This is a genomic window from Paraburkholderia sp. A1BS-2L (genome assembly GCF_051125205.1).
In the GTDB taxonomy this organism is placed as follows: Bacteria; Pseudomonadota; Gammaproteobacteria; order Burkholderiales; family Burkholderiaceae; genus Paraburkholderia.
On the sequence record NZ_CP120428.1, the window covers coordinates 1,772,519 to 1,997,927 of the forward strand.

Annotated in this window: 206 protein-coding genes, 4 tRNA genes, 1 other RNA gene and 6 pseudogenes (2 of these 217 cut by a window edge); 85 read left to right on the top strand and 132 right to left on the bottom strand. The window is 65.1% G+C overall.

Translation table 11 applies throughout. The features are described from left to right. Together P5W98_RS07925 and surE are read right to left on the bottom strand one after the other, a co-directional pair. Nucleotides 1-1,052 carry the 5' portion of a protein-L-isoaspartate(D-aspartate) O-methyltransferase gene (locus P5W98_RS07925; protein WP_434718047.1) on the bottom strand. The gene continues 67 nt to the left of window position 1, outside the view, so 1,052 of the gene's 1,119 nt are visible here — the first part of the coding sequence; it begins with the start codon at nucleotides 1,050-1,052; its stop codon lies beyond the left edge, outside the window. Then, nucleotides 1,049-1,810, bottom strand: coding sequence for a 5'/3'-nucleotidase SurE (gene surE, locus P5W98_RS07930; protein ID WP_421024062.1), 762 nt, complete (start codon nucleotides 1,808-1,810; stop codon nucleotides 1,049-1,051). Before surE ends, P5W98_RS07925 begins: the two co-directional genes overlap by 4 nt. Before the next feature lie 298 nt (nucleotides 1,811-2,108). On the opposite strand from surE, the gene P5W98_RS07935 reads away from it, so the two are divergent. Beyond that, entirely contained in the window at nucleotides 2,109-3,080 is a 972-nt protein-coding gene (locus tag P5W98_RS07935; RefSeq protein ID WP_421024063.1) for an NADPH:quinone oxidoreductase family protein, read from the top strand. Between the two features lie 87 nt (nucleotides 3,081-3,167). On the opposite strand, the gene P5W98_RS07940 is transcribed toward P5W98_RS07935, so the two are convergent. The 5 genes from P5W98_RS07940 to ffs all read right to left on the bottom strand — a co-directional run bounded on the left by P5W98_RS07940 (nucleotide 3,168) and on the right by ffs (nucleotide 8,399). Next, nucleotides 3,168-4,421 (bottom strand): CaiB/BaiF CoA transferase family protein, encoded by a 1,254-nt coding sequence (locus P5W98_RS07940; RefSeq protein WP_421079535.1) that lies wholly within the window; start codon nucleotides 4,419-4,421, stop codon nucleotides 3,168-3,170. A gap of 32 nt (nucleotides 4,422-4,453) precedes the next feature. Beyond that, on the bottom strand, nucleotides 4,454-5,050 hold the full coding sequence (gene recR / locus P5W98_RS07945; protein WP_421079536.1) for a recombination mediator RecR: 597 nt from the start codon (nucleotides 5,048-5,050) through the stop codon (nucleotides 4,454-4,456). Nucleotides 5,051-5,148: 98 nt separating this feature from the next. Continuing rightward, nucleotides 5,149-5,475 carry a YbaB/EbfC family nucleoid-associated protein gene (locus tag P5W98_RS07950; protein WP_028204938.1) on the bottom strand — a complete coding sequence of 109 codons (327 nt, stop codon included), beginning with the start codon at nucleotides 5,473-5,475 and terminating at the stop codon, nucleotides 5,149-5,151. 84 nt (nucleotides 5,476-5,559) lie between these two features. Further along, nucleotides 5,560-8,034, bottom strand: coding sequence for a DNA polymerase III subunit gamma/tau (locus tag P5W98_RS07955; protein ID WP_434718048.1), 2,475 nt, complete (start codon nucleotides 8,032-8,034; stop codon nucleotides 5,560-5,562). A gap of 266 nt (nucleotides 8,035-8,300) precedes the next feature. Continuing rightward, an RNA gene (ffs, locus tag P5W98_RS07960) (signal recognition particle sRNA small type) lies at nucleotides 8,301-8,399 on the bottom strand. A 423-nt stretch (nucleotides 8,400-8,822) separates the two neighbouring features. On the opposite strand from ffs, the gene trxA reads away from it, so the two are divergent. The 8 genes and pseudogenes from trxA (at nucleotide 8,823) to P5W98_RS08000 (ending at nucleotide 17,772) form a co-directional block, all read left to right on the top strand. Beyond that, nucleotides 8,823-9,149: a thioredoxin TrxA gene (gene trxA, locus P5W98_RS07965; protein WP_027797264.1), complete on the top strand. Its 327-nt coding sequence runs from the start codon at nucleotides 8,823-8,825 to the stop codon at nucleotides 9,147-9,149. A gap of 269 nt (nucleotides 9,150-9,418) precedes the next feature. Next, entirely contained in the window at nucleotides 9,419-10,681 is a 1,263-nt protein-coding gene (gene rho / locus P5W98_RS07970; RefSeq protein ID WP_027797263.1) for a transcription termination factor Rho, read from the top strand. 161 nt (nucleotides 10,682-10,842) lie between these two features. Further along, nucleotides 10,843-11,322 (top strand): annotated as a pseudogene (locus P5W98_RS07975) (MerR family transcriptional regulator); the annotation flags it as partial. Nucleotides 11,323-11,477: 155 nt separating this feature from the next. Then, nucleotides 11,478-13,034, top strand: coding sequence for an MFS transporter (locus P5W98_RS07980; protein WP_434718049.1), 1,557 nt, complete (start codon nucleotides 11,478-11,480; stop codon nucleotides 13,032-13,034). A gap of 51 nt (nucleotides 13,035-13,085) precedes the next feature. After that, nucleotides 13,086-13,931 (top strand): M90 family metallopeptidase, encoded by an 846-nt coding sequence (locus tag P5W98_RS07985; RefSeq protein ID WP_421024068.1) that lies wholly within the window; start codon nucleotides 13,086-13,088, stop codon nucleotides 13,929-13,931. Between the two features lie 169 nt (nucleotides 13,932-14,100). Continuing rightward, entirely contained in the window at nucleotides 14,101-14,364 is a 264-nt protein-coding gene (locus P5W98_RS07990; protein ID WP_035526223.1) for a type B 50S ribosomal protein L31, read from the top strand. 278 nt (nucleotides 14,365-14,642) lie between these two features. Beyond that, nucleotides 14,643-16,397 carry an ArnT family glycosyltransferase gene (locus P5W98_RS07995; RefSeq protein WP_421024069.1) on the top strand — a complete coding sequence of 585 codons (1,755 nt, stop codon included), beginning with the start codon at nucleotides 14,643-14,645 and terminating at the stop codon, nucleotides 16,395-16,397. Nucleotides 16,398-16,404: 7 nt separating this feature from the next. Continuing rightward, nucleotides 16,405-17,772: an MATE family efflux transporter gene (locus tag P5W98_RS08000; protein ID WP_421079539.1), complete on the top strand. Its 1,368-nt coding sequence runs from the start codon at nucleotides 16,405-16,407 to the stop codon at nucleotides 17,770-17,772. A 57-nt stretch (nucleotides 17,773-17,829) separates the two neighbouring features. On the opposite strand, the gene lipA is transcribed toward P5W98_RS08000, so the two are convergent. From lipA to P5W98_RS08025, 5 genes are all read right to left on the bottom strand, one after another. Continuing rightward, nucleotides 17,830-18,864: a lipoyl synthase gene (lipA, locus tag P5W98_RS08005; RefSeq protein WP_421079540.1), complete on the bottom strand. Its 1,035-nt coding sequence runs from the start codon at nucleotides 18,862-18,864 to the stop codon at nucleotides 17,830-17,832. A 2-nt stretch (nucleotides 18,865-18,866) separates the two neighbouring features. Then, nucleotides 18,867-19,988, bottom strand: coding sequence for an acetoin dehydrogenase dihydrolipoyllysine-residue acetyltransferase subunit (locus P5W98_RS08010; protein WP_434718050.1), 1,122 nt, complete (start codon nucleotides 19,986-19,988; stop codon nucleotides 18,867-18,869). A 4-nt stretch (nucleotides 19,989-19,992) separates the two neighbouring features. After that, entirely contained in the window at nucleotides 19,993-20,997 is a 1,005-nt protein-coding gene (locus P5W98_RS08015) for an alpha-ketoacid dehydrogenase subunit beta (RefSeq protein WP_421024073.1), read from the bottom strand. Nucleotides 20,998-21,043: 46 nt separating this feature from the next. After that, nucleotides 21,044-22,021 (bottom strand): thiamine pyrophosphate-dependent dehydrogenase E1 component subunit alpha, encoded by a 978-nt coding sequence (locus tag P5W98_RS08020; RefSeq protein WP_421024074.1) that lies wholly within the window; start codon nucleotides 22,019-22,021, stop codon nucleotides 21,044-21,046. A gap of 120 nt (nucleotides 22,022-22,141) precedes the next feature. Continuing rightward, the gene (locus tag P5W98_RS08025) at nucleotides 22,142-23,203 is read right to left on the bottom strand and encodes an ATP-NAD kinase family protein (protein WP_421024075.1); all 1,062 of its coding nucleotides are present in this window, start codon (nucleotides 23,201-23,203) and stop codon (nucleotides 22,142-22,144) included. Between the two features lie 431 nt (nucleotides 23,204-23,634). Between P5W98_RS08025 and P5W98_RS08030 the strand changes: the two genes are divergently transcribed. From P5W98_RS08030 to P5W98_RS08040, 3 genes are all read left to right on the top strand, one after another. Further along, a complete protein-coding gene (locus P5W98_RS08030) occupies nucleotides 23,635-25,638 on the top strand; it encodes a sigma-54-dependent Fis family transcriptional regulator (RefSeq protein ID WP_421024076.1) in 2,004 nt (667 codons plus the stop codon). Nucleotides 25,639-25,851: 213 nt separating this feature from the next. Continuing rightward, nucleotides 25,852-26,448, top strand: coding sequence for a ComEA family DNA-binding protein (locus tag P5W98_RS08035; protein ID WP_421024077.1), 597 nt, complete (start codon nucleotides 25,852-25,854; stop codon nucleotides 26,446-26,448). 80 nt (nucleotides 26,449-26,528) lie between these two features. After that, nucleotides 26,529-26,972, top strand: coding sequence for a YidB family protein (locus P5W98_RS08040; protein ID WP_421024078.1), 444 nt, complete (start codon nucleotides 26,529-26,531; stop codon nucleotides 26,970-26,972). Nucleotides 26,973-27,082: 110 nt separating this feature from the next. On the opposite strand, the gene clpB is transcribed toward P5W98_RS08040, so the two are convergent. Further along, nucleotides 27,083-29,680, bottom strand: a complete 2,598-nt coding sequence (clpB, locus tag P5W98_RS08045; protein ID WP_434718051.1) for an ATP-dependent chaperone ClpB — start codon at nucleotides 29,678-29,680, stop codon at nucleotides 27,083-27,085. Between the two features lie 285 nt (nucleotides 29,681-29,965). Further along, nucleotides 29,966-30,466, bottom strand: a complete 501-nt coding sequence (locus P5W98_RS08050; protein ID WP_434718052.1) for an Rrf2 family transcriptional regulator — start codon at nucleotides 30,464-30,466, stop codon at nucleotides 29,966-29,968. Nucleotides 30,467-30,627: 161 nt separating this feature from the next. On the opposite strand from P5W98_RS08050, the gene P5W98_RS08055 reads away from it, so the two are divergent. Further along, a complete protein-coding gene (locus P5W98_RS08055; protein ID WP_434718053.1) occupies nucleotides 30,628-31,188 on the top strand; it encodes a group III truncated hemoglobin in 561 nt (186 codons plus the stop codon). A gap of 51 nt (nucleotides 31,189-31,239) precedes the next feature. Here the strand turns inward: P5W98_RS08055 and P5W98_RS08060 are convergent, their stop codons facing one another. The 6 genes from P5W98_RS08060 to P5W98_RS08085 form a co-directional block, all read right to left on the bottom strand. After that, the gene (locus P5W98_RS08060; RefSeq protein WP_421043700.1) at nucleotides 31,240-31,719 is read right to left on the bottom strand and encodes a molybdenum cofactor biosynthesis protein MoaE; all 480 of its coding nucleotides are present in this window, start codon (nucleotides 31,717-31,719) and stop codon (nucleotides 31,240-31,242) included. Nucleotides 31,720-31,755: 36 nt separating this feature from the next. Further along, a complete protein-coding gene (gene moaD / locus P5W98_RS08065; protein WP_421024083.1) occupies nucleotides 31,756-32,013 on the bottom strand; it encodes a molybdopterin converting factor subunit 1 in 258 nt (85 codons plus the stop codon). A 15-nt stretch (nucleotides 32,014-32,028) separates the two neighbouring features. Then, on the bottom strand, nucleotides 32,029-33,273 hold the full coding sequence (locus P5W98_RS08070; protein ID WP_421024084.1) for a molybdopterin molybdotransferase MoeA: 1,245 nt from the start codon (nucleotides 33,271-33,273) through the stop codon (nucleotides 32,029-32,031). A gap of 228 nt (nucleotides 33,274-33,501) precedes the next feature. After that, nucleotides 33,502-34,953: a threonine synthase gene (gene thrC, locus P5W98_RS08075; RefSeq protein WP_421024085.1), complete on the bottom strand. Its 1,452-nt coding sequence runs from the start codon at nucleotides 34,951-34,953 to the stop codon at nucleotides 33,502-33,504. A 22-nt stretch (nucleotides 34,954-34,975) separates the two neighbouring features. Further along, the gene (locus P5W98_RS08080) at nucleotides 34,976-36,307 is read right to left on the bottom strand and encodes a homoserine dehydrogenase (RefSeq protein ID WP_421024086.1); all 1,332 of its coding nucleotides are present in this window, start codon (nucleotides 36,305-36,307) and stop codon (nucleotides 34,976-34,978) included. Between the two features lie 97 nt (nucleotides 36,308-36,404). Beyond that, the gene (locus P5W98_RS08085) at nucleotides 36,405-37,643 is read right to left on the bottom strand and encodes a pyridoxal phosphate-dependent aminotransferase (protein WP_421024087.1); all 1,239 of its coding nucleotides are present in this window, start codon (nucleotides 37,641-37,643) and stop codon (nucleotides 36,405-36,407) included. 462 nt (nucleotides 37,644-38,105) lie between these two features. Between P5W98_RS08085 and P5W98_RS08090 the strand changes: the two genes are divergently transcribed. From P5W98_RS08090 to P5W98_RS08150, 13 genes are all read left to right on the top strand, one after another. After that, complete coding sequence (locus tag P5W98_RS08090; protein WP_421024088.1) at nucleotides 38,106-38,480, top strand: Mth938-like domain-containing protein; 375 nt, start codon at nucleotides 38,106-38,108, stop codon at nucleotides 38,478-38,480. A 183-nt stretch (nucleotides 38,481-38,663) separates the two neighbouring features. After that, a complete protein-coding gene (locus P5W98_RS08095) occupies nucleotides 38,664-40,355 on the top strand; it encodes a glycosyltransferase family 39 protein (protein WP_434660227.1) in 1,692 nt (563 codons plus the stop codon). A gap of 230 nt (nucleotides 40,356-40,585) precedes the next feature. After that, nucleotides 40,586-40,957, top strand: a complete 372-nt coding sequence (locus P5W98_RS08100; protein WP_421024090.1) for an SMR family transporter — start codon at nucleotides 40,586-40,588, stop codon at nucleotides 40,955-40,957. Nucleotides 40,958-41,069: 112 nt separating this feature from the next. Continuing rightward, a complete protein-coding gene (locus P5W98_RS08105; protein ID WP_434660229.1) occupies nucleotides 41,070-42,245 on the top strand; it encodes a DegT/DnrJ/EryC1/StrS family aminotransferase in 1,176 nt (391 codons plus the stop codon). A 141-nt stretch (nucleotides 42,246-42,386) separates the two neighbouring features. Further along, entirely contained in the window at nucleotides 42,387-43,472 is a 1,086-nt protein-coding gene (locus P5W98_RS08110) for a glycosyltransferase (RefSeq protein WP_421024092.1), read from the top strand. Then, nucleotides 43,469-44,416 carry a formyltransferase gene (locus tag P5W98_RS08115; RefSeq protein WP_421024093.1) on the top strand — a complete coding sequence of 316 codons (948 nt, stop codon included), beginning with the start codon at nucleotides 43,469-43,471 and terminating at the stop codon, nucleotides 44,414-44,416. Before P5W98_RS08110 ends, P5W98_RS08115 begins: the two co-directional genes overlap by 4 nt. Then, nucleotides 44,413-45,459: a bifunctional UDP-4-keto-pentose/UDP-xylose synthase gene (locus tag P5W98_RS08120; RefSeq protein WP_213295231.1), complete on the top strand. Its 1,047-nt coding sequence runs from the start codon at nucleotides 44,413-44,415 to the stop codon at nucleotides 45,457-45,459. The genes P5W98_RS08115 and P5W98_RS08120 overlap by 4 nt, the downstream gene beginning before the upstream one ends. Nucleotides 45,460-45,475: 16 nt before the next feature. Further along, nucleotides 45,476-46,372 carry a polysaccharide deacetylase family protein gene (locus tag P5W98_RS08125; protein ID WP_421024094.1) on the top strand — a complete coding sequence of 299 codons (897 nt, stop codon included), beginning with the start codon at nucleotides 45,476-45,478 and terminating at the stop codon, nucleotides 46,370-46,372. Nucleotides 46,373-46,490: 118 nt separating this feature from the next. Beyond that, on the top strand, nucleotides 46,491-46,952 hold the full coding sequence (locus tag P5W98_RS08130; protein ID WP_421025218.1) for a peroxiredoxin: 462 nt from the start codon (nucleotides 46,491-46,493) through the stop codon (nucleotides 46,950-46,952). 84 nt (nucleotides 46,953-47,036) lie between these two features. Further along, a complete protein-coding gene (locus tag P5W98_RS08135; RefSeq protein ID WP_421024095.1) occupies nucleotides 47,037-47,234 on the top strand; it encodes a hypothetical protein in 198 nt (65 codons plus the stop codon). 127 nt (nucleotides 47,235-47,361) lie between these two features. After that, nucleotides 47,362-49,203 carry a PhoH family protein gene (locus tag P5W98_RS08140; protein WP_421024096.1) on the top strand — a complete coding sequence of 614 codons (1,842 nt, stop codon included), beginning with the start codon at nucleotides 47,362-47,364 and terminating at the stop codon, nucleotides 49,201-49,203. A gap of 255 nt (nucleotides 49,204-49,458) precedes the next feature. Continuing rightward, nucleotides 49,459-50,619 carry a C40 family peptidase gene (locus P5W98_RS08145; RefSeq protein WP_434660233.1) on the top strand — a complete coding sequence of 387 codons (1,161 nt, stop codon included), beginning with the start codon at nucleotides 49,459-49,461 and terminating at the stop codon, nucleotides 50,617-50,619. 169 nt (nucleotides 50,620-50,788) lie between these two features. Then, a complete protein-coding gene (locus P5W98_RS08150; RefSeq protein ID WP_421024098.1) occupies nucleotides 50,789-51,595 on the top strand; it encodes an SDR family NAD(P)-dependent oxidoreductase in 807 nt (268 codons plus the stop codon). Between the two features lie 90 nt (nucleotides 51,596-51,685). Here P5W98_RS08150 and P5W98_RS08155 read toward each other — a convergent pair whose 3' ends face one another. The 10 genes from P5W98_RS08155 to P5W98_RS08200 form a co-directional block, all read right to left on the bottom strand. After that, nucleotides 51,686-52,696 carry an inorganic phosphate transporter gene (locus tag P5W98_RS08155; protein WP_213295212.1) on the bottom strand — a complete coding sequence of 337 codons (1,011 nt, stop codon included), beginning with the start codon at nucleotides 52,694-52,696 and terminating at the stop codon, nucleotides 51,686-51,688. 10 nt (nucleotides 52,697-52,706) lie between these two features. Beyond that, the gene (locus tag P5W98_RS08160; RefSeq protein ID WP_035526166.1) at nucleotides 52,707-53,333 is read right to left on the bottom strand and encodes a DUF47 domain-containing protein; all 627 of its coding nucleotides are present in this window, start codon (nucleotides 53,331-53,333) and stop codon (nucleotides 52,707-52,709) included. A gap of 182 nt (nucleotides 53,334-53,515) precedes the next feature. Continuing rightward, entirely contained in the window at nucleotides 53,516-54,898 is a 1,383-nt protein-coding gene (locus tag P5W98_RS08165; RefSeq protein WP_421024099.1) for a replicative DNA helicase, read from the bottom strand. Between the two features lie 203 nt (nucleotides 54,899-55,101). Then, complete coding sequence (gene rplI, locus P5W98_RS08170) at nucleotides 55,102-55,554, bottom strand: 50S ribosomal protein L9 (RefSeq protein WP_421024100.1); 453 nt, start codon at nucleotides 55,552-55,554, stop codon at nucleotides 55,102-55,104. 27 nt (nucleotides 55,555-55,581) lie between these two features. After that, nucleotides 55,582-55,857, bottom strand: coding sequence for a 30S ribosomal protein S18 (gene rpsR / locus P5W98_RS08175; protein WP_035526157.1), 276 nt, complete (start codon nucleotides 55,855-55,857; stop codon nucleotides 55,582-55,584). 2 nt (nucleotides 55,858-55,859) lie between these two features. Continuing rightward, complete coding sequence (priB, locus tag P5W98_RS08180) at nucleotides 55,860-56,159, bottom strand: primosomal replication protein N (protein ID WP_028216786.1); 300 nt, start codon at nucleotides 56,157-56,159, stop codon at nucleotides 55,860-55,862. 59 nt (nucleotides 56,160-56,218) lie between these two features. Continuing rightward, a complete protein-coding gene (gene rpsF, locus P5W98_RS08185) occupies nucleotides 56,219-56,590 on the bottom strand; it encodes a 30S ribosomal protein S6 (RefSeq protein WP_027818337.1) in 372 nt (123 codons plus the stop codon). Between the two features lie 171 nt (nucleotides 56,591-56,761). Continuing rightward, nucleotides 56,762-57,679 carry an anti-sigma factor family protein gene (locus P5W98_RS08190; protein ID WP_421079545.1) on the bottom strand — a complete coding sequence of 306 codons (918 nt, stop codon included), beginning with the start codon at nucleotides 57,677-57,679 and terminating at the stop codon, nucleotides 56,762-56,764. Next, nucleotides 57,669-58,457 (bottom strand): RNA polymerase sigma factor, encoded by a 789-nt coding sequence (locus tag P5W98_RS08195; RefSeq protein ID WP_421025219.1) that lies wholly within the window; start codon nucleotides 58,455-58,457, stop codon nucleotides 57,669-57,671. Before P5W98_RS08195 ends, P5W98_RS08190 begins: the two co-directional genes overlap by 11 nt. 213 nt (nucleotides 58,458-58,670) lie before the next feature. Beyond that, complete coding sequence (locus P5W98_RS08200) at nucleotides 58,671-59,582, bottom strand: LysR family transcriptional regulator (RefSeq protein WP_421024102.1); 912 nt, start codon at nucleotides 59,580-59,582, stop codon at nucleotides 58,671-58,673. A 200-nt stretch (nucleotides 59,583-59,782) separates the two neighbouring features. On the opposite strand from P5W98_RS08200, the gene gcl reads away from it, so the two are divergent. The 4 genes from gcl (at nucleotide 59,783) to lysM (ending at nucleotide 64,551) form a co-directional block, all read left to right on the top strand. Continuing rightward, nucleotides 59,783-61,567: a glyoxylate carboligase gene (gene gcl, locus P5W98_RS08205; RefSeq protein WP_421024103.1), complete on the top strand. Its 1,785-nt coding sequence runs from the start codon at nucleotides 59,783-59,785 to the stop codon at nucleotides 61,565-61,567. A gap of 106 nt (nucleotides 61,568-61,673) precedes the next feature. Continuing rightward, nucleotides 61,674-62,471 carry a hydroxypyruvate isomerase gene (gene hyi, locus P5W98_RS08210; RefSeq protein WP_421079546.1) on the top strand — a complete coding sequence of 266 codons (798 nt, stop codon included), beginning with the start codon at nucleotides 61,674-61,676 and terminating at the stop codon, nucleotides 62,469-62,471. 54 nt (nucleotides 62,472-62,525) lie between these two features. After that, on the top strand, nucleotides 62,526-63,419 hold the full coding sequence (locus tag P5W98_RS08215) for a 2-hydroxy-3-oxopropionate reductase (RefSeq protein WP_421024105.1): 894 nt from the start codon (nucleotides 62,526-62,528) through the stop codon (nucleotides 63,417-63,419). 631 nt (nucleotides 63,420-64,050) lie between these two features. Continuing rightward, complete coding sequence (gene lysM, locus P5W98_RS08220; protein ID WP_035526137.1) at nucleotides 64,051-64,551, top strand: peptidoglycan-binding protein LysM; 501 nt, start codon at nucleotides 64,051-64,053, stop codon at nucleotides 64,549-64,551. A gap of 83 nt (nucleotides 64,552-64,634) precedes the next feature. Here lysM and P5W98_RS08225 read toward each other — a convergent pair whose 3' ends face one another. The 6 genes from P5W98_RS08225 to P5W98_RS08250 all read right to left on the bottom strand — a co-directional run bounded on the left by P5W98_RS08225 (nucleotide 64,635) and on the right by P5W98_RS08250 (nucleotide 70,955). Then, nucleotides 64,635-65,666 (bottom strand): asparaginase, encoded by a 1,032-nt coding sequence (locus P5W98_RS08225; protein WP_421024106.1) that lies wholly within the window; start codon nucleotides 65,664-65,666, stop codon nucleotides 64,635-64,637. 91 nt (nucleotides 65,667-65,757) lie between these two features. Continuing rightward, nucleotides 65,758-66,684, bottom strand: a complete 927-nt coding sequence (locus P5W98_RS08230; RefSeq protein ID WP_421024107.1) for a CysB family HTH-type transcriptional regulator — start codon at nucleotides 66,682-66,684, stop codon at nucleotides 65,758-65,760. A 95-nt stretch (nucleotides 66,685-66,779) separates the two neighbouring features. After that, nucleotides 66,780-67,835: a sulfate/molybdate ABC transporter ATP-binding protein gene (locus P5W98_RS08235; RefSeq protein ID WP_421024108.1), complete on the bottom strand. Its 1,056-nt coding sequence runs from the start codon at nucleotides 67,833-67,835 to the stop codon at nucleotides 66,780-66,782. Nucleotides 67,836-67,837: 2 nt separating this feature from the next. Beyond that, nucleotides 67,838-68,848: a sulfate ABC transporter permease subunit CysW gene (gene cysW, locus P5W98_RS08240; RefSeq protein WP_421024109.1), complete on the bottom strand. Its 1,011-nt coding sequence runs from the start codon at nucleotides 68,846-68,848 to the stop codon at nucleotides 67,838-67,840. Then, complete coding sequence (gene cysT / locus P5W98_RS08245; RefSeq protein WP_421024110.1) at nucleotides 68,845-69,753, bottom strand: sulfate ABC transporter permease subunit CysT; 909 nt, start codon at nucleotides 69,751-69,753, stop codon at nucleotides 68,845-68,847. Before cysT ends, cysW begins: the two co-directional genes overlap by 4 nt. Before the next feature lie 158 nt (nucleotides 69,754-69,911). Then, complete coding sequence (locus P5W98_RS08250; RefSeq protein WP_421024111.1) at nucleotides 69,912-70,955, bottom strand: sulfate ABC transporter substrate-binding protein; 1,044 nt, start codon at nucleotides 70,953-70,955, stop codon at nucleotides 69,912-69,914. Between the two features lie 312 nt (nucleotides 70,956-71,267). Here P5W98_RS08250 and lexA point away from each other — a divergent pair, with 312 nt between their 5' ends. From lexA to P5W98_RS08265, 3 genes are all read left to right on the top strand, one after another. Continuing rightward, nucleotides 71,268-71,918, top strand: a complete 651-nt coding sequence (gene lexA / locus P5W98_RS08255; RefSeq protein WP_035526115.1) for a transcriptional repressor LexA — start codon at nucleotides 71,268-71,270, stop codon at nucleotides 71,916-71,918. 54 nt (nucleotides 71,919-71,972) lie between these two features. Beyond that, on the top strand, nucleotides 71,973-72,359 hold the full coding sequence (locus P5W98_RS08260) for a hypothetical protein (protein ID WP_421024112.1): 387 nt from the start codon (nucleotides 71,973-71,975) through the stop codon (nucleotides 72,357-72,359). A gap of 74 nt (nucleotides 72,360-72,433) precedes the next feature. Continuing rightward, entirely contained in the window at nucleotides 72,434-73,150 is a 717-nt protein-coding gene (locus P5W98_RS08265) for a DUF2939 domain-containing protein (RefSeq protein WP_421024113.1), read from the top strand. 115 nt (nucleotides 73,151-73,265) lie between these two features. Here P5W98_RS08265 and P5W98_RS08270 read toward each other — a convergent pair whose 3' ends face one another. Next, complete coding sequence (locus tag P5W98_RS08270) at nucleotides 73,266-73,739, bottom strand: universal stress protein (protein WP_035526110.1); 474 nt, start codon at nucleotides 73,737-73,739, stop codon at nucleotides 73,266-73,268. 176 nt (nucleotides 73,740-73,915) lie between these two features. Here P5W98_RS08270 and nodI point away from each other — a divergent pair, with 176 nt between their 5' ends. Further along, nucleotides 73,916-74,824 (top strand): nodulation factor ABC transporter ATP-binding protein NodI, encoded by a 909-nt coding sequence (gene nodI / locus P5W98_RS08275; RefSeq protein ID WP_421024114.1) that lies wholly within the window; start codon nucleotides 73,916-73,918, stop codon nucleotides 74,822-74,824. Between the two features lie 10 nt (nucleotides 74,825-74,834). Next, nucleotides 74,835-75,671 carry an ABC transporter permease gene (locus P5W98_RS08280; protein WP_421024115.1) on the top strand — a complete coding sequence of 279 codons (837 nt, stop codon included), beginning with the start codon at nucleotides 74,835-74,837 and terminating at the stop codon, nucleotides 75,669-75,671. Between the two features lie 21 nt (nucleotides 75,672-75,692). Here the strand turns inward: P5W98_RS08280 and P5W98_RS08285 are convergent, their stop codons facing one another. The 4 genes from P5W98_RS08285 to P5W98_RS08300 all read right to left on the bottom strand — a co-directional run bounded on the left by P5W98_RS08285 (nucleotide 75,693) and on the right by P5W98_RS08300 (nucleotide 78,972). Further along, the gene (locus P5W98_RS08285) at nucleotides 75,693-76,115 is read right to left on the bottom strand and encodes a hypothetical protein (protein WP_035526100.1); all 423 of its coding nucleotides are present in this window, start codon (nucleotides 76,113-76,115) and stop codon (nucleotides 75,693-75,695) included. Nucleotides 76,116-76,271: 156 nt separating this feature from the next. Beyond that, nucleotides 76,272-77,342 carry a permease gene (locus P5W98_RS08290; RefSeq protein WP_421024116.1) on the bottom strand — a complete coding sequence of 357 codons (1,071 nt, stop codon included), beginning with the start codon at nucleotides 77,340-77,342 and terminating at the stop codon, nucleotides 76,272-76,274. A gap of 133 nt (nucleotides 77,343-77,475) precedes the next feature. Next, entirely contained in the window at nucleotides 77,476-78,528 is a 1,053-nt protein-coding gene (locus P5W98_RS08295) for an NADP(H)-dependent aldo-keto reductase (RefSeq protein ID WP_421024117.1), read from the bottom strand. Between the two features lie 168 nt (nucleotides 78,529-78,696). Then, a complete protein-coding gene (locus P5W98_RS08300; protein WP_421024118.1) occupies nucleotides 78,697-78,972 on the bottom strand; it encodes a hypothetical protein in 276 nt (91 codons plus the stop codon). Between the two features lie 450 nt (nucleotides 78,973-79,422). Between P5W98_RS08300 and dusA the strand changes: the two genes are divergently transcribed. The 3 genes from dusA to P5W98_RS08315 all read left to right on the top strand — a co-directional run bounded on the left by dusA (nucleotide 79,423) and on the right by P5W98_RS08315 (nucleotide 81,349). Further along, the gene (dusA, locus tag P5W98_RS08305) at nucleotides 79,423-80,448 is read left to right on the top strand and encodes a tRNA dihydrouridine(20/20a) synthase DusA (RefSeq protein ID WP_421024119.1); all 1,026 of its coding nucleotides are present in this window, start codon (nucleotides 79,423-79,425) and stop codon (nucleotides 80,446-80,448) included. A 94-nt stretch (nucleotides 80,449-80,542) separates the two neighbouring features. Then, nucleotides 80,543-80,618, top strand: a tRNA-His gene (locus tag P5W98_RS08310). A gap of 359 nt (nucleotides 80,619-80,977) precedes the next feature. Further along, entirely contained in the window at nucleotides 80,978-81,349 is a 372-nt protein-coding gene (locus tag P5W98_RS08315; RefSeq protein WP_421024120.1) for a DUF805 domain-containing protein, read from the top strand. A gap of 45 nt (nucleotides 81,350-81,394) precedes the next feature. Here P5W98_RS08315 and P5W98_RS08320 read toward each other — a convergent pair whose 3' ends face one another. From P5W98_RS08320 to ssuD, 5 genes and pseudogenes are all read right to left on the bottom strand, one after another. Continuing rightward, entirely contained in the window at nucleotides 81,395-81,637 is a 243-nt protein-coding gene (locus tag P5W98_RS08320; protein WP_421024121.1) for a DUF6566 family protein, read from the bottom strand. A gap of 98 nt (nucleotides 81,638-81,735) precedes the next feature. After that, a pseudogene (locus tag P5W98_RS08325) lies at nucleotides 81,736-81,837 on the bottom strand (TOBE domain-containing protein); the annotation flags it as partial. Further along, on the bottom strand, nucleotides 81,795-82,754 hold the full coding sequence (locus tag P5W98_RS08330) for an ATP-binding cassette domain-containing protein (protein WP_421024122.1): 960 nt from the start codon (nucleotides 82,752-82,754) through the stop codon (nucleotides 81,795-81,797). The pseudogene P5W98_RS08325 and the gene P5W98_RS08330, both read right to left, overlap by 43 nt. Continuing rightward, on the bottom strand, nucleotides 82,751-83,599 hold the full coding sequence (gene ssuC, locus P5W98_RS08335; protein ID WP_421024123.1) for an aliphatic sulfonate ABC transporter permease SsuC: 849 nt from the start codon (nucleotides 83,597-83,599) through the stop codon (nucleotides 82,751-82,753). The genes P5W98_RS08330 and ssuC overlap by 4 nt, the downstream gene beginning before the upstream one ends. A 92-nt stretch (nucleotides 83,600-83,691) precedes the next feature. Next, a complete protein-coding gene (ssuD, locus tag P5W98_RS08340; protein ID WP_421024124.1) occupies nucleotides 83,692-84,849 on the bottom strand; it encodes an FMNH2-dependent alkanesulfonate monooxygenase in 1,158 nt (385 codons plus the stop codon). Nucleotides 84,850-85,213: 364 nt separating this feature from the next. On the opposite strand from ssuD, the gene P5W98_RS08345 reads away from it, so the two are divergent. Further along, on the top strand, nucleotides 85,214-85,639 hold the full coding sequence (locus tag P5W98_RS08345) for a hypothetical protein (protein ID WP_413185749.1): 426 nt from the start codon (nucleotides 85,214-85,216) through the stop codon (nucleotides 85,637-85,639). 60 nt (nucleotides 85,640-85,699) lie between these two features. Here P5W98_RS08345 and P5W98_RS08350 read toward each other — a convergent pair whose 3' ends face one another. The 3 genes from P5W98_RS08350 to P5W98_RS08360 all read right to left on the bottom strand — a co-directional run bounded on the left by P5W98_RS08350 (nucleotide 85,700) and on the right by P5W98_RS08360 (nucleotide 88,041). Next, entirely contained in the window at nucleotides 85,700-86,857 is a 1,158-nt protein-coding gene (locus tag P5W98_RS08350; protein WP_421024125.1) for an enoyl-CoA hydratase/isomerase family protein, read from the bottom strand. 99 nt (nucleotides 86,858-86,956) lie between these two features. Further along, on the bottom strand, nucleotides 86,957-87,688 hold the full coding sequence (locus P5W98_RS08355; RefSeq protein WP_421024126.1) for a TetR/AcrR family transcriptional regulator: 732 nt from the start codon (nucleotides 87,686-87,688) through the stop codon (nucleotides 86,957-86,959). 68 nt (nucleotides 87,689-87,756) lie between these two features. Continuing rightward, a complete protein-coding gene (locus P5W98_RS08360) occupies nucleotides 87,757-88,041 on the bottom strand; it encodes a DUF1488 domain-containing protein (RefSeq protein WP_421025220.1) in 285 nt (94 codons plus the stop codon). 307 nt (nucleotides 88,042-88,348) lie between these two features. On the opposite strand from P5W98_RS08360, the gene P5W98_RS08365 reads away from it, so the two are divergent. Beyond that, complete coding sequence (locus P5W98_RS08365; RefSeq protein WP_421024127.1) at nucleotides 88,349-88,561, top strand: hypothetical protein; 213 nt, start codon at nucleotides 88,349-88,351, stop codon at nucleotides 88,559-88,561. A 28-nt stretch (nucleotides 88,562-88,589) separates the two neighbouring features. Here P5W98_RS08365 and P5W98_RS08370 read toward each other — a convergent pair whose 3' ends face one another. Together P5W98_RS08370 and P5W98_RS08375 are read right to left on the bottom strand one after the other, a co-directional pair. Beyond that, entirely contained in the window at nucleotides 88,590-88,922 is a 333-nt protein-coding gene (locus P5W98_RS08370) for a DMT family transporter (RefSeq protein ID WP_421024128.1), read from the bottom strand. Between the two features lie 10 nt (nucleotides 88,923-88,932). Beyond that, nucleotides 88,933-89,430 (bottom strand): heme-degrading domain-containing protein, encoded by a 498-nt coding sequence (locus P5W98_RS08375; RefSeq protein ID WP_421024129.1) that lies wholly within the window; start codon nucleotides 89,428-89,430, stop codon nucleotides 88,933-88,935. A 219-nt stretch (nucleotides 89,431-89,649) separates the two neighbouring features. Here P5W98_RS08375 and P5W98_RS08380 point away from each other — a divergent pair. Continuing rightward, nucleotides 89,650-89,726, top strand: a tRNA-Met gene (locus P5W98_RS08380). A 113-nt stretch (nucleotides 89,727-89,839) separates the two neighbouring features. After that, complete coding sequence (locus P5W98_RS08385) at nucleotides 89,840-90,121, top strand: hypothetical protein (RefSeq protein WP_421024130.1); 282 nt, start codon at nucleotides 89,840-89,842, stop codon at nucleotides 90,119-90,121. Nucleotides 90,122-90,425: 304 nt separating this feature from the next. On the opposite strand, the gene tnpA is transcribed toward P5W98_RS08385, so the two are convergent. Next, nucleotides 90,426-90,887 (bottom strand): IS200/IS605 family transposase, encoded by a 462-nt coding sequence (tnpA, locus tag P5W98_RS08390; RefSeq protein WP_421023352.1) that lies wholly within the window; start codon nucleotides 90,885-90,887, stop codon nucleotides 90,426-90,428. A 133-nt stretch (nucleotides 90,888-91,020) separates the two neighbouring features. Between tnpA and P5W98_RS08395 the strand changes: the two genes are divergently transcribed. The 7 genes from P5W98_RS08395 (at nucleotide 91,021) to P5W98_RS08425 (ending at nucleotide 97,558) form a co-directional block, all read left to right on the top strand. After that, nucleotides 91,021-92,208 carry a tetratricopeptide repeat protein gene (locus P5W98_RS08395; protein ID WP_421024131.1) on the top strand — a complete coding sequence of 396 codons (1,188 nt, stop codon included), beginning with the start codon at nucleotides 91,021-91,023 and terminating at the stop codon, nucleotides 92,206-92,208. Nucleotides 92,209-92,446: 238 nt separating this feature from the next. Further along, the gene (locus tag P5W98_RS08400) at nucleotides 92,447-92,992 is read left to right on the top strand and encodes an NUDIX hydrolase (protein WP_421024132.1); all 546 of its coding nucleotides are present in this window, start codon (nucleotides 92,447-92,449) and stop codon (nucleotides 92,990-92,992) included. Nucleotides 92,993-93,006: 14 nt separating this feature from the next. Beyond that, nucleotides 93,007-93,771 (top strand): leucyl/phenylalanyl-tRNA--protein transferase, encoded by a 765-nt coding sequence (gene aat, locus P5W98_RS08405; RefSeq protein ID WP_421024133.1) that lies wholly within the window; start codon nucleotides 93,007-93,009, stop codon nucleotides 93,769-93,771. A gap of 159 nt (nucleotides 93,772-93,930) precedes the next feature. After that, nucleotides 93,931-94,710, top strand: a complete 780-nt coding sequence (locus tag P5W98_RS08410) for an arginyltransferase (RefSeq protein WP_421024134.1) — start codon at nucleotides 93,931-93,933, stop codon at nucleotides 94,708-94,710. Between the two features lie 142 nt (nucleotides 94,711-94,852). After that, a complete protein-coding gene (locus P5W98_RS08415) occupies nucleotides 94,853-95,887 on the top strand; it encodes a quinone-dependent dihydroorotate dehydrogenase (RefSeq protein ID WP_421024135.1) in 1,035 nt (344 codons plus the stop codon). 125 nt (nucleotides 95,888-96,012) lie between these two features. Continuing rightward, nucleotides 96,013-96,810, top strand: a complete 798-nt coding sequence (locus P5W98_RS08420) for a cystine ABC transporter substrate-binding protein (protein WP_421024136.1) — start codon at nucleotides 96,013-96,015, stop codon at nucleotides 96,808-96,810. Nucleotides 96,811-96,898: 88 nt separating this feature from the next. Then, nucleotides 96,899-97,558 carry an amino acid ABC transporter permease gene (locus P5W98_RS08425; RefSeq protein WP_421024137.1) on the top strand — a complete coding sequence of 220 codons (660 nt, stop codon included), beginning with the start codon at nucleotides 96,899-96,901 and terminating at the stop codon, nucleotides 97,556-97,558. A 22-nt stretch (nucleotides 97,559-97,580) separates the two neighbouring features. Here P5W98_RS08425 and P5W98_RS08430 read toward each other — a convergent pair whose 3' ends face one another. The 3 genes from P5W98_RS08430 to P5W98_RS08440 form a co-directional block, all read right to left on the bottom strand. Continuing rightward, complete coding sequence (locus tag P5W98_RS08430; protein ID WP_421024138.1) at nucleotides 97,581-98,594, bottom strand: Gfo/Idh/MocA family protein; 1,014 nt, start codon at nucleotides 98,592-98,594, stop codon at nucleotides 97,581-97,583. A 210-nt stretch (nucleotides 98,595-98,804) separates the two neighbouring features. Continuing rightward, nucleotides 98,805-99,524: a FadR/GntR family transcriptional regulator gene (locus P5W98_RS08435; RefSeq protein ID WP_421024139.1), complete on the bottom strand. Its 720-nt coding sequence runs from the start codon at nucleotides 99,522-99,524 to the stop codon at nucleotides 98,805-98,807. 285 nt (nucleotides 99,525-99,809) lie between these two features. Next, a complete protein-coding gene (locus tag P5W98_RS08440) occupies nucleotides 99,810-101,423 on the bottom strand; it encodes a mannose-1-phosphate guanylyltransferase/mannose-6-phosphate isomerase (protein WP_421024140.1) in 1,614 nt (537 codons plus the stop codon). 734 nt (nucleotides 101,424-102,157) lie between these two features. Here P5W98_RS08440 and P5W98_RS08445 point away from each other — a divergent pair. Then, entirely contained in the window at nucleotides 102,158-102,892 is a 735-nt protein-coding gene (locus P5W98_RS08445) for a Crp/Fnr family transcriptional regulator (RefSeq protein ID WP_421024141.1), read from the top strand. A 180-nt stretch (nucleotides 102,893-103,072) separates the two neighbouring features. On the opposite strand, the gene rpiA is transcribed toward P5W98_RS08445, so the two are convergent. The 4 genes from rpiA to rnr form a co-directional block, all read right to left on the bottom strand. Next, nucleotides 103,073-103,768 (bottom strand): ribose-5-phosphate isomerase RpiA, encoded by a 696-nt coding sequence (rpiA, locus tag P5W98_RS08450; protein WP_421024142.1) that lies wholly within the window; start codon nucleotides 103,766-103,768, stop codon nucleotides 103,073-103,075. A gap of 137 nt (nucleotides 103,769-103,905) precedes the next feature. Then, complete coding sequence (locus P5W98_RS08455) at nucleotides 103,906-104,811, bottom strand: N-acetylmuramoyl-L-alanine amidase (RefSeq protein ID WP_421024143.1); 906 nt, start codon at nucleotides 104,809-104,811, stop codon at nucleotides 103,906-103,908. 12 nt (nucleotides 104,812-104,823) lie between these two features. Beyond that, complete coding sequence (gene rlmB / locus P5W98_RS08460) at nucleotides 104,824-105,567, bottom strand: 23S rRNA (guanosine(2251)-2'-O)-methyltransferase RlmB (protein ID WP_421024144.1); 744 nt, start codon at nucleotides 105,565-105,567, stop codon at nucleotides 104,824-104,826. Nucleotides 105,568-105,837: 270 nt separating this feature from the next. Next, nucleotides 105,838-108,423: a ribonuclease R gene (rnr, locus tag P5W98_RS08465; RefSeq protein WP_421024145.1), complete on the bottom strand. Its 2,586-nt coding sequence runs from the start codon at nucleotides 108,421-108,423 to the stop codon at nucleotides 105,838-105,840. A gap of 235 nt (nucleotides 108,424-108,658) precedes the next feature. On the opposite strand from rnr, the gene P5W98_RS08470 reads away from it, so the two are divergent. The 3 genes from P5W98_RS08470 to P5W98_RS08480 all read left to right on the top strand — a co-directional run bounded on the left by P5W98_RS08470 (nucleotide 108,659) and on the right by P5W98_RS08480 (nucleotide 109,033). Continuing rightward, nucleotides 108,659-108,745, top strand: a tRNA-Leu gene (locus P5W98_RS08470). After that, a complete protein-coding gene (locus P5W98_RS08475) occupies nucleotides 108,736-108,888 on the top strand; it encodes a hypothetical protein (RefSeq protein WP_421024146.1) in 153 nt (50 codons plus the stop codon). The genes P5W98_RS08470 and P5W98_RS08475 overlap by 10 nt, the downstream gene beginning before the upstream one ends. A 58-nt stretch (nucleotides 108,889-108,946) precedes the next feature. Continuing rightward, nucleotides 108,947-109,033: transfer RNA gene (locus P5W98_RS08480), tRNA-Leu, on the top strand. A gap of 113 nt (nucleotides 109,034-109,146) precedes the next feature. Here the strand turns inward: P5W98_RS08480 and P5W98_RS08485 are convergent. Both P5W98_RS08485 and P5W98_RS08490 read right to left on the bottom strand, forming a co-directional pair. Continuing rightward, on the bottom strand, nucleotides 109,147-110,010 hold the full coding sequence (locus tag P5W98_RS08485) for a nucleotidyl transferase AbiEii/AbiGii toxin family protein (protein WP_421024147.1): 864 nt from the start codon (nucleotides 110,008-110,010) through the stop codon (nucleotides 109,147-109,149). Continuing rightward, entirely contained in the window at nucleotides 109,991-111,088 is a 1,098-nt protein-coding gene (locus P5W98_RS08490) for a type IV toxin-antitoxin system AbiEi family antitoxin (protein WP_421024148.1), read from the bottom strand. The genes P5W98_RS08485 and P5W98_RS08490 overlap by 20 nt, the downstream gene beginning before the upstream one ends. A 227-nt stretch (nucleotides 111,089-111,315) precedes the next feature. On the opposite strand from P5W98_RS08490, the gene P5W98_RS08495 reads away from it, so the two are divergent. Continuing rightward, nucleotides 111,316-111,642, top strand: coding sequence for a hypothetical protein (locus tag P5W98_RS08495; RefSeq protein WP_421024149.1), 327 nt, complete (start codon nucleotides 111,316-111,318; stop codon nucleotides 111,640-111,642). An 8-nt stretch (nucleotides 111,643-111,650) separates the two neighbouring features. Here P5W98_RS08495 and oxlT read toward each other — a convergent pair whose 3' ends face one another. The 8 genes from oxlT to P5W98_RS08535 all read right to left on the bottom strand — a co-directional run bounded on the left by oxlT (nucleotide 111,651) and on the right by P5W98_RS08535 (nucleotide 121,140). Beyond that, nucleotides 111,651-112,976 (bottom strand): oxalate/formate MFS antiporter, encoded by a 1,326-nt coding sequence (oxlT, locus tag P5W98_RS08500; protein WP_421024150.1) that lies wholly within the window; start codon nucleotides 112,974-112,976, stop codon nucleotides 111,651-111,653. A 114-nt stretch (nucleotides 112,977-113,090) separates the two neighbouring features. Continuing rightward, entirely contained in the window at nucleotides 113,091-114,485 is a 1,395-nt protein-coding gene (locus tag P5W98_RS08505) for an NAD(P)(+) transhydrogenase (Re/Si-specific) subunit beta (RefSeq protein WP_421024151.1), read from the bottom strand. A gap of 12 nt (nucleotides 114,486-114,497) precedes the next feature. Next, nucleotides 114,498-116,087, bottom strand: coding sequence for a Re/Si-specific NAD(P)(+) transhydrogenase subunit alpha (locus P5W98_RS08510; RefSeq protein ID WP_421024152.1), 1,590 nt, complete (start codon nucleotides 116,085-116,087; stop codon nucleotides 114,498-114,500). Between the two features lie 213 nt (nucleotides 116,088-116,300). After that, nucleotides 116,301-116,561 (bottom strand): hypothetical protein, encoded by a 261-nt coding sequence (locus P5W98_RS08515; RefSeq protein WP_421024153.1) that lies wholly within the window; start codon nucleotides 116,559-116,561, stop codon nucleotides 116,301-116,303. 72 nt (nucleotides 116,562-116,633) lie between these two features. Beyond that, nucleotides 116,634-117,074: a PAS domain-containing protein gene (locus P5W98_RS08520; protein WP_421024154.1), complete on the bottom strand. Its 441-nt coding sequence runs from the start codon at nucleotides 117,072-117,074 to the stop codon at nucleotides 116,634-116,636. 111 nt (nucleotides 117,075-117,185) lie between these two features. Continuing rightward, the gene (gene frc, locus P5W98_RS08525; RefSeq protein ID WP_421024155.1) at nucleotides 117,186-118,436 is read right to left on the bottom strand and encodes a formyl-CoA transferase; all 1,251 of its coding nucleotides are present in this window, start codon (nucleotides 118,434-118,436) and stop codon (nucleotides 117,186-117,188) included. Between the two features lie 38 nt (nucleotides 118,437-118,474). After that, nucleotides 118,475-120,220, bottom strand: coding sequence for an oxalyl-CoA decarboxylase (oxc, locus tag P5W98_RS08530; protein ID WP_421024156.1), 1,746 nt, complete (start codon nucleotides 120,218-120,220; stop codon nucleotides 118,475-118,477). Nucleotides 120,221-120,420: 200 nt separating this feature from the next. Further along, nucleotides 120,421-121,140 (bottom strand): GntR family transcriptional regulator, encoded by a 720-nt coding sequence (locus P5W98_RS08535; protein ID WP_421024157.1) that lies wholly within the window; start codon nucleotides 121,138-121,140, stop codon nucleotides 120,421-120,423. A gap of 241 nt (nucleotides 121,141-121,381) precedes the next feature. Here P5W98_RS08535 and P5W98_RS08540 point away from each other — a divergent pair, with 241 nt between their 5' ends. Next, nucleotides 121,382-121,765: a hypothetical protein gene (locus tag P5W98_RS08540; protein WP_421024158.1), complete on the top strand. Its 384-nt coding sequence runs from the start codon at nucleotides 121,382-121,384 to the stop codon at nucleotides 121,763-121,765. A 46-nt stretch (nucleotides 121,766-121,811) separates the two neighbouring features. Here the strand turns inward: P5W98_RS08540 and P5W98_RS08545 are convergent, their stop codons facing one another. Together P5W98_RS08545 and P5W98_RS08550 are read right to left on the bottom strand one after the other, a co-directional pair. Then, nucleotides 121,812-123,434 (bottom strand): long-chain fatty acid--CoA ligase, encoded by a 1,623-nt coding sequence (locus tag P5W98_RS08545; RefSeq protein WP_434660266.1) that lies wholly within the window; start codon nucleotides 123,432-123,434, stop codon nucleotides 121,812-121,814. Between the two features lie 129 nt (nucleotides 123,435-123,563). Next, nucleotides 123,564-124,336: pseudogene (locus P5W98_RS08550) on the bottom strand (SDR family oxidoreductase). 139 nt (nucleotides 124,337-124,475) lie between these two features. On the opposite strand from P5W98_RS08550, the gene P5W98_RS08555 reads away from it, so the two are divergent. The 3 genes from P5W98_RS08555 to P5W98_RS08565 all read left to right on the top strand — a co-directional run bounded on the left by P5W98_RS08555 (nucleotide 124,476) and on the right by P5W98_RS08565 (nucleotide 129,375). Beyond that, nucleotides 124,476-126,005 (top strand): hypothetical protein, encoded by a 1,530-nt coding sequence (locus tag P5W98_RS08555; RefSeq protein WP_421042310.1) that lies wholly within the window; start codon nucleotides 124,476-124,478, stop codon nucleotides 126,003-126,005. 308 nt (nucleotides 126,006-126,313) lie between these two features. Next, nucleotides 126,314-127,528: an MFS transporter gene (locus P5W98_RS08560; protein ID WP_421024161.1), complete on the top strand. Its 1,215-nt coding sequence runs from the start codon at nucleotides 126,314-126,316 to the stop codon at nucleotides 127,526-127,528. Between the two features lie 68 nt (nucleotides 127,529-127,596). Next, nucleotides 127,597-129,375, top strand: coding sequence for an AMP-binding protein (locus tag P5W98_RS08565; RefSeq protein WP_421024162.1), 1,779 nt, complete (start codon nucleotides 127,597-127,599; stop codon nucleotides 129,373-129,375). On the opposite strand, the gene P5W98_RS08570 is transcribed toward P5W98_RS08565, so the two are convergent. The 5 genes from P5W98_RS08570 to P5W98_RS08590 form a co-directional block, all read right to left on the bottom strand. Further along, a complete protein-coding gene (locus tag P5W98_RS08570; protein WP_421024163.1) occupies nucleotides 129,372-129,731 on the bottom strand; it encodes a hypothetical protein in 360 nt (119 codons plus the stop codon). The genes P5W98_RS08565 and P5W98_RS08570 overlap by 4 nt on opposite strands. A 46-nt stretch (nucleotides 129,732-129,777) precedes the next feature. Further along, nucleotides 129,778-131,391: an FAD-binding oxidoreductase gene (locus P5W98_RS08575; RefSeq protein ID WP_421024164.1), complete on the bottom strand. Its 1,614-nt coding sequence runs from the start codon at nucleotides 131,389-131,391 to the stop codon at nucleotides 129,778-129,780. Between the two features lie 10 nt (nucleotides 131,392-131,401). Continuing rightward, a complete protein-coding gene (locus P5W98_RS08580; RefSeq protein ID WP_421025221.1) occupies nucleotides 131,402-132,217 on the bottom strand; it encodes an anti-sigma factor family protein in 816 nt (271 codons plus the stop codon). Between the two features lie 116 nt (nucleotides 132,218-132,333). Then, a complete protein-coding gene (locus tag P5W98_RS08585) occupies nucleotides 132,334-132,885 on the bottom strand; it encodes a sigma-70 family RNA polymerase sigma factor (protein ID WP_421024165.1) in 552 nt (183 codons plus the stop codon). A gap of 35 nt (nucleotides 132,886-132,920) precedes the next feature. Continuing rightward, complete coding sequence (locus P5W98_RS08590) at nucleotides 132,921-133,070, bottom strand: hypothetical protein (RefSeq protein ID WP_421024166.1); 150 nt, start codon at nucleotides 133,068-133,070, stop codon at nucleotides 132,921-132,923. Nucleotides 133,071-133,547: 477 nt separating this feature from the next. On the opposite strand from P5W98_RS08590, the gene hfq reads away from it, so the two are divergent. Both hfq and P5W98_RS08600 read left to right on the top strand, forming a co-directional pair. Next, on the top strand, nucleotides 133,548-134,045 hold the full coding sequence (gene hfq / locus P5W98_RS08595) for an RNA chaperone Hfq (protein ID WP_421024167.1): 498 nt from the start codon (nucleotides 133,548-133,550) through the stop codon (nucleotides 134,043-134,045). Nucleotides 134,046-134,184: 139 nt separating this feature from the next. Beyond that, nucleotides 134,185-134,364 (top strand): hypothetical protein, encoded by a 180-nt coding sequence (locus P5W98_RS08600; protein ID WP_421024168.1) that lies wholly within the window; start codon nucleotides 134,185-134,187, stop codon nucleotides 134,362-134,364. 197 nt (nucleotides 134,365-134,561) lie between these two features. On the opposite strand, the gene P5W98_RS08605 is transcribed toward P5W98_RS08600, so the two are convergent. From P5W98_RS08605 to P5W98_RS08670, 14 genes are all read right to left on the bottom strand, one after another. After that, nucleotides 134,562-135,347 carry a DUF2968 domain-containing protein gene (locus P5W98_RS08605; RefSeq protein WP_421024169.1) on the bottom strand — a complete coding sequence of 262 codons (786 nt, stop codon included), beginning with the start codon at nucleotides 135,345-135,347 and terminating at the stop codon, nucleotides 134,562-134,564. Nucleotides 135,348-135,401: 54 nt separating this feature from the next. Beyond that, complete coding sequence (locus P5W98_RS08610; protein ID WP_421024170.1) at nucleotides 135,402-136,793, bottom strand: sigma 54-interacting transcriptional regulator; 1,392 nt, start codon at nucleotides 136,791-136,793, stop codon at nucleotides 135,402-135,404. Between the two features lie 12 nt (nucleotides 136,794-136,805). Beyond that, complete coding sequence (locus P5W98_RS08615) at nucleotides 136,806-138,680, bottom strand: TadG family pilus assembly protein (RefSeq protein WP_421024171.1); 1,875 nt, start codon at nucleotides 138,678-138,680, stop codon at nucleotides 136,806-136,808. Nucleotide 138,681: 1 nt separating this feature from the next. Next, complete coding sequence (locus tag P5W98_RS08620; RefSeq protein WP_421024172.1) at nucleotides 138,682-139,113, bottom strand: DUF3613 domain-containing protein; 432 nt, start codon at nucleotides 139,111-139,113, stop codon at nucleotides 138,682-138,684. A 34-nt stretch (nucleotides 139,114-139,147) separates the two neighbouring features. Next, on the bottom strand, nucleotides 139,148-140,080 hold the full coding sequence (locus P5W98_RS08625; protein ID WP_421024173.1) for a tetratricopeptide repeat protein: 933 nt from the start codon (nucleotides 140,078-140,080) through the stop codon (nucleotides 139,148-139,150). 19 nt (nucleotides 140,081-140,099) lie between these two features. Further along, a complete protein-coding gene (locus tag P5W98_RS08630) occupies nucleotides 140,100-141,125 on the bottom strand; it encodes a type II secretion system F family protein (protein WP_421024174.1) in 1,026 nt (341 codons plus the stop codon). Beyond that, on the bottom strand, nucleotides 141,122-142,168 hold the full coding sequence (locus P5W98_RS08635; RefSeq protein WP_421024175.1) for a type II secretion system F family protein: 1,047 nt from the start codon (nucleotides 142,166-142,168) through the stop codon (nucleotides 141,122-141,124). The genes P5W98_RS08630 and P5W98_RS08635 overlap by 4 nt, the downstream gene beginning before the upstream one ends. Further along, the gene (locus P5W98_RS08640) at nucleotides 142,161-143,501 is read right to left on the bottom strand and encodes a CpaF family protein (RefSeq protein ID WP_421024176.1); all 1,341 of its coding nucleotides are present in this window, start codon (nucleotides 143,499-143,501) and stop codon (nucleotides 142,161-142,163) included. The genes P5W98_RS08635 and P5W98_RS08640 overlap by 8 nt, the downstream gene beginning before the upstream one ends. A 3-nt stretch (nucleotides 143,502-143,504) precedes the next feature. Then, on the bottom strand, nucleotides 143,505-144,764 hold the full coding sequence (locus P5W98_RS08645; RefSeq protein WP_421024177.1) for a fimbrial protein: 1,260 nt from the start codon (nucleotides 144,762-144,764) through the stop codon (nucleotides 143,505-143,507). A 91-nt stretch (nucleotides 144,765-144,855) separates the two neighbouring features. Further along, entirely contained in the window at nucleotides 144,856-146,349 is a 1,494-nt protein-coding gene (locus tag P5W98_RS08650; protein WP_421024178.1) for a type II and III secretion system protein family protein, read from the bottom strand. Between the two features lie 96 nt (nucleotides 146,350-146,445). After that, nucleotides 146,446-147,387 (bottom strand): Flp pilus assembly protein CpaB, encoded by a 942-nt coding sequence (cpaB, locus tag P5W98_RS08655; RefSeq protein WP_421024179.1) that lies wholly within the window; start codon nucleotides 147,385-147,387, stop codon nucleotides 146,446-146,448. 89 nt (nucleotides 147,388-147,476) lie between these two features. Continuing rightward, entirely contained in the window at nucleotides 147,477-147,980 is a 504-nt protein-coding gene (locus P5W98_RS08660) for a TadE/TadG family type IV pilus assembly protein (RefSeq protein WP_421024180.1), read from the bottom strand. Then, complete coding sequence (locus P5W98_RS08665) at nucleotides 147,977-148,480, bottom strand: A24 family peptidase (protein ID WP_421024181.1); 504 nt, start codon at nucleotides 148,478-148,480, stop codon at nucleotides 147,977-147,979. Before P5W98_RS08665 ends, P5W98_RS08660 begins: the two co-directional genes overlap by 4 nt. Before the next feature lie 106 nt (nucleotides 148,481-148,586). Continuing rightward, nucleotides 148,587-148,769 (bottom strand): Flp family type IVb pilin, encoded by a 183-nt coding sequence (locus P5W98_RS08670; protein ID WP_421024182.1) that lies wholly within the window; start codon nucleotides 148,767-148,769, stop codon nucleotides 148,587-148,589. 676 nt (nucleotides 148,770-149,445) lie between these two features. Here P5W98_RS08670 and P5W98_RS08675 point away from each other — a divergent pair. The 4 genes from P5W98_RS08675 (at nucleotide 149,446) to P5W98_RS08690 (ending at nucleotide 155,302) form a co-directional block, all read left to right on the top strand. Beyond that, entirely contained in the window at nucleotides 149,446-151,062 is a 1,617-nt protein-coding gene (locus P5W98_RS08675; protein WP_421025222.1) for a collagen-like triple helix repeat-containing protein, read from the top strand. A 66-nt stretch (nucleotides 151,063-151,128) separates the two neighbouring features. Next, entirely contained in the window at nucleotides 151,129-152,643 is a 1,515-nt protein-coding gene (locus P5W98_RS08680) for a collagen-like triple helix repeat-containing protein (RefSeq protein ID WP_421024183.1), read from the top strand. A 234-nt stretch (nucleotides 152,644-152,877) separates the two neighbouring features. After that, nucleotides 152,878-154,593 carry a ShlB/FhaC/HecB family hemolysin secretion/activation protein gene (locus P5W98_RS08685; protein ID WP_421024184.1) on the top strand — a complete coding sequence of 572 codons (1,716 nt, stop codon included), beginning with the start codon at nucleotides 152,878-152,880 and terminating at the stop codon, nucleotides 154,591-154,593. Nucleotides 154,594-154,816: 223 nt separating this feature from the next. Then, complete coding sequence (locus P5W98_RS08690) at nucleotides 154,817-155,302, top strand: DUF2147 domain-containing protein (protein WP_421024185.1); 486 nt, start codon at nucleotides 154,817-154,819, stop codon at nucleotides 155,300-155,302. A gap of 139 nt (nucleotides 155,303-155,441) precedes the next feature. On the opposite strand, the gene P5W98_RS08695 is transcribed toward P5W98_RS08690, so the two are convergent. The 7 genes from P5W98_RS08695 to typA all read right to left on the bottom strand — a co-directional run bounded on the left by P5W98_RS08695 (nucleotide 155,442) and on the right by typA (nucleotide 165,234). Further along, nucleotides 155,442-155,660, bottom strand: a complete 219-nt coding sequence (locus P5W98_RS08695; RefSeq protein WP_421024186.1) for a hypothetical protein — start codon at nucleotides 155,658-155,660, stop codon at nucleotides 155,442-155,444. Then, a complete protein-coding gene (locus tag P5W98_RS08700) occupies nucleotides 155,657-155,902 on the bottom strand; it encodes a transposase (protein ID WP_421024187.1) in 246 nt (81 codons plus the stop codon). The genes P5W98_RS08695 and P5W98_RS08700 overlap by 4 nt, the downstream gene beginning before the upstream one ends. Nucleotides 155,903-156,050: 148 nt before the next feature. Next, complete coding sequence (gene zapE / locus P5W98_RS08705) at nucleotides 156,051-157,148, bottom strand: cell division protein ZapE (RefSeq protein WP_421024188.1); 1,098 nt, start codon at nucleotides 157,146-157,148, stop codon at nucleotides 156,051-156,053. A 124-nt stretch (nucleotides 157,149-157,272) separates the two neighbouring features. Beyond that, complete coding sequence (lpdA, locus tag P5W98_RS08710) at nucleotides 157,273-158,703, bottom strand: dihydrolipoyl dehydrogenase (RefSeq protein WP_421024189.1); 1,431 nt, start codon at nucleotides 158,701-158,703, stop codon at nucleotides 157,273-157,275. Nucleotides 158,704-158,811: 108 nt separating this feature from the next. Further along, entirely contained in the window at nucleotides 158,812-160,083 is a 1,272-nt protein-coding gene (gene odhB, locus P5W98_RS08715; protein ID WP_421024190.1) for a 2-oxoglutarate dehydrogenase complex dihydrolipoyllysine-residue succinyltransferase, read from the bottom strand. Nucleotides 160,084-160,207: 124 nt separating this feature from the next. After that, nucleotides 160,208-163,072 carry a 2-oxoglutarate dehydrogenase E1 component gene (locus P5W98_RS08720; RefSeq protein ID WP_421024191.1) on the bottom strand — a complete coding sequence of 955 codons (2,865 nt, stop codon included), beginning with the start codon at nucleotides 163,070-163,072 and terminating at the stop codon, nucleotides 160,208-160,210. Between the two features lie 335 nt (nucleotides 163,073-163,407). Then, nucleotides 163,408-165,234: a translational GTPase TypA gene (gene typA / locus P5W98_RS08725; RefSeq protein WP_421024192.1), complete on the bottom strand. Its 1,827-nt coding sequence runs from the start codon at nucleotides 165,232-165,234 to the stop codon at nucleotides 163,408-163,410. 347 nt (nucleotides 165,235-165,581) lie between these two features. Between typA and P5W98_RS08730 the strand changes: the two genes are divergently transcribed. From P5W98_RS08730 to P5W98_RS08745, 4 genes and pseudogenes are all read left to right on the top strand, one after another. Further along, on the top strand, nucleotides 165,582-166,088 hold the full coding sequence (locus tag P5W98_RS08730; protein ID WP_421024193.1) for a MarR family winged helix-turn-helix transcriptional regulator: 507 nt from the start codon (nucleotides 165,582-165,584) through the stop codon (nucleotides 166,086-166,088). Between the two features lie 92 nt (nucleotides 166,089-166,180). Continuing rightward, complete coding sequence (locus tag P5W98_RS08735; protein ID WP_421024194.1) at nucleotides 166,181-167,776, top strand: efflux transporter outer membrane subunit; 1,596 nt, start codon at nucleotides 166,181-166,183, stop codon at nucleotides 167,774-167,776. A 47-nt stretch (nucleotides 167,777-167,823) separates the two neighbouring features. Then, a complete protein-coding gene (locus tag P5W98_RS08740; protein ID WP_421024195.1) occupies nucleotides 167,824-169,071 on the top strand; it encodes an EmrA/EmrK family multidrug efflux transporter periplasmic adaptor subunit in 1,248 nt (415 codons plus the stop codon). Between the two features lie 46 nt (nucleotides 169,072-169,117). Continuing rightward, nucleotides 169,118-170,683, top strand: a pseudogene (locus P5W98_RS08745) (DHA2 family efflux MFS transporter permease subunit). A gap of 139 nt (nucleotides 170,684-170,822) precedes the next feature. Here P5W98_RS08745 and truB read toward each other — a convergent pair. The 9 genes and pseudogenes from truB to P5W98_RS08790 form a co-directional block, all read right to left on the bottom strand. After that, complete coding sequence (gene truB / locus P5W98_RS08750; RefSeq protein ID WP_421024197.1) at nucleotides 170,823-171,791, bottom strand: tRNA pseudouridine(55) synthase TruB; 969 nt, start codon at nucleotides 171,789-171,791, stop codon at nucleotides 170,823-170,825. 11 nt (nucleotides 171,792-171,802) lie between these two features. Further along, the gene (gene rbfA, locus P5W98_RS08755; RefSeq protein ID WP_035525933.1) at nucleotides 171,803-172,168 is read right to left on the bottom strand and encodes a 30S ribosome-binding factor RbfA; all 366 of its coding nucleotides are present in this window, start codon (nucleotides 172,166-172,168) and stop codon (nucleotides 171,803-171,805) included. Between the two features lie 72 nt (nucleotides 172,169-172,240). Beyond that, the gene (gene infB, locus P5W98_RS08760; RefSeq protein WP_421024198.1) at nucleotides 172,241-175,198 is read right to left on the bottom strand and encodes a translation initiation factor IF-2; all 2,958 of its coding nucleotides are present in this window, start codon (nucleotides 175,196-175,198) and stop codon (nucleotides 172,241-172,243) included. 153 nt (nucleotides 175,199-175,351) lie between these two features. Further along, nucleotides 175,352-176,827: a transcription termination factor NusA gene (gene nusA / locus P5W98_RS08765; protein WP_421024199.1), complete on the bottom strand. Its 1,476-nt coding sequence runs from the start codon at nucleotides 176,825-176,827 to the stop codon at nucleotides 175,352-175,354. Then, the gene (gene rimP, locus P5W98_RS08770; RefSeq protein ID WP_035525925.1) at nucleotides 176,824-177,282 is read right to left on the bottom strand and encodes a ribosome maturation factor RimP; all 459 of its coding nucleotides are present in this window, start codon (nucleotides 177,280-177,282) and stop codon (nucleotides 176,824-176,826) included. Before rimP ends, nusA begins: the two co-directional genes overlap by 4 nt. Before the next feature lie 394 nt (nucleotides 177,283-177,676). Then, nucleotides 177,677-179,527 carry a 23S rRNA pseudouridine(2605) synthase RluB gene (gene rluB, locus P5W98_RS08775; RefSeq protein WP_421024200.1) on the bottom strand — a complete coding sequence of 617 codons (1,851 nt, stop codon included), beginning with the start codon at nucleotides 179,525-179,527 and terminating at the stop codon, nucleotides 177,677-177,679. Between the two features lie 86 nt (nucleotides 179,528-179,613). Further along, nucleotides 179,614-180,480: pseudogene (gene scpB, locus P5W98_RS08780) on the bottom strand (SMC-Scp complex subunit ScpB); the annotation flags it as partial. Between the two features lie 361 nt (nucleotides 180,481-180,841). After that, nucleotides 180,842-182,008 (bottom strand): pyridoxal phosphate-dependent aminotransferase, encoded by a 1,167-nt coding sequence (locus tag P5W98_RS08785; RefSeq protein ID WP_421025223.1) that lies wholly within the window; start codon nucleotides 182,006-182,008, stop codon nucleotides 180,842-180,844. A 219-nt stretch (nucleotides 182,009-182,227) separates the two neighbouring features. Next, entirely contained in the window at nucleotides 182,228-183,136 is a 909-nt protein-coding gene (locus tag P5W98_RS08790) for a LysR family transcriptional regulator (RefSeq protein WP_421024201.1), read from the bottom strand. A gap of 446 nt (nucleotides 183,137-183,582) precedes the next feature. Between P5W98_RS08790 and P5W98_RS08795 the strand changes: the two are divergent. Together P5W98_RS08795 and P5W98_RS08800 are read left to right on the top strand one after the other, a co-directional pair. Continuing rightward, nucleotides 183,583-183,978, top strand: a pseudogene (locus P5W98_RS08795) (transposase); the annotation flags it as partial. Between the two features lie 342 nt (nucleotides 183,979-184,320). Next, complete coding sequence (locus tag P5W98_RS08800) at nucleotides 184,321-184,638, top strand: hypothetical protein (RefSeq protein WP_421024202.1); 318 nt, start codon at nucleotides 184,321-184,323, stop codon at nucleotides 184,636-184,638. 177 nt (nucleotides 184,639-184,815) lie between these two features. On the opposite strand, the gene P5W98_RS08805 is transcribed toward P5W98_RS08800, so the two are convergent. After that, nucleotides 184,816-185,136 (bottom strand): hypothetical protein, encoded by a 321-nt coding sequence (locus tag P5W98_RS08805; RefSeq protein ID WP_421024203.1) that lies wholly within the window; start codon nucleotides 185,134-185,136, stop codon nucleotides 184,816-184,818. A gap of 255 nt (nucleotides 185,137-185,391) precedes the next feature. On the opposite strand from P5W98_RS08805, the gene P5W98_RS08810 reads away from it, so the two are divergent. The 4 genes from P5W98_RS08810 to P5W98_RS08825 all read left to right on the top strand — a co-directional run bounded on the left by P5W98_RS08810 (nucleotide 185,392) and on the right by P5W98_RS08825 (nucleotide 188,606). After that, nucleotides 185,392-186,090: a YdcF family protein gene (locus P5W98_RS08810; RefSeq protein ID WP_421024204.1), complete on the top strand. Its 699-nt coding sequence runs from the start codon at nucleotides 185,392-185,394 to the stop codon at nucleotides 186,088-186,090. Between the two features lie 179 nt (nucleotides 186,091-186,269). Then, nucleotides 186,270-186,512: a hypothetical protein gene (locus P5W98_RS08815; protein ID WP_421024205.1), complete on the top strand. Its 243-nt coding sequence runs from the start codon at nucleotides 186,270-186,272 to the stop codon at nucleotides 186,510-186,512. 298 nt (nucleotides 186,513-186,810) lie between these two features. Next, nucleotides 186,811-187,071, top strand: a complete 261-nt coding sequence (locus P5W98_RS08820; protein ID WP_035525906.1) for a hypothetical protein — start codon at nucleotides 186,811-186,813, stop codon at nucleotides 187,069-187,071. Between the two features lie 248 nt (nucleotides 187,072-187,319). Next, on the top strand, nucleotides 187,320-188,606 hold the full coding sequence (locus P5W98_RS08825) for an EAL domain-containing protein (RefSeq protein WP_421024206.1): 1,287 nt from the start codon (nucleotides 187,320-187,322) through the stop codon (nucleotides 188,604-188,606). Nucleotides 188,607-188,642: 36 nt separating this feature from the next. Here the strand turns inward: P5W98_RS08825 and arfB are convergent, their stop codons facing one another. Next, a complete protein-coding gene (gene arfB, locus P5W98_RS08830) occupies nucleotides 188,643-189,047 on the bottom strand; it encodes an alternative ribosome rescue aminoacyl-tRNA hydrolase ArfB (protein WP_421024207.1) in 405 nt (134 codons plus the stop codon). A 282-nt stretch (nucleotides 189,048-189,329) separates the two neighbouring features. On the opposite strand from arfB, the gene P5W98_RS08835 reads away from it, so the two are divergent. Continuing rightward, the gene (locus P5W98_RS08835; RefSeq protein ID WP_421024208.1) at nucleotides 189,330-189,983 is read left to right on the top strand and encodes a VC0807 family protein; all 654 of its coding nucleotides are present in this window, start codon (nucleotides 189,330-189,332) and stop codon (nucleotides 189,981-189,983) included. A 130-nt stretch (nucleotides 189,984-190,113) separates the two neighbouring features. Then, a complete protein-coding gene (locus P5W98_RS08840) occupies nucleotides 190,114-192,627 on the top strand; it encodes an FUSC family protein (RefSeq protein WP_421024209.1) in 2,514 nt (837 codons plus the stop codon). An 82-nt stretch (nucleotides 192,628-192,709) separates the two neighbouring features. Here P5W98_RS08840 and P5W98_RS08845 read toward each other — a convergent pair whose 3' ends face one another. Both P5W98_RS08845 and P5W98_RS08850 read right to left on the bottom strand, forming a co-directional pair. Further along, the gene (locus P5W98_RS08845; protein WP_421024210.1) at nucleotides 192,710-192,904 is read right to left on the bottom strand and encodes a hypothetical protein; all 195 of its coding nucleotides are present in this window, start codon (nucleotides 192,902-192,904) and stop codon (nucleotides 192,710-192,712) included. 113 nt (nucleotides 192,905-193,017) lie between these two features. Next, nucleotides 193,018-193,476 carry an Lrp/AsnC family transcriptional regulator gene (locus P5W98_RS08850; protein ID WP_421024211.1) on the bottom strand — a complete coding sequence of 153 codons (459 nt, stop codon included), beginning with the start codon at nucleotides 193,474-193,476 and terminating at the stop codon, nucleotides 193,018-193,020. A 126-nt stretch (nucleotides 193,477-193,602) separates the two neighbouring features. Between P5W98_RS08850 and P5W98_RS08855 the strand changes: the two genes are divergently transcribed. Continuing rightward, a complete protein-coding gene (locus tag P5W98_RS08855) occupies nucleotides 193,603-194,286 on the top strand; it encodes a cysteine dioxygenase (RefSeq protein ID WP_421024212.1) in 684 nt (227 codons plus the stop codon). A 64-nt stretch (nucleotides 194,287-194,350) separates the two neighbouring features. Here P5W98_RS08855 and P5W98_RS08860 read toward each other — a convergent pair whose 3' ends face one another. From P5W98_RS08860 to P5W98_RS08875, 4 genes are all read right to left on the bottom strand, one after another. Next, nucleotides 194,351-194,995, bottom strand: a complete 645-nt coding sequence (locus P5W98_RS08860; protein WP_421024213.1) for an NAD(P)-dependent oxidoreductase — start codon at nucleotides 194,993-194,995, stop codon at nucleotides 194,351-194,353. A 127-nt stretch (nucleotides 194,996-195,122) separates the two neighbouring features. Then, nucleotides 195,123-195,572, bottom strand: coding sequence for an Rrf2 family transcriptional regulator (locus P5W98_RS08865; RefSeq protein WP_421024214.1), 450 nt, complete (start codon nucleotides 195,570-195,572; stop codon nucleotides 195,123-195,125). A gap of 87 nt (nucleotides 195,573-195,659) precedes the next feature. Further along, nucleotides 195,660-196,178, bottom strand: coding sequence for a hypothetical protein (locus P5W98_RS08870; RefSeq protein WP_421024215.1), 519 nt, complete (start codon nucleotides 196,176-196,178; stop codon nucleotides 195,660-195,662). Between the two features lie 2 nt (nucleotides 196,179-196,180). Further along, entirely contained in the window at nucleotides 196,181-196,729 is a 549-nt protein-coding gene (locus P5W98_RS08875) for a GNAT family N-acetyltransferase (protein WP_421024216.1), read from the bottom strand. 90 nt (nucleotides 196,730-196,819) lie between these two features. Between P5W98_RS08875 and P5W98_RS08880 the strand changes: the two genes are divergently transcribed. Both P5W98_RS08880 and P5W98_RS08885 read left to right on the top strand, forming a co-directional pair. Beyond that, the gene (locus tag P5W98_RS08880) at nucleotides 196,820-197,401 is read left to right on the top strand and encodes a DJ-1/PfpI family protein (protein WP_421024217.1); all 582 of its coding nucleotides are present in this window, start codon (nucleotides 196,820-196,822) and stop codon (nucleotides 197,399-197,401) included. A 196-nt stretch (nucleotides 197,402-197,597) separates the two neighbouring features. Then, nucleotides 197,598-197,921 (top strand): hypothetical protein, encoded by a 324-nt coding sequence (locus P5W98_RS08885; protein ID WP_421024218.1) that lies wholly within the window; start codon nucleotides 197,598-197,600, stop codon nucleotides 197,919-197,921. Nucleotides 197,922-197,940: 19 nt separating this feature from the next. Here P5W98_RS08885 and P5W98_RS08890 read toward each other — a convergent pair whose 3' ends face one another. Beyond that, nucleotides 197,941-199,734 (bottom strand): sensor histidine kinase, encoded by a 1,794-nt coding sequence (locus P5W98_RS08890; RefSeq protein WP_421024219.1) that lies wholly within the window; start codon nucleotides 199,732-199,734, stop codon nucleotides 197,941-197,943. Between the two features lie 431 nt (nucleotides 199,735-200,165). On the opposite strand from P5W98_RS08890, the gene P5W98_RS08895 reads away from it, so the two are divergent. After that, nucleotides 200,166-201,368, top strand: a complete 1,203-nt coding sequence (locus tag P5W98_RS08895; protein ID WP_421024220.1) for an ammonium transporter — start codon at nucleotides 200,166-200,168, stop codon at nucleotides 201,366-201,368. 76 nt (nucleotides 201,369-201,444) lie between these two features. Continuing rightward, nucleotides 201,445-202,677 (top strand): glycosyltransferase, encoded by a 1,233-nt coding sequence (locus P5W98_RS08900; RefSeq protein WP_421024221.1) that lies wholly within the window; start codon nucleotides 201,445-201,447, stop codon nucleotides 202,675-202,677. A gap of 54 nt (nucleotides 202,678-202,731) precedes the next feature. Here P5W98_RS08900 and ccmI read toward each other — a convergent pair whose 3' ends face one another. The 14 genes from ccmI to napE form a co-directional block, all read right to left on the bottom strand. Beyond that, nucleotides 202,732-203,604, bottom strand: a complete 873-nt coding sequence (gene ccmI / locus P5W98_RS08905; RefSeq protein ID WP_421024222.1) for a c-type cytochrome biogenesis protein CcmI — start codon at nucleotides 203,602-203,604, stop codon at nucleotides 202,732-202,734. Further along, nucleotides 203,601-204,083: a cytochrome c-type biogenesis protein gene (locus P5W98_RS08910; protein WP_421024223.1), complete on the bottom strand. Its 483-nt coding sequence runs from the start codon at nucleotides 204,081-204,083 to the stop codon at nucleotides 203,601-203,603. Before P5W98_RS08910 ends, ccmI begins: the two co-directional genes overlap by 4 nt. Further along, complete coding sequence (locus P5W98_RS08915; RefSeq protein ID WP_421024224.1) at nucleotides 204,080-204,616, bottom strand: DsbE family thiol:disulfide interchange protein; 537 nt, start codon at nucleotides 204,614-204,616, stop codon at nucleotides 204,080-204,082. Before P5W98_RS08915 ends, P5W98_RS08910 begins: the two co-directional genes overlap by 4 nt. Further along, complete coding sequence (locus P5W98_RS08920) at nucleotides 204,613-206,670, bottom strand: heme lyase CcmF/NrfE family subunit (protein WP_421024225.1); 2,058 nt, start codon at nucleotides 206,668-206,670, stop codon at nucleotides 204,613-204,615. Before P5W98_RS08920 ends, P5W98_RS08915 begins: the two co-directional genes overlap by 4 nt. Then, entirely contained in the window at nucleotides 206,667-207,188 is a 522-nt protein-coding gene (gene ccmE / locus P5W98_RS08925) for a cytochrome c maturation protein CcmE (protein WP_421024226.1), read from the bottom strand. The genes P5W98_RS08920 and ccmE overlap by 4 nt, the downstream gene beginning before the upstream one ends. Then, complete coding sequence (locus P5W98_RS08930) at nucleotides 207,185-207,337, bottom strand: hypothetical protein (protein ID WP_421024227.1); 153 nt, start codon at nucleotides 207,335-207,337, stop codon at nucleotides 207,185-207,187. Before P5W98_RS08930 ends, ccmE begins: the two co-directional genes overlap by 4 nt. After that, nucleotides 207,334-208,077, bottom strand: coding sequence for a heme ABC transporter permease CcmC (ccmC, locus tag P5W98_RS08935; protein ID WP_421024228.1), 744 nt, complete (start codon nucleotides 208,075-208,077; stop codon nucleotides 207,334-207,336). The genes P5W98_RS08930 and ccmC overlap by 4 nt, the downstream gene beginning before the upstream one ends. A 5-nt stretch (nucleotides 208,078-208,082) precedes the next feature. After that, entirely contained in the window at nucleotides 208,083-208,751 is a 669-nt protein-coding gene (ccmB, locus tag P5W98_RS08940; RefSeq protein ID WP_421024229.1) for a heme exporter protein CcmB, read from the bottom strand. Further along, nucleotides 208,739-209,407, bottom strand: coding sequence for a cytochrome c biogenesis heme-transporting ATPase CcmA (ccmA, locus tag P5W98_RS08945; protein ID WP_421024230.1), 669 nt, complete (start codon nucleotides 209,405-209,407; stop codon nucleotides 208,739-208,741). The genes ccmB and ccmA overlap by 13 nt, the downstream gene beginning before the upstream one ends. 80 nt (nucleotides 209,408-209,487) lie before the next feature. Then, nucleotides 209,488-210,105, bottom strand: a complete 618-nt coding sequence (locus P5W98_RS08950; protein ID WP_421024231.1) for a NapC/NirT family cytochrome c — start codon at nucleotides 210,103-210,105, stop codon at nucleotides 209,488-209,490. 11 nt (nucleotides 210,106-210,116) lie between these two features. After that, a complete protein-coding gene (locus P5W98_RS08955) occupies nucleotides 210,117-210,599 on the bottom strand; it encodes a nitrate reductase cytochrome c-type subunit (protein WP_421024232.1) in 483 nt (160 codons plus the stop codon). Nucleotides 210,600-210,611: 12 nt separating this feature from the next. Continuing rightward, nucleotides 210,612-213,095, bottom strand: a complete 2,484-nt coding sequence (gene napA, locus P5W98_RS08960; protein WP_421024233.1) for a periplasmic nitrate reductase subunit alpha — start codon at nucleotides 213,093-213,095, stop codon at nucleotides 210,612-210,614. A 13-nt stretch (nucleotides 213,096-213,108) separates the two neighbouring features. Next, nucleotides 213,109-213,405, bottom strand: a complete 297-nt coding sequence (locus P5W98_RS08965) for a chaperone NapD (RefSeq protein ID WP_421024234.1) — start codon at nucleotides 213,403-213,405, stop codon at nucleotides 213,109-213,111. Nucleotides 213,406-213,449: 44 nt separating this feature from the next. Beyond that, on the bottom strand, nucleotides 213,450-213,605 hold the full coding sequence (napE, locus tag P5W98_RS08970) for a periplasmic nitrate reductase, NapE protein (RefSeq protein ID WP_035525870.1): 156 nt from the start codon (nucleotides 213,603-213,605) through the stop codon (nucleotides 213,450-213,452). 847 nt (nucleotides 213,606-214,452) lie between these two features. On the opposite strand from napE, the gene P5W98_RS08975 reads away from it, so the two are divergent. From P5W98_RS08975 to P5W98_RS08985, 3 genes are read left to right on the top strand one after another with little or no spacing between them, the layout of a single operon-like run. Beyond that, nucleotides 214,453-215,841 (top strand): MdtA/MuxA family multidrug efflux RND transporter periplasmic adaptor subunit, encoded by a 1,389-nt coding sequence (locus P5W98_RS08975; RefSeq protein WP_421024235.1) that lies wholly within the window; start codon nucleotides 214,453-214,455, stop codon nucleotides 215,839-215,841. A 5-nt stretch (nucleotides 215,842-215,846) separates the two neighbouring features. Next, a complete protein-coding gene (locus P5W98_RS08980) occupies nucleotides 215,847-218,987 on the top strand; it encodes an MdtB/MuxB family multidrug efflux RND transporter permease subunit (RefSeq protein ID WP_421024236.1) in 3,141 nt (1,046 codons plus the stop codon). Between the two features lie 4 nt (nucleotides 218,988-218,991). Then, nucleotides 218,992-222,312, top strand: a complete 3,321-nt coding sequence (locus P5W98_RS08985; RefSeq protein WP_421024237.1) for an efflux RND transporter permease subunit — start codon at nucleotides 218,992-218,994, stop codon at nucleotides 222,310-222,312. A 66-nt stretch (nucleotides 222,313-222,378) separates the two neighbouring features. Here P5W98_RS08985 and bamE read toward each other — a convergent pair whose 3' ends face one another. From bamE to P5W98_RS09000, 3 genes are all read right to left on the bottom strand, one after another. Next, the gene (bamE, locus tag P5W98_RS08990) at nucleotides 222,379-222,933 is read right to left on the bottom strand and encodes an outer membrane protein assembly factor BamE domain-containing protein (protein WP_421024238.1); all 555 of its coding nucleotides are present in this window, start codon (nucleotides 222,931-222,933) and stop codon (nucleotides 222,379-222,381) included. Between the two features lie 50 nt (nucleotides 222,934-222,983). Beyond that, nucleotides 222,984-223,451, bottom strand: a complete 468-nt coding sequence (locus tag P5W98_RS08995) for a hypothetical protein (RefSeq protein WP_421024239.1) — start codon at nucleotides 223,449-223,451, stop codon at nucleotides 222,984-222,986. A gap of 196 nt (nucleotides 223,452-223,647) precedes the next feature. After that, nucleotides 223,648-224,211, bottom strand: coding sequence for a peroxiredoxin (locus tag P5W98_RS09000; protein WP_421024240.1), 564 nt, complete (start codon nucleotides 224,209-224,211; stop codon nucleotides 223,648-223,650). Nucleotides 224,212-224,559: 348 nt separating this feature from the next. On the opposite strand from P5W98_RS09000, the gene P5W98_RS09005 reads away from it, so the two are divergent. After that, nucleotides 224,560-225,409, top strand: partial view of a putative bifunctional diguanylate cyclase/phosphodiesterase gene (locus tag P5W98_RS09005; protein WP_421024241.1) — the 5' end (the start) only. 1,097 nt of this gene lie beyond the right edge of the window; only the first 850 of its 1,947 coding nucleotides appear in the window; its start codon is at nucleotides 224,560-224,562; the stop codon falls past the right edge of the window.

Sequence of the window (225,409 nt, forward strand, 5' to 3'; positions counted from 1 at the left end):
GGCCCCGTACGCTCGACGAGCGTGAGCACCTGGGTCGTCTCGCCCTGCTCCGCGACAGGCGCGACGAGCCGTCCGCCAATGGCGAGTTGTTCGAGCAGCGCCTGCGGCACCTCGAAGCCGGCGGCGGCGATCACGATCGCGTCGAACGGCCCCGCCGACGGCAAACCGAGCCTTCCGTCGCCGTAGTGCAAGCGGATGTTCGGGATGCGCAATGGGCGCAGGTTCGTTTTTGCGCGTTCGTATAACGGCTTGACGCGTTCAATCGAATACACATCGCGTGCAATCCGGCTCAGCACCGCGGCCTGATAGCCGCAGCCGGTGCCGATTTCGAGCACGCGCTCGAGGTTGCGGCCCGCGCCCGCGAGTTCGAGCATGCGGGCGACTACCGAGGGCTTCGAAATGGTCTGGTGATGGCCAATCGGCAAAGCCGCATCTTCGTAGGCTTGGGTCGCGAGGCCGGGGTCGACGAACATGTGGCGCGGCACACCCGCAATTGCCTGGAGCACACGCGGGTCGGCAATGCCATTCGCACGCAGGCGTTCGACCATGCGTTCGCGAACCCGTTCCGAAGTCAGCGCGTGTGCGCCATTGAGCGCGACACCTGGCGCCCCCGAGCTGGGCGCCGCACCCGGGCGCGCGTTGGCTGCCGGCCGTGCCTGTGCGCTCCTGGCCGCGGATGTAGTCGCAGAAAAGAACGCCGCGGGGCGCTGCGCCTGCTCGCTGCGGCGCACCTCGGACTTGCGCGCAGGCGACGCTGCCGCATGCAATGCTCCGGGCGCTTTTGCGGGTTGAATGCCGTGCGCGGTGGATGACGAACCAGGCGCGCTCTTCACGCCCGCCAAGCCCTTGACGCCGGCACTTTTCGCAGGCGCGGCTTTGGCCGCCGGATTGACTGCCTGCTTCGATACGCCGCCTGGCTGGCTCGTTCGCCCGAGCGGCGCACGCGCCTCGCCCGGCCGCCCATCGTGACGATCCTGGCCGTCATGACGCCGCGGCTCGCGCACGAGATCCGCGAGACCGAGCGGGAAACGCTTCGTGCGCTCGCCCGTCATGAAGCGCTGCCGCCCTGACGCACCCAATCGTGCGTCGCCGGCAACATCTGCGTGTGTGTAAGGTCGAGTTGCAGCGGCGTAATCGACACGTGACCGTGCGACACCGCATGAAAGTCCGTGCCCTCGCTCGCGTCGCGCGCGCTGCCCGAGGGGCCGATCCAGTAGATCGGTTCGCCGCGCGGATTGGTCTGGCGGATCACAGGCTGCGATGGATGGCGTTTGCCCAGACGCGTGACACGCCATTCGCCGAGTTCGTCGTATGGCAGATTGGGGATGTTGACGTTGAGCAGCGGACTGCCCGGCAGCGGATTCGCCAGATAATGCTCGACGATTTCGGCCGCCACGCGCGCGGCGGAGTCGAGGTGCGCCCAATCTTTGTCGACGAGCGAGAACGCAATGGCCGGCATGCCGAACATGATGCCTTCGGTGGCGGCCGCGACCGTGCCCGAATACAGCGTGTCCTCGCCCATGTTCTGGCCGTTGTTGATACCGGACACCACCAAGTCGGGCTTGTGATCGAGCATGCCCGTGAGCGCGATATGCACGGAGTCGGTGGGCGTGCCGTTCACGTAATAGAAGCCCGTAGTCGCGGAGCGCAGCACCGAAAGCGGGCGCCACAGCGTGAGCGAGTTGGAAGCGGCGCTGCAGTTCTGCTCGGGCGCCATTACCGTAACCTCGCCGAGCGGCTTGAGCGCTTCGTAGAGCGCGGCAAGGCCGGGGGCGAGATAACCGTCGTCGTTGCTGATCAGGATTCGCATCCGCCGATTGTAACCGAGGAAAGAAGGCAGGCGAACGACAGGCCGGTGTGCGCCACGCCGTTGCGCAGGGGCTAATTCGTGGCGCATTCCAACGCGTGCAGGGAATCCTGCGCGCTTCGCTTTTCTCCCGCTTCTCGCGCCCGTTGCGCGGTCTTTTCTATCCGCGCACGGACCGGATCGATCACCCGACCCAAGGAATAAATGCACGGTCGTTCGCATTCACCAGGATTACCGTACACTGTGGCGCTGAGCCTTACCCATGACAGCCCCGCCAGAACGGCAGAAGACAGGAGATACGATGCGCGCAATCCGCTGCAACCAGTACGGCCCGCCCGAAACGCTCACCCTCGAAGACCTGCCTGAACTCGTGCCAGGCGCGGGCCAGGTCGTGATCGACGTGAAAGCGGCCGCCGTCAATTTCCCGGACGTCCTGATCATCGAGAACAAATATCAGGTCAAGCCCCCGCTGCCCTTCACGCCCGGCGCCGAAGTCGCCGGCATCGTGCGCGCCGTCGGCGAGGGCGTGACGCTCGCACCCGGCATGCGCGTGGTCGCCTATGTCGGCAACGGCGGGTTCGCGGAGCAGGTGCTTGCCGATGCCGCCGCCTGCGTGCCACTGCCTGAAGGCGCCGATTTCGCCACTGCGGCTGCCTTCACGCTCGCCTACGGCACTTCGCATCACGCTGTGGTCGACCGCGCCGCGCTGCGCGCCGACGAAACGATGCTCGTGCTCGGCGCGGCCGGCGGTGTAGGCCTGGCTGCGGTGGAGATCGGCAAGGCGCTGGGGGCGCGCGTGATCGCCGCCGCATCGAGCGACGAAAAGCTCGAGGTCTGCCGCCGCTTCGGCGCCGACGCCACCATCAACTACAGCACCGAGGACCTGCGCGAGCGCATCAAGGCGCTCACCGACGGCAAGGGTCCTGACGTGATCTACGACCCGGTCGGCGGCGTCTATGCCGAACCGGCATTTCGCAGCATCGGCTGGCGCGGGCGCTATCTCGTGGTCGGCTTCGCCAACGGCGAAATTCCGAAGCTGCCGCTGAACCTCACGCTGCTCAAGGGTGCGAGCATCGTCGGCGTGTTCTGGGGCGATTTTGCGCGCCGCGAGCCGCAGCGCAATGCAGCGGCCTTCGCGCAGATGGTGGGCTGGATCGGCGAAGGCAAGCTCAAGCCCTATGTCTCGAAGCGTTATGCGCTCGCCGACACCGCGCAGGCACTCAAGGACATGGCCTCGCGCAAGGTGACGGGCAAGATCGTGATCGAGCCCTGAGCGGCACGCGGAGCGTTACCCCGGCAGGAATAAAAAAGGCTCGCAGCGCGCGAGCCTTTTTGGGTTTCCGGCCCGGTCACCGCGCTGCTAGACGATTTGTTGCGCGTGCAACTGTGCGATGCGCTCCGCGTCATAACCGAGCGAGCGCAAAACTTCGTCGGTGTGCTCACCCAGTTCGGGGCCGAGCCAGCGCGTGTCGCCCGGTGTCTCCGAGAGCTTGGGCGTGACCGCCGGCAGCGCGATATCGACGCCCTCGCCCCCCTGCGCGTCCTTCTTCTGCCAGCGGAACTGCTGGATCATCTGGCGCGCGGCGAACTGCGGATCGGCGAACATGTCAGCCACCGTGTAGATGCGGCCCACAGGCACGTCAGCAGCGTTGAGCACGTCGAGCGCTTCGTCGATGGTGCGCGCCGCGAGCCACTCTGCAATCGCGCCGTCGATCTCCGCAGTGCGCGGCACACGGCCGTCGTTGTGCGCAAGGCCGGCATCGTTGGCGAGGTCGTCGCGATCGATCGCCGTCATGAGACGCTTGAAGATCGGATCGCTGTTGCCGCCGATCACGATGCTGCCATCACGGCACGGATAGGTGTTTGACGGCACGATGCCCGGCAGCGAGGCGCCAGTGCGCTCGCGCACCATGCCGTACACGCCGTACTCGGGCACCACGCTCTCCATCATGTTGAATACGGCCTCGTAGAGCGCGACGTCCACGATCTGGCCGCTGCCGCCGTTCACGTTGCGATGATGAAGCGCCATCATTGCGCCGATCACGCCGTGCAGCGCCGCGATCGAGTCGCCGATCGAAATGCCGATGCGCGGCGGCGGCAACTCGGGATAGCCGGTGATGTGGCGCAGCCCGCCCATCGACTCGGCAATCGCGCCGAATCCAGGACGGTCCCGATACGGGCCGGTCTGGCCATAACCCGAGAGCCGCACCATCACGAGACCGGGGTTCTCCTTCGAGAGCACGTCGTAGCCGAGACCGAGCTTTTCGAGCAGGCGAGGCCGGAAGTTCTCGACGACGATATCGGCTTCTTTTGCGAGCCGGCGCACGATCTCCTTGCCTTCCTCGGCCTTGAGATTGATCGTCACCGACTTCTTGTTGCGTGCCTGCACCGCCCACCAGAGCGAGGTGCCGCCCACTTCGGGATAGAGCTTGCGCCACTTGCGCAGCGGGTCGCCGCCCTTCGGGTCCTCGATCTTGATGACCTCGGCGCCGAATTCGCCAAGAAAGCGCGCGGCGAACGGACCTGCGATCAACGTGCCGAGCTCCAGCACTTTCACGCCTGCGAGCGGGCCGGCTGGTTTCGCTGCGGATTCAGGGGAAGAGGCTGCCCTCATGAGACTCCTTGTGTTCTGCAACCGGCGCGTCGCTACATCGAGCGCCGGTCGAGCATTGCGCGGGCAATGGTGCCCGCGTCGACGTATTCCAGTTCGCCGCCCACCGGCACGCCACGCGCGAGGCGCGTGACGGCGAGGCCTCGCGCCTTGAGCGTCTGGCCGAGGTAATGCGCGGTTGCCTCGCCTTCGTTGGTGAAATTGGTTGCGAGCACAACTTCCTTGACGATGCCGTCCGAGGCGCGCTTCACGAGGCGGTCGAAATGAATTTCCTTGGGACCGATACCGTCCAGCGGACTTAGATGGCCCATCAGCACAAAATACAGCCCGCGATAAGTCATGGTCTGCTCGAGCATGATCTGGTCGGCGGGCGTCTCCACGACGCACAGGAGCGTGGGGTCGCGCTCATCGTCGAGACACGTTTCGCATATCTGAGCTTCGGTGAAGGTATTGCACTTCTCGCAATGCTTCAGATGGTCGGTCGCGAACAGCAGCGCGCGGCCGAGCTTTTCAGCGCCGTCCCGGTCGTGCTGCATCAGGTGATAAGCCATGCGCTGCGCCGACTTCGGCCCGACACCGGGCAATACGCGCAGCGCCTCGACGAGCGCCGCCAGGGCGGAAGGTTGTTTCATGCGGATTCAGCGTGGCAATGCATGAGCGTGCGCGGCGGCCAGGAAAACCACCGCGCACAGGCTGCGCGCAGCCACCGGGCCGCGCGGCGCGCCTGGGGTTAGAACGGCATCTTGAAGCCCGGCGGCAGCGGCAGACCCGCGGTCATGCCGCCCATCTTTTCCTGCGACGTGGCTTCGGCCTTGCGCACGGCGTCGTTGAACGCGGCGGCGACGAGGTCTTCGAGCATGTCCTTGTCGTCGGCGAGCAGGCTCGGATCGATCGACACACGGCGCACGTCGTTACGGCACGTCATCGTGACCTTGACCAGGCCGGCGCCTGCCTGACCCTCGACTTCGATCTGGGCAAGCTGCTCCTGCATCTTCTTCATGTTTTCCTGCATCTGCTGCGCTTGCTTCATGAGCCCGGCGAGTTGACCTTTCAACATTTCACTGCTCCTTCTGGATCATGTGTGATTCGTAAAAAATGATGTGTTCGCACGCGCGACGCCCGGGGCGCCGCGCCGCGCAATTCAATGGGCGGCCTGGTTGCCGCCCGTCGCGGCCTCCGGAGCGATCGGCCGGATCGAACCCGGCACGATGCTCGCGCCGAAGTCGCGAATCAATTGCTGCACGAAAGGATCGGCGCCGATCTCGCGCTCGGCGTCGCGCTGGCGCTCGGCGCGCGCAGCGGCATCCAGCGCAGCCGCCGTGCGGCGCGCGGGGCCGACCGTGACGTCGACTTCCACGGACTTGCCGAGGGTTTCGGCCAGCGCCGTCTTGAGCTTGGCGACCTGCGAGGTGTCGGCGTACTGCGGCACCGGCACGCTGAGCTTGAGCACGCCGCCCTCGAGCGCGGTGAGTTCGCTGTTGAACGCAAGCTGATACGAGATGCCCGTGAGCGGCAGCGTGGCGGCAAGCCCCGGCCAGTCGCCCGCGAAACCGATAGCGTCGAGCGGAATGCCCACAGGCAGCTTGCTGACATCGACCACTGCGGCCGCAGTCGCAGCAGGCGCGGCCGCTCGCGGCGCGGCGGACTCGCTGTCGTACGCAGGCGCGAAGTTATCGTCAGGTGCCGAGGAATAAGCATCGTCGGCGCTGAGCGGCACGTAATCGTCAGGCGGGATGTCGTCCCAGGGCGGCGCGCCCGATGCGTCCTGACGCGGACTCGATTCCCGCGCGGGCCGACGCGCCTGCGCTTCCTGCGCGGCCGCAGCGCGACGCGCGGGGTCGGGTGTTGGCACCTTCACCTCCGCGCGCGGCGCGGCGCTCTTCGGAGGCGCCGCGGGCGTTGCAGCCTGGGCCGCGGGCCGGGAGCCGCGCTCGGTGGACACGCGCATGCCCTTGCTGCGCAGCACGTCTAGTGCAGCGCTCGCGCCGCTACGCGACGATGCGGCTACGGCCGGCGCCTCATGCGTGCCAGGCTGTGACTCGGGCGCGGCCGGCTCTGCGGCGACAGGCGCAACAGCAGGCGCCGGCGCGGTTTGCACGCCGGCTTGCGCTTCGGGCTTTGCATCGTCGCCCGACGCGGCTGTGGCCTCGTCTTCCCAAGGCGGCACGACGCGCTCTTGTGCAACGGGGGCGGCCTCCACGACATTCGCTGCAGCCGTGTCTGCGATCGGTTCCACGTCTGCTGGCGCTGCATGTCCGTCGTCGACAACCGGCGATGGTGCGCCCTGCTTCGCGTCTACCGTCAAAGCGGCACGAAGCGGCGTACTCGCGCCTTCAGCTTGTTCCTGTTCGGCACGCGGTGCGACCGGCTTGGCCGGCGCGGCAACCTTCGGCTGAGCAACAGCGCGCTCGGCGGACGCAACGCCCGCAGCCGAAGTTGCAGTCTGTGCTGCCGTCTGCGCAGCCGCGCGCACACCTGCGCCTGCCGCGGCCGGCCTCGAAACCGGCGCGCCGCCCGCACTGCCCGCTCGCACCGAGGGCTCGAACGCAAGCATGCGCAGCAGCGTCATGGTGAAGCCCGCGTACTCGTCTGGCGCAAGACCGAGCTCGCTGCGCCCGAGCGTCGCGATCTGATAGAAAAGCTGCACCTGCTCCGCGCTCAGCACGTCGGCGAAGCGGCGCAGATCGTCGGCCTCGGGCCATTCGTCGAGCACCGACGCCGGCGCGAATTGCGCCCACGCCACACGGTGGAACAAGCTCGCGAGATCTTGCAGCGCGGTGGAAAACGACAGGCTGCGCAGCGACATTTCGTCGGCGATCGCGAGTACCTGTGCACCGTCGCCAGCGACCAGGGCGTCGATCAGGCGAATCAGGTAGCTCTGGTCAAGCGCGCCGAGCATGCCGCGCACGGCTTCTTCCGTGACCTGATTGGCCGAATAGGCAATAGCCTGGTCAGTGAGCGAGAGGGCGTCGCGCATCGAGCCGTCCGCAGCGCGCGCGAGCAGGCGCAGCGCTTGCGGTTCGAACTCGACCCTCTCTTCGCCAAGAATATGCGTGAGATGCTCGACGATATTGGCGGCCGGCATCTGCTTCAAGTTGAACTGCAGACAGCGCGAAAGCACCGTGACCGGAATCTTCTGCGGGTCGGTGGTCGCGAGGATGAACTTGACGTGCGGCGGCGGCTCCTCCAGCGTCTTGAGCATCGCGTTGAAGGCGTGGTTCGTGAGCATGTGCACTTCGTCGATCATATAGACCTTGAAGCGCGCATCCACTGGCGCATAGACCGCGCGCTCGAGCAGCGCCGCCATTTCGTCGACGCCGCGATTGCTCGCCGCGTCCATCTCGACATAATCGACGAAGCGGCCCTCGTCGATTTCCCGGCACGCACGACACACGCCGCAGGGCTTCGACGTCACGCCGGTCTCGCAATTGAGCGCCTTGGCGAAGATGCGCGAGAGCGTCGTCTTGCCCACGCCGCGCGTGCCCGTGAAGAGGTACGCGTGATGCAGACGCCCGCCGTCGAGCGCATGCGTGAGCGCGCGCACCACGTGCTCCTGTCCGACGAGCGAAGCGAAATCCTTCGGTCGCCACTTGCGTGCGAGAACTTGATAGGTCATCCGGAAATTGTATCAGCAACGCCCGTGCGTCCAGATGGATTCGAAGCGCGTCTCGCGTCCTCTGGACGGGCACGCCGAACCCCAGCCACAGCATCGCCGTGAGGCCGCCCGGACGAGCGCTTGCGCGTACTGCGCCCCACGTCCCCGCAGGCGATCCGCGTGCGAACGACACGCTAAAAGCGGCGCACTCAGCCAAATCCGGCAAAGGCCATGCACTTGGGGAGAAACGATGAGGGAGAGAAGAAACGACGCGGAAGAAAAAGGAAGGTGACGAGCCCGACCCTCGGCACTGGCGGAAAACGGCTGTGGCTGCTTCGTTCCCGACCTGACCAGGTTGACCGCCCCTCCATGCGAGGAGGCCCGTCACGGCGCATTCTAACATTGGTTGTGCGGCATTGCGAATGCCGCATCGCAAAAAGTCTTCAAACGGCCCTGGTCCACCACGATGAATGGGCCGGGGTGAGCACGCGTAAAACATGAAGACAGACACATCGTGTGCGCCTCTTGCAAATGCGTCCCCGCATCGCCATATCGGCATCGTGAAGTTTGGGGAACGCCTCGAAATACCGGGAAACCCTGCTGCCGATATGCGTACTATCACCGTCGGCAACGCATAGGGATTTAGGCTACACTGGCGTCGACTGTTGCCTGGGCAGGCCCGGCGACCGCATCCCGGCGACCCCATCCGGTCCCGCCTGGCGAGGCCTTGGCCCCCGGATATATTTTGAGTTTTGGTGTATCGTGGCGAGCAATTCAATCAGCCTCGATCGTGAAGAGGTATTCATACAATGAGCGAACAAATCAAGCACATCAGCGACGCATCGTTCGAACAGGACGTCGTGAAATCCGACAAGCCCGTGCTGCTGGACTTCTGGGCCGAATGGTGCGGCCCCTGCAAGATGATCGCGCCGATTCTCGACGAGGTCGCGAAGGACTACGGCGATCGCCTCCAGATCGCGAAGATCAACGTTGACGAGCATCAATCGACGCCGGTGAAGTTCGGCGTGCGTGGCATCCCGACGCTGATCCTCTTCAAGAATGGCGCCGTTGCGGCGCAGAAGGTCGGCGCGCTCTCGAAGTCGCAGCTCACCGCGTTCCTGGATAGCCACCTGTAACCGGGCGTTCCTCCTCCCCGCCGCGCGAATGGGCGAACGGGCGGGCGAATCAAAGGTGCGTGTTGTCCACCGACAACACGCACCATAAAAACATGCCAAAACTTGCCACAGGGCTCCACTGGCGGCTTCTGGCGTGTGCTATGCTAGAATTTATAAAGCGTCTACCCGGCGCCCTTATATAAGTTTCAAGCAAAAGTCCTTGAGCGGTTCCGCTCGCTTCTTTTCCCCCAGACTTCTTTTCGTCGCATCCTCCCCGACGGGTTCTCCGTATGCATCTTTCCGAGCTCAAGTCTCTGCACGTGTCCGAATTGATCGAGATGGCCAATGGCCTCGAGATCGAAAGTGCGAACCGCCTGCGCAAGCAGGAACTGATGTTCGCGATTCTCAAAAAGCGCGCCAAGACGGGCGAAACGATCTTCGGCGACGGCACGCTTGAAGTGCTGCCGGACGGCTTCGGTTTCCTGCGCTCGCCGGAAACCTCGTATCTCGCGAGCACGGACGATATCTATATCAGCCCGTCGCAGATCCGCCGCTTCAATCTGCACACCGGCGACACGATCGAAGGCGAAGTGCGCACGCCGAAGGATGGCGAGCGCTACTTTGCGCTCGTGAAGGTGGACAAGGTCAATGGCCAGCCGCCGGAGGCCTCGAAGCACAAGATCATGTTCGAGAACCTCACGCCGCTGCACCCGAACAAGGTGCTGCTGCTCGAGCGTGAAATGCGCGGCGAGGAGAACGTGACGGGCCGCATCATCGACATGATCGCGCCCATCGGCAAGGGTCAGCGCGGCCTGCTGGTCGCTTCGCCCAAGTCGGGCAAGACCGTGATGCTTCAGCACATCGCGCACGCCATCAAGCAGAATCACCCCGACGTGATCCTGTTCGTGCTGCTGATCGACGAGCGTCCGGAAGAAGTGACCGAAATGCAGCGCTCGGTGGCAGGCGAAGTGATCGCCTCGACCTTCGACGAACCGGCCGCGCGTCACGTGCAAGTGGCCGAAATGGTGATCGAGAAGGCCAAGCGTCTTGTCGAAATGAAGCACGACGTCGTGATTCTGCTCGACTCCATCACGCGTCTCGCCCGTGCGTACAACACGGTTGTGCCCGCATCCGGCAAGGTGCTCACCGGCGGTGTGGACGCCAACGCGCTGCAACGCCCGAAGCGCTTCTTCGGCGCCGCGCGCAATATCGAGGAAGGCGGCTCGCTCACCATCATCGGCACCGCGCTGATCGAAACCGGCAGCCGCATGGACGACGTGATCTATGAAGAGTTCAAGGGCACCGGCAACATGGAAGTGCACCTCGAGCGCCGTCTCGCGGAAAAGCGCGTCTATCCGTCGATCAACCTGAACAAGTCGGGCACGCGCCGCGAAGAGCTGCTGATCAAGCCGGACATCCTCCAGAAGATCTGGGTGCTGCGCAAGTTCATCCACGACATGGACGAAGTCGAGGCCATGGAATTCCTGCTCGACAAGATTCGCCAGACGAAGAACAACTCTGAGTTCTTCGACATGATGCGTCGCGGCGGCTAAGGCCTCGCCCATCCTGTACCCTTGATGTACTGCAAACGCCCGCATCCGCGGGCGTTTGTCATTTCTGATCCGGCTGCTCCAGCGCCGTAACCTGTACGTGAACGTTCACGTTGGACTATAATCCGGCCATCACTCCACCGCCGCCATGCGGCCGCCCGCCGATGTCCAGGGATTCCAGCGCAATGCTGACGGTGCGCGACGCCGCCCAGCGGCTCAACGTCACGCCGCGCACGCTCAAGTATTACGAGGAACGCGGCCTCGTCAGGCCCACGCGCAGCGAAGGCCGCTACCGCCTCTACGACGAACACGACCTCGAGCAATTCGCCCGCATCCTGCGGCTGCGTGCGCTCGGCTTCTCGCTGCACGGCATTACCGAGATGCTCAAGCGCCCGCTTGAATCGCTCGACGATGGCCGCCGGCGCTATTCACAGGAATCGCTGCAGCAGATTGCCGATGCACTCGCGCAACAGATCGACACGCTCGACGCAAGAATCGCCGCCGTGCGCCGCGAATTGAGGGAAGCGCAGGCAGTACGCACCGAACTGGCCGGCGATCTCGACTATCTGCGGCGGCGCCTTGCTGGCGTGCCATCGGAGACCTTGATCGACGAGCGGCTTGCCGCCACGCGCCGGCGCAAGGAGGCGGCCAAAGCCGCGGAGCCGTCGGCCTCTCTCCCGAGCACGAGAGGCGGCAAACGCAACGGCAATACAGGCGGCACCTCGCCCGCTGCCGGGCCCGTCGAGACCGGCGACGAAGGCGAAAGCGCGAGCGGGCGCAAACATGGGAGCGCTCGCGAATGAGCAGCACCCCGACGCGCGCACCGGTCTTTGACGCTGCGCGCCTGCGAGGCGACTTCTTTCCCTGGGTGCTCGCGCTCGCGACCGGCCTCGACTACTACGACAACGCCATCTTTTCATTCTTCACGAGCTATATCGCCGGCGGCATCAACGCTTCTCCCGACGAACTCGTCTGGGCGTCCAGCGCTTACGCAGTGTGTGCCGTGCTCGGCATCCTGCAGCAGCAGTGGTGGGTCGAGCGCATCGGCTACCGCCGTTATGTGGGTGGCTGCCTGCTGCTCTACTCGGCGGGCGCGGTGGCGGCAGCGCTTTGCGAATCGTCGATCGAACTCGCCTTCGCGCGCGGTTTCCAGGGCTATTTCATTGGCCCGATGATGGGCACCTGCCGCATCCTCATCCAGATTTCCTTCACGCCGCAGCAGCGTCCCGTGGCGACGCGCGCATTCCTGATCCTGATCGTGCTGTCCAGCGCCCTCGCGCCGCTCGCAGGCGGTTTTCTCGTTTCGCATTTCGACTGGCGCGCCCTCTTCGCGTTTTCCGCGCCCGCCGGCGTGCTCTATGCCGTGCTCGCCCTGCTCGCACTGCCCGACGCCGGCCACGTGCTGCCCGAAGCGCGCGGCGATACGCATTTCTGGCCCTACATCACCTTTGCGCTTGCCCAAGGCGCGCTTCAGATCGCCATGCAGCAGGTGCGCTTCACGCTCTTCAGCACCTCGCCCGGCACCATCTTGCTGAGCGTGGCCGGCATAGCGGCGCTCGCGTGGTTCGCCTGGCATCAGTGGCATCATCCGAAGCCGCTCATGCGACTGCACGCGCTGCGCGAAAAGCCGTTTCGCGTCGGGCTGCTGCTCTACATGATCTATTACTACCAGAGCACGGCGCTCAGCTATCTGGTCTCGCGCTTTCTCGAGGGCGGGCTGAATTATCCGGTGGAAAATGCGGGGCGCCTCACCGGCATCACGTCGCTGATTTCAGCTTCGACGCTGTTCTTCTATTTCCGCTACGCGAAGTTCGTCACGCACAAAAAGTGGATCATCGTGCCGGGCTTCGTGCTAGCGGCGTTCATCTCGTTCTGGATGACACGCCTCACGCCCGACACCAGCGAAAGCTGGCTCGTTTTCCCGCTGCTGCTGCGCGGCCTCCTGCTGCTCTTCATCGTGCTGCCAGTCGCGAACCTGACGTTCCGCATCTTCGACAACGAAGAGTTCACGCACGGATACCGCTTGAAAAACGTCGCCCGTCAGTTGACCATATCGTTCGCGACCGCAACGATTATCATCGTCGAGCAGCACAGGCTGGCGCTGCACCAGGCGCGGCTCGTGGAGTTCGTGAACCCGCTCAACCCGATCTTCCAGAGCACTTACGCCACGCTCTCGCACGCCTTTGAAGCGCTCGGCCGCTCGCCAGTCGAGGCCCATGGGCTCGCGCTCGCGCAGATGAGCCGTCTGGTCGCGCAGCAGGCGAGCTTTCTGAGCTCGCTAGACGGGTTCTATTTCCTGATCGGCGTGGCCGTGTGCGGCGGGATCTTCGCGGCGTGGCAAAAGCAGATCGACTGAACCGAACGACACGTGAACGCACCCCGCATACACCACTGAGCGCACCGAGCGATGCTTTCGAAACTGACCCACTGGTTCGGCGCGCGCCGCCGCGAAAAGGCGCTGCGCACCTACGCGATCGACGACGCGCTCTGGCAGACCACGCTCGCCGGGCTGCCCTTCCTCTCGCACCTCGAAGCCGCCGATCTCGCGCGCCTGCGCGAACTCACGAGCCTCTTTCTCGCGCAAAAGGAATTTTCCACGGCGCACGACCTCGAACTCACCGACCAGATCGCGGTGGCGATCGCGGCTCAGGCGTCGCTGCCGGTGCTCAATCTTTCCCTCGATCTCTACAAGGGCTGGGTCGGCGTCACCGTCTACCCCGGCGAATTCGTGATCCGCAAGACCGTCGAGGACGAGGACGGCGTGGTGCACGAAGTCGAGCACGACGCGAGCGGCGAGGCCTGGGAAGGCGGACCGGTGATCCTCTCATGGGAAGACGCGCAGATGACCGATGGCAGCGATGCCTACAATGTCGTGATCCACGAATTCGCGCACAAGATCGATATGCTCACCGGCGAAGCCGACGGTCATCCGCCCCTTTTTCGCCGCTGGCATGCGCCGCTCGACGGGCAGGCCTGGGCCGATGTGTTCGACAACGCCTACGACCAGTTCTGCGACAAGGTGGATGCCGTGCCCGAACGCCGCTGGTCGCGCTTCGAGCGCGACTCGCTGATCGATCCCTATGCCTCGGACCATCCGTCGGAGTTCTTCGCCGTGTGCAGCGAGGCGCTGTTCGTCAAGCCCAAGGCATTCGAGGCTGAATATCCCGAGCTTTACCGGCTGCTCGCGTGCTATTACCGGCAGGATCCGGCCAAAGTGGGAGCGCTGGCCGCGCTCGCCGCTCCGCCTGCGTGAATCCCACCTCGCGAGCCAGCAAAAATTCGCCAACCGGCTGATTTTCTGGCATAATCGCCGTTTTTCGACCTTGGGCAAGTGGCTCGCGCCTGATTTCAGGCAAAAGCGCCGGTCCTGCATTGGGCAGCCGGGCTCGCGGGTTGGCTACCGCCAGATTTAAGGAAAAACCATGAAAGAAGGCATTCACCCGGATTACCGCGAAGTCCTGTTCATCGACGTTTCGAACGACTTCAAGTTCGTGACCCGCTCGACTATCCAGACGCGCGAAACCGCCGAGTTCAACGGCAAGACCTACCCGCTCGCGAAGATCGAAGTGTCGTCGGAATCGCATCCGTTCTACACGGGCACGCAAAAGATCATGGACACGGCCGGCCGTGTCGAGAAGTTCAACAAGAAGTTCGGCGCGCGCGCCTCGGGCAAGGCTGCAAAGTAAGCTTTCGAAGCGAACTTCGCGTACCGGCTCCAAGCCGGTCCCGCACAAAAGAAGGGCAGCCTGCGCTGCCCTTTTTTATTGCCCGCACGGTGTTCACGCTGGTCCGCGCCGTGACGCTCGCTGGCGCAGGCGGCTAGAATGCCGCATGCTCCCGACCGGCGGCGCACGACGACACGTGCCGTGGCAATTCCCGCAGCCGCCCGAGGCATCGCCCCCTTGACGCCACGGCCGCCATTCGCGCACCCCGCGGTCCGCTTACCCGAATTCCTTCGCATTGCATGAAGCCTGCCATTCGCCTGACCGCCTCCGCCACCAGCGCCCTGCCGCGCTGGCTGCTGCTGACCATCTGCATCATCTTCGCTTCGTTTGGCCTGTTCGGCCGCGACCCGTGGAAGAACGAGGATGCGGCCGGCTTCGGCGTGATGTGGACGATGGCCGGCGGCACCGCGCACGACTGGCTGATGCCGAACCTCGTCGGCAAATACATCACCGCCAATGGCCCGCTTGGCTACTGGCTCGGCGCCATCTGCATCCGCGTGTTCGCCCCTTGGGTGGACGCGAGCAACGCGGCCCGCGTGGCCACCGGCGTGCTGTTCTGCAGCGCGTGTGCCTTCGTCTGGTACGGCGCCTATCTACTCGGCCGGCGCCCTGAAGTGCAGCCGTTCAAATATGCGTTTGGCGGCGAGCCCGAGCCGCGCGACTACGGCCGCACGCTCGGCGACGGCGCCCTGCTCATCCTGCTCGCCTGTTTCGGTCTCGCCGAGCGCGGCCACGAAACCACGCCGCAATTGATGCAGTTCATGGGCATCGCCATGCTGGTGTACGGCCTCGTACGCGCCATCGACAAGCCCATTCAAGGCGCGCTCTGGTGGGGCCTCGCGCTCGGCGTGGTGATGCTTTCGAGCGGGCCCGTGCTGGTGGCCGCACTGCTCATCGGCACGCTCGTCATGCTCGTTTTCGCGCCCGAGACGCGCTCGCGCTGGCTGCTCGTGGCCGGCTTGCCGGTCGCGCTCGTGGTGTCGCTCTCCTGGCCGATCGCCACTCTGCATCTCTACCCCACCGACGGCGTATGGTTCCTCGACCAGTGGGCGCGCACGAGCGTCAATACCTTCGCGGGCCCGCCGGGCTCGGTGCTGCGCTACGCGGCGAAGAACCTGCCGCTCTTCACATGGCCAGCCTGGCCGCTCGCCATCTGGGCCTGGATGAGCTGGGCGGGGCTGCGACGCGCACCGCATGTCGCAATTCCGCTCTCGGTCATCGTGCCGCTGCTGGTCCTCGTGATCGTGCAGAGCCACGAGACCAACCTGCTCTTCATGCTCGTATTGCCCGCACTCTCGGTGCTCGCGACCTTCGCGCTGCCCACGCTCAAGCGCGGAACGATCAACGCAATCGACTGGTTCGCGGTGCTGAGCTTCACGATACTCGGCACCTTCGTGTGGCTCGTCTGGCTCGCCAGCATGACCGGCTTCCCGGCGCCGCTCGCGCGCAACCTCGCGCGCCTCGTGCCCGGTTACGTGCCGCAGTTCAAGATTCTGTCGTTCGTGTGCGCGGTGGCCGTGACCGTGTGCTGGATCACGCTCGCGCACTGGCGCGTCGCGCGGCACCCGAAGGTGCTCTGGCGCAGTGTCGTGCTGTCGAGCGGCGGCACCACGCTGATGTGGGTCCTGCTGATGACGCTCTGGCTGCCGGTCGTCAACTACAGCCGGACCTACAAGGACGTCGCGCAGCAGATCGCCACGCATCTGCCAGACGACTACCAGTGCATTTCACCCGTGCGCCTCGGCGACGCGCAAATCGCCACCTTCGCGTATTTCGGCAAGATGCATTTCTCCTTCAACGACGACTGCGATGTGATCCTGCGCCAGGACACGCAGGATTACGGCGAGCCGAGCCCAATGTCGAACTTCGTGTGGAAGCTCGTCTGGGAAGGCCGCCGCGTGGCCGACCGCGACGAGCGCTTCCGCCTCTACGTGCGCATCGACCGCCCGCAGCCGCCGCTGAAGAAACGCATCTGGCGCAAGCGTCCCGACTGAGGCCCCGGTGACGACGACCTTCGTCGGCGACATCCAGCGCATCGCCGCGCTCGCCTGGCCGGTGCTGGTCGGCCAGCTCGCGATCATCGCGTTCGGGGTGATCGACACCGCGATGGTGGGCCGCTATTCGGCGCTCGATCTCGCGGCGCTGGGGCTGGGTTCGTCGATCTATGTTTCGGTCTATATCGGCCTGACCGGGATACTCACCGCGCTGCAACCCGTCGCCGCACAGCTCTATGGCGCGCGCAAGGACATCGAGATCGGCCTCGAAGTGCGCCAGGCCTTCTGGCTCGCGCTCGCGCTGATGGTGATCGGCTTCGCGATCCTCTATTTTCCCGGCCCGCTGCTGGATCTCGCGCGCCCGCCCGAGGCGCTGCGCGAGCGCACCGTCGCGTATCTAAGGCTGCTTTCGTTCGGACTGCCCGCGAGCCTCGCGTTCCGCATCTACAGCTCGCTCGCCAATGCCGTGAGCCGGCCCCGCCTCGTCATGTTCCTGCAGGTGGCCGCGCTCGCCATCAAGGTGCCGCTGAACACCTGGCTCATTTTCGGCGGCCTCGGTGTGCCCCCGCTGGGCGGCCCGGGCTGTGCGCTCGCGAGCACCGCGATCAACTGGGCACTCGCCGTGTGCGCCGCCATCGCGCTCACGCGCATCGACGTATTCGCGCCCTTCGAAATCTTCAAGCACTTCTGCTGGCCCGAATGGAAGCGTCAGGCCGAACTGCTCAAGCTCGGCATTCCGATGGGGCTCTCGTATCTCATCGAGGTGACGTCGTACACCTTCATGGCCATCTTCATCGCGCGCCTCGGCACGACGACGCTCGCCGGCCATCAGATCGCCGGGAACGTGGGCGCGGTGCTCTACATGACGCCGCTCTCGATCGGCGTGGCGACTTCGACGCTGGTTGCCCAGGCGCTGGGCGGCGCACGCCCCGCCGAAGCGCGCACGCTCGCTCGCCATGGCGTGATGACCGCGGTGGCGATCGCGTGCTGCTACGGTGCGATCGTGCTGGTGCTGCGGCCGCTCCTGATCATGGGCTATACGCCGGACCCGGCAGTCGCCGTGGCGGCGATGCCGCTCGTGGCGATCGTCACGCTTTATCACGTGTTCGACGCCCTGCAGATCACCACAGCATTCGCGCTGCGCGCCTACAAGGTCGCTGTGGTGCCCACGGTGATCTATGCCATTGCACTGTGGGGTGTGGGCCTCGGCGGCGGCTATGCGCTCGGCTTCAACGTGCCCGGCACCCTGCCCGAATGGGCCACAGGCGCGCGCGGCTTCTGGATCGCCAATACCGCCAGCCTCGCGATCGCCGGCATTGGACTCGTGGTCTACCTTTCGCTGGTCAGCAAGTGGCATCCGCGCGCGAAGGTATGAAACCTGCCGCCGGGCAACTGTTGGAGCAGATGCCCGGTCTTGGCAGTTAGTTGCAAATCAACCGGCTTCTTCGCTTGCGAATCCATAACCACGCGCGGCCTCGACGGTCTGCGCGGCGTGATATGACGAACGCACGAGCGGCCCTGCCACCACCTCGCTGAATCCCATCGCGAGCCCTGCCTCGCGCAGCGCCGCAAACGCGTCCGGGTGCACATAGCGACGTACCGGAAGGTGATAGCGCGATGGCGCGAGATACTGCCCAATCGTCAATACTTCCACGCCGTGCTCGCGCAAGTCGTGCATGGTCGCGTGCAGTTCGGCGTCGGTCTCGCCCAGCCCCACCATGAGCCCCGACTTCGTGACCAGCGTCTCATGCGCAGCCTTTGCGCGCGCAAGCAGTTCGAGCGAGCCGCGATAGTCGGCACCGGGCCGCGCCGCCCGGTACAGCGACGGCACGGTCTCGACGTTGTGATTGAACACATCGGGCCAAGCCGCCGAGAGCGCCTCTAGCGCACGATCGATGCGCCCGCGAAAGTCAGGCGTCAGCACCTCGACGCCGATGCCCGGCACGCGATCGCGCACACCGGCGATGCAGCGCGCGAAATGCGCCGCGCCGCCATCGCGCAAGTCGTCCCGGTCCACCGAGGTGATCACCACGTGACGCAGTCCGAGGGCCGCGACGGCCGCCGCGAGGTGCACGGGCTCATCTTCGTCGAGCGGCGCGGGCCGCCCATGCGCAACGTCGCAAAACGGACAGCGCCGCGTGCACAACCCACCCATGATCATGAACGTGGCCGTGCGTTGCGCGAAGCACTCGCCGACGTTCGGGCACATCGCCTCCTCGCACACCGAATGCAAGCGGTGTTCGCGCAGCACAGCGGCCACCTCCGCAACCGTCGTGCTCATGAGCGGACGCGCGCGCAGCCAGGGCGGCTTGGGCAGCGCCGCGCCCTCGTCCGCCGGCACGATCTTCACGGGAATGCGCGCGAGCTTCTCGCGGCTACGCAAGCCATGCTGGCCAAGCGCGGTGTCGCCGGATGCGCCCGGCGATCGAGCGCCCGCGTGCGCCGCTTCAATCGTGACGGCGTTCATGGTCAGCCTCCCGTCTCGAAGAAGGCCTTGAGCACGCGGTTGACCTCCGCGGCGGCCTCCATCTGCACCATGTGCCCCTTGCCCGCGATCACTTCGACGCGCACCCCGGGCGACAAGCCTTGTGCGTGCTTGACCGGAATGATCTGGTCGGTCTCGCCCCAGATCACCAGCACCTTCGGCGCGAGCGTCGAAAGCCGGTCGCGGAACACGCGTCGCTGCGCGCCGCCTTCGAAGGCCTGCGCCGAGATCTTCCTCAGCGCGTCCTGCACCCCTTCGAGCCGCTTGTACTTCACGAGGTCCTCCACGAGCTGGCGCGTGACCAGCGCGGGATCGGCGAACAGCTTCACCACATGCGGCTTGAGCGCGTTGCGGTTTGCCGCCGCGACGAAGCCTTCGATATACGCGTCGTCGATCTCATCTCCGAGCCCCGCGCTTGCGATCAGCGCCAGCGAAGCGACCCGCGCCGGCACGCGCTCAGCCACCGTCATCGCGACAGCGCCGCCTAGCGAATGCCCGACCAGATGCGCACGCCCGATCTTCTGCGCGTCGAAGAAGTCAACCACGCTCTGCGCGAGTTCATCGAGCGCCCCGCTCTCCACCGCCTTGCCCGATTCGCCGTGTCCCGGCAGATCGAGCGCCCACACGGTGCGCGCCGCGGCCAGATCGGCATGATTGAAGAGCCAGTTGTTGAGGTCGCCGCCGAAGCCGTGGATCAGCACGACCGGCGTGCCGTCGCCCTCGCCCAGCTTCAGATAGCGCAGGGTGCGCCCGCCGATCTGCGCCTTCTCCGGCTGCGGGCCGGCATCGGCATCGCCGGCCTTCGCGGGCACGAAATCGCGCTGGAATTCGGCCACCGCCGCATCTATTTCGGCATCCGAATCTTCAACGCCCGCCACCACGCCGAGAAGCGCGCCCACCGGCAAGGTGTCGCCTTCCTGCGCGATCTGCCTCCGCAGCACGCCATCGAATGCGCACTCGACGCCCGACGCGATCTTGTCGGACTCGACGTCGAGCAATTCCTCCCCTTTGGAAACCTTGTCGCCGAGCGACTTGAGCCAGCCATTCACCTGGCCCTGCTCCATCGAAAGGCCCCACTTGGGCATCGTGATCATGTGAATCGGCATGACTTCAGCTCCTTGCCGCGCGCACGGCATCGGCGATCTGCTGCGCCGAGGGAATGTAAAGGTCTTCGAGCGGGGCCGCGAACGGCACCGGTGTATGCGGCGCAGTCACCATGCCGACCGGCGCCTTGAGATCGCAGAATGCCTTGTTCGCCACGAGCGCCGCAATATCGGTCGCGATCGAACAGCGCGGGTTCGCCTCGTCGACGACCACGACGCGGCCTGTGCGGCTCACGCTCTCCAGAATCGTTTCCTCATCGAGTGGCGACGTCGTGCGCAGATCGATCACATCGGCTTCGATGCCGTCTTTCGCGAGTTGTTGCGCCGCATCGAGCGCGTAGTGGACCATGCGCCCATAGGTGACGATGGTGACGTCGTCGCCGTCGCGTGCGATGTTGGCTTCGCCGAACGGAATCGAGTACGACTCTTCCGGCACCTCGCCTTCCATCGTGTAGAGCAGCTTGTGCTCGCAGAAGATCACCGGGTCATTGTCGCGGATGGCCTCGATCATGAGGCCCTTCGCGTCATATGGCGTGGCCGGGCACACGACCTTGAGGCCGGGAATATGGGTGAACAACGACGTGAGCATTTGCGAGTGCTGTGCGGCCGCGCGCAGGCCCGCGCCGTACATCGTGCGGATCACCACTGGCGTGACCGCCTTGCCGCCGAACATGTAGCGGAACTTCGCCGCCTGGTTGAAGATCTGGTCGAAGCACACGCCCATGAAGTCGATGAACATTAACTCCGCCACCGGCCGCATGCCGCATGCCGCCGCGCCCACCGCCGCGCCGATGAAGCCGCCCTCCGAGAGCGGCGTGTCGAGCACGCGCCCCGGAAACTTGCCATAGAGGCCCTTCGTCACGCCGAGCACGCCGCCCCATGCGTCCTGCTCGCCGGGCGAACCCGCGCCGCCCGCGTTGTCCTCGCCCATCACGATCACGCTCTCGTCGCGCGCCATCTCTTGGGCGAGCGCCTCGTTGATCGCCTGCGAATAGGTGATTTTCCGTGCCATTTCCGTCTCCTTGATCTGGAATCCTGATTACATGAGCAAGCCGCGCTCAGGGATAAGACACGTACACGTCGGTGAGCAGCGCTTCGGGGGCCGGTAACGGCGCGGCCTTGGCCTTCGCCACGGCATCGTCGATCAGCGCCTTCACTTCGGCGTCCACCTTGCGCAAGTCGTCGGTGCTTGCGAGCTCCGCGCGCACCACGCGCTCCTCGAAGCGCTTGAGGCAGTCCTTTTCCTCGCGCAGCTTCTGCACCTCGCCAGGTGCGCGATAAGTCTGCGCATCACCTTCGAAGTGGCCAAAATAGCGCGAGAGTTTCATTTCGATGAGCGTCGGGCCGCCACCGTTGCGCGCCCGCGCTACCGCTTCGCCCAGCGCCTCGTGCACCGCAAAGAAGTCGAAGCCATCGACGATCACGCCCGGCATGCCGAAGCCGTTGGCGCGGTCCGCGATGTTGTCCGCCGCGACCGACCACGTGGACGAGGTCGCTTCCGCATAGCCATTGTTCTCGGCGACGAAAATCACGGGCAGACGCCACACCGAAGCGAGATTCATCGACTCGAAGATCACGCCCTGGTTCGAAGCGCCATCGCCGAAAAAGCACACGCCCACGCCGCCGGTTTTCTTTTGCTTCGCGGCGAGCGCCGCCCCGCATGTGAGCGGGCCGCCGGCGCCAACGATGCCGTTCGCGCCCAGCATGCCCTTCGAGAGGTCGGCGATGTGCATCGAGCCGCCCTTGCCGCGGCACGAACCCGTGGCGCGGCCATAGATCTCAGCCATCATCTCGCGCACGTCCACGCCCTTCGCGATGCAATGGCCGTGGCCACGGTGCGTGGTGGCGACGTAATCGTTGTCGTTCAGATGGCTCATGGTGCCGACGGCGGACGCCTCCTCGCCCGCATACAAATGCACGAAGCCCGGGATCTCGCCCGTCGCGAATTCGACGTGCAAGCGCTCCTCGAACTCGCGGATCGTGCGCATCGAGCGATACGCCGCGAGCAACTGCTCCTTGTTCAACGTGACAGACATGGTTGTCTCCTGTCGAATTGTGATGACCACGGTGGTGATGCCTGCTGTTTCCGAAACGAACTGGGTGGCGGAATGACTCCTTGATTGATGAAAGTTCGGGGAAATTCAATAAAGCACGCGCTATCCCGGCGCCACGCGCAACAACTGATGCGAGGCCGCGTAACGCAGGGTGCGTGCAACGTCCACGGTCAACGGCCCATCCCAGTCGAGCGCGATTTCGTAGCGGTCGCCGCGCGCCGGTTCGATCTCGCGCTCGCCGTCGAAGGCGAGCGTGCCGTGATTCGCGTCGAGCGGCAGCGCCATGCCCACTTCGAGCCGTTGGCAGGTGCGCATCGCCAGTCGCTCGATGCGCCCCGGCGCGATGGGCGCGAGGAGCGGCACACCTTCGCCCTCGCCGCCTTGCGTGGAAGCCCGTGCAAAGGTCATATGCAGGCCGTGCGCGGCGTCGCGCCCGACCGGCGCCCATGCACCGCCGATCGACGCGAGCCCGATGCCGTCGGGCGGCGCAAAGGCGAGGAATAACGATTCGATATCCGAACTATCCGAAATCGCACGCGCGCCGATAAATGGCTGACGCGATACGCAGATGTCGACCAGCGCGATCTCCTCGCGCCCGCGATTCGGTCCTTCGACGCACCGCGCGACGAGGCGCTTGTTGCGTGCAAGCGCAGTTTCGGCCGGCACGGCGCCGGTGGCGACGAGCGCGCCCGCGAGACCCGCAACCGTGGCTTCGCGCAACTCGGGAAAAGCGTTGTTGGTGCCGGTCGATAGCGCGAGCAACGGCGTATCGCCACAATGCGCGGCAACCGCGCGATGCGTGCCGTCGCCGCCTAGCACGGCGATCAGTGCGACCCGCTCGCGAACCATATGCACGACGCCCGTATGCGTGTCGGCCACGCTCTCGCTGATCGGCAAATCGACGAACTCCACAGCGGGCCAGCGTTCATGCCGAGCCACGGCCGCATGGGTTTCGAGCGCGCGCAGCACGAGCGCGGCCACGCCGGTGCGGTCACGCAGCGTGAGCACGCGCTCGACGCCCAGCGCGCCAAGCCCCGCGAGCAGACGCACGACCATGTTGGCCTTTTCCGCAGTCGGAAAGACCGAGGCGTGCGTGGTTAGACGGCGGATGTCGCGTCCCGAAGCGGGGTTCGCGATCACGCCTACGGTCACCGGCATCGTCACGAGCGTTGTCTCCTATGTGGAGGCGCATGCAGGCGCCTCTATTGGCGTGATGCTCTGCAAGCGCTGTGCCAACGCGTTCGAATAAGCGCCGATGTCCTGCCGAATGCCGTATTTATTGGCTTTGCGGTCGCGCTGAAGCCCCATCAGCACGATCGTTCACGGCCCGCACGGCGTCTCAGTCGCGACGGGGCGTGCGCGCTCCGCGAGACAAAGGCGGCCTCCGGCGCCCGTGGCAAGACTCGCCCAGCCCCGCACAGCAAGCCTCGAGCCTTGTCTCACGATCGTGTCGCCGTCCCCTGAGACAATTGTCTCGGTCGTCTCGCATGCTGCGCTGCGGTGTGATCGCACGCCGCAGATGTGCTACAAAAAGAGACTCCCGCCGACCTCTCCGAGCGCCGACGCCCTGCATCAGGAATCGCCTGGAATCGCCCATGCCCTACGCACTCGCGCCCACCCGCCACGCCGAACGCGTGCGCGGCGCCGTCGAAGGCCGGCTGCCCGCGCCGAACGACTCGCCGCGCCTCGTCTCGTCCTGGCAGCGCTCGTTCGAGCGTTATCAGCTCGATCCGGGCTCGGTGATCGGTCCGCGCGTGCTGAGCGCAGCCGAGCTGCGCGAAATCCGCGATCGTGAAGAAGCCTTCCTGCGCGCCTCCGGCCAATGCCTCACGCGTCTGCACGAGACCGTGCGCGACGCCGACTATTGCGTCATGCTCACCGACGCGCACGGCGTCACCATCGATTACCGCATCGACCGCGAGCGCCGCAACCACTTCAAGCATGCGGGGCTCTACATCGGCTCGTGCTGGTCGGAGAGCGAGGAAGGCACGTGCGGCATCGCGAGTGTGCTCACCGATCTCGCGCCTATCACGGTGCACAAAACCGACCACTTCCGCGCCGCATTCACGACGCTCACGTGCAGCGCCGCGCCAATCTTCGCGCCGGGCGGCGAGCTGATCGGCGTGCTCGACGCCTCTGCCGTGCAGTCGCCCGACAACCGCGACAGCCAGCGCATCGTCAACCAACTGGTGCGCCAGAGCGCGACGCTCATCGAAGACGGCTATTTCCTGCATCGCACCGCCGCATGCTGGATTCTTTTCGGACACCAGAACCGCAACTACGTCGAGGCTCAGCCCGAGCTGCTGATCGCCTTCGACGAGAACGGCAACGTAGCCGCCGCGAACCGCCGCGCGCGCGAATGCATTCCGGGGCTCGACGGGCCGCGCCATATCGATGAGATCTTCGATTCGTCCCACGTGCAGCTGCGCGATATTGGCCGTATCGAAGCCATTGCGGCGCTGCGCCTGCGTGCAAACGGCGCCATGCTCTACGCGCGCATTCGCGCGCCGCTCGGGCGCACCGGGTTCCCGGGCGCCGCGCGCGCATCATCGCCGGCCGTGCACGGTGCCACGCCGCTGCGCAACGCGCGTGCCGAAGACGCGCGCGACCACGGCGCGCTGGGCCCATTCCTGCGCAGCGCGGATACGCGCGTCGCCGAAAACGCGCGTATCGCACAACGCGTGGCGGGCAAGCGTTTGCCGGTTCTGCTGCTTGGCGAAACGGGTGCGGGCAAGGAAGTGTTCGCGCGGGCGATCCACGACGCGGGGCCGCGCCGCAATCGGCCTTTCGTCGCCGTGAACTGCGGCGCGCTGCCGGAATCGCTGATCGAGAGCGAACTCTTTGGCTACGCGCCGGGCGCGTTCACTGGCGCGCGGCGTCACGGCGCGCGCGGCAAGATCGCCATGGCCGATGGCGGCACGCTCTTTCTCGACGAAATCGGCGACATGCCGCTCGCGCTGCAGACGCGCCTCTTGCGCGTGCTCGCAGAAGGCGAGGTGCTGCCGCTCGGGGGCGAAACGCCCACGCACGTCGACCTCGAAGTCATCTGCGCGACCCACCGCGATCTCGCGCAAATGGCCGCTTCAGGCATGTTTCGCGAAGACCTGTACTACCGGCTCTGCGGCGCGGTACTCGTGTTGCCGCCGCTGCGCGAGCGTCGAGATATCGCGGCACTCATCGAATCGGTGTTCGCAGAAGAGGCGCAGGCGGCCGGCCGCCCGCTCGCGCTCGACGCCAATCTCGCAACGCGGCTTGCGGCGTTCGCCTGGCCCGGCAACCTGCGCCAGTTGCGCAACGCCATGCGCTACGCATGCGCGGTATGCGATACGGTGCGCGTCGAGGCACGACACCTGAGCGGAGACCTCGCGGCGCAACTGGCCGCGACCGTCGACCCCGCCAGCAACAAGGCGAGCATCCTGGCAAACGGCCCGGCAAACAGCGCGGAAAACAGCAGCGACGACGAACGCTCGCGCATCATCGCAGCGCTCACCGCACATCGCTGGCGTCCGAATGCCGCCGCGGCGGCGCTAGGCATATCGCGCGCAACGCTCTATCGGCGCATTGCGAAGCTCGGCATCGTCGGGCCGCATCGCGCCTGAAGCACGCGGCAAGCGCCATCCCGGTCGCCGTCGAATTGCACAGAAGTATTAAATATTGTGCGGCGCGATTGTATTGCCACGAAACCGTGGGTATAAATCGAGCGCGTCCCGTCCACGGATACGCCAACTGCCTTATCCTTGTAGCGCAGCACTACATGCTCGATGCGTCGTCCGTTCCCGGCTAACCGAAATGCCCTCAATGGAGTGATTGCCATGCTCAAGAAGTTAATGATGCTGTTCCTCGCACTGGGTCTGTCGCTGTCTGCCGCACTGGCGGCGGCCGTCGAAGTCAACACCGCTGATCAAGCCACGCTCGAATCCGTCAAGGGCATTGGTCCTGCCCACTCCAAGGCGATCATCGACGAGCGCACCAAGAACGGTCCCTTCAAGGACGCCGACGATCTCGTGAACCGCGTCAAGGGCATCGGTCCGAAGTCGGTGCAGAACCTCGAAGCCGCGGGCCTCACGATCAACGGCTCGTCGGCGCCGCCGGCCGGCAAGAGCGCCACGACGTCCAAGAGCAGCAAGAGCGCCGCTCCCGCTGCAACTGCTGCCGCCGGCACCACGCCCAATCCGATGACGACCTCGCAGACGCCCGCTGCCACGACCGCGCCGCAAGCCGCGTCGGATGCGGGCGCAAGCAAGTCGAAGCACAAGAGCAAGAAAGACAAGGCAGCCGCTGGAGCAAGCGCGCCTGAAGCGGGATCCGCCGCTGCGGCGCCGGGCACTGCCTCGGACACCTCGGCGAAGAAGCCCAGGAAGTCGAAGAAGAGCAAGGCCGCTTCCGACGCGGCTGCTTCGGGTGCATGATTCGCGTACCGGATCTGGATTCCGGGTTTCGGTTTTCCGGCCGCGCCCCCCCGCCGCGGCCATCATTCAGAGAGATTGTCATGAGCCTGCTAGATACACTCGGTTCCCTGCTCGGTTCCTCGTCGCAGCAACAAGGCGGCGGTGGTCAAGCCCAACTCCTCGCCGTCGCGATGGAATTCATCAACAACCAGCCGGGCGGACTGAACGGCCTGATCCAGAAGTTCCAGCAAGGCGGTCTCGGCGATGTCGTGCAGTCGTGGGTCAGCAACGGCGAAAACCAGGCGGTTTCGCCGGATCAACTCCACAACGCACTGGGTTCCGATGTAGTTTCGGGCCTCGCGCAAAAGGTCGGCATGCAGCCCGACCAGGTCAGCGGCCTGCTCGCGCAAGTGCTGCCGCACGTGATCAACGCCGGCACGCCAAACGGTGAAGTGCCGGTCGGCGGCCAGATCAATGCCGAGAGCGTGCTGGGCACCCTGGGTGGCCTCGCTTCGCTGCTTGGCGGCGGGAGCAAGCAGGCATAAGCTGTCGCTCACCACACGGAAAAAAGGGCAACGGAAAAAACTCCGTTGCCCTTTTTGTTTACGGCTGCGCGTGCTTTCCGGCACGCGCTTCGCGCAGAGTGAATCGCGTCTTAGTGCACGACGCGTTCGAACACGAACTTGCCGTCCTCGACATTGACCGGAATCACATCCTTCGGCCCGAACTTGCCCGCGAGAATCAGCTTGGCGACCGGATTTTCGATCTCCTGCTGGATCGCGCGCTTGAGCGGGCGTGCGCCGAACAGCGGGTCGTAACCGACCTCGGCGATCTTGGCGAGCGCCTCGTCCGACACCACCAGTTCCATATCGAGTTTCCCCAGACGCTCCTGCAGGCGCTGCAACTGGATCTTCGCGATCGACTCGATATTCGAGCGGTCGAGCGCATGGAACACCACGACTTCGTCGATCCGGTTCAGGAACTCAGGCCGGAACTGCTGCTTCACTTCATTCCAGACAGCTTCCCTCACCGCTTCCTGCGGCTCGCCCGTCATCGACTGGATGAGGTGCGAGCCGAGGTTCGACGTCATCACGATCACCGTGTTCTTGAAGTCGACGGTACGTCCCTGGCCATCGGTCATGCGCCCATCGTCGAGCACCTGCAGCAGCACGTTGAACACATCCGGATGCGCCTTCTCGACTTCATCGAGCAGGATCACGCTATACGGCTTGCGGCGCACGGCCTCGGTCAGATAGCCGCCCTCCTCGTAGCCCACGTATCCCGGCGGCGCACCGATCAAACGCGCGACGCTGTGCTTCTCCATGAACTCGCTCATGTCGATGCGGATCAGATGATCCTCCGAATCGAACAGAAAGCCAGCGAGCGCCTTGCACACTTCGGTCTTGCCCACGCCCGTCGGTCCGAGGAACAGGAACGAGCCATAAGGCTTGTTCGGGTCCGCAAGACCGGCACGCGAGCGGCGGATCGCATCGGCCACGGCGTTGATCGCCTCGTCCTGACCCACTACGCGCTCATGCAGCTTGTCTTCGATCAGCAGCAGCTTTTCGCGCTCGCCCTGCATCATGCGCGAGACCGGAATGCCCGTCGAACGCGATACGACCTCGGCGATTTCCTCGGCACCCACCTGAGTGCGCAGCAACCGCCGGCGCGCCGGATTGTTCTGCTCGTCCGCCTCGGCCTGCGTGACCTGCTTCAGTTGCGCCTCGAGTTGCGGAAGCTTGCCGTACTGCAATTCGGCAACCTTCTCGAGCTTGCCCTCGCGCTGGAACTTCGTGATCTCAGCACGCACGCGGTCGATCTCTTCCTTGATCTGCGCACTGCCCTGCACCGCCGCTTTCTCGGCAGTCCAAATCTCTTCGAGGTCCTTATATTCGAGGCTCAGGCGGTCGATCTCTTCCTCGATCAGCTGCAGACGCTTTTGCGATGCTTCATCCTTTTCCTTCTTGACGGCTTCGCGCTCGATCTTCAGCTGAATGAGACGACGGTCGAGCTTGTCCATCTCTTCGGGCTTCGAATCGATTTCCATCTTGATCTTCGAAGCGGCTTCGTCGATCAGGTCGATGGCCTTGTCCGGCAAAAAACGATCGGTGATGTAGCGATGCGAGAGCTCCGCCGCCGCGACGATCGCCGGGTCGGTGATTTCCACGCCGTGGTGCAGCTCGTACCTCTCCTGCAGACCGCGCAGGATCGCGATGGTCGCCTCGACTGACGGTTCATCGACGAGCACCTTCTGGAAGCGGCGCTCGAGCGCGGCATCCTTTTCGATGTACTTGCGATATTCGTCGAGCGTGGTCGCGCCGATGCAGTGCAGCTCGCCGCGCGAAAGCGCCGGCTTGAGCATGTTGCCCGCATCCATCGCGCCTTCGGCCTTGCCGGCGCCCACCATCGTATGAATCTCGTCGATGAAAACGATGGTCTGGCCTTCGTCCTTCGCGATGTCGTTGAGCACGGCCTTCAGGCGTTCTTCGAACTCGCCGCGATACTTCGCGCCCGCGAGCAGCGCCGCCATGTCGAGCGAGAGCACGCGCTTGCCCTTGAGCGTCTCAGGCACTTCGCCGTTGACGATGCGCTGCGCGAGGCCTTCGACGATGGCCGTCTTGCCCACGCCCGGCTCGCCGATCAGCACCGGGTTGTTCTTGGTGCGGCGTTGCAGGATCTGGATCGAGCGGCGGATTTCGTCGTCGCGGCCGATCACGGGATCGAGCTTGCCCGCGCGTGCACGCTCGGTCAGGTCGACGGTGTACTTCTTGAGCGCTTCGCGCTGGCTCTCGGCGTCCTGGCTATGGACCTGCGCGCCGCCGCGCACCGCGACGATCGCCGCCTCGAGCGCCTTGCGCGTGAGGCCGTTCTTGCGCGCGATCTGGCCCGCGTCGCCCTTGTCCTCGGCGACCGCCAGCAAGAACATTTCGCTCGCGATATAGGTGTCGTTGAGCTTCTGCGCTTCCTTGTCGGCCTGATTCAGCAGACCCGTGAGCTCGCGGCCGACCTGCACATTGCCGTCGGTGCCCTGCACCTGCGGCAAGCGGTTGATGGCGTCATTGAGCGCGTTCTGCAGTGCCTGAACCTGCACGCCCGCACGCGACATGAGCGAGCGCGCCGAGCCGTCCTGTTGCGCAACGAGCGCAGCCAGCAGGTGGACCGGTTCGATGTATTGATTGTCGTGGCCGACGGCGAGGCTTTGTGCGTCGGAAAGCGCTTCCTGGAACTTGGTGGTGAGTTTATCGACTCTCATTTGAAACGAGACCTCCAGTTTTTTTAACTGTCACCAAATCTGAGGGGTGTTGTGCGGGTTTCAAGCACGCGCCGCGTAATTTTTTCCGATTTTTTTGTCCGGCCTGAGCGAGCGACCGCGCCGGCTTGCGGCGAAACGGCCGGCCGGCGCGGTAGGCCGAGGCGCCTCTGTGAGGATAGACGCTAAGCGAGGGACACGGCGTGCGCGAGCGTCGCAGTCACAGCGTTTCGAGTCTCAATGTGCCTCAATGTGCCTCAGTGGGCCTCAGCGGAGCCCTGATGAGCCTCAGTGCTCGCCCCGCGGCGCATGGCGCGGGGTGCGCGCGCGTGGCAACAGGATAACGGGGGCGAGGCCCAGCAAGCCAGTCAATTCCCCAGCGGGCTGCGCCAGTTCGCCGATGGTATGCCGGTCCAGTTCGGCAAGGAACGCGTCGCGCGCCGCCGCGAGCGCGTGCTTGAGCCGGCATTGCGGCTCAATGACGCAGCTTCGGCGCTCACCGTGCTCGTCCGGGAAGCATCCAACCAGTGCAAAATCGCTCTCGGTCTGCCGCACCACCGCACCGACGCTCAATTCGAGCGAATTCGGCCCGAGCCGCAGGCCGCCGTTACGGCCACGGATGGTATCGACCCAGCCCAGCTCGCCAAGACGCTGCACCACCTTCATCAGATGATTCTTCGAAATGCCGTAGGCATCCGAGATCTCCTGGATGGTCGAAAGCCCGTCGCGACGCAGCGCGAGATAAAGCATCACGCGCAGCGAATAATCGGTGTAGTCGGTCAGTCTCATGGTGCCAGGCTGTTAGTGGGCGCGCGAGCGCGGAAAACCATACGATAACATGCTAGTCGCATGCACTTTTTTGATCGCCTGGGTATTATGAGCGCTTCGATCAGCACTTCGCAAAATCATTCGTTGCGTGGCGGCTCCGCGCCCCGCCCCCGGCTTTCGACATGACGCACTCCGACACCAGCGCCGCGCCCCTGCGGCACACCGCCCCCACCGAAGACAACATCCGCGAGCTCGTCTACGCCTTCTACGAGCGCGTGCGCGCGGACGCCCTGCTCGGCTCTGTTTTCGAGGGCGTGCTCGCTGGCCGCTGGGACGAGCATCTGCCGAAAATGTGCCGTTTCTGGTCAAGCCTCGTGCTCGGCACGAAGACTTACCGCGGCAATGTGCAGCAGGCGCACGACCCCGTGCCGGGCGTCGAGCCCAAGCATTTCAGCCACTGGCTTTATCTGTTTCTCGACACGGTTCAGGCGCGTTACGAACCCGCGGCGGCCGTGCAGTTCATGGAGCCCGCGCTGCGCATCGCGCAAAGTCTGCAACTGAGCCGCTTCGGCTGGGATTACGTAATTCCGTCCGAACAGCAGGCCCTGCTCGATTCGATCGCACCGCGTCGCCGTCCGGCGGAGCATGGCCACGATCTGCCCACTCGCCCGACTGGTGAGCCGTTTCCGGCCAAATTCGTGGGCCGTTCGATGGACGAAGACGAAACCGCTCGCTCCCACTGAACCGCCAGTCATGTGTGTCCGCAGGTAGCTATCCCGCGATCGGCGGCGCGCTCAGGCTTCCTTCGCCGCATTCGTCGACGTCACGCCCCAGCGCGCGAGCGCCTGATCGTCACTCTCGCGTGCATCGACCCAGCGCGCGCCCTCCCCGGTCTCTTCTTTCTTCCAGAAAGGCGCCTCGGATTTCAGGTAATCCATCACGAACTCGCACGAGGCGAACGCATCGCCGCGATGCTTGGAGGTCGTCGCCACCAGCACGATCTGGTCGAGCGGCGCGAGCTTGCCCACCCGATGGATGATCAGCACTTCGATGCCGGGCCAGCGCCGCTGCGCTTCGGCGACGATGCCCTCCAGCGCCTTCTCGGTCATGCCCGGATAATGCTCGAGCTCCATGCCCGCGACCGTGCTGCCGTCATTGATGTCGCGCACGGTCCCGACGAAGCACGCCACCGCGCCAATCGCCGGGTTGCTCGCACGCAGTTGCGCAACTTCGGTCGTCAGGTCGAAATCCCCGGTCTGGACACGTACTGGCATGGCCGCTCTCCTCGTCGTCCTGGTCGTTTTGATGAATCAACCGCCCGTGACAGGCGGGAAAAACGCCACTTCACAGCCATCGGTGATGCGCGTGGCCGGATCGGTCATCACATGGTTGCAGGCCATGCGCAGCGCACGCCCCTCCGCCAGCGTTTCCGCCCAGACGCCGCCGCGCGCGCGCAGCCAGCCGCGCACGTCGCCCACCGTGACGATGCCCTCGGGCAGCGTGACGGCCTCGTCGGCCACACCCAGCGCCTCGCGCACGCTCGCAAAAAATTTCAACTGGATCTTCATCGGATAACACTCAACTCAATACAGCAGTTCGGTGAAAGGAATGAAACGCACGGTCTCGCCCGCGCTGATCGCATGATTCGGCGGATTGTCGATTAAGCCGTCGCCCCATACGGTCGAGGTCAGCACCGCCGAGCTCTGGTTCGCGAACAAGTCGAGGCCGCCCGCCGGATTCACGCGCGCGCGCAGGAATTCGTTGCGGCGATCGGCCTTGGCCTGCGTGAAATCGGCGCGCAGCGAGAGCGCGCGCGGGCTCACGTGGGTCGCGCCGGAAAGGCGCAGCAGGAACGGCCGCACGAACAGCAGGAAGGTGACGAAGCTCGACACCGGATTGCCCGGCAGCCCGATGAAGAACGCCTCATCAGCGGCAGCCTGCGCCCCGCCCCGAGGCCGGCGCACCGCGCCGAACGCCAGCGGCTTGCCCGGTTTCATCGCAATCTGCCACATGTTGATGTGCCCCTCGGCCTCCACCGCCGGCCTCACGTGGTCTTCCTCGCCCACGGACACGCCGCCCGAGGTCAGGATCAGGTCGTGCTTCGCGGCGGCCTCGCGCAGCGTCGCGCGAGTGACGTCGAGCCGGTCCGGCACGATGCCGTAGTCGGTGACTTCGCAGCCCAGGTTGCGCAACAAGCCGGTCAGGGTGAAGCGGTTCGAGTTGTAGATCGCGCCCGGCCTGAGCGGCTCGCCCGGCATGGTCAACTCGTCGCCGGTGAAGAACACCGCTACTTTCACGCGGCGCGTGACCGTGAGCGTCGCACACCCCACTGACGCCGCCAGCCCGAGCGCCGCCGGCGTGAGTCGCGTGCCCGCGGGCAGGATTACCGAGCCCTTCTTGATATCGGCGCCCTGAGCGGTAATCCACTCGCCAGCCTTCGGCGCATGCAGGATCGTCACTTCGCCGTCGGCCGTCTCGGTCTGTTCCTGCATCACCACGGCATCGGCGCCCGGAGGGACCGTCGCGCCCGTGAAAATCCGTGCCGCCGTGCCCGCCGCGAGCGGCTGCGGCGCGTGTCCGGCGGGAATGCGCTGCGAGACCGGCAGACGGCGGCTGCCCTGCGCGAGATCGGCCACGCGTACCGCGTAGCCGTCCATCGCGCTCGTATGCATTGGCGGCACATCGAGCGGCGAGACGACCTCGACCGCCAGCACGCGGTTGAGCGCGTCGAAGGTCGAAAGCGTCTCGGTGGCGCCGCCGTGTGCGGCATCGGTCAGGGGCCGGGCGGCGGCCAGCAAGGTGGCGAGCGCGTCGGCGGTCGAAAGCATCGGCGCGCGCGGCGCAGGCGCGGCTGCAGCGGAGGATGGCGATTGAGGGGTGGACATTGGCGGGGATAGTGGGCTTGACTGGACGCCGCGTGCGGCGCCTTCGACAGAAGTGGTCTGTCGGTATTGTAGCGGCGAGGACGCGGCGTTGCGCCGCTGCGCTTTATGCCACGGATTTGCAGCGCCCTGGCCGCGGGCGCGACCAGGGTTCGCAGGCCCCTCAGCGGGCCATCAAAGCCCCGTGTGAGCGGCGATGTAGTCCTTCACGCGCTGGGCATCGGCCGGCATGACTTCGAAGCGCTGCGGCAGCGCCTCCAGCCCTTCGAACGCCGCCGGACGCTCCGCCTCGCGATCGAGCGCCTCGCGAATCGTCTCGCCGAACTTCACCGGCTGCGCGGTTTCGAGCACGATCATCGGCACGCCCGGCTGCAGGTGCTCGCGCGCGACCTTCACGCCGTCCGCGGTATGCGTGTCGATCATCGTCTGATAGCGCGCGTACACGTCGCGGATCGTGGCGATGCGGTCCTCGTGGCTGCTGCGCCCCGACACGAAGCCGAATTGCTGCACGCGCACAAAGTCGCCGCTGGCCGCGAGATCGAAACCGCCCTTTTCCTCGACGTCGCGGAACAGCTGCGTCACGCGCGCCGGATCGCGGCCGAGCAGGTCGTAGACGAAGCGCTCGAAGTTCGACGCCTTCGAGATGTCCATGCTCGGGCTGGTCGTGTGATACGTCTCGGCCGAGGCTCGCACGCGGTAGACGCCCGTGCGGAAGAACTCGTCGAGCACGTCGTTCTCGTTCGTGGCCACCACGAGCTTCTCGATCGGCAGGCCCATCATGCGCGCGATATGGCCCGCGCAGACGTTGCCGAAGTTGCCCGAAGGCACCGTGAACGAGACGCGCTCGTCGTTGCTCTTCGTGGCCGCGAAGTACCCCGCGAAGTAGTAGACGACCTGGGCCACGACGCGCGCCCAGTTGATGGAGTTGACCGTGCCGATCTTCTGCTGCGCCTTGTACGCGTGATCGTTCGAAACCGCCTTGACGATGTCCTGGCAGTCGTCGAACACGCCTTCCACCGCGAGATTGAAGATGTTCGGATCCTGCAGGCTGAACATCTGCGCGGTCTGGAATGCGCTCATCTTCTTGTGCGGCGAGAGCATGAACACGCGCACGCCCTTCTTGCCGCGCATCGCGTATTCGGCGGCGCTGCCGGTGTCGCCGGAAGTCGCGCCGAGAATGTTCAACTGCTGCCCCGCCTTCGCGAGCGCGTACTCGAACAGGTTGCCGAGCAGCTGCATCGCCATGTCCTTGAACGCGAGCGTCGGGCCGTTCGAGAGTTCGAGCAGCGAAAGCTTTGCGCCGTTTTCCTCGCCGAGCGTGGTGAGCGGCGTGATTTTGCTCGCGTCCTCGCCATGGCGCACGTTGCAGTACGTGGCGGCGGTATAGGTGCGGCGCGTCAGGTCGCGCAGGTCCTCGGCGGGAATGTCGTCGCTGAACTTCGAGAGGATCTCGAACGCGAGGTCCGCGTACGAGAGGCCGCGCCAGCGCGCGAGTTCTTCCTTGCCGATGCGCGGATACTCGGCCGGCAGATACAGGCCGCCGTCGCGTGCGAGGCCGCCCAGCAGGATGTCGGAAAACGAGTGATGTTCGCCGGCACCCGCGCCGCGCGTCGATACGTAATTCATTGCCTTTGCCTTATTCAGCGCTTCAGTTCAGTCCTTCCATGCGCAGCTTCGTCACCGACGACTTCACGGTCGCCAGCTTCTCTACCTGCGCGATCACCGCGTTGACGCGCTTCTCGACCGTCTCGTGCGTGATCAGGATGATGTCGGTTTCCGCCTTGCCCTGCGCGTCGATCTGCTCCGATTCCTTTTGCAGCAGCGCGTCGATCGAAATGCCGCTGTCTGCGAGGATGCGCGTGATGTCGGCCATCACGCCGGTCTGGTCGGCCACGCGCAGGCGCAGGTAGTAGCCGCTCGTGACTTCGTCGATCGGCAGGATCGGCGTGTTCGAAAGGCTGTCCGGCTGGAACGCCAGATGCGGCACACGGTGTTCGGGGTCGGCCGTGTGCAGGCGCGTGACGTCCACCAGATCGGCGACCACGGCCGAAGCCGTCGGCTCCGAGCCCGCGCCCTTGCCGTAGTAGAGCGTCGTGCCCACGGCGTCGCCGTGCACGACAACCGCGTTCATCGCGCCTTCCACGTTCGCGAGCAGGCGCTTGGCCGGGATCAGCGTGGGGTGGGTGCGCAGCTCGATGCCCTTCTCCGTGCGGCGCGCGATGCCCAGCAGCTTGATGCGGTAACCCAGTTCTTCCGCGTACTTGATGTCGATGGCGTCGAGCTTGCTGATGCCTTCCACGTAGGCCTTGTCGAACTGCACGGGCACGCCGAACGCGATCGCGCTCATGATCGTGGCCTTGTGCGCGGCGTCCACGCCTTCGATGTCGAAGGTCGGATCGGCTTCGGCGTAGCCCAGCTCCTGCGCGCCCTTCAGTGCGGTCGCGAAGTCGAGGCCGCGCTCGCGCATTTCCGAAAGGATGTAGTTCGTGGTGCCGTTGATGATGCCCGCGATGTACTCGATGCGGTTGGCCGTGAGACCTTCGCGCAGCGCCTTGATGATGGGGATGCCGCCCGCGACCGCCGCCTCGAACGCGACCATCACGCCCTTGGCGCGCGCCGCTTCGAAGATCTCGGTGCCGTGAACCGCCAGCAGCGCCTTGTTCGCGGTGACCACGTGCTTGCCGTTGGCAATGGCGCGCAGCACGAGATCCTTCGCGACGCCCGTGCCGCCGATCATTTCGGCGACGATCGAGATCGACGGGTCATCGACGACCGCGTTGAAATCGCTCGTCAGCTCGACCGTGCCGGCTTCGTCGCCGAGCGCCGCCGTGGCCTTGGCCGGGTTGCGCACGGCGATGCGCGCAACCTCGATGCCGCGGCCCGCGCGGCGTTTAATTTCTTCCTGGTTGCGGCGCAGTACCGTGAAGGTGCCGCTGCCTACCGTGCCGAAGCCCAAGAGACCTACTTTGATCGGTTCCATGCAGCGTGTGTTCGTCTAAGTGTTTAAAAGGAAAAGCGGTTGCGTCGCGCCGGACAGTCAGCCGCGCGGCGCGCATGGCGTGTATGCCGGACGCGGCTCAGGTGCCGTGCCTCTGGCGGTAGTTGTCGAGGAAGCGCGCGATGCGGTTGATCGAATCGGTCAGGTCGTCGACGTTCGGCAGGAACACCACACGGAAGTGGTCTGGCTGCTTCCAGTTGAAGCCCGTGCCCTGCACCAGCAAAACGCGCTCCGCGAGCAGCAGGTCGAGAATGAACTGCTGGTCGTCCTCGATCGGATAAAGCTTCGGGTCGAGGCGCGGGAACATGTAGAGCGCCGCTTCGGGCTTCACGCAGGTCACGCCCGGAATGGCGGTGAGCATGTTGTAGGCGAGTTCGCGCTGGCGATACAGGCGCCCGCCCGGCTGGATCAACTCGTTGATGCTCTGGTAGCCGCCCAGCGCCGTCTGGATCGCATACTGGCCGGGCACGTTCGCGCACAGGCGCATCGAGGCCAGAATGCCCAGGCCCTCGGTGTAGTCTTTCGAGCGGCGGCGGTTCTCGGCCGTCATGCCCGACAGGAACATCCAGCCCGCGCGGTAGCCGCACGCGCGATAGCTCTTCGACAGGCTGTTCAGCGTAACCGTGATGACGTCTTCGGACAGCGAGCCGAGTGCCGTGTGGGTCTTGCCGTCGTAGATGATCTTGTCGTAGACCTCGTCGGCGAAAATGATCAGGCCGTGCTCGCGCGCAATCGCCACGATGCCCTGCAGCAGTTCGTCCGAGTACAGCGCGCCCGTGGGGTTGTTCGGGTTGATGACCACGATCGCCCGCGTGTTCGGCGTGATCTTCGCGCGGATGTCGTCCAGATCCGGCATCCAGGCATTCGACTCGTCACAGATGTAATGCACGGGCGTGCCGCCTGAAAGGCTCACCGCCGCCGTCCAGAGCGGATAGTCGGGCGCCGGGAGCAGCACTTCGTCTTCGTCGTTCAGGAGCGCCTGCATCGCCATCACGATCAGCTCGGACGCGCCGTTGCCAATGTAGATGTCATCGAGCTCGACGCCCTTCACGCCTTTTTGCTGCGCATAATGCATGATCGCCTTGCGCGCGGCGAACACGCCCTTCGAGTCCGAATACCCCGAGGAGCCCGGCAGGTTCAGGATCATGTCCTGGATGACCTCGTCGGGCGCATCGAAGCCGAACGGCGCGAGATTGCCGATATTCAGCTTGATGATGCGGTGGCCTTCTTCTTCGAGGCGCTTGGCATGCTCGAGCACCGGCCCCCGGATGTCGTAGCAAACGTTCTGCAGCTTGTTGGATTTGAGGATCGGTTTCACGGCGGGCGGTTGGTCCAAAAGCGTGTGTTGTTTCCGGAGGCAGTCTGAAAATCTGGATCGGGCTGCGACGGGGTTGATCGGCATAGACGACATGCATTGCGTGCCGCACCAGGAAGCACGCAATGCACGAATTCATGGATTGTACGGTCTGGCAGCCAGCCTGCAGCTTGTGACTGCGTTCGCCCTTCGATGGATGATGACCCGGGCCGATGGGCTGAGGCGGATGGCGCAAGCGCACGACAGGCACACTGAACGCACACGCCATGCGCACGCGGAAGGCTCGCTGCCGGGGCCGGCACTGGTTGCGCCTTCGGCGCGCCTCAGAGCACGCCATCGGGCCCTTATGAGCAAGGCCCGTCGTCGCAGCCGCTAAAAAGCTATAATTTAGCGGATTTTGGCCGACTTCCGCAATGCGCACCGAGCCGCGCGCCTCCCGAACCGAGACCTTCCGGAACCGAAGTTTTGAAACTACACCAGGACTCTAGCGGCGCCCTGAACACCGTCACCGGTTACGGCGCCGATTACGTCGAAATCAACCTCGAACGCCATACCGGCAGCGTCATCGTGATGCCCGAGACGCCTGTCATGCCCTGGCCGGTCAGCGCGTTCGACGCCTTGAGCCCCGAACTTTTCGAGATGCTACTGCCGCTCGACCCCGAGGTCGTGGTATTCGGCAGCGGCGATCGACTGCGCTTTCCCCATCCGCGCCTGACCGCGGCGCTTGGCACGAAGCGCATCGGGGTGGAGGCGATGGATTTCAAGGCTGCCTGCCGCACCTACAACATCCTGATGGCCGAAGGCCGGCGCGTGGCCGCCGCGCTCCTGATCGAATCCTGATTCAATCCTGATCGAAAGCCGGGCCGCGGGTTAGTGCGCGGCATCGCCTTAAGCCCGCCTTCAGGTAAGCCCGGCGCGCCGTAGTACACTTGCGCGCCGCGCGGGCGCTGCGCGCCCGCCATGAAATTACGGGCGCCGCGCCGCCTGACCGACCGCAACATCAACAAGAACAGGCTGGAACCCATGAACGATACGCCCTCGCGGCTGCCGCTCAATCGCAGCGCGATCCTGCTCCTGATCGTCGCTCTCGCCGTCATCTGGTTTGTGCCGCTTGGCTGGCGCCATCTGGTGCCGAGCGACGAAGGCCGCTACGCCGAAATGGCGCGCGAAATGCTCGCCAGCGGCGACTGGATCACCCCGCGCTACAACGACTACAAGTATTTCGAGAAGCCGCCGCTACAAACCTGGATGAACGCGCTCACGTTCGCGTGGTTCGGCATCGGCGAATGGCAGGCGCGCCTCTACACGGCCCTCACGGGCTTCGCGGGCGTGCTGCTGATCGGCTTCACCGGCGCGCGTGTCTTCAACGCCGCCACGGGCTTCTTCGCCGCGCTGGTGCTCGCCTGCGCGCCATACTGGAACCTGATGGGCCACTTCGACACGCTCGACATGGCCCTGTCCTTCTGGATGGAGCTCACGCTCTGCGCGCTGCTGCTGGCCCAGCGCCCGAACCTGCCTGCGCGCACGGCGCGCCTGTGGATGTGGGTCTGCTGGGGGGCGATGGCGCTCGCGGTACTCTCGAAGGGCCTGATCGGCCTGATCCTGCCGGGCGCCGTGCTGGTGCTCTACACGGTGATCGCGCGCGACTGGGCGCTCTGGAAGCGCCTCTACCTCGTGAGCGGCCTGATCGTGTTCTTCGCGATCGTCTCGCCGTGGTTCATCCTCGTGCAGCAGCGCAATCCCGAGTTCTTCAACTTCTTTTTCATCGTCCAGCAGTTCCAGCGCTACCTCACACCGGCGCAGAACCGTCCCGGCCCGTTATATTATTTCGTGCCGGTACTGCTGGTGGGCTTCCTGCCGTGGCTCTCGGTGAGCGTCCAGAGCGTGCGCCATGCGCTGCGCGCGCCGAGCCAGCCCAACGGCTTCGCCCCCGTCACGCTGATGCTGGTCTGGAGCGTGTTCATTTTCCTGTTCTTCAGCGCCTCGCACTCGAAGCTGCTGTCGTACACGCTGCCGATCGCGCCGCCGCTTGCGCTTGTCATCGGCCTGTATCTGCCGCTCATGACGCGCAAGCAGTGGCACCGCCATCTGGCGGGCTACGCGCTGCTCGCCGTCGCGCTCATGGCGGGTTCCTTCGTGCTCACGCGCATTGGCGACTCGCGCAATCCCAACGCCCTTTATCGCGAGTTCCAGGTCTGGGTGTTCGCGGCCGCCGCGGTCGCCTTCATCGCCACCATGATCGGGCTGCGCCTGAACCGTGCGAAACGCACGCCCGAGACGGGCGCCAGCGCGCCGGCCGTGGCGCTCGGCGCCGCGTGGCTGCTGCTCGCGACCATCGCAGGCACGGGGCATGACGTGTTCGGCACGCTCAGCTCGGGCGCGCCGCTCGCGCCCGCGGTGCGAGCGGCCATCGCGAAACTGCCGCCCGACACGCCGTTCTACTCGGTGGGCGTGCTCGACCACACGATGCCCTTCTACGTGCGCCACCCGATGACGATGGTGCAGGTGACCGACGAACTGGCCTTCGGCATCTCCGAGGAGCCGCAAAAATGGGTGCCGACCATCGCGGAATGGGAGCAGCGCTGGAAGGACGAGCGCTATGCGCTCGCGCTGATGCCAACGGATCGCTATAACGAGCTGACCGCCCAGGGCTTCCCGATGCAGGTGATCGCGCGCGACTCGCGCCGCGTGATCGTCGAGAAGCCGCAACCCTGACGACGCCCGGCTTGCGGCGGTCATGCCGCGCGCATGGGCGATAATGCTGGGCGCCGCCGCTGCGTGGAGCGTGGAGCGTGGATGGCGGCCAGCGACAACTGGCCGGGCGCCAGCACACCGCCATTGTGCGGCCGGAGCAACCGTAGCGGGCCCGCCAGCCGCGCGCCACGGCAATTCCGCCACTAATTCACTTCGCGCCTATATCCAGCCCTTATTAACCATCCAACACGATGAATCCGATTTCCCTCATCTGCATTCTCGCCGGTGTCGGCCTGAATGCCTGTGCGCAACTGTTGCTGAAAGCCGGTGTCAATGCCGTTGGACACTTCGAATTCACCCGTGCGAACATCGTGCCCATTGGCTGGAAGCTGGCGACGCAACTGCCGATCATCGGCGGACTCACCTGCTACGTGTTCAGCGTGGTCGTGTGGATCGTGGGACTCTCGCGCGTGGACGTCTCGATCGCCTATCCGATGCTCTCGCTCGGCTACGTGGTCAACGCGTTCGCCGCATGGTATCTGTTCGGCGAGGTGCTGAGCGTGCAGCGCCTTGTCGGCATCGGCATCATTCTGATCGGCGTGTTCGTGCTCGCCCGCAGTTAGGGCGCACCGAAGCACGCCCGGGCACGCATCGAGGCGCGCCTGTGTGTCTCTGGCATCCTTGCACCGCAGCCGAATTCCGATTTTTTCTGACGTTCTCACGAGCAAAGCCCTCATGACCCAGTCATCCGCGCAGTCCTCCGTTCCGTTCCTGCCGTTCGTCAAGCCCGAAATCGACGAAGAAACCATCGCGGGCGTCGCCGACGTGCTGCGCTCGGGCTGGATCACGACCGGTCCGCAGAATCAGGCGTTCGAGGCCGCGCTCTCCGAGTTCTGCGGCGGCCGTCCGGTGCGCACCTTCAACTCCGGCACCGCGACGCTCGAAATCGGCCTGCGCATCGCAGGCGTGGGCCCTGGCGACGAAGTCATCACCACGCCTGCCTCGTGGGTCGCCACCAGCAACGTGGTCTACGAAGTGGGCGCGACCCCGGTGTTCGCCGACATCGACCCCGTCACGCGCAACATCGACCTCGACAAGCTCGAAGCCGCCATCACACCGCGCACGAAGGCGATCATCCCCGTCTATCTCGCGGGCCTGCCCGTCGACATGGACCGCCTCTACGCCATCGCCCGCCAGCACAAGCTGCGCGTGATCGAAGACGCTGCGCAGGCGTTCGGTTCGACGTGGAACGGCAAGCGCATCGGCGCGATCGGCGACATCGTCTCGTTCAGCTTCCACGCCAACAAGAACCTCACGTCGATCGAAGGCGGCGCGCTCGTGCTCAACAACGAGGACGAAGCCGAACTCGCCCGCAAGTACCGCCTGCAGGGCATCACACGCACGGGCTTCGACGGCATGGACTGCGACGTGCTCGGCGGCAAGTACAATCTCACCGACGTGGCCGCGCGCGTAGGCCTCGGCCAGCTCAAGCACATCGAGCGTTTCACCGAGCAGCGCCGCAAGCTCGCGCATGCGTACTTCACGGGCTTCGAGGGCAGCGCCGCGGTGAAGCTCGGCGTGGGCCTGCCGGTGGCCGATTTCACCAACAGCAACTGGCACATGTTCCAGATCACGCTGCCGCTGGAGAAGCTCACGATCAGCCGGGCGGAATTCATGGAGCAGCTCAAGGAGCGCGGCATCGGCTCGGGCGTGCACTACCCGGCCATCCACCTCTTCACGCTCTATCGCGAGCGCGGTTTCCGTGCGGGCATGTTCCCGCACGCCGAGCGGTTCGGCGCGACCACGGTCACGCTGCCGCTATTCACGCAGATGAGCGTCGCCGACGTGGCGCGGGTGTGCCGCGCCGTCGACGACATCTGCACGCAGTACGCAGTCGGCGCCGCCGCCTGATCCGGCGCTTCACACCGGGATTCAGGCACGCGGGTGCGGCAGCCCAGGGGGGACGCACCCGCTTGAATCGGCTTGAATCCGCCTGAGAGCGGCAATTTCGACGCCAATTACATGCATCATCAGAACGGAAAAGACGCACTCATGACCCAAACGGAACAACGCACCTTGACCCCGGAGTCGCCGGAAGTCTCGGTCATCATTCCGGTCTACAACGAGGAAGCAGGACTCGCCGCGCTGTTCGCGCGCCTGTACCCGGCGCTCGACGCGCTCGGCACCTCGTACGAAATCATCTTCATCAACGACGGCAGCCGCGACCGCTCGGCCGCGATGCTCGCCGAGCAGTTCCGCGCCCGGCCCGACACCACGCGCGCGATCCTGCTCAACGGCAACTACGGTCAGCACATGGCGATTCTCGCGGGCTTCGAACAGGCGCGCGGCGAAATCGTCATCACGCTCGACGCCGACCTGCAAAACCCGCCCGAGGAAATCGGCAAGCTCGTCGAGAAGATGCGCGAAGGCTACGATTATGTGGGCACCATCCGCATGCAGCGCCAGGACAGCCTGTGGCGCCGCAAGGCATCGCACATGATGAACCGTCTGCGCGAGCGCATCACGCGCATCAAGATGACCGACCAGGGCTGCATGCTGCGCGCGTACAGCCGCCACATCATCGACACGATCAACCGCTGCGGCGAGATCAATACCTTCATTCCGGCGCTCGCCTACACGTTCGCGCAGAACCCCGTGGAAGTCGACGTCGCGCACGAAGAGCGCTTCGCGGGCGAATCGAAGTATTCGCTCTATAGCCTGATCCGCCTGAACTTCGACCTCGTGACCGGCTTCTCGGTCGTGCCGCTGCAGTGGCTCTCGTTCATCGGCGTGATTCTCTCGCTCGGCTCCGCGGGCCTCTTCATCCTGCTGCTGATTCGCCGCTTCATCATCGGCGCGGAAGTGCAAGGCGTGTTCACGCTGTTCGCCATCACGTTCTTCCTGCTCGGCGTGATCATTTTCGCGCTCGGCTTGCTCGGCGAATACATCGGCCGCATTTATCAGCAAGTGCGCGCGCGGCCGCGCTATCTCGTGCAGACGATCCTCGAAGAGCGCAATGGCCGCGAAGTGGTGGGCGCGCCTCGCCAGGACATCGTGCAGGGCGTGCAGGCGTCGCTCAATGCCGCCAGCGCCGCGAACCAGGGTAGCCAGGGTGGACAGCAAGGAGCCCAGTCATGAAGCCGCGCGCCGTCGTTTTCGCGTATCACAATGTGGGCGTGCGCTGCCTGCAGGTGCTGCTTGCGCGCGGCGTGGACGTTGCGCTCGTCGTCACCCACGAGGACAGCCCGACCGAAAACATCTGGTTCGGCAGCGTGAAGTCGGTGGCCGAGGAGCATGGCATCGACGCCATCACGCCCGCCGATCCGAAAAGCCCCGCGCTGCGCGCAGCCGTTGCCGCCGCGCGGCCCGACTTCATCTTCTCGTTCTACTACCGGCACATGCTGCCGGTGGACCTGCTCGCGATCGCCGCGCGCGGCGCCTACAACATGCACGGCTCGCTGCTGCCGAAGTATCGCGGCCGCGTGCCCACGAACTGGGCCGTGCTCAAGGGCGAAACTGAGACCGGCGCGACGCTGCACGAGATGGCCGCCAAGCCCGATGCGGGCGCAATCATCGCGCAGACCCCTGTGCCGATCTTGCCCGATGACACCGCCGCGATGGTATTCGACAAGGTGACGGTGGCCGCCGAGCAGACGCTCTGGCGCGTGCTGCCCGCGCTGATCGCGGGCGAGGCGCCGCATCTGCCGAACGATCTCTCGCATGGCAGCTACTATGGAGGGCGCAAGCCCGAAGACGGCCGCATCGATTTCACGCAGCGCGCCCAGGACGTCTACAACCTGATCCGCGCAGTCGCGCCGCCCTATCCCGGCGCGTTCGTCGACATCGGCAAGGAGCGCTTCGTGATCGCCCGCGCGCGCCTCGTGCGCCCCGGCGTAGCGACGCCCGGCATATCGGGCCAATTGCCCCCGGGTATCTACGTAAGCGATAATGCGCTTTTCGCCGTCTGCGGCGACGGCCGCGCCATCGCGATCCACGAGCTGCGGCGCCAGCATCATGGTCAAGAGACCATCGTTACCCCCGCCGCATTCTCCGAACTCACTTCATCTGTCCCCCGTCCATGAAAAAAGTCCTGATCCTGGGTGTGAACGGCTTTATCGGCCATCACCTCTCCAAGCGCATCCTCGAAACCACGAACTGGGAAGTGTTCGGGATGGACATGCAGACGGACCGCCTCGGCGATCTCGTCAAGCATGAGCGGATGCACTTCTTCGAAGGCGACATCACGATCAACAAGGAGTGGGTCGAATACCACGTCAAGAAGTGCGACGTGATCCTGCCGCTCGTCGCCATCGCCACGCCCGCGACCTACGTGCAGCAACCGCTGCGCGTGTTCGAACTCGACTTCGAGGCGAACCTGCCGATCGTGCGTTCGGCGGTGAAGTACCGCAAGCACCTGGTCTTCCCCTCGACCTCCGAGGTCTATGGCATGTGCTCCGACGAGCAGTTCGACCCGGACGCATCCGCCCTCACCTACGGCCCGATCAACAAGCCGCGCTGGATCTACGCCTGCTCCAAGCAGCTCATGGACCGCGTGATCTGGGGCTATGGCATGGAAGGCCTGAACTTCACGCTGTTCCGTCCGTTCAACTGGATCGGCCCGGGCCTCGACTCGATCTACACGCCGAAGGAAGGTTCGTCGCGCGTCGTCACGCAATTCCTCGGCCATATCGTGCGCGGCGAGAACATCAGCCTCGTCGATGGCGGCGCGCAAAAGCGCGCGTTCACCGACATCGACGACGGCATCGAAGCGCTCATGAAGATCATCGAGAACAAGAACGGCGTCGCCACGGGCAAGATCTACAACATCGGCAACCCGACCAACAACTTCTCGGTGCGCGAGCTCGCGCACAAGATGCTTGCGCTCGCTGCCGAGTTCCCCGAGTACGCCGACTCCGCGAAGAAGGTCCAGCTTGTCGAAACGTCGTCGGGCGCGTACTACGGCGCGGGTTACCAGGACGTGCAGAACCGCGTGCCGAAGATCGAGAACACGATGCAGGAGCTCGGCTGGGCGCCGAAGTCGACCTTCGACGAAGCGCTGCGCAAGATCTTCGAAGCGTACCGCGGCCACGTGGCCGAAGCACGCGCGCTCGTCGAGCAGCAATAAGCAAGGGACCCGCTCTTTGGCCCGCATCGTCCTGAAAATCGACGTCGACACGCTGCGCGGCACGCGCGAAGGCGTGCCGAATCTCGCCCGCATCTTCGATCGCTACAAGGCCCGCGCAACGTTTCTCTTCAGCCTCGGCCCGGACCATACGGGCTGGGCGCTGCGCCGCGTGTTCCGGCCGGGCTTTCTCAAGAAGGTCTCGCGCACGTCCGTGGTCGAGCACTACGGCGTGAAGCAGCTGATGTACGGCGTGCTGCTGCCCGGCCCCGACATCGGTGTGCGCGCGGCGGCCGAGATGCGCGCGATCCACGAAGCCGGCTTCGAATGCGGCATTCACACGTGGGATCACGTCTACTGGCAGGACAACGTGCGCAGCCGCGAGCCCGCCTGGACTGCGCGCGAGATGAACAAGAGCCACGAGCGCTTCACGCGGATCTTCGGCACCGCTCCCGTCACGCACGGCGCCGCGGGCTGGCAGATGAACGAGGCCGCGTTCGAGCAGATCGACGCGTGGGGCATGAAGTACGCCTCGGACGGACGCGGGCATTCGCCCTATCGACCCGTGGTGCGCGGGCGCACGCTCAACCACGTGCAGATGCCTACCACGCTGCCCACGCTCGACGAAGTGCTGGGCGTGGACGGCGTGGACATCGACAACGTCGCGGCGTGGCTGCTCAAGCGTACCGAGCGCAATCCGCACGACCAGGTGTTCACGCTGCATGCCGAGCTCGAAGGCCAGAAGCTCGCGCCGGTCTTCGAGCAACTGCTTGCCGGCTGGCGCGCGCAGGGCCATACGTTTGCCACGATGGGCGACTACCATGCGGCGCTGGACCCGGATTCGCTGCCATCGTACCCTGTCACCTGGGGCGAGATCACCGGCCGCTCGGGCCAGTTGATCGTCCAGCCCGACTGAAATCCGCTGCATGGCGATGCCGCGGCGCAGCGTGCACGAGACTGCGCCGCGCCGTCGATTCGCGGGAATCGCCCCCGCCCATGCGAGCCCATAACAACAGGAGAGCCACGTGCCTGACGTGACCATCGCAGTCGACCAACCCGTTCCCAATTTCACCGCACCCGCCACCGGCGGCGACTTCACGCTCTCGAGCCTCAAGGGCAAGAAGGTCGTGCTGTACTTCTACCCTAAGGACAATACGCCCGGCTGCACGCGCGAAGGCATGGAGTTCCGCGACCTCTACCCGAAGTTCAAGAAGGCGGGCGCCACGATCGTGGGCGTCTCGCGCGACAGCGTGCGCTCGCACGAGAACTTCAAGACCAAGCTCGAATTGCCGTTTACATTGGTATCGGATGGCGACGAAGCGCTCTGCTCGCTCTTCAACGTCATCAAAATGAAGAAAATGTATGGCAAAGAAGTGAGAGGAATCGAGCGCTCCACGTTCCTCATCGACGCCAGCGGCGTACTGCGCCAGGAGTGGCGCGGGCTCAAGGTGCCGGGCCATGTCGAGGAGGTCCTGGAGGCTGTACAAGCGCTGTGAGGCGCGATATATTGGGCTTCAATGAGTGCCTGTCCACCCTATTTTTTGTCGCATTTGCCACGCGGTCTTGGGAGCGGTCACAGGATGACCGCTCCAGCGCATCCGGGGCAACGCGCCATTAAAGCAGTCAAGCCGCTTGCCTCGTCACCCGGGGCAGCGGCTTTTTTGTTTGCTTCTTCGTTAGCTGTCACTCCCTCCACGTCGCACCGGATTAGCGACCCGGCGCGCGTCAACGTCAAGGAGCCGATCGAAAAACAGGCGAACCGGCATTTTCAGACCTGAGCGCGCACCCGGCGCGGTCACGGCGGGCACCTTACCCGGCACCCGCACGCCCCGCCAGAAAGCGCACCGTACGCGCACCGTACGGTCAACACCGCGACCACTCGACCCGAATTTTTCGAGGGACACCATGCCTTTGCCTACCCCCCCCAGCAAGCTCGGCAACCTGCTGCCGCCCGATGAATACAAGGCGCGTGCGCGCACGACCCGAAGCACGCGCAAAGCGGCGAGCGAAAACGACGCCGCCGATGTCGCCGACTATGGCGCAGACAGCGTCGCCGAGCCGATGACCCCCGCCGCCAACGCGGCGACCACGCTGCGCACCGTGCCCATGCACACAGCCAGCGCCGAACTCGCAGCGCTCGAACCGGTCGCGCCGGCACCGGCGCGAAAACGCAAACAGCCAACCGCGGCGCTGCTGCAGCCGGTGCAGGCACATGCCGAGCCGCATGCCGAAGCGCCTGCGGCACCCGCGGCGCGCGGCGGCAAATCGCCCGCGGGCAAAACGGCTAGCGGCACCGCCGCAAGCGCCCCGCGCACCGGCACAAAGAAGCGCTTGCACCCCGAAGAGACGATGGAGGTGCAAAAGCTCTTCGTGCTCGACACGAACGTGCTGATGCACGATCCGACCTGCCTGTTCCGCTTCGAGGAGCACGACGTCTTCCTGCCGATGATGACGCTGGAAGAGCTCGACAACCACAAGAAGGGCATGTCGGAAGTGGCGCGCAACGCGCGTCAGGTGAGCCGCACGCTCGATCAACTCGTCGCCAACGCGGGCCCGATCTCGGAAGGCATCTCGCTCGACCGACTCGGCAGCCGCGAGGCGCTCGGGCGTCTGTACTTCCAGACCACGCTCACGCACATCGATCCGGTCGACGGCCTGCCCGAAGGCAAGGCCGACAATCAGATCCTCGGCGTGGTGCGCGCGCTGCAGCGCGACCGGCCGGACCACCTCGTCGTGCTGGTGTCGAAAGACATCAACATGCGCATCAAGGCGCACGCGCTCGGCCTGCCCGCCGAAGACTACTTCAACGACCAGGTCCTCGAAGACAAGGACCTGCTCTACTCGGGCATCCGCGCGCTGACGCAGGACTTCTGGACCAAACACGCGAAGGGCATGGAGTCGTGGCAGGAGACCAAGACCGGCACCACGTACTACCGCGTGACGGGTCCCGAATGCCTTTCGATGCTCGTGAACGAATTCGTCTATCTGGAGCCGCAGAACGGCGAACCCGCGTTCCACGCGATCGTGCGCGAGCTCAACGGCAAGACGGCGCTGCTGCAAACGTTGCGCGACTACGGCCACCACAAGAACAACGTGTGGGGCATCACGGCGCGCAACCGCGAGCAGAACTTCGCGCTGAACCTGCTGATGAACCCGGAGATCGACTTCGTCACGCTGCTCGGCCAGGCCGGCACCGGCAAGACGCTCGTGGCGCTCGCGGCGGGTCTCGCCCAGGTGCTCGACGACAAGCGCTACAACGAAATCATCGTGACGCGCGCGACGGTGCCGGTAGGCGAAGACATCGGCTTCCTGCCCGGCACCGAAGAGGAAAAAATGCAGCCGTGGATGGGCGCCTTCGACGACAACCTCGAAGTGCTCCAGAAGACCGACGACGCCGCCGGCGAATGGGGGCGCGCCGCCACCCAGGAGCTGATCCGCTCGCGCCTGAAGGTCAAGAGCATGAACTTCATGCGCGGCCGCACGTTCGTGGACAAGTATCTGATCATCGACGAGGCGCAGAACCTGACGCCCAAGCAGATGAAGACGCTCGTCACGCGCGCCGGTCCGGGCACGAAGATCGTGTGTCTGGGCAACATCGCGCAGATCGATACGCCGTACCTGACCGAAGGCAGCTCCGGCCTCACCTATGTAGTCGACCGCTTCAAGGGCTGGGCGCATAGCGGCCACGTGACGCTCGCGCGCGGCGAGCGCTCGCGTCTCGCGGACTACGCGTCGGACATCCTCTAAAGCCACGCGGTAGCCCGTTCCCAGCGCTTTGCGAAGCGCTGGCCGCATCCCGAAGGACCGTTTCCGGCGACCCGGATACGGTCCTTTTTTTTATTCGCTGGAACGTATTGCGGCGTACCAGACTGGCAACGGGTCAAGCACGAACTTCAAGTAAGTTGTGAAGATTTCTTGCCGAAGCCATGTTTGACGGGCTACCATCCGCTCATTACGGTTTTCCCCAATGGCAAATGCCCAGCGTTTGCCGAATGCCTTTTCATGCGGCAACTCTGGCTCCCCTTACTGATCGTGGCCTTTCTTGCGGCGTGTTCCAGCACGCCGCAGAAGACCTCGCGCAGTGACAGTTCGGGTTCGAGTGCAAATGCCTGGCGCACCAGGCCACCTGGCTTCCCCAATTTCGTCGATCACAGCGTCGGACGCGAGGAAATCTCCATCCAGGCGATGAGCCTCGTGGGCATTCCGTACCGCTGGGGTGGCAATACGCCCGATAGCGGCTTCGATTGCAGCGGTCTGGTGAAGTATGTGTTCGCGCGCTCGGCCCAGGTGGATCTGCCGCGCACCACCGCCGACATCAGCCAGCGCGGCGAGGTCATCGATCCCGATGAAATCGCGGCTGGCGACCTCGTGTTCTTCAACACGACCGGCCGGCCGCACTCTCACGTGGGCATTTATGTCGGCAAGCTGCGCTTCGTCAATGCGCCGTCCACGGGCGGCACCGTGCGGCTCGACTATCTGACCAATCCGTATTGGGCCAAACATTTCGACGGCATTCGCCGCATGGCGCCGGCGAAGCGCGCTCCGACCACGCCGTTCGATACACCGACTTGGGAAGCCTCCACGCCCGCGCCTGCCACGCAGGCAGCGGCTGTCTCGGCTGCAGTTCCCGCGTCTGCGGCTCCAGCGGCGCTTTCAGCCACGCGAGCCAACGCCACTGCGACCGCCATGGCACCCGCCGCCGCGCCGCCGGCGCCGCGCATGGCCACGGCGGCGGATCAGAGCCGCTTGACGTCGACGCCTCAGCCCGCCTATGCCGGCGCCGCCGCGCCGGTCTCCACAACAGGCTCCGCCGCGCCAGCCGACGCATTCGAGCCGCCGCCTGCGGCGATCAGCGCCGCCCAGGTGCAGGCCCGCCAGGCCGGCGCGGTTGCGCCTGCCGCCGCGCCGACTGCCTCCGTTGCACCCGCAGCCGCACCGCGCGATGCCATCAACGCCGCCGCCGATGCCTTCGAGCCGCCGCCTCCCGGCATGAACGCAGCGGCACGCCAAGCCGCACAGGCGGGTTCGACGTCGATCGAGCCCACATCGTCTTCGGGCGCGCCCGCGCAGATCATGCGCGCGTCGACGGCAAGCGGCAACGTCGCCGCACCCACGCAATCGAGCGACGATCCGATCGCTCGCTTCGCCACCGGCTCGTTCTGAAGCGCGCGTCCAGAGCCAGGCGCCCGGACCGCGTTTTCCGCGGTGCGGCGTCCGCAGACTCACCAGCTCCTGGCCGAAAGGCCAATCGAAAGACTTGGCGGTTTCGCGCGCGCTGCGCGTCTGCTATCGTTTTGGGACCGTTTTTTTACTTTCGCGCAGCGAGGTAGCGATGGAACTCGGACTCGGCAGCAAAGTGGTTCTCGTCACGGGCGGCAGCAAGGGAATCGGCCTCGCTTGCGCTCGCGCATTCGCCAAGGAAGGCGCGAAAGTCGCAATCGTTTCGCGCGATCCCGCCAACCTGGCGCGCGCGCGCGAGCAACTGGCCAGCGAAGGGCTCCACATCCACCTCACGCGCGCCGACCTGCACGAGCCCCACAGCGCCGCCGACGTCGTCGAGGAAGTCGCGACGGCCGTGGGGCCCATCGACATCCTCATCAACAGCGCGGGCGCCGCGCGCCGTTACGATCCGGAATCGCTCGACGCCGACGCATTCAAGGCGACCATGGAAGCCAAGTACTTCCCGTACATCTACCCCCAGCAGGAGGTGCTGCGCCGCATGGTGGCTCGCATCAAGGCCGACACGGCCAGGGAGCCGGGCGCGATCGTCAACATCATCGGGATGGGCGGCAAGTACGCAAGCGACATCCATATCGCGGGCGGCGCGGCGAATGCGGCGCTCATGCTCGCCACCGTGGGGCTGGCGCACTATCACGCGCGCTATGGCATCCGCATCAATGCGATCAACCCGGGCGCAACGCTCACTGAGCGCCTGCAAGAGGCCGTGCAACTGGAAGCGGGGCGCGAGGGCATCAGCGCCGAAGACGCACTCGCGCGTGGCGAGGCCAGGGTGCCGCTCGGACGCTACGCAAAGCCGGAGGAAATCGCCGACGTCGCCCTCTTTCTGGCGAGCCGCCGGGCCAGCTACGTGACCGGTGCGATCGTGCCGATGGACGGCTGCACGACGCCGATCATCTGATCCGCCGGCGGCCGCCCGTGCCTTACCGGCCCACGCCCAAACAAAAAACGGCGCCCGAAGGCGCCGTGCTGCCCAACCAGTCCTGACTGATTACAGGAACCGGTGGCCGATCCACCAGCCCGCTGCGGCGAGCGTCGCAGAAGCAGGAATCGTCAGAATCCAGGCCCAGACGATGTTGCCCGCTACACCCCAGCGCACGGCGCTGAGCTTCTGGGTCGCGCCCACGCCAACAATCGCGCCAGTAATCGTATGCGTCGTGGACACGGGAATGCCGAGCGCCGACGCCGTGAAGAGCGTAAGCGCTCCGCCCGACTCCGCGCAGAAGCCGCCCACGGGCTTGAGCTTGGTGATCTTTTGACCCATGGTGCGCACGATCCGCCAGCCGCCGAACAGCGTGCCGATGCCCATCGACAGATAACAGCCGCCGATCACCCAGATGGGCGGTGCGGCGGCCGTTGCCGAGGCGTAGCCCGTCGCGATCAGCAGCATCCAGATGATGCCGATGGTCTTTTGCGCGTCGTTGCCGCCGTGGCCGAGGCTATAGAGGCCTGCGGAGATCAGCTGCAGGCGCCGGAAACGCCGGTCCACCTTGCTGGGCGGCGTGCGGAAATACAGCCATGACACCGTCAGCATGAAGAACGAACCCAGCACGAAGCCGAGCAGCGGCGAGATGAAGATGAAGGCCACGGTCTTCATGAGGCCGTCGAAGTTCAGCGAGTGCCAGCCCGACTTGGCGAGCGCGGCCCCCACGAGGCCGCCGATCAGCGCGTGCGAGGAGCTCGACGGAATGCCGTAGTACCACGTGAGCACGTTCCAGCCGATCGCCCCCACGAGCGCGCCGAACACCACGTAGTGGTCGACGATATCGGGGTCGATGGTGCCCTTGCCCACCGTCTGCGCCACCTTCAGGTGGAAAACGAAATAGGCAATCACGTTGAACATGGCGGCGAACGCCACGGCCTGCTGCGGCTTGAGCACGCCCGTCGACACGACGGTGGCGATGGAATTCGCCGCGTCGTGAAAGCCGTTCATGAAGTCGAAGACGAGGGAGATGGCCACCAGTCCGACGACCACCCAGAGGGCGAGTTGTATGGAATGCATCGTGGTCCGCTCAGGCGTTCTCTAGCACGATGCCTTCGATGATGTTCGCGACATCCTCGCACTTATCCGTGATCGCTTCGAGGATCTCGTAGATCGCCTTCAGCTTGATCAGCGTCTTGACGTTGTCTTCCTCGCGGAAGAGCTTGGACATGGCCGCGCGCAGCAGGCGGTCCGCATCCGATTCGAGGCGGTCGATGTCCTCGCACGCCTTCAGGATTTCGCGCGCCTGCTTCATGTCGGAGAGCAGCGCCACTGCCGCCTGCACGCGCTCGGCCGTGGCCGTGACCACATGCGCGAGCTGGCTGGCCTCGGAAGTCACCGACTGCACGTCGTACAGCGAGATGGCTGTGGCAACGTCCTCCATGAGGTCGAGGCAGTCGTCCATCGTCGTGATCAGCTTGTGGATCTCGTCGCGGTCCAACGGCGTGATGAAGGTCTTGTGCAACAGGTCGATGGCTTCGTGCGTGAGCTTGTCGGCGGCCTTTTCGGCGGTCTGCACGTTCTGTTTATGAACTTCCGCATCAGCCAGATTGTCGATCAGGAGCTCGAGCTCACGGGCTGCGGATACGATGCACTTTGCGTGCGCGTTGAAGATTTCGAAGAACTTGCCCTCAGTGGGCATGAATCGACCGAACATTGGAATCCCGGTAATTGGTCTCGGATCGCCGTCACAAAACGGCAAGATAGCCGTCATAAAACGGCGACATTGTATCGTCACGGGCTGGACGCCGCATGCATCTGGGGATGTCAGAACCCGGCTTGCGCCACTTTGGCGCAAGCTCACACCCCGTTTTTCAGCGACTTCCCCGCTACTACGCCTTACTCGCCATAGAAGTTCTGCGCACCGGCAAAATTGTCAAATTTCGTGTATTGGCCGTGGAACGTGAGTCGAACTGGCCCGATCGGACCATTACGTTGCTTGCCGATGATGATCTCCGCCGTGCCTTTATCAGGGCTGTCGGGATTGTAGACTTCATCGCGGTAGATAAACAGAATGACGTCCGCATCCTGTTCGATGGCGCCCGATTCGCGCAGGTCGGACATGACCGGACGCTTGTTGGGACGCTGTTCGAGACCGCGGTTGAGCTGCGAAAGCGCGATCACCGGGACGTCGAGCTCCTTGGCGAGACTCTTGAGCGAGCGCGAAATCTCCGAAATTTCGGTCGCACGGTTCTCGCCCGACGAGGAACCGCTCATCAGCTGCAGGTAATCGATGATGATGAGCCCGAGCTTGCCGCACTGGCGTGACAGACGCCGCGCGCGCGAGCGCAGCTCCATCGGATTCAGCCCGCCGGTTTCGTCGATGAAGATCTGCGCCTCGCTCATTTTCTGCACGGCGTGCGTGAGCTTGGGCCAATCCTCGTCGGTGAGGCGGCCCGTGCGCATGCGGTGCTGATCCAGCCTCCCGACCGAACCGAGCATGCGCATGATGAGCTGCGTGCCCGGCATTTCCATCGAGAACACCGCGACCGGCAGACCGTACTCCACGGCCACGTATTCGCCGACGTTCATGGAAAACGCAGTCTTGCCCATTGACGGACGCCCCGCCACGATGATCAGTTCGCCTCCGTGCATGCCCGAGGTCATGCGGTCGAGGTCGATGAAGCCGGTGGGCGTGCCCGTCACGTCGGTCGGATTGGCCGTGTGGTAGAGCGTGTCGATGCGCTCGACCACCTGCGTAAGCAGCGGCCCGATCTCGAGGAAGCCCTGGGTGCCGCGCGCGCCGTCCTCGGCGATCGAGAACACCTTCGCCTCGGCTTCGTCGAGGAGCTGCCGCACTTCCTTGCCCTGGGGGTTGAAAGCATCGGCGGAAATTTCGTCGGCGACCGACACCAGGCGGCGCAGCACCGCGCGGTCGCGCACGATTTCGGCATAGCGGCGAATGTTCGCGGCGCTCGGCGTGTTCTGCGCAAGTGCGTTCAGGTACGCGAGCCCGCCCACCTCCTCGGCCTTGCCCGAGGTGCCGAGCGCCTCGTACACGGTCACGACGTCTGCCGGGCGCGCGCCCGAGATCAGGCGGCCGATATGCTCGAAGATGAGGCGGTGATCGTAGCGGTAGAAGTCGCTTTGCGAGAGGAAGTCGGCAATCCGGTCCCAGGCGCCGTTATCCAGCAGCAGGCCGCCGAGCACCGACTGTTCGGCCTCGATCGAATGCGGCGGGACTTTCAGCGATTCGAGTTGGGGATCTTTCGGAGCATTCATGGAGGGCAATTATCGGACAAGCCGGCTACCTGGAACAAGCGAAACGGCAGCAATTCGACGGCACAGTGCCAGCGCTTCAGCGGCAGCGGCCGTGCACACAACAAAAAAGGCAGAAGCCGCGGGGGCTCCTGCCTTCCTTGAAACAGCGGTGAGCTACGGCGCTCAAGCGGCCTGGCGGGTCGCCCCCCAGGCTGCCTCAATGCTTAGACGTGCTCGCCCAGCACCGACACCATGACGTCGACGAGGACGTCGGTGTGCAGCGCAACTTGCACCGGGTGGTCGCCCACCATCTTCAGCGGGCCTTCCGGCAGACGCACTTGCATCTTTTCCACTGCGAAGCCAACCTTGCCGAGCGCAACGGCGATGTCCGCATTCGTGACCGAGCCGAACAGACGGCCGTCCACGCCAGCCTTCTGGCCGATCTGAACGGTCAGGCCGTTGAGCTTTTCGCCTTCGGCTTGCGCGGCTGCCAGCTTTTCAGCCGCGGCCTTTTCGAGTTCGGCGCGGCGAACTTCGAATTCGGCGATTGCGTCCTTCGTGGCACGGCGTGCCTTCTTGTTGGGGATCAGGAAGTTACGTGCGTAACCGTCCTTCACCTTGACGATGTCGCCGAGGTTACCCAGGTTGACGACTTTTTCCAGAAGAATGATCTGCATTCTATTGCTCCTTATCGCGTCGTCTTATTAGGCCTTGTGCTGGTCGGTGTACGGCATCAGCGCGAGGAAACGCGCGCGCTTGATAGCCGTGTCCAGCTGACGCTGATAGTGGGCCTTCGTACCCGTCAGACGAGCCGGCGTGATCTTGCCGTTTTCGCCGATAAAGTCCTTCAGCGTATCGAGGTCCTTGTAGTCGATCTGCTCGACGCCTGCAGCCGTGAAGCGGCAGAACTTCTTGCGCTTGAAGAGCGGGTTTTGTTGCTGACGACGCTTGTCGAATTTCTTACCAGTAGGGCGGGCCATGATTAGTCCTTTCCTGTACCTTGCATTTCGGTGATGTGAAACACCAGGGTTCGCGCGTTGCGGTGCTTTTTTGCCAAAAATCCGGTGAAGAGCGCTTCCACGCCCATCTCGCAGCTTTCGACGAGACCGCAGGCCTTGCCTGCCGCCACCGCGGGCATCGTGAGCTCGACGAAACGGGCAATGCCGGCTTCGACGACCTCCGTGCGATGCTGCAACGTGACGCTTGCGATCGGAACGCCGGCGGGGGTGTACCGCACCGGTTCGCGTTCTACGACGCTAGCCGTAAGCTGCAGCCTGTTCACGGGGCGAATTTAAGCAAATGAGTCAGGCAAATGAGCGTTGATCCTGGTGGCTTGTGTTATTAAGCCTGCGCTTCGGTCGGCTGGGCAGCCGCCTTCTTGGCTTCTTCGCGCTGCACTTCCTTCATCATCGGCGACGGGCCGGTTTCGGCCTTCTTCATCTTGACGATGAGGTGACGCAGAACAGCGTCGTTGAACTTGAATGCGTGTTCCAGTTCGTCGAGCGTGGTCTGGTCGCATTCGATGTTCATGCAGACGTAGTGAGCCTTCGCGAGTTTCTCGATCATGTAGGCCAGTTGACGACGGCCCCAGTCTTCGATGCGGTGGATCTGGCCACCGTGCGACGTGATCGTGCTCTTGTAACGCTCGATCATCGCGGGCACTTGCTCGCTTTGATCGGGGTGCACGATGAAGACGATTTCATAATGACGCATGTATCACTCCTTATGGATTTAAGCCACCCGGGCGTCGGAACCGGTGCGGCAAGTGAGAAGCCGAAGATTGTAGCGCGATCTGCCCCGCTCGCGCAACCGAAATTATGGTTTCACGCAGCGTTTCAGACATGTTTTCAAGGACTTGCGCGCTGGCGTACGCCCGCCGGCGTCTCAGCCACTGCCGCTGCGGCTGTCCGCGAGCCGCGCATCGAGCGCCGCGCGCAGGCCGGCGAGCGCATCCGGGCCCGCATCGGTGACGGCCCACCAGGTCATGCCGGCGGCCTGCCAACGGGCAAGTGAATAGCCTTCGCTCGTGCGAGGCGCGGCAGTTTCCGTCATCGGCCCCGCCACGCCGGGCGGGAAGACATAGACATCGATCACATGCTTGCGGTAGCGGTAAACCAGCACCGCGACTCGCTCGCGCCCTACATAATCGAGACGGCCGCCCACGAGCGGGAAGCCCTGCGCTGAGAAGTCCTCCACGGGAGGCGCATAGTCGATGCGGCCGTTGAACCACGGCTTCACCGTATGGCGGTCCGTGGACACCACGTCGAGATCGCGCCCCGAGATCTGCGCGCGCACGTGGCTGGCCACGAGCTCCTCGACAAAAGCCCCATCAGCGGCGGATTTGCGCAGATGCAGAACCGTCGCCACGCTCAAGGCACACAGCACCAGCACCACGCATGCGAATCCTGCGAGCCCCGCAGCGGGCAGGCCGGCCGTACTTGTGCCGCCAGCGCCCCGGGACCGCCCGCCCGCACCGCCCTCGCCTGGCGCACGCCCTCGCAGGCCGGGCAGCCAGCGGCGCCATGCGCCGGTTCGCGCGGGCGCCTCGCGGTGCACGCGGTCAGCGGTCATCGACGGGCTTTGCACGGGCGGCAACGCCGCCACGATGCGCGCGGCGAGGCCCTCCGGCGCCCGATAGCAGGGCGCCGCACGCGTCAGACGGGAAATGGCTTCGACATTCGCAGCCGCGCCACGGCATTGCGCGCAGCCAGCCAGATGCTCGCGCACGCGCCATTCGTCGGCGGCGGAAAGTTCACGGTCGACGCTTGCCTCGACGAGCGGGCGCGCTTCGTCACAGTTCATCGGGCGCCTCCGTGGCAGGACGTGGCGCACACGGCCCCTGAGGCTCGCGCGCTCCGCCGTCGACGGCCGGCTCCTCCCGGAACCGGCCGTCGGCCCCCCGGCCGGATGGTCTCCACGCTTTGCTTGCCCCGAAATCTGCCTTGCTGGCCGCGTTGTCGGCCATATTGCCCGCATCGCCGGCTGTCCTTTCGACCGCCTTTGCCGGCCCGGCCGCCGCACCGCCGCTACATGCCTGCGCCGCCAGCAGCGCGGCGAGGCGCTTGCGGCCCCGCGCGAGCCGCGACATCACCGTGCCCACCGGCACGTCGATGACCGCCGCAATCTCGCGATAGCCCAATTCCTCCAGCTCGCGCAGCACCAGCACCTCGCGGTACTCCACCGGCAGGCGCTGCAGCGCCTCCTGCACGCGCCGCGCGTCCTCGGCGCGAATTGCCGACGCCTCCGGGTCGGCGCTGCCCGTGTCCCAGCCGTCAGGCGGCTGATCGTCGCGCAACGCGTCGAACGGCGCAACTTCCTCCGCGCCCGCGCGCCGCCGCCACTCGTCGTACCAGACGCGCCGCACGATCGCGAGCAGCCAGGGCCGCGCCTGGTCGCCGCGAAACGCGTCGAAGAAGCGGAACGCGCGCAAAAAAGCTTCCTGCACGATGTCCTCGGCGTCGCCGGGATTGCGCGAAAGCCAGCGGGCAAGGTTGTACGCGGCATCCAGATGCGGCAGCGCCAGCGCCTGAAAACGGCGGCTGCGCTGCGCATCACCGGACCCCTCGTGCACTTCGTGCATCTCGTGCGCCCCGTTCGCGGATTCGCCCACTTGATCCCCTCGTGCCTGATGGCTCGCGGCGCGACCTCAACGCTCGACGCCGCGCACAACGCGCACGCCGGCGCCGGTCTCGCTCATGCATTACCCGCACAGCGGCCAGTTTATTCCCGAGAAATGCGTGCGAAAACGAAAAATAAATGGGCCATGCGCGGGCCTGAAATCAGGGGTCTCCGATCAGGCCACGCCGCTCCAGTACCCTGGCCGCGCGTAGACCTCTTTCAGGTAATCGATGAAATAGCGCACCCGCGCCGGAACGTAACGTTGCTGCGGGTACACGGCGAGGATGTCGTAGTCGGGCAGCGCGTACTCGTCGAGCACCGTCTCCAGTTCGCCGCGCGCGAGCTGCGCATCGATCTCCCACGTCGAGCGCCAGCCGAGCCCAAGCCCCTCGGTGACCCAACGGTGCAGCAGCTCGCCGTCGTTGCAGTCGAGCGTGCCGCCCACGCGCACGGTTGCGAGCTTGCCGTTGCGGCTGAAATACCAGCCGCGGTTCTGGCCGCCCTGCAGATTGAAGGCGAGACAGTTGTGATTCGGCAGGTCTTCGAGCGTCTTCGGCTTGCCGTGCTTGCGGAAGTATTCTGGCGTGCCGCACACCACGCGCCGGTTGGTGGCGAGCTTCACCGCGACGAAATTCGGGTCCACCGACCCGCCGATGCGAATCGACAGGTCGTAACCCTCGCGCACCAGATCGACCACGCGATCGGTCAGGTTGAACGAGACCTGGAGCTCGGGTTTGTCGGCGAGAAATGCGGGCGCGAGCGGCGCCACGTGCTTGCGCCCGAAGGCTGCCGGCGCGGAGACGATCAGATGCCCGTTGACCACGCGCCGCCCGGCGGACAGCTCGTTTTCGGCCTGCTCCCACTCCAGCAGCAGGCCGCGGCAACGCTCGAGGAACGCGCCGCCCTCCTCGCTGACCACGAGCCGCCGCGTCGAGCGGTACATGAGTTTCACGCCGAGGCGTTTTTCGAGCGCGTCGATGCGCCGCCCGAGTATCACCGGCGAGACGCCCTCGGTCAGCGCGGCCGCCGCAAGGCTGCCCGCGTCGGCCACGCGCACAAAGGTTTCAATCTGCTTGAAGCGGTCCATGCCTGCTCTCCTGTCCCATGCCGCGCCCCGCAAGCGCCGCCCACGGCGATTCCATACTTTTTGTTTCGGAATAAACGACCTGGGCTGATCTTATCAAACCTTTCTAGCGCGCCTAAAGTGAGCCTCAACCGTCGTATCCAATGCCCGCCATCCCCATGGCGCAGCCCCTCAAAGCATTAGCAACATTCAGGAGACTTTTCATGGCCAAGATGAGAGCCGTCGACGCAGCCGTTCTGGTGCTCGAAAAAGAAGGCATCGACACCGCCTTTGGCGTGCCCGGCGCTGCAATCAACCCCTTCTACTCGGCGATGAAAAAAGCCGGCGGCATCACCCATGTGCTCGCCCGCCACGTCGAAGGCGCTTCGCACATGGCCGAAGGCTACACGCGCGCCAACGCCGGCAACATCGGCGTTTGTATCGGCACCTCGGGCCCCGCGGGCACCGACATGATTACGGGCCTGTACTCCGCTTCCGCCGACTCGATTCCTATTCTCGCGATCACTGGTCAGGCACCGCGCGCACGCCTGTACAAGGAAGACTTCCAGGCTGTCGACATCGAGTCGATCGCCAAGCCCGTCACGAAGTGGGCCGTCACCGTGCGTGAGCCGGCACTCGTGCCGCGCGTGTTCCAGCAGGCATTCCACCTGATGCGCTCGGGCCGTCCGGGTCCGGTGCTGGTCGACCTGCCGATCGACGTGCAGCTCGCCGAAATCGAATTCGACATCGACACCTACGAGCCGCTGCCGGTCTACAAGCCGCAAGCCACGCGCAAGCAGATCGAAGCTGCGATCGAACTCCTCAACGCCAGCGAAAAGCCGCTGATCGTCTCGGGCGGCGGCGTGCTCAACGCGGCAGCCGAAGACCTGCTCGTGCAGTTTGCGGAAATCGTGGGCGTGCCCGTGATCCCGACGCTGATGTCGTGGGGCGCGATCGCCGACGACCATCCGCTGATGGCCGGCATGGTCGGTCTGCAGACGTCGCATCGCTACGGCAACGCGACGATGCTCGCATCGGACTTCGTGCTCGGCATCGGCAACCGTTGGGCGAACCGCCACACGGGCAGCGTCGAGGTCTACACGAAGGGCCGCAAGTTCGTGCACGTCGACATCGAACCGACGCAGATCGGCCGCGTGTTCGGCCCGGATCTCGGCATCGTTTCGGACGCCAAGGCTGCGCTCGAACTGTTCGTCCAGGTCGCGCAAGAGTGGAAGGCTGCTGGCAAGCTCAAGGACCGCAGCGCGTGGGTCGCCGACTGCCAGGAACGCAAGCGCACGCTGCAGCGCAAGACGCACTTCGAAAACACGCCGATCAAGCCGCAGCGCGTGTACGAAGAGATGAACAAGGTGTTCGGCCGCGACACGTGCTACGTGAGCACGATCGGTCTCTCGCAGATCGCAGGCGCCCAGTTCCTGCACGTCTACAAGGCGCGCAACTGGATCAACTGCGGCCAGGCAGGCCCGCTCGGCTGGACGATTCCGGCAGCGCTCGGTGTGCGCGCAGCCGACCCGTCGCGCCCCATCGTGGCGCTCTCGGGCGACTACGACTTCCAGTTCATGATCGAAGAACTGGCAGCCGGCGCACAGTTCAAGCTGCCGTACGTCCACGTGCTCGTGAACAACTCGTACCTCGGCCTGATCCGCCAGGCACAGCGCGCGTTCGACATGGACTACTGCGTCCAGCTCGGCTTCGAAAACATCAATGCGCCTGAAATGAACGGCTACGGCGTCGATCACAAGACCGTGGTCGAAGGCCTCGGCTGCAAGGCGCTGCGCGTGTTCAAGCCGGAAGAAATCGAGCCGGCGCTCAAGCAGGCGCAGGCCATGGCCGCCGAATTCAGCGTGCCGGTGGTGGTCGAAGTGATTCTCGAGCGTGTGACGAACATTTCGATGGGCGCCGAGATCGACGCGATCAACGAGTTCGAAGAGCTCGCCGAGAAGCCGGAGCACGCACCGACGGCTATCACGCCCCTGAGTGCACTCGACTAAGTCGAGCGCATTGAGCCGAGCATCACCCCAGCAGGCCGCGCGTCCAGTATCGGCGCGCCGCCTGCCTGATTCCTTTTTTACTGACCGACCAGCGAGACCCAGCACCATGCCAAAATTCGCCGCGAATCTCACCATGCTATTCAACGAAGTGCCGTTCCTCGACCGCTTTGCCGCGGCAGCCGAGGCGGGCTTCGATGCTGTCGAATTCCTGTTCCCGTATCCGTTCAAGGCCGAGGAACTGGCCGAGCGCCTCGCCGCGCACAAGCTCAAGCTCGTGCTGCACAACCTGCCCGCCGGCAACTGGGAAGGCGGCGAGCGCGGCATTGCCTGCCTGCCCGATCGCAAGGGCGAGTTCAAGGAAGGCGTCGGCCGTGCGATCGAGTACGCCCGTGCGCTGAACGTGCCGCAACTGAACTGCCTCGTGGGCATCCCCACGGCAGGCATCGATCGCGACACCGCGCTTGCAACCATCGTTGAAAACCTGAGCTACGCCGCGGGCGAGCTCAAGCGCGAAGGCATCCGCCTGCTCGTCGAGCCGTGCAATTCGTACGACATCCCGGGCTTCGCGCTGAACCGTTCGGCCGAAGCGCTCGACGTGATCGCAAAGACCGGCTCGGACAATCTGTTCCTGCAGTACGACATCTATCACATGCAGCGCATGGAAGGCGAGCTCGCCGCGACGATCAAGAAACACTTCGCGAAGATCGCCCATATCCAGCTCGCCGACAACCCTGGCCGCAACGAGCCGGGCACGGGCGAGATCAATTACCCCTTCCTGTTCGATCTGCTCGACTCGCTCGGCTACGAAGGCTACATCGGCTGCGAGTACAAGCCGCGCACGACGACCGTCGAAGGCCTCGGCTGGCTGCGCAGCGCGCAGCAACGCGCGGCTGAACTCGCCTGACCAGGTCGCGTCGACCCCACATCGAACCGCATTCGACTCAACGGAGACATACAGATGGCAAAGATTGGTTTTATCGGCCTCGGCATCATGGGCTCGCACATGGCCCGCAACCTTCTGAAGGGCGGCCACGAACTCGTCGTGAACGGCAAGTTCCCGGTACCTGAAGACCTCAGCAAGCAGGCCACCGTGGTGGCCGACTCGACCGCTGTCGCGCAGGCTTCGGACGTCATCATTCTGATGGTGCCGGACACCCCCGACGTCCAGAAGGTGCTGTTCGCCGATGACGGCGTCGCCAAGGGCCTCTCGGCCGGCAAGCTCGTGATCGACATGAGCTCGATCTCGCCGATCGAAACGCAGGAGTTCGCCAAGCAGATCAACGCGCTCGGCTGCGACTACCTCGACGCACCGGTTTCGGGCGGCGAAGTCGGCGCGCGCGAAGCGACGCTCACGATCATGGTGGGCGGCCCGGAGAAGTCGTTCGAACTGGCCAAGCCGCTATTCGCGCTGATGGGCAAGAACATCTCGCTGATCGGCGAGAACGGCGCAGGCCAGACGACCAAGGTCGCGAACCAGATCATCGTCGCGCTGAACATCGAGGCCGTGGCGGAAGCCCTGCTGTTCGCCGCACGCTCGGGCGCCGATCCGGAGCGCGTTCGCAAGGCCCTGATGGGCGGTTTCGCTGCATCGCGCATTCTCGAAGTGCACGGCGAGCGCATGACCAAGCGCACGTTCGATCCGGGCTTCCGCATCGAACTGCACCAGAAGGACCTGAACCTCGCCATCGACGGCGCACGCAAGCTGGGCATCGCCCTGCCGCATACCGCCAGCGCACAGCAACTCTTCAGCGTGTGTGCAGCAAACGGCGGCAAGGCATGGGACCACTCGGCAATGGTCCGCGCGCTCGAGATCATGGCCAACTTCGAAATCACCGAAGGCAAGAAGGCGTAAAGCAAAACCGCTCGAGTCGCTCGCGCGACTCGAAAGCGGCTTGATCGAGTTGTTCCGCAGATGAGGCATTGCACGCCAATGCACACAGCACCCGCGCGCAATGCCTCGCTGAGATTGGGCAGTCGCCTGGCAATGGCCAGGCAGCAACGGCCAGACAACTACCAGGCAGTAACCAGGCAGTTGGCAACATCCAGATTCAGGCTGGCGCGCACGGAACGCGACGGCCACAGGTGGGGCGCTTCGTGGTGGCGGCAACCATCGCGAAGCAAATCGAGGCCGCTCTGGGCTGAGGGCGGCCAGTGGGGTCCGAAAGCGGCACTCGGTGACGGCGGGGAAGCCTTGGTCGGTCAGACGTCATCACCGGGTGTCCGCCTGTCGGATTGCGACACACTTCATCAGCCGTCACGCGTTCGGCGCACCAGCGCTCCCTTTGCTCCACGCACTCCCCGCCCTGCTCTCGCGCAACGCCTGCCGCGCGCTTCACACTCTTTAACGCTCGAACGCTGGACGTCCTCGCACCTGCGTTTCTAGAATCGTGCTTTCATCCGTCTGTCACGCAGACGGCGCAAGGTGGACCCGCTACCCGCTGCGTGGCTACCCAATCAATCCCAGCACGTGAGGAGTGTGATCGATGGGCATCATCAACTTCATCAAGGAAGCCGGCGAAAAGCTGTTCGGCGCAGCCGCCGCTCCGGCCCAGGCCGCAGAAACCGCAGCTGCGCCGGCTGCGAATCTCGCCGATCTGAACCAGAAGGCCGGCGATGCGATCGCCGCCTACATCCGCTCGCAGGGTCTCGACGCCGACAACCTCGGCGTGACCTATGACGGCGTTTCGCACACGGTCACCGTCACGGGCAATGCCGTTGACCAGGCAACCAAGGAAAAGATTCTGGTGGCCGCCGGCAATGTCCAGAACGTGGACAAGGTCGACGACCAGATGAGCGTGACGAATCCGGCGCCCGAAGCGCAGCACCACACCGTGGTCTCGGGCGACAACCTCTGGAAGATCGCCGAGAAGTACTACGGCAGCGGCGCGAAAAACGACGTCATCTTCCAGGCGAACACGCCCATGCTCAAGAGCCCGGACAAGATTTACCCCGGCCAGGTGCTCGTGATTCCGCCGCTGCAATAAGGCGCTCGGCTGAAAAAAGACGGGCCTTGCGGAGCAATCCGCAAGGCCCGTTTGCATGGTTCCTGTCGTTTAGCGCTTATCGCTCAGTACGTATCGAACACGCTTTGCAACGCGGCCTTCCCGCTCGTGCCCGCCGCAAGCGCGAGCATCAGCAGCACGCGCGCCTTGTACGGGTTCAGCGTGCCCGCCGAGACGAAGCCGAGCGCATCGTCCTTCGCCGCACCGTTGTGCATCACGTGTCCCGACCCCACGCGCGACGCGCGCACCACGGCAACCCCGCGCGCCGCCGCCTCGGCAAGCGCCTGCTGCAGCGTGGTGTGAATCGAGCCGTTGCCGGTGCCGGCCACGACGATGCCGCGCACGCCTGCGCTCACGAGAGCGTCAACGGCGATGCGCGTGGCGCCCGCGTAGCTCGTGACGATCTCCACCTGCGGCCATTGCCCATCTGCATTGAAGGGCGCATCCACGGTATGGGCACGCAGCGCGCGCCGCTGGAATTCCACGCGCCCGTCCTGCACCCAGCCCAGCGCGCCGATCTCGGGCGACTGGAACGCATCCACCGCATAGGTGCTGATCTTGATGACGTCGCGCGCGCAATGGATGCGGTTATTGAATGCCACCAGCACGCCCTGCCCGGTCGCCTGGCCGCTCGCCGCGAGCGCCACGGCATTGAGCAGGTTCAGCGGACCGTCGGCGGAGAGCGCCGAGGCGGGCCGCATGGCCGCCGTGAGGATCACGGGCTTGCGGCTCTTCATCGTGAGATGCAGGAAATAAGCGGTTTCTTCGAGCGTATCGGTGCCATGCGTGATGACGACGGCATCGATGTCGTCGTCTGCGAGCAACCCGTTCACGCGTTGCGCGAGCGCGCTCCAGAGGGCGAACGACATGTCTTTACTGTCGACGCTCGCGATCTGCTCGGCCTGGATCCGCGCGAGCGCGTCGAGACCCGGGACGGCCGCCAGCAGCTGCGCCACGCCGATCACACCGGCCTGGTAGCCGGCGGTATTGGCCGCGTCGGGCGCGGAGCCCGCGATGGTGCCGCCAGTGGCCAGCACGGCGACGCGCGGCAGCGACGGAGCGCCGGGCGCGTATTGGGGAGAAGTGGGCGTATTCATGGCCGCGATTCTAAGCGAATCGCCGCCGGCCCAGAAATAGACAGAAGACCGGAGAACGACCGGGCCAGACGATCCGGATGATGCCCCTGTTTCAAACCGCCTCGCGCAACTGGCTCGCGATCTGCTGTTCGTTGAGCTGCGGCGCGAACATTTCAATCAGCTTGTAGGCGTACTGGCGCAGGAAGGCGCCCTTGCGCAGGCCCACGCGCGTCGTGCTGGCCTCGAACAGATGCTGCGTGGCGAGCGCCACGAGTTCGCTATCCCGCTTGGGGTCGTAAGCCATCGCGGCCACCACGCCCACGCCCATGCCCAGTTCAACGTAGGTCTTGATCACGTCCGCATCGATGGCGGTCAGCACCACGTCCGGCATGGTGCCGGCCTTCGCGAACGCCTGATCGATATGGGAGCGGCCCGTGAAGTCCTGGTCGTAGGTGATGATCGGGAACTCGGCGATCTCCTCGAGCGTGAGGTTCTCGCGGCCCACGAGCGGATGCGTCTTCGGCACGACCACCACGTGATGCCACGAATAGCAAGGAAACGTCACGATATCGGGGAAGCGGTCGAGCGCCTCGGTCGAGATGCCGATATCGGCCTCGCCGTTGATGATCATCTGCGCAATCTGCTGCGGATTGCCCTGGCGCATCGCGAGATGCACCTTCGGAAACACTTCGCGGAACTGGTGCACAACCTTGGGCAGCGCGTAGCGCGCCTGCGTGTGCGTCGTGGCCACGACGAGATGGCCGCTGTCCTGATCGGCAAACTGGCGCGCCGCGCGGCGCAGGTTCTCGGCGTCGAGCAGCATGCGCTCGATCAACTGGTGCACGGCCTTGCCCGGCTCGGTGAGGCCCGTGAGGCGCTTGCCGCGGCGAATGAAGATATCGACGCCGAGTTCGTCCTCCAGATCCTTGATCTGCTTCGAGACGCCCGACTGCGACGTATAGAGCACGTTCGCCACTTCGGTCAGGTTCATGTTCTGCCGGACGGCTTCACGCACGAAACGCAACTGCTGAAAATTCATGTTCTTCTCTCCTGAACCGCCAACCGCGCTTTCGTCGATTAATGTGTCGACTAATTCGGCGATCAATCGGTCAATTATTCGTTATGCGCCGGCCATCAGGCGGGAAACACGCGCAGCCCGCGCGGCACCGCTGTCACGCCGTCGCCGGGCGCGAGACTCAGCGCGCGCCAGGTTTCGCGATCGAGCTGCGCCTCGAGCACGCCGCCCGCACGGCTTTCGAGTTCCACGCGCACCGCGCCGCCGAGCGTCACCACACGGCGCACGTCCACGACGAGGCCGTCGCGATGTGCGTCGGCATCGCGATGCAGCACGATATCGTGCGGCCTCACGTAGGCGAGCGCCGGACCTTCGAAGCCGGCCTGCACCGCGATCGGCTGCGCCGCGCCGTCGGCCACGAAGCCTTGCACGCCGACTCGCCCATGCAAGCGGTTCGCCGCGCCGAGGAACTCGTAGACGAACGCCGACTGCGGATGATCGTACACGTCCTGGGGGCTGCCGACCTGCTCCACATGCCCATGATTCATCACGACGATGCGGTCGGCCACTTCGAGCGCTTCCTCCTGGTCGTGCGTGACGAAGATCGTCGAGATGTGCAGGTCGTCGTGCAGGCGCCGCAGCCAGCTGCGCAACTCCTTGCGCACTTTCGCGTCGAGCGCGCCGAACGGCTCGTCGAGCAGCAGGACTTTCGGCTCCACGGCGAGCGCGCGGGCCAGCGCGATGCGCTGGCGCTGGCCGCCGGAAAGCTCGGACGGATAGCGCTGCGCGAGCCAGTCGAGTTGCACGAGCTTGAGCAGCTCATGCACTTTCTTGCGGATCTGCGCTTCGGAGGGACGCTCGTTGCGCGGCTTCACGCGCAGCCCGAACGCCACATTCTCGAACACGGTCATATGGCGGAACAGCGCGTAATGCTGGAACACGAAGCCCACCTGGCGCTCGCGTGCGCCAACCATCTCCACGTCCTGCCCCTGGAGCACGACCTGGCCTTCATCGGCATATTCGAGCCCGGCGATCACACGCAGCAGCGTGGTCTTGCCGCATCCGGAAGGCCCGAGCAAGGCGACCAGCTCGCCCGCCGGAAAGTCGAGCGAAACATGGTCGAGCGCGGTGAAATCGCCGAAACGCTTGTGCAGATTACGAACGATGATGCCCATCTTTAGCCCTTTCCCTGTTCAAGCGTCCGGCGCAACGCGCGGGTGTGTTGTTGTGGGTGTTGTTGTGTACGTCGTTGGCCAATCACTGCGCCTTGAGGCGCGGCCGCACTGCGCGTGGCCGGCGGTCCCGCGAGCGCCGGCACGTCGCCGGTATCGCGCAGCTCCGCAGACATGTGGCGCTCCGCCAGCAGCTTGAGACCCAGCGTAACGAGCGCGAGCAACGCAAGCAGCGAAGCCACGGCGAACGCGGCCGCGAAGTTGTATTCGTTGTAGAGGATCTCCACGTGCAAGGGCATCGTGTCGGTCTGGCCGCGAATGTGTCCCGACACCACCGAAACCGCGCCGAATTCGCCCATCGCGCGCGCATTGCAGAGAATCACGCCGTACAGCAGACCCCAACGGATGTTCGGCAACGTCACGCGCCGGAACATCTGCCAGCCCGACGCGCCCAGCACGTGCGCGGCCTCTTCCTCGTCGGTGCCCTGAGCCTGCATCAGCGGAATCAGTTCGCGCGCGACGAACGGGAACGTCACGAAGATGGTCGCGAGCACGATGCCCGGCACCGCGAAGATGATCTGCACATTGTGGTCCGCAAGCCAGGGGCCGAGCCAGCCCTGCGCGCCGAACAGCAGCACGTAAATGAGCCCTGAAATCACGGGTGAAACCGAAAACGGCAGGTCGATCAGCGTGGTGAGCAACGCCTTGCCGCGGAACTCGAACTTGGCGATCGTCCACGATGCCGCGAGGCCGAACGCCAGATTGAGCGGCACGGCGATCGCGGCGGTGATCAGCGTGAGCTTGATCGCGGCGAGCGCATCGGGGTCGGCGAGCGATACGAAATAGAAGCCGATGCCCTTGCTCAACGCCTGCCAGAACACGGCCACGAGCGGCACGGCCAGAAACAGCGCGAGAAACGCCAGCGCAATGCCGGTGAGGAGCCAGCGCACCCAGGGCGCTTCCGTTACGGAATTGGGACGTCCTGCATCGCGGACCCGCGTACTTGCTGCACTCATTGCGCCTCTCCTCCAACACCCGCGTGCATCGGGTTCGGCACACGCGAGCGCGACACGCCGCGCGATGCCCGGCGGCTCGTGCGCCGCTGCAAATACCATTGCAACGTGTTGATGAGCAGCAGCATGACGAACGACACGCACAGCATCACCACAGCCAGCGCCGTAGCGCCCGCATAGTCGTATTGCTCGAGCTTCGTGATGATGAGCAGCGACGTGATTTCCGACTTCATCGGCACATTGCCCGCGATGAAGATGACCGAACCGTACTCGCCCAGCGCGCGCGCGAATGCGAGCGCAAAACCCGTAAGCAGCGCAGGCAATGCCGCCGGCAACACCACGCGGCGAAACGTGAGCCAGCGCGACGCGCCCAGGCAGGCGGCGGCCTCTTCCTGCTCGCGCTCGAACTCCTCGAGCACGGGCTGCACGGTGCGCACGACAAACGGCAGGCCAATGAACGTGAGCGCCACGAGCACGCCAAGCGGCGTAAACGCGATCTTGAGGCCGAGCGGCTGCAGGAACTGGCCGATCCAGCCGTTGCCCGCATACACGGCGGCAAGCGAGATCCCCGCCACGGAAGTCGGCAGTGCGAACGGCAGATCGACGAGCGCATCGATCACGCGCTTGAACGGGAACGTGTAGCGCACCAGCACCCAGGCGAGCAAGAACCCGAACACCGCATTGATGAGCGCTCCGCCAAGCGCGGAGAAAAATGTGAGGCGGTACGACGCGAGCACGCGCGGCGACGCCACCGCGCGCACGAGCTGCGCCCAATCGAGCGTCGCGGTCTTGAGGAACGTGGCCGCAAGCGGAATGAGCACCACGAGGCTCAGATACGCCACCGTGATGCCGAGCGTCACGCCGAATCCCGGCAGCGCGCCTGGCTTCTGTAATCGAAACGTCGTCATGCTCTATCTCTTCACATGGGTTGCGCGGAGCACCTCTCGTCATACGATACATGCGGGGCGCCGCGGCTAAAGACGCGCCTCGTCGGGCGCGCCTTGTTTTTGGCGTTGCTTGCTACTGCGTATTGCCGTCGGCTTACTACGGCCGGCTTACGGCCGGCTTATTGCGGCTGATAAATCGAATCGAACACGCCGCCATCGGCGAAATGCGTCTTCTGCGCCTTGGCCCAGCCGCCGAACGCCTCGTCGACCGTGTAAAGCTTGAGCTTCGGGAACTTCGCCGTGATCGCCGCCGGCACCTTGTCCGAGCGCGGACGATAGAAGTTCTTCGCGGCAATCTCCTGCCCCTTCTCGCCATAGAGGAACTCGAGATACGCCTGCGCCACCTTGCGCGTGCCGTGCTTGTCCACGACCTTGTCGACCACCGCAACCGGCGGCTCCGCGAGAATGCTGGCCGACGGCACCACGATCTCGAACTTGTCCGGCCCGAACTCCTTAACCGAAAGGAATGCTTCGTTTTCCCAGGCGATCAGCACGTCGTCGATATCGCGCTGCACGAAGCTCGTGGTCGCGCCGCGCGCGCCCGAGTCGAGCACGCCTGCGTTCTTGTAGAGCTTCGTGACGAAGGCCTTCGCCTTCTGGTCGTTGCCGCCCGGCTGGTGCGCCGCATAGGCCCACGCCGCGAGGTAATTCCAGCGCGCGCCGCCCGAGGTCTTCGGATTGGGCGTGACGATCGAGACGCCGGGCTTCACGAGGTCGTCCCAGTCCTTGATGCGCTTCGGATTGCCCTTGCGCACGAGAAACACGACGGTCGAGGTGTATGGCGAGGCGTTGTCGGGCAGACGCATTTGCCAGTCCTTCGCGATCAGCCCTTTATTGGCGAGTGCGTCGATGTCCCAGGCGAGCGCGAGCGTCACAACGTCGGCCTGCAGTCCGTCTAGCACCGAGCGCGCCTGAGCGCCGGAACCGCCGTGCGACTGCTTGATGGTGAGCGTCTCGCCGCCTTTCGCCTTCCACTCCTTGATAAAGGCTTCGTTGATGTCCTGATACAGCTCGCGCGTGGGATCGTAGGAGACGTTGAGCAGCGCCGTGTCCGCATGCGCCGCCGGCGCGAAGGCCGCCATGCCGACGAGCGGCGCCACGCCGATCAGCAGTTTCGCCGCCAGCGTCCTGAACCATGCGTGCCCCGTAATGCCTTGTTTCATCCACTTTTTCTCCGTGTCGTCGTGCGCATTCGTGCACTTTCGTGCGTTCTCGCGTGCCATGCAGCAATCGATGGAGGCCAGTCTAGCGATCGGCTTACATTATTAAAAATGATGTTTTCTCATTTTTTAATACGTAAAAGTGGTAAGGACGGAGGAATTGGGCGCTTGCGCCTGTTTTGCCGGTGGTTGCGTCCGTCGGGGAAGGGAAAGCGCCGTCGCGACGCCGTGCGGATGACAAAGTTCAAGTAACACTTGAAAAGCGGCGAGTACTGTATAAAAATACAGTCACCTGTTCAAACATACAGTAGCGCCATGACCAAACTCACCGCACGACAGCAGCAGGTTTTCGATCTGATCCGCCGCGCGATCGAGCGCACCGGCTTTCCGCCCACGCGCGCGGAAATCGCCGCCGAACTGGGCTTCAGTTCGGCGAACTCGGCGGAGGAACATCTGCGCGCGCTGGCGCGCAAGGGCGTGATCGAGCTGGCTGCGGGCGCTTCGCGCGGCATCCGCCTCGTGCCCGGTCCGGGCGATCTGCCGCATCAATTCACGCTGCCGCACGCGGGCCTCATGCAGCTCTCGCTGCCGCTCGTGGGCCGCGTCGCGGCGGGTAGTCCGATCCTCGCGCAAGAGCACATTTCGCAGAACTACACCTGCGACCCCGCGCTCTTTTCGAGCCGGCCCGACTACCTGCTCAAGGTGCGCGGGCTGTCCATGCGCGACGCGGGCATCCTCGACGGCGACCTGCTCGCCGTGCAAAAAAAGAGCGAAGCGAAGGATGGCCAGATCATCGTGGCGCGTCTTGGCGACGACGTCACCGTGAAGCGCCTGAAGCGGCAGCGCAACGGCATCGAGCTGATCGCGGAGAACCCTGACTACGAGAATATTTTCGTCGCGGCCGGCAGCGCGGATTTCGCGCTCGAAGGCATTGCCGTTGGTCTGATCCGTCCCACCGAATTCTGATAATTCCGCCTGCGCATTTTCTGCGCATCTTCTGCGCATTTTCCGGAGAGAGTCATGGAACGCCTTGCCCGCCTGTTGCCCTTCCGTCAATTCGGCCGTCTGCGCCATCTGCGCGGGATTGCCTCGTGCGCCATGCGCGAGGCGCGTGCTTCGGCGGCGGCCCTTGGCCGTCAATGCGGCTACCAGATCAATGGCTCGCTCTTCGACGACATCGAGCAAGAAGACGAAGCGCGCCCGCTGCCTTCCGCGCAGCCGGCCTTCGCACGCGTTTCGCTCAACAGCACGCTGAATGCGGAGCAGCCCGACCGCCGCGCACCGGTGCGCGTCTATCACGGCCAGTCGCGGCTCATCATGGTGGGCACGATGGAGGCGGTGTGCCGCGCCATCGACCGCTGTATCGCGGAGCAGCAGGCCGATGCGCCGGTCGCGCTGGCAAAGTAAGCAATAAAAGTGGGATCGTTTTTGATTGCGCGCGGTCAACACCCTGATTGAACACTGCAGGGTTGCACTAACCAATGACCGATACCCAAACGTATCCGCGCAAATCATCCAGCTGGAAGAAGCCCGTCGCAATCGCCGTCGCGGCGGTTGCAATCGTGGCGGCAGTGGGCTATGGCTATGCATCGCCATATATCGCGCTGAATAACCTCAAGGCAGCCGCCGACGCACGCGACGCAGCCGCACTGAGCGAGTACGTCGACTACCCGGCGCTGCGCGCGAGCTTGAAGCAGCAGGTTGGCGAGATGCTGCAACAACGCATGGAGGCCGCCCACGCCAGCAATCCACTCATGCTGTTCGGCGCGATGATCGGCAATGCGCTGATCGGCCCACTGGTGGACGCGTATGCCACGCCAGAGGGCGTGGCCGCATTGCTCAGCGGCATGCCGCCGACCGGCAAGCCGGGAGAACGGCCCGCGCCTGTGCCGCCGGCTGAAGCGCCGTCGCCGCCACCATCGTCACAGGCAGGCCAAGCGACGCAGCCCGCGCCCGGCAATCCGCCGGCTCAGGCGCAATCGCCGCAGCCGCAGCAAGCTCAGCCGCGCGCGCAAACCTCGGCGGGCTATCGCAGTCTGAACACGTTCGTTGTCACGTGGCAGCGCGGCGCAAACAGCGGCTATGGCGGCGATCGCTATGCCGCCATCCTGCAGCGTCATGGGCTGTTTTCGTGGAAGCTCGCCGCCGTGGAATTGAACGAGCCGAATACCGGCAACGACGCGAGCGCGTCGAACTGAGCAAGCCGTACCGAGATGAACCGCAAGAATTGCGGCGAGCCATCTTCGTGGTAGTGGCTCCGCCGCTTTTCGCTGATTGACTGAGCGCTGCAATCGCGGAAGCGATTGATAGCGGCTAGGCCGCCGCCTGCTGTTGCTGTTTTTCCTCGGCAGCCGAAGAGCAGGCCACGAGAATGCTGCACGTCACGCGGTCGAGCAGCGGCGTATTGCCCGCACCCATCCACCAGCGCGAAAGTCCGGTGCGGCAGCGATGCCCCACCACTACGAGATCGACGTGCAGCTCATTGGCGAGATTCGCAATCTCGTCGATCGGATGGCCGAACGCGAAGTGGCCCTGCGCGCGCACGCCGCGTTCGGTCAGCCAGTCCACGCCTTCCTGCAGAATCTCGCGCGCCGTTTCTTCGAAGCGCCCACATGCCACGTCGGTGAGCAAGCCCGCACTTTGCGCGATCGTCGAGCGCATGTCGACCACCGAAAGCAGATGGGTCTCCGCATGCAGGTCCAGCGCCAGATCCGCGCCGCAACGCAGCGCCTTGCGGCCTTCGCGCGAGCCGTCGTAACAAAGCAGAATTTTCTTGTAGCTCGCCATGATCGATTCTCCCTACCCGTCTGGAAACGCAGGTCACTATTACATGATGGTGCGCCGCAATTCGACACGCAAGGGCTGGAAAACGCCAGGTTTGCGTGCACATCGATGGTGCAACGGCATGGGGAGATGAACGCCCTATAATAGGCCGCCTTGCAACATGCAACAGCCCCCCAACCATGCCCGCCATCGAATTCGAGCAGGTGATCAAGCACTACGGAGACAGGACCGTCGTGAACGGCCTGTCGTTCGACGTCCTCCCCGGCGAATGCTTCGGGCTCCTCGGCCCCAACGGCGCAGGCAAGACCACCACGTTGCGCATGCTGCTCGGCATCGTTTCGCCCGATGCCGGACGCATCAGCCTGTGCGGCGAACCGGTGCCCGCGCGGGCACGTCATGCGCGCGCGCGCGTGGGCGTCGTGCCGCAATTCGACAATCTCGATCCCGACTTCACAGTGCGCGAGAATTTGCTCGTGTTCGGCCGCTACTTCGGACTCTCGGCAAGCGAAACGCGCGCGCTCGTCGCGCCGCTGCTCGAATTCGCACGCCTCGAAAGCAAGGCCGATGCGCGCGTGGGCGAGCTTTCCGGCGGCATGCGCCGCCGTCTCACGCTGGCGCGCGCGCTCGTCAACGACCCCGACGTGCTGGTGATGGACGAGCCCACCACGGGTCTCGATCCGCAGGCCCGCCACCTGATCTGGGAGCGGCTGCGCTCGCTGCTCGCGCGCGGCAAAACGATTCTCCTCACGACGCATTTCATGGAGGAGGCCGAACGGCTTTGCAATCGCGTCTGCGTCATCGAGGAGGGCCGCAAGATCGCCGAGGGCCCACCGAAGGCGCTGATCGAATCGGAAATCGGCTGCGACGTGATCGAGGTCTACGGGCCCGATCCGGTGGCGTTGCGCGACGAGCTCGCGCCGCTCGCCAAGCGCACGGAAATCAGCGGCGAAACGCTCTTCTGCTATGTCGACGAAGCCGCGCCCGTGCATGCGCTTTTGCGCCATCGCTCGGATTTGCGCTACCTGCATCGGCCCGCGAATCTTGAAGATGTGTTCCTGCGGCTCACGGGCCGCGAGATGCAGGATTAACATCGCCATCATGCAGACACGCACGCAAACCCCGCCGCCCACGCGTCCCACCCAGTCGCCCATGCGCGAGCCGCGCGCGGCGCTGCCGTCGAACGCGACGCACTGGATCGCCGTATGGCGGCGCAACTATCTCGTCTGGCGCAAGCTGGCAATCGCCTCGATGTTCGGCAATCTCGCCGATCCGATGATCTATCTGTTCGGCCTCGGCTTCGGGCTCGGGCTGATGGTCGGCCACGTCGACGGCGTCTCGTACATCGCGTTTCTCGCGGCAGGCACGGTGTCGTCTTCGGTGATGATGTCGGCGAGCTTCGAGTCCATGTACTCGGGTTTCTCGCGCATGCACGTGCAGCGCACATGGGAAGCGATCATGCACACGCCTCTCTCGCTCGGCGACGTGGTGCTCGGCGAGGTTGTCTGGGCCGCCAGCAAGTCGGTGCTGTCGGGCGCGGCCATCATGATCGTGGCGGGCCTGCTCGGCTACGCGAGCTTTCCATCGATGCTGCTCGCGCTGCCCGTGATCGCGCTCGCGGGCCTCGCATTCGCGAGCTGCGCGATGATCGTCACGGCGCTCGCGCCGTCCTACGACTTCTTCATGTTCTATCAAACGCTCGTGCTCACGCCGATGCTGCTGCTTTCCGGCGTGTTCTTTCCGCTCACGCAATTGCCCGCCGTCGCGCAGCACGTCACGCTGATGCTGCCGCTCGCGCACGCCGTCGAGTTGATTCGCCCGGCCATGCTCGGGCGCCCGATCGAGCATGCGGGACTGCATCTCGCCGTGCTCGTGCTCTACGTGGTGGTGCCCTTCGGCGTCGCCTCGATCCTGTTCCGGCGGCGCATGATGCGCTAACGCGCGCGGTTCGGAGCAAGCTCAGTCTTCGTCGTCGCCCCAGGGGATGTCGACATCCGAAATGAAGGCGACGGTCGCGAACGGGCCGCCTTCCTGACGGCCGATCTTGCCGTCGGCGCGATGCCACTCGACGCGGAACTGCGTGGACTGCGACTGGGCAAGCAGGCGAATCGTTCGGATCTCTTCCGGATCCGAGTCCTCGACGGGACCATCGAGCGAAATCAGCAACTGCTGCGGCCAGAGGCCGTCGGCGGGATCGTAAATGCGGTCGCCATCGGGGATCGACGTGTGCGCCTCAACGCCGATGGTCGCCGACGCCTCGACGATCATCTTGCCGAGCGCGCGCAAAACCGCCGTTGCACGAGCGGAGTTGGCCTGCCGGATGGCGAGGTCGCCCCGCGTCAGGGCCTGTTCGAGTTTCGGATTCGTTTTTTGCTTTGCCATGGCGGTTCCCGGGCGCGAGCCCTGTTCTGTGCGGACTGTGTGTGCAGATGGCCAGCCGGCTGGCCGGCAATCCGAAGTTGATGCGTGTCTCTTATCTTAGGGCCTGTTCACGCCGGTGCGCACCAATAACGTGCGAACAGGCCTTAATGAAGCGCGCTAAAAGCCCAGCGCGACTGTCGCCAGCCCTGCCACCACGCCGAACAGCACGACCACCGAGCCCACCAGCGCCAGCGTACGCACCCGGAACGAGCCGGCCAGCATCGCGAACGACGGCAGACTCACGGGCGGCAACGTCATCAGCAGCGCGCCCGCCGGCCCCACGCCCATGCCGAGCGCCAGCATCGCCTGAATGATAGGCACCTCGCCGGCGGTAGGGATCACGAACAGCATGCCGGCCAGCGCAAAAACGACGATCCAGCCGAGGCTGCTCGCCACCTCGGGCCCGATGTGCGGAAAGAGCCACGCACGCGCCGCGCCCAGCAACAGCACGAGCACAATGTATTCCGGCACGAGCCGCACCGCCATGCGCACGAAAAGGCGCAGCCAGCGGATGAGCACATTGCCGCTCTCGGCCTGCTCCTGCGCGAACATCGCGAGCCGCACGTCGGCGGCGAGCGCCTCCTCGCGCGTCACCAGCCGGTTCGCGAGCCAGCCGAGGCCGAACACCATCAGCACGCCCAGCACGAGGCGCAGCGCACTCCACTGCCAGCCCAGCACGAAGCCCATGAACACGAGCGTCGCGGGGTTGAGCACCGAGTTGCCGAGCCAGAACGCGATCGCCCCGCCCGGCGACGCATTGCGCGCGCGCAGCCCCGCCACGACAGGCGCGGCGCAGCACGTGCACATCATGCCGGGCACCGCGAGCAGACCGCCCGCCGCGACGCTGCCGAAACCATGGCGCCCCAGGACGCGCGCAATCCATTGCGCCGGCAACAGCGCCTGCACACCCGAGCCGAGCAGCAGGCCCAGCACCATTGCCTGCCAGATCGCCTTGCCGTAGGCCAAGGCATAGTCGAGCGCGGCCGCGAACGACGGCTCAGGAGCGCTCGCCGCGCCGCCCATCAAGATGGACTTGCCGATCGAATGCGTGGCCTCGGCCGTGAAAGCGCGGTGGTAATACGGAAACCACTTCACATAGAACAGGCCGGCAACGGCCAGCAGAATGAAAAGGGGCCAGCCCCACGAGGGCGGCGATTGTGGGGGTTGTGCTTCGCGTGCGCTGGTCATTGTAGTCATACTCCGCTAAGGGGCTCGGGGTCGGATGATCCGGGGCGAGCGGGTCAAGCAAGGCGCCGACCGGCAGAACCGGGCAGCGCGCGCCGCATGATGCCAGCACGCGCAATGCTTGATCAAGCCAAATTCAAGGTGCGGGATTGGGCTGTACCTCATGCAGCGCGTCGATCTGCGCGAGCGCTTCGGACGAAAGCCTGATATCGACGCTGCCGATATTTTCCTTCAGCTGCGCCATCGAAGTCGCGCCAATCAGATTGCTGGTCACGAACGGCCGGCTGTTGACGAACGCGAGCGCGAGCTGCGAGGGCGACAGCCCAAGCTCCTTCGCGAGCGCCACATAGCGCGACGTGGCCGCCACCGCCTGCGGCTTGCTGTAGCGCTGAAAACGCTCGAACAGCGTGATGCGCGCGCCCTCGGGCCGCGCGCCGCCCTCGTATTTGCCCGAGAGCCAGCCGAACGCCAGCGGCGAATAGGCCAGCAGGCCGATGCCTTCGTGATGCGAGAATTCGGACAACCCGCTTTCGAACGTGCGATTGAGCAGGCTATACGGATTCTGGATGCTGACGATGCGCGGCAGCCCCAGCTTTTCGGCGGCGCGCAGGAATTGCGCAACGCCCCAGGGCGTTTCATTCGACACGCCGATATGGCGCACCTTGCCCGCCCTCACGAAATCCGCGAGCACGGCAAGCGTCTCCTCGATCGGCACCGTGTATGCATCGTCGATCCATGGATACGCGTTGCGGCCGAACGTCATCGTGCTGCGGTCGGGCCAGTGCAATTGATAGAGATCGACGTAATCGGTCTGCAGGCGCGCGAGGCTGCCATCGAGCGCTTCGGTCAGATTCTTGCGGTCGAACTGATTGCCGTCGCCGCGGATATGACGCGGATTGTGCGGCTGGCGTGCCGGGCCCGTTATCTTGGTCGCGAGCGCGATGCGATCGCGCGCCGCGCGATGCCGGGCGAGCCACGTGCCGATGAAACGCTCGGTCTGCCCTTGCGTTTCGGGGCGCGGCGGCACCGGGTACATTTCCGCTGCATCGATGAGCGTGACGCCGTGATCGAGTGCGTAATCGATCTGCTCGTGCGCTTCGCGCTCGGTGTTCTGCTCGCCCCACGTCATCGTGCCGAGGCCGATCAGGCTCACCTTGACGTCCGTATCGCCGAGAGTGCGGTATTCCATCGAAGCATTTTCCATCATCTAATTGAGAAGAACCGCGAAACTATCACGCCGGCCGATTTTTTTCAGGAGCCGGGAAATCCGCGCGCACAAAGCAAAGCGCCGGGGTCCTGAGGACACCCGGCGCCCAGGCCGCCCGATTCAGGGGCGGCGCTTCGGACCGCGAGAAACTTAGTGGCCGAAAAACACTTGCTGCGAACGCGGCGTTTGATCGTGGCGGCTGCCCGACTGCGTCGCCACGCTCGCGACACCGCCGTACGACGCGTCGACGCCTTGCTGCTGGGCACGCTCGGCCGCTACCGTCTGGGCGCTCTGCCCTTGTTGCGACGCCGGCGCGCCAACGTCCGGACGATAAGACGGCGCGGGGCCATAACCGCTGGCGAACGCCGGAGCGGCGATGGAGGCGGAAGCTGCGACCAGCAGCGCGGCGATCAGTTTGGTCTTCATGGTGGACTCCAGTATCAGTTTCGATTGCAGTTCGGGGATGGCGCCGCGCCTGGGAGGTCGATGCCCCATGAGCTGCGTCAGTGAAACTCAGTGTATCCACCTACTATCAAAAAATAATCACGATATATCGAATTTACTATTCCAACGCCGCAAACAATCGCCTCTGCCAGTCCTGGCGGGCCTGAGCGAGGAACTGGTCCTAAAAAAGCGCAAAAAATTTCTGGCGCGATGCACAACACAGAGCACTGATTACATAACGTTCAAAGGGTCTTTCGCGCGGCCGGGCGTGCGGTACGCGCTCCTGCGAGCGCTCGCGCAAAAAGCTCGGTCCACGCATGCCGCCTTGCCGCAGTGCGAAATTGCCGGAAACGCCCCAGAACTCACTGGGCAGGATGCGATAAAATAAAAGGTTGATCCACGCTTGCCGCGCTCCCTGCGCACCGATTCGCCATGTCCACCCACCGTATCGCCAGTCCCCGCCGCGTGTCCGTCGCACCGATGATGGATTGGACCGACCGCCACTGCCGCTCGCTGCACCGCTTCATTTCACCGCACACGTGGCTGTATACGGAGATGGTGACGACAGGCGCCCTGCTCCATGGCGACGTTCCGCGCCATCTGGCGTTCACGCCCGACGAAGCGCCCGTCGCGCTGCAACTGGGCGGCAGCGAGCCGGACGACCTCGCCCGCTCGGCCAGGCTTGGCGAGCAATGGGGCTACGACGAAATCAACCTGAACTGCGGCTGTCCGTCAGAGCGCGTCCAGCGCGGCGCATTCGGCGCATGCCTGATGAACGAGCCGCAGCTCGTGGCCGACTGCGTGAAGGCAATGCGCGACGCAGTCTCGGTGCCGGTGACGGTGAAGCACCGCATCGGCGTGGATGCGGTCGAGGACTACGCGTTTGTGCGCGATTTTGTCGGCACCATCGCGGAGGCGGGATGCACGGTTTTCATCGTCCATGCGCGCAACGCCATTCTTAAAGGCTTGAGCCCGAAGGAAAATCGCGAGATTCCGCCGCTCAAGTACGAGTACGCGTGGCAGCTCAAGCGCGATTTTCCGCAGCTCGAGATCATCATTAACGGCGGCATCAAGACGCTCGACGAGGTGGCTTTGCACCTCGAGCACGTCGACGGCGTGATGCTCGGCCGTGAGGCTTACCACAACCCCTACGTGCTGGCCGGTGTCGATGCGCGCTTCTATGGCGCCAGCAAACCCGCGCCCACACGCGATGACATCGAAGCGAAGCTGATGCAGTACTGCGCGAGCGAAATGGCGCGCGGCACGCACCTGGCCGCGATCACGCGCCACGCACTGGGGCTGTACCGCGGCGAAGCCGGCGCGCGCGGATGGCGACGCGTGCTGTCGGACAACCGCAAGCTCGCCAAGGGCGATCTCGCGATCTTCGAGGAAGCGCGCGCGCACCTGCGCAGCCCCATGGAAGCGTCGCCTGCACTTTCCTCCGAAATATTTGAATAAAGGGACTAGGCAAGTCCGATCGGCTATGTATATAATCTTGCTTCTTGATTGACGCCGCTCACAAAGCAGCGCCAACAAGGAAGCAGTAACAGTGGTGGCTGTAGCTCAGTTGGTAGAGTCCAGGATTGTGATTCCTGTCGTCGTGGGTTCGAGTCCCATCAGCCACCCCAGAGAATTCAAGCAAAAAGCCCAGTTCCTTTGAACTGGGCTTTTTGCTTTCTGGTTTTCGAATACCCGTCCCGCTCCTCCCCGCCATTAACTCAGAAAATGATCAATTCCATGGACTCCTTATGGACTCGATCATATTAGCGACTGCCTGGCGACTCGACGCCTCAATGCCCCAAGCAAGCCTTCACTGTATGCAGAATGAATAGTTTCAGCAAATCTATTCATAGCGAATAATATGCAGGATGCCAAATCAATAAACTCGATGAAATCGATGACATCCCATCGCCACCCGTGCGTAAAATCGCTTCCCACAGCAAGACGATCCCAATAGTACGCACCCGACGACGGACATATCGACACCATGGAAAAATGGCTCGAACGACGCTTCACGCTTTCTGGCCGCGCCACGCGCCGCGAGTACGCCATCACGATGCTGCTCTTCCTGATATTCGTTTATGCACTCGACGTTTTCATGCCCGAAGACGGGCTCGGCAGTACGCTTGCGGCCACGATTCTCGGCATGGTGATTGCGTGCGTGGCACTCTGGGTTCCCATTGCCGCAATGGTGCGCCGGCTCCACGATATTGGCATGAGCGGCTGGTGGTGGTGGTTGATGGCCGCCATGCCGCTGGGCCAGATCGGCATCGTGCTGCTGCTATTTGTCGGCCCTGATAAATTCAATGGAACACGCTTTTATCCGGACCCACGCAAAAGCGAGGCGAGTGCCTTCTGAGCACGCACCTTACCAGGCGGCGCCCTACCGGCAACGCGATAAACCTCATTGCACCGCGTTGCCGTCGATCCACGCACGCGCCGCCTCGAAGCCCGCCTCGGCCGCCGCATGCTCGGTCGACCACAGGCGGTCGATATGGACCAGTTGCCAGTCCGTTACCAGAGCGCCGTCCTTGAGCACGCGAAAGTGCGCCTTCACGCCCGTGAGCACCTGCTCAACCGCCACTTCGATGTCGTAGTCCTTGTAGCGCTCCTCATAGTCACCCATGTCGATGCCTTTCGGCTCCATGATCGTCTCTCCGTCGTGGCCAGGTGATCCATCCTCCCACTTCCACGCCGGGCGCACAACTCTGCGCGCAAGCCCCGAAGCCGCCCGCCAGCGATTGACAACCGCACGATCGACACCTCCGTCGACTTCACGAGCGCAACGACTTCCGAGCGGACCTTCAGTTCGAGTTCGTCGATCGAGCGCGTCGTGATGACCGACGTGGCGTCTCGCTGCCCAGCACGCGCTGGAGCACGCGCGCTTCGATCCCGGCAAAGCGCGCGTCCGCGCGGGCGCGAGGACGTTCGAGCGGCACGCGCTGGTCGAGTGCGATGCAGCCCTGCTCCACCAGCAGAATGCGGTCGCCCAGCGCGACGGCCTCATGCACGTCGTGGGTGACCAACAGCGCAGTAAAGCGATGCTCGCGCCAGAGGCGCTCGATCAGCGCATGCATTTCGATGCGCGTGAGCGCATCGAGTGCGCCGAACGGCTCGTCGAGCAGCAACAAGTGCGGCCGGTGCACCAGCGCCCGCGCAAGCGCCACGCGCTGACGCTGACCGCCCGAGAGCCGTGCGGGCCATTCGTCGGCGCGTGCAAGCAGCCCGACTTCATCGAGCACGGCGCGAGCGTCGTCGCGCGCACCGCGCCCAAGCCCGAGCATCACGTTCTGGAGGACGGTTTTCCACGGCAGCAGCCGTGCGTCCTGAAACATCATGCGCGTCTCGAGCGACGCGCCACGCTCGTCGCGCCGCGTAAGCTCGCCGGCATCGGGTGCTTCGAGCCCGGCAACGAGGCGCAGCAGCGTAGATTTCCCGCAGCCGCTTCGTCCCACGATCGCCACGAAGCTGCCGCGTTCGATCGAGAGGTCGAAGCCATCGAGCACGACGCGCTCGCCATAGCGCTTGCCCACGCGGCGCAATTCGACGGCCGGGTGGTGCGTGCGCGCGTCACTGCGCGCAGTCGCCGTTTCTGTCGTTACCGGCGCGCGTCGATCCTGTTCGCCGGCTTGAGTGCGCTGCGCGCCATGCCGCGCGTCCGCCTCGTGCGCTTCGCGCTCCTGGGTGCGCGGCAACTCGATCTCAGCTTCGAGATCACGGCCCGCGACGCCGCCGAAATGAACCGCCAACGTGCTTGCGTTCATGCATCGCTCCCTTGTTGATAAGCGGGGTGCCAGCGCAGCGCAGCACGTTCGAGCCATTTGGCGAGCCAGTCGGCGAGCTTGCCGAGCGCGGCGTAGAGCAGAACGCCGACCACCACCACATCGGTCTGAAGAAATTCGCGCGCGTTCATCGTCATGTAGCCGATGCCAGACTGCGCGGAAATCGTTTCCGCGACAATCAGCGTCACCCACATCAATCCGAGCGCGAAGCGCGCGCCCACGAGAATCGACGGCAGTGCGCCGGGCAGAATGACTTCGCGACAGAGCGCAAAGCCCCTGAGACCATAGCTGCGCGCCATTTCGATGAGGTTCGCGTCGACCGAGCGGATGCCGTGAAAAGTATTCACATACACCGGGAAAAACACGCCGAGCGCGACGAGAAACACCTTCGCCTGCTCCTCGATGCCGAACCAGAGGATCACGAGCGGAATCATCGCGAGCGCGGGAATATTGCGGATCATCTGGATGGTCGAGTCGAGCGCGGTCTCGGCGGACTTGAAGAGCCCGGTGGCAAGACCGAGCACGAGGCCGATGCCGCCGCCGATCGCGAAACCCGAAATCGCGCGCCAGGTGCTCACGCGCACGTCCTGCAGCATCTCGCCCGATTCGACGAGCGAGCACGCGGCCTTCACGACCGCGAGCGGTTCGGGCAGCACGCGAGTGGAAAGCACACCGCTGCGTGCGGCCAGCTCCCACGCGGCCAGAATCGCGAGCGGCACGAGCCAGGGCGCGACGCGTGCGAACGCCTTGCGCCCAACCAAGGCGAATGGCCGCCCCCCACGTGGATCAATGGCCGCGCCGGCGGCGGTTACAGCGGTTTGGTTCATCGTTATGTCATCCTGATCATATTGCGCGGTTCTGGCGATATTGAATTCGCGTTCGCCTCCATCTGGAAACCGATAAGCCAGTCGATCGTGGATCAGCTCTGGCTCACCTTCGGCAAATACTGATTACCGACCACCTCGCCGAACGGACCCGAGGCCGGACCACCAGACGTCTTCGTGCGGCGTCCCGGCAACAGCGGAAACACGAGCTCTGCGAAGCGGTAGGATTCCTCAAGATGAGGGTAGCCCGAAAGAATGAAGGTCTCGATACCCAGCTGCGCGTATTCCTTCATGCGTTCGGCAACCTGCTCCGGATTGCCGACCAGCGCCGTGCCCGCGCCGCCACGCACAAGGCCCACGCCCGCCCACAGGTTCGGATGCACCTCCAGTTCCTTGCGCGTACCGCGCTTGCCGCCGTGCAGCGCGGCCATGCGGCGCTGGCCTTCCGAATCCATCTTGTTGAACGCCGCCTGCGCACGCGCGATGGTGTCGTCGTCGAGACGGCTGATGAGGCGCTCCGCCGCTGCCCATGCTTGCTCTTCGGTCTCGCGCACGATCACGTGCATGCGAATGCCGAAGCTGATCTTGCGGCCGTGCCGCTCGGCCCGTGCGCGGATATCGGCGATTTTCTTCGCGACGGCCTCGGGTGGTTCGCCCCACGTCAGATAGGTATCGATGTGCGCGCCCGCCATATCGTGAGCAGCCGGCGACGAGCCGCCGAACCACAGCGGCGGATGTGGATGCTGCACCGGCGGATAAAGCGCCCTGCCGCCCTTCGAACTCAGATGCTTGCCTTCGAAGTCGATCGCCTCGCTGGTGTGCGAAGCGGCAAGCAGCTTGCGCCAGATATGCAGGAATTCGTCGGTGATTTCGTAGCGCGTGTCGTGATCGACGAACACCCCGTCGCCTTCGAGTTCGGCGGCGTCGCCTCCCGTCACTACGTTGATGAGCAAGCGTCCATTCGAAAGGCGATCGAAAGTCGCGGCCATGCGTGCGGAAAGCGCCGGCGACGAAAGGCCCGGGCGAATCGCAACGAGAAACTTCAGGCGCCGCGTCGCGGCGATCAGGCTCGATGCCACGACCCAAGCGTCTTCGCATGAACGGCCCGTCGGCAGCAGAACGCCTTCATAGCCGAGCGTATCGGCCGCGACGGCCACTTGCTGGAAATAGGCGAGATCAGCGGCGCGCGCGCCTTCGGCCGTACCCAGATAACGGCTGTCGCCATGGGTCGGGATGAACCAGAAAACATTCATGCATTGCTCCTGCTTTTGTTCGACCCGTGAGACGGAAAAGTTCGAGGCGCGGCCCCATGCGATGGCAAGGACCGGAACACCGCTCAAACCGGCGGGGTCGATTAAATCGGCGGGGCCACAACGGCGGCGCCGTCTTCATGGAGACCCAGTCTAGGGATCGCCCTAAGCGTTTTGAACGATTTTTTTGAGCTTAGGTTTTCCACTTTCGTGCTTTACGCGACGCTTTAACATACACAGGTGCAATCACAGGCGCGGCGCGCCGATATAATGGCGCACACATCGACAATAATCCGGCCGGCCGCGCTTTTACGCCTTTTCATTTCGGGCATGCGCGGTCCGCGCCACGCAATCCTCGCGCACCCTCATGCAAAAACTGATTTTGCCGTTCGTATCCGGCTTTCTGGCCTCGCTGTTCTTTCGCGAAGCAACTCTCGCGCTGCTTCACGCGGCGCAAGTCATCGATGCCGCCGGTTTCTCCACCGAGCCGTTCGCTCCCATCGGCCTGCCTGAGTTCCTCGTCAACGCGATCTGGAGCGCGCTGTGGGCCATCCCGATGACGTGGCTGCTGCGCATCTCGCCGTCGCGCCCCGCTCCGTGGGTGCAGGCGTTCGTGTTCGGCGGCATCGTGCTCACAGCCGCCATGCTGTTCGTGGTCGATCCGCTGCGCGGCATCTGGCCGAGCGGCAACATGCTGCCTCGCGTCGCCATGGGCTTCGCGTCGAATGCGGTCTGGGGTTGGGGCGCACTCGTGTTCATGCGCGCCTTCATGAGCGAAACCAGCGAAGACTGAAGCGGCGCTCATGCGCGGAGAAAGTAGCAGGCGCGCCACGCGCAGCGCCCGCCGGCGAGTCTAATCCGGCAACGCCCGCAGCGGATGCCCGGCGGCATCCCAGGGGCTCTTGAACATCGCCTGCACGTCGGCGGGCGGCACATCCTCGATACGCGCGAAACGCCAGTGCGGATCATTGTCCTTGTCGATGATGCGCGCGCGGATGCCCTCCATCGCGTCGCCCTGGGCAAAGCTCGATCGCGTGAGATCGAGATCGCGGCGCAGTACGTCGGCCATCGAGCCCTCCGCCAGCGACACCGCTTCGAGCGACACCGCCATCGACAACGGCGAGCGCTCCCGCAACACCCCCACGATCTGCTCGGCCCAATCGCTTTGCACATCCTTCGCGTCGTGCTGCACGCTCTCCAGCGACGCAAGAATCGACGCCACCGAAGGCCGCGAAAAATGCTGATCGATCCATGCGCGCGCAACGGCCAGCGCCGAACACGCTGCATTGCGCCGCACCTCCTCGCTCGATGCGGCAACGGCACGAATCCGTTGGACGACCGCTTCGCCCGTTGCGAACGACTCAGTCAGCAGTGCATCGAGCAGCGCGGGCCACGCCGCCTCGTCGATGAACACATCGGCGAGACCGGCATAGAGCGCGCTATCGGCGTCGATCGTCTCCCCGGTCACTGCGAGATAGCGCCCGAGCGCACCCGGCGTGCGCGCGAGGAACCAGCCCATGCCGACATCGGGAAAGAACCCTATGCGTGTCTCGGGCATCGCCATGCGTGTCGTGGTGCCTGCCACGCGCAGTCCGCCGGTGCGATGCGCGCCCTGCGTAATCCCCATGCCGCCGCCCATCACGACGCCATTCAGCAACGCGATATAAGGTTTCGGATAACTGAAGATTGCATGATTCAGCCGATATTCCTCGATAAAAAACGTATCGACTGCAGCGTGATCGCCAGCGCGGTACGACTCATGGAGAAAGCGGATGTCGCCGCCCGCGCAGAACGCGCGCGGATGACGCGTGTGCACGATCACGGCGAGCACTTCGGGGTCGTCGCGCCAGGCATCGAGCGCGGCCTGCATCGAGCGAATCATCGCCGTGGTCAGCACGTTGAGCGCCCGCGGGCGATCGAGCTCGATCAAGCCGATGCGGTTCGCAACCTGCGTGAGCACGTACTGCGCTGCATCGGCGGCAAAGGCGTTTGCGGTGACTTCCTGTGACATGACAATCGATCGATCAGGATGAAAGCACGAAGAAAACCTGCGCTCCGCGGCAGCGCGCGCCATGCTCGCGCCCCCAGCTAACCGCGCCCAGCGAGGCTATCACGATGGGCCGTTTCGCGTTTTCTCCACTGCATTAGCGGGCGGTGGCGGACTGCCAAGCCAGCCGCCGAGCCCGGCGTCGACGATCGGCGCCAACGCCGCCTCATGTGCGAACCCCGGCCCGATCAGCGAAAACACCACCACGCCATGGAGCATCGCCCATAACGCGCGTGCAAGCAGCGCAGGCTCGCCTTGCGCGCCGCTGCGCAAATGCCCCGCGGTCACAAGCGCTTCGAGCGCATCGGCGAACAGATCCGCCACGCGCGCAGCGTCCTCGCAAGGCAGCGCATCGCCGGATTCGGCAATCGCCGGAGGGTCGCGCGCCGGCCGCGTTGCCGCACGGCCCGTCACGTGCGTCCCGGAACGGCCGCCCTCCCGCGGCTCCATGAACATGAGCCGGTAAGCCTCCTGATGCGCGCGCCCGAAGGCGACATAGGCATGCGCCAGCGCATGAAGCCGCTCCCACGGGTCGCCGATCTGCGCGCACGGTTCAAGATGCGCAAGCAACTGCGCAAAGCTCTCGCGTCCCAGCGCGCGGGCAATCTCATCGCGGCTGTCGAAATGGAGGTAAAGCGAAGCCGGCGAATAGCCGATCGCCTCGGCAAGCTTGCGCATCGAAAGTGCATGCAGCCCGTCGCGCATCACGATTCGGCGTGCGGCATCCAGTATGCGCGCGCGCAGTGCCATGCGAAACGCGGTGGCATCGGGGTCTTTGGGTTCAACGATGTCCATGGGAACAGCCTGAGCGCGATTATCGAGCCGGTGCGCCGGGATGTGCGGCACCGGCTCGCCCAGTCTCATCAGGAAAGCAAAGTGCCCGGCGGAAAATGGCCGCTTTTTAGCAATACCGGCGTGCCGTTGCTGAGTTCAAGATGCGCGCGCGCCACGGCCTCGATGCGCGCTCGGCCGGCATCGAACGCCTGCATCCACGCGTCGCGCCCCGCGGACAGCGCACCGAAATGATCCTCGAGCGCCTCGACGGAGATCGCGCAGGGCACGCGCGCACCGTCCACCAGCGCGGGAAACCCCACGGTGAGATTTGCATCGTGCCAGGACGGCGCCTCGGAAGGGAAACGGATATCCATGTCCAGCCCCGTTGGAAAATCTGCAGAAGAAAACCCGCACCGACGGACGGCGGGATCGCGTCCCATGTTACTCGCTGCACGCCCCGACAGGACCGATACGTGACATCGGCCACCGTGCAACCGATAGACGAATGGGTATGGAAGCTGCAACACTGAACATGATCGGCGCGCGAGAAATGCGCGCCATGCAAACCTTTCACTATTGCAAGCGCGGCTTTGTGTGAAGCGCAGCGCCAGCCCGGTTCAACCGGAAGCACGGGCCCGGAGTCAGTGCCAAAGCACTAACGCCGGCCGACGCAGGAAAACTATGGAATCGCACCTGAACGGCCAATACTTCGAAGAAAACCGTGAAATATCCGAGCAGCAGGCCGCGAGCCGCTGGTTCACTTACGCACAGGAACACGGCATCGAGGTCTCGCACGCGATCAGCCTGTGGGAAGACGCGGCCACGCCCGAAGGCGAACGTAGCCGCGAGACCATCGCGACCAGCGGCATCCGCATCGTGCCGCCTGAATACTGAATGGTCTCGGTATGGCCTCGGCGCGACCTCAGTGAGCCTGCATTTTTGAAAACAGATTCAGCACGACCACACCGGCCACGATGAGTCCGAGACCGAGCACCGCGGGCAGATCGGGCACCTGCTTGTAGAGCACCATCGCGACGAGCGTGATGAGCACGATGCCCACGCCGGACCAAACGGCATAGACCACGCCCACGGGCAAATTCTTGAGCGTGAGCGAGAGACAGTAGAACGCGACGCCATAACCGGCGACCACCACCGCCGATGGCACGAGCCGCGAAAAACCCTCCGAAGCGCGCAGCGCGGACGTGGCAATGACTTCCGCGACGATGGCGATGGTGAGAATGAGCCAGGGAGACATGCGCATCGCGTCAGGCCTTCGCAAGCGCGAGCTTGCTGTAGTCGGCGTCGAGATGCGCGCACAGCGCCTCGACCACGAGTTCGTGATCGGCACGCTGCGGCAGCCCCGAAACCGTCACCGAGCCGATCACGCCGGCGCCCGCAACGGCCAACGGAAACGCGCCGCCATGCGTGGCGTAATCAGCTACGGGCAGGCCGTTTTTCTCCGCGAGCGAGGAGCCCGACTGCTGCACGCGCAAGCCGATCGCATACGAACTACGCCGGAAATGCTCGACCACGCGCGACTTGCGGCGCGCCCACTCGACGTTCTCGGGCGTCGCGCCGGCAAGCGCGCAGAAGAACAGCGGCAGGCCAAAGGTGCGCACGTCGATGACGACCGCGTGCGAACGCGCGACCGCAAGTTCGCGCAGCAAAGTGCCGAGTTGCCAGGCGCGATCGGTGTCGAAACGGGGAAACACCAGCGCGTGTTCCTGCGCGGCTATCGATTGCAGATCGAGGGCGATGTCCATGAGAAGTTATGAGGCAGAGTAAGGGGCGAAAAGGTCGGGCGGCTCGCGATTTCTGCTGCGACAACCGGGCACACGATTCTAGCCTGGCCCCTTATGCGAACGGACCGGGCGCAGCCTCGCCCGCCCGGTCCGCAATGATTCTGCTATCTCCCAGAAGAATGTTGGTAATTGTTGTTGCGTCGCAGCGGCATTTACCCTATACTTTCTTTCTCTGACGGACGCGGGGTGGAGCAGTCTGGCAGCTCGTCGGGCTCATAACCCGAAGGTCGCAGGTTCAAATCCTGCCCCCGCAACCAAAGTCCATTGAGACTTTCACAAAAACCGTCATGCCATCAAACCCGCTTCGGCGGGTTTTTTGTTGTCCAGCGAAATCCATCCCGAACGCGGGGCGATATTTGGGGACCGATCAATGAAGAAGCAAACATTCGTCCGCCTGGCACTTGCCGCCGCCTCTGTCGGTCTGGCCAGCGCAGCATACGCGACCGATGTCAACGTAGGCATCAACGTGGGGACCCCTGTCCCTGTCGTGGTCGCGCCGCCGCCCGCCGCCATCGTCGTCACGCCTGGCTGGTATGGCGACCGCTATTGGGATGGCCGCCGTTACTGGGACCGCGACGACTGGGACAAGCACCACCACAACAACAAGGGCTGGCACTGCCCGCCCGGTCACGCCAAGAAGGGCGAATGCTAATCGGACGCCCTTCCGGTCACGCACCCAACACGAAAAACCCGGCTCGCGCCGGGTTTTGTTTTTCTGGCACCTTCCGGTTTCACCTGTCCTTCCTGCCCGCCAATTCGGCACGAATTAGGATAGATCCGATTCGCAACAGGCGAAAAATATCACCATATCTTAGATAAGATATTGTGGTACCGCCGAATTGCATCAAATTTGTAAGGCAAAAATCTACTGGCCTCCAAAGATCGGCTCCAGAGAGAGTGAATCACCACGTTCGTAGAACGTGGTTTCGCCTTAAGCCCCCCATAGGGGGGCACACCTATCGGCCCTTCTGAGAAGGTCCTCTACCCGGTTCCAGCTGAAGCTGCTCTTGATGCATCTCTTCCTTCTCCTGGAACCGTACGTACTTTTGAATCATCTCGCTGTTCAGGCCTACGGAATCCACGCAGTAACCCTTTGCCCAGAAGTGATTGCCCCAGTACGGTTTCTTCTTCAGAAACGGAAACGCCGTAAAAATTCGTATCGCGGTACGTCCTTTCAGGACGCCCATCAGTCCCGATACCGACAGCTTCGGCGGAATGCTTACCAGGAGATGGACATGGTCTGGCTGAACGTTGAGTTCTATCACCTCGCAACCCAGTTGCTGACTAAACACCATCACGCATCTGTAGACTTCCTTGCCGACCGGACCTTGCAGCACGCGAAACCGATATTTCGGCACCCACACAATGTGGTATTGACAATGCCATATGACATGCGATGCTCTTTTGAACCTGCTCATGCTTCTGTTCCTTTTTATGCGTTGTGGGGACAACACACAGAAAGGTACCTGCATGGGCAGGTGCTCTAACAGGCATAGCCAGTTAGGCGATGACCACGTCCATAGGACGTGGATTTCGACTTGTCATTAAATCATGTTCAAAAATGATTGGGCGAGAATCAAATATTTCGCCGGGCTGGCAAACACATTTGATGAAACTCTACTAAACCTATTAACCAATATCGCAAACGATCCCGATGCGCTTAGAGAACTCGCTTATGCCTTATACGAAAGTGATCGATTCGAGCAAACTCTGAGTGTGGCAATGCAAGGGCTTGCAATTTCACCAGCACATCCCGTATCGCGTTACGACGCCGCAAGAGCATGCAGCATAACAGGAGATGTCGCGAAAAGTCGCCAGCATATCGAGATTGCAGTTAGCGTTCACAGCAAGAATCCCTATTTTCAAAGTCATTATGCTGACACGCTATTACGCCTCGGTGAATTTGAAGAAGGCTGGAAACGCAAAAAATGGCATTACCAAATGCCCGGAATTGAAGAGAGCATGGTTCAGCTCCCCTTTCCCAGGTGGTCGGGCCAACCGGTCTCTGGAAGCACATTTTTGCTCGTCGGCGAACAAGGACGCGGCGACGAGATTCAATTTTTAAGATTTGCGAAATGGTTGAACGAAGAAGGCGCAACAGTGGACGCGCTAGTGTGTGAGCCTATAGTGCCATTGGCAAAATCCATGGCCAGCATTCGCGCTACCTATACTCGAATTCCACCGTGCTCCTATCAATACTGGTGCCATATAACCAGGGTTCCAGAATTCATGAACCTTGAGCTTTCGATGCTTCCCTACGCAACCCGATACATATCGTCATTATCGGAAAAAGACGACTACTGGAATCATAGGATCAACGCGCTTACCACCAATGGAGCTTCCAGAGGGAATATGAAAATCGGCGTTGTGTGGGAAGGAGGTCCTGCGCACTCGCTCGATCGTTTCCGGTCGATCAGCCTGAATACATTTATCCCCCTCTTCACACTACCGAACGTGACGTGGTTTTCCTTACAGAAAGGAAAAAGCGAGCGAGAAAATTGTGCGCTCGAGAAGCATTTCGATTTGCACACGCTTGGCCCGGAAATTCACGATTTTACGGATACGCTATCAATACTCAACAAACTGGATTTGCTTATTTCGGTTGATACATCGGTCGCTCACCTCGCGGGCGCGGGCGGCACTCCAGTGTGGACGCTCATACCGGCTTACGGCGATTGGCGATGGCTCACCCATAGAACGGACAGCCCCTGGTATCCGACCATGCAATTGTTTCGGTAACGCAAATTACGAAATTGGGTTGAGGTCGTGAGTGAAGTGAGGGATGCATTGCTGGCACGCACCAGGGCCAAAGCCTGGCGCGGTGTTCGGCGCGATCCCCGCTGAAATCGAACCGCTTCCGATCGCCACACAAGCGAGCAGCAGCCCGCCCCCTCCTCCAATACCGGGAATCCGCGCCCGCTCCCGTCGCCCCGCCTTGCGGTGATACACTCGCATCACCCATCCCCCTATCGTGCCCATGAAATTCTGCTCGACTTGTGGTCAGGCGGTCAGCCTGCTCGTTCCGCCCGGCGACAATCGCGAACGCTACGTCTGCTCGCACTGCGGCGCCATCCACTACCAGAATCCGCGCAACGTGGTCGGCACCGTTCCCGTCTGGGAAGACAAGGTGCTGCTGTGCCGCCGCGCGATCGAGCCGCGCTACGGCTACTGGACGCTGCCCGCCGGCTTCATGGAGATGGGCGAGACGACCTCCGAAGCCGCTGCGCGCGAGACGCTCGAGGAAGCCGGCGCACGCGTCGAGGTGCAGAACCTGTTCTCGTTGCTGAATGTGCCGCGCGTGCATCAGGTGCATCTGTTCTATCTTGCGCGCCTGCTCGACCTCGATATCGAAGCCGGCGAAGAGAGCCTCGAAGTGCGCCTCTTCGAAGAGCACGAAATCCCGTGGGACGACATCGCGTTCCCCACCGTCGGCCAGACCCTGCGCTGCTTCTTTTCCGACCGCCAATCGGGTAGCTACGGCCTGCACACAGGCGACGTCCTGCGCTCCCTGCGCGACGGCTGACCTGCTTTACGGCGATGGTGCCCTGGCTTTCGCCCGACGACCCGTTCCCGCCTGTCGAGCGCGCCCTTGGCGCGTCGAGCGGCGCGCCGGGCCTGCTTGCCGCAAGCGCCGACCTGCTGCCCGCGCGCCTCGTCGACGCCTATCGGCACGGCATTTTTCCGTGGTACTCGGACGGCCAGCCCGTGCTCTGGTGGAGCCCCGATCCGCGCATGATCCTGCGCCCCGACGAGTTCAAGGTCTCGCCCTCGTTCAAGAAAACGCTCAAGCGCGTGCTGCGCGACCCCGCGTGGGAAATCCGCGTCGACAACGATTTCGCCGCCGTGATGCGCGCCTGCGCGAACGCGCCGCGCCGTGGCCAGCGCGGCACCTGGATCACCTCCGACGTGATCGACGCCTATTCGAGCCTGCATCGCATCGGTGACGCGCACAGTATCGAAGCGTGGCTCGACGGCCAGCGCGTGGGCGGCCTCTATGGCGTCTCGCTCGGCAAGATGTTTTTCGGCGAATCGATGTTCGCCTCCGTCACCGACGCCTCGAAGATCGCGCTCGCCGCGCTCGTCGCGCATCTGCGCCGCAACGGCGTCGGGCTGATCGACTGCCAGCAGAACACCGCGCATCTGGCTTCGCTGGGGGGGCGCGAAATCGGGCGCAAGGCGTTCATCGCGCATGTGCGCGCGACGGTAGGCGCGGGCGCGTTCGGCTGGCGTTTCGATAAAAGCGTGCTCGCCGATTGGATCGGCCAGGGCCACGCCGACAACAGCGCCGTATCCGCGCTCTAGGACACGCGTCAGGGCAGCCCCACGCCCGTCGCCCATGCCCGGCGGCGCGCAATTCGATGGATGCGCGTCTGGCGTCGATGTTAGTATGCAAGGAGAAAACGTCGCATCCGCTGCGCGTGGCGCTGCGCGACGATCCGAACCGCAACGAGAGCTGCCAACGTGACGCATCCGAACGAGCTGCCGCTTTCACCGCTTTCCGCGCTGCAATTCTATGCAACGGCACCCTACCCCTGCAGCTATCTGGAGGGGCGCATCGCGCGCTCGCAAGTGGCGACGCCCAGCCATCTCATCAATTCCGACGTCTACACCGATCTCGTGAAGGCGGGCTTCCGCCGCTCGGGCGTCTTCACCTACCGGCCCTATTGCGATGGCTGCCGCGCCTGCGTGCCGGTGCGCGTGCCGGTCGAGCGCTTCACGCCGAACCGCACCCAGCGCCGCACCTGGAAGCATCATGGCGAACTCGTGGCGACGGTCGCGCCGCTCCATTACGACGAGGCCCATTACGCGCTCTACATGCGCTACCAGTCGGCGCGGCACGCGGGCGGCGGCATGGACCGCGACAGCCGCGACCAGTACGAGCAGTTTTTGCTGCAAAGCCGGATCAACTCGCGCCTCGTGGAATTTCGCGAGCCCGATCCGCAGCGCCCCGACGAGCCCGGCACGCTGCGCATGGTGAGCATGATCGACATCCTCGGCGACGGGCTGTCCTCGGTCTACACCTTCTTTGAGCCCGACAGCCCGCACACGAGCTACGGCACCTACAACATCCTCTGGCAAATCGAGCAGGCGCGCAGTCTGCAACTGCCCTACGTCTATCTCGGGTACTGGATTCGCGAGAGCCCGAAAATGGCCTATAAAGCCCGCTTTCAGCCGCTCGAAGGCCTCTTCGACGGCGTCTGGTGCGCGCTCGGCTCCACGAGCGAAGCTGCTGCAGGCTAGCACGCGAGCGGCGCCAAGTTGATCTTCCCGTGCATGCGCGCAGCCCGCCGCCGTTTGCGGTAAATGGCGGGGGTGAACTGCGTGGTGAACTTTATCGCTAAAATAGCGGGTTCTCATTTTTCTGCGCCTGCGCCTTTTCCCCGTGTTCAGCACCCTTTATCCGCTCGTCCGCGACCGGCTCTTCCGCATGGACGCCGAAGACGCCCACCATCTCTCCCTGCGCATGATCGGCGCTGCGGGCCGTACGGGCATGGCAGGCCTCTTCGCGCCGCGCGTGCCCGACTCGCCGCGCACCGTCATGGGCCTCACGTTCCGCAATCCGGTGGGTCTCGCCGCGGGCCTCGACAAGGAAGGCGCCGCCATCGACGGATTCGCCGCGCTGGGCTTCGGCTTTATCGAAGTGGGCACGGTCACGCCGCGTCCGCAGCCGGGCAACCCGCGTCCGCGCATTTTCCGCCTGCCCGAGGCCGGCGGCATCATCAACCGGATGGGATTCAATAACCAGGGCGTCGAGCAGTTCGTGAAGAACGTGCAGGCCGCGCGCTATCGCGGCATCCTCGGCCTGAACATTGGCAAGAACGCCGACACGCCGATTGAGCGCGCAGCCGACGACTACCTGTTCTGTCTCGAGCGCGTCTATCCGTTCGCGAGCTACGTGACGATCAACATCTCGTCGCCGAACACGAAGAATCTGCGCCAATTGCAGGGCGGCGGCGAGCTCGACGCGCTGCTCGCCGCGCTCAAGGACAAGCAGCAGCGTCTCGCCGACATGCACGGCAAGCTCGTGCCGCTCGCGCTGAAGATCGCGCCGGATCTCGACGATGAGCAGATCAAGGAGATCGCCGACACACTCCTGCGCCACCAGATCGAAGGCGTGATCGCGACCAATACGACGCTTTCGCGCGCGGCGGTCGAGGGCCTGCCCAATGCCAACGAAACCGGCGGTCTCTCGGGCCGCCCGGTGTTCGAGGCTTCGAACGAGGTGATCCGCAAACTGCGCGCCGAACTCGGCGAGCAGGTGCCGATCATCGGCGTAGGCGGCATTTTCTCGGGCGAAGACGCGCGCGCGAAGATCGCTGCAGGGGCATCGCTCGTGCAGGTCTACACGGGTTTCATCTACCGCGGCCCGGCGCTCGTTGCCGAATGCGCGCGTGCGCTGGCCTCGGGCCGCGCGTGAGGCTATAGTTTCAGGCCATGTGCGGCGCATGGCGCGCATCGGGCCATGCACTCCGCTCCAGAAGACGGCCGGCCCGGGGAATCCTCGGGCTCGCTACAAAACCGCAGCAAAACAAGAGGAAAACAATGAAAGTCGCCTTGCTGAAAAAGCTCCTTGCGCTCGCACTCGCCGGCGCATCGTTCGTTGCAGCGAGCGCCCACGCCGAAGACCTGCTCGACCAGGCGAAGGCGCGCGGCACGCTGCGCATCGGTCTCGAAGGCACGTTCCCGCCGTTCAACTCGAAGGCGCCTAACGGCGAACTGGTGGGTTACGACGTCGACATCGCCAAGGCCGTGGCCGCGAAGTTGGGCCTGAAGCCCGAATTCGTCACGACCGAATGGAGCGGCATCATCGCGGGTCTGCAGGCCGGCAAATTCGACGTGATCGTCAACCAGGTGGGCGTCACCGACCAGCGCAAGGCCGTGCTCGACTTCTCGCCGGCCTACACGTACTCGGCCGCGCAGCTCATTCAGCGCAAGGACGATACGCGCCAGTTTACATCGCTCGAAGAACTGAAAGGCAAGAAGCTCGGCGTCGGTCTGGGCACCAACTACATGGACATGGCGAAGTCGGTGCCGGGCATCGACGTGAAGACCTATCCTGGTGCGCCGGAATACCTGCGCGACCTCGCAGCCGGACGTCTGGACGCGGCGCTCAACGACCGCCTGATGCTCGCCTACCTGCTGAAGAACTCGCAGCTGCCGCTGCGCACGGGCGCGATGGTCGGCGCCGGCAACCCGTCGGCCATTCCGTTCAGGAAGGGTAATCCGAAGTTCGCCAAAGCCATCGACGACGCCATGGCCCAACTCGAAGCCGACGGCACCTTCACGAAGATCTCGGACAAGTGGTTCGGCATCGACGTGACCAGGCCGATCACGAAGTAACGGCGTCAGTCGCGCGGGGCGGCATCGCAGGGTGCCGCCCCATGTTTTTACGGCTCGCCCGGCGAGCGCTTCTCATCCGCGTCCTCCCATGCCCATCTACTCGCTCATCATCCAGTCGCTGCCCGTGCTCGCGCAGGGCGCGGTGCTGACGGTCAAGTTCGCAGTCCTGTCGATGATCTTCGGGCTCATCGGCGGCGCGGTGCTCGCGCTCATGGGTATCAGCTCGAATCGTGCGCTCGTGTTCATTGCGCGCGTATACGTGAGCCTCATGCGCGGCACCCCGCTGCTCGTGCAGATCTTCGTGATTTACTACGGATTGCCGAGCATCGGCATCTCGCTCGACCCCACGCCTGCCGGCGTAATCGCGCTCTCCGCGAACGTCGCGGCCTATCTCTCCGAGAGCATGCGCGGCGCGATTCTCGGCATCCACAGCGGCCAGTGGCTCGCCGCCTATAGCTTGGGCCTCTCGCGGCGTCAGACGCTGCGCTACGTGATCGCGCCGCAGGCGCTGCGCATTGCGGTGCCGAGCCTCTCGAACAGCCTGATCAGCCTCATCAAGGACACTTCGCTCGTGTCGGTCATCACCGTGACCGAACTGCTGCGCAGCGCCCAGGAGATCATTGCTTCGACGTATCAGCCGCTGCCGCTCTATCTCGCGGCCGCCGCCGTCTACTGGGTGCTCTGCCAGGTGCTCGAGTGGATCCAGCACTGGTACGAAAAACGCCTCGCGTTGCCCGCGCGGCATTGAGCGGCATTGAGCGGCACTAGCGTCACTCGCAGTCGAAACGCAAGCCGAGCGCCGCGCGAGCGGCATCGGCCATCGCGATCATGCGCCGCGAGGTCTCGTGCGGCATAACCGGGCTCTCCAGCGCGCCGGCGCGCAGCAACTCGCAAAAGTGCGCGGTTTCGTAGTTCAGGCCACCGCCTTCGAAGGGCTCGTCGAGTTCGACCGTGCGGCCGTCGACATAGCGGATCGTCGCGCGCACCGGGTTCCACCAGTTCGCATGAATCGTCACGTGGCCGTTCGGTCCCGCCAGCAACGCATCGCCAAAACCATGCAGATCGAGCCCGCAAAAGAGTTGCGCGATACCGTTTTCATGCTGGCAATTGAGGCTTGCAAACGTATCCACGCCCGTGACGCCCAGGCGCCCGAAGGTCTGCACCTCGCGCGGCGCGCCTAGCCAGTCGACCGCGAGAAACATCTCGTACACGCCGATGTCGAGCAGCGCGCCGCCCGCGTGCTCGAACGAGAACGACGGATGGCCGGCAGGAACGTTGGCAACCGAGCAGCCCGCGCGCACGAGGCCCACGGGGCCGATGGGATCGGCTTGCAGATGCGCGCGCAAGGCGCGATAGAGCGGGTAGAACGGCGGCTTCATCGCCTCCATGAAGAGACGTTGCGCGCGCCGCGCGGCATCGAGCACGCGCTCGAGTTGCGCGGCGTTCACGGTCGCGGGCTTTTCGCAGAGCACGTGCAGGCCCGCGTCCAGCGCCGCGACCGCATAGTGCGCGTGGCTGTCCTGCAGCGTGGCAATGTAGACGGCGTCGACGCTGCTCGCGAGCAGCGCCTCAAAACTCGCGCACGCAGTGGCGCCGCACTCCTGCGCGAGCGCCTCGGCCGGCGCCACGCGGCGCGACCACACCGCGCCCACGCGCGCGCCTTGCACATGCGCCACGCCCTGCGTGAAACGCCGCGCAATGCGCCCCGCGCCCACGATGCCCCAGGTTATCGTGGCCGACGTGACACCATTACGGATTTCGCTGCGCTTGCCTGAATCGCCCATGCCTTGCCTCGTATCGCCGATTGCGTCGATTGCGTGATCTGCCTGCCGCACGCCGTACACCGGCCGCAGCAAAGCAAAGATACGCACGATACGGGCTTGCGCGCGCGCAGGCAACCGCTCAGTTAACCGCTCAGTTAACCGCTCAGTTAATTGCTCGTTTAATTGCTCAGTTAATCACCCGGCTAACCAACCAGGCAACGAACGAGCGCATCAGCGCGGCTCGACAGCCTCCGGCGAAAGCGAGCTGTGAAGCTCGTCGGCAGTCAGCTCGATCATGGCCGCCGCGGCCTTGCGCGCGTCTTCGGGCGCGCGTCGCTCGATCGCGTCGACCACGCTGCCGTGCGCGTTGACCACGTTGGTCCAGCCGCCCTCGCGCTGGCTCAGGATGGGCCCCACGAGCGTGAGCGCGCCGCGAATGATCGCCGCCATCTGCTGATAGAACTGATTGCCGCTCGCAGCGAGAATGCGCGTGTGCAGAAGCGTGTCGGCAGCTTCGCAACCGGCTTCGCCGGGACTCGTCTGGCGCAGCGCCTCGTAGGCTTCGCGAATGCCTGCGAGATCCGCTGCGCTCGCGCGCTCGGCTGCCAGCGCGCACGCGGCGGGCTCGATCAGCGCGCGGAACTCGATCACGTCGCGCAGAAAGTTCTTGTCCGGCTTCGCGCGAAAACGCCAGCTCACCACGTCTTCGTCGATCATGCGCCAGTCGCGCATGGGACGAATGCGCGTGCCGATCTTGGGCCGCACGTCGAGCATGTGGCGTGCGAGCAGCATGGACAGCGCTTCGCGCATGACCGTGCGGCTCACGTCAAACTCTTTGGACAGTACATCCTGCGGCGGCAGGATCGCGCCGTAACGTTCTTCGACGATGCCCGAAATAAGGCCATCCATGACCTTGCTCACGAGTGAGCGTTCCTTGTTCCCCAGTTCCATGACCCTTCCCCCCGATGCCGCGTAAGCGCGCCTGTTTGACGGTTGCTGCGTGGGCCCTCGTGCTTCGTCGAACTTAGTCGTAAGTTGCCATGCGAATTGCATGAACCGCCAGCCAGGATATCTCCTGACGCAAAGATGGCGCGGCAAACGCCCTGTCCGTACCCGCTTTTCCAGGCTCTCCCGAGTGTGTCCCGGGTGATCCCGTCAGGCCCTTTGATTTCCCGATTCTTGTGATTTGCAGTTTCCTGCCGTTGATTCGTAAGCAGTTTGTATGGATTTACCCAGCTACTTTCTTTGCCACGCGAGCGCGTCTTCGTGCTCTCCCGCACGCCCGTACTGATCGTCGAAGCGCACGATGTCGTCTTCGCCGAGATAGCCGCCCGACTGCACCTCGATGATCTCGAGCGGCGTCTTGCCCGGGTTTTCGAGCCGGTGCTTCACGCCGAGCGGAATATAGGTTGACTCGTTCTCGGAGATCAGGAACACTTCGTCGCCGCGCGTCACACGGGCCGTGCCGCGCACGACGACCCAATGCTCGGCGCGGTGATGATGCATCTGCAACGAGAGCCGCCCGCCCGGCTTCACGACGATGCGCTTGACCTGGAAGCGCTCCCCGCGGTCGACCGAGTCATAACAGCCCCACGGCCGCTCGACGCGGCGATGATGCTGCGCCTCCTCGCCGTGTTGCGCCTTGAGCTTGCCGACGATCGCCTTCACGCTCTGCACGCGGTCCTTGGCCGCGACGAGCACGGCATCGGCGGTCTCCACCACCACCACGCCGTGCACGCCCACGCAGGCCACGAGCCGGCCATCGGAATGCGCGAAGCTCTCGGTCGAGTCTTCGAACAGCACGCGCCCGCGCGCGACATTGCCGCTCGCGTCCTTGTCGGAAACCTGCCAGACCGCATCCCACGCGCCAACGTCGGACCAGCCCGCCACGAGCGGCACGACCACGCCGGCGAGCAGCGCGTCGGCACCCACGGACTCCATCACCGCATAGTCGATCGAATCGGAGGGGCACGCGTCCAGCGCCGCCGCATCCAGATGAACCGCGCCGTCCGCGTCGACGCTCGCGCGCTCGAAGGCCTGCGCGCACTGCGCCGCGATGGCGGGCCGGCAGCGCGCGATGGCCGCGAGCCACACCGAGGCGCGCACCACGAAAATGCCGCTGTTCCACCAGTAATCGCCCGACGCGACGTACCGCGCGGCAACCTCGGCATCGGGTTTCTCGACGAAGCGCTCGATGGAGCGCGCACCGCTCGCGCCAAGCGTCGCGCCAGCGCCGATGTAGCCATAGCCCGTCTCGACGCGTTGCGGCGGCACCCCGAGCGTGACGATCGCACCACGCGCTGCGTAGGTCACGGCGTCTTCCAGCGCCGCGGCAAACGCGGCCCGATCGGCAATCAGGTGATCCGCGGGCATGGCGACCAGGATCGGGTCGCTATCGTTTTGCGGCGCTTTTTCCGATGCTTTTGCCGACGCGGCGTCCGATACGGTTTCCGCCGCTGCCTGCTCCGCGCATGCGGCGAGCGCAGCCACGGTGAGTGCCGGCGCGGTGTTGCGCGCGACCGGCTCGAACACGACGCGTGCCGGCGTGCCGCTGCGGCCGAGCCGGTCGGCGGTCATATGGCGCAGATCCTCGCTGCTCACGACAAGCGGCGCGGCTTTGCGCACCGACGCGCCGCCACGCGCATACACACCATCGAGGCGGCGCACGGTGGCCTCGAGCAGCGACTCGCCATCGAGCAGGTCGATCAGCTGCTTGGGGCAATGTTCGCGCGAAAGCGGCCATAACCGCGTTCCCGAACCGCCGGCCAGCACAACGGGCTGAACGACGAGTGCGACTTCGGGTTCATTGGCCGCGGCAATCAAGCCGGCCTGCGTAACGACCTGGTTCATGCAGGAAGCTCCCCATTCGGATATCCAGTCCAGGGCAGGTGCGGCATCGCGTACTGCTTCGCGTGCGCCCCTGGGTATTTGGACTCCATTGGAGCAAAGCGCTGCAGGCGATTCTGTACGCATACCCACACTGACCGCGCGACTGGCGTGCAGTCGAGCAACGAGACATTTGTGCACGCATGTGCTGTGCGAGAGCGGCTGGGCATCCATGTTTCAGGAGCGAACATTTCCGCGCGGATCGCCTCCGGCGCAACACAACTGAATCAAATTCGAACGGTTCCGCGTGCGTTGCGAGCGGTCGGGCGCAGCCCTCGATCGCGCGTGTTTCAGCATGGAGTCATTTTTGAACACGCCCCCTGGTGCGCCGAATAATCCAATAAATTCAATTACTTGCAAAGTTACATCTAGTTACAAATAGCGCCTGCGGCGGCCGGAGCCGCCCTAAGCGTCGTACAGATTTGAAACAAAAACGGCGAGTTACCTGGGTGCGCTCACATCGTTGTGCCCGCAAAGCCGCACACATACGAGGTTTGCGCCGCTCTGGCACATCCCCTGCTTAGTGGGATGCGCCACACAGCGTGACGCATACAGCCGATATAGCGCACGCACTCGGGACTATGGGGCCGGCACTACGAGCCAATAGCCGCTACGGGAAGCGGCATACAAAAAGCGGTTCGACGACCGGAATGAAAAGACAAGGGGCGGTGAAAGCCGCTTCGCACGAGGACCAAATCATGTTGACCCTTCAATCGGATCTGCACGGCAACCATTTGCTCGGAGCACTGCCGTCGCACGAGTGGCAAGCACTCGCACCGCATCTCGAACTTGTCCATCTGCGCACCGAACAACTGCTCTGCGACTCCGGCCAGCGCATTCACCACGTCTACTTTCCGACCACGGCAATCATCTCCATGCTCTCGACGATGGAAGACGGCAGCTCCGTGGAGATCGCGGCGGTGGGCCGCGAAGGCATGACCGGCGTGCCCGTGCTCACGGGCGGCGAAACCATGCCCAATCGCGTGCAGGTGCAATGCACGGGCTTCGCGTATCGCATGAGCGCGCAAAGCCTCCGGCAGCAGTTCGCGCGCTCGGACTTCCTGCGCCGCCTCATGCTGCTCTACATGCACGCCCTGCTCACGCAAGTGGCGCAAACCGCGGCCTGCAACCGCCATCATTCGCTCAGCAGGCAGCTGTGCCGCTGGCTCCTGATCGAAGTGGACCGCGTAGCGTCGAACGACTTGACGGTCACGCAGCAGCTCATCGCCGACATGCTTGGCGTGCGCCGCGAGGGCATCACCGAAGCGGCCGGCAAGCTGCACAACGAAGGCCTGATCCACCACAGCCGCGGCCGCATCCGCGTGCTCGACCGCAAGGGCCTCGAAGCCCGCGCCTGCGAGTGCTACGGCCTCGTGCGCCGCGAGTTCGACCGCTTGCTGCCGCGCCTTCATCAAGCGGAAACCGTGGAATGAGCCGATCCCTGGACGTCATGACGAGACAGCTCCGCTTTCTCGTCATGACGGCTCGGGTCGCACAGCCTGCCCGCCTCGCCACATCATCAGGATCCCTGAACGATTATCGGACCCGCAGCACAGGAGCATGACGGCGCGCGCACCGCATAGCGGTGTTCGCGCCGCCGCTCGCTCGGGCGATCAGCCCTTGCGATAGTCGATGCGCTCGACGCCCGACTCGCCGCCGAGCAGGCACAGGTCGGCGCCGCGTGCCGCGAACAGGCCCACGGTCACGACACCGGGCCATGCGTTGACCTGCGCCTCGAGCGCGCGCGGGTCGCCGATGCGCAGGCCCTTCACGTCGAGAATCTCGTTGCCGTTGTCGGTGATATAGGGCGTGCCGTCCGTCTGCACGCGCAGCACGGGCACGCCGCCGAGCGCCGTCACGCGGCGCCCGACAGCCGTGCGCGCCATCGGCACGACCTCGATGGGCAGCGGGAACTGGCCGAGCACGTCCACGCGCTTGCTTGCGTCGGCGATACACACGAACACCTCCGACACCGACGCGACAATCTTCTCGCGCGTAAGCGCCCCGCCGCCGCCCTTGATCATCGCGCCCGATGCGTCGATCTCGTCGGCACCGTCCACATAGACGGGCAGCGATTCGATCTCGTTCAGGTCGAAGATCTTGAAGCCGTGCGCTTCGAGGCGCGCCGTGGTCGCGACCGAGCTCGATACGGCCCCGCGATAACGGCCTTTGCTGGCAGCCAGCGCGTCGATGAAACAGTTCGCGGTCGAGCCGGTGCCGACGCCAATCACGGCGCCTTCCGGCACATGCGCGTTGACATAGTCTGCGGCGGCCTGGCCGACCAGTTTCTTGAGTTCGTCTTGAGTCATGATGGGGAACTGCCCGAGGAAGGAAAACGCGGAAAACGCATAGTTTACCGGAGTTGCGTGCCGCCGCTGGGGCGACCACGCACGCTGCGCGCCGATGCACGACGTCTCGCGCGCCGCACGCATGTCGCGCCGCGCATTCAAGGCGCCGTTTCGCTCACGCCGGCCGGCGCCGGTACCGTCCGGTCGACGTATTTGTCTAGCAGCGCCTGCGCGATCGCATCGGTTTCCGCGTCGGGCGTGCCCGAGTAGTCGCGTGCCCGGAAGTGCATCTGGAAGGCCGCGAACACGCGCCGCGTGCGCGCGTCGAGCACGCCGTCGGTTGCGACCTCGTAGCCATAGCGCGCAAGCTTTGTCTGCAGGCCGAGCACGTCGGCCGGCGCGTCGGGGGCGCGGCCCGCGAGCTCGGCCTTCACGGTCGCATCGTCGGGCCATGCGCCCACGCCCGCCTCGTAAAGCGGCTTCCACGGGAACAGCGGGCCCGGATCGATCTTGCGCTGAGGAGCGATATCGCTATGGCCCACCACGCGCGTGGGTGCAATGCCGTAACGCGCGACGATGTCCTTCGAGAGCGCGATGATCGCCGCGACCTGCTCGGGTGGCCAGGGCGCCCACTCGCGTGGCGGCGACCCTTCCGGCGTGGCTTGCGAGTCTGTGAGCGGCCCCGAATTGACGTTTTCGATGCCGATCGAAGCCGCGTTGAGCTCGGTCGTGCCCTGCCACTCGCTCGCGCCCGCATGCCAGGCGCGCTGTGCTTCGGGCACGAGTTGCAGCACGACGGGCTTGCCGTCGCGCAGCGGCGGATGCACGGGAACGAGGTAATGGGCACTCACGTTCTCGCGCGTCAGCTCTTCAAGCGCGGTGGGTTCATCGCCCTGCGTATAGTGCTCCACGAGGAAGCGGATGCGCGAGTCCGCGCTGCGCGCGTGATATTGCGTGTCGGCGACGTAGCCGCGGCGATCGACCATCGTGGCGGGCGCGCACGCGGCGAGCGCAAGCGCCGCGAACGCCGCCACGCCGAGTCTCGACTTGCGCAGGACGCGCATGCGCGGCACGCGTCAGCGCGCGACCGAACGTTGACGCACCGCCTCGAACAGGCACACGCCCGAAGCGACGGAAACGTTCAGGCTCTCGACCGTGCCCGCCATCGGAATGTGCATGACCTCGTCGCAGGTTTCGCGCGTGAGGCGGCGCATGCCCTCGCCTTCGGCACCCATCACAAGCGCGACAGGGCCGTCGAGCTTCGTCTGGTACAGGCTCGCGCTCGCGTCGCCCGCTGTGCCGACCACCCATACGCCGGCGTCCTTCAGCTCGCGCAGCGCGCGCGCAAGGTTCGTGACGGTGATATACGGAATCGTATCGGCCGCGCCGCTCGCAACCTTCGCAGCGGTGGCGTTCAGGCCCACGGCGCGGTCGCGCGGCGCGATCACGGCGTGCGCGCCGGCTGCATCGGCCACGCGCAGACATGCGCCGAGGTTGTGCGGATCGGTCACGCCGTCGAGCACGAGCAGCAGCGGCGAGCCCTGGATGCCGTCGAGCAGCTCGGCCAGGTTCTGCGCGAGCGGCAGATCGTGCACGCGCGCGACCACGCCCTGATGGCGCTCCGTGCGAGCGAGCCCCCACAGGCGCGTCTCGTCCGCGGCGATGATGCGCACGCCCGCTTCCTTTGCGGCGTGCAGGAAATCCTGCATGCGGCGGTCACGCCGCGTCGTGTCGTAATAGACATCCTCGACCGTGGACGCGTCGTGCCGCAAGCGTGCGGTCACCGCATGAAACCCGTAAAGAACCTTGAGACGTGACATGACTGGATACAACCCCTGATGAACGGTTCGCGGCGCACAGGACCTGCGGCCTCGTGCCTTGAGTCTCGCGTTGCGAGCCTCGTGCCGCGAACGACTGTGATTCTGCCGGCCGACGCGCGGTCCGGGTACGCCCTGCCTGCGTCGATGGGTCTAGATGGCCGCCTCGGTGCAAGGCCCGGCGTGACTGTTAAACGTGCGCGCGCCGCGCGGCATTCGCGGCGCGGCGCATGGTTGCTGCCGATGCTGCACGCCCTCGCGCGCAGCCCGGCTTTAGCGCTTCTTGCGCGATACCGGCTTCTTCGCCGCCGACTTCGACGCCGCGCGCTTCTTCGCGGTCTTCGCCGCGCTGCGCGCCGCGCGCGCTTCCTTCACGGCCGCGCTCTGCGCCGGCGCGGCCTTCTTGCGCCGGACGTCGCCGCTCTGGCCACCCTGGCCACCCTGGCCACCCTGGCCGCCTTGACCGCCCATGCCCTGCGGCAGCGAACGCACGCGCGGACCGCCCTCCTGCGGCCCGCCACGTTCCTGCTGGCCTTGCCCGCCGCGATTCAGAGCGGGCTTGACCGGCGTATCGCGCACGAGGCGGAAATCGATCTTGCGCGCATCGAGATCGACGCGGCTCACCTGCACGCGCACGCGGTCCGAAAGACGGTAGCGGATGCCGGTGCGCTCGCCGCGCAGCTCGTTTTTGATGTCGTCGTACTGGAAATAGTCCGAGCCCAGTTCCGTCACATGCACGAGACCTTCGATGAACAGCGAATCGAGCTGCACGAAAATGCCGAACGACGTCACGCCGCTCACCATGCCGCCATATTCCTCGCCGAGCTTGTCGCGCATGAAGTAGCACTTGAGCCACGCCTCGACGTCGCGCGAGGCTTCATCGGCACGGCGCTCGTTGGCCGAGCAGTGCAGGCCGAGCTCTTCCCAGATTGCCGTATTCGCGCCGCGTGCACGCTTGCCGCGCTTCGCCTCGTCCTCGGCCTGCATCGCGCGGGCGCGCGGCGAAAGGGCCGTGTTGAGCTCGACGCCTTCGGGCGCCGCCGGCTGATACTTCTTGCCCTGCAGGATCGCGTAGATCGAGCGGTGCGTGAGCAGGTCGGGATAGCGGCGGATCGGGCTCGTGAAGTGCGCGTAGGCCTCGTAAGCGAGGCCAAAGTGGCCGATGTTGTCCGGGCTGTAGACGGCCTGCTGCATCGAGCGCAGCAGCATCGTTTGCAGCATCTGCGCATCGGGCCGGTCGCGGATGTGCGCCATCAGCGCCGCATAGTCGCTCGCGTGAGGCGTGTCGCCGCCGCCCAGCGAAAGACCCATGCCGCGCAGGAAGGTGCGCAGGTTCTCGAGCTTTTCCGCGCTCGGCCCCGCGTGCACCCGGTACAGGCCCGGATGCTTGTTGCGCTTCATGAAGTCCGCCGCGCAAACGTTGGCCGCAAGCATGCACTCTTCGATCAGCTTGTGCGCGTCGTTGCGCTGGCGCGGCACGATCTGCTCGATCTTGCCCTGCGCGTTGCAGACGATATAGGTCTCGGTCGTGTCGAAGTCGATCGCGCCGCGCTTCTGGCGCGCCGCGAAAAGCGCCTTGTAAACGCCGTAGAGGTTCTGCAGATGCGGCATCAGCGCGGCGCGCCGCGTCGCCTCCGGCCCCTTGGTGTTCTTGAGCACCGCGGCGACCTCGGTATACGTGAGGCGCGCCGCCGAATGCATCACACCCGGGTAGAACTGATACGCCTTGATCTCGCCGCGAGCGGTGATGACCATATCGCACACGAGCACGCAGCGGTCCACATGCGGATTGAGCGAGCAAAGGCCATTCGAGAGCTTCTCCGGCAACATCGGAATCACGCGGCGCGGGAAGTACACCGAGGTGCTGCGCTCGATGGCGTCCACATCGAGCCCGCCGCCCGGCTGCACATAGTGCGAGACGTCGGCGATGGCCACGAGCAAGCGGAAGCCGTCGCCGCGCCCGACCTTCATCGGTTCGCAGTAAACGGCGTCGTCGAAGTCGCGCGCATCTTCGCCGTCGATGGTGACGAGCGGCACGTCGCGCAAATCGATGCGATAGCGGATATCGGCGGGACGCACGGCATCGGGCAGCTTCGCGGCCTCATCGAGCGCGGGCTTGCTGAACTCGTGCGGCACGCCGTACTTGCGCACGGCGATCTCGATCTCCATGCCGGGATCGTCGATGTCGCCGAGCACTTCCAGCACGCGGCCGAGCGGCTGCGAGTGGCGGCTCGGGAAGTCGGTGAGTTCGACGACCACCACTTGCCCGACCTTGGCCTTCTTCGCATTTTGCGTGACGAGAATGTCGTGGCCGATGCGCTTGTCTTCGGGCGCGACGATGAGCGCGCCGTTTTCATTGAGCAGCCGCCCGATCACGCTGCGGTTCGCGCGGTCCGTGACCTCGACGATATGCCCTTCCGGACGCCCGCGGCGGTCATAGCCGACGATGCGCGCGAGCACGCGGTCGTTGTGCATGACCTTCTGCATCTCGCCTTGCGGCAGGAACAGGTCGTCCTGGCCGTCGTCGCGCACGAGGAAGCCGTAGCCGTCACGATGGCCCTGAACACGGCCCGCAACGAAGTTGGAAGGATGCGCAAGCTGATAATGGCCGCGCGAATCGAGCCGGATCTGCCCGTCGCGCTCCATCGCGGCGAGCCGCCTGAAAAACCCTTCACGCTCCTGGCGCTTGATGGCGAGAGCCTCGGCGATATCGTTCGCGGTACAGGGCGATTCGCTGGTCCGCAGCACGCCGAGAATCTCCTCGCGGCTGGGAATCGGATAGGGATATTTGCTCAAGGGCTTATCGATGGTTGTTCTCGTGGCGTGGACATCGGATAGTGCGCGGACACGGGAAATCATGCCGCGCCCGGTCTTGCTGCGAGGCATTCTAACACCCGAGCCGCGCCCGGCAATTCAGCGTGGAAGCTTGCGGACGCCCGCTGCACGCGCCTCGCGCGCCGGACTCACGGCCAGCGCCGACGCGGCACTTTTTTCTCGAATTTCCTCAAAAGGGCCTTGACAGGTCCTGTAGACACGCTAAAATCTCGTTCTCTGCTGCACGACAAGCGTAGCAGCAAGTAGTAAGCGACACCTTGCCCAGGTGGCGGAATTGGTAGACGCACCAGGTTCAGGTCCTGGCGGTGGCAACACTGTGGAGGTTCGAGTCCTCTCTTGGGCACCAAGATTCAGAAAAGCCGGCTTTATGCCGGCTTTTTTCGTTTCCGTGCGGCTCCGCTGGCGGTGAGAGCCGCAGCATGCTGCGCCGAATGTTTCGCGGCTTCCCGCGCGCAGATGCAGATCTTTCGCGATGTGAAGATTTTTTGAAAACATTGATTGACAGGGTCCACGAACACGCTATAATCGCTGTTTAGCTTGAAGACGTGCCCAGGTGGCGGAATTGGTAGACGCACCAGGTTCAGGTCCTGGCGGTGGCAACACTGTGGAGGTTCGAGTCCTCTCCTGGGCACCACGCTTCTTCAAGTCACGGCTTCATCGAAAAAGCCCGCAAATTGCGGGCTTTTTTGTTTTTGCGCGACTGAAACTGAAACGCGCCCGCTATCGGCGATCAGTACAGCAATGCAATCACGGCCCCGGCCAATCCAGCAGCCCGATCCTGAATTCAACGAGCCGGCTCTCGATCGCCGCTACCGGATCTCCGGAGTGAGCGCCGCCACGCAGCATATGCACGACGAGCCTATCGTGCAGTTCGGGGGCGGCCAGAATGCGGGCGATCTGTTGCCTGCTTCGGGCCGACGCGATGGACGCGATATCCATTCCGAGCAATCTCGGACCAGCGCGCTCGAACGCATAATCGCAAGCCGCCAGTAGCGGCAACTCCTCCCCATAAAGCCTGTCGGCGTTGCCGGCAGTCGCATAGTTTTCGAGCAGATACCGGAAATCCACCGCGTCTTTCGGATTGGACTGCCCACGGTCCAGCCACGCGATCAGCTTCGTCATCACGAGACCCGGTATCGACGCAACGCGAATCTCGCATCGGTCCGCAATGCGCACGGTCACCGCGCTATCCAGCGCTTCGGCGTAGCCCGCCACGTTCATCACAATTGCCATGTCCGGCGGCCACGCCACTTGCGACGGAGAGATCTCGACACCGCCGAACGGGACCAGATCCACCGGAAAGCCTTCGCCAACCGGAGGCGAATAATGAAGCCGATGCACAATCTTCCCGTCCGGGCGGAACGCCGGCTCCCCAAGCAGCGCGGTTCGCAACGCTTCGAATGCAGGCCAACTCTCGATGGCCATTGCGAAATCGATGTCGGGACTGGCGCGGTTGAGCGGGAATCCATGCAGGTGGTACATCAGAATATCCCTGGCAGTCGCACCGACAACGAAGTACTGCAGGTTCGACAGCCGCGCCACGCGATCCATGGCCGACAACACTGCCTGCTTTCCCGCCGGGAGTGGCGCCTTAAGATATACGACCGTCATTCGCCCCGCTCCATTGATCGCGAATCAACGCCGCTGCCTCCGCATTACGGGGCTCTCTCGTGCGCAGGAGATCCGCGTACACGAGCAAAAGCGGCGCCGTCAGCTGCGCCGTCCGTGCGTCGTCGAGATGCCAGAAGGCATCGACAATTTCCAGGCTGCCCGCGGGATCGGCACGCAAGCGGTGCTGCTTCGCCAGCGCCATCATGACAGCCGGTCTCGCTGCGGGTTCGACATATAGTGTCTGCGAGGCCGGCCGAAGCTGCCCGGTCAGTTTTGCGGCAGCGACTTCTCCACTCCACCAGGCTTGCCCGGCAGGAAGTTCCGCGCGCTGCCACCACGAAGGATCATCGACCGCAAACCGTTGTACGCTGAGCTTCGGCAGCAGGCGCAGCGGATAATTGATCGTCCACTCTTCCCTCAGCGCGTCAGGATCGAGCAATCGCCGGTCCTCCGTGCCGGCCAGCAAGCCGCGTTCACGCAGGTCATCGAACACGCCGCCGACCGTGCCAAGCGCCACCCCTGCCGACGACGCGATTTCCCGGTATGGACGGTTGATGAGTTCCGGAGCGGAAAGCAACACAAAAATCATCTTGAGCGCGGAAGCACTCGCGGAGATCGCAGGTTTTCCTGATCTCGAGACGAAACGCCTGATGTCCGGATTCGCCGGCCGGCCTGTGACGAGAATGTACTGGCCGGGACCACGCACATAAAGATTACCGACGAGGTCGATGAACTGCAGGCCTTGTTCGACGCACTCGTCCGCTAATGCAGGCGTCAGCCAGGACGTGGCCAGAAGGATCGGAAGATCGGCAGTGGCACTTTGGGCCACGACGGTCCTCACCTCCTCCCGCGTTCGTATCCGGGTGCGAGCAGCGAGCATGTAGGGTTGCGGAGCGCCGTTCACCTCCAGCGTAACCTTCGCCTCTCTGGCCGGCGCAGCGCTGCGGGCTGTCGGGCCGAAGTCGATTACCCGCAGCGGAATACCCAGACGCCCGGTGGCCCCGTTGACGAGCCGCCTGAGCAGCGCCTCGGTTGGACGATCAAAATTCGGGAGACCATGCTGGTTGCCGTCGTTCATAAATCTCGCTTGTTCAAAAACAATGAACACGCCAGCATTATGAACAGAAACCACGAGATGTTCAATTTTTTCTTCCGTTCATACTTCATGAACAACATCCATGATTGAACGAATGCGCGTCACCCTGAAAACATCTCGTTATGTTTAATGGTATACATTGACCAGAAACCCGGGGATGCCTGAGGCGCATCGTCGGCACGAGATCACGCCCGCGACAGGGAGAAGGAATGGAAATCGTCGTTATCGCCGCGATCGTCGCCGTGGGCTTCGGCGCCGCAGCGACGTGTTTGATCGCGACCCGATTGCCAGCCGAGTGGATCGAGCGCGGCCAGACCGAAGGACGCTACGCGGCGTTATCCACGACGGACGACACCGACGAGGCGCCCGAGCTGCCCCGCATGCAGGCACACACCGATGCCCGCCGGGTGCGCCGCGCACGCGTACGTGCGCTGCCAGCGGCGGCGCTCATGCGCAGGCTGCGCACGCACCCGGGCGGCGGCGCGCAGCGGTGCGAAGCCCCTCATCCGGATAGCGCGCGCCGCCCGCCCCGATAACGATTTAACTACTCGCCCGTACCCAGCGGATTGCGGACGAACGCCGTTTCGACATGCCCCGCAGGCTTGGCCGACTGGAAGATCCAGCGCCGCCGCATCGGTTGCAACACCACCTTCGCGCACACCCCCGCCATCATCGCGATACACGCCGCGAATTCGAACACCATGTTCCAGCCGCCGTGCACCGCGAGCAGCGTGGCCACCGGCACCATCAGCGCGGCAGTCCCCTTGGCCGTATAGAGCGTGCCGGCGTTGCCCGCCGCGTAGCGCGCGCCGAAGGTGTCCGCGCAGGTTGCCGGGAAGTTCGAGAAGATGTCGCCGTAAAACAGGAACACGAGCCCCGAAAACAGGATGAAGAGATACGGGTCGTGGCCGAAGTAGCGCAGGCCGAGCAACGCGAGCCCTTCGCCGATGAAAGTGATGAACATCGTGTTCTCACGCCCGATCCGGTCCGAAATGAGCCCGCACAGCGGCCGCGTGAAGCCGTTGCAGAGATTGTTGATCGACAGTGTCATTGTCAGCAGCGGCAGCGTCATGCTCATGAACGCCACCGGCATCGAGGCGAAACCGTACGACTTGGCGATCGGCCCGATCTGCGCGGTCGCGATGATGCCGCCCGTGGCCACGCACATGAACATCGCGTACATCACCCAGAACAGCGGCGCGCGGATCATCTGCCGCGTCGTGTAGTCGGTCTTCGTGGCCACCACCCGCTGCACGCCGACCGCATGCGCGGGCGGCTTCGGGCGCACCATCACGAGCGCGAGCGCCATGATGCACGCGCCCTGCAGCAAACCGAAAAAAACGAAGGCCGTCTCGTAGCCCGAATGCTGGATCATGCGCGCGATCGGAATGACGGTGAGCGCCGCGCCCGCGCCAAAACCCGCCGCCGTCGTGCCCGCAGCGAGCCCGCGCCGGTCCGGAAACCATTTGAGCGCCGTGCCCACGCATGTGCCGTACACGCATCCCGCACCGATGCCCGAAATCACCGCCGCCACGTAGAGCACCGGCAGCGCCGGCGCCCACGCGTCGAGCATCCAGCCGAGCGCCACGCAGCACGCGCCGCCCATCACGACCGGGCGCGGGCCGAAGCGGTCCACGAGCCAGCCCTCCACGGGAACGAGCCACGTCTCCGTCACGATGAACAGCGAGAACGCGAGCTGAATGGCGGCCTGCCCCCAGTGGTGCTTCGAATCCATCGGCACTACGAACAATGTCCACGCATACTGCAGATTGGCGACTAGCCCCATGCAGGCTACACCGGCCGCGAGTTGCACCCAGCGGTTGTGCCGCCGCGCCGCATAAGGGGCGTCGATGCGATCGGTTTGTGCCACGTTTGTCTCTCTCCGTACATTGCATTGATGAGCCGCCGGATCCGGCGGTCTCGCGCGAAGCGCGGTCTTGCCCGGGTTTACCCGGGTCTCGCCGCGCCGCGCGCTACTCCTGCATCAGGCCGTTTCTAGCTGCCTGAGCAATGCATCGACACTACCCTTTGCGTCGCCGAACAGCATTCGGGTGTTCTCCTTATAAAAGAGCGGATTGTCGACGCCCGCGTAGCCCGTCGCCATGCTGCGCTTGGAAACCACCACGGTGCGCGCCTTCCACACCTCGAGCACCGGCATCCCCGCGATCGGGCTGCCCGCATCCTCCTGCGCGCCCGGATTGACGATATCGTTCGCGCCGATCACGAGCACGACGTCGGTATTCGTGAAGTCCTCGTTGATTTCGTCCATTTCGAGCACGATGTCGTAGGGCACCTTCGCCTCGGCGAGCAGCACGTTCATATGGCCCGGCAAGCGCCCGGCAACTGGATGGATGCCAAAACGCACCCGTACGCCCTGCGCACGCAGCCTGCGCGTGATTTCGCTGATCGTGCTTTGCGCCTGGGCGACGGCCATGCCATAACCGGGCACGATCACGACCTCGGCGGCATCGCGCAGCAGCGCGCCCACTTCGTCCACGGAAGTCGCCACCACTTCGCCCTGCGGCGCGGCGCTCGACGTGCTGGCCACGGCGCCAAAACCGCCGAGAATCACCGAGACGAAGCTGCGGTTCATCGCGCGGCACATGATGTAGCTGAGGATCGCGCCGCTCGAACCCACCAGCGCGCCGGTCGTCACCAGCAGGTCGTTATCGAGCATGAAGCCGGTTGCCGCGGCCGCCCAGCCCGAATAGCTGTTGAGCATGGACACCACTACGGGCATGTCCGCGCCGCCGATCGCCATCACGAGATGCACGCCCAGCACCGCCGCAATCGCGCACATCGCGATGAGCGCGGGGAGTGCATTCGGGCCATCCGGTGCGGCCACGAAGACAAGCGCAAGCCCGATGCAAACCGCGAGCGCCACGGCGTTCATCAGATGCCGGCCAGGCAGCACGAGCGGCTTGCCGCCCACCGTGCCCTGCAGCTTGAGAAACGCCACGATCGAACCGCTGAACGTTACGGTGCCGATGAACGCGCCGATATAGATCTCGGTGTCGTGAATTCCTCGCTCGACGGCGCTCGCGGCGGCGGCCGGCGAGAGAAAGCTCGCGACCGCGATGAGCGTCGCCGCAAGGCCGACGAAGCTGTGCAGCACGGCCACGAGTTGCGGCATTTGCGTCATTTCCACGCGTCTAGCCAGCACGGCGCCGATGCCGCCGCCCACCAGCGCCGCGCCGAGCGCTACTTCGAGCCCCGCCCCGCCCGTGACGAGTAGCGTCGCAATGACCGCGATCGCCATCCCGCAGATGCCGAAAAGATTGCCTCGCCGGGCGCTAGCCGGATGACTCAGCCCGCGCAGGCTGAGAATGAAGAGCGTGGCCGAACCGAGCCACGCCATATTGCCGATTCCACTAAGCATGACGTCGCCTCCTCAGGTCCGTTGAAACATTTTCAGCATGCGCTGGGTCACGAGGAACCCGCCTGCAATGTTGATCGTCGCAACCAGCAGCGCGACGCCCGCGAGCACTTTCACGACCATCGCCGTATCCGCGCCGTTGGGATGCAGCAGCGCGCCGATCACGATGATCCCGCTGATGGCGTTGGTCACACTCATGAGCGGCGTGTGCAGCGCCGGCGTCACATTCCAGACCACCTGATAGCCCACGAAAACGGCCAGCACGAACACCGTGAAATGCGCCACGAACGCGCTCGGCGCCACCGCGCCGAGCGCGAGCAACGCCACGGCCGCCAGCACCAGCATGACCAGCGGCCATGCACTGCGGCTACGCGTTTCGGCGGCAGCCGATCTAGCCGCACCGTGCGCCTGCTGCACGGGCTTCGCCCCGCTCGCGGCCGACGCGGCTTGCGCGGCCGGCGCGACAGCCGCCGTCGGCACCGGCGGCGCGGGCCAGCAGAGCTTGCCCTGCTCCATGACCGTGGTGCCCCGCTGCACGACATCGTCCATGTCGAGCTTTAGTTCGCCATCCTTAAGAGGCGTGAGATCGGTCATCAGATGGCGCAGGTTCGTCGCATAGAGCTGGCTCGACTGATTCGCCATGCGGCTCGGCAGATCGGTATAGCCGATCAACGTCACGCCATGCGCATGCACCACTTCGCCCGCGCGCGTGAGCGCGCAATTGCCGCCCTGCTCCGCAGCCATATCGACGATCACGCTGCCCGCGCGCATGCACGCGACCATCTCTTCGTCGATCAGGCGCGGAGCGGGCTTGCCCGGGATCAGCGCGGTCGTGACGATGATGTCCACCTCGCTCGCCTGGGCCTTGAACAGCGCCATCTCGGCTTCGATGAACTTCGCGCTCATCACCTTCGCGTAGCCGCCACCGCCGCCGCCTTCCTCCTCCACGTCGACGCTCAGGAACTCGGCGCCCATGCTCTCGATCTGCTGCCCGACCTCGGGCCGCGTATCGAATGCGCGCACGACGGCCCCAAGCCCGCGCGCTGCGCCGATGGCCGCGAGACCGGCCACACCCGCGCCGATCACGAGCACCTTGGCGGGCGGCATCTTGCCCGCCGCCGTGATCTGCCCGGTGAAAATGCGCCCGAAATGCTGCGCGGCCTCGATCACGGCGCGATAACCGGCCATGTTCGCCATCGAGCTCAGCGCGTCGAGCTTTTGCGCGCGCGAGATGCGCGGCACGCAGTCCATCGCGAGCACCGTCGCGCCGCGCGTGGCGAGCACCTCGAGCAGCGCCCCGCTCTGCGCGGGCCAGATGAAACTGATGAGCGTCGCGCCGGTCTTCAGGCGCTGCGCCTCCTCGAGCGACGGCGGGCGCACCTTGAACACGATGTCGGCGTTGGACCACAGTTCGAGCGGATTGTCGACAACGCATGCACCGGCCGCGCGATACGCTTCGTCGCTATACGAAGCGAGCTCGCCCGCGCCCGCCTCGATCTCGATCTCGTAGCCAAGCTTGATCAGTTGTGCGACGCTTTCCGGCGTGGCCGCCACGCGGCGTTCGTTTTCGAATATTTCGCGGGGCACCGCAATGGTCATTGCCATGGCGAACCTCCGCGCACGAATGAAGCGCAAATACCGGCGCGGCGATGCGGCGGCGCGCAAAGTCCCCTGGCGCGCCCAGGGCGTGGCCATGTCGTCATGAAACGTCTCCTGCTGGATGTTGGAATTCTTGGCGCGCGCCGCTGCCTGCGCGGCGCGCCGCCTCGCTGTGCGTCCCTATGCGTTGTTACGCGTCTTCACGTGTAGCCGGGACCGCTAGCGCGGCGGGTTGACTGTCTCGAGATAGCCGAGCATTGCGAGCGCCGCCTGGCGGGCGCCTGCTATGGCGGCGGCCTCACTGGCGAAAACGGTCTCGTCGGCGACTCGCTGCTCGGGGAGCACGGGGGCGCACCCCGTTTGTTCGCCGCGCCCGCCGTGCGGATCGTGGATAGCGGCGAACGCCGCCCAGCCACCGTTGTGTATGAATTGACGGGCCGAGAGTTCGACCTCGTAATGACCGAGTATTTCCGTATGCATCGAAGCGCTCCGTGCGAACCTTGAGGTCGGGCGATATACGGCCAGCCCGCAGGCTGGCTAACTGGCTCAGAACTACTGCGCCTGGGCCTGGGCTTGGGCTTCGAGCTCGGTAATGCGCTTGCGCAGATTGCGCTCTTCCTGGAAGCGCGCGGTCTCGTCGCGAATCACGGCGACGATGCCCGTGATCTCGCCTTGCTGGCCGTGCAGCAACGCGACGGTAAACGCGATCGACAGCGCGCGACCGTCCTTGTCGACGGCGGGCACGCGCAGCACGTCGTTGCCGTAGCGAGTCTGCCCCGACGCCATCGTCTTGTGATAACCGTCCCAGTGACGGCCGCGCAGCCGCTCGGGAATGATCAGATCGAGCGTCTTGCCAAGCGCCTCCTCGCGCGTATAGCCGAACATGCGCGTAGCGGCGGGATTCCAGTACGTGATGTCGCCGGCGGCGTCCGAGATGACGATGGCGTCGCCGATAGCGTCGGCAAGCTGGGCGAAATCGATGGCGGTTGACATGGTGCTTGACCTGATAGGAGCTAAGTGGGGAAAGGGTTGAATCGCCGGAGCGCGGCGCGCACGACCCTCATGCGCGCGCCGCGCTCCGCTGGCCTGCGGAGCGTCCCGTACTTAGACCGCGCGCGTCTCGTGCAGCGCCGCGATCTGCTGCGGCGTGTACCCAAGACCCGCGAGCACCTCATCCGTATGCTCGCCGAGCAGCGGCGAACCCGTGATTTCCGGCTTCAGGTCCGAGAACTTGATCGGGCTGCCCACGGTGAGATACGTGCCGCGCTCTTTGTGCGGGACTTCGACGATAGTACCGCTCTCGCGCAGCGACGGGTCATTGGCGATTTCCTTCATGCTGAGCACCGGTGCGCACGGGATATCGAACTTGCGCAGAATATCGACGGCCTCGAACTTGGTCTTGTCGGCGAGCCACTCCTCGATCGTCGCGAAGATGTCGAAGATATGCGGCTGGCGCGCCTGGGCCGTCATGTAGTTCGGATCGCTGATCCACTCGGGCTTGCCGATCGCGCGGCAGATCGGCTCCCATGCATGGCCTTGCACCGTGAAGTAGATATACGCGTTCGGATCGGTTTCCCAGCCCTTGCACTTGAGCACCCAGCCCGGCTGGCCGCCGCCGCCCGCGTTGCCGCCACGGGGCACCACATCGCTGAAAGTGCCGTGCGGATACTGCGGATACTCCTCCAGATAGCCCACGCGATCCAGACGCTGCTGGTCGCGCAGCTTCACGCGGCACAGGTTGATCACGCTGTCCTGCATCGAGACGGCCACCTTCTGGCCCTTGCCGGTCTTTTCACGGCCGATCAGCGCCGTGAGAATGCCGATGGCCAGATGCATGCCCGTGTTGCTGTCGCCGAGCGCCGCTGCGCTGACCGTAGGCGGGCCGTCCCAGAAGCCCGTGGTCGAAGCCGCGCCGCCCGCGCACTGCGCGACGTTCTCGTAGACCTTGAGGTCGTCGTAGTGGTGGCCTTCACTGAAGCCCTTCACCGAAGCGACGATCATCTTCGGGTTGAGCTCCTTGATGCGCTCCCACGTGAAGCCCATGCGATCGAGCGCGCCCGGGCCGAAGTTTTCCACCATCACGTCCGACTCGCGAATTAGCTTCTCGAGCACTTCCTTGCCTTCCGGCTTCTTGGTGTCGAGCGTGAGCGAGCGCTTGTTGCTGTTGAGCATCGTGAAGTACAGCGCGTCCGCTTCGGGAATGTCGCGCAGCTGCGAGCGCGTCACGTCACCAGCGCCCGGGCGCTCCACCTTGATCACGTCCGCGCCGAACCACGCGAGCATTTGCGTGCATGCGGGGCCCGCCTGTACGTGCGTGAAGTCGATGATCTTGATGCCGTCGAGGGGTTTGCTCATGTCTTGGCTCCTGATGAATGTGTCCTGTGAGACTCAGCTTATTTCTTCATGGCCGCGCTTTGCGGATTGAGATTCGTGAGACGGCCGCTTTCCGTGCCGGCCGATTCGTCGATCACTGCGTTGATCAGCGTGGGCTTGCCCGACGCGATCGCTTCGAGCAGCGCCGCAGTCAGTTCCTCCGGAGTCGTGGCCTGGTGGCCGATGCCGCCGAACGCCTCGATCATCTTGTCGTAGCGCGCGCCCTTGACGAACACGGTGGGCGCGACGTCGGCGCCGCCGGTCGGGTTCACGTCGGTGCCGCGATACACGCCGTTGTTGTTGAAGACGATCGTGCAAACCGGCAGGTTGTAGCGGCAGATGGTTTCCAGCTCCATGCCGCTGAAGCCGAACGCGCTGTCGCCTTCGATGGCCACGACTTGCGTGCCGCTCGTGACCGCCGCGCCGATCGCGAAGCCCATGCCGATGCCCATGATCCCCCACGTGCCCGAGTCGAAACGCTTGCGCGGCTGGTACATGTCGATCACCGCACGCGCATAGTCGAGCGTGTTCGCGCCTTCGTTCACCACGTTGATGTCAGGACGTGTCTTGAGCACATCGCGAATCGCGCGCAGCGCGCTGTGGAAATTCATCGGCGTGGGGTTCTTCTCGAGCGTCGCGGCCATCTTCGCGAGGTTCCTGGTCTTGCGCTCCGCCACGGCGCCGAGCCATTCGGCGCTCGGCTGCGGGAAGTTCGAGCCCATGCCGGCGACGAGCGCCTCGACACACGAACCGATATCGCCGATCACGGGCGCTTCGATCGCCACGTTGCTGTCAATCTCGGTGGGCGCGATGTCGATCTGCACGAAACGCTTGGGCGACGGCGCCCCCCAGGTCTTGCCCTTGCCGTGCGAGAGCAGCCAGTTCAGACGCGCGCCGATCAGCACGACGGCATCCGATTCGGCGAGCACGAACGAGCGCGCGGCGGACGCGGACTGCTCGTGCGTGTCGGGCAGCAGGCCCTTGGCCATCGACATCGGCAGATAGGGAATGCCACTCTTCTCGACCAGCTCGCGAATCTGCGCGTCGGCCTGAGCATAGGCCGCGCCCTTGCCGAGCAGGATGAGCGGGCGCTTGGCCGTCTTGAGGACTTCGAGTGCGCGCTGGACCGCGTCGGGAGCGGGCAGCTGGCGCGGCGCGGCATCCACGACCTTGATGAGCGACTGCTGGCCCTTCACGGCGTCGATGGTCTGCGCAAGCAGCTTGGCCGGCAGGTCGAGATAAACGCCGCCGGGGCGGCCCGAGACCGCTGCGCGGATCGCCCGGGCGATGCCGACGCCGATGTCCTCGGCATGCAGCACGCGGTAAGCGGCCTTGGCATACGGCTTGGCGGCGTTGAGCTGGTCCATTTCCTCGTAGTCGCCCTGCTGCAGGTCGACGATCTCGCGCTCGCTCGAGCCGCTGATGAGGATCATCGGGAAGCAGTTGGTGGTGGCGTTGGCGAGCGCGGTCAGGCCGTTGAGGAAGCCCGGCGCCGAAACCGTGAGGCAGATGCCCGGCTTCTTCGTCATGTAACCCGCGATCGCCGCGGCATTGCCCGCGTTCTGCTCGTGCCGGAAGCCGATGAAACGCATGCCTTCAGCTTGAGCAAGACGCGCGAGGTCCGTGATCGGAATACCGACGAGACCGTAAATCGTGTCGATGTCGTTGAGCTTCAGCGCATCGATGACGAGGTGAAACCCGTCGGTCGTCGGTTGCGCTTCCTGCGCAGGGCTGTTCTGCGCGTCGTTCATTCCTGCTTCTGCCATGACGTCTCCTCGTTGGCGGGGCGTTGGGTTACTCGTGATATACAATATTCCACACACAATATTAGTCAAGCGTTTTTTTGAGATCCCCGGTTGGTGCAGCAGCGCCAAGCGCCACTATTTATTACGGAGTCCAAATTTCATGACCAACGGCAACACTTAAAATGCACAACAGCGGCACGCAACGTGTGCGCGCGAGCCGCTCAGTCGAGAAAGTCGCAGTTCGCTTCGACAAATAACGCAAGATCGATCGAATGCTGGCGCACGAGCCGCTCCACTCTTTCGGTGTCGCGCGCCTCAAGGGCCTCGATGATCCGCATGTGGTCCACGATCGATCGTGACGCGCGATCGCTTTGCGCGATCGTCATGCGCCGGATCGCTCGCACATGCATGAAGATGTTCTTGATGGTCTCGACGATAATCGGCGACTTGGACAGTTCCACCAGCGCTTGATGAAACGTGATGTTCGCTTCCGAGTATTCCTCGATGTGCTCGGCGGGTTTGTCCTCGCCGAAATCCGCGAACATATGGCGCAAACGCGCGATGTCCTCGTCGGAAGCGCGCTGCGTGGCGAGCCGCGCCGCAATGCTTTCCAGCGCGGCCCACATATAGATCATTTCGACGATCTCCTTGCGGGTCTTGCGCAGAATATAGACGCCGCGCCGCGGCACAGTACGCAGGAATCCTTCCTGTTCCAGCAGCGTCATGGCCTCGCGCACCGGCGTGCGGCTCACGCCGAGCTTTTCGGTCAACTCTTTCTCGTCGAGGCGGATTTCGTCTCGCGAGCGGTAGATGTCGGTCTCTGCGATCGCCTGCTTCAGCTTCGCATAGGCCTGATCGCGCAGGGAAACCGTGGCGTGGATGGGTTCGAGCGTCAAGCTCAGCGGGGCTCCCCCCGCTACGTCCTGGATTTCGGCAGACATCGGTGGTTTGTCTCCAACGTTGTGTTTAGCCGTCGTTAAAAGCAAATTCCATATGTGCCATACAATATATCAGAAGCAAGCGCCTCACCAAGCGGGTTTACGCGTAGGTCGATGATCAGCGGCTCGCAACGCGTATCCATATTCAATTATTTATACAAATCGAAAAAAACTTTAACTATCGTTTATTCTTCAACGCTTCTACGATTGGCTCACGTCATCTGAACTCACACGGAGACCAGCCATGAGCCACTCTTCAGCCGGCCGCAAAGCCACGGAACACGATCAGCACTTGCACAACCAGTTGAGCGCATTCAATTCCGCTTTTGCCGAACTCGGACTGCGCTTTCGCTGGGATCCCACCACGCTCTACTCGCTTGCGGAGATCCAGGGCGAAGCGGCGCGCCTTGCAGCCTATATCGAAACGCATCACGCGCATTTGCTGAAGGCGTACAGCATCGACTTTCTGTGCGAGGCGATTCTCGGGCGCAAGAATGCGCAGGCGCCTGGCGAATGGTCGCCGGGTCACACCGCGCAGCACACGGGAACAAAGGGCGCGGCCGCCGAAGCCGCGCACGGAGAATGGGACTGGAGCGAGTTGCACCTGCCGGCATTGGCAGGCGCTTGAGGCTCGCGAGGAAGGCAGGAGGTTCGGTGCGCCGCTTTAATGCACTTCAGCGCGCGGCAGCCTCCTCTTCCTGCAACTGGCGCCAGAGAATTTTGCCGCTGCCCGACTTCGGCAACGCATCGACGAACTGCACGACGCGCGGCGCCTTGTACGCAGCCATATTCTCGTGCGCCCACGCGGCGATATCGGCTTCGCTCACGCTGCCCACCTGCCTCGGATCGAGCACGACAACGGCCTTCACCGTCTCGCCGCGCTTGGGGTCCTGAGCGCCGATGATGCAAACCTCCTTGATGGCCGGATGCCGGTACATGAGCGCCTCGACCTCGGCCGGCCACACCTTGTAGCCGGACGCGTTGATCATGCGCTTGAGGCGGTCGGTCATGAAGTAATAGCCATCGGCGTCGCGCCGCACGAGGTCGCCGGTGCGCAAAAAACGCTTGCCGTCGCGCTCGATGAAGGCCTCGCGCGTTGCCTGCGGGTTGCCCCAGTAGCCCAGCATCACTTGCGGTGCGCTCATGATGAGCTCGCCCGCCTCTCCTTCGGGCACCTCTTCGAGCGTGATCGGATCGACGATGCGCGCATCGACGTCGAAGACCGGAATGCCGAGACACTGCGCCTTGGGGTGTTGCGCAGGATTGATGTGGGTGGCGGCCATCGTCTCCGACATGCCGTAGCCCTCCACGAATTCGAGACCCGTGAGGTCGCGCAGCTTCTTGACCACCGCGTCGGGCATGGCCGCGCCGCCGCCGCGCATTGCGGCGAGACTCGACAGATCGTATTCGCCGATGCGCGGATTCGAAAGGAAATCCACAACCATCGTCGAGATCGACTGCCAGGTCGTGATGCGGTAATGCTCGATCGCGCGAGCCGCGGCGTCGCGGTCCCAGCGCGGCAGGATTACGATCGTCGAACCGTTGTAGAGCGGGCTGTTCATGCCGCCCTGCATGCCGGTCACATGAAACAGCGGCAGCACGGAAAGCTGTACGGAATCCTGAGTATTGCCGAACCAGACGCAACCACCCACGGCCGTCGACATCACGCTGCGATGCGTATGCATGCAGCCTTTGGGCTTGCCCGTGGTGCCCGACGTGTACGGCATCACGCACAGGTCGTCCGGCCCTGCCGTGAGCGCGCCGGGTGTGCAGCCCGCCGCCAGCACGTCGGCCCAGTGCGCAACGCCCGGGCCCTCCACGTGGCGCGGCGCGCTCACGAATTCGGGCGGGGGCGAGAACGGTTCGTTTTTCAAATAATCGCTGTACGACGCGACCAGCAGATGCCGCAGGCCCTGCCCTTCGCCCGCGCCCACCAGCGACGCGATGCGCGGATACAGATCCTGCGCGACGAACGCGGTGGTCGCGCCGCTATCTTCCACGTAGTGAGCGAGCTCGTCGGTGAGGTTCATCGGGTTGACGGGTATGACCACGGCGTTCGCGCGCAAGATGCCGTAATAGGCGATCACCCATTGCGGACTGTTCTGCATATAGAGCAGCACGCGGTCGCCCGCCTTCACGCCGCACTCGGTCTGCAGATAGCCCGCCACGCGCTCGGCCTCGTCCTTGAACTGCGCGAAGGTAACGGGCGTGTCATAGAAGACGATGAAAGGCTTGTCCGGATAACGCGCCGCCGAGACCTCCGCGTTGTAGAAGAGGTTCGTGGTGGGAATGCTCATGTGTGGCGGAAGATGCGCAGGCCAGTACGGTGAGCTCGGGCGCGGCGCGGCGGAGGTGGATTGGGGCATGGCGGGTAGTCGGCTCGTGGGATTCGTGAAATTCGGGCACATAGTGCGATGCGCGCGGCGTCAAACGATGCTCGCGCCGCCATCGATCGCCAGATGCTGGCCGGTGACATGCCGCGACGCAGCGCTCGCCAGAAACACCACCGCGCCCTTCAGATCGCTTTCGTCGCCGAGGCGATGCAGCGGCGTGCGATCGATCACTGCCTGCCCGGCTTTGTCGAGCAGACCCGCCGTCATCTTCGACGGGAAGAAGCCCGGGCAGATCGCGTTCACGTTGATGTTGTACTTGCCCCACTCGGCGGCCAGCGCGCGCGTGAAGTTGATGGCCGCAGCCTTCGAGGTGTTGTACGCGATGGTCTGCATCGCGCCAAGCGAGCCTTTCAGGCCAGCGATCGACGCAATATTGATGATCTTGCCGCACTGCGCGGGAATCATGCTGCGCTTGCCCACTTCGCGCGCGAGGAAAAACGGCGCGTTGACGTTGAGGTTCATGACCTTGTGCCACGCCTCGTCGGGATAGTCTTCCGCCGGCGCCCCCACGTCGCGCCCGCATTGTTCACGAGAATATCGATCCGGCCGCATGCCGCCAGCGTTTCGTCGACTAGCGGCTTGACGGCCTCGGCACGCTGCAGGTCGCTCACGACCGTCGTGACTTCAATGCCGCGCGCCTGCAAATGCTGCTGCGCCGCTGCGAGTTCGTCGGCCTTGCGCGCGGTGATGACGACGCGACAGCCCATTTCGCCGATTGCCTCGGCCATCTGCAGCCCGAGCCCGCGCGAACCGCCCGTAATAAGTGCCGTCTGCCCACCCAGTTCGAACAATTCCCTGACCTGCATGCTTAAAGTCTCCTTGATGTCTATTGGCCCGGATCCGCATTACGGAATACACGGGGAATCAAACCGATTCTAGTGACGCTGCCCCATCACCGGAATCAGGAAAAGCACGATCGTTCATTATGCTCGAAGACCCGCACCCATGCAGCAGCATCCGCAGACGGGGTGCAGCGGCGCGCTTTTAAGAAGCCTCCGATATCTGTCGGCCGCCCCCTTCACTAGGATTTCCCCGACAAATAGCCCCTCATGCCCCTCCCCAGCAATGACCCTCGATCCGGAACAGCGACTCTTGCAAGCATTCGTCGCGCACGCCCGCTGCCCGTCCGAACCCGCGCCACTGCTGCAGATTTGCGAAGCGCTCGTCGGTGTGAGGCGCGACGAGCAAATGCTGCCGTGGGCCGAAAAGGGCCTGGCGCTCGATCCGCACAACCGCAGCTTCGTGCACGCGCGCGCCCGCGCGCTGCGCCTGCTGGGCCAGCACGCACAAGCCGCACAGGCCTGGATCGACTTCGCGACGCTCGATTGGTCGCCGCTGTTCTATCAGGCACGGCTCGGCCGCGACCTTTACCTGAGCGGCGACACCACGCGCGCCATTGCGCTGCTGGAACAAGTGGTGAACGCTCCGGCCGATGACCACGACCCCGACAAACTGCGGGCACGCAAGTGGCTCGCCGAGGCGCTGCTCAGCACGGCAGACGCGCGCGGCTTTTCGCACTGGATCTGGCGCAACCGAAGTGACAGCGGAAACTACCGATACAGCGCAGTGCCGATGTGGGACGGGCAATGCGACCTGCGCGGCGAACGCGTGCTGGTCACGCACCAGATGGGCTACGGCGACCAGTTCATGATGCTCGGCAGCATCGCGCATTGGCGCGCGGCCGGCGCGGAGATCATGGTGACCTGCGACGCGCCGATCCACAGCGTCGTCGAGGCATCGCTGGCCGGCTGCCGCGTGGTCGTCGCGCGCAGACCGATGGCCCCGATCTCGCCATTGGACGAATCAACGCTGCCCGCCGTCGAGGCTTTCGCACCCACGATGCAAGCCACGCTGCTGCATCTGCCGATGCTCGCAGCCCACCTGCAGCCGCGCCCCGATCCCTGGTTCGCCGCCTGGATACGCGCACCGCAACGCGCGCGCGACCAGGCAGCAAGCTGGGCGTACACGTTGCGCGCCCAGCACCCAGGCAAGGCGCTGGTTGGCGTGTTCTGGGATTGCGCGCAACGCCACAACCGCGACATGCGCAGCAAGGAGCGCAGTTGGGCTGCCCTGCGCTCCTTGCCGCTCGCGGCGCTCGAGCGCCTCACGACCAACGCGGCGCTCGACAGCCGCGTTCGGTTCATCAGCCTGCATCACCCTGTGGCCGAGATGACGGGCGGCTCGCCACGCGGAAACATCGCCCATTACGCGCCGGGCATCATGTCGTTTGGCGACACTGCGGCCTGCATCGAACAACTGGACGCCGTAATCAGCGTTGACTCGGGCGTCGCCAATCTCGCCACGATGATCGGCAAGCCCACTGCAGTACTCGTCAATCCGGCCGGCGAGTGGCGCTGGGGCGCAACCGGCACGCGTTCTCCCTGGATGCGCGAGGCGCACGTGCTGCGCCAGACCACGCCCGGCGACTGGGACGACGTCGTCTTCCGCACCGCAGAATGGCTGATGCGAAGCTGAGCCGCCCCGCTCGCCGATTCAGTCAGGATCGCCAATGACTGCATCAAACCGCGCGCACGTTATTCGCAGGGCATTCAATTTTCAATTCAAATTAATTACATTTTAATTACTATAAAAACAATAACCTTTCATCTAACAGGTCCCGATAAAGCAATTCTCCAGGGATTTGTCCAGGTTGCGCCGGACATTCCTGCAAATGTTTAATGCGCAGCGTACACTCGTATGCAGTTCGCCACGCGGGGCTGAGCGAGCCATGCGCGCATTGCCGGGAGACAGGACAAGCGCGGCCACACAAGGAGAATAACGCCATGAGCTGGACGCGAGAGCAGAAGAACGTCACGATCGCAGCGTATTTGGGCTGGACGCTCGACGCATTCGATTTCTTTCTGATGGTTTTTGTTCTGAAAGATATCGCCACCGAATTCAACACTGAAATCCCCGCCGTTGCCTTTGCCATTACGCTCACGCTGGCCATGCGCCCGTTAGGCGCGCTGATCTTCGGCCGGCTTGCCGACAAATTCGGCCGCCGTCCCACGCTGATGGTCAATATCGCGTGCTATTCGCTGCTCGAAATGCTCACCGGCTTCTCGCCCAACCTCACGACGTTCATCGTGCTGCGCGCGCTCTTTGGCGTGGCGATGGGCGGCGAATGGGGCGTGGGCTCCGCGCTCACCATGGAGACTATTCCGCCAAAGGCGCGCGGCGTCGTCTCGGGCCTCCTGCAGGCCGGTTACCCGAGCGGCTATCTGCTTGCCTCGATCGTGTTCGGCGTGCTCTACCAGCACATCGGCTGGCGCGGCATGTTCTTCGTTGGCGTGCTGCCCGCGCTGCTCGTGCTCTACGTGCGCGCCCACGTGCCCGAATCGCCGGCCTGGAAAGAGATGGAAAAGCGCGCACGCCCGAGCCTGCTGTCCACGCTCAAGCACAACCTCGGCCTCTCGCTCTACGCGATCGTGCTGATGACAGCATTCAACTTCTTCTCGCACGGCACTCAGGATCTCTATCCAACCTTCCTGCGCGAGCAGCATCACTTCGATCCGCATACGGTTTCGCTCATCACCATCACGCTGAATATCGGCGCGATTGTGGGAGGCGTTTTCTTCGGCTCGCTTTCGGAAAAAATCGGCCGCCGCAAGGCCATTTTCATCTCGGCGCTGATCGCGCTGCCGGTGCTGCCGCTGTGGGCGTTCTCGTCGGGCCCCGTACTGCTCGCGCTCGGCGCGTTCCTCATGCAAATTTCCGTGCAGGGCGCATGGGGCGTAATCCCGGTGCATCTCAACGAGATCTCGCCCGATGAAGTGCGCGCGACCTTCCCGGGCCTCGTCTACCAGCTCGGCAACCTGCTCGCCTCTGTGAATGCCACGCTGCAAGCCTCGCTCGCCGTTACGCACGGCCAGAACTACGGGATGGCGATGGCGATCGTCGCGGGCACGGTGGCCGTCGTGATCGCCGTGCTGATCCCGTTCAGCCGAGAGCGGCGCGGCATCGACATGACGCAGACCGCCAAACAGATGACCAGTTGATGCGGCGCGCGGCCCGGCGCGAGATGGTGCAAGATGGCGAGAGACCACGCCACGCCCGGAGAACGACAATGAGCGAGACGCCACCGCCGCCGCTGGCTCACCCCCACCCGGACCCGGCGGCCCCTGCGCCGCCGGACACCGACGGCGTCTGGTACGCCTCGTATCCGCCGGGCGTGCCGCACGAAGTCGACGTGACGCAGTACACCTCGCTCGCCCACTTCTTCGACGACTGCACCGCGCGCTTTCGCGACAACGTGGCCTACACAAGCGCCGGCTCGCCGATGACTTATGGTGCACTCGCCCGCAAGGCCACCGCGTTCGGCTCGTGGCTGCAGGGCGTGGGTGTGCAGTCCGGCGAGCGCGTCGCCATCATGCTGCCCAACACGTTCCAGTATCCGGTCGCGCTATTTGGTGCGTTCAAGGCCGGCGCCGTCGTCGTAAACGTCAATCCGCTCTACACGGCGCGCGAGCTCGCGCACCAGTTGAAAGACAGCGGCGCGCAAACCATCGTCGTGTTCGAAAGCTTTGCGAAGACGCTGGAAAACGCGCTGCCCGGCACGCGCATCGAGCGCGTCGTGCTCACGCAACTGGGCGACCTGCTGGGCGAAGGCTTCAACCTCAAGGGCCGCTTCATCAACTTCATGCTGCGCCACGTGAAGAAGCTCGTGCCCGTGTACCGGCTGCCGTCCAGCGTGCGCACCGTGCGCTTGCTCGACACGCTCAGTGAGGGCGCCCGCGCGCCGCGCGCACCGGTGGCGCTGCAGCGCGACGACCTCGCCTTCCTGCAATACACGGGCGGCACCACGGGCGTGGCCAAGGGCGCGATGCTCACGCATGGCACGGTCATCGCGAATGTGCTGCAGGCCAAGGCGTGGATCGCCGGGCAACTCGTGAACGAGCGAGAAGCCATTCTCACGCCGCTGCCGCTCTATCACATCTATTCGCTCGCCGTGAACGCGCTGTGCTTCATGGCGATCGGCGGGCGCAACATCCTGATCGCGAATCCGCGCGACGTGACGCGCGTGATGAAGGTTCTGCGTCATGAGAGGTTCAGCTGCATCAGCGCGGTCAACACGCTCTACAACGCGTTCCTCGAGAACGAGACATTCCGCCAGCGCGATTTTTCGGGTCTCAAGCTTGCGATGGGGGGCGGCATGGCCACGCAGCGTGCCATCGCCGAGCGTTTCAAGGCAGTCACCGGCAAGCCGATCGTCGATGGCTACGGGCTCACGGAGTGCTCGCCCATCGTGGCGATGAATCCCGCCAATCTTCAGGATTTCGAAGGATCGGTCGGACTGCCCGCGCCTTCCACGGAGGTGCGCTTTCGCCGCGACGACGGCACGTGGGCGAACCTCGGCGAGCCGGGCGAGGTGTGCGTAAAAGGCCCGCAGGTCATGAAGGGCTACTGGATGCGTCCCGACGAAACCGCGCGCAGCTTCGTCAATGACGGATGGTTCGCGACGGGCGACATCGGCATCATGGATGCGCGCGGCTATATTTACCTCATCGACCGCAAGAAGGACATGATCCTCGTCTCGGGTTTCAACGTATACCCGAACGAAATCGAGGAAGTGATCGCGCTGCATCCGGGTGTGCGCGAAGTCGCGGCCATCGGCGTGCCGGACCCCGTGCAGGGCGAGCGCGTGAAGGTATTCGTCGTGCGCCGCGACCCCGCGCTCACCGAGGACGCGCTGATCCAGTTCTGCCGCCAGCAGCTCACGGGCTACAAGGTGCCGCGTCTCGTGGAGTTTCGCGAGGCGCTGCCGCAAAGCAATATCGGCAAGATTCTGCGGCGCGAGCTGCGCGATGAAGAGATCGCCAAAGTCGGCAAGGCGGGCGCGGGCTAACTCCGGAGCACACCGAGCACGATGCAGCCGCGCGCCGCAGCGAGACGCTCCAGCACGAAGCGGTCGGAGCCACGTAGTGCACAGAGGACGACGGCGGGCGCTTCAGCGCGGGGTTCGAGGCGGCGCGCAAGCTGCGCGTGCCACAGCGTGCCGATGTCGTCCGCGCCTTGTGCTCCGGTTGCGAACACGGGCACGCCGAGCCGCGCGGCTTTGCGCGCGAGCGCCCTGCCCTGTTCCAGCGCCGGGTCGTAGACCGCCACGCGCATCGGCGGCGCGCCAGGCCGCCACACAGGGGTCGCCGCGCAGGCCGCTGCAAACGCGCCACTCGTTGCATGAAGAAAGGTCCGCCGGTTCATCGCGTCGCCTCCGTTCCATGCCAGCCTCACACAGTCTCAAGCCATCTCACGTATAGCCGCGCATCGCGCGCCACGCCGCCGGCCACACGCCCTGCTTGCCCGGCGCCAGCACGCCCTGCGGATCGAGGGCATCCTTCACCGTCTGCGCGAGCCGCAGCAGCGCGCCGTCGTTGAAGTCGTACTGCGCCGCCGCGTAATCCATGTAGAGCAGATGCGAACGATACACGCCATAGCCCGCCGCGCGTGCATCGCTCATCAGCGCGCGCAGCAGATCGCCCGCACGCACGGCATCGTTGCGCCGCTCGCGCACGAAGATCGCCGCGAACACATGATGCAGACAGCGCCCCGCCGCGGTGAAGCCGCCGTAGTAATCAAAGCCATATTCCGCCGCGCGTGCTTTGACGAGCGCGTACTGGCGCAGCGCGTCGTGGCCATCGGCGGGACAAAGGGGCGAAAAGTCCACATGCGCGCCTTCGCCACCCAGCCAGTCGAGCATGCGAAACGCGCTCATCGACGGAATGCCGGCCATGTTGCGCTCGCCGCCGCCCTGCGGCTCGTCGCTGCCCGCATAACGTTTCGCGAACGCGCGCGCGTGCGGCACGGGTGCGAACGCGCGCTCGACCTTGCGGCGCTGAAGCTCGATTACATCGGCCTCGCCGTAGAGCGCGTAATGCAGATTCCAGCGCCCGATATCGAGGTCGCGCTGCATGGCCGCAACGGCCGCCTCGGGCACAGGTCCGTCGCCCTCGTACCAGCGCGAGCGCGGCGCAATGCTGGCCGCGCGGCGGATCGCGCCTTCGATCACGGCGTGCTGCGCAATCGTGCCATCCAGTTGCAACGCCCGCAGCGTATCGACGATCGCGCCCAGATCGTCCTCGCGCGCAAACTGGATTTCACCGATCACATAAGCGGGCGGCGCCGGCATCAGCCAGAGCCCCATCTTCGTAACAATGCCGTAGTTCGATTGCATGAAAAGCGCGTCGAACGACGGCCCGTAGCCGGGCTTGTAGAGCTGCCACGCTGTGCCTGTACCGATCGCGCCCATGCCGGTTCGCACGATGTCGCCATTGGCGAGCACGATCTCCATGCCGCACTGCGCCGCTGCGTGATCGCCGTATGCGGTGTAGCCGAAGCCGCGCTCGAGCGTATTGCCGATCACGCTGCCCCAGCCCGCCGCCGGCGGATCGACCCACAGCTTCAGGCCGTGCTCGCGCAAATGCGCATGGAGATCGAAGTAGCTCACGCCGGGCTCGACGAGCGCCCATGCGAGCCGCTCGTCCACATCGAGCACGCGGTTCAGGCGCTGCAAGTCCAGCACGACCGATCCCGCGAGACGCGGGGCCGCGCCGCCATACGCGAAGTTGCGGCCCGTGGAGACGGTCCAGAGCGGCACGTGCGCCGCATTGGCCACGCGCAGGATCGCGCGGATCTCGTCGATGTTGGCCGGCAGGAGCGCCGCCGAGGGCGCAAAGGGCGACGCGAGTTCGCTCCCATCCTCGACGGGCGCGAACGGATCGAAATACGGCGCGAGCGCCGCGCCCCCACGGCAGACGTTGGGCGCGCCCACGATGGCCTCGAACGCGGCGAGCGCGCGCACAAAGCGCGCCGCGCTCATGCCCGGCGGCAACACGCGGGCCGGTTCGGATCCGTGCGACGCCATCGTGCGCCTGTCACCATTGCGCCGGCGTGCCGCCGAGCGCGCCGCACACCTCATAGGCGATCGTGCGCAAGCGAGCCTCGGTGGCCGGGCCGGACAACGCATAGCCCGTGCCGTCGGTGCTCCAGTAGAAGGTACGACGGCTGCCGTCGCTCAGCAGATGCACGGCATCGCGATCGCGGCCCGATGCGCTCACGTAGAGCGTGAGCCGCGCACCGGCGTGGTTCTGATACATGAACTGCGCTGCCGGGCCGGCCGCGCCCGGCAAGAGACGGCCGCCCACGAGTGCGTACCCGTATTCGCCGAGCGGCGGAATGGCCAGCGGTTTGCCTAGCCGCTTCGAAAGCCACGCGACGAGGTGCGTTTCGTCCGCCGCGCCCACTTCCACGGGATGTCGCACTTCGGGCGAATACACGGCATAGGCCACGTCGGCGCTGCGTGCGAAACCTTGCGCGTCGCGCGCCAATGATGGGGGGGCCTGGCCCACGCCCGCCACGCCTGCCGCCCCTCCCGCGCCCCACGGGCCGCCTGGAAACCACTGTGGCATCAGCGCGCCTGCTGCCAGCGCGAAGCCCGCGCCCGCGACAGCCCAGACCGCCGCGAGGCCCGCGCGCCGCCACCACGGATCACGTCGCCTGAGCACCAGGTAAGCCGGCACAGCGGCTTCGTCGCCGGCACGGCACAACGCTTGCAGCGCGGCCTTCTGCGCGCGCCAGGCCGCGACGCGCTGCGCGGCGTGCTCGTCCGCCGCCAGTTGCGCCCGCACGGCTGCGCGCGCGTCGGCGGGCAGTTCATCGTCGAGCCAGGCACCCAGCACGGCAAGGTCCATATCGGAGTCCAAATCAATCGGTTGGACCGGGGGCGGGATCGGGCCAGGCGGCGTCCCGCCATCGGACGAAACCGCCGGTGCTGTGTTCGCGCGCTCGCGTTCGAGTTCGTCGTCGTTCATCGCGTGGTCCCCACCACCCTGAGCGGCGCGACGTGCCGCGCCGAATCCTGTACCGGTCCCCTGTCGAGCAATGCGCGCAGATGCTCGCGCGCACGCGAAAGCCGCGACATCACGGTGCCCGCCGGCACGCCGAGCACCGTCGACGCCTCCTGATAGCTCAACTCCTCCACGCATACCAGCAACAGCACCTCGCGCTGCGCGGCGGGAAGCTGATAGAGCGCGCGCTGTAGATCCCGCAGCACGAGGCCGTCGACTTCTCCGTGCGGTGCTTCCAGCGTGCGCCACGGCGCGCTTTCATCGTCCACCGCAATCTCGCGCCGCCCGCGCAACTGGTCGATGTAGATGTGACGCAGAATCGTCAGCAGCCAGGCACGCAGGTTGCTATCCGGCCGGAACGACGCGGCGCGCGAGAGCGCCCGCTCCGCGGCGTCCTGCACGAGATCGTCGGCCCAGGCGGCGTCGCCGGTGAGCGCACGCGCATAACGGCGCATGGGTGCGAGTTGCGCGATTACTTGCGCTTCGAACTCCGCGGACGGACGGCGCAGCATGGCGCGCGGGACCCGGTGGCGTGGCTAGCCGCGAGTCAGTAACCGCCGCCGCCCGACGAACCGCCCGCGCTGCTCGACGAGCTGCTGCCGCCCGAATTCATGTCGCTGCACGCAGTCACCGAACCCGAGACCGCGGCCATCGTCAGACAGAGAAGACAGGCAAGTACACTGCGAAACCGCTTCATGGTCATCTCCTGTGCAGAGTGGACGTCGTGCGCTGAACCGCCGACGTCGACAAGAGGTAAACGCGGCAGGCCAGCGCGTTATTCCCAGTTTGCAATCGCGCGCCTGCCGCGCGCGTGCGTCGCCGCACGGAACGCACGCCCGGAAGCCCGGAAAATCGCCATTCAATAAGGCGCGGGAACGGTCGGACGCGTGCGTGCGCAAGACAGCGAAATCGGTGACACGTTCGCGCACGCTTTGCACTACGCTATGAACGTATGCGCCGGCAGCGCGTCCGATGGTTCGAGACCCGCTTTTGTGGATCTTTGCGGACATGCAAGGTGCCAGCCCGCCAATTCCGCCATTGTGGCCGCTAGCCGGTATAGTTCTGCAATAAAGTATGTCAACGCACGCGCGCTTTGCCGGCACAAGGTAGAATTCCGGCGAGCAAACGTTTCTAAATGAATTGCGGCATTGAGCCGCCTGGTCAAAATTCGTCCATGCCTTCCGCAGAATCGCACCCGCAAAACGACTTCATGAACGCCGCGCGCAAAGAGCGCAAGCGCGTTGAAATCTATCTGGTCAACGGCATTCGCCTGACCGGATGCATCGAGTCGTTCGATCAGTACCTGGTGATGCTGCGCACGCCTGTCGGCCTGCAAGGCATCTACAAACGCGCCATCTCCACCATCCAGCTCGACACCGGCACGCGCCCGGGTCCGCGCACGCCGCGCCCTTCGCACGGCGAGCATACGAGCCGTGGCCCGCATGGCAACTATGGCGGCCACGGCGGCCATGGTTCGCGCGAATCGCGTGAGCCCCGGGAGCGCGAACCGCGCGAATCCTGGTCGGCGTCTGGCTCGTCCGGCCCGTCCAATTCACCCGGTTCGCCCGAGCGCCCCGCCCAGGATGGCCCGGTGGTCGTCACACGCCGCCGCCGGCTCTACGGTGCCGTGAACAACGGCGGCAACGGCGGCGAAGGCTCGAACAACGGCTGAGCCATGCGCGCGCGGGTCGCGCGCGCATTTTCTGCCACCGCCGATCGCGCGAAGCGCAAGCGCACTAGATCCGGCCATGCGCTCGTGGTCTTTCTCTTTGCGTTATCCTGAAGACGACTCTCTTCGCCCGGAGAACGCCATGAGTTCATCCAAACCGAAGTCTCCTCAGCCCTCGCAGGAAGATGCGCTCGACGAAGCGCTCGAAGAGACTTTCCCGGCAAGCGACCCTATCGCCGTCGATCCGCCCCCCTCCAGGCCCGAGCCCGCCGACGACACCGGCAAAGGCCATGCCAAGCATCATCGTCACGGCAAGCACTGAGGCCGCCCATCGGCGCCCGTCGGGCGATCCGAACGGGTCGCCATGATCGGGGCGGGTCCGTATGGGCCCCTTGCACCGCCCACGACCCTTCACCAGGAATTCGTCAGGTTTTCGCGAAACATCGCCCCCGAAGGCAACGAAGGCGGCGCGTCACGGACGCCCGCCTTCGTCTCCCATCCGCCCTGCCAGCAATCTGATCACCGGACCGGCAAGCCGCCCTCGACCTCGCGCTGCAGTTCCCGCACCTGGCGTTGCGCTGCACGCAGCTGATCCTGCGCAGCCGCCTTCTCGACCTGAAGCGTATTGGCCTGAGTGCGCGCCTGCTTCTGCTGATCCGCGACAATGGCCTGCTGCTGGCGCGCAATCGCGAGATCGGCCTGCAGGCGATTGGCGTGATCCTGCGTCAGCGCGATCATGCGGGCCGTGTACGCCTTTTGCGCCTCGAGGCGCGTGCGGCGGATCTCGACATCCGACAACTGCAGCGTCTTCTGCACGAAATCGCGATAGATCGCCTCGGCGCGCGTCTCGTCGCTGGTCTTGATGACGCGCCAGAACGTCTTGTTCTGGAACAACGTCACGTAATAGGTCATCTCCTTGCCGTAGAACAGGAGACTCGCACCATAGGTGCCGTTGTAGGTCGTGCGCAATTCATTGAGATCGGAGCCGCGGATCATCTGCTGCAGCTCGGCCACATTGCCTGCCGCGTTCTGCTGCGCCTCCTCCTGCGTCAGCGCGACCGGCGTCCCCGGCAATGGCTGCGCGCCCGGCGCCGCCTGAGGCTGCACCGCTGCGGTTGCCGGATCCTGTGCCGCCATGTTCGCGGCCACGTTGACCGTCGACTGCCCAGCCGATTGCGCCGATTGGGCCGATTGGGCCGATTGCGCCGTCCCCTGCTGCACCGGCTGCGCGCAGCCTGATTCCAGTCCCCCGAGCAGCATCAGCGCGGCCAACGCAAGCTGTCGAACTCTCCACTTGTCGCTCATGAAGTCCCTGTTTTGTACAGTGCTTTTGTATGATTTTACAAAATCGCACAATTATTACTCAGTTTCGCCGGTTGCGGGTTCTTCGTCGAAAATTTGGTATTTGCGGATCTTTTCCCACAACACTTTGCGGCTGATACCCAGGTATTGGGCTGTGTCCTTGCGGCGCCAGCCGTTCGCATCGAGTGCCGTCAGCAGCCGGCTGCGCTCGGCCATGTCCCATTTGCTGCGATCGACGACGGGCGCCATCGCCGACTCCCCCGGCGCCGGCTGAACGCTGCCCGATCCCGCAAGGAGCCGGCGCAGGCGCGGCGCGTCCCAGTCGCCCATCTGCCGCACCGTCACGCCGACCCGTTCGGCCAGGTTGCGCAGCTCGCGCACGTTGCCCGGAAAGCGCATCGCCGCCACGGAGTCGGCCAGCCAGTACGGCAGCTCCGGCAGCGCCGCGAGCCGCTCGCTGCCCACCACCGACGCCACGAACGCCTTGAAGAGCGCGATCTTGTCCACCGCGCCGCGCTCTTCCAGCGACGGCACGAACAGCTCGATCACGGCAAGGCGGTAATAGAGATCGGCGCGGAACTTGCCGTCTTTCACCAGTTGCGGCAGTTGCCGGTTGGTCGCCGCGACAAGGCGAAAGTCCACCTTCAGCGGCGTGGCCGAGCCGATGCGCGTGACCGTGCCATCCTCCAGCACGCGCAGCAGCTTCACCTGCTGATAGAGCGGCAGATCGCCGATTTCGTCGAGAAACAGCGTGCCGCCGTCGGCCTGCTCGAAGTAGCCTTTGTGCGCGAGCGCCGCGCCCGTGAACGAGCCCTTCGCATGCCCGAAGAACAGTGACTCGAACAGGCCATCGGGGATCGCACCGCAGTTGACGGCCACGAATGGCCCCGCGCCGTAACGGTTGTGTTTGCGGTGCAGCAGCTCGGCGATGCGCTCCTTGCCGGTGCCGGTTTCGCCGTGCACGAGCACGCTCGTGTCGCAGTCGGCGAAGGTATCCACCTCCTTCATCAGCGCGCGCATGCTCTCGGACTCGGCCACGAGCATGTCCGCGCCCGCCGTCTGGGCCGAATGCGCGCGCAGCTGGACCGCGAGCTTCGACACGAGCCCGCGCAGTTCGGCGCAGGTGAAGTCGAGCGGCAGAATGTGCGAGTACTCGGCGGGATACATGGCCGGGTCGTTGTCGCGCGGCGCCGCGCCGACCCAGATCACCGGCATGCCGTGCGTGGCCTGCCAGTCACGCAGCACCAGCGCGCCGGTGTCGATCACGCTCACGCTGACGATGGCGATCGATGCGCGCACGGCGATGCGTTGCGGCGAGACCGCCGTGTCGTCGGCGCGGATCACCTCGACGTCGAGGCTCGCCATGCAGCGCGCGACGCGCTCGACAATATCGGCTTTGCCTTCCCAGACGTAGAGGTCGAGTTCCTCGATGGGGGTGGTGGTTCGCATCGGTGGGTTGTCTTATTGAACGAGTGTTGCAACACCGCAGGTGAGCGGATAGTCGGTCACGGTCGCGACGCCGAGCTGAACGCCGAGCAATTGCAGCAAAGGGCCGAGGATGATGTCGTCGAGCCCCTGGAGCACGGGGCCGAGGGTGGTGCCAAGTATGCCCTTCACCACCGGCATGGCGAGACCGTCGACCAGTCCGCCGACGACGCCTCCGATGATGGGCCCGAGCAGCGAGTTGAGCGCCCCTTGCAGCAGCGTCAGTTGCAAGCCGTTGCTGCTTTCGGTCAGCTGGCCCAGTGTCGTCACGGTCGACTGAAGCGAGTTGTCGAGCACCGCGCCGATCGCGTTCGAATTGACGGAATTGCCGGTGATCGAATTGCCGTCGCCGTCGAACATCAGGACCGCACTGGACGGATTGACGACGGGCACGCCCACCGAAGGCGCGCTCACGGTGGCGATGGTCGTGCCCAACAACGACACGCTCGCCACATTCCAGCGGGCGTTCGTGCCGGCGCAACTAAAGCCGCTCACGTCCTTCGCTTGCACACCGCTGGCGAGCGGCGTGCCGATACAAATATTGGCGAGCCCGGTCTGCACGCCGATCGTCTGCGTGCTTGCCGCCTTGCTGGCCGCGCACTGCGCCGATTGCAGCCACGCCTGCCCTTGCGCGGCGACCACGTAGAGCGGCAGTTGCACGCTCACATCGAGGACGTAGCCGATGCCGAGATACGAGGTCGTGGTGTTCGTCGTCGAAATCACGGCGTTCGCGCCCAGCAGGATCTGCGCGGTCTGGGCCTGGGTGCGCCACGTGCTGGTTCCCTCGATGTAGCCGGGCTCGCCCACGGCGATCGAAGGCGGCGAAATCACCTGCAGCGTGAGCGCGACGCTCACGGGCAGAACGCCGCTCAATCCGGTCGTATCCAGGCTGAACGTGACCGGCGCATTGCCGGCGGCGGCAATCTCAGCGCCGGCGATCAGCATTTGCAGGACGTTGACGCTCGCGTCGGCCGCATATTCGGCGTTGGCCACGCCGAGTTGCAGCAACGCCGGCGAGCCGGACAGCGACACCAGCTGGATGGAGTTGAGCGTCCCCTGCGGAACGAGCGCGGCCACCGCCCTCAGGGCGTTTTGCGCCGCCGCGACATTAGCCGTGAGCGCCCCGTCGCGGCCGACGGCCGCGAGCAGGATGTTGGCCAGGCCGCCTACCGAGGTTTGCGCGGCGAGCAAGCCATCGTATGTTCCGGCTGACGTGGCGACAGCGGCGAGATCGGCGACCTTCACATTGGCATTCGCAAGGCCAGTCCACGAGGCCGCGTCGAGCTGGACCTGGGTGCCGCCGAGCAGCGCGCCGAGCATGCCGTTGAGCAGATTCACCTGGGCGAGTGACGTGCCGACCTGGAACGAGCCGATCACCGACGCCTTGGCCGTGGCGTTCGCCGTGATCTGGCGCGCCGGCCCGAGGAAGAAATACGGCACGGTATTCGTCACGCTCACCTGCACGCCGTTGAGCGGCGGCGTGCCGTTGCTCACGAAGGTCATCCCGCCATTCCCATTCGAGTCCCAGCGCCCGCAGGCGACGGCCAGCGTGCGCGTCGTGCCGTTCACCACGAAACCATTGCTCGCCGCGTTGGCGGTCGCCGTCACGAGCGGCTGCGCGCAGCGGTCGTCCATCTGTTGCGCCGCGGCCAATGCCGCGAAATCGGCGACGTTCTGCAACGCGCGCTTCGCAAGATAGAGATTCGCCACGTCGAGCACGCCCAGCGCCGCCACGGCCACCACGAGCCCGATAACCGCCATCACCGCGAGCGAGCCGCGCTGACGCCGCGCATGCGCGCGGCAAGCGCCGGGAAAGCCGGCACGAGCCGGCTGGCGTGAGCGCGCCACCATCTCAGTACGCGCCTCCCCCGCCCATGGTTGCGCCGCCGACTCCGCCGCCTTGTCCGTTGCCGGTCTGGACCGTCGAGCCGAAGCTGGTCGGGATGTCCGTATCGAACGATTTCATGTAGCGGCGCCAGGCGTAGCCCGCCTCCTCGCCGAGCATCGGCAGCGCGGGCGCCGCCTGGGCGTTGCTGCGCTGAAGATCGAGCCAGGCTCTCGTCGAGTGGCCGATTTCGCTGTTCGGAACCGGCTCGCCGGTGGTTTGCGCATCCGTCTGCGCGTCCATGCCCTCGGCATGCGCCGCCGGCGCGGCGAGCACCAAGGCAATCGTCATGCTCGCGACGAGCACGGCCACCGCAGCGCGATGGTGGCACGCCCGAAAAACCGCCGAAGCGGCCAGGCTCGCGGCAACGCCCGCGTCGATGAGCTGATTGGTTTTCATCGTAGTCCTCATATTCCTGGTCTCGCGTGAGTCCTTACTGCGGGGCGAAGCGCTCGACCAGGCGCGGCTGCGCGTCGCCGCCGGGCCAGCCGCTCTGCGCGCTTTGGGCGCTCTGGACGCCCTGGGCGCTCGCGAACGAGCGCGATGGGGGCGCGGCGGCCCGCTGCGCCATGCGCGGCGCGGGCTGATCCTTCGATTCGCGCTGCTGCGCTCCCTGGCGCGCGCGCTCCACTTCGCGCACCTTCTGCGCATCGCGTGCTATCGCCGCCCGGGTCTGCTCGGGCAAGCCCTGACGTGCCATGAGCGCATGCGCATCGGCGTCGTTGCCGCCGGCCTCGAATAGCAGCGCCACGTTCGCGACGATCTTCGCGTTGTGCGAATCGAGCTCCAGCGCCTCGAGCAGCGGCACGCGCGCGCCGGCCACGTCGCCATCGCGCAGCAACGCATAACCGAGGTCGGAGAGCGTAGTCGCGTTGGTCGGGTCGAGCCGCGACGCCGCTTCAAGCTCCAGCGCAGCCTTGCGAAAGTCGCCCGCTACGCCCGCAAGCAAACCAAGCCCGCGATGGCCGCGCGCCGCGAGCGGCGTATCGAGCAACTGCGTGTAAGCCGCCGCGCTCGCGCCCGCTTGCCCCGTCACGCGCAGCGCGTCGGCGCGCAGCACGATCGAATCGGGGGTGGCGCCGTACTGGCGCTCGAACGCATCGATATGCGCGAGCGATGCGTAATAAAGCCCTTCGGCCTGCATCCGGGAAATCAGGCCAAGGTACATGCCCGGCGTATCCGGCACCGGGTCGTGGGTGCTGGCGCGCATCTGCATTTCAGCCTGCGCCTGCGGGCCCACTCCATAGCCCTGCGGCGTCCCGCACGCGGCCAGCGCCGCGAGCCCCATGCCAGCCATGGCCGCCAGCGCACGGCGCGCAACCGTGTCGACGATGAAATGCTTCATGATGGTTCCAGTCGTGTTCATGGGTCGATCGCGCCGCCCCTCAATGACGGGCCAATGCCAGCGAATGCAGGACAGCGATTACGCCAGGCCCCGCCGTGACGATGAGCAGCGCGGGCAGCAGGGTCACCACCATCACGCCGGTCATCCTCACGGTGAGCTTGCCGATGCGCTCGCGCAACGTCGCGCGGCGCACCTCGCGCAGCCTGTCGCCGAATTGCTTGAGCGGCTCCTGCACGGCGCCGCCGTGCTTGTCCACCTGCACGAGCAGCCGGATCACGGCACGCAGGTCCTCGTTTTCGTAAATCGACGCCATGCGCTGCAGCGACTGCTCGCGCGTGCGGCCCGCCACGAACTGGCGCTGTGCGATCTCCACTTCGCCGGAGAGCACGGGCAGCACGACGCGGAATTCGTTGATCATCACTTGCAGGCTCTGATCGAGCGAGAGCCCGACGCCCTGCAGCAGGCGCAGCAGATCGACGAGCATCGGCAACTCGTCGGCCACGGCGTCGAGCCGTGCGTGCGCGCGGCGACGCACCACGAGCTTCGGCAGGAAAAAACCGAATAACAGACCGCCACCCGCCCAGGCCACGGGCCGCACGCCGTGCGCGATGCTGCACCACGCAGCCAGTGCCGCCATCGCGAATGCGCATACGAGGCGAACGGTGCAATACAGGCCCCTTGCGCGCGCGTCGACGTAGCCGCATTGATCGAGCAGGCCGCGGTCTTCATCGGCGACGATCAGCTTGCCCAGCGAGGTATCGAGCCAGCCCGCGCCCATCGCGCCGAGCGCGTCGATCATGCCTGGTAGTCCGGAGCGTTTCGACACGCCGATGGAGGCGTCGCTGGTCGTGGTGCCCCCCTGTGCGCCGCGTGACGCCGCGGTGCGTGCATCGAGGGCGGCCGCGCCTTGCTGGCCCGTCTGCGCCGCGCGGTTCATCATCGCTTGATCGAGCACGCGCCCGCTCTTGCGCGCAGCCAGAAGCCGCGCACACGCGAGCGCGCCAAGCAAGGCGAAACCGAGCGCGCCAAGCAGCAGCGCAAGCACACCGAGACCGTGCGCGCTCACAGCGCCCCCTTGAGCCGCGTGAGCCGGTACAGCAGCCAAGCGCCCAGCATCTGCAGGCCCATGGCCCCGTACGCCAGCAGACGCCCCGAATGATCGTTCCACATCGACGCGAAATACCGCGGGTTGGTCAAAATGAGAAAGCCCGCGATACCGAGCGGCAACAGCGCGAGCACCCATGCGGAGAGACGCGTTTCCGCCGACATCGCAACGAGTTCGCGCTGCGCCTGTTCGAGATCGCGCATGAACATTGCCATGCGTTCGAGCATCACGTCGACCCGGCCGCCGTAGCGCACCGAAAGGCGCAGCACCGCGCCCACGAGTTCGAGTTCGCGCGCGCCATAGACCTGTGCGACGTGATTGAGCGCCCGATCGATTTCGACGCCGGCGCGCAGCATGCGCGAAACGTGATCGAGGCACTCGCGCAGCGGTGCTTCGGTGGTGAGCAGCGCGGCCTGAAACGCGGCCGGCACGCTGTTGCCGAGCACGATCAGCCGCACAATGCCATCGAGAAACGAAGGCAATTGCGCGACGAGCCGCGCGCGCCGCCGCTGCATGCGCACCGAGAGCGCGAAGGCCACCAGCGCCACCACCAGCACGACCACGGCGAGCGCCGCCGGCACGCCGCCGACCGCCAGCGCCAACAGCGTCAGTGCAAGCGCGATCAGGCCGACGAATGCCAGCGGCTTGCGCATGTCGACGATGCCGGCACGGCTCAGCATGCCCTGCAGCGCGAGCCTCGCGCGGCCTCTCCAGTCGTGCGACTGCAGCGCCGCCAAGGGCAGCGCCCCGCCGCGCCTGGCGGCGTTCCCGCCTACATAGGCGGCGCGCACTTCATCGGATCTGGCCGCAGCGGGTCTGGATGCGGCGGGCGTGCCCGGCATCGCCCCGACCGGGGTCGCCTGGGTTGCGGCGCTCATCCGGCTATCGACAAAGCGCGTCACATGCTCACGCGAGGTGCGCTGCTGCGCGCGCTGCCAGAGCATCAGCCCGGCAGCGGCAAGCAGCAGCGCAAGCGCCGCAATGAGCGCGATCGCGCTAGACATTGAAACCCCCGTCGCGCCCGCCGCCAAAGCCGAAATTCGACGAAGCCGCAAGCGCCTGGCGAAACCGCGCGAGCTTGGGCGAGTGCGGATGGATGCCGAGCGAATCCCAGCGGTCGACCTCCTCGCCGTCCGCGTTCATGACCGGCTCGTAGCGGTACAGTTCCTGGGTCGCGATGATATTGTCCGCGAGCCCCGTTACTTCGGTAACCGAAAGAATCCGGCGGCGTCCGCTGGAGAGGCGCCCGATCTGCACGATGAAGTCGACGGCGTTGGCGATCTGCCGGCGCAGGCTGCTTTCGGTGCCCTGAAAGCCCGCAAAGCCCGCCAGCATTTCGAGCCGGTACAGACACTCGCGCGGCGACGACGCGTGCACCGTCGCCATCGATCCGTCGTGGCCCGTGTTCATCGCCTGGAGCATTTCGAGCACCTCGCCGCCACGCACTTCGCCCACGATGATGCGGTCCGGGCGCATGCGCAGCGTATTGCGCAGCAGGTCGCGAATGGTCACCACGCCCGTGCCGTCGAAGCCACCGGGGCGGCTTTCGAGCCGCACCACGTGTGGGTGATTGAGCGAAAGCTCGGCGGTGTCTTCGATCGTCACCACGCGCTCGACCTCCGGAATATGAAACGCCAGCGCGTTCAGGAGCGATGTCTTGCCCGAGCTCGTGCCGCCCGACACGAGAATATTGCAGCGCGCCTGCACCGCCGCTTCGAACAGCGCGCCGATCTCCACGCCGAACGTACCGTTGCCGAGCAGATCGTCGGGGCGCAGCGGATCCTTGCGGAACTTGCGAATCGAGACGATGGGCCCCGCGAGCGAGAGCGGCTCGATCACGACGTTGATGCGCCCGCCATCGGGCAGGCGCGCGTCGACCATCGGATTCGATTCGTCCAGACGCCGGCCGATGGGTGCGAGGATGCGCCGCACGATGCGCAGCAGATGCGCGTTGTCGGAGAAGCGCACCGGAATCTTCGAGAGGATGCCGTGCCGCGATACGTAAACGTCGCTGAAGCCGTTGATGAGAATGTCCTCGACGGCCGGGTCCGCGAGCAGGTCCTCGATCGGCCCGAACCCTGCGAGCTCCTTGGTGAGCGCCCCGGCGATCGCACGCACTTCGCTCTCGTTGATCGGGATGTGCCGCAGCCGCACGAAGCTGTCCATTTCCAGATCGACGAACTGGTTGATCGCCTGACGCGACCAGCGGCCGAACTCGGCGCCTAGCTCCTCGATGCGGGTGAGCAGGTGCTCGTGCGCCGCGTTCTTGATGTCCTGGAACTGTTGGCTGTGCGCGAACAAGGGCGCGTCATCGGCAAACTGGATGTTATCCGCCATGGTCTACGAACGCTTCGATGAGTGTTGGAAAAGGCCGCGCAGCGGGCGGCGCAATGCGTCGAACTTCTTCGGAACCGGCGTGCGCAGGCCATCGAGCGGCGCGGCGAGCGCGTCGAGCGCGCGCACCCAGGGGTCGCGCGGCGCGCTGTCGACCAGCAGCTGCCCACGGTTCGCCGCCTGGCACAGCGCCACGCGTCGCGCCGGCAGCACGCCCGCGAGCTCGATGTTCAGGCGCTCGGCAATCTGCGCCGCGCTCAGGTCGATATCCGCTTCGTACTGGTTGATCACGAGGCGCAGATTGGCGTTGTCCACGCCGCCCTCGCGCAGCACTTCGAGCTCGCGCGACGCCGCGACAATCGACGCGACGCTCTGGTCGCACACGAGCCAGGCCTGATCCGCTGCGCGCGCCACCTCCAGCACGAACTCCGTGTTCGAGAAGCCGCCGAGATCGACGATCTGGTGATCGAAGAACGCGCGCAGCCGCGTGAGCAGCGCGACCGCCGACTGATACGAGATTTCGCGCAGCGCGCCGAGATCAGCGGGCAGCGTGGTGAGCGCAAGACCGCTCTCGTGGCGCGCGAGCGCCGTGTGCACGAAGGTCTGATCGAAGCGGCGCAGGTTGCGCACCGCATCGACGAAACTGAAGCCATTGCCGGCGTTGAGCAGCAGCGCTCCGTCGCCGGCCGGCAGTCCGAGGTCGAGCAGCGCGGCGTGCCGGCTCAGCGCGGCGCCCTTGCGCGCGAGCAGCACGGAGAGACCCGCCGCAAGCGTCGTGACCCCCATACCGGCGCGCGCGCCCAGCAGCACCGTGAGGCGGCCGTGCCGGCTCACCGGCTCCACGCGGTTGTCCAGCACCTGGCGCACGATACGTAAGGCATCCTCACTAGCCGCCCCCGCGTCGATGAAATCGCGCACGCCCGCGCGCAGTGCCGAGATCGCGCTTTCAGGCTCGGCGAGCGTGCCCACCGCAATGATCTGCAGCCCCGGAAACGCGGCATGAGCGGCCGCCGCCGCCGCGCTCGCGGCGCCACTCTGGGGTTGTCCGGAATTCGCGCCGCTGCGCGAAAAATCGATCAGCAGCAGCGAAGGCATGTTCTGCGACATCTGCTGCGTGACCAGCGCCGGGTCGAGCGCCACCGTCTCCACTTTGCCCACCGGGCCGAGCATCTGCGCGACCCAACGCGCGTTCGCGTCATTGGCCGTGGCGAAGACGAACGAATCCGTCATGGTGCGTTCAACCGGCACGTGCGATCTCGCGTTCATGAATGCTCTCCTGTCGGCCGGAGTTCGCGCTTTAACGCCTTACTCCGGTCCCATGCAAAGCCTTGCTGCTCGCGCAGCGACTGCCGCCGCATCACGGCGAAAATCCCGGCACTGGATCGCGCGATGCCGCGCCGCCCAGCAGCGAGCGCCACACCGGCGCATTGCGCTGCTCGGACAACTCACCGGGCGTGCCGGGCAGCTTCGCGTCCCTCGCGAGCGGCGACACCAGATGCGGCGTCACGATGATCACCAGTTCCTTGTCGTTTTGCTGATAGTTCAGTTGCTTGAAGAACGTGCCGATGATGGGCAGGTCGCCCAGCACGGGCACCTTGTTCACGTTCGACGCCGTTTCGCGATCGATCAGCCCGCCGATCACGAAGCTCTCGCCGTCGCCGAGCTCCACGGTCGTTTCGGTGCGGCGCGTGGAGATCGCGGGCACCGACACGCCGCTGATCGTCACCGCGTTCGCGAAGTCGAGCTGGCTCGCCTCGGGCGCGACCTTGAGCGCGATGCGTTGCGGCGAAAGCACCGTGGGCGTGAGCGAAAGCCCGATACCGTAGGGCTTGTATTCGATCGCCGTGGCGCCGAGCGCCTGCGGCACCGGCACCGGAATCTCGCCGCCTGCGAGAAAGCTCGCGCTCTGGCCCGAAAGCGCGACGAGCGTGGGCTCGGCGAGCACGCGCGCGAGGTTGTTCGTCTCCATCAGGCTCAGATCGGCGAACAGCCCGTGCGTCGCGGAGGCGAACACCAGATTGAACGCGGACGCGATCGGCACGGCGGCCTGCAGCGCGGTGCTCGCCAGGCTCGACGAATTCGACGCCGAGCCCACCCCCGCCGATCCCCCCGGCGTATTGATGCTCCCCGAGGAAAACGAGGTCGGCGTGAACGAGCCGAACGCAAAGCCATTGTTCTGGTGAACGAAATTGAAGCCGATCTGCTTGAGCACGCTACGGCTGAACTCGACCACGCGCACGTCCACCTGCACGACCGAGCGCGTCGCGATGCTCGACGTGTCGAACACGTTCGCGCCCTTGCCGCGCTTTGCGCCCCTGCCGCCGCTGTCGTCCGCTCCGCTGTCTGCGTCCTTGCCGCCCTTCCCGCTCGCCCGAACCGACGCCTGCGCGGCAGCCACCGCGCGCTGATGCTGCTCCATCGACGCGGCGCGGCCGGCAATGAGCGCCGTGTCGCCCAGCACCTTCAGGTCAGGCGTGCCGGTATCGAGCAGCGCGCGCGCTGCGCCCGTCGTCACGTTGACCGTGAGCGTGCGCGGCGCGCCGCTGCCCTGCCACAGCATCACGTTGGTCGTGCCCGCGCCCTTGCCGACGAGCAGCACGCCGCCGCGCCGGTCGCCGCGGATCACGAGCACGTCGGCCACCGATGGGTCGCCCACGGCGATGCGCGTGAGCGCACCCGTGACAGGCAGCGTGCGCTGCTCGCCCACCGCGATATCGACGCTGGATGGCACGCCGTCCGCGACGTCCTGCGCCTGCGCGGGCGGCGACGCCCATGCGGGGATGGCAGCGAATGCGAGGCCGCCCGCGCAGGCGGCGGCCGCAACCACGGCGAAAGTCCTCGTTATCGTCATCGTGTTCCTGCTTCTTTTGTATACGGCCAGATCTGCGCACTTTGTCGAAGGCAGTTCGAGCACCGCGCTCCCGTACAGCCCTTCCCTTTGCATCCTTTACCAAGCGACCGTTTCCGCGCGCCCGCCCCGTATCACTTCGAGCCCACCGTGCGCGGACGCACTGGCGCGGCGCGGCGCGGCCTGCGCGATCGGCGGCGTTTCGCGCGGCGCGCCGCCGCCCGCGAGCTGGTCGAGCGCGACACCCGCCGCCGCCCGCGTGGAACCATCGGGCGCCGTGTGCGTGGCCACCTTGAGCACGCCCGGTTGCGGGCCGAACGCGGCGGGATCGACTTGATCGTCGTCCGTTGGGTTGCGTAGCGCGAGAATCAGTTGTCCCTGGCTTTGGGCCAGCGCGAGCTGATCGACTTCGGTCACCGGCACCGCGAGCACCGCCGTGCGTGGCGTCCCGGTCTGCGTGCCGAAGTTGGTGGTGCGCTGGCCCGCTGCGCTGCCCGACGCTGCGGGCTGCGCACCGAACACCAGCACGCGCGCCTTCGAAATCAGAAGACGCGCCTGGGTGCGGCCGACTTCGCCGCCGTTCATGCCACTGCCGTCGCGGCGCAGCGTAAAGAACACGTCGACATAATTGCCCGCGTGCAGGACGTTGCCGACCGCATTGGTCTCATCGATGCGCACGGCCACAGCGCGCTCGCCCGGCGCCAGGCTCGTCGCGATACTGGACGAAAGCTGCTGGTCGAGCACGGGCGCATCGGCGGCGATATCGGCGAGCGGCACGCGGCCCGCAACCAGAGCGCTATCGCTCACCGCGCCCTGCGGATGAATCGGCAGCGGCTGGACGCGCAGCGCATCGGCGGGAATTGGCTGGCCTGCTGGCAATGCGCGTGTGGCCACCACGACCGGCGTGAGCGAGCGCGTGGACGCCGGCGGCGGCGCGATGGATGGCGGCGGCGGACGACGCGCGAGCATCCATGCGAGCAGCCCGAGCACGAGCGCGCCCGCAATCAGGAGTCCTGCAGTGACTTTGGTCAGATTGGCCATGAGCGGTCATCCACAATGCGTGCGAATGGGGTGTCGTATGGCCACCCAGTCCGACTCGGCAATAGGATCGAAGGCATGCGCAAAGGGCTTCACAGGAGATTCTCCGGATCGATTTGCACGGTAGCCTGGCCCACGAGCGATGACGGCGCGAGCAGCCCCATCAGCGGCAACGGCGGCACCAGCGGGTTGGCGCCCCACGCGTAGGTGAGCGTAATTTGAACGCAATCCATTGCCGTGTTCTCCGTGCACCCGGCCGGCGCGGTGTTGACCGACTGCGTGCATTGAGGCGCATGCGTGAGCCAGTTCATGACCGCCAGCGCCCGCGTGCAGGCAGCCTGCGCGCGGCTAGCAAGCGCCGAAGCGGAATTGGCGCCGTTCTGATAAATGAGCGCCGCGCGCGCGCCTTCCGCGGCAGCCGCGGTCAGGCTCTGCTGCACAAGAAAGATCATGCTGTACATGACGATCGCATAGAGAATCGCGAAGAAAAGCGGAAATGTGACCGCAAACTCGATCGCGGCGACACCGCGTTGCGCCCGCTTGCCACGACCTGCTTTCGAGGCAATGTCGCGCGTGTTCGTTGTGCGCGCAATCATGCCGACCACCCGGGCATCAACTGGAGCACGAGCCAGACCAGCGCGGGCACGCTCAGGCACGCGGCATATGGCGTACCGCGCCGCGCCCCCATGGCAACGAGCCGCGCGGGACGCGCCGCTGTGACCGGTGCGCGGGCGCGCAGCGTGATGAGCATGGCGAGCGCGTGCACGAATGCGGCCAGACTCGCGACAATCCACAGGCCCACGAGTGGTTGCATGCCGCACCACGCGCCGAGCACCGCGAAGACCTTGGCGTCAGCCGCGCCCATCATGCCGAACACGAAGAACGGCATGAGCGCGGCAAGGCCAACAGCGGCGGCGGCCAGCGCCTGACCGATGCCGAGATGCGCTGGTCCCGCGTGCAGCAGCGCTGCCGCCAAAGCGGCGGCGAACCCTGCGCCCACGAGTGTGTTCGGCACGCGGCGCGAGCGGCAGTCGCACACAGCAACGGCCACAGCCCATGCGCCGAACACAAGGCTGGATAAATAGAATGGAATCATCGAGAAAGGTGCGCGCGCAACTATCCAGCGCGCACTCGAAAGCAAGTGTGCGCTGGAGCTTTTAGTTAGTGAGCGATGGTGAGCGTTAGCTTAAACGCTCAATCACTTATATCCCGGCGGTTATACCCGTTACCTTGTTCGCGATGGCCGTGAAAAGTAACCCGAGATCGGTTCCCAAATTGGTGGCGCTGACAAGGACGGCCAGCGCAACAACCCCCGCAATAAGCCCATACTCAAGCGCGGTAACCCCTTCTTCCGACTTCGCGAATTTCGTTATCAGCTTGTTCATTTCGGCCCTCTCTCTTCTTTGCGTTCTCACGCTGATCTGCATCGGTGCTCGCAGTGCAATGCTGCTGAGCTGTGCCAATGCATCCGGTCCTCGAACTGCCCATGCCAGTCCGCCAACGTTTCAGCCATATCGCAGCACGCCCCTCAACCATGCTACGTAAGGCTTTATTTGTATTTTTTGTCTGTGCGGTTTTTATAACGTAACGCTCTGCGTAACGCAATCGCTCGTTACGCAAACGCGAAGTCGTAATTGCATTATCGGCATCCGCGATTCGCGGTTTACTCCGGGCAAACCATGATGCCACTATTCAGGACTGGATAATCTAACCAGATTTAACGTTTGCGCGCTTCTCCCAGTCGGCATACAGCCGCCATGTCATCGATCTTATTTCGACGATGTGACTTTTCTGCCCCGTTACGGCAACGCCCGTAACACTGCGCTCTCCGCGTTACGTGACGTAACACGCGGCATCACGTAACGCTTCATTTCGGCCTCCGTCATTCGTTCGACAAAAGCATTCACAAGTGCTTGATACGTCTTGATTAGACGAAACCCTCCAGACCTCGTTGTGTGTGCCCGTGCACATTGGCATGCCTGTTGCGGTGTAAGGAGCGCAGGTCCGATGGACCAGCCACACAACACCAACAAAAACACCATACGAACCGAGGGCAACATCATGAACAATCAGCGCATCGCGAATGCAGCGCGCTTGACGGCTATCGCTGCAACCATCGCCACGCTGCTCTCGTTGACCGCCTGCGGCGGCTCGGGCTCTCTCAGCAGCGGTACCGGGGGCGGCAGCGGCGGCGCACTGCAGACAGACGGCGGTGCGAGTGGCGGCGTAGGCGGCGGCAGCGGAAACGGCAGCGGCTCCGGCGCGGGCTCCACCACCTCCGCCGAGAATGGCAGCGGCTCGGGCAGCGTCGGCAACGGCACCACCACCGGCGACAGCGGTTCAGGCACGGGTAATGGCTCCGGCACGGGAGGCGGCACAGGAAACGGCGCGGGCGGCACGACCACCGGCTCCAATGGCAGCAGCGGCGGCACGCCCGTCGCGGCCAATGCCGTGGGGGCCGTTGCGCACGCCGCAGGGAACATCGTGGATGACACAGGCTCGACCGTTTCGGGCATCGGCGGCACGATCGCCGCGCAGACGCTGCCAGGCGTCAACCCGCAAACCACCCAGGCCGTGGGAGGTTTCGTCCAGAACGTGGGCGGCGCGGTCTCCACGCTCGGCAACGGCGTGTCCCAGGGGCTGGGCCAGCTCGGCGCGAGCAGCAATCCGGTAGGCACCACGCTGTCGAGCACGGGCGGCGTCGTGAGCGACGCGGGCCAGGCCGTCACCAGCACGGGCCAGCTCGTCACGAGCCTCGGCAGCGGCCCGCTCGCACCGCTCGCCGCCGTCACGACGCCGGTGGGCGCCACGGTCAGCACCGTCGGCACCACGGTCACGAGCGTCGGCAACCAGCTCACCGGCACATTGACGCAAGGCCCGGTGCAACAGGTCACGCAGCAACTGAGCTCGACCATCACGCCGATCACCTCCGTGCTCGCCTCCACCACGCAGACCGTCGGCAGCACCACGGGCGTAGGCACGCCGGTAGCAGGCCTGTTGCAGACGCTCGGCGGCGGCATCCAGAAAGGCGGTGCGCTAGTCGCTCAAAGCGGCGGTACGAATCCCGTCACGGCGGGCATGGGCAACCTCGTCGCCGACACGGGCAAGACCGTCGCCACGGCTGGCAACCTGCTGACGGGCGGCACAGCGAGCAGCGGCACCAATCCGCTGGGCGGCACTCCGCTCGCCCCCGTCACGACCATCCTGAGCAGCGTGACCGGTGGCGCGACTGGCGGTGGCACGGCAGGCATCGGTGCGGGCATTGGCATTGGTGTTGGCGCAGGCACGGGCGGCAGCAATCCGCTCGCACCGGTCACGGGTGCGCTCACCACCGCCACCAGCACGCTCGCCTCCGCCACGGGCGGCAGCGCCAGCCCGCTCGCACCGGTCACGGGCCTCGTCGCCGGCACTCTCAACACCGTCACTGGCGCGCTCACCCACACCGTGAGCGGCGCTGGCGGTGCGGGCGGCGCCGTCGTTGCAGGCGCTGCGCTCGGCGCGGGCCCCAGGCCGGCCGCCACCTCGGGAACATCCAGCACGCCGGCCGTCAGCACCACCAGCGCGGCTCCCGCGCTCTCGCTCTCCTCGCTGACGGGCGGCAATTCCAGCGGCAGTGCGGGGAGCCCGCTCGCCGGCCTCACGTCGATCGTCGGCGGCCTGCTCGGAGCCAAGAAGTAATCCGCTTCGTCTATTCCGCGTTCCAGCGCCTCTTTCAGCTTCAGATCCAGTCCAGGAGACAGCGTCATGTTCAGCAGCTTCACCGTGAGCCCCCACCACCGCGCTGTTGCGCTCGTGCACAGCCTGCGCCTCACCGCGCTCGCCGCTGCCGTGGCGTGCAGCGTCGCCGCCTGCGGCGGCAGCAGCTACACGCCGCCTTCCGCTTCTGCGGCTCCGACCGGCACAACGGGCCCGAGCGGCACCGGCGGCACCAGTGGCGCCGGAGGCAGCTCGACTGCCGGCACCGGCGGCGGCTCGGGCAGCAACAGCGGTGGCGGGACCACCACCGCATCGACCGGCACGAGTGGCGTGGTCAACACGGTGGCCAAAAGCGCCAACGACCTCGGCAACGCCGTCGGTTCAACCACGGTGCCGGGCACGAGCCCGCAGGTCAGCCAGGGTCTCGGCGATGCCGTGTCGAGCACCGGCACGGTCGCCGGCGCACTTGCCAACGCTGTCTCGAACGGCATCGGCGAAACCGGCTCGACGCCCAATCCGGTCGGCACGACCGCGGCCGGGCTCGGCAACGTGGTGAGCGCAACCAGTGGCGTCGTCGAGGGCGCGGCCACCGCGGTCAACGGCCTCGGCAGCGGACAACTCGCGCCGCTCGCCCCGGTCACGACGCCGCTTGCCAGCGCTCTCGACACGACAGCCAACGCCGTGAACGCCACGGGCACGACGCTCGGCAACGTGCTCTCGTCAGCTCCGGTGCAACAGGCCACGCAGCCCGTCAGCACGGCCATCACGCCGATCGTCACCACGGCGGGACTCGTCACTCAGCAAGTGGGCACGTCGACGGGCCTGGGCGCGCCGGTTTCGGGCTTGCTCGCACAAGTCGGTGGCACGCTGCAGACGGCCGGCACGAAAGTCGCCTCGACGACCGCAGGCTCACAACAGGCAAACGGCGCGCTCGGACCGGTCGGCGCGGATGTCGGCACGCTGGTCGGCGCCCTCGGCAATACGGTCACAAACGCGGGCGGCCTCGTCAATCCGAACGGCCCGAACGGCGCCGCGCCGATCCCTGGCCTCATCACCAGCGTCGTGGGCGGGAGCACCGCACTCGTCGCGAACGGGCCGCCGACCGGCGCGGCGGCAGCGGGCCCGCTCGGCGTGCTCAACGCGACCGCCGCGAGCCTCGGCCTCGGCGGCACGCCGCTCTCGGCAGTGACGGGCGCGGCTTCCAGCGCTACGGGTGGCGCGGGTGGCGTGGGCGCGCTCACCAGCGGCCTCGGCAGCCTGCCCGTCGCGGGAGGGCTGCTTTCGGGCGTGACTTCCGCGGCCACCTCGGCCACCAACGCAGTGGGCGGCGCCACAGGCAGCGGCAGCTCGGGCGCTGCTGCGGCGGCGGGTCCGCTCGCAGCACTCGCGGGCAGCGGCAACGGCGGGGGGACAGCCACGCTGCTCACGCCGGTTACGGCGCTCGTCGGCACGGTCACGGGCGCCCTCGGCACGACGGCCGGCGCAACGGGTTCTTCGAGCAGTTCTGGCATGGCAAGCGCATCAGGGGGACTGCTGAGTGGCGTACTGCACAAGCTGCCGTAGCGCGCACAGCCATCGCCATGCAAGACGGGCAATGCATGACGCGGCGTTTGGAGAGGAATGCCGCGTCACACAACGTCCGGCAACACAGCAGCATGTAGTATGGATTACGAAGCAATAAAACGCAGGCGATCAGGGAGTCATATAAAGACCGCCGAAAAGGCGGCACAAAGAGACGGGCGCGCCGGGGCATTCAGGCAACCGGCGCGCACTGTCCGACAAGTCGAGGGTAGTTCAATGAAAGGCGCACCATGGGCCGTGCTCGCCACGGCGGGGATCATCGCGAGCGCGGGCTTGACGGGAGTCGCGCTCGCACAGCAGAACCGGCCGGTATCGGCGGGTGGTTTGCAGGGCGGCAATCCCCTGGATGCCCTGCCCCAAATCAACGCGCCAAAGAAGGCGCCCAGCGTGACGGTGCAGGTGCAGCAGCAAGCGCCCGCGCTCGAGCAACTGCTCGCCACGCACATCACGCCCACCACCTTCAAGGTCGAGGGCGTGAAATCGATTCCGTTCGACGAGGTCGCCCGCCGCTTCGCGCCGCTCGCGAATCACGACATCACGATCGGCCAGCTCATCGAAACCGCCAATGGCGTGACGAAGCTCTATCAGGACCGGGGCTATGCGCTCTCGTTCGCATTCGTGCCCGCGCAGGACTTCGCGGGCGGCGTGGTGCGCATCACGGTCGTGGAAGGCTACGTGAAAGACGTGAAGATCACAGGCAAGCCCGGCGCGCTCGAGGGCAGGATGCGCGCGATCGCTGCGCACATCGCCGAAGACCGGCCGCTGCGCACCGCCACGTTCCAGCGCCACATCAACGTGCTCGGCATGCTGCCGGGCCTCAAGGTGAAGGCGAACGTGCCACCGCCCACGACCACCGACGGCGCCACCACGCTCGAACTCGACGCCACGCAAAAGCCCTGGGACGTGAGCACCGGCATCGACTTCAATCACCCCGGCGTGCAGGGCCTCCTCACGCTCACCGAAAACGGCCTCACGCCGTTTGGCGAGCAGTTGAGCTTCTCCGCACTGTTGCCCAAAGGACGCGACAACGTCACGTACCTCGCCGCACACGCGGCCGTGCCGATCGCGAGCGATGGCCTCGCCGCGAAGCTCGACGCCTCGCACTATCGCGGCAACCCGGTCGACAACCCGGGCCTGCCAGCTTACGTGGAGCGCACCGTCATCAGCGACAAGCTCACGGGCTCGCTCTCGTATCCGCTGCTGCTGGGCAATACACGCAGCCTCATCGGCACCGCGAGCGCCTACGCAGCACACGACGAGGACCGCTACCGCAACACCCTCAACGGACTGCAATACGACCTGAGTTCACAGGTGCGCGTGCTGCAGCTGCAAGCCGATTACACCGAGGTGAAGCCGGGCCAGGTGCGCAAGGCGAGCCTCGTGGTGGCGAAGGCCTTCGACATTCTCGGCGCGTCGAAGTCGGCCCAAACGAATATTCCCGGTCTCTCGCTGCAAAATCCGGTGTCGCTGAATTTCGTGCGCACCGATGCCTCGTATTCGCAGAGCAACGACTGGCCGATGGGCTTTGGCACGTCCGTCGCCGCAACCGGGCAATACAGCCCGAACACGCTGCCGACTTCCGAGCAGATCTCGTTCGGCGCGCAGCGCTTCGCGGCGGGCTATCAGCCCGGCGAGGCATCGGGTGATTCGGGCTGGGCCTTCGTGCTCGAGCTCAATCATCCATTCAGGCTGGGCAAGGTATGGCTGCAGTCGATCACGCCGTATGTTTCGTTCGACATGGCGCGCGTGTACCTGCATGCGGGCACGCCCTCGCCTTCGCGGCTTTCATCGGCTTCGGCGGGGTTCCGGATCACGGACGGCAAGTACTACAGCCTCGATCTCTCGGTGGCGAAGGCGCTGGCCGATGCGCCCGTAGAAAGCGCGTCGCGCAGCCCGCGCGTGAATGCGACGTTCTCGTATCAGCTCAATTGAGGCAAAAGCCGCAAACCGGGCCGATTCACGACGACAGCCCGCCAGGCACGGTGCGTGCTCCACGCGCCATGCACGCCGACTAGAGTTTCTCCTCGCAAACGCGCGAAGCGCTTTCGCGTATCCTGCGCTGACCGCCGCGCGCCTTTGCCGCAGTTCGCTGCCACGCAACCGGGCTCGCAGCGGTTTGACGCACACATACCGATAAACATCAGTGGAGGAAGACATGTTCCCGTTCAACGACCGCGGCAACGCGTTCGCCGCCCGTGCGGCGCGTCATATCGTGCTGGCCGGGGCGCTGCTTGGCGGCGTGATCGCCGCTCACGCGCAATCGAATTCGCCCGTCGGTGTCTGGCAAACGATCGACGATCACAGCGGGCAGCCCAAAGCGCTCGTGCAGATCAGCGAAGATGGCAGCGGCGGCCTCACCGGCAAGATCATCAAGGGACTGGGCGCGAACGATCAGCCGGACCGCCGCTGCACGTCATGCACGGACTCGCGCAAGGACCAGTTGATTCTGGGCATGACGATCATCGATGGCATGAAGCAGGCCGGCAGCGAATGGGATGGTGGGCACATTCTCGACCCCGAGAACGGCAAGGTGTACCGCTGCAAGATCCACACCGAAGACGGCGGCCAGAAGCTGGTGGTGCGCGGTTATCTGGGCATTTCGCTGCTGGGACGATCGCAGACCTGGGTACGCCAGCAGTAATCCAAAAAGCTCGCGCGAGCGCTCAAAAAACGCGAAGGCTGCCTTGTGACTAGGCGGCCTTCGTGAGTATTAACGCGCGTACAACGCGCCCCTATTTGGTCAAGCGCGGTCAAACGCGATGAAGCGCGATGAAGCGCAATCAAGCCGTATGCCGATACACCGACCGATAACTGAACGGCTGCGGCACAGCGGACGTGGCGGGGCTGAACGGCGAATGGCGCGTGGTGGATGGCAGTCCGGGCAAGCCTTCCTGAACGCGCGCGGCAGCCTTTTCGGCGCGGCTCAGATGCTTGCGCATGCGCGATTCGATTGTGTCGCACAACGCGATGCCCTCTTCGCCGAAAAGCTCGGCCATCACGCGCTTGAGAGCTCCTTCGTCATGCCAGGCTTTGAGCGGCGATGGCAGGTTTGATAAGACGGGTAGCGGCGCGGCATGGCCGACCACGTAGCGCCGCTATACATGACCCACAAGACGCCGTTGAGCACCGAACGGGTGTTGGCAAGCGGACGGCCGCGCATTTCCGAGCGCGGGCGCAGTTCTGGCAGCAGCGGCATCACGCGCTGCCATTCTTCCTCGGTAATATCGCGATGGGGGGTCATGGTCTACTCCTTTGTCAGAACCTGTCCTGACTAAAGATATCGACTTGACCCGGCGGCCCCTATCAGACGAGTCCGAATCTTGAAAATGCGGATCCGCGCCCGTTTTTTCGACGTAGTAATGGTTTTTCCGGGGCCATAAGCCCGCTGCTTACGTGAGCGTCGTATCGACGATGCGGCGCGGCGTTTCCAGATACTCCTTCGATTGCATCTCGACGATGCGCGAAACCGTGCGCGTGAACTCGTTGGCCATCGGTCCCTCCACATAGAGCTCCTCGGGCGGCACCGCGGCCGACATCAGCAGTTTCACCTTGTGGTCGTAGAACACGTCGATGAGCCAGGTGAAGCGGCGCGCTTCCGACTGCATGCGCGGCGTCATCTGCGGCACATCGGAGAGGATCACGGCGTGGAAGCGGCTCGCGAGTTCCAGATAGTCGTTCTGCGAGCGCGGCCCGCCGCACAGCGTGGCGAAATCGAACCACACGACGCCATCGGCCTTGCGCAATGCCTTGAGCTCGCGCTTCTCGATGCGCAGCAGCGGGCTTTCGTCCGGCACGGCGGCCAGCTCCGCGAACGAATGGCGCAACGCCTTGTCCGCAGCCGCGCCAAGCGGCGTATGATAGACCTCGACCTGCGCGAGCGTGCGCTGACGATAGTCGATGCCGGCGTCGACGTTCAGGACATCCAACTTTTCCTTGATGAGCTCGATGGCCGGCAGCATGCGGTCGCGATGCAGGCCGTCGGGATAGAGCAGATCGGGATCGTAGTTGGACGTCATCACGAACTGCACGCCATTCTTGAACAGACCATCCAAAAGGCGATAAAGAATCATCGCATCGGCGATGTCGGAGACGTGAAATTCGTCGAAGCAAATCAGGCGATAGCGCTTCGCGATGCGGCGCGCGAGTTCATCGAGCGGATCGGCCTGGCCCTTGAGCTCTTCGAGTTCGCGGTGCACTTCGCGCATGAACTCGTGAAAGTGCAGGCGCGTCTTGCGTTGCAGCGGCACGACCGCATAGAAACTGTCCATCAGGAAGCTCTTGCCGCGGCCCACGCCTCCCCACATATAAACGCCGCGCGGCAGATCCGGGTGATTGATGAGCTTCCAGAACGCGTTCGAGCGGCGGCCCTTGTAGGCGACCCACTCGTCGTAGCACCGCTGCAGCCGGTCGATGGCGGTACGCTGGGCCGTATCCGGTTTATAGCCCCGCTTCTGCAGTTCGTTTTCGTAGTATTCGGTGACGTTCATTTTTCTGGACCGCAAACAAAAAGAGGCGGGAGAGCCTGAGCTCACCCGCCTCTGTACTAATGCATGGTGCTGCGAGGCAGAGTCCTGTCTCTTCGAAGGAGACTTGCCACCCTGCCCTCGGCGCTTACATGTTGAGCGCGCGCTTGTCGGTGGCGAGCGCCGCTTCGCGCATGACTTCGGACAGCGACGGGTGCGGATGGCAGATGCGGCCGATGTCTTCGGCGGCAGCCTTGAACTCCATCGCCACCACGGCTTCCGCGATCAGGTCCGATGCGTTCGCCGAGATGATGTGCACGCCGAGCAACTCGTCGGTCTTCGCGTCGGCGATCATCTTCACAAAGCCGTCGGCCTTGTTGATGCCGAGCGCGCGGCCGTTCGCCATAAACGGGAACTGGCCCGTCTTGATGTCGCGGCCTTCGGCTTTGAGCTGCTGCTCCGTCTTGCCGACCCACGCGATTTCCGGCTCGGTGTAGATCACCCACGGAATGCAGTTATAGTCGATGTGCGGCTTCTGGCCGTCGATGATCTCGGCCACCAGCACGCCTTCGTCTTCGGCCTTGTGCGCGAGCATCGGGCCGCGCACCACGTCGCCGATCGCGTAGACGTTCGGCACCGACGTTGCGCAGTGGTTGTCGACGTCGATGAAGCCGCGCTCGTTGGCCTTCAGGCCGATCGCTTCGAGGCCGAGGTTGTCGGTGTTCGGCACGCGGCCAACCGACACGATCAGGCGGTCGGCTTCGAGCACTTGTGCGTTGCCGTCCTTGTCCGTGTAGTTGATCGTGACGCTCTTGTCGGTGGCCTTCACTTCGCCGACCTTCACGCCGACGTGAATGTCGAGACCCTGCTTCTTGAAGAGCTTCGCGGCTTCCTTCGAGAGCGACTGATCGGCGGCGCCGAGGAATTCCGGCAGCGCTTCGAGGATCGTGACATCGGCGCCGAGACGGCGCCACACCGAGCCGAGTTCCAGGCCAATCACGCCTGCGCCGATCACGGCCAGCTTCTTCGGCACGGAGTCGAACGTGAGCGCGCCTTCGTTGTCGGCGATGATCTTGTTGTCGACGGGCATGCCCGGCAGATGGCGCGCCTTCGAGCCCGTCGCGATGATGACGTTCTTCGCCGTGACGACTTCGGTTTCACCTTCGCCGCTCACTTCGATCTGCACGCCAGCGTCATTCTTGCCCGTGAACTTGCCATGACCCTTGAGCCACGTGATCTTGTTCTTGCGGAACAGGAACTCGATGCCCTTGGTCATCTTCTCGACGATGCCGTCCTTGCGCTCGAGCATTTTCGCGACGTCGATCTTCACGTCGGCCACGCTGATGCCATGGTCGGCGAGATGATGCTGGGCATTTTCAAACTCTTCCGACGACGCGAGCAGCGCCTTCGACGGAATGCAGCCCACATTCAGGCAGGTGCCGCCGAGCTTCAGCGCGCCGGCCGGGTTCTTCCACTTTTCGATGCACGCAACCGACTTGCCGAGCTGCGCAGCGCGAATCGCCGCGATATAGCCGCCGGGGCCGGCGCCGATCACGACGACGTCAAATTCTTTGGACATGGTCATCCTTTCGATACGTGAGCGCGGCGCGCGGACCCCGGCTTCCGGAATCCGCACGCACGGCGCTCAGTGTGAGACTTGATGCTTCTTCTTGATGAAGCCCGCGTTTTACAGGTCGAGCAGCAGGCGAGCCGGATCTTCCAGCGCGTCCTTCATCGCGACCAGCGACAGCACGGCTTCGCGGCCGTCGATGATGCGGTGGTCGTACGACATCGCGAGGTAGTTCATCGGACGGATCACGATCTGGCCGTTCTCGACCACAGCGCGTTCCTTCGTTGCGTGCACGCCGAGAATCGCCGACTGCGGCGGGTTGATGATCGGCGTCGAGAGCATCGAGCCGAACACGCCGCCGTTCGAGATCGAGAACGTGCCGCCCGTCATTTCCTCGATCGAGAGCTTGCCGTCCTTGGCCTTCTGACCGAATTCGGCGATCTTCTTCTCGATGTCGGCGAGGCTCATCTGGTCTGCGTTGCGCAGGATGGGCACCACCAGACCGCGCGGCGAGCCGACCGCGATGCCGATGTCGAAGTAGCCGTGGTAGACGATGTCGTTGCCGTCGATCGACGCGTTCACGAGCGGGAACTTCTTCAGCGCGTGGACTGCTGCCTTCACGAAGAACGACATGAAGCCGAGCTTCACGCCGTGTTCCTTCTCGAACTTGTCCTTGTACTTGTTGCGCAGGTCCATGACCGGCGCCATGTTCACTTCGTTGAACGTCGTGAGAATGGCGTTGGTCTGCTGCGACTCGAGCAGACGCTCGGCGATACGCGCACGCAGACGCGACATCGGCACGCGCTGTTCCGGACGGTTGTTGAGCCAGTTGGCAGCCGATGCCGGCGCATTGACTTGCGGCAGCACGGGCTTCGCGGCAACGGCCTTCGCAGCTGCCGGTGCGGCTGCCGGAGCGGCCTTCGGCGCACCTGCGCCAAGCACGTCCTGCTTCGTGATGCGGCCGTCACGGCCGGTGCCTGCGACGTCGCCGCCCGAGAGGCCCTGCTCGGCCATCAGCTTCGACGCTGCGGGCGAGGCCACGGTGCTGCTGGCCGTCGATGCGGCAGCGGCGGCAACCGGTGCGGCTGCGGGAGCTGCGGCAGCCGGTGCTGCGGCAGCGGCCGGGGCCGCAGCGGCGCCCGCCTTGGCTTCCGTGTCGATCTTCGCGATCAGCTGTTCGCTCGTAACGGTCGAGCCATCGCCCACGATGATTTCGCTCAGCACGCCGGCAGCCGGCGCGGGCACTTCGAGCACGACCTTATCGGTTTCGATTTCGATGACGACTTCGTCCTGGGCAACAGCTTCGCCCGGCTTCTTCTTCCACTGCAGCATCGTGCCTTCCGACACCGACTCCGAAAACTGCGGGACCTTGACTTCTACGATAGCCATGTGATTTTCCTGAATACTGTATCGGGGATTTTCCCCGTATGACGAACCGGGTCGCGCACTTGAGCGCGGGAAAGCGCGTGATGAATGAAACGCGCTTTCCCGGTTCGATTCGCTCTATGTGTGCTTACTTCGCGACCTGCGCGCCCTTCAGGCGGCCGAACGCACCTTCGATCAGCGTCTTTTGCTGCTCGTAGTGCTTCGCGTAGTAGCCGACGGCCGGCGAGGCAGAGGCAGGACGACCGCTGTACGCGAGCTTCATGCCTTCCTTCATGCCTTCCTTCAGGTGGTGCTCGATGTAGAACCACGGGCCCTGATTCTGCGGCTCGTCCTGCACCCACACCACTTCCGTCGCGTTGTCGTACTTCTTCAGCTCGGCTTCGAACTGCTTGTGCGCGAACGGATAGAGCTGTTCGATACGGATGATCGCGACGTCGTTCGACTTCGATTCGCGGCGATGCGCGACGAGGTCGTAGTACACGCGACCCGAGCAAGCGACGATGCGCTTGACCTTCTTCGCGTCGATGGTGTCGTCCACTTCGCCGATGACCGGCTGGAACGTGCCCTTCGCGAGTTCGGACAGGTCCGACACGGCTTCCTTGTGACGCAGCAGCGACTTCGGCGTGAAGATGATGAGCGGCTTGCGGAACAGGCGGATCATCTGGCGGCGCAGCACGTGGAAGATCTGCGCGGGCGTGGTCGGCTGGACGACCTGCATGTTGTGCTCGGCGCACAGTTGCAGGAAGCGCTCGATACGCGCCGACGAGTGCTCCGGACCCTGACCTTCGTAGCCGTGCGGCAGCAGCATCGTAAGACCCGAAACGCGGCCCCACTTCACTTCGCCCGACGAGATGAACTGGTCGATCACGACTTGCGCGCCGTTCACGAAGTCGCCGAACTGGCCTTCCCACGCGACGAGCGTGTTCGGCTCAGCCGTCGAATAGCCGTACTCGAAGCCAAGCACCGCTTCTTCGGAGAGCACCGAGTCGATCACCGTGAAGCTTGCCTGGTTCTCGCCGATGTTCTGCAGCGGGATGTACGTGCCGTCATTCCAGCGTTCGCGGTTCTGGTCGTGCAGAACGGCGTGACGGTGCGTGAACGTGCCGCGGCCCGAGTCCTGGCCCGTGAGGCGCACGGCGTAGCCCGAAGCAACCAGCGACGCGAATGCGAGGTGCTCGCCCATGCCCCAGTCGAGCTTCGCTTCGCCCTTGCCCATCGCGCGGCGGTCGTTGATGACGCGCTCGACCAGCGGGTGAACCTTGAAGTTCTCGGGGATCGTGGTGATGCGCTCGGCCAGACGCTTGAGTTCCGCGAGCGGCACTGCCGTATCGGCAGCGTCGGTCCACTTGCGGTTCAGGAACGGCACCCAGTCCACCGCATACTTGCTCTTGTAGTTCGAGAGCACCGGGTCGACCGTGTGGTGGCCTTCGTCCATCGCGGCACGGTAGGCCTTGACGTAGTTGTCGCCATCTTCAGCCGAGATCACGCCCTGCTGCACGAGCTTCTCGGCGTACAGCGCACGGGTGCCCGGGTGCTTCGCGATCGTCTTGTACATGAGCGGCTGCGTGACCGCCGGGGTGTCCTGCTCGTTGTGGCCGAGCTTGCGGAAGCAGATGATGTCGACCACGACATCCTTGTGGAACTGCATGCGGAACTCGACCGCGAGCTGGATCGCCAGCACGACCGCTTCCGGATCGTCGCCGTTCACGTGCAGCACCGGCGCTTCGATCATCTTGACCACGTCGGTACAGTAGAGCGTCGAACGCGCGTCGCGCGGGTCCGAAGTCGTGAAGCCGATCTGGTTGTTGATGACGATGTGCAGCGTGCCGTGCGTGCCGTAACCGCGCGTTTGCGCGAGGTTCAGCGTTTCCATCACGACGCCCTGGCCCGCGAAGGCGGCGTCGCCGTGGATCTGCACCGGCAGCACTTGCAGGCCGTTTTCGTCGCCGCGGCGGTCCATACGGGCCTTGGCCGAACCTTCGACCACCGGGTTGACGATTTCGAGGTGCGACGGGTTGAACGCGAGCGACAGGTGCACCGGACCGCCTTCGGTCGCGATGTCCGACGAGAAGCCCTTGTGGTACTTCACGTCGCCAGCCGGCAGATCGTCGACGTGCTTGCCTTCGAATTCGGCGAACAGGTCCGACGGCATCTTGCCGAGCGTGTTCACGAGCACGTTCAAGCGGCCGCGGTGGGCCATGCCGATCACGATTTCCTGGACGCCCTTGGCGCCTGCGTGACGGACGACTTCGTCCATCGCGGCGATGAAGGACTCGCCGCCTTCGAGCGAGAAGCGCTTCTGGCCGACGTACTTGGTGTGCAGGAAGCGCTCGAGGCCTTCGGCCGCCGTCAGGCGCTGCAGGATGTGCTTTTTCTTCTCGTTCGAGAAGTTGGGCGTCGAGCGGATCGACTCGAGACGCTCCTTCCACCAGCGCTTTTGCTCAGGATCGCTGATGTACATGTACTCGGCGCCGATCGTGCCGCAATACGTGTCGCGCAGCGCCTTGACGATCTCGCGCAGCGACGCACGCTCGAACCCGAAGTACAGGTTCGTGGCGCTGAACGTCTCGTCCATGTCGGCTTCGGTGAAGTCGTAGAACGCGGGCTCGAGCTCGGGAATATTCGGACGCTCGCGGCGCTTCAGCGGATCGAGGTTGGCCCATTGCGAGCCAAGGAATCGATAAGCACCGATGAGGGACTGGACGTACACCTGCTTGCGTGCCGTGGCGAGGTCTTCGCCGCCTCCGCGCGGAATGAACGCGTTGGCCTTGGCGCGCTGGGCAAACGACTCGACGATCGGCCCATGGGCGATGTCGTTGTCCGTGGTGCCGCTCGACGACGGCACGTTTTGCAGTGCGTCGAAGTACTCGCGCCAGGTGTCCGGAACGGACGCAGGGTTATCAAGATATGCTTCGTATAGCTCTTCGACATACGGAGCATTGCCGCCGAACAGATAGGAGTTCAGCTGGAATTGCTTCATCGTTTCCGACATTTACGCTCACCTTTCTTCGAGTTTCTCGAGAAATAGCGGGTTACTCAACCTTCCGCGCCACGGCCTGACCGTTTAGCGGATTGCGAATCAAGTCTGCTTGGAAGGACCTAAATCATGCATCCGCGGAGGATATCACAGAAGTGATACCCGCCATAGATTGCAATGTGGCACGAACGCGCACGCAAACCCTTTGTAGACGGGCCTTTGCGGCATTCGCAACACACTCTTTACGCACTGCAACACAATTGTTGCGAGACGCAAAAAAGCCGCCCACAAAGAGGCGGCTTTTCTGGCTTCCAGCTTGCATTGCAGTGCGCAAAATTCAATAGCTGCGCTTATTCGGCAGCGGCCTCGCGGCTCGCGCGGCGACGCTCGTGCTCTTTCAGATGACGCTTGCGCAGACGAATCGACTGCGGCGTGACTTCCACGAGTTCGTCGTCGTCGATGAATTCGACTGCGTATTCGAGCGACATCTGGATCGGCGGCACGAGGCGCACGGCTTCGTCGGTGCCCGAGGCGCGCACGTTGGTGAGCTGCTTGCCCTTGATCGGGTTCACGACGAGGTCGTTGTCGCGGCTGTGAATGCCGATGATCATGCCTTCATAGAGCGCGTCGCCCGGCTTCACGAACATGCGGCCGCGGTCTTGCAGCTTCCACAGCGCGTAGGCGACGGCAGCGCCATCGTCCTGCGAGATCAGCACGCCGTTGCGGCGCTCGCCGAGCGAGCCTTCGCGAATCGGACCGTATTCGTCGAACACGTGGCTCATCAAGCCCGTGCCGCGCGTGAGCGTCATGAACTCGCCCTGGAAGCCGATCAGGCCACGGGCCGGAATCTTGTACTCGAGACGCGTGCGGCCGCGGCTGTCCGAAGCCATGTCGAGCATTTCGCCCTTGCGGCGGCCCAGCTCTTCCATCACGCCGCCCTGGTGGGTGTCTTCGACGTCGACGGTCAGCAGTTCGTACGGCTCCATCTTCACGCCGTCGACTTCATGCAGCACCACGCGCGGACGCGACACGGCCAGCTCGTAGCCTTCACGGCGCATGTTCTCGATCAGGATCGTGAGGTGCAGTTCGCCACGGCCCGACACTTCGAAGGTGGTTTCGTCGCCGGTGTCCTTCACGCGCAGCGCGACGTTGTGGTTCAGCTCCTTCGTGAGACGGTCGCGGATCTGGCGGCTCGTCACGAACTTGCCTTCGCGGCCCGCGAGCGGCGACGAGTTCACGAGGAAGTTCATCGTCAGCGTGGGCTCGTCCACCGTGATCATCGGCAGCGCTTCGGGGTTGTCGACCGCGCAGATCGTGGCGCCGATGCCGATGTCTTCGATGCCGTTGATCAGCACGATGTCGCCAGCTTCAGCCGACTCGACCTGCACGCGCTCGAGGCCGCTGAACGACAGCACCTGATTGATCTTGCGGTTCATCACCTCGCCTTCCGGGCCGAAGCGCAGCGCCACCGGCTGACCCGGCTTGATGCGGCCGCGCTTGATGCGGCCCACGCCGATACGGCCCACGTAGGTCGAATAATCGAGCGAGGTGATCTGGAGCTGGAGCGGACCATCCGGATCGGCGTCGCGCACCGGCACGTGTTCGAGAATCGCTTCGAACAGCGGGCGCATGTCGCCTTCGCGCGCATCGGCGGAAAGCGACGCGTAGCCGTTCAGGCCCGATGCATAGACCACCGGGAAGTCGAGCTGCTCTTCGGTCGCGCCGAGCTTGTCGAACAGATCGAAGGTCTGGTTGATCACCCAGTCGATACGCGCGCCCGGGCGGTCGATCTTGTTGACGACGACGATGGGCTTCAGGCCGAGCGCGAGCGCCTTCTTCGTGACGAAGCGCGTTTGCGGCATCGGGCCTTCGACGGCGTCGACGAGCAGCAGCACCGAGTCGACCATCGAGAGCACGCGTTCGACCTCGCCGCCGAAGTCGGCGTGGCCCGGGGTGTCGACGATGTTGATGTGGGTGCCTTCGTACTCGACCGCGCAGTTCTTCGCGAGAATCGTGATCCCGCGCTCTTTTTCGATGTCGTTCGAGTCCATGACACGTTCGGCGACCTGCTGGTTGTCACGGAAAGTGCCGGACTGGCGCAGCAGTTGGTCGACGAGCGTGGTCTTGCCGTGGTCGACGTGGGCAATGATGGCGATGTTGCGAAGGGCGCGGGACATAGGAACCTGGGTACTCAGTTGGGTGCGGCGCAAGAACTCGACAGCGGGCTCGCGCAACGGTTCTGCGCGCGCTCCGACACTCGGATCGGGCATTGCGAACAGACGTTGTGAATGACGCACTTTTGGGAACCTGAAATTATAGCACGTGCAGATGAATTGATCGTGCTCATACTCAGGAGGCCCTGGAAGGCACGGCCGGGGCGCATCGCGCCCGATTAAGACCTTGCCCGGCAAAGAAGACCTTGCCCGGCAAAGGTTTCTCTGCCCTGCCACAATAAACCCTTGCCGCGTCAACTAACGGCTCCTATAATCCATGCCTGGTCAATCATTGCAGCCGCAGCAGAAACATGACGGATCCGACTCCCACGCCGCCGCCCGAAGTGCGCGATTACGACTTCGGCGAAAGCGTTGGCTACCTCCTTTCGCGGGTGAAATCGACGATGTCGAACCTGATCACCCAGCGCACCGTCGCCGAACTCGGCGTGACGAGCCAGCAAGCCAGCGTGCTGTTCATGGTGGCGAGCGGCAAGTGCGTGCTGGCGGCTGAGCTCGCGCGCGAGTACGGCATCGACGCGAGCGCGGTGACCCGACTCGTCGACCGGCTCGAAAAGCGCGGCCTCCTCAAGCGCGTGCGCAGCTCCGAAGACCGCCGCGCCGTGCGCCTCGCACTCACGCCCGAGGGCGAAGCCATCGCGGCGCGCATGCCGGCCATCTTCACGAGCGTGACGAACAGGCTCTCGCAAGGTTTTACACCCGAGGAAATCGGTTTCCTCAAGAGCATGTTGCGGCGGGTTCTTGCCAATAGCTGCGAAGCTACGCAGAACACGGGACAGAACTCACCGCCCAATTCATGACAGGGCAAGTAAATTCGCGGCCGCAGCACGAAAAAATAGCTGCAATGTCCAGCTTTACCTCACTTTTTTCGACTCACTCCATGAGACGAGCAATGAAACCCGGTGTCCAGTTTCCCCAGTTTGCGTCAGCGCTCTCCTGCCGGGGGGCGATCGCCGCCGCGGTGGCGACGCTCGCGCTGGCGGGCTGCGCGAACTACTTCGGCGTCAAGAGCGACAAGACCATCGCGCAACCGCAACAGTTCGAGACCTCGCAGAGCATCCCGGCCGCAGGCGGCCAGTGGCCGACGCTCGACTGGGCGCAGCAGTTCGGCGACCCGCAGTTGCCCAAGCTCATCGCCGAGGCACTCGAGGGCAGCCCAACCATCGCACAGGCGCAGGCCCGCATCGCCAAGGCATCGTCGTATATCGAGACGTCGACGGCTGGGCTCTATCCGAAGGCCAACGCGAGTTATTCGTGGACCCGCCAGATCTTCACGGAGAACACGATCTTCCCGCCGCCCTACGGCGGCACCTGGTACAACGAGAACAACGCGCTCGCGAGCGCGTCGTGGGATCTGGATCTGTGGGGCAAGAACCGCCAGCGGCTCGCTCAGGCGGTGTCCGCCCAGCGCGCCGCCCAGGCCGACATGCAGCAGGCGCGCATCACGCTCGCTGCGTCGGTCGCCCGCACCTACAACCAGCTCGCGCAACTCTACGCGCTGCGCGACATCGCGGCGCGCGAGATCGACAACCGCAAGACCATCGGCACGATCACGAACGGCCGCGTGGCGGCGGGCCTCGACACCAACGTCGAGCGCCAGACCGCGAACGGCAACATCGCGACGAGCCAGGCAAACCTCACGCAAATCGACGGCCAGATCCAGAGCGTGCGCTACCAGTTGGGCGCGCTGCTCGGCAAGGGCCCGGACCGTGGCCTGCAGATCGCGCAGCCGGTGCTCAACCCGGTCGCCGACATGACCCTGCCCGGCAACCTGCCCGCCGATCTGCTGGCGCGCCGCCCGGACATCGTCGCCGCGCGCTGGCAAGTCGAAGCCGCCATGCACGACGTGAAGGAAGCCAAGGCCGAGTTCTATCCGGACGTGAACCTGAGCGCCGCGATCGGCCTCGACGCGTTCGGCTGGGGCCGTTTCCTGACCTTCTCGAGCCGCACGATGAACTTCGGCCCGGCCGTGCATCTGCCGATCTTCGACGCGGGCGCGCTGCGCGCACAGTTGAAGAGCCGCTACGCCGACTTCGACCTCGATGTGGCGAACTACAACCAGACGCTCATCAACGCGCTCCAGCAGGTGGCCACGCAGGTTTCGTCGATCCGCTCGGCGGACCAGCAGCTCGTCGACGCGCAGCACGCGCTCGACGCCTCGTCCAAGGCATACGAGCTCGCCGTGATCCGCTACAAGGCCGGGCTATCGGAGCAGCTCCAGGTGCTCAACGCCGACCAGAACCGCCTCGCAGCGGAACAAACCGTCTCGAACCTCAAGATGCAGCGCCGCGACCAGCAGATGGCGCTCATCACGGCGCTCGGCGGGGGCTTCGACGCGCACGACGCGGACCTCGTGCCGCCGGTCGAGATCGGCAGCGACGCCAAAAGTCAACGTGGTCAAAGCGACGTGAACGGCGGCCCGTGGAGCCGCACGTCCGTGCCGGCGCAGAACACCGCGGCCTCGGCAAGCGCGCCCGCCTCGAACTGAACACCCATAACTGAACGAACAGCACGCCAGAACCCGGAGATCCTTCCATGAGCACCCCCCAGCAACCGGCGGCCAATCCGCAGCCGAACGCGAACAACGGCAAGCGCAAGCGCATGATGACGCTGCTTGTGCTCGTGATCGTGATTGCAGCCATTGCCTACGGCCTCTATTACTTCCTCGTCGCGCGCTTCTCCGAGAGCACCGACGACGCCTACGTGAACGGCAACGTCGTGCAGATCACGCCGCAGGTGACGGGCACGGTGATCGCCGTGAACGCAGACGACACGCAAACGGTGAAGAGCGGCGACCCGCTCGTGCAGCTCGATCCCGCCGATTCGCGCATCGCGCTGCAACAGGCCGAGGCGAATCTCGGCCAGACGGTGCGCCAGGTGCGCGGCCTCTTCGCCGACGACAGCCAATACCAGGCGCAAGTCGCCGTGCGTCAGGCCGACCTTTCGCGCGCCCAGGACGATCTGCGCCGCCGCATGCAGGTCGCGCAGACGGGTGCCGTCTCGCAGGAAGAAATCTCGCACGCACGCGACACCGTGAAGAGCGCCCAGGCCGCGCTCGAGGCTGCGCAGCAGCAGCTCGCCGCGAACCGCGCGCTCACCGCGAACACCACCATCGCCAACCACCCGAACGTGATGGCCGCTGCCGCCAAGGTGCGCGACGCCTATCTGGCGAACGCGCGCAACACGCTGCCCGCACCAGTGACGGGCTACGTGGCGAAGCGCTCGGTGCAGGTGGGCCAGCGCGTCTCGCCGGGCACGCCGCTCATGTCGGTGGTGCCGCTGAACGCCGTGTGGGTGGACGCCAACTTCAAGGAAGTGCAGCTCAAGCACATGCGCATCGGCCAGCCGGTCGAGATGACGGCGGACGTGTACGGTTCGTCGGTGGTCTATCACGGCAAGGTGGTGGGCTTCTCGGCGGGCACTGGCTCGGCCTTCTCGCTGCTGCCCGCGCAGAACGCCACGGGCAACTGGATCAAGGTGGTTCAGCGCCTGCCGGTGCGCGTCGCGCTCGATCCGCAAGAGCTCAAGAAGCACCCGCTGCGCATCGGCCTGTCGATGCAGGTCGACGTCAACATCAAGGACGACACGGGCAGCCAGCTCGGCAACGCGCAGAACACGGTTTATCAGACCAGCGTGTTCGAGAAGTACGGCGACGAAGCCGATGCCGAAATCGCCCGCATCATCGCGGAAAACGCAGGCCAGAGTGCGGGGCAAAACGCCGGCAAGGCGCAGCTCTCGTCGGCGGGCAACGGCGCCGCGAAGCCCGCGGCCAGGGTGATGTAAGCGCGATACAGCAACGACCGCAACGACATCAACGAATAAGCACTCAATGGCAGCACAACAACCCGTAGTCCATCCGCCGTTGCAGGGCGCGCAACTCGTGATCGGCACCATCGCGGTGTCGCTCGCGGTGTTCATGAACGTGCTGGACACCTCGATCGCGAACGTGTCGATCCCGACGATCTCCGGCGACCTGGGGGTCGCCTCGGATCAGGGCACGTGGGTCATCACCTCGTTCGCGGTCGCCAACGCGATCTCCGTGCCGCTCACCGGATGGCTCACCGACCGCATTGGCTAGGTGCGCCTGTTCATGGCGTCGATCATCCTGTTCGTGATTTCGTCGTGGATGTGCGGCCTCTCGCCCAACCTGCCCTTCCTGCTAGCCTCGCGCGTGCTGCAAGGCGCCGTGGCCGGCCCGATGATCCCGCTCTCGCAAACGCTGCTGCTCGCGAGCTATCCGCGTGCGAAAGCGCCCATCGCGCTCTCGATGTGGTCGATGACCACGCTGATCGCGCCGGTGGCCGGCCCGATTCTCGGCGGCTGGATCTCGGACAACATCTCGTGGCCGTGGATCTTCTACGTCAACATCCCGGTGGGCATCATGGCTGCCATCGCCACGTGGGCGATCTTCCGCAACCGCGATTCGATCATCAAGAAGGCGCCCATCGACGGCGTGGGCCTGGGACTCCTGGTCGTCTGGGTCGGCTCGCTGCAGATCATGCTCGACAAGGGCAAGGATCTCGACTGGTTCGGGTCCACCACGATCGTCGCGCTCGCGCTCACGGCGGTGATCGCCTTCGCGTTCTTCGTGATCTGGGAGCTGACCGCCGATCACCCCGTGGTCGATCTTTCGCTCTTCGCAAGGCGCAACTTCACCGGCGCAACGATTGCGCTTTCGGTGGGCTACGGTCTTTATTTCGGCAATCTCGTGCTGCTGCCGCTGTGGCTGCAAACCACGCTGGGCTACACCGCAACCGATGCGGGCATCATCATGGCGCCCGTGGGCTTCTTCGCGATCATGCTCTCGCCGATCACCGGCCGCCTCCTGCCGCGCACCGACCCGCGCTATATCGCGACAGCGGCGTTCGTGGTGTTCGCGCTGTGCTTCTGGATGCGCTCTCAATACACGACCGGCGTGGACACCTGGGCGCTCACGGTGCCCACCTTGATCCAGGGCATCGGCATGGCAGGCCTCTTCATTCCGCTCGTCTCGATCACGCTCTCGGGTCTGCCCGGCAACCGCATTCCGGCGGCGTCGGGTCTGTCGAACTTCGTGCGGATCATGTGCGGCGGCATCGGCACCTCGATCTTCGAGACCGCGTGGGACCATCGCACGACGTTCCACCACGCGCGCCTCACCGAGCAGGCCACGCTGGCCAACCCGGTCTTCAATCAGTCGATGCAGCAGATGCAGAACGCGGCCGGGATCGATCCCGCGCAAGCACACGGGTTGTTCGACCGCATGGTCTCGCAGCAGGCCGCACAGCTCGGCGTGAACGACCTTTTCTGGATTTCGTCGGCGATCTTCATCGTGCTGATCGCGCTGATCTGGATCACGCGTCCCGAGCGCACCGGCGGCGGCGATGCGGGCGCGGCGGCCTCGGCGGCGCATTGAGCGCGTAGCGCGTGCGGTGACTCCGGCACGCGCGCTCCAGCAGCAAAAACGGCACGTCCGGTTCAACACCGGCGTGCCGCTTCTTCATGTTTCTTCATTTCCGCAGCGCCGCTTTGCATCGAGCGCAGCGCGACTCGACTCAAGCGGCCCCGCTGACCACCAGCCGCTCCGGCGCGAGCACGCCATTAGCCGCCTTCGCCACGCCTAGCAAGCCCCCTGCTTCCCCATACACGCGCACGCGCTCGGCCGCTTCGCACGCCGCGCGGTCGAGCACGAGTTCGTTGAGCGGCAAGCGCTGGCCATGCGCGAAGCGGCGCGATGCCTCGGCGCTCAGCGTCACGGCCGGAAACGTGGAAAGCAGCGCGTCCACGGGTTGCAGCCACGCGTCGCGCCCGGGTTCATCGGCGGCCGTGAGCGCATCCAGCGTCACCGCATGCTCGAGCGTGAGTGCACCCACGCCAGTACGCCGCAGCATCACGAGATGCGCGCCGCAGCCGAGCGCCTCGCCGATGTCCTCGGCAAGCGTGCGCACATATGTGCCCTTGCTGCACGTCACGCGAAACGTGACCTCGGGAACCGCCAGCAGCGCGCACGCGATCATCTCCAGCGAGTGGATCGTCACGTGGCGCCCTTCGCGCTCGACCGTCTGGCCGGCACGCGCGTACTCGTAGAGCGGCTTGCCGTCACGCTTGAGCGCCGAGTACATCGGCGGCACCTGCACGATGTCGCCGGCGAACTTCGCCATCGCTTCGCGCACGGCGGCCTCGTCGCAACGCACCTCGCGCGTCTCGACGGCCTCGCCTTCGGCATCGCCCGTCGCCGTGCGCACGCCGAGGCGCATGGTGGCCTCGTAGGTCTTGTCGGCGTCGAGCAGGTCCTGCGAAAACTTGGTCGCTTCGCCAAAACACAACGGCAGCAAGCCCGAAGCAAGCGGATCGAGCGTGCCGGTATGGCCCGCCTTCTTCACGCGAAACAGACGCTTGGCGCGGATCAGCGCGTCGTTGCTGGACAGGCCGATCGGCTTGTCCAGCAGAAGCACGCCATCGAGCAGTCGGCGCGGCACCTTGGGACGAGGCTCGCCTTGAGAATTCCTGGATGATGCAGTCATGCGTGGCAGCGTCAGTCGTCCTTCGCGCGCGTTGCGTTCGCCTCGTCGATGAGACGCGACATCTCGACACCCTTTTCGATCGACTGGTCGTAATGGAAATGCAGCGTCGGCACCGTGTGGATATGCAGTCGCTTGAACAGTTGGTTATGCAGATGGCCCGCAGCGTGATTGAGCGCTTCCTGGGTGGTCTTCGGATCGCCCGTGAGCGTCGTGAAGTAGACCTTCGCGTGAGCATAGTCAGGCGTGAGCTCCACGCTCTGGATCGTCACGAGCCCCACGCGCGGATCCTTCACTTCGCGCATCAGCTCGGAGAGGTCGCGCTGGATCTGGTCGGCAATCTGCACGTTGCGATTCGGGGAGGTACGTTTTTTCGGCATGATGATTCCAAAAACAAAACGGGCGGGGCTGGCCAGCGCCTGCCCCGCCCGTTATCGGCTAGCGCCGCTGGATTACAGCGTACGCGCGACTTCGGTGATCTCGAACACTTCGAACTGGTCGCCTTCGACGATGTCGTTGAAGTTCTTGATCGACATACCGCACTCGAAGCCTTGCTTGACTTCCTTGACGTCGTCCTTGAAGCGCTTGAGCGAGTCGAGTTCGCCGGTGTGGATGACCACGTTGTTGCGCAGCACGCGCACCGACGACGAACGCTTGACGATACCGTCCGTGACCATACAGCCCGCCACCGCGCCGACCTTCGGCACCTTGAAGACCTGACGCACTTCGACCATGCCGGTGATGACTTCGCGCTTCTCCGGCGCCAGCATGCCCGACATGGCTGCCTTCACCTCATCCACAGCGTCATAGATGATGTTGTAGTAGCGGATGTCCACGCCGTTGGTCTCGGCCAGCTTGCGCGCCAGTGCGTCAGCACGCGTATTGAAGCCGATGATGACCGCCTTCGAAGCCGTCGCGAGGTTGACGTCGCTTTCGCTGATACCACCCACGGCGGCGTGCACGATCTGCACCCGCACTTCGCTCGTCGAGAGCTTGAGGAGCGCGTGAACCAGCGCTTCCTGCGAGCCCTGCACGTCGGCCTTGACGATGAGCGGCAGGTTCTGCACTTCGCCTTCGCCCATCTGCTCGAGCATGTTCTCGAGCTTGGCGGCCTGCTGCTTCGCGAGCTTGACGTCGCGGAACTTGCCTTGACGGAACAGCGCGATTTCGCGCGCCTTGCGCTCGTCGGGCAGCACGATGACTTCTTCGCCGGCGCCCGGAACTTCCGAGAGACCCTGGATTTCGACCGGAATCGACGGACCCGCTTCCTTCGTGGGCTTGCCGGTTTCGTCGAGCATGGCGCGCACGCGGCCGTAAGCCGTGCCTGCGAGCACCACGTCGCCGCGATTGAGCGTACCCGACTGCACGAGCACGGTCGCCACCGGGCCCTTGCCCTTGTCGAGCTTCGCTTCGATCACGAGACCCTTGGCGGGCGCCACGACCGGCGCCGTGAGTTCCAGCACTTCGGCTTGCAGCAGCACGTTTTCGAGCAGCTCGTCGATGCCCGTGCCGGTCTTGGCCGACACCGGCACGAACGGCGAGTCGCCGCCGTACTCTTCCGGCACGACGCCTTCGGCCACGAGTTCCTGCTTCACGCGCTCGGGGTTCGCATCGGGCTTGTCGATCTTGTTGATCGCCACCACGAGCGGCACACCCGCAGCCTTCGCGTGCGAAATCGCTTCCTTCGTTTGCGGCATCACGCCGTCGTCGGCTGCGACCACCAGAATGACGATGTCGGTTGCCTTCGCACCGCGTGCACGCATGGCCGTGAAGGCCTCGTGACCCGGCGTGTCGAGGAACGTGATCACGCCGCGCGGCGTTTCCACGTGGTAAGCGCCGATGTGCTGCGTAATGCCGCCCGCTTCGCCCGCTGCAACCTTGGCGCGGCGGATGTAGTCGAGCAGCGAGGTCTTGCCATGGTCGACGTGACCCATGACGGTGACGACCGGCGGACGCGGCAGTTGCTCGACGTCGGTGGCCTCCTGGCCTTCGACCAGCAGCGCTTCCGGATCGTCGAGCTTCGCGGCGACCGCACGGTGGCCGAGTTCCTCGACGATGATCATCGCCGTTTCCTGGTCGAGCATCTGGTTGATGGTGACCATCTGGCCCATCTTCATCATCACCTTGATGACTTCCGATGCCTTCACGGACATCTTGTGCGCGAGGTCGGCAACCGTGATGGTTTCCGGCACGTGCACTTCACGCACGATCGGCTCGGTCGGCGCCTGGAACGTCGACGCGTTGTCCTGGTGACGGCCACGGCCCTTCGGGCCGCCGCGCCAGCCGCGGTCCACGCCGCCCGACGAATCGCCGCGCGTCTTGATCCCGCGACGCTTGGCGGCGTCGTCCTGCCAGCCGCCCTTGCCTGCGCCCGGCTTCTTGTTGCGGTCGCCCGCGCCGGCGCCCGGCGCGTTCGCCGAGGGCGCCGCCGCAGCGGCGGGCTTCTTCGCGCCAGCCGATGCACCCGCGGCCGGGCGCGCCTGGCCTTCCGGACGCGCCGGCTTGTGTAGCGTACCCTTGGCCTCGGCGGGCTTGGGCGGCTCGGCGGGCTTGGGCGGCTCGACCGCCTTCACCTGCGCCTTGCGCGGCGTGTTCATCATTTCGCGGATCGCGCGCGCTTCGGCTTCTGCAGCCGCGCGGCGGCGCGCGATCTCGTCCTGTTCCTTCTGCGCCTTTTCGGCGGCCTCGCGTGCGGCGGCCTCGGCCTTCTGGGCCGCTTCGCGCTGCGCTGCGCGCTCGGCTGCGGCGCGCTGCTCGTCTTGCTGATCTTGTTGCTGCTTCACTTCCTTGGTCGCTTCGCTTTCTGCGGTGCGTTGCGCAGCCACGGCCTGCGCGGCCAGCTCGCGCGCGACGGCATCGGCGGCCGCCTTCTTCGACGCGGCTTCTTCCTCTGCGCGGCGGCGCTCCGCCTCGGCAGCCTCTTCGCGTGCGCGGCGCTCGGCCTCTTCGCGTGCGAGAAGCTCCTGGCGCTCCTTGAGCTCCTGAGCCTGACGCTCGAGCAGCTCGGCCTCGCGGCGTGCTTCCTCTTCGCGGCGCTGCAGCTCCGCCTCTTCGGCGGCAGCGGCTGCGTCGGCGGCATGATTCGATGCCTCCACCTCACCGGCGGATTCGTCGCGGCGGACGAAAGTGCGCTTCTTGCGCACCTCGACCTGAATGGTGCGAGCCTTACCCGTCGCATCGGACTGCTTGATTTCCGACGTATGCCGTTTCGTCAGCGTGATCTTGCGCTTGTCCGCGTCGGTCGAGCCGTGCGACTTGCGCAAGTGGTCGAGCAGACGCGCCTTGTCGGTCTCCGACAAGACATCGCTCTCGTTCGCTTTCTGCACGCCCGCCGCCTGCAGCTGCTCCAGCAGCACGCCTGCAGGCATTTTCAGTTCCGCGGCAAATTGGGCTACGTTGTTACTCGCCATTCATTCCTCTTAATGCAAGGACCGATTCCTTGCGGTTGACATCGTTTCATGCGGCCTTGGGTGCCAAGCCTTGCAAGGCCCCGCCGCGATCAGTTCAGTGGGTCATGGTCGCTTCCTGCTCGTCGCGCCCGGGTTCCATGCCTGTTGCCAGGCTTACTGGAACCAGTGCTCACGTGCCTTCATGATCAACGCCTTGGCGGCGTCCTCTTCCATTCCCGTCATTTCGACCAGCTCGTCCACGGCCAGCTCAGCGAGCTCGTCGCGGGTGTGAACCTCATGCTGCGCGAGCTTCGCGAGCAGGTCCGGGTCCATGCCGTCAAGACTCTTCAAGTCCAGCGCGGCGCTTTCCACCTTCTCCTCGTTCGCGATGGCCTGCGTAAGCAGCGCATCGCGCGCGCGGTTGCGCAACTCGTGCACGGTGTCCTCGTCGAACGCCTCGATTTCCAGCATTTCGTTGAGCGGCACATAGGCGATCTCTTCGAGGCTCGTGAAACCCTCGTCGATCAGGATGTCGGCGACTTCCTCGTCCACATCGAGACGCGCCATGAACAGGTCGCGCAGCACCGTGCGCTCCTGATTCTGCTTCTGCGCGGATTCGTCCGGCGTCATGATGTTGATTTGCCAGCCGGTCAGCTCGCTGGCAAGACGCACGTTCTGGCCGCTGCGGCCGATCGCGACCGCGAGTTCGCTCTCGTCGACCACGACGTCCATCGAGTGTTTTTCCTCGTCGACGACGATCGACTGCACGGCTGCCGGCGCGAGCGCGCCGATTACGAACTGGGCGGGATCCTCCGACCATAGCACGATGTCGACGTTTTCGCCACCGAGCTCGTTGCGCACGGCCTGCACGCGCGAACCGCGAATGCCGACGCAGGTGCCGATCGGATCGATGCGCTTGTCATAGGCCACCACGCCGATCTTGGCGCGCACGCCAGGGTCGCGCGCCGCGGCCTTGATCTCGAGAAGGCCCTGCTCGATTTCCGGCACTTCCATCTCGAACAGCTTCATCAGGAACTCGGGTGCGGTGCGCGAGAGTTCGATCTGCGGGCCGCGCGCGGTACGGTCGATCTTGCCGATCCAGGCGCGCACGCGGTCGCCCACGCGCAGGTTTTCCTTCGGAATCAGTTGGTCGCGGCGCAGCAGCGCTTCGACACGGCCCGACTCGACGATGAAATTGCCCTTGTCCATGCGCTTGACCGTGCCGGTCATGATGCTTTCGCCGCGCTCGAGGAAGTCGTTCAGGATCTGTTCGCGCTCGGCGTCACGCACCTTCTGCAGGATGACCTGCTTGGCCGCCTGCGCGCCGATGCGGCCGAACTCGACCGAAGGCACGGACTGCTCGATGAACTCGTCGATCTGCGCTTCGGGGTTCTGCTCGCGGGCTTCGAACAGCAGGATTTCCTGGTCCGGCTCCTGCAGGCCCGCCTCGTCCGGCACGACACGCCAGCGGCGATACGTTTCGTGCTCGCCGCTTTCGCGGTCGATATGCACGCGGATATCCGCATCCTCGTCGAAGAGTTTCTTGGAGGCCGACGCAAGCGCCGCTTCAAGGGCGGCGAACACCACGTCCTTGTCGACATTCTTCTCGCGTGCCAGCGCATCCACCAGCATCAACACTTCGCGACTCATTGTTTGCGGCTCCTAAAGTCAACTTTGGGGATAAGGCGTGCCTTGTCGATGTCCGCGAGCGTGAAATCGAGCATCGCGGGACCCGCCTTCCCTTCGAATTCCAGACCAACGGTCTCGCCTTCCGGGGCATGCACGATGCCGCGGTACGTTTTCCGTCCGTCCAATGGCTTTTTCAACGTGATAACCGCTTCGCAGCCCGCGAAGCGTTCGAAGTCCGCCAGTTTCTTCAGCGGACGGTCGAGGCCGGGCGACGAGACTTCGAGGCGCTCGTAGTCGATGTTCTCGACCGTCAGAACGTGCTGCAGCTGACGCGTGACCTTCTCGCAGTCCTCGATCGCGATACCCGCGGGCTGATCGATGTAGATGGTCAGCATGCCGCGCCCGGTGCGCTCGAGGTCGACCAGCTCGTAGCCGAGCCCGGTGACCGTGGTTTCAATCAGTTCCGTCAGTTGCACTATGCCTGCTCCAGATGTTCGCGCAGCGAGCCGGCAACTTCCAGTGATTCGGGATTCGCGGGCCGCGCGCCAGATGAGCGCGCGCTCTTGCACCTACTTGCACACTGCCCCACGATGACGACCGCCCAAGGCCGGATCCTGCGCCGACGATGCTTTTAGAGCATCCGGATAACTTTTAAAGCATCCAATTCGGGCGGACCAAAAAAAAATGGGCGAAACGCCCATCTTCTCACTTAGCCAGGTGGTCGCACCTGGGGCGCAAATAAAAGCCGCACGCCCAGCGACTCCGAGATTGTAGCCCTTTTATGGCTTTAACGCAAACTTGGACACACCCGTGGAGCCCCCCGCGACCTGTACATGACGCGAGGGTCTCACTCCCGTTCCGACGCCCGCGTCAATGCCCGCGCGTGCGGTTGCGCGGCGCACCGCGCTGGCCGCCCGTGCGATTGCCGCTGGCCGCGCGGTTGCCGTTCGTATTGGCGTTGCCGCCGGGCCCACGGCGATTGCCGCCGCTGCCGCCATTGCTGTTCGCATTGGCGCCCGCGCGCTTGCCCGCCGCGCTGGGTGCACGGTTACCGTCGACGTCACGCGTGCCGGGGCGGCCATTGCCGCGATTCCCGCCGCGATTTCCTCCTGCTCCGCCAAAACCGCCGCCGAAGTTGCCCAGCGCACTGCCGAATCCCCCCTGCGCCGCGCCGCGCCGGCCCTGGCCTTGCCCCTGACGCGACTGGCGCGGTTGGCCCATCGCGCCGTGCGAACTCAACACCGGCTCGCGGTTGATGAAGCCCATCGAGGTTTGCATCGGATCAGGCTGACGACGCTCCGGCTCCTTGCCGCGGCCGCCCTTCTCCTCGGTCGGCGCCTTCAGGCCGACCGCCGCCATCAGGCTGCGCACCTGGTTGTCCTCGAGCTCTTCCCAGCGGCCGCGCTTGAGGCCCTTGGGCAGCGCGATCGGGCCGTGACGCGTGCGGATCAGGCGGCTCACCATCAGACCGACCGCCTCGAACATGCGGCGCACCTCGCGGTTACGGCCTTCGGCCAGCGCGACGTGATACCAGTGATTCGTGCCCTCCCCGCCACCGTCTCGGATGCGCAGGAAGTTTGCCGGGCCGTCGTCGAGTTCGATGCCCTTGAGCAGCTTCTGACGATTGCCTTCGGTGAGTTCGCCCACCACACGCACCGCGTACTCGCGCTCCACGCTGTAGCGCGGGTGCATGAAACGGTTTGCGAGATCGCCCGAGGTCGTGAGCATCAACAGACCTTCGGTGTTGAAGTCGAGACGGCCCACGGCCAGCCACTTCGCCGTTTTCATCGACGGCAGGCGATCGAACACCGACGGACGGCCTTCCGGATCGGCGTGGCTCACGATTTCGCCGGTGGGCTTGTGATAGAGCAGCACGCGCGGCGGCTTGTTCGGCAGCTTGCGCTTGATCGGCTTGCCGTTGATGCGGACCTGGTCGGTGGGCAGAATGCGCTGGCCGATGTGCGCGGGCTCGCCGTTCACCGATACGCGCCCGGCAATAATCAACTCTTCCATGTCACGGCGCGAGCCCATGCCCGCGTCCGCCAGCACCTTGTGCAGCTTCGGCGCGTCGTCGTCCGGGCTCAGCACGCGCTTGGGCTGGACGCGGCCACGGCGCAGCATCGGCGCACGCACGCCGCTGCCCGCGCCGTTATCGGCGTCGAAGGCCGGCGAAGTCACATAGAGGAACAGGTCGTCCTGCGCGTCCCCGGTCGCAGCGGCAGGCGTCTCCGCGCGGCCCTTGCCGCCCTTGCCCTGCTTGCCGCCCTTGCCTTCGGCTGCACCGCGCGCGCCCTGCTTGCCGGCTTGCGCGGGCTTTGCCTGCCCGGCGGCAGCGGCGTCGCGGCGGCCTTCACGTTGCCCTTCACGACCGCCCTCGCGGCCACCCTTCTTCGCGCCCGCATCCTTGCGTGGCTTGCGCGCCTGTGCAGCGACGGCGCCGTCTTGCGGCGCATCCGTCACGACCGGCGCAGCAACGTCCGACGCGGACTCGGCCGACACTGCCGCGCCTTCGCCGACCTTGGCCTTCGCGCCCGCGCGGCGGCGCGCGATCAAGCTGCGCGGACCGCGGCGCAAACCTCGGCGGGGACGGTCCTCGCCCCCGGCTTCGCCTGCCGGAGCAACGTCGCCGTGGTCGGCGCGCGTGTCGTCGTCGCGCGCAGAAGACGCGCGACGCGCGGATTCGGGCGCGTCGGTCGAATCGATGTCGTGGATATCAGTCAAAACAACCTCGAAATGTCAGGTTGCGCGCCCGCACGCAATGACTTGCGGAGGGCGCGTCAAAAATGTTTATTGCGTCAGACGCTGCGTCGAGCGGCTTCGTCGTCCGTCGTCGAGACGGGATCGTCCTGTGCCGCGTCGCTGCGGCCCTGGTGTGCTTCTTCAGGCGCGCCGGCCATGTGCCGGGCGGACTCGGTTTCCTGCGCGTCCGCGCGGGATTCGCCGTGTCCGACTTGCTCGCCGGAACGGTCCGCATGCACGGCATCCTGCGCGCCCGCATCAGCCATGCCCAGCGCAGGCGCGAGCGCTTTCTGTCCGGCATCCGCATCGACCGTCGCCGGCGCTTCAGCGCTTTCCGGCACGCCCGCAGCAACCAGTTGCGCGGCTTCGCTGTCCGGGAATTCGATCGCGTGCTGAGCCAGCAATTGCTCGCCCAACTGGCTCGATGGGTCGTCGAGCGGCGGCAGTTCCTCCAGCGACTTCAGCCCGAGGTCGTCCAGAAACTGACGCGTCGTGGCGTAAAGCGCGGGGCGGCCCGGCACGTCCCGGTGGCCGATCACCTCGATCCAGTTGCGGTCCTCGAGCTGCTTGACGACCTGCGTGTTGACCGTCACCCCGCGAATTTCTTCGATATCGCCGCGCGTGACCGGTTGCCGGTACGCGATGATCGCGAGCGTTTCGAGCACGGCGCGCGAATAGCGCGGCGGCTTCTCGGGATGCAGGCGGTCGAGATAGGTGCGCATGGCCGGCTTGCTCTGAAAGCGCCAGCCGGATGCGAGGCCCACCAGTTCCACGCCGCGCCCGGACCATTCGCTGCGCAGGTCTTCGAGCAGGTTACGGACAGTGTCAGCCGAGATGTCGTCGGCAAACAGTTTGCGCAGATCGCCGATTTTCAGCGGCTCCTGCGTGCAGATCAATGCAGTCTCGAGGACGATTTTCGCCTCTTGGGTATTCATGCAGCCAGGTCAGACCCTAAGTAAGGTAAATCAGGTTCATGGAACCGGATCAGACAGACGAAAGACGATATGGAACTGGAGACGCGCTCGCCCGATTCTGATCGGTCATATTGATGGGAGCACGCACCGGGGGGCCGTTATACAACATATGCACAGTCAAAGTGCCAGACCCAGCCGGACGGAGCAGCGAAATTCCCGCAGGGAATCGCGTGACTGAACGCCATCTTACGCAAAAACGCCGGGGGCGTAAAGACGGCTTCAGAGTTGCTTTCGTCTGCTTGAATCCGCCCTGAATCCGCTTCGGCAACCGGCAATGCGCCTTGCATGGCACGCGCCTCGCCCCATCGTTGCGGCGCGCCGTTCAGCGCGCCTGGCGGCTAGCAAGAAAGTGCGACAAGCGCTCTACGCCAGTATCGAGCCGGGCCGGATCGCACGCGTAGCACCAGCGCACAAAGCCCTCGCCTTGCGGGCCGAATGCACTGCCGGGCGCGAGCCCGAGCCCTGCCTCGCGCACCAGCGCCTTGCACAATTCAAGGCTCTTTTGCGCACCCTCTAGCCTGAAAAACAGGTACATCGCGCCATGCGGGACTTTCACGTCGACGCCCGGCAACCCGGCTAGCGCCGCCGCGAGGTGGTCGCGCGACACGCGCAGATCGGCGACGAGCGAACGCGTAAACGCCTCGCCCTGCTCGAGCGCGGTCACGCCCGCCTGCTGCACGAACGACGGCGCGCACGACGTGTTGTACTCGACCAGCTTGCCGAGGTCGTCCATGAGCTCGCGCGGCGCAACCATCCAACCCAGCCGCCAGCCCGTCATGAGCCAGGCTTTCGAGAATGAATTGACGCAAATCAATCGCTCGTCGCGCGACGCCAGATCGAGGAACGACGGCGCCGTGCGTTCGCCGGCCTCGCCGTAATAGAGCCGTTCATAGACTTCATCGGCGACGATCCAGATGCCGTGACGGCGGCAATGCGCAAGAACGGCGTGCTGCTCGTCGCGCGACATCACCCAGCCGGTCGGATTGTTGGGCGAGTTGATCATGAGCATCTTCGTGCCAGGCGTGAGCGCCTTCAGGAGCCCCTCGAGATCGAGCGTCCAGCCCCGCTCGCCATAGCCGAGCGCGACCGTCTCGACGCTCGCGCCGAGAATCTTCGGAATCTCGACGAGGTTGGGCCAAAGCGGCGTCACCGCAACCACGCGGTCGCCCGCACCCACCACGAGTTGCGCGGCGAGCATCAACGCATTCACGCCGGCGCTCGTCACCGCGACGTTTTCCATCGGTGTCGCGCCGTGCAGCTCGCTCACGTAGCGCGCGAGCGCTTCGCGCAGCGGGGCGATGCCGAGATTGTGCGTGTAGAACGTTTCTCCGCGCGCGAGCGCACCCGCGGCGGCGTCGCGGATGAAGGCCGGCGTTACACGATCCGATTCGCCGAACCAGAACGGCAGGACATCGGCGACACCAAAGCCCGCGTTCGCCACCTCCCGGATCTGCGACGAGCGCAGCGCCCTGACCGCTTCTCGCGCCATGGCTTGAGCGCCGACGCCGGTTCCGGCAATCGGCGCGGCGGTGGCATCGGGCAAGGAAATGGCAGACGAAGACAGATCGAGATCGCGCATCGAAGCTTCCAGGGAGGCAGGGGATCGGTGGATCGGGGAATTCGCGTTTGCTTGCGCTCGTCAGTGTAGCGCGCACAACCGCTTGACGAAGACGATGCTGCCCGGCCCGCACAGCGCTGCTCCGACCCATCAGGCGCCGCGCATCTCCTCGGGGCCCGCGTCCCGTTCGCGAATCAGCGCCCACACGGCCTCGGCAGCGGGCGAGAGCGAGCGGTCGCGCCGACGCACAAGCTCGACGGTGCGTTCGGCGCGCGGCACGAGCGAGCGCGCGACCAGCGACGAGCCCGCCGGCACCGGCAGCGCGAACTTCGGCAGCACGCTCACGCCTACCCCGGCCTCCACGAGACCGAATGCCGTCGAAGGATGCCCCAGCTCCTGCACCACGCGCGCGCTCACGCCCTGCTCCCTGAACACCGCGTCGATCAGCGGGCGGCTGCCCGAAGCGTGGTCCAGCAGCACGAGCGCTTCACCGTTGAGCGAGCGCCACGCCACCTGCTTCTCGCGCGCGAGCGCATGGTCGACGCGCACCACCACGCAGAACGAGTCGGTAGTCAGCAGCTCGGTTTCGAGATCCTCCGCCGCAAACGGCCCGATGACCACCCCGAAATCCACTTCACCCGAGCGTACCTTGCGCAGCACGTCGCTCTGCACATCGTCGCGCAGGCCGAGCGTCACATAGGGGAACTGCTTCCCGCACGCAGCGACGACTTCGGGCATCAGCCGGCACGCGACCGTCGGGCTCGCCGCTACGACGACACGGCCACGCCGCTGCTCGCCGATCTCACGAATCTCGCGCAGCGCGTCGTCCAGATCGCCGATCAGACGCGGAATGCTCGCGATCAGATTGGCGCCGACATCGGTGAGCTGAACCTCGCGCGTGGTGCGATCGACGAGCTTCACGCCCATCTCCGCTTCGAGTTCGCGCACGCAGCGGCTGACCGCGGACTGCGTGAGCCCGATTTCATCGCCCGCCCTGCTGAAGCTCTGCAAGCGCGCCACCTCGATGAACACGCGCAATTGCCGCAAAGTTACGTTCATCCCATTACCTCATGAATTCTTCCATTTCATGCAATTTTATGAGGGAAGGTCACCACGTTATAGCGGCAATGTCCAGTCCCGAACGCTCACAGCCTTCCGCAACTATTTCGCCGCAATGCAACAATCCGGCGCAAACGCACGCCGGACGGGCCTGTCTGCACAAGATTGGTGATTGTCCCGATTTCCCGATGATGCGTTTTCGAGTCTCATACGGCCCTGGCAAGCACCCGCACGGGCTTGATACCACGCGGCTTCGAGACAAAAACGTGTGCGCTGGCACGCTTCTCGCTTTAAGGCACGTACAGGATCGCAGGACGGTCCGCGGCTTTTCGAGATTGGTCCGTCCAACCGATTCCGCCTGGTACTCCGCCAGCCGGCCGGAAGTACATGAAGAGTGCGCAGCGCGGGGCAGCGCACCGGAGATAGCTTCGCTGAGGTGATACATGATGCTGTTCGACGATTTGAGAGACAACGAGTGGGCGCTGGTCGAGGTGTTGTTCTGTGCGGAACCCGCACGGAGCGAGCGGCGCGGACGGCCTCGCGTCGAAGCGCGTGCTGTGGTCAATGCAGTGCTTTGGGTCCTTTCGACGGGTGAAGGCTGGTCCAAGCTGCCGGGCCGCTACCCCTCGCCGCCCACCTGCCGGCGCCGCTTCGACGAATGGCAGGCCGACGGCACGCTTGCCGAAATCGTGAAGCGTCTAAGCACGAGCGGCCGCGAAATCTCGCTGCGCGGACGCATTGGCGCGACGGCCACGAAACCGCCTGCACCGCCGAGCCGCGACCGCCTGCGCGGCGCATTCTGGACCAATCCGGAGTCGTGGCGCGCGCCGGTCAAGATGGCCTGAGCCTCTGCCGCACAAGTACGAAACCTGCACTTTTTCAGCACTTTCTCCCGCCGGGCGCCACGCCGCCCGGCATCCTGACCTCCGCGGCACACGCCGCGGCCCCTTTCGTGGCATCCCACGCCGGCGAGTTCTGCGCCCCCCCCATTCGCCTTTCGCGTGTTGCTCCCACCGTAGTACGCACTCACCCCTGATTCGTCATTGCACCTCTTTGTCGTGCAACGCTGGGGTCGATGTGTGCGAAACATCTATTTACTAATATTTACAGCGTGCTTTCGCAGGGAACATTAGCTTAGAGGCATGTCTACAAACGTCAACTACCCGTATTGACGGGAGGTTTCCATGAAATCCATGACTCTCCTGAACCAGGGCTTCATGGTTTCGTTCTGCGCCTTGGCACTCCTTGCGCTTCTGTCACTTTCGCCCTCGCTCGCGTCCTTGCTGGCAGCTGACGCTACAGCCAAGCCGCCGCACGCTGGCGCGCCGCACGTGTCTGTGGCGCGCGCCGGCACGCATTCGTGGGGACTTGCCGAGAAGCCTCGCGCCAAAGGCGCGGCACAAGCCGTTCCGCGCGGCAATCTGCGTGGCGACATCGCCGATAACGCGCGCCGCAGCGCAGCACCTCGCCCGGATCGGACGGACACATCGCGCAATCCTTAGTCGCGCCCCGCATAAAGGCGCAAGATCATGCGGCCGTGCGCCCTCGCGTCGTCGTGAAGATGAAGGGAACCACCACGCCCGAAGCCGGTCTACTCATTGCCATTAAGCACAGCGTGGCAGCAGTAATTCCGGTAAGCCCGTATCTTTCGATACGGGCTTTTTTTTGCGGGGCGGCTATCAGTCGGTCTGGTCTGCTTCGTCGGAAGACTGCACGACCGCATCGGCCACATAATCGGCCATGCGCTGCTCGATCCAGTTCAGGGAGCGTTCGTCACGGGAGAGGCGCGCGAATTCGGCGCGGCCGCGCTCGGTCAGTACAGCGATATCGACCGGCGCATGAAAGCCAGGAGCGGGGGCAACGGTGCGCTGCCTGACGGTGTCCATGAACCCCAGGTTGCGCAGGTATTGAAAGACTTCCGGGCGTCGCGCCCACGGGACCTGCCGATACTGCACCCGCCGCAACGCTTCGAGTACTGCTTCGTTGGAATACGTGGTCATCTCACTTCTTTCTTAAAATGCAGTCCTGCGGCCATCCCGCCTGCTGCGGCGCAATGCCGGCGGGGCTGCAACGGCTGCACGATGCGCGGCCAGGCGCCCTGCCGTTTCCGAGCGCCGTGGCAAGGACTGCAGGTTATTCGGGGCCCCGAAAAAGTGTGGCGCCGCTGCGCTCGACACGAATCAACCCGAAAACAATACGGTACCTCATTCAAATTGATTCTATTCGGAATATTTGCGCTATTTTTTGCGCTGTTCATGTTGTGGCGTGGCGCCCGTCGGCCCATCGCGGTCATTGCCGTCATCCTTTTCTGGCTGCTCGGATCGGGGTGGCTGGCCAAACCGCTCGTCGATCTTGCCCAGCCCCCGAACTATCGCACTCCCTATGATCCGGCAACGACGCCCGCTTCCGCGTTCGGTCCACGCACGACGATCGTGATGCTAGGCGGCGGCACGAACGTGCGCACCGACGGCACACTCGTGCCCAAACACGACGTCTACGCGCGCATTGCGATGGCTGCGGCGCTGCAAGCACGCTGCCTCGCGGCCGGTGGCGTGTGCAAGGTGATCGTGAGCGGCGGCAACCCGCAGCATCACGCTGCCAGCGAAGCCGATACCTACGCCCCGTTGCTATTGCGAGCAGGTGTCGCGAAAAGCGACCTCGTGCTGGAGAACCGCAGCCTCACGACCTGGGAGAACGCGCGCAACGTTGCGCCGATCGTGCACGCCCAGCGCGCGGATACGCTCTTCGTCGTAACCTCGGCTTACCACATGTCGCGCGCGATGCTGGACTTCCATCGCTTTCAAATGCGTCCCGTGCCGGCGGTATCCGACGTGCGCCACGTGTGCACCGGCATGTGGCCGCGCCGAGCCAATTTGCGCGACGCAGAAACGGCGTTGCACGAATTGATCGGCATTGCGCAGTTCCATGTGTACAGGATGCTCGGCTGGTTCTAGATCACGCCTGATGGCTAACACGCGACAAGATCCACCGGGATATGTAAAGATATGTAACAGGCACGCGCACGCCTTATGCGATGTCATCTGGAACGAGTATTCAATCGTTAGAATGGCATGCCAATCCTGCTTGAGCAGGCACAGGCTGGGTCCATAAACCGCTCCTTCGGAGGTTAGTGATGAAAAAAGTGTCCCTCGCAGTCCTGATTTCGCTTTCCGCCCTCACGGGCGCTGCCTATGCGCAAACGGAAAATGGCGTCACCATGAGCACTGATCCGGCCAAGGCCGCCGACGTCGAGCAGCGTGCGCAAGATCTGCAGGCGAAGCAGCAAGCCGCCGCCGAAGCACCGGCCCCGATGCCCGCAAAACATCACAAAAAAGGCAGCAGCCACCACAAGGCTCCGGCCAAGGCTGCACAGTAAAGGTCGCACATCAGCCCTCGTGGCCGTGCAGGGCGCGCACAGCGCGTATGCCCCCGCCGCCGCTTTCACGGCCTGCCTCGGGGAGCCTGCTCAACATTGCGGCGCCGTAATGCATAGCGACAACTGCACTGCGCCATGCCGAACGAGCCGATGCCAGTCCCCTGGCATCGGCTTTTTTCTTGTCCGTGCCTGACACCGAGGCGCCCATGCACCCGCAAGTCGCTTCGCGCGGTATGCTAAAGTCGCGCACCCCGGATTCCCCCACCTGTTTGTGCGCGACTCGCGCGGAGAAACATTCATGAGTAACATCCAGCTCGACATCGAATGGACTGAAGCGGCATCCCGCAAGATCGAAAAACTGATGCCGCGCAGCAAAGATGGCGACGCCTTCCTTGCGCTGCCCCCCATCGAATGCCTGCCGATGGAAGGCGACGTTCTGTTCCTGGGCCCGCAGGGCAAGCAACAGCCGTTCATCGTCGCCGAACGTCAGTACCACCACGAGGGCGACGCCGACTGGACCATCATCCTGATTCTCGATGTGCCCGGCACGGCTCACTAATTGCTCATCAAAGTGGGCTCATTGAGCGAGGACCGCGCGGCGCCCTAGCCGCGCAGCGAGCCCGCCCTCGAGCCGCGGCCGCCCTTCCCGCAGCTCCATGACGCGGCTCGGCAGCCTGGCAAGCATAATTTGCCGATACTCCGTACACTGGCGGTAAAGCGTGCCGCCCAGACACCGCTCTGCCTGGAATTGCGCTTCATCGTCGGTCAGTGAATTCAATCATGCGCCGCGAGGCGCGCTCCAGCGCCATGTCGAACCCGCAGGCATCGCTCGCCACGCTGCTCAGGCACCTGGAACCCCATGACGGGCGCTTTCGGGCGCGCTGGCGCTCGACGCTGCTCGAAAGCGCATTCCAGCCGGTGCTCTCGATTACGCATCAACGCGTGGTCGGCTACGAGGCGTTGTTACGCGTCGTCGGCGCCGAGCCCGGCGGCACCGGACCCGCCGCGCTATTCGCGCGCGCGACGCCCGGAGCCGCGCACGAACTCGACGAACTCGCACGTTGCCTCCATCTCGCCAACTTCACCGCGCAGGGCATCGCAACGGGCTGGCTCTTTCTGAACTCGCTGCCGCGCCCTACGCCCGGCGACTGGCCGACGCAAGCCGCCATCGACGGGCTATGCCGCCACTTCGCGTTCCCGCACGAGCGCGTGGTGATCGAAGTGCTCGAGCAGCGCGCCGGCGACGAACCGGCATCGTTTCTGGAAGCCCGTCCGCCGCCGGGCGGACGCGATTTTCTTGTCGCGCTCGACGACTTCGGCTCGGGGTTTTCGAACTTCGATCGCGTCTGGCGCTACCGTCCCGACATCGTCAAACTCGACCGTTCGCTCGTGCAGCGCGCAGCCAACGGCGAGAGCCATATTTCGTTCATCGCCAGTCTCGTTTCGATCCTTCATCATGCGGGCGCGATGGTGCTCGCCGAAGGTGTCGAAACCGAAAACGAATTGATGGTGTTGATGGAAGCGGATGTCGATCTCGTGCAGGGCTTCTGGTTCGGCCAGCCGCATGCCGTGGTGAGCGAAGCCAGCGCCGCCGCGCCCGCGCTCGCGCAAACGATGTGGTGGCGCTTCGCCGACTATCGGCGCCACAGCCGGCTGCACGAACAGGTCGATCTTGGCGAAGTCACGCGTGTCATGCTGCGCGGGGCGCGCGTGCTGACTGCGGGCGGCGCACTCGAAGCGGCCGCGACGGCAATTTTCGAGCACGCCGATGCGCTGCGCGTCTTCGCTGCAAACGATCGGGGCGAGCAGCATGCGCCCTCGATCGCCGCGCCGGGCGTCGGGCCGCCCGCCAGGCTCGCCCCGCTCTATCCCGACACCAACAGCAACTGGTCGCGCCGCGAATACTTCCGGCGCGCACTCGCCGCGCCCGGACGCGTGACCGTGATGGGCCCGCACTACTCGCTTCATGACGGCGCACTGTGCTACACCGCCGCCATTGCACTCGACTACGCGGGCGCAACACACGTGTTGTGCGCCGATTTTCCGCCGGCACTGACCCTGCGCGAGCCGCCGCCGGATCCTGCGCAGGCTTGAGCGCACGGCGCGGTCATATCGGCCACTTCGGTTGCTTCATTCGAGCACGCGCCGCCGCCCCGCTTTCACTTCTCCCTTGCGCGTCTTGCTATCGAGACGGCGCAGCTTCGACGCACGCGTGGGCCGGGTAGCCACGCGCGCCTTTCTCGACACGCTCACGCTATCAATTAGCGCCTCGAGACGCGCGAGCGCAGCGGCGCGATTCTGCTCCTGCGTGCGGTGTTCCTGGGACTTGATGACGACCACACCCTCGTGCGAGATGCGCCGGTCGGTGAGCGCGAGCAAGCGCATCTTGAGCACTTCGGGCAGCGACGATGCGCGAATATCGAAGCGCAGATGAATCGCACTCGACACCTTGTTGACGTTCTGCCCGCCCGCGCCCTGAGCGCGAACGGCGGAAAGCTCGACTTCGTGCAACGGAACAGGCGAACGGGCAATCATGATGGACGGAAAATGCAGGAGCACGGCGGCCGGCCTGGGCCGGGTTGGACCACGACTCGCAGTGTCGCATAAGGCGGCGCGCGGCGAGGCACGACGACGTGCGACGCTCGACATGCAGCAAGGCCACAGCCGAGCACAGCCAAGCCGTCTTATGGGCGCGAACCCGCACAAGCTCGGGCACGCGATATGACGGGACGCGTATCATGGGCCATCGCAAGGCCGTTTGCCGATAGCCGGCCCTCGGCTCATACTTTTTTCACCCTTTTCTGGAGCGCACCTCGCATGAAGCTGCGTCCAGCATTCATTGCCGAACTGGCGGTCAACCTGCTGCTGCCGTGGGTCGCGTACCGGCTCACCCAACCGCACTGGGGCGAATTCGGCGGACTCGTTGCCTCGGCCATTCCCCCGCTTGCCTGGAGCATCGTCGAACTCGTGCGCTTTCGGCGCATCGACGCGCTCTCGGCGGTCATCCTGCTCGGCATCGTGCTCTCGCTTGTTGCCATGGCGTTCGGCGGCAGCACGCGCATGCTGCTGATGCGCGAAAGCTTCGCCTCGGGCGCGATCGGCGCCGCATTCCTGTTCTCGCTGCTGGCAAAGCGCCCACTGGTGTTCTATCTGGCGCGCGCCACGGTCGCGCGCGAAACGCGCGAGGGCGCCGCGCGGCTCGAACTGTTGTGGAACGAGAACCGCAGCTTTGCTGGCGCGATGCGCCTGCTCACGGTCGTCTGGGGCGCAGGGCTCACGGCCGACGCCGCCCTGCGCACTTGGCTCGCTGCTACGTGGCCGATCGAGCGCGTCCTGATCGTCACGCCGATGATCGGCTATGGCATATTTGGCGCGCTGCTCGCGTGGACCTTCTGGTATCGCACGCGCATGCTCCGCATCCGCGGCACGCGCGGGCTGCTCGGCGACGCCTCCACGCTGAGCGCGGACTGACTGACACTCGGGCAGAGCGCTCGGGCGGCCCGCGCGAAATACAGAGACGGGCAGATCGCGCCCGAAATCATTTAAACTCAGCGCCACAGTCCGCGGCACACCGTCCGCACCCGAACCACTCCGGCAGTCGATGCGCTACTCCGTAGAAATCAGGAAATTCCTTTACAGCCAGTACTTCTACGGCGGCCTGCGCATCGCGGTCGGCATCTCGCTTCCGGCCATCCTGTGCCTGTTCGTGTTCGACAAGAGCGATCTGGGATTCACGATCTCGACCGGCGCGCTCGGCGCCTGCGTGGTCGACATGCCGGGGCCGCTCAAATACAAGCGCAACGAGATGCTCGCGTGCAGCGCGATCGGCTTTCTCGCCGCGTATGCAACCGGACTCGCCACCTTCAGCCCGGTCGCACTGTGGGCCACTGTCGTGCCGCTCACCTTCGTGCTCTCGCTGATCGTCGTCTACGGCAACCGTTGGCCGCAGATCAGCTTCGCCACGTTGTTCATGATGGTGATGACGCTCGAAGAGCATTTCACGCCGCATCAGGCGCTCGTCAACGCGTCGTGGATTCTGCTGGGCGGTCTCTGGTACACGGGCTGGTCGACCCTCGTAAGCCGTCTGATGCTCGATCGCATCGAGCAGCAGGCGATCGCCGAAAGCGTATTCGCATGCGCCGATTATCTGCTCGCGCGCGCGCAGTTCTTCGACCTCGACAACGATCTCGACGAGTGCTACCGCAACCTCGTCGCCAAGCAGATCGCAGCGGTCGAACGCCAGGACGCCGCGCGCGACATCGTCCTGCGCAACCTGCCCAAGCTCAAGAGCGGCAAGATCGACGCGCACCGCGCGATGCATTTCAACCTGTTCATCAATACGGTCGACCTGCACGAGCTGTTCGTGGGCGCGCATACCGACTACCCGCTCGTGCGCAATACCTTCGGCGGCTCCGACCTGCTGGCGTTCTACCGCGATCTGATCCGCAAGGCCGCTGCCGATCTCGAGGACATCGGCCTCGCCACGCTGCAAAACGAGGCGCCGCGCGCCACCATCAACGTGAAGGCCGAGTTGCGCGCGATCGAATATGAGCTCGAGCTGCTCAAGAAGCGCGATCTGCCCACGACGGACCCCGAGGCCTACGCTGCGATCTCGGCCTCGTTCCGGCGCATCTGGAGCGCGACGCGCCTGATCGACCGGATGCGCCGCGACCTCGCGAACGACACGCCACCGACCGAGACGGAAGTGCGCATCGACGCGGCGCTCGAGCGCTTCGTGACGAGCCGGCGCGTGCCCTTCCTGCAGATCTTCTCGAATCTCACGATGGCCTCGCCAAGCTTTCGCCACGCGCTGCGCGTGACGATCGCCGTGGCCGTGGGCTACTGGCTCGGCCGCCTGTTGCCGCTCACGAACGCCTACTGGATCGTGATGACGAGCATCATCATTCTCAAGCCCGGCTATTCGCTCACGCGCCAGCGCAACGCACAGCGTATCGTCGGCACGCTGATCGGCTGCGTGGCCAGCATCGCGCTGATCCTGCTCGTGAAAGAGCCGCTCGTGCTGCTGGTCTCGATGTTCGCGGCGATGGTGATGAGCTACAGCCTGCTGCTCTTCAATTACACGGCGAGCGTGGTGTTCACCTCGGCCTATGTGCTGCTGATGTTCCATCTGCTGGCGCCGGGCAACATGCGCATCATCGGCGAGCGTGCGATCGACACCGTGGTGGGCTGCATGATCGCCATCGGCGCGAGCCATCTGTTCCCCTACTGGGAATACCGGCTGATGGGCAAGCTCGTGAACGACATGATCGCGGCGACGCGCAACTATCTGGAAGCGAGCTGGTGGTGGAGCGGACGCACGCGCGGCACGCAGCCGGCGTTTGCGGGCGCGGCGCCCGCTGCAGGAGCGGCTGCGCGCGTGCCGGCCTTCGCGGCGGTGTCGAGCGGTGCGCCGGTAGCGGACATGCCGGTGGCGGCCCCAGCAGGTCAGGACACGCCTCAAGACATGGAGCCGGCCGAAGTCGCGCTCGAAGCGGCAACGCCGTCACCGCCCGCCCCCGACCAGCACGCCACAGCGACAGCCAGCGCAAAAGCCTCCGCTCAGGCAAGCGAGCCGGCAGGCACTGCACCGCCCTCGACGCCGGCCGGCGCCGCCGTCCCTGCGCTCGCGCGCGACTTCCGCTACCGGCTCGCGCGCAAGAACGTGCACGTCGCGTTCGCCAATCTCGGCCAGGCCTTCCAGCGCATGATGCTCGAGCCGAAGTCGGCGCAGAAGTTCGTCCCCGAGCTCAACGACCTGCTCGTGCGCGGCCACGTGCTGGCCTCGCAGATCACGGCCACGGCGCCGCTGTTGCGCGACACGGCGAAGGCCGGGCCGGGCACCCCGCTCGATGCGCTCGAACACGCGCTCAACTGCGTGCACGAGAACCTGGTGGCCGCCGAAGCTGGCAAGCCGATCCCCGACGATCAAACCGAAATCACGAAGCGCATGACGCGCGAACTCGACACGATGGTGGTGGCCACGGAACGCTCGCTCGGCCCCGCGAGCGAATTCGCCCAAGACGTGAAGCTGCTTGCGCACCACTGCAAGCAGATGCTCGCGGCGTCCTGGATTCTTCGCAAGGACGCAAGCGTGATCCGGCTTCCCGAAGAATAAAAAAACGGCAGCGACATGGGTTGTCGCTGCCGCATCGGGTACCACCGGCGCTCATCGTCACATCAGCACGCCGGGCAACGCATCATTGCGCGGCACTGGCCGCCGGCGGCGCAGCGGCGCTCGAGGCAGCACTCGCCGCCTGCGCGCCGGCACTCGCTTCGTACTCGTGCTTGCTGCGCAGCGCATTGAAGAGCACGGTACCGATCACGATAAGCACCACCACCACTATCATCACGCCAACGCCAAAGGTGGGATTCTTCTTGCGCGGTTCATTCATGGATCGTGCCCTGCCTGGGTGATGAAAAGAAACGCGCATTCTACGCTGCCACGCCTTGCAGCGGGCTTGCAGGCGAAATTACGGCGAGCGCAGGAAAACGCCAGGGAAGGCACTCAGACGCCGCGCACCGGCAGCGCCGTCGAGTACTTGATCTGCTCCATCGCAAAGCTGGAGCTCACGTCGAACAGCGCTACGGCGCGAATCAACTGCTTGTAGACGCGGTCGTAATCGTCGATATCGGACACCACCACGCGCAACAGGTAATCGGTTTCGCCGCTCATGCGATAGGCCTCGACGATCTCCGGAATCTCCTGCACCGCGCGCGTGAAGGCCTGCGCCCACTGCTCGGTGTGCTGGTTGGTGCGCACGGCGACGAACACCGTCGTGCCCACGCCCAGCTTCTTCGGGTCGCACAGCGCCACCTGGGCGCGAATGACGCCGGTTTCCTTGAGCCGCTGCACACGCTTCCAGCATGGGGTCTGCGAAAGATTCACGCGCTGGGCCAGCTCCGCGACCGGCGTGGTCGCATCCTGCTGCAATAGCTCTACCAGCTTTCTATCGATGATATCCATTCCCCGCCTCCCCGCAGGATAGAAATTTCTTCTATCTTACGCCGCAGAGAGGGAAAAGAATGAAAACTCTTTCTAGACGGCAGGGGCTATAACTCTCACATCCAGAACGACGACAAGAGACCCGCCATGAACGTCCCATCCGAACCCCTCCTGCTCCAAGCCATGCGCGTCTCCGGCAGGGCCAACGCGGCAGACGCGGCGGGACACGGGGCTGCCGTGGCACGCCTGTGCGCGGCGCTCGATGCGGCTTTCGACGCTTGGGGTCATGCGCGCGAACCCGGCACGCCCGCAGAGTCTGATCCATCGCGCAGCGGCGCCTTCGCGCGCGGTGTGCGCGCCGCGCTGGCGCGCGCGCTGGCCGACCCTGCGCTCGTGACGGCAGCGCAGCGCGAAGGCAACGCCGAGAAGTATCGCCGCCATCTGATCACCGCCGATCCGCTCGGGCGCTATGCGGTCGCTACTCTCGTCTGGCAGCCGGGCCAGGCGAGCCCGATCCATGCGCATCACACGTGGTGCGGCTACGCGGTGCTCGAAGGCACCTTGACCGAAATGCTCTACGTCTGGGACGAGGCGCGTCAGGGTGCGGACGTGGTGCGCGCGAACCCTCGCGCAGCGGGCGCCATCAGCTTCGGCGGATGCGGGCGGACGAACATTCACCGGCTCTCGAACGGCAGCGGCCGCGCATGCGTCTCGCTGCACGTCTACGGTGTATCGGGAGAACAACTCGCCACGCACGTGAACGACATCGTGCCACTCGTGCGCGCCGAAACCTGCACGCAAGACGCCACAGTTCCGGCGCACACCGTATAGCCGTCCACACTCGCGGCAAGCGGCCCCAATCCCGCCTTCAGACCGAGATGGCCTCTTCGATGAATCAATACGCCACGGTGGCAATCTCGCGAATGAAGCGGCCCTGCTCCAGTTCGTCGACGAACGCGATGGCATAGTCCTCGGCAGAGATCCGGCTTTCACCATGCGCGTTGGCAATCAACGTGCTGGCGCCCGTGCGGAATGTGCCGGTGCGCTCGCCCGGCGCGATCAGCGCGGCAGGCGCGAAGAAGGTCCAGTCCAGATCCTTCACCGTGCGGTAGTAGTTCAGCGCGACGCGGTGCGCCAGCGCGATCGGCTTGTACGCGTCGGGGAAACCTTCGGTGTCGACCAGTTGCACACCCGGCGCGACTTCCAGCGAGCCCGCGCCGCCCACCACCACGAGACGCGCCAGACCGGCGGCCCGCATGCCTTCGACGAGCGCGCGGCTCGCGTTCTGGAGGTCATCGAGCTGGCTCATGGGCGGCGCGTAGGCGCTCGCGACCACGTCGTGGCCGCGCACCGCCGCCGCCACGTTCGCGGCGTCGAGCAAATCGGCTTTCGCGGCGTGGACGTTCGGCCCCGCTGCAACGCGCTCGGGCTGGCGCACCAGCGCGCTCACCTGATGGCCGCGCCGTGCTGCTTCCGCGGCGATGCGCGAACCGGCCATGCCCGTTGCGCCAAACAGCGCGATCTTCAGTGACTTGCTCATTTCCCAACTCCTCTATCAAACATATATGTAACTATAATAGTTACAGTTAAGGATCCAAAAAACGGGGCAACGCCCCGTCAGGACAAGCACCCCGCGTTAGCGCGCGGTTTTCACGCCGCCGCCTGCTTCACTTCCCACGTGCGCGCACGAGCTTGCGCTCGTTGCGCTCCATATCCTCGACGACATCGGCGAGCGTGCGCGCGGCGAGCGACGCCTCCATGGCGCGCTGCGCGTCGTCGATGATGCCGCGCAGCGTCTGCTGGATGTGCCGCCCCACCATGCAGGCCGGATTGGGCTCTTCGCGATGCATGGCAAAAAGCTGGGCGTCGTCGACCGCGCGGTAAATCTCCAGCAGCGAGATCGTGCGCGGCTCGCGCGCCAGCAGCGCCCCGCCGCCCGCGCCGAGCTGCGATGCAGTGAGCCCCGCATTGGCAAGCATCGTCAAGAGACGACGGATCAGCGCGGGGTTCGTGTTCACGCTGCCCGCGATGATCTCGGAGGACAGCGGCGCGCCCTCCTGTAACGCCAGCAGTGCGAGCACATGAACGGCAAACGCGAAACGGCTACTCGTATTCACAACAAACCAGCCGCTGGAAAAGCGGCGAGAAAAAGTGTAACCATCATAATTACATTAATTTCGCCCGTCAACCGTGGACACCCATCATCATTTCGTGCCCGACGCCGCCGAGCCGGTCGCCGCAGCGCTGCTTGAAGCCCAGCGTTGCAGCGAGGTCCCCGCCATCGACAGACCGGTGCCGGTGGCTGCAGCCGCGTTGCCGAGCATCGCGTGGGCCGCGCTCGCCGCCGCCTGCCACTGCCCGCGTGCCTGCGAGGCCATCGCGTCAGCTGAGGCGCTCGCGCCCGAAGCAATCGATGCGGACGCGCCCTCGCCCTGCGACTGCAGTTGATCGCGAGTCTGCGCCTGCGTTTGCGAAGCCGCCTCGCCAAGCTTGCGCTGTGCGGCGTCGAGCTGCTGGTTCACGTAGCTGGCCGCCTTGTCCAGCGTCTGGGCCGCTTGCGCGCTGGCCTGGCTGGCCGCGAGCTGAGCGGCCTGCTGCGCGGCATCGGCCGACTTCTTGCTCAGATCGGCCACCGTCGCATTCTGCTTGTCGCAGCCAGCAGCGAGCGCCACGCTCAGCAGCATGGGCACGATGCCCAGTCGTTTCAAAACCTTCGAAGACATAGTCACCCTGAAAAAAGCACCGCACGCAGCGGCTTGCAAAGATGAAAACGCGGCAATGATACGCTGCCGCGCCGCACGACCTCCTGAGCGACCAGCGAAAAACCCGCGCGCTCGAACACCGGACGCGCGAGCGCGCTGGCGTCGGTGTCGAGCGTGCTCGCCCGCGCCTCGCGCGCCAGCGCCTCCATGCGCGCGATGAGCCCCGATGCGAGACCGCGCCGCGTCCAGCCCGGCGCGACATAGAGCATCTCCACGTGGTCGGCGGGAAAGAGTTGGCCGAATGCGGCCGGCTTGCCCGCGTGTTCGGCCACGAGCGTCACACCACGCGCGAGACGCGCATCGAAGGCGTCGAGATCGTCGGCCGCCGCCGCCCAGGCCTTGCGCTGGGCGGCGTCGTAGTGCGAAGCGGTCAGCGTCAGGATGGCATCGCGAAAGAGCGCGGCGAGCGGCGCCGCGTCGTGGCGCGCCACATAGGCACGCCAGACGATGGCGTCGCGTTGAGCATCGGGATCGGAATCGGCCGCGGTGGCCTTCGCAAAATCGTCAAGCATGCTGAAATAGACTGTGTGGACACCCGTTGCGTTCCGCCATGCCCCCACCGCAGCGGGCCACAGCAACCGCAACCCTCATGGAGCCTGGCGATGGCAGTCAAGAAGATCCTTTTTCTCACGGGCGATTTTGCCGAAGACTATGAAACGATGGTGCCCTTCCAGGCGCTGCAAGCCATCGGCCACAAGGTCGATGCCGTGTGCCCCGGCAAGCAGGCCGGCGAGCGTATCAAGACCGCGATTCACGACTTCGAGGGCGACCAGACCTACACCGAAAAGCCGGGCCATCAGTTCGCGCTGAACGCCAGCTTCGACGAAATCGATCCGCAGCGCTACGACGCGCTCGTCATCGCGGGCGGCCGGGCACCCGAGTATCTGCGCCTGGACCCGAAGGTGATCGCGATCGTGCAGCACTTCGCGCAAGCCAACAAACCCGTGGCCGCCATCTGCCATGCGGCGCAGCTGCTCGCCGCCGCCGAGGTCATCCGCGGCAAGCGCATCTCGGCCTATCCGGCCTGCGCGCCCGAAGTGCGTCTCGCGGGCGGCGAATATGCCGATATCGCCATCGACAGCGCCGTGACCGATGCACCGTTCGTCACCGCGCCGGCCTGGCCCGCGCATCCCGAATGGCTGCGTCAATTTCTCGCCTTGCTCGGTACGCACATCGAGCCCTGACAGGCGAGTCGTGCGCCGCCGTGCGCGGACGGCGCGCCGCTTTGACCGCGTTAGCTGCTTTAACGACCCGAATCGCAACCGATTACGCGAATATCTGACAATCCTTAACGTAATCGCGCGAAGATTCGGACGACTCCGATGCCAGCCGATCCCTGCCTTTCCGACAATATCGCTTTGATTGCAGGAATGTACGGCGATGGATCTGACGGATTGGGTGGTGTTACTCGCGATTGCCTTGATGGCAATCGCGTTCTTTTGCACGCGCACGGGCCGGCGCAGAACCGCGGCCGAACGCGCGCGCCATGCGCGCGGCACGCGCATGCTGATTCAGGCGGCCATCGCGCTATGGGGCGCGCTGTTCATGCTCGAGCGCACGCTGGTCTCGCCAGGCAGCTTGTCTGCCGCGCACCTGAACCCTCACGCCGCGCTGGCCGTCGTGCTCGCGCTGGCTGGCGCGGGCTGCCTCTGGTCGATTCGCGGCCGTAGCCTCCTCAAGCCGCGGCGCATTTTCGCCTGCTGACCCACACGCCCTTCATGACCTACAAATCCGCCAGCGGCCCATCCACGGCCGGTGCACCGGCCACGGCCACGCTGCGCGGCACGCCCGGGTCGCTTGCGGAAACCGGCCCTGGCACGGCCCCCGCGGGCGCCGCGCCGTCGCCCATACCGTCGCCCGCACCGTCCCGCCCGCGCATGCGCTCGTGCGCGGCCACGAGCGCCGCGGCGACACCCGGCGCCGGCGGCACGACCGCAAGCGCGTCGGGCAGCGAAAGATAGAACGTCGTGCCCTCGCCTTCGACCGATACCACCCAGATGCGCCCGCCGTGCCGCTCAACCATACGGCGCACGAGCGCGAGCCCGATGCCCTCGCCGGGCGCGACGTTGCCGTGCATGCGCTGGAAGGCCTGAAAAAGGCGCGGCCGCGCCACATCGGGAATGCCCAGACCGTTGTCGCGCACATAGAAAATCTGCAGCGACTCCACCCCCGGCGGCGCGTCCGCCGTGCCGATCTCGACGCGCCCCTCGCGGGCAGGATCGAGATAATTGAGCGCATTGCCGATCAGATTCGCGAACACCTGCTCGAGCGCGGTCGGGTCGCCCCAAACCGGAGGCAATCCACGCACGCTCACCTGGGCGTTGCGCGCACGCACCGAGGCATGCATCGCGTCGACCACGCGCTGCACCAGTTCCTGCACATTGACGCGCTGACGCCGGTACTCCACGCGCCCCACGCGTGCCAGCCGCAGGAGCGCGTCAATGATATGCGAGGCCCGCAGCACCGCCGTCTGCAGATAGCGCAGCGCTTCGCCGATGTCCTCGTTGATGATCCGCTCGATGCGCGCCCGCGCCTCGGGGCCAAGCGACGAGCGCGCCACGCGCTCGCGCAAGTCTTCACACGCGTGAGTGAGCTCGCGCGAAAAACCCTGCAGGTTTACGAGCGGCGCGCGCAGGTCGTGCGACACGCTGTGAATGAACATCTCGTTTTCCTGCGTCTGCTGGCGCAGATCTTCGTTGATGCGCGCGAGTTGCTCGGCGCGGCGCGCAAGGTCGGCCTGGAAGCCGAGCCGCAGCCGCTCGGCCTCCACGAGTTGCTGGCTGATCCGATGCAGCGTGAGATCCAGTTCGGCGATTTCGTCGTTGCCGGTCGCCAGCGGCGCGAGCGGCTCATTGCCCGCGAGCCGGCTCGCGTTGTCGGACAGCGCATCGAGCCGCCCGCGCACGCCGCGCGTGAAGACCCAGACGGCCAGCGCCACCAGCATGATCGAGCCGATCACCGCAGTCATCACGAGCGACTGCTGCTGCGCGCGCGCCTGCTCGGCGTCGGCGAGGCGCATCACGTCGAGGCGGCGCTCCTCGGTCTGGAACGCAGTGACCTGGGTGCGCACGCGGTCGAGCGCATCAAAGTCCGTGTAAGTGCGAAAGCGCTCGACCAGGTCGGCGCGGCGCCCCGAATGCAGCAGATCCTGAATGCGGTCCGACCACTGGCGATAGTTTTGCACCGCATGGCGGATCCGCGCGGCGCGCTCGACCTGCGAGGGGTTGTCGGCGACGAGTTCCGCGAGCCGGTCGATGCGGCGATCGACGTCCATCCACAACGCCACCGGCGTCGAGAACCGCACGTCGCCCGCGGCCACCGCCCCGCGCAACTGCACCGATTCGACCAGCACCGGCTCGAGCACGCGGCCCGCCTGCGCGAGCACGGCCTGGCTGTGCTGCCCGGAAAGCTCGGCGCTTTCCGCATCGGCCTCGGCCTTCACGACGGCCGACAGCAGCGTCAGCTCGAAGACAGCCGGGATCGCGATCAGCAACAGCCCTTTGGTGGTGAGGCGCATGGGGTGGCGGTTCGGGAAGTCGGGACGGCTAAAGGTTTGGGTTGGATCATTATTATGTCGGCGTTTGCCCGCCGATGTGCGCCTGACATGCGCGCGATGTGTGGCCCACCGAATATTTTCGAATCGCCGACGATTTTCTTTAAAAGAAAGGCAAATCGCATATTTCGCCCCGAACTGGCGCGTCGTCTCACCAATTTGGCGCGCAGGCACTGCAATTGTGCCGCTCCATGCCATACGGCCTCGCACCCGCAACGTGCGCACCCATTTCGTGCGCGCGATCACGGCGCACGCAAGCCCGCTCCGGTGCACGCGCGCACCGTCAAATGGCCGGCCTTCCCATGACGTTCACCAGTTTGGCGCGAAGCTGGCCCGCATCTTGCTGTTTGTGTCTCTATTTATGCGCCCACTCAGGGCAAGGGCAGAACTTCACGATGGACAATCTCAAGACCGGCACCGACACGCTGTTTCTGCTGCTGGGCGCCGCCATGGTGCTCGCCATGCATGCGGGTTTCGCGTTTCTCGAACTCGGCACCGTGCGCAAGAAGAACCAGGTCAACGCACTCGTGAAGATCCTCGTCGATTTTTCGGTCTCCACGATCGCGTACTTCTTCATCGGCTACACCATCGCCTACGGCGTGCAGTTCTTCTCGCACGCCGACGTGCTCGCCGAGCACAACGGCTATCAACTCGTGCGCTTTTTCTTCTTGCTCACCTTCGCGGCGGCCATACCGGCCATCGTTTCGGGGGGCATCGCCGAGCGCTCGAGGTTCAACCCGCAACTGTTCGCGACCTTCGTGATCGTCGGCTTCATCTATCCGTTCTTCGAAGGCATGGTGTGGAACAACCGCCTGCACTTCGAGGATGCCATCACCCATGTGTTCGGCGTGCCGTTCCATGATTTTGCCGGCTCGGTGGTGGTGCATGCGTTCGGCGGCTGGGTCGCACTGCCCGCCGTGCTGCTGCTCGGACCGCGCCACGGCCGCTATTCGCGCGACGGCCGCATCGCCGCGCATCCGCCCTCGAACATCCCGTTTCTCGCGCTCGGCGCGTGGGTGCTCGCTGTGGGCTGGTTCGGCTTCAACGTGATGAGCGCGCAGACCATCGACAAGATCAGCGGCCTCGTGGCCGTGAACTCGCTGATGGCGATGGTGGGCGGCACGCTCGCCGCATGGCTCGCGGGCCGCAACGACCCGGGTTTCACCTATAACGGGCCGCTCGCGGGCCTCGTGGCCGTGTGTGCGGGTTCGGACGTGATGCATCCGCTCGGCGCGCTCGTGACGGGCGCAGTGGCCGGCGTGCTGTTCGTCTATATGTTCACCTGCGTGCAGAACCGCTGGCGCATCGACGACGTGCTCGGCGTGTGGCCCCTGCACGGCCTGTGCGGCGCGTGGGGCGGCATTGCGGCGGGCATCTTCGGCATGCGCGCGATGGGCGGAATCGGCGGCATTTCGCTGGGCGCGCAGATCGTCGGGACGCTTGCCGGCATCGTGATCGCCTCGCTCGGCGGCGTGGTGGTCTACGGTGCGCTGCGCGCCCTCGTGGGTCTGCGCGTCGATCAGGAGGGTGAATATAACGGCGCCGATCTGTCGATCCACAAGATCAGCGCGACGCCGGAGCGCGAAACGGTGTTCTAAGCCCAGCCCAGCCCGGCCCGGCGACGATGAGATGACGCTACATTGCGGGTTGGCATCCCGCTCCGGAAGTTCATCCATGAAGCTCATCGTCGTTACCTACGGAACCGAAGGCGATATCCGCCCGCTCGCCGCGCTTTGCCGGGCGCTCATGGACGCCGGCCATCGAGCGCACCTGCTCGCCGACCGCGCGACGCTTGGCTCGGCCGAAGCGCTCGGCGTTCCGGCCTCGGCGCTCTCGGGCGATATCCGCGCGGCGCTCATGCCGGGCGCGGCGCTGGGCTCGGTGGTAAGCGGCCGGACGAGCTTCGACGCCACGGCAAAGGCGCTCGCCTCGATTGCGAACGCCAGCACGCGCGCGTGGATGCGGGAAGTCGCCGACGCCTCGGCAGGCAGCGACGCCATCATCGTCTCGGGGCTGGCCGCGTTCGTCGGGCTCTCGGTGGCCGAATACCGGCGCGTGCCGGTGCTGGGCGCGAGTCTCATTCCGCTCACGCCGACCAGGGACTTCGCGTCGCCGTTCCTGCCGCCTTCCAAAGTGCCGCGCTGGCTCAACCATGCCAGCCAACGGCTCGTGAACGCCCTGCTGTGGCGCGCGTTCCGGCGCGCGACCAACGCCGCGCGCGCCGAGGTCTGCGCTCTCGCGCCGCGCGGCGGCGTATGGACCGAGCATGCGATGCTCTACGGCGTCTCGCCGAATCTGCTGCCGCGCCCGCGCGACTGGCCTGCGAACGCCACGGTTTGCGGTCAATGGCCCCACGCGTCGGGCGACTGGACGCCGCCTGCCGCGCTCGCGCGCTTTCTGGACGCGGGCGAAGCACCGCTCTACATCGGCTTTGGCAGCATGGCCGGCTTCGATCGCGACCATTTCGTGACGACTCTGATCGATGCCGCAGAAGGGCGCCGCGTGCTGTTCTATCCAGGCTGGAGCGGCGTGGATGCCACGCGTTTGCCGGAGAATTTTTGCGTGATCGGCGAGACGCCGCACGACTGGCTGTTCGCCCGCACGAGCGCTGTCGTCCATCACGGCGGCTCGGGCACCACGCATTCGGCTTGCCGGGCCGGCGTGCCGTCGGTGGTGGTGCCGTTCGCGGGCGACCAGGCCTTCTGGGCGCACCGGCTCGCCGCGCTCGGCGTGGCGCCGGCCGCCGTCGATGGAAGGCGCTTGCACGCGCGTGCGTTGAAACGGGCCATCGCGTTCACGCAGCGCGACGACGTCAAGGCGCGCGCCGCCGCGCTCGGCAACCGCATGGCGCAAGAGGATGGCCTGGACGTCGCGGTAAGCGAAGTGGAGCGGCTGCTTGCGCGCTAGTTCGAAAACCCCGAGAGGCCAGTGCGCCGTTTCGCAAGGCCGCACAGCGCCCCGTCAAGGCGCCCGCACGCCATGCGCTTTCGCCGCCAGTTCCTCGATCATGTCGATATTGTGCTGCGCCTGCGCGGCAATCTGCGGACTCGCCACGGCCTTCAAACGCGTCCAATAGGCGAGCGCTTGCCGATAGTCGCGCCGGTCGAGCGCGGCGGAGCCCGCGAGGGCGAGCGCTTTCGCGTTGGCCGGGTCCAGTGCGAGCGCAGCCTGAATGCTCTGCATCGCCTCTGCGTTCAGGTCGCCGCCGCGCAGCGTCGCCAGTTCGTCGGCGTAGTCCGCAAGCAGCCCCGGATCGGCGGGCGTCAAGGCGAGCGCGCGGCGATACGCGGCGACGGCGTCCGCCGTCCGCTCCAGCACCGCGTAGGAGCGCGCAAGCATCGCCCAGCCCGTGGCGTCGTCCGGTTGTTCGCGCAACCGCACTGCGAGCCGGCTCACGACATATTCGAGCGAACCTTGCGTGCCCATATGGCTATCGGCTTGCTTGCCGCTCACGCTTTCGATCGCCGCCGCAACCGGATTGCCGATCCGCATGTACAGCACCAGCGCTCCCGCCGGCAACAACGCCACGAGCAGCGCCGCCACCGCAGCGCGCGTCAGGTTGCTCATCGGCCGTTCACCGGCCGATGGCGCAATCCGGTCGCTGGTGTCATCGACGAACTGCCGCTCGAGCTCGCGCTTCGCCTGCGCCTGATGCTCCGCGGGAACGAGGCCCGCCGCGCATTCGTGCCTGAGCTCGGCCATTCCCGAGCGGTAGATCGCGACAGCCATCGCCTGCGTGTTCGCGCGCGAATCCGCGCCACGCCAAAGCGGCACGAGCACGCACGCGAGCGCGACCGCCATCATCGCCGCGAGGATCAGCCAGAAAGGGATCATGACGCCGCGCCCTCCTCCTCGTGCCCGCGCAAGGACGCGACGCGCGCGCGTTCGCCGGCGTCGAGCGCTGCGGCGCTCAGGCCGCGCCGACGCACGATACTGCGCCACATCGTCCAGGCACCCGCCGCGAGCACGATGAACGGCCCCAGCCAGAGCGCCCAGGTCACGGGCTTCAGCGGCGGCCGGTACAAGACAAAGTCGCCATAGCGGCGCACCATCCAGGCTTTGATCTGCTCGTCGGTTGCGCCGCTGCGAACCTGGTCGCGAATCTGTGCGCGCAGGTCGGCGGCGAGTTCGGCATTCGAGTCGGCGAGGCTCTGGTTCTGGCACACGACACAGCGAAAACTTTCGTCGAGCCGCCGCAAGCGCGCGTCGGTGCCGGTCTCGCCCGAGATTCCCGCTGCCGCGCTGGCGCACGTGTGCGCCAGCATCAGTCCAATGGCGAGCCGGGCCGCCCAGGCCCGCGCGAGACGATTCATGGCGTGCCCTCGTTCTGCAGCTTGCGCACCAGCGGCAAGATCTCGCCATCGATTCGCGCACGCGTGAGCGGGCCGGCCTCGCGGTAGCGCACGACCCCGGCGCGGTCGAGCACGAAGGTCTCCGGCACGCCATACACGCCATAGTCGATCGCGGTTTGCCCGGTGCGGTCGACAATCGACGAGGTATAGGGATCGCCCGCGTCCGCGAGCCACTGCAGCGCGTTTTGCCGTTCGTCCTTGTAATTCAGCCCCAGCACCGGCGCAATGTGCTGGCGCGCCAGATCGACCAGCAGCGGATGTTCGTCGCGGCACGATTCGCACCACGACGCCCATACGTTCATGATCCACACCTGCCCGCGCAGGTGCTGGGTCGACAGACGCTGCGCGGGTTCATGGAGCCTCGGCAAATCGAATTCCGGCGCGGGCTTGCCGATCAATGCCGAAGGCAGCCGGCGCGGATCGTGCCGCAACCCGGCCGTCAGCAGCGCCAGCAACGCCGCGAGCACACATAGCGGAATCAGGAAGCGCTTCATCGGCCGGCCTCGCCCGTTGTTCCCGTGGTTCCCACTGTTTCCGTTACTCCCGCGCGCTTCGCGACCGCCTGCACATCGTGCACCGCCATGCCGGCGGGCCACCCCGCCCGCTGCGTGCGGCGATGCGAAGCCAGGCGGTAGCGCCGGTCAGTTGCGGCAAGGAGCCCGCCGAGAGCCATCAGCAGACAGCCGCCCCAGATCCAGCGCACGAACGGCTTGATCTGGATGCGAATCGACCACGCATTCGCGCCGACCGGCTGATCGAGCGCCACGTAGAGATCGCGCAGCACGCCGTGGTCGATGGCTGCCTCGGTGATCGGCGTATTCTGCACCGCGAACACCCGCTTCTCGGGAAAGAGCGTCGCAACCGGCTCGCCGCCACGGCTGGCCACGAGCGTCGCGCGCGTGGCCTGATAGTTAGGACCGAAAACCGTCTGCACGCCCTCGAAGCGAAAGTCGTAGCCGTTCACCGAGACGCTTTCTCCGTTACGCAGCAGCACGTCGCGTTCGGCCTCGTAGCCCTTGACGAGCGTGACGCCGACGATGAAGACACCCACGCCCGCATGCGCGAGCCACATGCCGTATGTCGCGCGCGGCACGCTGCGCAAGCGGGCGGCCATCGGCCCTTGCAAGCCGCGCAGGCGTTCGCGCACGCTCACGGCCACGCTCGTCAGGGTCCACGCGGCCAGCAGCACGCCGAAACTCACGAGCGGGCGCCAGCTTCCCAGCAGCCACGGCAAGACGATGGCGGTGAGCACGCTCACGAGCGCCGCCCAGCGCAGCCGCACGGCAAGCTCCGGCACGCGCGCGGACTTCCAGCGCGCGAGCGGACCGAGGCCCATCAGGAAAATGGCGGGCGTCATGAGCGGCACGAACACGCTGTCGAAATACGGCGCGCCCACCGAGAGCTTGTCCGCGCCCAGTGCGTCGAGCAGCATCGGATAGAGCGTGCCGAGCAATACCGATCCCGCCGCCACCATCAAGAGCAGATTGTTCGACAGCAGCAGCGCCTCGCGCGAGACCGGCTCGAAACCCGCGCCCAGCCCGATTTGCGGCGCGCGCCACGCGAACAGCATGAGCGCCCCACCGGTCGTCAACGCCAGCAACGCCAGGACGAAGATGCCGCGCGCGGGATCGGAGGCGAACGCATGCACGGACGTGACCACGCCCGAGCGCACGAGGAAGGTGCCGAGCAGACTCAGCGAAAACGCACAGATCGCCAGCAACGCGGTCCAGCTGCGAAAGCTGCCGCGCTTTTCGGTGACCACCAGCGAATGCATCAGCGCCGTTCCGGCGAGCCACGGCATGAACGACGCGTTTTCGACCGGGTCCCAGGCCCACCATCCGCCCCAGCCGAGCACGTAGTAGGACCAGCCGCTGCCGAGCGCAATGCCGAGCGTGAGGAACATCCATGCGGCTGTGGTCCATGGCCTCGACCAGCGCGCCCAGGCCGAGTCGAACCGCCCAGCCAGCAACGCCGCGATCGCGAACGCGAACGCCACGGAAAAGCCGACGTAGCCCATATACAGGATCGGCGGATGCATCACCATGCCGGGATCCTGCAGCAGCGCGTTGAGATCGCGGCCGTCCATGGCGGGCGGCATCAGACGCGCAAACGGATTCGAGGTGAGCAGCAGGAACGACAGAAAGCCCACGGCGATCCAGCTCATGACGCCGAGCACGCGCGCCACCTGCTCCATCGGCAGTTGACGGCTGAAACAGCTCACCGCGACCATCCAGAGCGTCAGCAGCAGAACCCAGAGCAGCAGCGAGCCCTCGTGGCCGCCCCAGACCGCGGCCAGCCGATACAGGGCGGGCAGCGTCGAATTCGAGTTCTCCACCACGTAGACAACCGAAAAATCGTTGCTCCAGAACGACCACATGAGCGTGCCGAAAGCGAGCGCGACGAACCCGAACTGCGCGCGCACGGCGGGCCACGCAATGCGCATCCAGCCGGCCATGCCCAACTGCGCGCCGAGCACAGGCAGCACGCCCGTGATCAACGCGAGCATCAGCGCGAGTATCAGCGCGAAGTGGCCGATCTCGGGAATCATCGCTGGACGCCCGGATCGGACAGGCCCGCCGCGACCCGCACTGCGGTCGGACGCGGCGCGGCTTGCGCGGCGGGTTGCGCACCGTGCGGTACGCCATCGGCGGCCTGCCGCAGCGCGCGGCTCACCTCGGGCGGCATGTACTTTTCGTCGTGCTTCGCGAGCACTTCGTCGGCGTGGAACCGTCCATCGTCGCCGAGCCGGCCCTGCGCAACGACGCCGCTCCCCTCGCGAAAGAGATCAGGAAGCGCGCCGCGATACACCACCTGCACCGACGACGCAGCATCGCTCACGACGAAGTGCACGGTCACCCCGTCGGCATCGCGCCTGAGCGAATGACGCTCGACCAGCCCGCCGAGCCTGAAGCGGTGCGCGAGCGGCGCTTCGTGCGAGGCCACCTGGCTTGGCGTCACGAAGAACATCATGTTGCTGCGCAGGGCATTGAGCACGAGCGCGCACGCAAGCCCGGCACTGACGACGCCAGCGGCCAGCAAGCCGAAACGACGGTATCGTGCTTTCACCGGCCCTCCGCGGCGCGCTCGCCGTGCGAGCGCGCCTGGCTGCGCACGATCCACGCCTCGACGCCCAGCAAGCCGAAGGTCACGACGAGCACCGCCGCGAGATACGGCGTATGCGCGAGCATCGTCATCACGCTGGTCAGGGCATTCATGCCGGACGCTCCTCGATATGCATCTGCCACGACGACACGCGCTCACGCGCACGCATGATGATGCGCACGCGCGCGAGCACGACGGCGATCGCGTAACACCAGAAGCCCGCGGTCATCACCAGCAGGCCGCACACCATCGACGCGCTCATCGCCACGCCGCTGCCAAAGCCGAGCGACGGCCCCTGATGCAGGGTGTACCACCACTGCACCGAAAAAAAGATCACCGGGATATTCACCACGCCGATCAACGCGAGCACCGCGCACGCGCGGTCGGCGCGGCGCGTGCCGTCGATGGCCGCGTGCAGCGTCATGAAGCCCGCGTAGAGAAAAAGCAGGATCAGCTCGGAGGTGAGCCGCGCGTCCCAGACCCACCACGTGCCCCACGCGGGCTTGCCCCAGAACGCGCCCGATACGAGCGCGATGAACGTGAACAGTGCGCCGGTGGGCGCGAGCGCCTGCGCCATCATGGCCGGGAGCCGCGCGTTCAGGACCAGGTCGAGCGCGCACCAGGCGGCCATCACGAGGTAGATGAACATCGACATCCACGCTGCGGGAACATGCACGAACATGATGCGGTAGACATCGCCCTGAAGCGCATCGGCGGGGGCGATCGCGAGCCCGATCACGAGCCCCGCGCACACCAGCAGCACCGCCGTTATGCCGAACCCCGGCACGAGCCGCCTTGCGAGACCATCGAAGGTGGATGGCGAGGCGTAGCGAAACCAGTTCACACGCTTCATCTGCGTCACTCCATGGCAATGCGCAATGCCGCCGCGCTTGCCCATGGGCAAAGCCACGCACCCACGCACAAGGCGGCGCCGAGCAGCGAAAAGCTCGCTTGCATGCGCCCCGGCACGCCGGCCAGATCCGCCGCGCTCACGCCGAAGATCAGCACGGGCACGTAGAGCGGCAACACCAGCAGGGCAAGCACCACGCCGCCGCCGCGCACGCCGAGGGTCAGCGCCGCCCCCATCGAGCCGATCAGGCTCAGGAGCGGCGTGCCGAGCAGCAAGGTGCCCATCAGGTAAAGCGTCGCGCGCCAGTCCAGCGCATACTGGAGCGCGACGACTGGCACCAGCAGCACGAGCGCCAGCCCGCTCGTCAGCCAGTGCGCGACGATCTTGCCGAACACGATGGCAGGCAGCGGCAGCGGTGAAAGCAGCATCTGCTCGAGTGCGCCGCTCGCATAATCGCTGCCGAACAATTGCCCGGCCGACAACATCGCCGCAAATAGCGCCGTCACCCACAGCACGCCGGGCGCGATCGGCTGCAGCGTTTTCGCTTCGGTGCCGATGGCGAGCGGAAAGAGGCTCGAGGCAACGATGAAGAACATCAACGCGCCCAGCGTGACGCTGCGTCTGCGCCAGCTCAACATCAACTCGCGGCGGATGATGCCGGGCATCACTTCAAGCATCCGCCGCTCCGTTCGAGATAGAGATGACGTGTGCGGGCAGCGCCGCTTTGCAGCGGCCGGTGCGTCGTCAGCGCGACGATGCCGCCCGCGCGCAGATGCGTATCGATGCAGGTCGTGAACCAATCGGTTGCGGACGCATCGAGTGCGTCGCCGGGCTCGTCGAGCAGCCACAGCGGTTTGCGGCCGAGCATCAGGCGCGCCAGCGCGACGCGGCGACGCTGGCCCTGCGAAAGGCGGCTCAGGCGCGTATGCCTGTGCGCGTGCAGCCCGGCCTGCTCGAGTACTTCGTCTTCGCGCGAGATGGAATCGTCGCCGCCACGGCCATCGTTGCCGCCTGGCGCATCGGCCGTGCCGAGCAACGCCGCGAAGCGGATGTTCTCCAGCACGGTGAGGTCGTCGCTGACACCGTTGGCATGCCCGACATACGCAAGCTCGCTGCGGAACTGACGCGGCGCGCGGCGCACATCGTCGCCGCGCCAGCAAACCCGCCCTCTCGCAAGCGGCAGCAGGCCCGCGAGCGCACTGAGCAAGGTCGTCTTGCCGCTGCCGTTCGCGCCGTGGATCTGCAGCGCCCATCCCGGCTCGATGCTGAGGTCAATGCCGCTTACGATCGTCCGGCCACCGCGCTCGACGGCAAGCTGTTCAATGGAATACATGACAAGAACTCGTTGGCGTTCGGATTGGCGTTCGAATTCACCCCGGGATCCCCCATCTCCGGACCCGTCAGGAGAAAGGCTCACTGTTTTTTCCCGCTGTCTCCCAGTGCGCCGTCCTGCACTGCCTCGGCCATGTTCGGCAGATGGTGCGCAATACCCTTGTGACAGTCGATGCAGGTCTTTTCTCCCGTTTCGAGGAAACGCGTGTGCGCCTCCTGGGCGCGCGGGCTCTGGCGCGTGAGATCCATGTATTCGAACGAGTGGCAGTTGCGGCATTCGAGCGAATTATTCGCCTTGAAACGCGCCCATTCGTGCTCGGCGAGTTCGAGCCGCTTGGCCTCGAACTTTTCGCGCGTGTTCACCACGCCGAAGATCTTCGCCCACACTTCCTTGGACGCCTGCATCTTGCGCGCGATCTTGTCGGTCCAGTCGTGCGGCACGTGGCAGTCGGAGCACTTCGCATGCACGCCCGTGCGGTTGCTGTAGTGAATCGTCGCTTTCAACTCGGCATAGGTGTTGTCGCGCATCTCATGGCAACCGACACAAAACGCTTCCGTGTTGGTCCATTCCATCGCCGTATTGAAAGCCCCCCAGAAAACGACACCTGCAATGAAGCCGCCCAGCGTCAGAAAACCCAGGCTGAAAAACGCACTCGGCCGCGTGATCGCCCTCCAGTAGCGTCGAAACAAGTCGCGCATGTGAGCCCCCCCTATTTCTTCGCTTTCTGCGGTGCGCCCTGCAGCTTGACGTCCTCGACCCCCGCAAACGTGTTCTCGACCAGCGGCTTGGCGTCCGCCTGCGGAACATGGCATTGCGTGCAGAAATAGCGGCGCGGGGCGAGGTGCCCGAGTGTCTCGCCGTCACGGTCCGTATAGTGCGAAATGCCGACCGGCACCGCGCCGCTCTCGGCCGCGCGGCTGCCGGCATGACAGGCCAGGCATTTGTTCGCATTCCTGTCGAGCTGATAGCCGTCGATCTTGTGCGGAATCGTCGGCGGCTGCTGCGCGTAGGCCCGCCCGCGAATGACGTCCTTGTTTTCCGTCGGCCACATCATGGGCGGATTCGCCTCTTCATTCAGGGGCGTCGTGCCGCGCAGCGTATCGTAAAACGTCTTGCCGGGAACGGCAGGTTGCTGCGCCCAGGCCGCCAGCGCCACGACCGAGGCAATGATGAGCGCAATCCAGTTTCGCATGGCGGGCTCCGTTTAGACCCTGACGATCTTGACCGCGCACTTCTTGAAGTCGGTCTGCAAAGAGATCGGATCGGTGGCGTCGAGCGTGACCTTGTTGATCAACTGGCTCGAGTCGAACCACGGAACGAACACGAGTCCGCGCGGTGGCCGGTCGCGCCCGCGCGTTTCGATGCGCGTGAGAATGTAGCCCCGTCTCGACATCACCTTGACCTCGGTGCCGCGGCGCACGCCCATTGCCTTCGCGTCGTCCGGATGCATGAAGCACACTGCATTGGGAAACGCGCGATAAAGCTCCGGCACCCGCCGCGTCATCGATCCCGAATGCCAGTGCTCGAGCACGCGCCCGGTGACCAGCCAGAACGGAAACTCCTTGTCCGGCGACTCGGCGGCCGGTTCGTACGGCAGCGCAAAAATCACGGCGCGGCCATCGGGATTGCCGTAGAACTGCCATCCGGTTCCCGCCTTGACATAGGGATCCGTGCCTTCCTTGTAGCGCCAGCGCGTTTCCTTGCCGTCGACCACCGGCCAGCGCAGACCGCGCGCCTTGTGATAGGCGTCGAACGGCGCGAGATCGTGGCCGTGGCCCCGGCCGAAGCTCGCATACTCCTCGAACAACCCCTTCTGGATATAAAAGCCGAACGCTTTGACCTCGTCGTTGCGGTAGCCGGCATCGGCGTCCTTGAGCGGGAACTTGTCGACCTGCCCATTGCGGTAAAGGATGTCGTAGAGCGTCTTGCCCTTATATTCGGGCTTTTTCGCCAGCAGATCCGCGGGCCAGACTTCCTCGACCTTGAAGCGCTTCGAAAACTCCACGAGTTGCCACAAGTCCGAGCGCGCTTCACCCGGCGGCGCCACCAGTTGATGCCAGAACTGCGTGCGCCGCTCGGCATTGCCGTACGCCCCCTCCTTCTCGACCCACATCGCAGTGGGCAGGATCAGGTCCGCGGCCACGGCTGTGACGGTGGGATACGCGTCGGAGACCACGATGAAGTTCGCGGGGTTGCGATAGCCCGGCAGCCCCTCCTCGTTCAGATTCGCGGCGGCTTGCATGTTGTTGTTGACTTGCACCCAGTACACGTTGAGCTTGCCATCGCGCAACATGCGGTTCTGCAGCACCGCGTGATACCCGGGCTTTTCGGGAATCGTGCCCGCAGGCAACGCCCAGATGCGCTCCGCCGTTTCCCGATGCTTCGGGTTGGTCACGACCATGTCGGCGGGCAGACGATGCGAGAACGTGCCCACCTCGCGCGCGGTGCCGCACGCGGACGGCTGCCCCGTGAGCGAAAACGGACTGTTGCCGGGCGTCGAGATCTTGCCGGTCAGCAGGTGCAGGTTGTAGACCATGTTGTTGGCCCACACCCCGCGCGTATGCTGGTTGAAACCCATGGTCCAGAACGACACGACCTTGATGTTGGGATCGGCGTAAAGCTGCGCGAGCTGGTCGAGCTTCGCTTTCGACACACCCGAAATCTTGGTCACATATGCGGCGTCGTACTTCGAGACGAACTTTGCAAACTCGTCGTAGGTGATCGGCTTGGCCCCGCCCGGATCCTTGGCGTTCTGCGCCGCCTTCTGCAGCGGGTGGTCGGGGCGCAGCCCGTAGCCGATGTCGGCATTGCCCTGCTTGAACACCGTGTATTTGTCGACGAAGTCGCGATTGACCTTGCCGTTCTTGATGATGTAGTTCGCGATGTAGTTGAGCACCGCGAGGTCGCCCTGCGGCGTGAACACGATCGTTTCGTCAGCGAGCTCGCATGAGCGGTGCTCGAAGGTCGAAAGCACCACCACCTTGGTCTTCGGCGCGCTGAGGCGGCGCGACGTCACCCGGGTCCACAGCACCGGGTGCATCTCGGCCATGTTCGATCCCCACAGCACGAACGCGTCGGTCTGCTCGATATCGTCGTAGCAGCCCATCGGCTCGTCCATCCCGAACGTGCGCATGAACCCCTGGACGGCTGAGGCCATGCAGTGCCGCGCATTCGGGTCGATGTTGTTGCTGCGAAAGCCGGCCTTCATCAGCTTGACCGCTGCATACCCTTCCCAGACGGTCCACTGGCCGGAGCCGAACATGCCCACCGCCGTCGGCCCCTTGTCCTTGAGCACGCGCTTCCATTGCGCGGCCATCTCGTCGAAGGCCCGATCCCAGGAGACCGGCGCGAACTCGCCATTCTTGTCGTACTTGCCGTCTTTCATGCGCAGCAGCGGCGTCGTGAGCCGATCCTGCCCGTACATGATCTTCGAGAGGAAATAGCCCTTCACGCAGTTCAGGCCGCGGTTGACCTCCGCCTGCGGGTCGGCCAGCGTGGCGACCACCTTGTCGTTCTTCACGCCGACCTGCACGCCGCAGCCGGTGCCGCAAAAGCGGCAAGGCGCCTTGGACCACTTGAGGTCGTCGTCCGCCGCCAGCACCGCACCGCCTGGCAAGGTAACGCCCGCAGCCGCGGCGGCGGCCGTTGCCGCGGTTTGCTTGATGAATTCGCGACGGGTCAGCTTCATCGACAAACTCCCCCTATTCCGGCGATTCGATGCTCTCGTGATGCTGATAGACGAGCGCGGAGGCATGGACCCCCGGCAAAGCATTGATTGCGCTGAGCTGCTCTTCGATCGCCCGCGAGTGCGCGCCCTCGAGCGTGACGACCATGCGGCCGTCCGGCGTCGCGGCATGGACCTGCGCGCCGGGCAGCATGCCGAGGGTGTGGGAGATGCTCTCGCACCGATCGCTTTGGGCGTATATCACGACCCCCGCTACATGAAACTCGTGGGAGGTGGCCTTTTCGCAGGTTGCACTTCGAGTTTCGACGGACATGGCAGTGCCGCCCTCAGATAATATTCGTTATGGATACCTAATAATCAGTGTGGTGGACCGCCGATCAGCAATTGGTAAAACCACACCGCGAATCCGTATGCGGCGATGAGCGCTACCGTGAGCACGGGGACCATGACGACGGTCAGGAACAGGAAGCTGCGCAGCTCCTCTGATTTTCGCACCGGGTCGATATCGCTCATTCGAAATGACCTCTTGGGGTGGCTCGCGCGAACTCTTCAGAAAATGATGTACGAGCCGTGGATATATTCTTGTTAAACAATTACAAGATAGTCAAGAATAAATTTTGGCTTCCTGATTTGTTTGATAACGATGCGAGCGGCGGGCGCGAGCAACCCATCAGGCGAAAAAAAAGCGCCACGTGCGAACGTGACGCTTTGAAAAGTTCTAGCCATTCCGAGGGCCGTGCTAGAACCTGAGAGACGGTAATCGAACGATGACCGGGCCGCCGCATTTATGCAAAATGCATACTCCGAGATACTTAAAAACCCCGCAAGACTTGCAGGGTTCTCGGCATGCTTCGGGACCTTCGCGGTCATGTCGAAAGTGCGGTCGATTTTTTATCCAGATGCTGACTAAGTCAAGCAAAATCTCGCCAGAATACGTGAACAATCAAACATTTCCGTCCAATTCTCGCTGGATTGATATAACCCCAATTTTCACGCACCCATTTGCCGATTTTCGCCGATCGCTTCCCACCACGCCCGCGGGAAGCTGTAACCGGCGTAATGCACCGAAAGATACGGTGCTGGACTGTTACGGAGCCAGCAACGTAGCATCATGCTTTTTGGCTGCATCGGTCAGCCAAAAAGGCGCCGGGGGCGCAGAACTGCCTGGCGTCTCATCGGCTTGCTTCCCGACAAGCACCTGACATCGACCTTACGCGCGTCTCGCGTAGCATCGCGTCATACGTGACCCACGCGTGCCCCATGCGTGACCCACGCGCGATCCATGCACGACCACGGGCGCGCGCCCGACCAATCCGCTCAACCGACAAGCACGTCACCGATTTTGTTACCGACCTGACCGATGGATAAAGAAGAACAGCGCCCGGATTCCCCTCGTCGAGATACCCCGTCCTTCCCTGCCGCATCGGGCGGACCGGCGCCGCGCAAGCGCCGCGGCAAGCTGATCGCGCTTGCCATCGTGCTGGCCGTCGCCACGATCGGGCTGCTGCGCTGGCAGCCCTGGAACAAGAACCCGAACGGCGCGGCCAGCTCCACTGCTGCAAGCGGTGCTCGCGTGCGCCACGGCGGTCCCGGTGCGATGGCGAATCTACCGCAGCCGGTCAGCGTGGCAACCGCGAAATCCGGCGACATGCCCATTGTCATCACGGCGCTTGGCACGGTCACGCCGCTCGCCGCCGTCACGGTGCGCACGCAACTTTCCGGCACGCTGCAAAGCGTGAACTTCGAGGAAGGCCAGATGGTGAACAAAGGCGACGTGCTCGCGCAGATCGACCCGCGTCCCTATCAGATCTCGCTCGCCAATGCCCAAGGCCAGCTCGCGCGCGATCAGGCGCTGCTCGCCACCGCGCGCCTCGACCTCAAGCGCTACCAGACGCTGCTCGCCCAGGACTCGATCGCGAGCCAGCAGGTCGACACGCAAAGCTCGCTCGTGAAGCAGTACGAGGGCACAGTCAAGTCGGATCAGGCCAACATCGACACCTACAAGCTCGACCTCGCCTATGCGCGCATCACCGCGCCGGTTTCCGGACGCGTGGGCCTGCGCCAGGTCGATCCGGGCAACTACGTGACGCCCGGCGACATCAATGGCATCGTCGTGCTCACGCAGTTGCAGCCGATCAGCGTGATCTTCACGACCTCGGAAGACAATCTGCCGTCCATCCTGAAACAGTTGCGCGCAGGCACGAAGATGTCGGTGTCGGCCTACGACCGCAGCAACACCACGCTGCTCGAAAGCGGCTTCCTGCAAACCCTCGACAACCAGATCGACACCACGACCGGCACCGTGAAGCTGCGCGCGAGCTTCGCCAACGGCGACGGCTCGCTGTTCCCGAATCAGTTCGTCAATGCGCGGCTGCTCGTCGACACGATCCACGACGCGGTGATCGTGCCCACCTCCGCGGTGCTCAACGGCTCGCAGGGCGCATATGTCTATGTGGTGAAGCCCGACAACACCGTGACGGTGCGGCTCGTGAAGGTCGGCCCGGTGGACGCCGAGCGCACCAGCATCGCCTCGGGCCTCGCCGTAGGCGAGCGCATCGTGACCGACGGCTCGGACCGCCTGCGCGAAGGCTCGAAGATCACTATTCCCGCCGCTCGGGCCAAACACGCTTCGGGTGCATCGGGGGCCTCAGGCCCACAAGGCGGCGCATCGGGGGCCAGTGCGGCGTCGGGCGCTTCGGGTGCCCACCACGGCCATCGCCGCCAGGCATCCGGCGCTGAGGGCCAGTAAGCCGCATGAATCCATCCCGCGCCTTTATTCTGCGTCCGGTCGGCACGGCGCTGCTCATGGCGGCGATCATGCTGGTCGGTCTCGTCGCGCTGCGTTTCCTGCCGCTTTCCGCCCTGCCCACGGTCGATTACCCGACCATCCAGGTGCAGACCTTCTATCCGGGCGCGAGCCCGGAAGTGATGACCTCCTCGGTCACCGCGCCGCTCGAGCGCCAGTTCGGCCAGATGCCGTCGCTCAACCAGATGTCGTCGCGTAGCTCGGCGGGCTCCTCGGTCATCACGCTGCAGTTCAGCCTCGATCTGCCGCTCGACGTCGCCGAGCAGGAAGTGCAGGCGGCCATCAACGCGGCGGGCAACCTGCTGCCGTCGGACCTGCCCGCACCGCCGATCTACGCCAAGGTCAATCCCGCCGACGCGCCGATCCTCACGCTCGCGATCACCTCGAAGACGCTGCCGCTCACGCAGGTCCAGGACCTCGCCGACACGCGCCTCGCACAAAAGATCTCGCAGGTCGCGGGCGTGGGCCTCGTGAGCGTCACGGGCGGCCAGCGCCCGGCCGTGCGCATCCAGGCGAATCCGCGCGCGCTCGCGGCCTACGGCCTGAATCTCGATGACCTGCGCACGAGCATCTCGAACCTGAACGTCAACACGCCCAAGGGCAGCTTCGACGGTCCCACGCGCGCGTACACGATCGACGCGAACGACCAGTTGACGGACGCCGAAGCCTATAAAGACGCCGTGATCGCCTACCGCAACGGCCGCCCAGTGATGCTCACCGATGTCGCGAACATCGTGCAGGGCGCCGAGAACACCAAGCTCGGCGCATGGGTGGACAGCACGCCCGCGATCATCCTGAACGTGCAGCGCCAGCCGGGCGCCAACGTGATCCAGGTGGTGGACAGCGTCAAGAAGATCCTGCCCCAGTTGCAGGAAGCGCTGCCCGCCTCGCTCGACGCGCAGATCGTCAACGACCGCACCACCACGATCCGCGCCTCGGTGCGCGATGTGCAGTTCGAGCTGCTGATGTCGGTGGTGCTGGTAGTGCTGGTGATGTACCTGTTCCTCGCCAACATCTACGCGACCATCATTCCGAGCCTTTCGGTGCCGCTCTCGCTGATCGGCACACTCGCGGTCATGTACCTGTGTGGCTTCTCGCTCGACAACCTCTCGCTGATGGCGCTCACGATCGCCACCGGTTTCGTGGTGGACGACGCCATCGTCATGATCGAGAACATCGCGCGCTACGTGGAGGACGGCGAAACGCCGCTCGAAGCCGCGCTCAAGGGTTCGAAGCAGATCGGCTTCACTATCATCTCGCTCACGGTTTCGCTGATCGCGGTGCTGATTCCGCTGCTCTTCATGGGCGATGTCGTAGGCCGGCTGTTTCACGAATTCGCGATCACGCTCGCGGTGACCATCGTGATCTCGGCCGTGGTCTCGCTCACGCTCGTGCCGATGATGTGCGCGAAGATGCTGCGCCACACGCCGCCGCCCGAGAGCCACCGCTTCGAAGCACGCATGCATGCGTTCTTCGAACACGTGATTGCGCGCTACGGCGTCGCGCTCGAATGGGTGCTCGCGCGCCAGCGGCTCACGATGCTCGTGTTCTTCGCCACGCTCGTGCTCACCGGCATCCTCTACGTGGTGGTGCCCAAGGGCTTCTTCCCCGTGCAGGACACCGGCGTGATCCAGGCGATCACCCAGGCCCCGCAGGCGGTCTCGTACGCGTCGATGGCCGAGCGCCAGCAAGCGCTCGCCGCGGAGATTCTCAAGAACGAGAACGTGGAGAGCCTCACCTCGTTCATCGGCGTGGACGGCACCAACATCACGCTCAATAGCGGGCGCATGCTCATCAACCTGAAGCCGCGCGACGACCGCAGCGAAACGGCGAGCCAGATCATTCGCGACCTCCAGCAGTCGGTGTCGCACATCACGGGCGCGTCGCTTTACATGCAGCCGGTGCAGGACCTCACGATCGACTCCACGGTGAGCCCGACGCAGTACCAGTTCATGCTCACGACGCCCAACATCCGGGACTTCACCACCTGGGTGCCCAAGCTCGTGCACCGGCTCGGGCAACTGCCCGAGCTTGCGGACGTGGCGACCGACCTGCAGGACCAGGGCCAGTCGGTGTTCATCGAGATCGACCGCGCCAGCGCGGCGCGCTACGGCATCACGCCCGCGACCGTCGACAACGCGCTCTACGACGCCTACGGCCAGCGCATCATCTCGACGATCTTCACGCAGTCGAACCAGTACCGCGTGATTCTCGAAGCCGATCCCGTGATGCAGCACTACACGGATTCGCTGAACTCGATCTACCTGCCCTCCTCGACCTCGACCGCGGGCCAGGTGCCGCTCTCGGCCATCGCGAAGTTTCACGAGCGGCCCGAGCCGCTGCTGGTTTCGCACCTCTCGCAGTTCCCGGCCACCACCATCTCGTTCAACCTCGCGCCGGGCGCGTCGCTGGGCGCGGCGGTCAAGGCGATCCAGCAGGCCGAGCAGGAAATCGGCTTGCCGGGCTCGTTCCAGACGCGCTTCCAGGGCGCGGCGCTCGCGTTCCAGGCCTCGCTCGCCAACGAGCTGTTCCTGATCCTCGCGGCCATCGTGACGATGTACATCGTGCTGGGCGTACTCTACGAGAGCTTCGTGCATCCGATCACGATTCTCTCGACGCTGCCGTCCGCTGGCATCGGCGCGCTGCTCGCGCTGATCATGACCGGGCACGACCTCGACATCATCGGCATCATTGGTATCGTGCTGTTGATCGGCATCGTGAAGAAGAACGCGATCATGATGATCGACTTCGCGCTCGACGCCGAGCGCAACGAAGGCAAGCCGCCGCGCGAGGCGATCTATCAGGCCTGCCTGCTGCGTTTCCGGCCGATCATGATGACCACGCTGGCCGCATTGCTGGGCGCGCTGCCGCTGATGCTCGGCACCGGCGCGGGCTCGGAGCTGCGCCGGCCGCTCGGCATCGCCATCGCGGGCGGGCTGATCGTGAGCCAGGCGCTCACGCTATTCACCACGCCCGTGATCTACCTGGCGTTCGACCGGCTCGCGACGCGCATGCGCCAACGCTTCGGCGGCGGCTCGCGCCCGACGCCACCCACGCCGCCCGCGCCTTCGTCCCCGCCGGAGCACTGACGCGATGAATCTCTCGCGCCCGTTCATCAACCGCCCCGTCGCCACCACGCTGCTCGCGCTCGGCATCGCGCTCGCGGGGCTCTTCGCGTTCGCGAAGCTGCCGGTCGCGCCCTTGCCGCAGGTGGACTTCCCCACCATCTCCGTGCAGGCGTCACTGCCGGGCGCGAGCCCGGAAACCGTGGCCACCAGCGTGGCAAGCCCGCTGGAGCGGCACCTGGGCTCGATCGCCGACGTCTCCGAGATGACCTCGCAGAGCTCGGTGGGCAGCACACGCATCACGCTGCAATTCGGCCTGAACCGCGACATCGACGGCGCCGCGCGCGACGTGCAGGCCGCCATCAACGCCGCGCGCGCCGACCTGCCGTCGAGCCTGCGGCAGAACCCGACCTACCACAAGGTCAACCCCGCCGACGCGCCCATCCTGATCCTCGCGCTCACCTCGCCCACGCTCAGCGCGGGCCAGCTCTACGACTCGGCGGCCACGGTGCTCCAGCAATCGCTCTCGCAGGTGGACGGCGTGGGCGAAGTCGACGTGAGCGGCTCGGCTAACCCGGCCGTGCGCGTGGAACTGGAGCCGCACGCCCTGTTTCACTACGGCATCGGCCTGGAAGACGTGCGCGCGGCGCTGGCCTCGGCCAATGCGAACAGCCCGAAGGGCGACATCGAGTTCGGCCCCAAGCGCTACCAGCTCTACACCAACGACCAGGCGAGCAAGGCGAGCCAATACAAGGACCTCGTGATCGCCTACCGCAACGGCGCGGGCGTGAAGCTCTCCGACGTGGGCGAAGTGGTCGATTCGGTCGAGGACCTGCGCAACCTCGGCCTTGCCAACGGCAAACGCTCGGTGCTCGTGATCCTCTACCGCCAGCCCGGCGCGAACATCATCGAGACGGTGGACCGCGTGGTCGCGATGCTGCCGCAACTGAAGGCGTCGCTGCCCGCCGATGTCGAGGTGACCCCCGCCTCGGACCGCTCGGTCACGATCCGCGCCTCGCTCAAGGACACCGAGCACACGCTCATGATCGCCGTGGCGCTCGTGGTGATGGTGGTGTTCCTGTTCCTGCGCAACTGGCGCGCGACGCTGATTCCGAGCGTGGCGGTGCCCATCTCGATCATCGGCACCTTCGCGGCCATGTACCTGATGGGCTTCTCGCTCGACAACCTCTCGCTGATGGCGCTCACCATCGCGACCGGCTTCGTCGTCGACGACGCCATCGTCGTGCTGGAGAACATCTCGCGCCACCTCGAGAACGGCGTGCCGCGCCGGCGGGCCGCGCTGCTCGGCGCGCGCGAGGTGGGCTTCACGGTGCTTTCGATCAGCGTCTCGCTGGTGGCCGTGTTCCTGCCCATCCTGCTGATGGGCGGCATCGTCGGGCGCCTCTTTCGCGAGTTCGCTCTCACGCTCTCGCTTGCGATCGGCGTGTCGCTCGTGGTGTCGCTCACGCTCACGCCGATGATGTGCTCGCGCCTGCTCGAGCAGCCGCACGAAAAGAGGAAGCAAAGCCGCTTCGGGCAATGGCTGGAGCGCGGCTTCACGCGCCTGCACCGCGGCTACGAGCACACGCTCGGCTGGGCGCTTGCGCATCCGCGCCTGATCCTCATGACGCTCATCTCCACCATCGCGCTGAACGTCGTGCTCTACGTGAACATCGCCAAGGGCTTCTTCCCGCAGCAGGACACGGGGCGCCTCGTGGGCGGCATCCAGGCCGACCAGTCGACCTCGTTCCAGGCGATGAAGGTGAAGTTCGCGGAGATGATGAAGATCGTCGGCGAGAATCCGGCTGTCGATCAGGTGGTGGGCTTCACGGGCGGGCGCGCGACCAACTCGGGCTTCATGTTCGTCTCGCTCAAGCCCAAGAGCGAGCGCAAGCTGTCCGCGGATCAAGTGATCGCGCAGCTGCGCGGACCGCTCTCGCACGTGGCGGGCGCGCGCACCTTCCTGCAGAGCGTGCAGGACATCCGCGTGGGCGGGCGGCAGTCGAACGCGCAGTATCAGTTCACGCTGCTCGCCGACAACACCGCCGATCTCTACAAGTGGGCGCCGAAGCTCACCGAAGCGCTGCAGGCGCGCCCCGAACTCGCCGACGTGAATTCGGACCAGCAGCAAGGCGGCCTCGAATCGATGGTCACGATCGACCGCGCGAGCGCCGCGCGCCTGAACATCAAGCCTGCGCAGATCGACAACACGCTCTACGACGCCTTCGGCCAGCGTCAGGTCTCGACCATCTACAACCCGCTCAACCAGTACCACGTGGTGATGGAAGTCGCGCCGAAGTACTGGCAAAGCCCGGACATGCTCAATCAGATCTGGGTGAGCACCTCAGGCGGCAGCGCGAGCGGCGCGCAGAGCACCAACGCAACGGCGGGCACGGTCACGGGGCCGGCCACGTCGAAAGCGTCGACGGGCGGCACGGGCGCAAAATCAGGCACAAGCTCGGCGGCGAGCGCCGCGGCCATTGCCGCCGACTCGGCGCGCAATCTCGCGATCAACTCGATCGCGGCGAGCGGCAAGTCGAGCGCGTCCTCGGGCGCGGCCGTCTCCACGACGAAGGAAACCATGATCCCGCTCTCGGCGATCGCCTCGTTCGGACCGGGCACGACGCCGCTCTCGGTGAATCACCAGAGCCAGTTCGTGGCCTCGACGATCTCGTTCAACCTGCCGCCGGGCAAGTCGCTCTCGGACGCCACCCGGGTCATCTACGACACGATGGCCGAGATCGGCATGCCGCAGACCATCCACGGCAGCTTCCAGGGCACGGCGCAGGCGTTCCAGCAGTCGCTGAACAACCAGCCGCTCTTGATTCTGGCGGCGCTCGCGGCGGTGTATATCGTGCTGGGCATCCTCTACGAGAGCTATATCCACCCGCTCACGATTCTCTCGACGCTGCCTTCGGCGGGCGTGGGCGCGCTGCTCGCGCTGCTGCTGTTCAAGACCGAGTTCAGCATCATTGCGCTGATCGGCGTGATCTTGCTGATCGGCATCGTGAAGAAGAACGCGATCATGATGGTGGACTTCGCGATCGACGCGTCGCGCCAGGGCCTGAGTTCGCGCGACGCGATCTATCAGGCCTGCCTGCTGCGCTTCAGGCCGATCATGATGACGACCTGCGCGGCGCTGCTGGGCGCACTGCCGCTCGCGTTCGGGCGCGGCGAAGGCGCGGAGCTGCGCGCGCCGCTCGGCATCTCGATCGTGGGCGGGCTGATCCTGAGCCAGGCGCTGACGCTCTATACGACGCCGGTGGTGTATCTGTACATGGATCGCCTGCGCGTGTGGTGGGATGCGAAGCGCGGGCGCGTGGAGCCGCCGCCGAGGGTGCTGGAGTGAGGAGGTAGAGGCTGGATGGGCGGGGCGGCTGCCCGATTCCCGGGACTCAGCCGCCAGCAAGCTTCTTCAGTGCTGCTCATGTCCGGGCGCATCCGAGCGCGACGTACGGACCACGAGCCCATCGGGCGAAAAATGGGCGTTGAACATGCCGTCCCCGGCCACGCCGCCTTCGGCCCAATGCCAGCTCCACACTTCCTCGTGGCTCAGCGCGTACTTCGCGATCGTGGCGGGCTTGCCGAGCAGGCGGCGCACCTCGTCTTGCGTCATGCCGGGAACGACCTGCGCGATATTGCCCGCCGTGAGCGCCTGGGTCATCGCGACCAGCTTGCCGTTGGCGTCGAAGTCGAGCATCCACGTGGTCAGGCCGTTCGGGCCGCGCGGATATTCGAGGCGCTGCGCGCCGTCGTCGTCCTCCCACACCATCTCCGGCTTGCCCGCCTGACGCCGCACGTCCTCGACCGTCGAAACGCCGATTTTCAGGCCGCCGAAGGCCATCGAGTCGGGTTTGACGGCGTTTACGGCATCGGCGACTTTCTGCTGGTCGCAGGCGGTCAAGAAGGCGGCACTTGTGGCCGCGAGCGTCACTGCTGCACAAAAGCTGCGAAAAAAACTGGGAGGCATAGGCAATTCCGATGAGTTCAGGCAAGCAGCGTTCGACCCCGCGCTGCGTTTCAAAGTTTCTGCGCCATCGCCAGCGTAAAAACCCGCGCCCAGCGCTTCGCCTCGCGCTCGCTCGACATCGGCAGCGACCAGAGCGGCCGGCCCGCGTCGGCCACGCGAAGCTCGACCTGCCAGCCGCTCGCGTCACGCGCGGGCTGAGCGCCCTGGAGGTCCGCGAAGATGTACGCGCCACGCGTCTCGCCGAGCTTGATTTCGCACAGCCGCTTGCCGGCCGCGAGCCGCGCCTCGCCCCACGCGCCCGCGACGCGATGGGTCCAGTCGCCCTCGCCGCGCAGGTTCGGCGCCACTTCGCGGCGGTGCTGCAACCAGTTCGCAAGCAGCGTGGCGAACGCCGCTACGACCACGGCCGACGCGCTAATCGCCACGTCCGCGCCCAGCCTCTCGGCCAGCGTCTGAAACGACCACACGGCGCCATAAACGAGCGCGGCAAATGCGAGAAGAAGAACGAGAATGGGCATACGAAGACGGAATCCGCAGGCGCGCAAGGGCTGCGGGCGCCTGATGGACACCAATGCGGGAAACCGAAAAGCTGCACGATACCAGCGCACGGCAGGCGCGGCCCCGCAGCGATAGCACGGGTTTGCCGCATCGCAAGCGCAACGCGCGGCCGGCAGCGCGCGGCACGAGACGTGCTACGCGCCGCCGTCATGGCGATTATTGTTGCGGATGCTGCGCGGCCCATTCCTTCACGGCGCGCAACGTGTTCTCCACGTGCTTGTCGGGCGAGAGGCTCGTGTATTCGTAGATGATCTTGCCGTCCGGGGCGATCACGTAGGAAACCCGGTTGGCCATGGCCTCGTGCATCGGCATCGACGCGTCGTAAGACTTGATGATCTTCGAATCCTCGTCGGCGGCAACCGGAAACTTGCTGCGGCACTCGCTCACCGAGAACTTCGTGAGCGTATCGATGTTGTCGTGCGAAACGCCAATCACGGTCGCGCCGTACTGCTTGTACTGGTCGACGGCCTCGGCAAAATCATGCGCCTCGATCGTGCAGCCCTTGGTGAACGCCGCCGGATAGAAGTACAGCACCACCGGCCCTTTCTTGAGTTCGCTGGCCAGCGAGTAGGTATAGGTCTTGCCGCCCAGCGACGCCTGCGTCGTGAAATCGGGCGCGGAGTCGCCCGGCTTGAGCGTCGCCTGCGCGCTCAGGGTGAAGAACGCGAATCCGGCGCACACGAGCGCCGCAGCCCCCGCCGCGAAATACCTCGGTTTCATGTCGGATGTCCTCGTATGGCTTCGAATGCGTCGCCGGTTCGGGCCAGCGCGGCAGCCCGGAACACGGGCGGCGAGGCATGGCCATGGTCAGCAGCGCCGACTGCGGCACGGACTGCGGCGCGGTCCCGCCGCGTCCAGCGACGGCCCTATTGGAACACACTCCGCCGGCACGCGCAGGGTGCGGCGCGCGCGTGCATTGCCTCGCACCGCGAGATGGCTGCGCGGCCGATTTTCCCCCGATAGCTAAAGATTTCGCCGCGGCAGTCGATATCTCGGTCTGATGGGCACGTCAAGCGGCGTGCCCGGCTCGCCCCGCAGACACGTACACAGGTTGCCAGCGATACATACATGGAAGCGAACAGGATTACCGCGCCCCTCCCGGGGTGGCTGCGCGCGGTCGTGGACCGCCTGCGGCCACGCGCCGGGCGCACAGGCGAGCAGGACGGGGCCCGCTGCGGCGCCCTGCTCGCCTGTGCGGATGGAGCGGATGGTGCGCCCGGCCACCCGGCCGCTGCGCCGGCCGCGGACGGCCGGGACCCCGCGCACGCCGCAGCAGGCAAGGCCGCCGGGTCCGACGCGGTCTCGCGCGCGTTCGAGCAGACCGCCGCCGCGGTGGATTTCCTCGTGCACGTGGACCGCAACCTGCGCTTTCTCTACGTCTCCGACGCGAGCCTGCGCTTTGCCGGTTATCACCGCGAGTTCCTGCTCGGCGCGTCGCTGCACGACCTCGTCGCGCCGGGCGATCTCGCGCGGCTCGACGCGCTGTTCGCCCGAGCACTGGCGAGCGGCGCAGTCGAAAAAGACACGATCGATCTCGTGAAAGCGCTCACCTACCCGCTCGCCGTCGAGCTGCGCGTGCAGCGCGCCGCCTATGCGGGCGTGGACGGCTTCTCCGTGGCCGGCTTCGACGTCTCGGACTGGCAGCGCGCGCAGATGCGGCTCACGCACGCGCTCCACCACGATCCGCTCACGGACCTGCCGAACCAGGCGGCGCTCGAGCCCGAGCTCGAACGCGCGCTAGCCGAAGCCGACCGCCGCGGCACGCCGATCGCCCTTTTGCTGCTCGATCTCGACGACTATCAGCGCGTGAACCGCGCGCTCGGCTACGACGCCGGCGACGAGCTGCTGCGCGAAACCGCGCGCCGCCTCGCGCACCTGACCCAGCAAGGCGAGTTCATCGCGCGCACGGGCAGCGACG

What these genes read in the sequence shown, in the direction of transcription:
- surE (WP_421024062.1), bottom strand. Translation starts at nt 1,810, where the DNA reads ATGCGAATCCTGATCAGCAACGACGACGGTTATCTCGCCCCCGGCCTT.
- P5W98_RS07935 (WP_421024063.1), top strand. Translation starts at nt 2,109, where the DNA reads ATGCGCGCAATCCGCTGCAACCAGTACGGCCCGCCCGAAACGCTCACC.
- P5W98_RS07940 (WP_421079535.1), bottom strand. Translation starts at nt 4,421, where the DNA reads ATGAGGGCAGCCTCTTCCCCTGAATCCGCAGCGAAACCAGCCGGCCCG.
- recR (WP_421079536.1), bottom strand. Translation starts at nt 5,050, where the DNA reads ATGAAACAACCTTCCGCCCTGGCGGCGCTCGTCGAGGCGCTGCGCGTA.
- P5W98_RS07950 (WP_028204938.1), bottom strand. Translation starts at nt 5,475, where the DNA reads ATGTTGAAAGGTCAACTCGCCGGGCTCATGAAGCAAGCGCAGCAGATG.
- P5W98_RS07955 (WP_434718048.1), bottom strand. Translation starts at nt 8,034, where the DNA reads ATGACCTATCAAGTTCTCGCACGCAAGTGGCGACCGAAGGATTTCGCT.
- trxA (WP_027797264.1), top strand. Translation starts at nt 8,823, where the DNA reads ATGAGCGAACAAATCAAGCACATCAGCGACGCATCGTTCGAACAGGAC.
- rho (WP_027797263.1), top strand. Translation starts at nt 9,419, where the DNA reads ATGCATCTTTCCGAGCTCAAGTCTCTGCACGTGTCCGAATTGATCGAG.
- P5W98_RS07980 (WP_434718049.1), top strand. Translation starts at nt 11,478, where the DNA reads ATGAGCAGCACCCCGACGCGCGCACCGGTCTTTGACGCTGCGCGCCTG.
- P5W98_RS07985 (WP_421024068.1), top strand. Translation starts at nt 13,086, where the DNA reads ATGCTTTCGAAACTGACCCACTGGTTCGGCGCGCGCCGCCGCGAAAAG.
- P5W98_RS07990 (WP_035526223.1), top strand. Translation starts at nt 14,101, where the DNA reads ATGAAAGAAGGCATTCACCCGGATTACCGCGAAGTCCTGTTCATCGAC.
- P5W98_RS07995 (WP_421024069.1), top strand. Translation starts at nt 14,643, where the DNA reads ATGAAGCCTGCCATTCGCCTGACCGCCTCCGCCACCAGCGCCCTGCCG.
- lipA (WP_421079540.1), bottom strand. Translation starts at nt 18,864, where the DNA reads ATGAACGCCGTCACGATTGAAGCGGCGCACGCGGGCGCTCGATCGCCG.
- P5W98_RS08010 (WP_434718050.1), bottom strand. Translation starts at nt 19,988, where the DNA reads ATGCCGATTCACATGATCACGATGCCCAAGTGGGGCCTTTCGATGGAG.
- P5W98_RS08015 (WP_421024073.1), bottom strand. Translation starts at nt 20,997, where the DNA reads ATGGCACGGAAAATCACCTATTCGCAGGCGATCAACGAGGCGCTCGCC.
- P5W98_RS08020 (WP_421024074.1), bottom strand. Translation starts at nt 22,021, where the DNA reads ATGTCTGTCACGTTGAACAAGGAGCAGTTGCTCGCGGCGTATCGCTCG.
- P5W98_RS08030 (WP_421024076.1), top strand. Translation starts at nt 23,635, where the DNA reads ATGCCCTACGCACTCGCGCCCACCCGCCACGCCGAACGCGTGCGCGGC.
- P5W98_RS08035 (WP_421024077.1), top strand. Translation starts at nt 25,852, where the DNA reads ATGCTCAAGAAGTTAATGATGCTGTTCCTCGCACTGGGTCTGTCGCTG.
- P5W98_RS08040 (WP_421024078.1), top strand. Translation starts at nt 26,529, where the DNA reads ATGAGCCTGCTAGATACACTCGGTTCCCTGCTCGGTTCCTCGTCGCAG.
- clpB (WP_434718051.1), bottom strand. Translation starts at nt 29,680, where the DNA reads ATGAGAGTCGATAAACTCACCACCAAGTTCCAGGAAGCGCTTTCCGAC.
- P5W98_RS08050 (WP_434718052.1), bottom strand. Translation starts at nt 30,466, where the DNA reads ATGAGACTGACCGACTACACCGATTATTCGCTGCGCGTGATGCTTTAT.
- P5W98_RS08055 (WP_434718053.1), top strand. Translation starts at nt 30,628, where the DNA reads ATGACGCACTCCGACACCAGCGCCGCGCCCCTGCGGCACACCGCCCCC.
- P5W98_RS08060 (WP_421043700.1), bottom strand. Translation starts at nt 31,719, where the DNA reads ATGCCAGTACGTGTCCAGACCGGGGATTTCGACCTGACGACCGAAGTT.
- moaD (WP_421024083.1), bottom strand. Translation starts at nt 32,013, where the DNA reads ATGAAGATCCAGTTGAAATTTTTTGCGAGCGTGCGCGAGGCGCTGGGT.
- P5W98_RS08070 (WP_421024084.1), bottom strand. Translation starts at nt 33,273, where the DNA reads ATGCTTTCGACCGCCGACGCGCTCGCCACCTTGCTGGCCGCCGCCCGG.
- thrC (WP_421024085.1), bottom strand. Translation starts at nt 34,953, where the DNA reads ATGAATTACGTATCGACGCGCGGCGCGGGTGCCGGCGAACATCACTCG.
- P5W98_RS08080 (WP_421024086.1), bottom strand. Translation starts at nt 36,307, where the DNA reads ATGGAACCGATCAAAGTAGGTCTCTTGGGCTTCGGCACGGTAGGCAGC.
- P5W98_RS08095 (WP_434660227.1), top strand. Translation starts at nt 38,664, where the DNA reads ATGAACGATACGCCCTCGCGGCTGCCGCTCAATCGCAGCGCGATCCTG.
- P5W98_RS08100 (WP_421024090.1), top strand. Translation starts at nt 40,586, where the DNA reads ATGAATCCGATTTCCCTCATCTGCATTCTCGCCGGTGTCGGCCTGAAT.
- P5W98_RS08105 (WP_434660229.1), top strand. Translation starts at nt 41,070, where the DNA reads ATGACCCAGTCATCCGCGCAGTCCTCCGTTCCGTTCCTGCCGTTCGTC.
- P5W98_RS08110 (WP_421024092.1), top strand. Translation starts at nt 42,387, where the DNA reads ATGACCCAAACGGAACAACGCACCTTGACCCCGGAGTCGCCGGAAGTC.
- P5W98_RS08115 (WP_421024093.1), top strand. Translation starts at nt 43,469, where the DNA reads ATGAAGCCGCGCGCCGTCGTTTTCGCGTATCACAATGTGGGCGTGCGC.
- P5W98_RS08120 (WP_213295231.1), top strand. Translation starts at nt 44,413, where the DNA reads ATGAAAAAAGTCCTGATCCTGGGTGTGAACGGCTTTATCGGCCATCAC.
- P5W98_RS08135 (WP_421024095.1), top strand. Translation starts at nt 47,037, where the DNA reads ATGACCGCTCCAGCGCATCCGGGGCAACGCGCCATTAAAGCAGTCAAG.
- P5W98_RS08140 (WP_421024096.1), top strand. Translation starts at nt 47,362, where the DNA reads ATGCCTTTGCCTACCCCCCCCAGCAAGCTCGGCAACCTGCTGCCGCCC.
- P5W98_RS08145 (WP_434660233.1), top strand. Translation starts at nt 49,459, where the DNA reads ATGCGGCAACTCTGGCTCCCCTTACTGATCGTGGCCTTTCTTGCGGCG.
- P5W98_RS08150 (WP_421024098.1), top strand. Translation starts at nt 50,789, where the DNA reads ATGGAACTCGGACTCGGCAGCAAAGTGGTTCTCGTCACGGGCGGCAGC.
- P5W98_RS08155 (WP_213295212.1), bottom strand. Translation starts at nt 52,696, where the DNA reads ATGCATTCCATACAACTCGCCCTCTGGGTGGTCGTCGGACTGGTGGCC.
- P5W98_RS08160 (WP_035526166.1), bottom strand. Translation starts at nt 53,333, where the DNA reads ATGTTCGGTCGATTCATGCCCACTGAGGGCAAGTTCTTCGAAATCTTC.
- P5W98_RS08165 (WP_421024099.1), bottom strand. Translation starts at nt 54,898, where the DNA reads ATGAATGCTCCGAAAGATCCCCAACTCGAATCGCTGAAAGTCCCGCCG.
- rplI (WP_421024100.1), bottom strand. Translation starts at nt 55,554, where the DNA reads ATGCAGATCATTCTTCTGGAAAAAGTCGTCAACCTGGGTAACCTCGGC.
- rpsR (WP_035526157.1), bottom strand. Translation starts at nt 55,857, where the DNA reads ATGGCCCGCCCTACTGGTAAGAAATTCGACAAGCGTCGTCAGCAACAA.
- rpsF (WP_027818337.1), bottom strand. Translation starts at nt 56,590, where the DNA reads ATGCGTCATTATGAAATCGTCTTCATCGTGCACCCCGATCAAAGCGAG.
- P5W98_RS08190 (WP_421079545.1), bottom strand. Translation starts at nt 57,679, where the DNA reads ATGAACTGTGACGAAGCGCGCCCGCTCGTCGAGGCAAGCGTCGACCGT.
- P5W98_RS08195 (WP_421025219.1), bottom strand. Translation starts at nt 58,457, where the DNA reads ATGCACGAAGTGCACGAGGGGTCCGGTGATGCGCAGCGCAGCCGCCGT.
- P5W98_RS08200 (WP_421024102.1), bottom strand. Translation starts at nt 59,582, where the DNA reads ATGGACCGCTTCAAGCAGATTGAAACCTTTGTGCGCGTGGCCGACGCG.
- gcl (WP_421024103.1), top strand. Translation starts at nt 59,783, where the DNA reads ATGGCCAAGATGAGAGCCGTCGACGCAGCCGTTCTGGTGCTCGAAAAA.
- hyi (WP_421079546.1), top strand. Translation starts at nt 61,674, where the DNA reads ATGCCAAAATTCGCCGCGAATCTCACCATGCTATTCAACGAAGTGCCG.
- P5W98_RS08215 (WP_421024105.1), top strand. Translation starts at nt 62,526, where the DNA reads ATGGCAAAGATTGGTTTTATCGGCCTCGGCATCATGGGCTCGCACATG.
- lysM (WP_035526137.1), top strand. Translation starts at nt 64,051, where the DNA reads ATGGGCATCATCAACTTCATCAAGGAAGCCGGCGAAAAGCTGTTCGGC.
- P5W98_RS08225 (WP_421024106.1), bottom strand. Translation starts at nt 65,666, where the DNA reads ATGAATACGCCCACTTCTCCCCAATACGCGCCCGGCGCTCCGTCGCTG.
- P5W98_RS08230 (WP_421024107.1), bottom strand. Translation starts at nt 66,684, where the DNA reads ATGAATTTTCAGCAGTTGCGTTTCGTGCGTGAAGCCGTCCGGCAGAAC.
- P5W98_RS08235 (WP_421024108.1), bottom strand. Translation starts at nt 67,835, where the DNA reads ATGGGCATCATCGTTCGTAATCTGCACAAGCGTTTCGGCGATTTCACC.
- cysW (WP_421024109.1), bottom strand. Translation starts at nt 68,848, where the DNA reads ATGAGTGCAGCAAGTACGCGGGTCCGCGATGCAGGACGTCCCAATTCC.
- cysT (WP_421024110.1), bottom strand. Translation starts at nt 69,753, where the DNA reads ATGACGACGTTTCGATTACAGAAGCCAGGCGCGCTGCCGGGATTCGGC.
- P5W98_RS08250 (WP_421024111.1), bottom strand. Translation starts at nt 70,955, where the DNA reads ATGAAACAAGGCATTACGGGGCACGCATGGTTCAGGACGCTGGCGGCG.
- lexA (WP_035526115.1), top strand. Translation starts at nt 71,268, where the DNA reads ATGACCAAACTCACCGCACGACAGCAGCAGGTTTTCGATCTGATCCGC.
- P5W98_RS08260 (WP_421024112.1), top strand. Translation starts at nt 71,973, where the DNA reads ATGGAACGCCTTGCCCGCCTGTTGCCCTTCCGTCAATTCGGCCGTCTG.
- P5W98_RS08265 (WP_421024113.1), top strand. Translation starts at nt 72,434, where the DNA reads ATGACCGATACCCAAACGTATCCGCGCAAATCATCCAGCTGGAAGAAG.
- P5W98_RS08270 (WP_035526110.1), bottom strand. Translation starts at nt 73,739, where the DNA reads ATGGCGAGCTACAAGAAAATTCTGCTTTGTTACGACGGCTCGCGCGAA.
- nodI (WP_421024114.1), top strand. Translation starts at nt 73,916, where the DNA reads ATGCCCGCCATCGAATTCGAGCAGGTGATCAAGCACTACGGAGACAGG.
- P5W98_RS08280 (WP_421024115.1), top strand. Translation starts at nt 74,835, where the DNA reads ATGCAGACACGCACGCAAACCCCGCCGCCCACGCGTCCCACCCAGTCG.
- P5W98_RS08285 (WP_035526100.1), bottom strand. Translation starts at nt 76,115, where the DNA reads ATGGCAAAGCAAAAAACGAATCCGAAACTCGAACAGGCCCTGACGCGG.
- P5W98_RS08290 (WP_421024116.1), bottom strand. Translation starts at nt 77,342, where the DNA reads ATGACCAGCGCACGCGAAGCACAACCCCCACAATCGCCGCCCTCGTGG.
- P5W98_RS08295 (WP_421024117.1), bottom strand. Translation starts at nt 78,528, where the DNA reads ATGGAATACCGCACTCTCGGCGATACGGACGTCAAGGTGAGCCTGATC.
- P5W98_RS08300 (WP_421024118.1), bottom strand. Translation starts at nt 78,972, where the DNA reads ATGAAGACCAAACTGATCGCCGCGCTGCTGGTCGCAGCTTCCGCCTCC.
- dusA (WP_421024119.1), top strand. Translation starts at nt 79,423, where the DNA reads ATGTCCACCCACCGTATCGCCAGTCCCCGCCGCGTGTCCGTCGCACCG.
- P5W98_RS08315 (WP_421024120.1), top strand. Translation starts at nt 80,978, where the DNA reads ATGGAAAAATGGCTCGAACGACGCTTCACGCTTTCTGGCCGCGCCACG.
- P5W98_RS08320 (WP_421024121.1), bottom strand. Translation starts at nt 81,637, where the DNA reads ATGGAGCCGAAAGGCATCGACATGGGTGACTATGAGGAGCGCTACAAG.
- P5W98_RS08330 (WP_421024122.1), bottom strand. Translation starts at nt 82,754, where the DNA reads ATGAACGCAAGCACGTTGGCGGTTCATTTCGGCGGCGTCGCGGGCCGT.
- ssuC (WP_421024123.1), bottom strand. Translation starts at nt 83,599, where the DNA reads ATGAACCAAACCGCTGTAACCGCCGCCGGCGCGGCCATTGATCCACGT.
- ssuD (WP_421024124.1), bottom strand. Translation starts at nt 84,849, where the DNA reads ATGAATGTTTTCTGGTTCATCCCGACCCATGGCGACAGCCGTTATCTG.
- P5W98_RS08345 (WP_413185749.1), top strand. Translation starts at nt 85,214, where the DNA reads ATGCAAAAACTGATTTTGCCGTTCGTATCCGGCTTTCTGGCCTCGCTG.
- P5W98_RS08350 (WP_421024125.1), bottom strand. Translation starts at nt 86,857, where the DNA reads ATGTCACAGGAAGTCACCGCAAACGCCTTTGCCGCCGATGCAGCGCAG.
- P5W98_RS08355 (WP_421024126.1), bottom strand. Translation starts at nt 87,688, where the DNA reads ATGGACATCGTTGAACCCAAAGACCCCGATGCCACCGCGTTTCGCATG.
- P5W98_RS08360 (WP_421025220.1), bottom strand. Translation starts at nt 88,041, where the DNA reads ATGGATATCCGTTTCCCTTCCGAGGCGCCGTCCTGGCACGATGCAAAT.
- P5W98_RS08365 (WP_421024127.1), top strand. Translation starts at nt 88,349, where the DNA reads ATGGAATCGCACCTGAACGGCCAATACTTCGAAGAAAACCGTGAAATA.
- P5W98_RS08370 (WP_421024128.1), bottom strand. Translation starts at nt 88,922, where the DNA reads ATGTCTCCCTGGCTCATTCTCACCATCGCCATCGTCGCGGAAGTCATT.
- P5W98_RS08375 (WP_421024129.1), bottom strand. Translation starts at nt 89,430, where the DNA reads ATGGACATCGCCCTCGATCTGCAATCGATAGCCGCGCAGGAACACGCG.
- P5W98_RS08385 (WP_421024130.1), top strand. Translation starts at nt 89,840, where the DNA reads ATGAAGAAGCAAACATTCGTCCGCCTGGCACTTGCCGCCGCCTCTGTC.
- tnpA (WP_421023352.1), bottom strand. Translation starts at nt 90,887, where the DNA reads ATGAGCAGGTTCAAAAGAGCATCGCATGTCATATGGCATTGTCAATAC.
- P5W98_RS08395 (WP_421024131.1), top strand. Translation starts at nt 91,021, where the DNA reads ATGTTCAAAAATGATTGGGCGAGAATCAAATATTTCGCCGGGCTGGCA.
- P5W98_RS08400 (WP_421024132.1), top strand. Translation starts at nt 92,447, where the DNA reads ATGAAATTCTGCTCGACTTGTGGTCAGGCGGTCAGCCTGCTCGTTCCG.
- aat (WP_421024133.1), top strand. Translation starts at nt 93,007, where the DNA reads ATGGTGCCCTGGCTTTCGCCCGACGACCCGTTCCCGCCTGTCGAGCGC.
- P5W98_RS08420 (WP_421024136.1), top strand. Translation starts at nt 96,013, where the DNA reads ATGAAAGTCGCCTTGCTGAAAAAGCTCCTTGCGCTCGCACTCGCCGGC.
- P5W98_RS08425 (WP_421024137.1), top strand. Translation starts at nt 96,899, where the DNA reads ATGCCCATCTACTCGCTCATCATCCAGTCGCTGCCCGTGCTCGCGCAG.
- P5W98_RS08430 (WP_421024138.1), bottom strand. Translation starts at nt 98,594, where the DNA reads ATGGGCGATTCAGGCAAGCGCAGCGAAATCCGTAATGGTGTCACGTCG.
- P5W98_RS08435 (WP_421024139.1), bottom strand. Translation starts at nt 99,524, where the DNA reads ATGGAACTGGGGAACAAGGAACGCTCACTCGTGAGCAAGGTCATGGAT.
- P5W98_RS08440 (WP_421024140.1), bottom strand. Translation starts at nt 101,423, where the DNA reads ATGAACCAGGTCGTTACGCAGGCCGGCTTGATTGCCGCGGCCAATGAA.
- P5W98_RS08445 (WP_421024141.1), top strand. Translation starts at nt 102,158, where the DNA reads ATGTTGACCCTTCAATCGGATCTGCACGGCAACCATTTGCTCGGAGCA.
- rpiA (WP_421024142.1), bottom strand. Translation starts at nt 103,768, where the DNA reads ATGACTCAAGACGAACTCAAGAAACTGGTCGGCCAGGCCGCCGCAGAC.
- P5W98_RS08455 (WP_421024143.1), bottom strand. Translation starts at nt 104,811, where the DNA reads ATGCGCGTCCTGCGCAAGTCGAGACTCGGCGTGGCGGCGTTCGCGGCG.
- rlmB (WP_421024144.1), bottom strand. Translation starts at nt 105,567, where the DNA reads ATGTCACGTCTCAAGGTTCTTTACGGGTTTCATGCGGTGACCGCACGC.
- rnr (WP_421024145.1), bottom strand. Translation starts at nt 108,423, where the DNA reads ATGATTTCCCGTGTCCGCGCACTATCCGATGTCCACGCCACGAGAACA.
- P5W98_RS08485 (WP_421024147.1), bottom strand. Translation starts at nt 110,010, where the DNA reads ATGACGGTCGTATATCTTAAGGCGCCACTCCCGGCGGGAAAGCAGGCA.
- P5W98_RS08490 (WP_421024148.1), bottom strand. Translation starts at nt 111,088, where the DNA reads ATGAACGACGGCAACCAGCATGGTCTCCCGAATTTTGATCGTCCAACC.
- P5W98_RS08495 (WP_421024149.1), top strand. Translation starts at nt 111,316, where the DNA reads ATGGAAATCGTCGTTATCGCCGCGATCGTCGCCGTGGGCTTCGGCGCC.
- P5W98_RS08505 (WP_421024151.1), bottom strand. Translation starts at nt 114,485, where the DNA reads ATGCTTAGTGGAATCGGCAATATGGCGTGGCTCGGTTCGGCCACGCTC.
- P5W98_RS08510 (WP_421024152.1), bottom strand. Translation starts at nt 116,087, where the DNA reads ATGGCAATGACCATTGCGGTGCCCCGCGAAATATTCGAAAACGAACGC.
- P5W98_RS08515 (WP_421024153.1), bottom strand. Translation starts at nt 116,561, where the DNA reads ATGCATACGGAAATACTCGGTCATTACGAGGTCGAACTCTCGGCCCGT.
- P5W98_RS08520 (WP_421024154.1), bottom strand. Translation starts at nt 117,074, where the DNA reads ATGTCAACCGCCATCGATTTCGCCCAGCTTGCCGACGCTATCGGCGAC.
- frc (WP_421024155.1), bottom strand. Translation starts at nt 118,436, where the DNA reads ATGAGCAAACCCCTCGACGGCATCAAGATCATCGACTTCACGCACGTA.
- oxc (WP_421024156.1), bottom strand. Translation starts at nt 120,220, where the DNA reads ATGGCAGAAGCAGGAATGAACGACGCGCAGAACAGCCCTGCGCAGGAA.
- P5W98_RS08535 (WP_421024157.1), bottom strand. Translation starts at nt 121,140, where the DNA reads ATGTCTGCCGAAATCCAGGACGTAGCGGGGGGAGCCCCGCTGAGCTTG.
- P5W98_RS08540 (WP_421024158.1), top strand. Translation starts at nt 121,382, where the DNA reads ATGAGCCACTCTTCAGCCGGCCGCAAAGCCACGGAACACGATCAGCAC.
- P5W98_RS08545 (WP_434660266.1), bottom strand. Translation starts at nt 123,434, where the DNA reads ATGAGCATTCCCACCACGAACCTCTTCTACAACGCGGAGGTCTCGGCG.
- P5W98_RS08555 (WP_421042310.1), top strand. Translation starts at nt 124,476, where the DNA reads ATGCAGCAGCATCCGCAGACGGGGTGCAGCGGCGCGCTTTTAAGAAGC.
- P5W98_RS08560 (WP_421024161.1), top strand. Translation starts at nt 126,314, where the DNA reads ATGAGCTGGACGCGAGAGCAGAAGAACGTCACGATCGCAGCGTATTTG.
- P5W98_RS08565 (WP_421024162.1), top strand. Translation starts at nt 127,597, where the DNA reads ATGAGCGAGACGCCACCGCCGCCGCTGGCTCACCCCCACCCGGACCCG.
- P5W98_RS08570 (WP_421024163.1), bottom strand. Translation starts at nt 129,731, where the DNA reads ATGAACCGGCGGACCTTTCTTCATGCAACGAGTGGCGCGTTTGCAGCG.
- P5W98_RS08575 (WP_421024164.1), bottom strand. Translation starts at nt 131,391, where the DNA reads ATGGCGTCGCACGGATCCGAACCGGCCCGCGTGTTGCCGCCGGGCATG.
- P5W98_RS08580 (WP_421025221.1), bottom strand. Translation starts at nt 132,217, where the DNA reads ATGGACCTTGCCGTGCTGGGTGCCTGGCTCGACGATGAACTGCCCGCC.
- P5W98_RS08585 (WP_421024165.1), bottom strand. Translation starts at nt 132,885, where the DNA reads ATGCTGCGCCGTCCGTCCGCGGAGTTCGAAGCGCAAGTAATCGCGCAA.
- P5W98_RS08590 (WP_421024166.1), bottom strand. Translation starts at nt 133,070, where the DNA reads ATGAAGCGGTTTCGCAGTGTACTTGCCTGTCTTCTCTGTCTGACGATG.
- hfq (WP_421024167.1), top strand. Translation starts at nt 133,548, where the DNA reads ATGCCTTCCGCAGAATCGCACCCGCAAAACGACTTCATGAACGCCGCG.
- P5W98_RS08600 (WP_421024168.1), top strand. Translation starts at nt 134,185, where the DNA reads ATGAGTTCATCCAAACCGAAGTCTCCTCAGCCCTCGCAGGAAGATGCG.
- P5W98_RS08605 (WP_421024169.1), bottom strand. Translation starts at nt 135,347, where the DNA reads ATGAGCGACAAGTGGAGAGTTCGACAGCTTGCGTTGGCCGCGCTGATG.
- P5W98_RS08610 (WP_421024170.1), bottom strand. Translation starts at nt 136,793, where the DNA reads ATGCGAACCACCACCCCCATCGAGGAACTCGACCTCTACGTCTGGGAA.
- P5W98_RS08615 (WP_421024171.1), bottom strand. Translation starts at nt 138,680, where the DNA reads ATGGTGGCGCGCTCACGCCAGCCGGCTCGTGCCGGCTTTCCCGGCGCT.
- P5W98_RS08620 (WP_421024172.1), bottom strand. Translation starts at nt 139,113, where the DNA reads ATGAAAACCAATCAGCTCATCGACGCGGGCGTTGCCGCGAGCCTGGCC.
- P5W98_RS08625 (WP_421024173.1), bottom strand. Translation starts at nt 140,080, where the DNA reads ATGAACACGACTGGAACCATCATGAAGCATTTCATCGTCGACACGGTT.
- P5W98_RS08635 (WP_421024175.1), bottom strand. Translation starts at nt 142,168, where the DNA reads ATGTCTAGCGCGATCGCGCTCATTGCGGCGCTTGCGCTGCTGCTTGCC.
- P5W98_RS08640 (WP_421024176.1), bottom strand. Translation starts at nt 143,501, where the DNA reads ATGGCGGATAACATCCAGTTTGCCGATGACGCGCCCTTGTTCGCGCAC.
- P5W98_RS08645 (WP_421024177.1), bottom strand. Translation starts at nt 144,764, where the DNA reads ATGAACGCGAGATCGCACGTGCCGGTTGAACGCACCATGACGGATTCG.
- P5W98_RS08650 (WP_421024178.1), bottom strand. Translation starts at nt 146,349, where the DNA reads ATGACGATAACGAGGACTTTCGCCGTGGTTGCGGCCGCCGCCTGCGCG.
- cpaB (WP_421024179.1), bottom strand. Translation starts at nt 147,387, where the DNA reads ATGGCCAATCTGACCAAAGTCACTGCAGGACTCCTGATTGCGGGCGCG.
- P5W98_RS08660 (WP_421024180.1), bottom strand. Translation starts at nt 147,980, where the DNA reads ATGATTGCGCGCACAACGAACACGCGCGACATTGCCTCGAAAGCAGGT.
- P5W98_RS08665 (WP_421024181.1), bottom strand. Translation starts at nt 148,480, where the DNA reads ATGATTCCATTCTATTTATCCAGCCTTGTGTTCGGCGCATGGGCTGTG.
- P5W98_RS08670 (WP_421024182.1), bottom strand. Translation starts at nt 148,769, where the DNA reads ATGAACAAGCTGATAACGAAATTCGCGAAGTCGGAAGAAGGGGTTACC.
- P5W98_RS08675 (WP_421025222.1), top strand. Translation starts at nt 149,446, where the DNA reads ATGAACAATCAGCGCATCGCGAATGCAGCGCGCTTGACGGCTATCGCT.
- P5W98_RS08680 (WP_421024183.1), top strand. Translation starts at nt 151,129, where the DNA reads ATGTTCAGCAGCTTCACCGTGAGCCCCCACCACCGCGCTGTTGCGCTC.
- P5W98_RS08685 (WP_421024184.1), top strand. Translation starts at nt 152,878, where the DNA reads ATGAAAGGCGCACCATGGGCCGTGCTCGCCACGGCGGGGATCATCGCG.
- P5W98_RS08690 (WP_421024185.1), top strand. Translation starts at nt 154,817, where the DNA reads ATGTTCCCGTTCAACGACCGCGGCAACGCGTTCGCCGCCCGTGCGGCG.
- P5W98_RS08700 (WP_421024187.1), bottom strand. Translation starts at nt 155,902, where the DNA reads ATGACCCCCCATCGCGATATTACCGAGGAAGAATGGCAGCGCGTGATG.
- zapE (WP_421024188.1), bottom strand. Translation starts at nt 157,148, where the DNA reads ATGAACGTCACCGAATACTACGAAAACGAACTGCAGAAGCGGGGCTAT.
- lpdA (WP_421024189.1), bottom strand. Translation starts at nt 158,703, where the DNA reads ATGTCCAAAGAATTTGACGTCGTCGTGATCGGCGCCGGCCCCGGCGGC.
- odhB (WP_421024190.1), bottom strand. Translation starts at nt 160,083, where the DNA reads ATGGCTATCGTAGAAGTCAAGGTCCCGCAGTTTTCGGAGTCGGTGTCG.
- P5W98_RS08720 (WP_421024191.1), bottom strand. Translation starts at nt 163,072, where the DNA reads ATGTCGGAAACGATGAAGCAATTCCAGCTGAACTCCTATCTGTTCGGC.
- typA (WP_421024192.1), bottom strand. Translation starts at nt 165,234, where the DNA reads ATGTCCCGCGCCCTTCGCAACATCGCCATCATTGCCCACGTCGACCAC.
- P5W98_RS08730 (WP_421024193.1), top strand. Translation starts at nt 165,582, where the DNA reads ATGACGGATCCGACTCCCACGCCGCCGCCCGAAGTGCGCGATTACGAC.
- P5W98_RS08735 (WP_421024194.1), top strand. Translation starts at nt 166,181, where the DNA reads ATGAAACCCGGTGTCCAGTTTCCCCAGTTTGCGTCAGCGCTCTCCTGC.
- P5W98_RS08740 (WP_421024195.1), top strand. Translation starts at nt 167,824, where the DNA reads ATGAGCACCCCCCAGCAACCGGCGGCCAATCCGCAGCCGAACGCGAAC.
- truB (WP_421024197.1), bottom strand. Translation starts at nt 171,791, where the DNA reads ATGACTGCATCATCCAGGAATTCTCAAGGCGAGCCTCGTCCCAAGGTG.
- rbfA (WP_035525933.1), bottom strand. Translation starts at nt 172,168, where the DNA reads ATGCCGAAAAAACGTACCTCCCCGAATCGCAACGTGCAGATTGCCGAC.
- infB (WP_421024198.1), bottom strand. Translation starts at nt 175,198, where the DNA reads ATGGCGAGTAACAACGTAGCCCAATTTGCCGCGGAACTGAAAATGCCT.
- nusA (WP_421024199.1), bottom strand. Translation starts at nt 176,827, where the DNA reads ATGAGTCGCGAAGTGTTGATGCTGGTGGATGCGCTGGCACGCGAGAAG.
- P5W98_RS08785 (WP_421025223.1), bottom strand. Translation starts at nt 182,008, where the DNA reads ATGGCGCGAGAAGCGGTCAGGGCGCTGCGCTCGTCGCAGATCCGGGAG.
- P5W98_RS08790 (WP_421024201.1), bottom strand. Translation starts at nt 183,136, where the DNA reads ATGAACGTAACTTTGCGGCAATTGCGCGTGTTCATCGAGGTGGCGCGC.
- P5W98_RS08800 (WP_421024202.1), top strand. Translation starts at nt 184,321, where the DNA reads ATGAAATCCATGACTCTCCTGAACCAGGGCTTCATGGTTTCGTTCTGC.
- P5W98_RS08805 (WP_421024203.1), bottom strand. Translation starts at nt 185,136, where the DNA reads ATGACCACGTATTCCAACGAAGCAGTACTCGAAGCGTTGCGGCGGGTG.
- P5W98_RS08810 (WP_421024204.1), top strand. Translation starts at nt 185,392, where the DNA reads ATGTTGTGGCGTGGCGCCCGTCGGCCCATCGCGGTCATTGCCGTCATC.
- P5W98_RS08815 (WP_421024205.1), top strand. Translation starts at nt 186,270, where the DNA reads ATGAAAAAAGTGTCCCTCGCAGTCCTGATTTCGCTTTCCGCCCTCACG.
- P5W98_RS08820 (WP_035525906.1), top strand. Translation starts at nt 186,811, where the DNA reads ATGAGTAACATCCAGCTCGACATCGAATGGACTGAAGCGGCATCCCGC.
- P5W98_RS08825 (WP_421024206.1), top strand. Translation starts at nt 187,320, where the DNA reads ATGTCGAACCCGCAGGCATCGCTCGCCACGCTGCTCAGGCACCTGGAA.
- arfB (WP_421024207.1), bottom strand. Translation starts at nt 189,047, where the DNA reads ATGATTGCCCGTTCGCCTGTTCCGTTGCACGAAGTCGAGCTTTCCGCC.
- P5W98_RS08835 (WP_421024208.1), top strand. Translation starts at nt 189,330, where the DNA reads ATGAAGCTGCGTCCAGCATTCATTGCCGAACTGGCGGTCAACCTGCTG.
- P5W98_RS08840 (WP_421024209.1), top strand. Translation starts at nt 190,114, where the DNA reads ATGCGCTACTCCGTAGAAATCAGGAAATTCCTTTACAGCCAGTACTTC.
- P5W98_RS08845 (WP_421024210.1), bottom strand. Translation starts at nt 192,904, where the DNA reads ATGAATGAACCGCGCAAGAAGAATCCCACCTTTGGCGTTGGCGTGATG.
- P5W98_RS08850 (WP_421024211.1), bottom strand. Translation starts at nt 193,476, where the DNA reads ATGGATATCATCGATAGAAAGCTGGTAGAGCTATTGCAGCAGGATGCG.
- P5W98_RS08855 (WP_421024212.1), top strand. Translation starts at nt 193,603, where the DNA reads ATGAACGTCCCATCCGAACCCCTCCTGCTCCAAGCCATGCGCGTCTCC.
- P5W98_RS08860 (WP_421024213.1), bottom strand. Translation starts at nt 194,995, where the DNA reads ATGAGCAAGTCACTGAAGATCGCGCTGTTTGGCGCAACGGGCATGGCC.
- P5W98_RS08870 (WP_421024215.1), bottom strand. Translation starts at nt 196,178, where the DNA reads ATGTCTTCGAAGGTTTTGAAACGACTGGGCATCGTGCCCATGCTGCTG.
- P5W98_RS08875 (WP_421024216.1), bottom strand. Translation starts at nt 196,729, where the DNA reads ATGCTTGACGATTTTGCGAAGGCCACCGCGGCCGATTCCGATCCCGAT.
- P5W98_RS08880 (WP_421024217.1), top strand. Translation starts at nt 196,820, where the DNA reads ATGGCAGTCAAGAAGATCCTTTTTCTCACGGGCGATTTTGCCGAAGAC.
- P5W98_RS08885 (WP_421024218.1), top strand. Translation starts at nt 197,598, where the DNA reads ATGGATCTGACGGATTGGGTGGTGTTACTCGCGATTGCCTTGATGGCA.
- P5W98_RS08890 (WP_421024219.1), bottom strand. Translation starts at nt 199,734, where the DNA reads ATGCGCCTCACCACCAAAGGGCTGTTGCTGATCGCGATCCCGGCTGTC.
- P5W98_RS08895 (WP_421024220.1), top strand. Translation starts at nt 200,166, where the DNA reads ATGGACAATCTCAAGACCGGCACCGACACGCTGTTTCTGCTGCTGGGC.
- P5W98_RS08900 (WP_421024221.1), top strand. Translation starts at nt 201,445, where the DNA reads ATGAAGCTCATCGTCGTTACCTACGGAACCGAAGGCGATATCCGCCCG.
- ccmI (WP_421024222.1), bottom strand. Translation starts at nt 203,604, where the DNA reads ATGATCCCTTTCTGGCTGATCCTCGCGGCGATGATGGCGGTCGCGCTC.
- P5W98_RS08910 (WP_421024223.1), bottom strand. Translation starts at nt 204,083, where the DNA reads ATGAATCGTCTCGCGCGGGCCTGGGCGGCCCGGCTCGCCATTGGACTG.
- P5W98_RS08915 (WP_421024224.1), bottom strand. Translation starts at nt 204,616, where the DNA reads ATGAAGCGCTTCCTGATTCCGCTATGTGTGCTCGCGGCGTTGCTGGCG.
- P5W98_RS08920 (WP_421024225.1), bottom strand. Translation starts at nt 206,670, where the DNA reads ATGATTCCCGAGATCGGCCACTTCGCGCTGATACTCGCGCTGATGCTC.
- P5W98_RS08930 (WP_421024227.1), bottom strand. Translation starts at nt 207,337, where the DNA reads ATGAATGCCCTGACCAGCGTGATGACGATGCTCGCGCATACGCCGTAT.
- ccmC (WP_421024228.1), bottom strand. Translation starts at nt 208,077, where the DNA reads ATGAAGCGTGTGAACTGGTTTCGCTACGCCTCGCCATCCACCTTCGAT.
- ccmB (WP_421024229.1), bottom strand. Translation starts at nt 208,751, where the DNA reads ATGCTTGAAGTGATGCCCGGCATCATCCGCCGCGAGTTGATGTTGAGC.
- ccmA (WP_421024230.1), bottom strand. Translation starts at nt 209,407, where the DNA reads ATGTATTCCATTGAACAGCTTGCCGTCGAGCGCGGTGGCCGGACGATC.
- P5W98_RS08950 (WP_421024231.1), bottom strand. Translation starts at nt 210,105, where the DNA reads ATGCGCGACTTGTTTCGACGCTACTGGAGGGCGATCACGCGGCCGAGT.
- P5W98_RS08955 (WP_421024232.1), bottom strand. Translation starts at nt 210,599, where the DNA reads ATGCGAAACTGGATTGCGCTCATCATTGCCTCGGTCGTGGCGCTGGCG.
- napA (WP_421024233.1), bottom strand. Translation starts at nt 213,095, where the DNA reads ATGAAGCTGACCCGTCGCGAATTCATCAAGCAAACCGCGGCAACGGCC.
- P5W98_RS08965 (WP_421024234.1), bottom strand. Translation starts at nt 213,405, where the DNA reads ATGTCCGTCGAAACTCGAAGTGCAACCTGCGAAAAGGCCACCTCCCAC.
- napE (WP_035525870.1), bottom strand. Translation starts at nt 213,605, where the DNA reads ATGAGCGATATCGACCCGGTGCGAAAATCAGAGGAGCTGCGCAGCTTC.
- P5W98_RS08975 (WP_421024235.1), top strand. Translation starts at nt 214,453, where the DNA reads ATGGATAAAGAAGAACAGCGCCCGGATTCCCCTCGTCGAGATACCCCG.
- P5W98_RS08980 (WP_421024236.1), top strand. Translation starts at nt 215,847, where the DNA reads ATGAATCCATCCCGCGCCTTTATTCTGCGTCCGGTCGGCACGGCGCTG.
- P5W98_RS08985 (WP_421024237.1), top strand. Translation starts at nt 218,992, where the DNA reads ATGAATCTCTCGCGCCCGTTCATCAACCGCCCCGTCGCCACCACGCTG.
- bamE (WP_421024238.1), bottom strand. Translation starts at nt 222,933, where the DNA reads ATGCCTCCCAGTTTTTTTCGCAGCTTTTGTGCAGCAGTGACGCTCGCG.
- P5W98_RS08995 (WP_421024239.1), bottom strand. Translation starts at nt 223,451, where the DNA reads ATGCCCATTCTCGTTCTTCTTCTCGCATTTGCCGCGCTCGTTTATGGC.
- P5W98_RS09000 (WP_421024240.1), bottom strand. Translation starts at nt 224,211, where the DNA reads ATGAAACCGAGGTATTTCGCGGCGGGGGCTGCGGCGCTCGTGTGCGCC.